The organism is Sphingopyxis sp. Root154, from assembly GCF_001427105.1.
GTDB lineage: Bacteria > Pseudomonadota > Alphaproteobacteria > Sphingomonadales > Sphingomonadaceae > Sphingopyxis.
In genome coordinates this window covers 1-230686 of sequence record NZ_LMGI01000001.1, presented here as the reverse complement: position 1 = coordinate 230686, position 230686 = coordinate 1, and the positions used below count along the sequence as shown (strand labels likewise).

The window sequence follows — 230686 nt, the reverse complement described above, 5'->3', positions numbered from 1 at the left end:
ACGTCGCGCGGATGCTCTTCTTCATTATTTTTCCGCTGTCCTCGCGCGGCAGGTCGGACGCGATCTTGATCAATTTCGGTGTGCGCAGGCTGCCCAATCGGTCGCGCAACCAGTCCGAAATTTCTTCGGGGGTGCACGTCGCGCCTTCGAGGAGTTCGACATGCGCACAGAGGGATTCGCCGAACTCCTCGGCGGGAATGCCGAACACCGCGCAGTCCTTGACGCCCGGCATGGTGACCAATGCCTGTTCGATTTCGGCGGGATAGATATTCACACCGCCCGAGATAACCATGTCTCGCTTGCGGTCACGCAGAAACAAATAGCCATCATCATCGAGATATCCAATATCGCCAACCGTAATAAGGTCACCGCGCTGCACTTCGGCTCGTTTGTCAGGCATGCCGATATAGCTGAAATCCGGGAGGTTGTAGTTGCGGCAAAACACCTCGCCTTCCTGATTTGGCGGGAGTTCTTGACCGTTGTCATCCAATATCTTGACGATGCAATTCTTGAGCGGACGGCCAACCGTGCCCGGCTTCGCCAGCGCTTCGTCGCTCCCGTGGATGGTCACGGTTCCGGTCTCGGTACCGCCATAGAATTCGTGGATCACCGGCCCCCACCAATCGATCATCTGGTGCTTCACTTCGATCGGGCAGGGCGCCGCGGCGTGGGTCACGCGCCTAAGCGATGTCAGATCGAATTGACCGCGCAGCTTCTGGTCGAGACGCAGCAAGCGGATGAACATGGTCGGGACCATGTTGAGATGCGTGATGGCGTAGCGCTCGATCATCTCAAGGAGGGCCTGTTCATCGAATTTGGGCTGCAGCACCATCAACGACCCTGGCTGTGCCGCACGCATGCCGGCAAAATTGGGAGCCGGGTGATAGAGCGGCCCGGTCGCGACCGACCGGATTGGCGCCCCTTGCGGAACCCCCATGATTTCGTCGACGATACCGAACATCCGTTCGCGCGCTTCCTCCGCGGCAGGCGCGCGAACGACCCCCTTGGGACGACCCGTTGTGCCGGAGGTGTAAACAATGCTGCCGCGCAGGCTGTTGGCGAGATCGACGCGTTCCGATTGCGCTTCGAGCCAGTGATCCCAGTTCACGTCGCCTTCGGCGACGGCACAGGCCTGCGCTGACAAACCAAAGATGTCCATGATTTCGGCGGGGGTTTCAACCGACAGCACCGCGCAGCCCGTCGGCACGTTTCCGCCCAGCTTCGCAAGAAGGTCCGCGTGGGCAACAAGGACGCGGGCATTACAATCCCGCAGGATGTAGCCCACATCCTCGGCGGTACCGTGCCAGTTCACGGGAACGGGATAGGCATCGGCTCCCTGTGCACCCATGGTCGCGACAAAGAATGGAATATCGTTCCGTAACAACAGGGCGACGGTTTCTCCGGGCTTGACGCCGAGCCGTTCGAACCCGCATGCCGCGCGCCGAACCATGCTGGCCAGGCGCGGGTGATCCACATGACGCTCGCCAGCAACGATTCCGGTTATTTCTTTGTCGAAGTTTGGCACTGATGTCCCCGTGCAACCTGTGGAGAGTCTCTCTTAGCGCAGCGCGTTGTGACGGCCCATTCCCCAATAGTGGGGGGGTGTGGGCCAGCCAGGCCGCGGCTCCGGGGGTGGTGCCCCCCCCCCAACTTGGGGACTTGAGGGCGGCACCAATGTTTCTCCATTATAGAACGAACAGGGGAGCAGGAGCGGGATGACAGTCATGGTGCCGACGAATACCGGGGTCGTTTATCCCGGACCTGCGCAACGCAACTACATCATCGGCACGATATTTCTTGCCGGGTTGTTCGGCTTTCTCGACCGCCAGATCATCTCCTTGCTGGTCGTGCCGATCCGGGCCGACCTGAATCTGAGCAACACGCAGGTCAGCCTGCTGTATGGCTTCGCGTTCGTGTTCCTTTTTGCAACGGCAGGGCTGTTCATTGGCCGCCTGATCGATCGACACAACCGACGAACGATTCTGGCGATCGGCGTGGCGGTTTGGAGCCTCGCCACCATCGCGTGCGGACTGGCGCCGGACTTCACATGGCTTTTCCTGGCGCGCGTGGTCGTCGGCACCGGAGAAGCGTGTCTTGCGCCCGCGGCCTGCTCGATTCTGGCCGATTGCTTCCGCCCCGCATACCGCAGCCGCGCATTGTTCGTTTACATGCTGGGCGCATTCGTTGGCCTCGGGGCTTCGATGATCGTCGGCGGGATCGTGTTCGAGATGGTCGAGCGCGAAGGGTGGACCATCGCCGGCATCGGCTCGTGGCGGCTGGTGTTCGTGCTCATCGGGGCACCTGGCCTTTTGATCGCAGTCCTGGTGCGCTTGATGCCGGAACCGACCCGCAAAGGCGTCGCACTGACAGAGAGTCTGGAGCCGGAACGCATTGTGCCTTATCTCAAGCGCCATTGGCGCCTGTTTCTGGCCGTCTATGTCGCTCAGGCGGCAATGGCCTTCTGGTCCTATGGCATACACGCGTGGATGCCGACCTATTTCATCCGAAGGTTTGATCTGTCGATAGCGGCCGTCGGCACGCAGATGGGCTTCATGCTCGCCATAGGGGGCATATTGGGCGCTTTTGTCGGGGTCCAGCTATGCGACCGCTGGACGCTTCGTGGTACGCCGGCCGCCAAGTTTCGGGTCGCCGCGATCGGATCGATGATTGCGATCCCGCCCATGCTGTTGCTCCCGTTTGCTGAAGCGCCATGGCAAGCCTGGACGTGCCTTGCCGTGCTCGTGACAGCCGGTCCGTTCTCGTCGAGCACCGGAACGATCATGATGCAGGACCTGTTTCCAAATCGAATGCGGGGGCAGGGAACGACACTCATGCTGTTCATCATCAGCCTGCTGGGGACGTCCGCCGGTCCGTTGACTGTCGGTTTGCTCATCGATCGGATGGGCGACGAGCCCGCGCACATCGTTACGGCCATGATGTTGGCCTCACTGCCAGCGCTCATTCTGGTGCCGGTGATGTGGCTGAGTTCCATCCGTCGCTATGACGCGGTGAGGCTCCCCATATTCGAGGCCGACACGGCCGCTGATTAAGTCATCCGATATTTGCCCGGTGTCGCCTCGCGTGTTAGCCTTTCGGCTTTAGCCGGAGAGTTGCGTGTGATCCAGGATGTTCCCAGTCTCCGGCAGTTGCGTGACTGCGCAAAAGGCTCGGCCGTGCAGCATGCGAAGCGGGCAAAGCAGCTCGGCTTTGGCCATATGCTACTCAGTTTCGAAGAATCGTCCGATCATATGGGCCTGCGGGTCGAGCGCCCATCGGTTTGCATCGCACATGGAATTGCGCCTGAAGTCCATCGCCAATGGGCATCCACCCGCTTCCAGCAGGATCCGATGCGCCGCATGAAGGCATCGGGCGACTTTGCCGGTAGCGGCAACAAGCCGCTGCTATGGGAAAATCGTCAGGGCCGCATCATCCTGTCCGACGGCACGCCGAACATGACCGCGGTGGAAGTGGATACGATGCGGTGGGTGTATGATTACGGGATGCGTACCGGGGTCAATGTCCGCCTTGAGGTCGCCGGCAGGGAGGTGTGCATCTCCTTCTACTCCGAGCGGTCACGCGAGGAGATTGCGGGCCTCGATGACGCAATGGCGATCCTGTTCTACCTCTCGCACATGATTGCTGAAGACCTGAAGGATGAGTTGACTCGGGAGATGATGCCGGGTGCGGTCAAGCTCACCCGACGCGAGGCCGAGTGTCTTCGCTGGGTCGCCCTGGGCAAGAATGCGCAGGAAACCGCCGTCATCCTGGGCCTGTCCGTACAGACGATTCGCGATCATCTCAAACGCGTTCGATCGAAAATGGGTGCGACGACGCGTGCGCAGGCGCTAATGCGCGCCTGCTCGCTCGGCTTGATCGATTTTCCGCAATAGGATCAGAAAATCGAATAGCCACCATCCACGACGAAGCTTCCGCCTGTCTGGTATCGCGAAGCGTCGCTCATCAGATAGACGGCGAGCCCAGAAAAGTCCGACGGCGACCCCCAGCGGGACATCGGGATACGCCGCAAGACGTTGTCGATGATGCGCTGATCGGCCAGTCCGGTTGCCGTCATGTTGGTTTCGATCCAGCCGGGCAGGATGGAATGCGCGCGTATCCCGTGCGGCGCCAACTCCACTGCCAGCGCTCGCATCAGCGATTGAACCGCGCCCTTGCTGGCGCCGTAAGCTGCCGAACCCGCTGCGCCGCTTTCCGCAGCAAGCGAACTCGTGCCGACCAGCGTGCCGCTACATTGCGCGGCAATCATCGATTGCGCGACGGCGCGTAAGGTCAGCAGCGTACCCTCGACATTGGTACGCAGCACGGGTTGCCAATCATCAACCGAGCTGTTGGCTACGGACTTGCGAGGCCCGCCGATGCCGGCATTGGCGAAACAGCCGGTGACGGGGCCAAGTGCGGCAACCGTTGTGTCGAGCGCCACCGCGACATCTTTCTCGTCGCGGATGTCGCAGGGCACCGCGATGCCCTGACCCTTGTCCGCGAGTCTGAGTTGAAGTTGCTCAAGCGCCGGACCCGGCAAGTCCCAGCCCGCGACGCGTGCGCCGGCATTTGTCAGCCCTTCGACCATGCCGATGCCGATCCCGGATGCCGCGCCTGTCACGACGATCGCGCGGCCGGTAAGATCGAACAGGGGATCCCCCATCGTTATGCGCCTACATATCGCGGGGTACGCCGCTCAGCGAATGCCGCGAGCCCTTCAACCGCGTCAGCGGTGTGAAAAATCGGCTCCGAAATCTCGCTTTCCAGCGCCATCCCCGCTTCGATCGTGGTGCTGCGAGCGAGGCGCGCGGCACGGCGGATGGCCTGCACCGCGAGCGGAGCCAGGCCAGCGATCCCGGTCGCAATCCGCAGCGCCGTGGCGAGCGTGTCATGCGGCTGCGTGACATGGTTCACCAAACCGTGTGACAGCGCTTCTCCGGCCGTCATCGCTCGACCGGTCAGCAGCATGTCCATGGCGATCACCCACGGCAGCTGTCGCGGGAGCAATACGGTCGAGCCACCCGCGGGGAACAGCCCCCATTGCACTTCCTTCAGCGAAAGCGTCGCCGAGTCCGCCATGACGCGCAAGTCGGTTGCCTGGATCAGTTCGACGCCGCCGCCGATCGCCTGGGCCTGGATCGCGGCGACGACGGGCTTTCCCACGTCGAAAGTGCGTAACAAGGCTATGTCCAGAATCTTCGGATCGGCAAGCACCCGCCGATCCCACTCATCTTCCGGCGCGCGCATCCCGTTGCCTAGCGGCACAAACCGCTTGAGGTCCGCACCGGCGCAGAACGCCCGGTCGCCGGCGCCGGTAAGGACGATCGCCCGCACCGCTTTGTCGGCCGCCAGCGCGCGCCAGCAATCGGCGAGCTCAACCGCGAGTTGCGGACTGAGCGCGTTCAAGGCGGCGGGCCGATTGAGCGTTACTGTGGCGACGTTCGCTGCATAGTCGATCAGCAGGGGAGGCTCACTCACCGCGCTCTCCCGGCGCAGCGATTTTCCTGGCAACGCTCTGCGCGGTTCCCTCCGCCATGATCGATGCCCCATTCTGCAGTTCGTTGTTAGCGTGGGTCAGCTGGTGCATCGCAAAGCTCTGACGCATCGCATGCGCGCGTCCGGCCTGGTCCTGAGCATGATTGATCGCCACCTTCGCCGCGCGGATCGCGAACTGCGGTTTGGCGGCGATCGCCTGAGCCATCTCCAGCGCCGCCTGTTCGAGCGTAGGGCGCGGCACCACTCGATTGATCATGCCGAGCCTGTGCCCTTCCGCCGCCGACATCCAGTCGCCGAGCATCAGGAACTCCTTCGCCTTGCGCGTTCCGAGTTCCCAGGGGTGCATGAAATATTCCGTACCCATCACCCCCATGGCGACGGTCGGATCGCGAAACTGTGCGTCCTCCGACGCCAGGATGAGATCACAGACCCATGCCAGCATCAGCCCGCCACCGATGCACTTGCCCTGCACCGCCGCTATCATCGGTTTGGGCAGCGCCCGCCACCGCTCGCACATATCGAGATAGATTTCGGATTCCTGACAATATCGACCCTCGGTGCCGCCGGCGTCGAAGTCGCTCCAAAGGCTGACGAGCGGCCAGATGCCTTCACCCGTCTCTGTCAGATCATGGCCTGCTGAAAAATGCGGATCCTCGCCTGCCAGGATGATGACTTTGACGTCCGGGTCGCGCGCCGCGGCCTGGAACGCCCCGTCGAGTTCATAGGTCATGCGCAGACCTTGCGCGTTACGCGCTTGCGGCCTCGCGAGGACGATCCGCGCAACGCCGGGCGCGGGCTGCTCGTATCGAAGATGTTCGAGCGTTTCGATGGAAATTTGCGGCATCGCTTACTTGCCTTTGAATCGGGGTCGGCGTTGAGCGCGGAACGCGGCGACACCTTCGAGGAAATCAGCTGTCGAAAAGGCGATGCCCTGGGCGGACGCTTCCGCCATGAGAAAGGCGTCGCTGGCGCCGGTCGCCGCCACGCGGATCAATTTCTTGGTAAGCCCCAGCGCGACGGTCGGACCGGCAGCGAGATCTTCCGCCACCTTCATTGCGCGATCCGCAAGGTCCGTATCCGGCACGACTTCGCTGACCAGCCCGAGTTGCAACGCGGTCGCGGCGTCGATCGGCTTGTCGCGCAACAGGATGTCGGTCGTACGATGCAATCCGATGGTGCGGTGAAGCGTATGGATAAGCCCAAGGTCAGGCACGGCGCCAACACGCCGGAATGCCGGGATCAGAACTGCACTTTGCGCCGCGAGCAGGACGTCCCCGGCCACAGCCAGCGAAAAGCCTGCGCCGGCGGCCGCCCCGTTGATGGCGACGACGACAGGGACCGGGAGAGTGGCAATTTCCTGCGTTATCGCCTGCGACTGAGCCATGAAGCGCGCCACTTCGGCAGGAGACAGCGTATCCAGCGCGGCCAGGTCACCGCCCGCGCAAAAGGCATCGCCCTTGCCGGTCAGAAGCACGCATCTGACCTGCGGATCGCGACCAGCCGCAGCGATCGCTGTTCGCAAGCTCAACGCAAGCGCTTCCGACAGGGGATTGCGGCGATCGGGATCGTTGAGAGTAAGCGTGCTCACTTCGCCGTGAACAGCGGTTTCCACTAAAGCCATAGTCTGGGGTCCTCGCGCAAATCCATGCATGTCGCTTGCCATGATGATCGTCAGTTGCTTGCTAGCAGCGGACTGTGGAGCGGCCATCCCCCCCAAACTGGTGTCAGCATCCGCTGCGCCAGCCGATGCGAGTGAGGCTGGCGGCGGAGATCTACCCCCCCTCAATTGAGGGATGGTGTCTCGGCGCCGCCTGGGCGAATCTCGAGGCCGAAGTAGCAGCGAGGTGTATGATGCGAAGATTGGCCCGCGCGGCTGCCTGTGCCTTGATGGTCATGACGCCGCCGTCCACGTCGGCGGCAGTGGCGGATGAATCCACGAAGTTGTGGCGATTGGATTGCGGCCGATTCGATGTCGCAGCCGACGCATTTTCCGACACCTTTGCCTATGGTGAAAAGCGGATGGAGCTCGTCGGCAGCTGCTATCTGATCAAGCATCGCGGACGTTTCCTGCTGTGGGACGCCGGGTTGCCGTTGGCGCTGATCGGTCAGCCGCTCGACCCTCGCCAGGCGTTGAGTGGAACGCTGGACGTTTCGATCGCGGATCAGTTGAAGCAGATCGGCGTTCGCGCGGATCAGATCGAGCTGCTTGCGATCAGCCACAACCACTCCGATCATGTCGGTCAGGCCGAAGCATTTTCCGCGGCAACGCTACTGATGGGGAAGGCGGATTTCGACGCGCTTCGCAAGCCCGATCCGCCGTTCGGCGCCGATCCCGGACCGCTTCGTCCATGGCTCGACGGGGCTCGCGAAGTGACTGCAGTCGAAGGCGATTATGACATCTTCGGAGACCAACAGGTCGTCATGCTTCGTCTGCCCGGGCATACAGCTGGACATTATGGCCTGCTGATCCGCCTCGCAACCGGTTCAATCCTGCTAAGCGGGGACGCGGTTCACTTCGAGGCACAGATCGCGCGGCGCGGCGTTCCGCCATTCAATGTGGATCGCGCCGACACCCTTGCCTCGCTTGAGCGTCTTCAGGCCATAGCGGCCAGCCGGAACGCGATCCTGATCGTGCCGCACGATAGCAATGACATCCATAAGCTTCCCCGCTTTCCTGCGTCCAGGCAGTAGCGCAAAGGCGCAGCCAATACGGCGAACCCCGGCACGATGCTGCGGGGAGGGGGCGCAATTAAAGGCTCAGGCCACCGCCGACGACCAGCACCTCGCCCGAAACATAATCGCTGTCCGGCGAGCAGAAGAAGTAAACGCTGCCGGCTGCCTCCGTGGGCGTGCCGGATCGTCCCAATGGGATCATCGCCTTTAGCGAGCCCAGCATTGCCGATGGGACGCCGGTTTGAATTTGCTGCCCCTCGATCTCGATCGACGATGCCGGATCATCATTCGCTTTGGTCAGGCGCGTTTCGATGAAGCCGAAGGCGACGCAGTTCACGCATACCTTCAGCCGGCCCCATTCCTTAGCCAACGTCCTGGTCATGCCGATGACCGCCGATTTTCCCGAGGAATAGTTGACCTGCCCTGCATTGCCCGCTGTGCCCGCCAGAGACGAGATGTTCACGACCTTGCGGATAACTTCGCGTCCCTCGACAGCCTCGCGCTTCGCCCATTCCCGCCACGGCTCGCTTGCGGCTCTCAGAATGCGGAACGGCGCGGTCACATGGACGTCGAGCATCGCCTGGAACTGCTCGTCGGTCTGGTTCTGGATCGTGCCGTCGCGCGTGTATCCGGCATTGTTAACGATGATGTCCAAGCCGCCAAAGGCATCGAGCGCGGATTGGACGAAGCGCTCCCCGAAGTCCGCGGCTGTCACATTCCCAATGCAGGCGATCGCCTGTCCGCCACGCGCGCGAATCGCAGTAACGACTTCCGTCGCGGGGTCTTCATCAAGGTCGTTCACGACCACATGCGCGCCGTGATGCGCAAGTTTTAGCGCGACGGCGCGGCCGATGCCGCGCCCCGACCCGGACACGATTGCGACCTTGCCAGCCAGGGCACCCCTCACGGGCGCTTCAACGCCAGAGGCGTTCATGCAACCTTGCCGTACAGCGTGACGACACAAGCGCTCCCCAGACCCAGATTGTGCTGAAGCGCGAATCTGGCGTTTTCGACCTGACGGGCGTCGGCCGTGCCGCGGAGCTGGTGCGTCAGCTCATAACATTGGGCAAGGCCGGTGGCACCGAGCGGGTGCCCCTTGGACAGCAGGCCACCGGAGGGATTCGTCACATGATCGCCGCCATAGCTGTTGCGGTTGTCGCGGATATAGGCCTCGGCGCCGCCCGGCTGGCAGAGTCCAAGTGCTTCATAGGTAATAAGCTCGTTCGGAGCGAAGCAGTCGTGCAGCTCAACGACCTGAATGTCCTCGGGGCCGATCCCCGCTTTCGCGTAAATCTCGTTCGCGGCCTTGCGCGTGGTATCGTAGCCGACCACCGACATCATCGAGCGGCCTTCCCAGGTGTCGGCATAATCCGTGGTCATGGCCTGCGCGACGATCTCGACCGGCGCGTTCAGCCCGTGTTTCGCCGCGAAGCGCGGCGAAACCAATACTGCAGCGGCGGCACCGCATGTCGGCGGGCAAGCCTGAAGGCGAGTGACCGGCCCATATAGATGCTTCGATGCCATCACTTCTTCCAGCGTCACCGGTGCGCGGAACAGCGCCAGTGGATTGTTCGCGGCATGCCGGCGCGCCTTGACCGACACCAGGCCGAAAACCTCATCGTCAATCCCATAGCGCTGCTGATAATCGAGTCCCGCCCCGCCAAATTGCTGTGCTGCCATCGGAACGCTATCGTCCCAGCCCAGGACTTCGGCTTGTTTTGACAGGTGAAAATCCAGCGTGCGCTTCCGGTCATTGAACACCATGCCGAGCGCGCCGGGCACCATCTGCTCGAAACCGACCGCCAACACGCAGTCCGCCACGCCATGTTCGATCGCCTGACGAGCGAGATAGAGCGCCGTCGATCCTGTCGAGCAGTTGTTGTTGACGTTGATGATCGGAATTCCGGTACAGCCCACGCGATAAATGGCGGACTGGCCCGCCGTCGAATCCGCATAGACGAAGCCGGCATAGGCTTGCTGAACCAGGTCGTAGTCGATGCCGGCATCCTTCAGTGCAAGCCGGATCGCCTTCTCAGCCATTACATCCCAATCTTCGCTCTGGCCGGGTTTGGTAAAGGGGATCATTCCGACCCCAGCGACACGTGCATTGCTCATAGTCCACTCCTGAAGAAACAATGATGATCGACAAATTTCAGTATATTTCTGGATTATAGTTTGAATCTGTTCCTATCCCAGGCATCGGAAGGTATTCCTAGCCTACGGATATCGGTCTTTTGCACCTTTCCGGTTGAAGTCTTCGGAAGGGAGTCAGTAAATCTTATGTATCTGATCTTGGCGAACCTAGGGAGGTGCTTGTCGGAGAACGAGCATATATCTTCCGGAGCCAGCGATTTACCCGTCGCTTTCACGACGGTTATCATGATCTCGTCTTCCCCTCCGGACATCTCGGAAGGCACGCCATACGCCGCTACTTCCACGATGCCCGGCATGGGCAGCAGGGCGTTCTCGATTTCGGCTGACGAAATATTGTGCCCACGCCGACGGATGCAGTCTCGGATACGATCTACGAAATATATGAATCCATCCTGGTCCATGAAGCCTGCATCTCCGGTGTGGAACCATAGGTTTCGCCAGGCTTCCACTGTCTTTTCGGGAAGTCCGTGATAGCCCACCATGAAACCGAACGGCGCTTTTGGTCGCACGACGATCTCGCCGGCCTCACCGGCCGGGCGGGCAATGTCACTGTCGGGGTCAACGATCTGAACCTCGAAATAGCGGTTGTAGACAAGGCCTGCCGCGCCGGGCGGTGTTTCGACACCCACGCGGCCCCAGACGGGGATATTGACCTCGGTCATGCCAAATCCGGACAAGACGTTCGCCAAGCCAAACCGGTCTTGCCAGATCTGCTGCAGTTCGGCTGGGTTAGGTGCGGCGACGATGGCACGGAGCTGGTGGTCCGTATCGTCGCTGGAACGTGGTTGCGCGAATATAAAAGGCGCGACGACACCCAGTGTATTGGTCAATGTGGCACGATGTCGGCGAATGTCCGGAAGCCAGTCCTGCGCGCTAAACCGGGATTTCAGTATGACGGTCGCGCCAGCAATCAGGCACGCATAGACCTGCATGAACAAGCCGTTGGCGTGATACAGGGGGAGGGTCACATAATATCTGTCGTCTTCGTTCAGATCGAGGTTATCGATCGCGCCGAGACCATATAGAAAGCAATGCGCGTGCGGCATCATTACGCCTTTGGCAGGGCCGGTGGTGCCCGACGTGTACATGACATGGGCAACATCGAAGGCGCGCGGCGCGGCACCGGAATATGACCCGCACCTTCGCCATTCAGTCAGCGGTGACAGGTGCAAGCCCGTGTCGCGCGCATCGAGCCAGTCCGATGTGCCGGCAATGACAATCGACCGCAGTGACGGCACGCGATCGGATATCTCCATGACTCTGCTGAGCATCGGCTCGGCCACGACGGCCAATCCGGCGCCGCTGTCGACGATCTGATGCTCGAGAAACGCGCCGATCAGTTCCGTATTGAGCAAAACCGCGACCGCGCCGAGCCGGGCGAGGCCAAGCCAGACCGCGATAAAGTCAAGGTCGTTCGGCAGCATCACGATCACCGAATCGCCTGAGCGGACTCCCAGATTGTGGAAGTGTGACGCGACCTGGCCGGACCATTCGAACGCTTGTCTGAACGATAAGTCGGGCCCGTCCACAAGTTCGATGAACGTCTTCGAAGGCCGCTCTTGGGCTTGCCAAGCAAGAACGTCCGGTAGCGTCCAATGCGAGGACTGTCTTAGGAACTCGTACATGTCGCAATCCCGTGCTGGATCGGGCTCAGCGGTCGCCGCAGCCTAGGCGGCCGGGGCAAGCAGCGCTCCGATTGATGAGCGGTTCGGCTCGGCGCGCTTAGCTTCCATCCGCCAGACGGCGGCACAGCTCCGAAGTACCGGTAGCGAGGAAGAAAGAAAGGCGTTTGCGGACGGCCGCAACATCGCCCGAGCGACAAAGGCCGCCGGACAGTTTGTCGATACGGCCGGTGTCTGCGAACGATAGCGACAGTGCGCCGGAGGCGAAGTTGTAACACCAGTACAGATCTTCATCGCGCGCCTCGGGTAGCACGCGCTTGAAAAGCTCGATCAGCCGCTCGATCACGGGATCGAAAAACTCGTTCATCGCAGTGCCTCCCCACGAAGGCGTGCTGTTGACCAAGGCGACAAGTCGCAGATAGTTGCGCCATTTGTCGCCGCCGGCCTCCCACAGATACAGGACAGGCTCCAGGAAGGCGGTGAGGCAGCCTTCCACCGTCATCGCCGCGGTAGAGGCTTCGTAGCGGCGCATCGATTCCATTCGACGCTCGTTGACCAATTCCGCGCGCCGGCTGAGCACCGCGTCGAACAAGCCGCGTTTCGACCCGAAGTAATAGTTCAGCAGGGCCGGATCGACGCCAGCTTCGTTCGCAACCTGGCGAACCGTCACGCCGTAGAAACCGTGCGCAGCAAACAGCGCTTCGGCCGCATCCAATATCCCGGTGCTCCGATCTGCGCTGTCGTCGAATTTGGCCGGTCGACCACGTGGCGTTGCACGAGGGCCGGGGATCGCAACCTGGGGATCGCCTCCGCCCTTCTTCTGCTTTCCGCCCTTCTGCTGCTTGATATCGATGGTCAACGCCCTCTCCTAAGAGCCGCTACCCTGCTCATTTACATGTTACGAGTCAATATATTTCTACGACCGATGAAATATGTTGACCGGTACAATTTTTCGTGAATAATTTAATGATCCGAGGGTGGATGAGTCGCGGGGAAGAGTCCTTTTTCCGCCATCCATTCAACGGACGTTGAATAATTAAATATAAACAAACATTATAGGGAGGGTGGCATGACAGCTCGTTTGAAGATGAACCTGGCCGGCGGCGTCGCCGCGCTTGCGTGCGCGTTCAGCGCCTCGAGTGCGGTCGCGCAGACCACCGAGGCGCCGCGAGCGGAGGCCGACGCGAGCGAAGCGGATGCGGGGAAATCATCTGACGACATCGTCGTGACCGCCAACAAGCGGAGCGCGTCGCTTTCGAGAACGCCCATCGCCATCACCGCGCTCGACGGTGCCGCATTGCAGGCAGCCGGCGTGACCGAACTCAAGGACATCGGCAAAAGCGTGCCCAATGTGACAATCCGGACCATCGGTTATGCGGGTTCCGTCCAGGTCACGATCAGAGGCATCACGAACACCAGCAACAACCCCGGCGGACAGCCCACTGTCGCCACCTATTTCGATGGTGTTTATTCGCCACGCACGCAGGGACTGATCGGCAGCCTTTATGACCTGGGCCGTGTCGAGGTGCTGCGCGGCCCGCAGGGGACGCTATACGGGCGCAATTCGACTGCGGGCAACTTCAACGTTTTTACCAATGAGCCGAAGTTCGATCTGGAGGGCTCGGCCTCGCTCTCGTACGGCAGGTTCAACGATATTCAGGCCGAGGCGATGGTCAATGTGCCCATCTCCGAAACGCTGGCGGTCCGTTTTGCCGGTTCGATTCGTAAGAACGACGGCATTTACAACACGAGCGGCGGCAGCGTCAGCACCGACCGCAACTATGGGATGGCCGACGATGTCTCGGGCAGGCTGTCGATCCTGTGGAACCCCAGTTCCGCATTCTCCTGGCGCGTTACCGTTCAGAACGACCGGATCCGCGGAACGCCGGGTCTGGATTATCAGGTCAACACCAGCGGCGAAACGCTCGATGGCCGCAACCCATTCTCAAATCCCCAGGTGCCGGCATCCCCCAGCCCTTATGCGCAGATCGACAATCTGATGCTGCGATCTGCGATGCGACTGGACGTCGGCGGCGGCGCTTCGCTGTCCTACACTGCCGGCTACCAGAATCTGCGCCATTTTTTCCGTGCGTCGACCGGCGGCGCTGCCGTTTCGCTGGCCGACCTGATCCGCGACGGTCAGGATCAGAACACTTATCACGAGCTGAACTTCTCGTTCGAGAACGACAGGCTGTTCAACGTGATGGGTGCCAATTATTTCTATGAGGAAGAAAGCTTCTTCAATCCCGCGCATTTCAACCAGCTTCGCTTCGGCTATGTTGCCGGCAGTCCCGCCGGGCGGCGCGCGATCGGTTACAAGACGCGGTCCTGGGGGATTTTCGATCAGCTTACCTACAATATCTCGCCCGGCATTCGCGCAATCGCCGGCGTTCGTTTCAGCAAGGAAAGGTCCGAAGGAAATCTGAACGGCTCGGTTGTGCTGATCTGCGGGATTGGCCAGACCTATGAGCAGCTCGAGCAGAGCCTTTATAATCCGGCGCACCCGGGATGTAGCGGAGCGCCGGGCGGGTCTGCCGAGGGATCCTGGTCCAAGACAACCTGGCGCGGGGGCCTGGAATTCGATCTGGATAGTCAGACGCTCGCATATGGCACCGTGTCGACGGGCTTCAAATCGGGCGGCCTCAATCGCCAGCTGCCGGGCATTCCGCTCGAGTTCGCACCGGAAACCGTGACGAACTATGAGCTCGGCCTCAAGACACGGCTCTTCGATCAACTGCGCTTGAACATCGCGGCGTTCTACATGGATTATTCCAACCTGCAGATCGTGCAATTTGTGCAGGCCACCGGCGGGCAGCCGATTCAAACGACGACCAATGCCGCGCGAGCCCGCGTCTACGGCGTCGAGATGGAAGCGCAGTGGCAGATCAGCGACAATGATCGGTTCACGGGCTTCTTCAATTGGTTGAATGCCCGCTATTCCCGATATCGCGACACGATCAATCCATACACCGGTAGGGTCGTCGCGTCTCTCGATGACAATCAGCTCATCAACGCGCCCGATTTCTCCTTGCGCGGGGAGTATACGCATACGTTCCAGCTCGCAAATGGCGCCACGATCGCACCGGGTGCTTCAGTCTATTGGCAAAGCCGCACCTATTTGCGCGAGTTCAACCTGCCGATGGACAGAGTGCCCGCCTACGCGAAACTGGACGGCACCATCACGTTCCAAACCGCCGACGACAGGTGGACGATGCAGGCCTATATTCGCAACGCGACCAACAAGCTCGTTCGTAACAGCGCAAATGTCGTGCTCGCCGGCACGTACCTCAGCACCTACGAACAACCTCGCACATATGGTGTCCGGGCATCGTATCGGTTCTAGCGCGCACATGGGAGCTTCCGGCCTGGGCCATGCCGTCTCGTGGCTCCTCGATGGTGTAACCGGTGGCGAGGGGCACCGGCGATCCATAATGCACAAGGAAAAGCGTGATGAGATTCTTAGACATTCTAATGGCGTTTCCGCTGCTCGCGAGTTTTTCCGGATTGCCTGAGGCGGCGCGTTCTGAACGGCAGATCGAGACCCTGCCGCTGAATCCGGCTGACGAGGTTTTGCAAACAACTGCGAACCTGTCCGCCTACCTCATGTGCAGTTGCCTGTTCGTCGAAAAGGCGGATGAGCGGGCCTGCCGGTCGGACATGATTTCGACGGATAAGGGGCTGTTGATCGAGCCCGATTTCCAGCAGTCCCTGGTTCGCGTTTCCTACGGTCGCTGGAACGGGGTGGCGCGGCTGCAAACCCCCGCGCAAGGCTGCCGGCTGGATTGATGGAACTGGCCACGCCGATCGCTTGGCGGCTGTCGATCCTCAAACACGGCACGCAAGCATCTGTCGGGGCAGGCTGGCTCTGTACGAGCGCAGTGTTTTCGACACAGGAAGATGGGAGTCCGACATGATTCGCGCCACGTTTGCCGCCATCCTTCTAATTCTGTCTTTCGGCAACTGCTCGGCGAACGCGCAGCCCGTTGCGGATTTGATCCTTCGTTCAACCAGCGAAGGCGCTACGCGCGCGGATGAGCGCTTGGCTACGGTGGTGGCGGATCTTTTCAAGGATCGCGGAGCCACAAGGGCCGTGCTGGTCGTCGAGGATGGCCGAGTGACAGCGGAGCGCTATGCAGAAGGCTATGGACCCGACACGGTCTTCCCGGCCTATTCGATCACAAAGAGCCTGACGAGCACGATGGTCGGGATACTGAACCGCGCCGGGAAACTGGATATCCACGCTCGAGCAGATGTGCCGGAATGGCGCGGCCAAGGCGACCCCAGACGCGCGATCAGGCTGATCGACCTGCTGCAGATGAGTTCGGGGATCGATTCCAATGAGGACGTCGCCGACCTGAATTCGGACACGATGGCGATGTTGTTCGGATCGGGCCGGCACGATGTGGCGCATCATGCGGCCGATCATCCCCTGAAGTATCAGCCCGGCTCTTACTTCACCTATTCCAACAGCACCACCAATGTCATGAGCGGGATCGTGGGCCGGACCATCGGACGGGGAGAGCGCGGAGTCCGTGAGTTCCTCAATAAAGAGCTGTTTGGTCCTTTGAACATCCGCTCGGCCGCGCTGGGGTTCGATGATGCGGGTACGCTGGTGGGGTCTACCTATTCGGCAATGACTACGCGCGACTTCGCGCGCTTTGGTCTGTTGTACGCGCGCGGTGGCCTGTCGCCGGGGGGCAGGATTCTGACGGATGAGTGGGTCCGGTTCGTCTCCACGCCAGCCGCTGCGTCAGCTGGCGGATATGGTGGGCAATTCTGGATCGGCCCATGGTCAACCGACCCCGGCGTCGTGGCACGCTGGCCGGTCGACGGGTTCAGCATGCGCGGATTTCAGGGGCAGATCGTGATGATCTCGCCCAAGCGAAAGCTTGTGATCGTGATCCTCGGAAATACTGCGTTGATTAAGGGAATCGACGGGAGGGCCTATCGGGACGAGCAGGCCGCCAAAATCCTTGATGCCCTGCATTAGCAGCGGCCCGAACGATATTCCAGAATCAGCAATGTCCGGCGCAAACGTTGGGAATGCGGCCTCAACATTGCATCGTAAAGCGAAGGCGGCAGCAGAAACCCTGATCCAGTGGGCGTCAAAGAGAGTTTACTCATGAACGATTTTGCGACCTGCCCGCAGCGTCAGATCGATCGATCCCCGATGAGCCGCGGCCAATGGCTCGCTGTTGCCCTCGCGGTATTCCTCAATGGCCTGGACGGCTACGATGCCGCTTCGATCAGCTTCGCCGCACCGGGGATGATGGCAGAGTGGAAGCTGGCGCCGGATGCGCTCGGCTGGGTGCTGTCGATGGAACTGATCGGAATGGGCTTCGGTTCGTTGATGTTCGGCAACCTTGCCGACCGGTTCGGCCGGCGACTGACCATTTTAGTCTGCCTGGTGATCATGAGCGTCGGGATGGGTGGAGCGATCGTTGCCAGTGATGTTCTGCAGCTTTCCATCGTGCGTCTCCTGACGGGCCTGGGGATCGGAGGCATGATGTCCTCGCTGGCGGCGATCGTTAGTGAGCATAGCAATGCGCGTCACCGCTCGCTCGTCCTCTCCATGATGGTTGTGGGCTACCCAATGGGATTGGTCGTGGGCGGCATCGTCGCGCGCAACCTCCTGCTGGTAACGCACTGGAGTTCGGTATTTGTTTTCGGCGCGATACTGACCGTAATTGCATTGCCGCTCGCATGGTTCGCCATCCCCGAATCCGTCGCTTGGCTGACGCGCGCGCGACCTGCAAGAGCAGTTGAGCGGATTAATGCGGTCCTGCGCCGCTTTGGTCATGCGCCGGTGAGCCGTCTCGGCGAAATGGAGCAGTCAGAAGTGCGGGGCAAAGCGGTGCTTGCAATTCTGCGGCCGCCGTTGGCACGGCCGACCATTTTGCTGACGTTGGCCTATCTCTCCCATGTTTCGTGTCTCTACTTCGTCCTCAAATGGATTCCGTCGATTGTCGTGACGCTAGGCTTTTCCCCGTCCAACGGAGCCGATGTGCTGGTGTGGACCATGTGCGGAGCAGTCGCCTCCGGCCCGTTGTTTGCCGTTGTCGCCAACGCGATCTCGGTGCGTGGCGCGACGTTGATCACGCTCGCCGGATCGGCCATCAGCGTCACAATGTTCACGCGCGCCGGCGCTGATCTCACCTCACTGATCATGCTTGGCGTTGTCGTGGGCATTTTCATCACGGCAGCTTCAATCGGTTTCTACTCACTGCTCGCGACCGCGTATCCGGTTGAACTGCGTGCGACCGGCACTGGCTTCGGCATTGGTGTCGGACGCTTCGGCGCATCCATCGGGCCAATTCTGGGCGGTGTTCTTTTCGCGGAGCAGTATGCGCTGCCAGACGTCGGCCTGATCATGAGCGCGGGCTCAGTACTGTCTTTTGTTTTTATTATTGCATTAGCGGGCGACTCAAGTCCGAAAAACTGAAATGGGTTTCGAATAATGAATGACCCCTTTGGTCATCGTGACAGCTTTTCAGCACGCCGTCCCGAAAGCAGAATGACTGCAACCGGCCAGATTCAGCCGCTGCGATTAGGCGGCGGGTGCCGCTAATGTATGAAGACAGCTACGAACGATTTGACGAGGTTAAAGATCGGTTCCACGCCGAGACGTAAAGTTTGAGCGCCACCGCGAGCTCCTCAACTTGCGCCCCGATGCATCGATCCACTCACCTGGGACATCTCGTAACCAGCCTGCCGCGATATCTGGCTGCAGTTTGCGCGTTGGTCGCACGTGCAAGCGTTCACTCAGCAGATGATCGCCCGGCAATGGAAAGCCGGTCGGAACGAAGCCACTCGTCGCGCGCCGTAGGAATAGGCAAGCACCGAAGTCAATTGCAGTCAGTCCGGCAGTTGACTGAGGATATTGGTGTTCCGCCGAGACCGACCGGTATTGCAGAGGAGGCGGTCGACGTCGGTGAGGGCGTCGAGGAAATCCGCGTCCGCAGACAATATGTCATCGGGCGCGGCGTGTCGGCGGGTTCGATCAGCTCGACGCCGAGATTTCATCACCCCGCTGCGCTGCACAATACCATCAAACTCGCCGGTTCCAATCATTCAGGGAAAGTCCATGGCAAGATGCAACGGTTTGGCTGCAGGTACCGACAGTCCTATCGCCTTGGCGATGCGCAAAGCGGTAAATTCGGTAAGCAGCGCCATAGGTCCGGGACCCGAGCCCTTAAGCTCATCACCCAGTCCGTGTCGGCCTCCGTCGTTACTCTGCTAGGAAATGTGCTGGCATGCGCGAAAATGCTGGTGATAGCGACGACGCGATTGTCTGGGAAGATGTGCACGATCTGGTGACTTGTGATTGCGGCGGGCAGCCGTAATGGACGCGGTCAAAAGCGTCGTCGGCGCCTTGGCGAGGAAAGCAGACTCGGCTGCGGCTATTCCGACGCCAACCATTGCGTTAGTGCTGACTGCATTTGAGATCGATCGCACTCAGGGCGAGTTCGCTCGGCTTCCCGCCTTCACGTGCCACTTCCTCGTCGATGCAGCGCTGGCGCGGCGTGCGGCGATCGGCCCGCTTTCCGTCACGCTCAAGTTGCTCGAAGGCGGCGAGCTCGCGCCGCTCGGCGTCGCTGAGATCGGCCAGCGTCTTTGCGCCGCTGCGGAGCAGCTCGAGATTGCGGTAGGCGCGCTGGGCGGGAGTTTCCGCACTCACCGGAGCGGTAGTCGACACGAGGATCGCTGCGAATGCGAGAGATTGCCATGGTCTAGTCATGCAAATTCCTTATCTCGAAACGACTTTTTGCGTCAATGCGACGCCGTCAAAGATCAAAGGGTCGGCAGCACCGGATGCCCGATTCACGACGGCGCACTAATCGATCGTGGCGCCAAGAAAAGCTTTGGCGAAGTTAGTAGCAGTGTCCGAGGCTTTCAGCATCAGGTCATAATGTGTGGTGCCGGGAATAATCGCCAGTTGATTAGGCGTTGGGCGCATCGAGCCATCAACGCCCGCATCCTGGGTGCCTCCTCCGAGAAGTCCGTAGATCTCGGCGATATGGGCCGGATACATCATCTCGGCATCTGCGAAGATTAGGAGAGTAGGGGCTGCAATTTTGGCCACGTCCTCGGACCAGTCATAGGGGCCCCGGTTCATCTCGCCCGTTTTACGCATCATCGCTTCCCAATCCACGTCCGGATACAAGTCGGCCAGCGGCGACTGCTTGAGATGCCCGGCAATAGTCGGTGCCAGTTCCGGCATCTGGCTGAAGGCGGCCTGCACTTCCGGAAAACAGCCTGTATCCTTGACATTCATGCCGATGACGACGAGCTTGGCGACCCGTTCGGGATGGCGGATTGCGATTTGCAGGGCGACACCACCGCCCAGCGACCAGCCCATGATGTCGATCCTGCCGATTCCCAGTTCGCCGAGCAACGCGTCGACATCGTCGGCCATCTGTTCGTAGTTCCAGGGCTCATCGGTATCGGTGCTCAGGCCGTGGCCACGAAGGTGGATCGCGATCACCTTATGGGCCCCGGCCATTTCGGTGAGTGGCGCACCGAACATATCGGACGGATTGACGCCACCATGTAGCATCACCACCGGCGAACCCTCGCCGTGGATTTCATAGTAGATTTGTACACCGTTTACCTCGATGCGCTCGCCGAGAATTGGATCGTTCATCGTCAGAACTCCTGATTGGCTCCCCTGGGGTAGCTTATCAAATTATATTAGCGCTTATATATATTCGGAACTCCAAATCCAAGTGGTGGTCTCTGCAGCATCTCGCTGGACCCGGCAGAATTCAGCGTCGTGGCGGCCGTGCCGCCCGAACTTTCGGAATCTCGCGATGTCAGTGGGCGGATGAAAGCCATGAAACTCCATGGGAGCGGGAAAATCGACGAGGGCAATGGGCGCGATCCGCCCGGCGATGCTGGCTAAATTTCTCGACGCCCGCGTGGTCAGCGCTGATCGGAAAGCCGCGTTAGAAAAGGTCGCGTCTTGATCCGAGCAGCAAATATCTCCCGCGCAACATCGGTATTGCAAAATATATTAGCACTGTTATATTTTTGCGATGCAGAGTCAACGCACCCTTGGAACCGCCCTCCGGCATTTGCTTTCACTACTCGATGACGAGCTTTACGACGTTTATCGTGCCGATGGTCTGGCCTATCGGCCGCGGTACACGCCCGTAGTTCGCGCTTTGCGCGAGATCGGACCCGCTTCGATCAAGCAGATTGCTGCACATGCCGGCATGACACATTCCGCGGTCAGCCAGACGATAACGCAAATGACCGGTGCCGGCTGGGTTTCGGCGGACCGCGGGGCCGATGGACGCGAACGCATCGTTGATCTTACGCCCGAACTCATCGGTATTCTGCCGCTGCTAGAGAAACGCTGGCAGGCGACCAACGCCGCTGCATCGACGCTCGATCGCGAACTTCCTTACGCACTCACGAAGCTCGTGGCCGATGCGATCAAGGCGCTTGAGCAAAATCCTTTCAGCGCGCGCATTCGCGAAGAGGAAGAATCATGAAATATTTCGCTGCCCTTGCTGCTGCTCTCCTGCTGCAGGCGCCGGCCGCGGCCATGAACGCCGAACAGCGCACTGCCCTGTTGCAAGCAGCCGATCTCGTCGCCGAGCGTTACGTCGATCCGGTCAAGGCCCGTGCGATTGCCGAGGCACTCCGGCGCGACGCGCGAGATGATCGAAATGTGGCCACGCTGGACGATGAAGCTTTCGCGAAGAAGGTGACGGAACGCTTGCGTACCATTTCGGGCGACGGTCACTTCGCTCTGTCGGTGCGCGCCGACGCGGCGACGCCGCAGGAGAGCCAGGCCCTGATGTTCGAACGCTGGTACGGCGCGGGCGTCAACCACGGGTTCGACCGAGTGGCGCGCCTGGAAAGCGGCATCGGCTATCTCAATCTCACCGCTTTCGCCCCGGTGGAGATGGGAGGCGATCTCGCGGCGTCGGCAATGAACCTGCTCGCGCAGTCACCTGCGCTCATCGTCGACTTGCGCGGCAACAGCGGCGGTATGGACGAAATGGTTCTGCTCTTGTCCGCCTATCTTCTCGACGAATCGCGCGAGATGAGCGCGACCTATGACCGACCGAGCGGACGCACGACCCGGCATTTTACGCCTTCGTGGGTGTCGGGACGACGGTTCGGCGGCACCAAGCCTCTCTATATCCTGGTCTCGCGCCGTACATTTTCGGCCGCCGAGCAGTTCGCTTATGACCTGCAAGCGATGAAGCGGGCGATCATCGTGGGGGAACGCACCGGCGGAGGAGCACATCCTTATGAAGACAGGGCCGTCGGCAACAAATTTGTTCTGGCGTTGCCCGAAGGGCGTTCGATCAATCCAATTACCGGCAGCGACTGGGAAGGTCGCGGTGTGCTCCCCGATAAAGAAGTGCCGGCCGATACCGCGCTGGAGGCGGCGCTGACGGCGGCGCGTGAGCAATTAGCGACGTCCGCTTCCCGTTGATTCGATGCGAAAGCGGACCGGCCGCTATCGGCCAAACCCGGCGGACCGGTGTTCGAACCGGCAAGCTTCGTGTCGCGGTCGAGCGTGGCGAGATTGCGTATGGCGCGCGCCATCAAGGATAGTGTGCGGCACATGCGGCTGGAGCCGGGGCGCGCTCCTTTCTTCTTGAACATCGGATTGCGCTTCGGTCGGGCCGAGCCTTCTTAGAAGAGCGCCTCCTAATTAGAGGCCCCGCGGGTCCACGAAGTTTGGTCTGATTCTCGACCGCGGCAAGCGCGCTCTCCGGCCCGAAGATTATTTCGATGAATCGATTGACTGTCATTATTTTCTCACTGGCCTTTTTGTCGCACTCGAACGCCTTTTGTGGCGCTATTCGCCCTGCGGCATTGGAGCCGCCGCTGTTTGAGCAATTAAATTCCTGATTTCCATGTGGATATAGCTCTCTTCCGGAGAATCGCCGCCGAAAGATGCGACGAGGAGAGTTGCTTACAGCCTTGTTAGCCGTTTCCAGCAAATTGAAGATGTCACGCATTATTCCGAAAATGGCGAATAAGTTTCGGCATTGTGACGGAAAAACCACGCACATTCGGCGGGGTAGCTGTTAGCATTATAAAAATTCAAAAATGGGTCCAAATCTGAAAAAAGGGGAAGATTGAATGCGAAACCACGGAACAAATATTCGTCGGGGCGCTTGGGCGGCGCGCACCGTGCTCCTCCTGTCAGGCATGTGCGTGATGAGCGCCTCGCCGGCGATGGCGCAAGCAGATCAGGAGAACGAAGACGCTCAGCAAGGGCAAGCTGCTGCGCATTCGACGGGCGGTGAAATCGTCGTGACGGCGCTGAAGCGCGACACGCGCTTGCAGGACACGCCGCTGGCCATCTCGGCGGTGACGGGCGATTCTCTTGAGCGCGCGGGCACGACGAGCTTTACCGAGTTAACGCAGAACACACCGAGCCTGCGGATCGTCGACAATGGGCCGGGCAACCGGCGCGTCATCCTGCGCGGCGTCGTGGGCGCTGGCGAGCCGACCGTGGGCGTCTATTACGATGAATCGCCGGTGGCTGGATCGGTGGGAACGACCAGCGATGCCGCGGGCAGCACGCCGGATTTCCGCGTCTTCGACGTCGAACGCGCCGAAGTGCTGCGCGGACCGCAGGGCACGCTTTATGGTTCGGGCTCGATGGGCGGTACCGTTCGCATCATCTATGAAAAGCCCAAGGCCGACCTGCTCGAAGCCGCAGGCAGCGTCAATCTGTCGGCGGTCAAGGGCGGCAGCCCGGGCGCGTCGGTCGACGCGATGATCAACCTGCCGATCGTCTCCGACAAGCTCGCGCTGCGTGTCGTCGGCAGCTATCAGCAGTTTGCCGGCTATATCGACAACAGCTATTATGGTACGAAGGATATCAACGACGGCTACAGCTACAGCGGTCGTGCGTTGCTGCGCTTCACTCCGACCGATGAGCTGACCATCGATCTCGGCGCCTATTACACCAAGGTGTCGACCGACGCGTCGCGCTGGTTCTTCGAAACCGGCGAACGCCACACGACCAACGCGCGCTCAGAATCGGGAAATTATGATGAAAACCGGATCTACAGCGGAACGCTCCGCTACGATTTCGGTCCGGTGGCGCTGACCGCGGTTTCGACCTATTTCGATCGCGACCGCATCGCTGTCGGCGACGTCAGCGACAACTTCAACGGCCGCAACAATGCGGCAGGCTGCGCGCGCTACCTGCTGCGCGACCCGGCGGCGACCTGCACGCCTGCCCAACTCGCCCCCTATCTCGACCTCACCAATGCGATCCTCTTTTCGAGCCTTTATCAGCCGCAAAGCGTGAAAAACTGGTCGAACGAGGTGCGTCTCTCTTCGACCGGCAGCGGTCCGTTCAACTGGACCTTTGGCGGCTTTCTGGAGGACCGAAAATCATGGGTGCGCTCGACCCTGCTCACCGCCAATCCACTGACCGGTCAGCTCAATCCGTTCGTGCCGGAGAATATCTATTATGATCGGACCATCAACGACCATCTGAAACAGAAAGCGCTGTTTGCCGAACTGTCGTACAAATTCTTTGACAAGCTGACCGCGACGGTCGGCAGCCGCTGGTACGAATATGACAAGACGGTCGGCGGCGTCGTCGAGCAGGGCCAGATCCACTACGCTTCGGTCCCTTCCGCCTATACCGAGGCGCAAACGACGGAAAATGGCTTCGTCCACAAGTTCAACCTGTCGTACGAATTTAGCCGCGACCTGATGATCTATGCCCAAGCTGCGCAGGGCTTCCGTCCGGGCGGGGTCAATCAGGCGATCGGCTTGCCCGCCGCCTTGACCGGATACACCGCAGACAGCCTCTGGAATTATGAACTGGGGGTCAAGAGCCAGCCGATCCAGGGCGTCTACCTCAATCTGACGGGATATCAGATCGACTGGTCGAACATGCAGGTTTCGGCGCGTACCGCAGGTACGGGGTCGGTGTTCGGTCTGATTTCGAACGTCGGCGCCGCGCGCATCAAAGGCATCGAGCTGGAACTCAACGCAACGCCGCTTCAGGGACTCTCGCTGATTACCAACGTAGGCTACACCGATGCCAAGCTGACCGAGGATCAGGTCAGCGATATCGTCGTCGCTGCCGGCCGCAAGGGCGACCGGTTGCCGTTCGTGCCCAAGTGGAACGTCAGCGCATCGGCTGAATATGTCTGGGAGCTGAGTGACAGTCTTGAAGGTTCGGTGCGGGTCGATGGAAGCTATGTCGGTTCGTCGTATTCGACGCTTGCCGCGACCGACGTCTTTCGCCGCAAAGTGGACGATTATGGGCTCGTCAATGCAAGGGTCGGGGTTCAGGCGCCCGACGGCAACTGGAGCGCGCAGCTCTATGTGAACAATTTGTTCGATGCGCTCGCCATTACGACCAAGTCGACCAGCGCGAACACGGGCGGGCTAACCGTCACCCACGGCGCGCCGCCGCGGACGATCGGCATCAATCTCATCAAACGGTTCCGTTGACGAAAGTCGGGTGCGTCGGGACGTCCGCCGCGCCCGTCATTCATAGCAATTGGGCCCTCAGGGATTTCAGGGGAAAGCTTATGACGAAAAGATTGCGCTTGTCCGCGTGGCGGACGCTGGTGGTCGGGACAGCCGGCCTGTTATATTCCATTCCGGCGGCATCGGGTCAGGCGCAAAACGCTGTTCCTGCCTCCGAGCCGGTGAAACCGCGGGCGGGCGCCGTCGCGGCGCCGGCCCGGCAACCGGGTGAGGGCGCGGGACCGTTCCGCAAGATGGTGATCCGCGGGGTGACGCTGATCGACGGCAGCGGCGCGCCGCCACGCGGTCCCGTCGACGTGGTGGTCGAGAACAACATCATCACCTCGATCGAGGCAGCCGGCACGCCCGGGTTGCCGCTGGTCGCGGCGCGTGCGCCGCGCGACGCCGACTATGAGCTCGACGCGACGGGCATGTTCATGCTGCCGGGCTTCATCGACATGCACGTTCACGGATCGAGCGACGATAAAGCGCCTGATCTTAGCTATTCGTACAAGCTGTGGCTTGCGCATGGTGTCACCTCGGTACGCGGCGTCGACCTCGCGCCGTTCGAAATCTCGCTCAGCGAGCGTGCGCGCTCGGCGCGAAACGAGATCGCCGCGCCGCGCATCTTTTCCTATCACCGCCCCGGATCGGGGCGCGGCTGGACCGGTGGCGTGACCAACACGCCCGAAAAGGCGCGCGAATGGGTGCGCTGGGCGGCCAAGGCGGGGATCGACGGCATTAAAGTGGGCGCCGACGCGAACCAGCCCCCCGAAGTTCTTGAAGCAATCTACGACGAGGCGAAGAAGCAGCACATCGGCACCGTCGCGCACCTGTCGCAGGTCGGCGTCGCGCGGATGGACGCCAGGCACGCGGGCGAAACGGGCCTTGGCACCGTCACCCATTTTTATGGCCATATGGAATCGTTGCTGAAGGAAGGTCCCGTTCAGAACTGGGATCCGAGCTATAATTATATGGATGAGCAGGATCGCTTCAGCAATGTCGCGAACCTCTATCGCGAGAGTTTCGAACCCGGCACGGACGAGTGGAAGGACTATCTCGAAACGCAGAAAAAGAATGGCGTTACCTTTGATCCGACCATGACGATCTACGCCGCGTCGCGCGACCTGATGCACGCGCGCAATGCCGACTGGCACGGCAAATATACGATGCCGCAACTCTGGAATTTCTTTCAGTCATCGCGCGAAAATCACGGCTCCTATTTCTTCGACTGGACGACCGAAAAAGAGGTGCGCTGGCGGAATTTCTACAAGAAATTCATGCATATGGTGAATGATTACAAGAATATCGGAGGGCGCGTGACGACCGGGTCGGATTCGGGCTTCATCTTCAAAACCTATGGCTTCGGTTATGTTGAGGAACTCGAACTGCTTCAGGAGGCGGGTTTCAATCCCACCCAGGTGGTACAGGCCGCGACGCTGAACGGCGCGCTCACCCTTTACGAGCCCAAAGGGAATGTGGCGCCGCCGATCGGCACCGTGCGCGTCGGCAAGCTCGCCGACATGGTGCTGGTAAAGGAAAACCCCCTCCAGAACTTCAAGACGCTCTACGGAACCGGCGCGCTGCGCCTCAACGAACAGACACAGAAGCTCGAGCGCGTCGGCGGGGTCAGCTACACGATCAAGGACGGCATCGTCTATGATGCGAAGAAGCTGCTCGCTGATGTTGCCGAGATGGTGAAGTCCGAAAAGCGGCGGATGGGCCTTCCCCAAGAGGGCGTTCCACTGCCGTGACGCGATAGCCGGGGCGGCGCGCAGCTTCCCCGGCCAATCGATCCAAATGAGTGCAAAAATCGATCAATCGAAACGGGGAAACGGGTCCAATGAAGTTGAAGATAACCAAAATCGCCCTTGTGGCGGCGTTGCTCGCGGTGCCGGCGACCGCGCATCAGGCCGGCGATAAAAAGGCGGCCGCGGCCGCCGAAGTCTTCCCGGTCAGCGCCGGTGCGCCGGCGCGCAAGCCGGGCGAGGGCGCAGGCCCCTTCCGCAAGATGGTGATCCGCAACGCTACGATCATCGACGGCACCGGCGCGCCGCCGCGCGGCCGCTTCGACATCGTCGTCGAGGGCAACAAGATTTCCTCGATCAAGCAGGCGGGCTGGCCGGGGCTTCCGTCCGCCGCCAATCGCGCGCCCAATGACGCCGATTATGAAATCGACGCGACGGGCATGTACGTCATGCCAGGTTTCACCGACATGCACGTCCACTTGCCCGGTGCCGACAAGGCGCCCGACGCCAGCTATGCATACAAGCTGTGGCTCGCGCATGGCGTGACGACGGTCCGCGGCGTTCCGTTGGCCGCGCCTGCGGTCGCCAGCCGCGAGAAGGATCGCTCGGCACGCAACGAAATCGCCGCGCCGCGCATCTTCAACTATCAGACGCTGGGCGCCGGCTGGTCGGGCGGGGTCGTCGACACGCCGGTCAAGGCGCGCGAGTGGGTGCGCTGGGCCGCGAAGAATAACATCGACGGCATCAAATTCTTCAACCGTGAGAACGAGACCCCCGACGTCTTCTCAGCCGCGCTCGACGAGGCGAAGAAACTCGGCCTCGGCACGACCGCCCACCTCAGCCAGATCGGCGTCGCCAATTTCAACGGGCGTCAGGCGGGTGATGCCGGGCTGAACACGATCACCCACTATTACGGGCATATGGAATCGCTGCTCAAGGATCGGGCAATTCAGGATTTCCCGCCGCAATATGACTATAACAACGAGCAGCACCGCTTCGGCGAGGTCGCGGAGATCTGGGATCAGGTCAATGGCCCCGGCACGAAGCAGTGGCAGGAATATCTGGAAGCGCAGAAGGAAAATCATGTCACCTTCGATCCGACCTTCAATATCTACGCCGCCTCGCGCGATCTGATGCGCGCGCGCAACGCCGACTGGCATGCGCGCTACACGACGCCGCAGCTCTGGAATTATTTCCAGTCGACCCGTGACAATCACGGTTCCTATTTCTTCGACTGGACGACCGAGAATGAATTCGCGTGGAAGAAATTCTACGGTCTCTTCATGCGGTTGATGAACGATTACAAGAATATGGGCGGGCGCGTCACGGTCGGCACCGATTCCGGCTTCATCTGGAAAGTCTACGGCTTCGCCTATGTCGAGGAGCTGGAATTGCTGCGCGAAGCGGGCTTCTCGCCGCTCGAGGTCGTTCGCGCGGCGACGATGATGGGGGCCAAAACGCTGTACGAACCGCGCGGCGAAACCCCGCCGATCGGCGCTGTTCGCGCAGGCATGCTCGCCGATCTGGTAATCGTCCCCGAAAACCCGCTGCAAAACCTCAAGACGCTCTATGGCACGGGTTTTCAGCGGCTCAATGCCGAAACCAACAAGCAGGAACTGGTCGGTGGGGTTAAGTTCACGATCAAGGACGGCATCGTCTACGACGCAAAGCAGATGCTCGCCGAGGTTGCTGCAATGGTCGAAGCCGAAAAGACCAGATTAGGCCAATAGGCCATCGTTCCGAACGAGGCACCGGAGCCCACCTCGCCGTTTATGGCGGGGCGGGGCATCCGGTCCGGGGTGTTGACCCCGATCATGGCTATGATCGGGCAGGGGATCATCATGTCATTTTTAGCCAGACGAAAATCGATCGAAACCATCACGGCGGTGAACGAAACACAGCGGCTGCACCGGACGTTAGGATGGGGCCATCTGGTTGCGCTTGGGGTCGGCGCGATCGTCGGCACCGGAATTTATACCCTGATCGGAGTAGGCGCGGAGCGGGCAGGCCCTGCTGTCCTCATCGCCTTCATCGTTGCGGGGCTGGTTTGCGTCTGCGCGGCGCTCGCTTACGCCGAACTCGCCACGCTGATGCCGGTATCGGGTAGTGCATATACCTATAGCTATGTCGTGATCGGCGAGGGAGTCGCGTGGGTGATCGGCTGGAGCCTCGTGCTCGAATATTCGGTTGTCTGCGCGGCAGTGGCGGTCGGCTGGTCGGGCTATGCCGTGGGTTTCTTGCAGTCTGCCGGCTTCGATATTCCGCTCGCGCTTGTTGCTGGGCCGCATGCCGGCGGAATCATCAATCTGCCCGCGATTGTCATTGTCGCGGGTGTTGCAGGAATGTTGCTGGTCGGCACGCGCGAAAGCGCCACGCTCAACCTCCTGCTCGTCATGCTGAAGCTTGGCGCGCTCGCCGCGTTCATCCTGCTGGCGTTGCCGGTGTTCGATGCCGGAAACTTCAAACCCTTCATGCCCTATGGCTTCGGCGCGCACGAAGTTGATGGCCAGGTCCGCGGCGTCATGGCCGCGGCGGCGATCATCTTCTTTGCCTTTTATGGCTTCGATGCCGTGTCGACCGCAGCGGAGGAAACCAAGAATCCGGGCCGCGATCTGACCATCGGGATCATCGGGTCAATGGTTGTCTGCACCCTCGTCTATATCGGTGTGGCGGCGGCCGCGATCGGCGCGATGCCATTCGTCGACTTCGCGAGTTCGGGCGAGCCGCTCGCGCATATCTTGCGGACACTGGGCCATCCGGGCGTTGCCACCTTTATCGGCGCGGTTGCTGTCGTAGCGCTTCCAACGGTAATCCTTGCCTTCATGTTCGGACAAAGCCGTATCTTCTTTGTGATGGCGCGCGACCGGATGCTTCCTGAACGGCTCGGTCGGCTGAACAAGAAGGGTACGCCCGTTGCGGTAACGGTTGGCACCGCGATCATTGTATCAGCGATCGCGGGTTTCTTCCCCCTGTCGGAAATCGCCGAGCTTGCCAATGCGGGAACGCTCGCGGCGTTCGTAGCGGTTGGCTTTTGCCTGATCATCCTGCGCGTTCGCCAGCCCGATCTGCCGCGGGCGTTCCGCGCGCCGATGCCGTGGGCGGTCGGATCGATTGCGATCGGCGGATGTATCTACCTGTTTATGAGCCTGCCCGGGATGACCCAGTTCCGGTTCCTGATCTGGAACCTGATCGGAGTTGTTGTCTATCTGGCTTATGGCGCGCGAAATAGCCGCTTGGCCGGGTAGAGGGGCTATCGCCATGATCTTACAGCGGCAGGTTTGTCACGTTCTTGACCTCTTCGAGGACGGCGTATGTCCGGGTTTCACGGACACCGGGCATATGGACAAGCGTCTCGGCGAGGAACAGCCGGTACGCCTCCATATCGCGGACGCGGACCTTGATCAGATAGTCGAACCCCCCGGCGACCATATGGCATTCGAGGATTTCGGGCATCGCCGACACCGATGCAGCGAATTCCTTGAATACATCGCCCGTCGTCCGGTCCATCAGCACCTCGATGAAGATCAGCAGCGCACGGTCGAGCTTGGTCGGATCGAGAAGGGCATGAAAGCCAAGAATATAGCCTTGCTCTCGCAAGCGTTTCAGTCTGTCAAAACACGCCGATGGCGAGAGGCCGCACCGCTGGGCGAGTTCCTGATTGGTGATCCGGCCCTCGGACTGAATTACCTTGAGGATGCGACGGTCGGCGTCGGTGAGCACCGATGATTCTCCTGACATTGTCCAATATCATTCGAAGATAGTGTCGCACTCTTGCTGATAAATTCAAAGATAATCCGGGAGGCTGCTGAAATCGGAGCGCAAAACATTCTGTGGATTGGCAAAAGCGGAGCGTGCGCCGGAGGACGGGGGCGAACCGCCATCGTACCACCCGCGTCTTTGTCTGAATATGTCAGCAGCCGAAGGCGTGAACAAGTGCTCGAAAATGGATTGGAGGAGTATTTGCAGTGAGTCAGAAAAAGCAGCGCATGTGCGTCGTCAATCCGGATCTGGTGGACGAAATCGGCCATCTTGTCGGCGGACAGTGTGAGATCATGACGCGGATCGGTATCAGTTGGAACAGCTGGATCAAAATCGCCAGCGGACTGCCGGTTCGGCTTTCGCTTGCTCATCGGTTCAAGGCTCGCGTTCTCGCTTCGGCCGGCAGTATCGAGGGTTTCCATCAGAAATTTCCCTTGCCGGGAGGTGGCCTCGACTATGTAGCTCTGGATGACGCATTTCTGCTGCCAGGCACCCCGGCGCATTCGGAACCGAATGCGCTCCGGTCAGGAATGAAGTAGCGATTTGAGCAATGCGAACTATCTCCGAATGTGTTCGATCAACGCCGTCCACGATCCAAGACAGCTATTTGGGTTACAGCCCGTCAATACTTCCATTTGAAGGGCCCTTCGACGACTGCTTTCCAAAATTCGCGCCCCAAAGCGGCCTGACCGCTATCGGCCAACTGTTGCCATAGGGACCGACAATGAGCGCCCGGAAAGGGAGGCTCCGCCGATCAGCCTCGTGAAGCTATGGCTTGTCAGGCGTTGCGATACGGCTGGCTAAGGTACCGATCTTGCAAGGAGAAGGAGCGCAAGAAGTCCTTCAGAAATGATGTGCAACGGACCTGCGCCAGAGCTATCGCACTATCGGGTAGTGTGCAGGGGTTGGTGACATCGACATGCACCTGCTGATGAACCATTCGCTTCGGGGCGTGAACGCGGGGTACATCACAAGGGCGAAGCTGATGCATTCGCATCTTCGCGGGGTGCGGCAGCAGATATCAGACATGATCTTCGATGGGATCGGAACTGGCGACAATGCATCGCGGTCGTGGCCTTGGGCGTCGGGGTCAAGCCTGCTGCGGTTCGAATTGCCGGACAGGGTTGATGTGGAGTGAGGGGAGGGGACTCAACGCGTCGCGCCCGATCTAAGTCATAGCCCGTCGCGAAATGGCTGCTTGAAAGCTGCCGTTCAGGCCCGTCAGAACATAACGGTAGGAACGTCTGAAATCGGACATAGGGCCATGGTGGAAAGCGTCCGCAAGCAGTCGCCCGATTAACTGCCCGCGCGAACGGTGTTAGCCTACAGGATGTCGAACGCGTGCAACACCAGCCACAGCAACGACAACACCGCAAGGACGCCAAGGAGCCAGCCTTCTTTGCGCATAGTTTCTTGCCCCCCAGCCCGATATTACAATTGCCGTCCTCGTTGTAACAATTCAAGCGCGATCGAGTCCGGCCGTCCATCGACCTATCGGATTAAGCCATAGGGATTAGATTGTTGCGCTTGACCAACGCGGGGAGGGGTGCTGCACTCCGCGTGGGGGAACAGCTTGCGCATACTCATCGTCGAAGATAACGCCAGGATCGGCGCTTTGACCGCCGAAGGGCTTTCGGCGATGGGATTTTGCTGCGACATCGCGCCGGTACTTTCCGAGGCGTCAGAACTGATTGCCGCGACCAGTTACGATATCGTCGTGCTCGATCTCGGGATGCCCGATGGCGATGGCCGCGCATGGCTGATGGTCGAGCGCGCGCATGGGCTGGTGACGCCGGTGATCATGCTCACCGCGCGGTCCGCACTGGGGGATCGCGTGGACGGCCTCGACGCGGGGGCCGACGATTATCTCGTCAAGCCGTTCGCGATCGAAGAGCTTGCCGCACGCGTGCGTGCGCTGCTGCGCCGGCCGGGCGCTCGCTCGAGCCCGGTCCTTTCGGTCGGGGCGGTCGATTTCGACACGATAGCGCGCGTGGGCAGTTGCAAGGGCGAACCACTTCACCTCAGCCAGCGCGAAGCGGCGCTGCTCGAATTGATGATGGTCAAGGCCGGCAGCGTCGTCAGCCGCGAACAGATCGAGGCGTCGCTCTATTCCTTCGATGAACCCGTCACCCCGAACGCGATCGAAGTGCTGGTGTCGCGGGTCAGGAAAAAGCTAGGGGCGTTGGGTGTGCAGGATCAGCTGGTGACGCTCCGCGGCGTCGGTTATCTGATGCTGGAGCCCGTCGATTGATGCAGCAGGGGCGGTCGATTATTGACGAACTGCGGACGGGTTTCGCCTGGATGGCGGCCGCGGGCAGTGTCGTGCTTGCTGCATTCCTGATCGTCGATTTCGAGCTGATCCGGAAGGATATTCGCGAAAGCTACGGACATATCGGACTCGCTCACGAGGTGATCGATCATGTCATTTTTCCGATCATCGTTCTGCTCGCCCCGCTGGCGATCGCGACGCGATGGCTGATCGCCCGCGCGCTCAAGCCGCTGCATGACGCCGCCGAGTTCATTCACCAGGCCACCGGCCGCGAGCGCGGTTTTCGTGTGACGCTCGCCGATTTCCCGACGGAAGCGATGCCCTTTGCCGAGGCCGTCAACGCGCTGTTGTCGCGGCTGGACGATGCGGCGCGGCGGCAGGAAGGGTTCGCCGCCGATGTGGCGCATGAGCTAAAGACGCCGCTTGCGGTCGCCATGCTGGAGCTCGGGCGATTGAAGACCGCCGATGCCGACCGCGTGAGCGACGATCTTGGGGGAATGAACCGTCTGGTCGAGCAATTGCTGGTTCTCGCCCAGCTCGATGCCTATGCGGCGGCGCCGCAGCCTTTCCGGCCGATCGATCTGGCGGATGCGGCGCTCGATGCGATCAAGCTCTGCGCGGTCGATGCTGCGCAAAAGGGCGTCGCGCTTGCTTACCGTGACGAGGGTGGGCCGCCCGTCATGGGCCGTATCGAAGCAGTGACCGCGGCGCTGCGCAATCTCGTCGAAAACGCCGTCCGGGTGACCGCGACGGGCAAAGAGGTGGTTATCGTTCGCGGGCCGGGCCCCAAAATTCGCGTCGTCGATGGCGGACCCGGGATCGACCCTGCGCGGCTGCTTGCCTTGTCGGACCGTTTCCGGCGCGGCGAACATGCAAGTTACGGCGGCGCCGGCCTGGGTTTGTCGATTGTCGCGCGAATCATGGAAGTTCATGATGGAACGATGCGAAGCCATCCGGAGCAGCCAGCGATCGAGCTGGATTTCGACACTATTGTAGCGACTTGATACAGATTCCGACCCCGTCAGCTTTCTGTAAGCAAAATCCGCTACACTTGGAACTGAAGGATTCGGTAGGGCGGATGCTTCCGGCGGACTAGCTCAACAGACAAAAGAGGGGGAGCAGCTATCCGGCGTTCACAGCGGGTCGCAACCGTTGATGAACTTTGGGGGAAATATTGTGTCCGCTGTATCAAGGGCGCTCGTTTGGGAACGGCAATTACTTTGCCGAAGCGGTCTCGCTTCCATCATCCGGCGCGAATTCAATCATTGTGACGTTGCGACCGCGGGGGATGCTGAACAGGCTCTCGACTGGCTGGCCGGGACCGGCGCACAGGACATGCTTGTTCTCGACGGCGGGATCGACCTGAAGTCGGTGGCCCCCGGCGGCATTCGCGGATTGCGTCACCGCTTTCCGCAACTTTCGCTAGTGATCGTCGATTGGCGGCGCGATCGAGACGCCGTGCTCCGTGCTATCTCCGAGGGCGCGCATGGTTTCATTCCGAAGGACATGGAGCAGGACGAGATGCTCCAGGCATTCCGGCAAGTGATGGCTGGCCAGGTCTATGTTCCGCCGATCGTCAGCGATGTCGATGCGGAAACGCTGGCCATGGGCTCTTCTGGTTCGCACCAGGCCTCGATATCCAGCCTCACCGAACGGCAGCGCGAAGTGCTGACGCATATGTCGATGGGCAAATCGAACAAGGAAATTGCCCGCTCGCTGCGCATCTCCGAAAGCACGGTGAAGGTCCATGTGGCCGCGGCATTCCGCTTGCTCGGCGTGCATAATCGCGTCGGGGCGGTTGCCGCGCTGCAGAGCCGCGGAGCCGCGTCCGCTTTTGTCCGCGAGCAATTCCTTGGCCGCCGTGCGAACGACGATTTCGGCACGCGCGCTTTCGGTTAAAATCACCGGAAACAGAAGTTTTTCATCCCGTTTTGACGGATATGAATATCTGTGCCGATTGATCGGCCAAAAGTACTAGATACTCCCACCATACCGATAGTGAAGAAGACTCATCGAGTCCCATATCGGGCTAGTACGTAAAGTCCAATCGACTCTTATCCCCGCTTTTACTTAACCTGTTTTTAAGCCGTTCAGCGAGTCGATTCGATTTGTGATGTTCGGCCTTGCTGGCGGGGGGCCGCACCAGCTTCTGTTCAACCTTTCGTCCGCACGATTTTGCGGATGAGGCCGTGTGCATCCTTCGCATGCGGCCGGACCGGAGACGCGACATGGTACAGCTTACGAAACACGACCTCAACTTCATCCTCGCCCAGATCAAGATCGCAGAGGCGCACGCCGCCGGCGGCGATCTCGCCGCGCTGGTCGCGGGTTATAACGGCAATGACGGGTTCGCGCAGGCGCATCTGCTGCCCTATGGCCTCAGGACCGTCGACGGCAGCTACAACAATCTGTTGCCGGGCCGCGAGAATTGGGGCGCGGCGGATCAGTCCTTCCCCGGTATTTTCACGCCGCAATATATGAACGACGCCGACGGCGATCGGTACGACTTTAACCCCGCGCCCAACGGACCCGGCGCGGATGGCATCATGGGTACGGCCGACGACACGGGCGTAAGCTGGTACACGAACAACAATTACGCGAACGCGGGTCCCCGGACCGGGTCGTTGCCCGGTCCCGGCAGCGGCACCGTGATCGACGCCGATCCGCGCATCATCTCCAACCTGATCGTCGATCAGACGCTGAAGAATCCCGCCGCCATTGCCGCGGCGCTGACGCACGCCGGCCTGTCGGGCCAGCCGCTGATGGCAGCGCTGACCCAGATCGTCGCGGCAAGGGATGCGCTCGACGCCGCCATTGCGGCGGTCGAAGCGGCCGAAGGGACGATCGACGACCTCACTGCTGCCGTCGCGGCTGCCCAACTCGCGCTGACCGATGCGCAGGCCACCGACACCGCGGCCGCGGCGCAGGCGGCTACCGACCAGGCCGCCTTCGAAGCCGCCGACGCCGAAGTCGCCCCGGCGATGGGCGCGCGCGACGTGAGCCTCGCCGCCTATGTGGCGCTTCTTGCCGACACGATGGATAACAGCGAGCAGGCCGTCGAGATCGCCGCAGCTCTGGAAGCATATGGCGCGGCCGAGGCTGCCTACCAGCTGGCGCAGGACAATGCCGAGGCGGCGGAGGCCACCTCGACCGCGTCGGCCGCCGCCGCTGCCGCTGCCGCGGCTGCGCTTCTGGCGGCGCAGGCCGCGCTGACCGGCGCCGAAACCGCGCTCGCGGACGCGCAGGCGGTCGATGCAGTCGTCGCCGATGCAAACGCCGCACTCGACGCGGCGCTCGCCGAACATGGTGTGGAGATGGACGGTAACACCGTCTATCTGCCCAATGTCTCGCCCGATGAAGGACTGTCATCGCCGTTCAACGGCTGGATGACGATCTTTGGACAGTTCTTCGATCATGGCCTCGATCTGGTCGCGAAGGGCGGCAACGGCACGGTCTATGTGCCGTTGTCGCCTGATGATCCGCTTTATGTGCCGGGCGGCCAGAATTATATTCCGCTCACCCGCGTGACGGTGAACGCCGGTGCCGACGGCATCCTCGGCACCGCCGACGATGGTCCGGGGCCGAAGAATCTGACCACGCCTTGGGTTGACCAGAACCAGACCTATGCCTCCTCCGCGTCGAAGCAGGTCTTCATGCGCGAATATATCGCGGGGGCCGACGGCAAGCCGGTTTCGAGCGGCCTGCTGCTCGAAGGCAGCAACGGCGGTCTTGCTACCTGGGCCGACATCAAGGCGCAGGCGCGTGACGTGCTCGGGATCGAGCTCACCGACCTCAATGTCGGCAACATCCCGCTGATCGCGACCGATCCCTATGGCAATTTCATCCCCGGTGCGAACGGCTACCCGCAGCTCGTCGAAGGCATGGGCCCCGATGGTCAGCTCGGCACCGCCGATGATATTCTGCGCGAAGGCAATCCGGCCGCACCCGTCAGCGCGCAAGGCGTCGTGCTGACCGGCCATGCCTTCCTCGATGACATCGCGCATGCCGCGGTTCCGGTGATCGGCGATCACGACAACGATCCGTCGACGGCCAACCAGCTTAATCCGGACAAGGACTCGGCGCTCGGCTACGCCAATGCCGACGGCTCACCCGGACCACAGGGCCAGCGTGGCCCGACAGCGTATGACGATGAACTGCTCGACCGCCACTTCATTGCGGGCGATGGCCGCGCGAACGAGAATATCGCGCTGACCGCTGTCCACCAGGTGTTCCACGCCGAACATAACCGCATCGTCGAGCACACCAAGGATGTGACGCTCGCATCGATGGACCGCGCCTTCATCAACGAATGGCTGCTGACCGACCTCACCGATGCGCAGTTCGCCACGCTGACGGGCGGCAACCCGGCGGCGATCGCGACGCTGTCGGAATCGCTGGCGTGGGACGGCGAGCGCCTGTTCCAGGTCGGCCGCTTTACCAACGAGATGGAGTATCAGCATCTGGTGTTCGAGGAATTCGGCCGCATGATGCAGCCCGACATCGACGCCTTCGTGTTCGAGCCCTCGGCCGACATCAACCCCAGCATCGCCGCCGAATTCGCGCACGTCGTCTATCGTTTTGGCCACTCGATGCTGCGGCAGGATATCGCGGTCATCGAAATGGACGAGAATGGCAATCCCGTTCAGAACGACATCAGCTTGTTCGACGGCTTCCTGAATCCGGTGATGTACGACTCGCTCGGCACTGCCGAAGAGGCATCGGGCGCGATCATCCGCGGGATGAGCCGCCAGACCGGCAGCGAAATCGACGAATTCGTCACCGACGTTCTGCGCAACCAGCTGCTCGGCATCCCGCTGGATCTGGCGACGATCAACCTCGCGCGCGGCCGCGATGTCGGCATGCCCTCGCTCCAGACCGCGCGCGAGCGCTTTTTCGACGCGACCGGCGACACGTTGCTCAAGCCCTATGAGAGCTGGGCCGATTTCGCGCTCAATCTCAAGAATCCGGCGTCGATCATCAACTTCATCGCGGCCTATGGCACGCACGAGACGTTGATCAATACGCAGGCGAATCCGAAGACGGTCGAGGAACTGCGCGACGCCGCGACCCTGCTCGTCCTCGGTGGTACCGGAGCGCCGGCGGACCGGCTCGACTTCCTCAATGCCGAGGGCGCCTATGCCAATGACGCAAAGCTGGGCGGGCTCAACGACATCGATTTCTGGATCGGTGGCCTAGCCGAAAAGAAGATGGCGTTCGGCGGCATGCTCGGTTCGACCTTCAGCTTCGTGTTCCAGATGACGATGGAAAATCTGCAGGACGCCGACCGCTTCTATTATCTGTCGCGTACGCAGGGCCTCAACCTGCTCAATGAGCTGGAGAATAATACGTTCGCCGAACTGGTGATGCGCAACACCGACCTCGGCGACGATCATTCGACCGCGCTGCCGGGCAATCTCTTTTCGGCGTTCGAGATGCCGCAGCTGGAAATGGATATCAGCAAGCAACTGGGCGCCGATCCGGTGTCGGACGATCCGTTCCTCGGCGGCTTTTCCAGCCTCATCGAGCGTATCGACGCCGATGAAGACGGCATCGCCGAATATATCCGCATCAACAGCAACGAGCATTTCGTCGTTGGCGGCACCGAGAATGACGACGTCATCGTCTCGGGTGGCGGCGACGATGCCATCTGGGGCAAGGGCGGCAACGACCGGATCGAGGCCGGCTATGGCGTCGACAAGGTGTTCGGCGGCGAGGGCGACGACATCATCACCAACGCCGGCACCGACATCGGCGAGGCCGACTTCCTCCACGGCAACGAAGGCAATGACGTCATCCATGGCGGTTCGGGTCTGTCGCTGCTGTTCGGCAACCAGGGCAATGATTTCATCATCACCGGCCCTGACGGCAAGGAAGCCTTCGGCGGCACCGGCGATGATTTCATTCTCGGCGGTTCGGGCGGCGACTTCCTGCTCGGTAATGAAGGCAATGACTGGCTGGAAGGCGGGCAGCGCTTCGATACGCTGGCGGGCGAGAATTCGGAGCTGTTCTTCAACTCCTCGATCATCGGCCACGACGTGATGAACGGCGGCAGCGGCGATACCGACTATGACGCCGAATCCGGCGACGACATCATGTTCCAGAACAATGAAGGCATCCAGCGCTCGAACGGGCAGGCCGGCTTCGACTGGGGCATCCACAAGGGTGACAGCACCGCGGCCAATTCGGACCTCGGCATCCCGATCTTCGAAACGCAGGAGGCATTCATCCTGCGCGATCGCTTCGATCTGGTCGAAGGGCTGTCGGGCTGGAATCTCGATGACACGCTGACGGGACGCAGCCGCAGCACCAACGCGCGCGGCGAGTTGCAGAACACCGCGGCGATCCCGGGCCCGGACTCGCCGCTCGACTCCTACTCCAACGACCTGCTCGCGAAAAATGTCGATCTGATCGACGGGCTCGACGTGCTGGTCGCGCATCTCGGCGCGGGCATCCCGGTGACCAGAGTGGTCAACGGGCAGACTGTTCCTGTGCTCGACGAGAATGGCGTGCAGGAGCGCGCGATCTTCAGCACGTCGGAGGCCGGGGACATCCTGCTCGGCGGCGGCGGCAATGACGTCATCAAGGGCCTCGCCGGCAACGACATCATCGATGGCGATCGCTGGCTCGATGTCCGCATCCTTGTCACCCCCAAGGAGGGCGACAACTGGGCGGCGTTCAGCGTCGACAGCATGACCGAAATCGCTCCGCGCATGGTCACCGGCGAGATCAATCCCGCCCAGCTGTCGATCGTCCGCGAGCTCCTGGACGGCGATGCGGCAAACGCGAGCACCGACATCGCGGTCTACACCGATGTGGTCGCGAATTACACGTTCACCCGCAATGCCGACGGCAGCATCACGGTCGACCACACCGGCTTCACCGATCCAGGGGATGGTGAGGATGAGAACGGCGAGGATATTCCTGAGGAGACGCTTCAGAACCGGCCGCTATCCGACGGCACCGACCGGCTGTTCAACATCGAAAAGCTGCGCTTTTCGGATGGGAATGGCGGTACGGTCGATTATCTGGTCAGCCAGTTGATCAACGAGCCGGCCACCGGCGCACCCGTGATCAGCGACATGACCCCGACCGAGGGGCAGGTACTGACCGTCGATACCAGCAGCATCGCGGATGCCAACGGCATCGCCAGCGGATTTTCCTACCAGTGGCAGGTCTCGGAAAATGGCGGCACGTCCTGGAGCAATACCTTCGACAACCTCCAGGGCACTTCAGACGCGACGTTCGAGCCCAACGAAGGCATTCTCGGCTTTGGTAGCCAGGTCGGGGATATCCTTCGGGTGGCGGTCACCTTCACCGATGGCGGTGGCAACACGGAGACCGTCTATTCGGCGTCGACCGGCGTGGTCGGTGACGATTGGAATCGCGGCCTCCTCACCGGCGACACATTCAACGGAACGGCTGGCGACGACATTGCCGATGGCGGTAACGGCATCTTCGGGATCGGCGCCACCGACAATCTGAACGGCAATGGCGGCGACGACGTGTTGAATGGCGCCGGAGGCAACGACAACCTCAATGGCGGCGCCGGCAACGATCGGCTCGACGGCGGAGCCGGCACCGGCGACGTGGCAATCTATGCGGGAGGCGTCGGCCAATTCGTCCTGGGGTCCAGCGGCACCAATCTGGTCGTTACCGATCTGACCGGCGCGGAAGGGATCGACACCCTCAGCACGATCGAAACGTTGCGTTTTGCGGGCACCAGCTACGCTGTCGTAGCGGGGTCGGCGGCTGCCAACGCCAACCTGAACGGCGCCAACGGTGCGAACGGATCGCAGGCGGTGTTCGGCCATGCAGGCAACGACTCGCTTAACGGCGGTGCGGCCAACGACTTGCTGGTCGGCGGCCAGGGCAACGACACGATCCGTGGCGATGCCGGCAACGACACCATCTACTGGACGGCGGGCGACGGCCGTGATGTCATCAACGGCGACACGGCGGCTGCGAACATTGCCGGGACGGTGGACACGGTGAAGATCGTCGGCGACGGCTCGGCCGAAACCTATCGCATTTACTCGCGCACCGCGGCGCTGGCGGCGGGCATCACCGGCCTCGGCGCCAACACCGAGATCGTGATTACCCGCAACGGCACCAACAACGCCGCGATCATCGCCGAACTCGACAATATCGAGGAGATCGTGATCAATGGCTTGGGTGGCGGCGACACCTTCACGGCGATCGGCAGCTTTGCCGGCACCAGCCTGCTGACCAGCACGATCACGCTCGAGGGAAGCGCCGGCGACGACATCGTCGACATCTCCGCCCTGCAGTCGGCGCACCGCATCGTGTTCCGTTCGAACGGTGGCAATGACACGATCCTCGGCACGCTACGCGATCAGGATGTGATCGAGTTGCCCGAAGGCGCAAACCCGGCCGATTATACCGCAAGCACGGCCGATGGCATCACCACGCTGAGCAGTGCGACGCATTCGGTTACCTTCGCGGGCGAAGGAACACCCGAATTGCGCGTCGCGGGATCGAACTCGCCTGAAGACGATGACGAGCATCACGACGACGATCAGGTACATGACGATGATCATGATGATGACGACGACGGCGCGGTCGTCACCCCGCCGTCGCATGACGATACGCTGACCGGTACGGCTGGCGGCGATATGCTCAAGGGCGGATCCGGCGAAGACGTCATTAGCGGCCGCGGCGGCGACGATGTTATCGGTGGCGGCTCGGGCGACGACCGCCTCGACGGCGAGGCCGGCGACGACGATCTGGCCGGCGGGTCGGGCGACGATGCACTGCTCGGCGGTGCCGGCGACGATAGGCTCGCGGGCGGATCGGGTGACGACCGGCTCGACGGCGGCGACGGCGATGACGTCATGACCGGCGGCAGCGGCGACGATGTTTTCGTCTTCGGCGAAGGCGACGACCGGGTTACCGACTTCCGGCTCGGCGAAGATAGCATCGACCTCAGCGGCTTGGGCATCACGGCGCAGAGCTTCGCTTCGCGCGTCGTCATCAGCCAGTCGGGGAACGACACGCTTGTCCGCATCGACGGGAATGAGCTGCGGCTCGACGGGGTCTCCGCCGCCAATATGCAGACCTCATCGTTTGCGTTCGCTTCGACTGGGCCAAATCCGGCGGCAAATGGCACGCCGCCGGCCGAGAGCGAGGCGATGGCGAACGATCCGTCACCGCAGCCGGTCGATCAGGGCGGAACAGGCGGCGCGCCCGATCCCTCGACGTTGAGCCACGATACCTGGGGCGGCGGGTGCGACTTCGACCGGATGCCCTGGTGGCTGCGGTCGCGGTTCGAATCGAACGGGCACCACGAACAGACCCATAATGAATGGAGCTTCCTCTAAACTCCCGCGCCCCCGGGAGGTCCGGGCCGGCCCCCGCCGGTCCGGACTCGACCGAACAGGAAGGAAGCAGGGTTATGCGAACCGATTCCGCCGTTCCGCCGCAAATCAGACAGGCTTTTGCCGCCTGCCGTCAGCATTTTGTGGCCGCCGCCGCGTTCAGCGCGCTCGTCAACATCCTCTATCTCGCGCCGACGATCTACATGATGCAGGTCTATGACCGCGTCGTTCCGACCGGCGGCGTGCTGACCCTGTTCTGGATCACGGTTATCGTTGCGGTTGCCATCGCCTGCCTCAGCGCGCTCGACATGGTGCGCAGCCGATTGATGCTGCGCGCTTCGTTGCGGCTCAACCGCCAGCTTGCGGCGCCGATCCTCGACCGCCTGCTCGCGCGCGCAAAAGGCAATGCCGACCCGGCGGCGGCGCAGGCGATGCGCGATTTCGACACTTTCCGAAGCGCGGTCGCCAGCCCGTCGGCGATCGCCTTGTTCGACCTGCCATGGACGCCGCTCTATTTCGTGGTCGCATTCATCATTCATCCTGTCCTCGGACTGCTGATCCTCGGCGCCGGGGCTGTGCTCCTCTGCCTCGCGCTTCTCAACGAGCGGGCAACCAAAAAGTCGGGTGCCGCGGGCCATCGGGCGATGGCGGCCGCCTATGCGAAGCAGGAGTCGATGTTCGAAAAGGCGGAGATCGTTCGCGCGCTCGGGATGCGCCGCGCGCTGGTCGCACGCCAGATCGCCGACCGCCGGGCGGGACTGGAGGCCAGCGCGAACACCCAATTGACCGCCGCGCGCTATGCCGGGCTGGTCAAATTCGCGCGCATGTTCCTGCAGTCGTTGGCGCTCGGCGTCGGCGCCTGGCTTGCTATCAACGCCGAAATTTCGGTGGGTGCGATCATCGCCGCATCGGTGCTGCTGGCGCGCGCGCTTCAACCGATCGAGCAGATGGTTCAGGCTTGGCCGTCGATCGGACAGGCGCGGCAGGCCAAGGCGTCGATCGAGGCGCTGTTCCGTTCGACCGACAATCTCGTCGGCGACCGCGTCGTGCTGCCGGCGCCCGAGGGTTATGTCGAACTCTCAAATGTTTCGCTGCGTTCGCCCGACAACAGCGCGCTGATCCTGCGCGGCGTGTCGACGTGGCTGATCCCCGGCGAAGTGCTGGGCGTGATCGGTCCCTCGGGTGCCGGCAAGACGACGCTGGCGCGCATCGCGGCCGGGGCGATCCCGCCCGACGGCGGCGAAGTCCGCATCGACGAGGCGCAATATGGCGACTGGGACGCCGAACGCCTCGCGTCGCATATCGGCTATCTGCCGCAAGAGCCGACGCTGCTGCCGGGCACGATCGGCGAAAATATCTCGCGCTTTGCGGCGGCACGCGGCGAACATGCGGTCGACATCGACGACAAGGTGACGCGCGCCGCGATCGCCGCGGGCATCCACGACCTGATCCTGCATTTGCCCGGCGGCTATAATGCCCAGATCGGCGACGGCGGACTCCGCCTGTCGGGCGGGCAGGCGCAGCGCATCGCGCTGGCGCGCGCGCTTTATGGCGATCCGAAGGTCCTCATTCTCGACGAGCCGAACGCCGCGCTCGACAGCCAGGGCGAAGAGGCGCTGAACGACGCCATCGTCGCCGCCAAGCTGCGTCAGGCGGCGATCATGATCGTCACGCATCGCCAGTCGGCGCTGCGCGACGCCGATCGCCTCGCGGTGCTGAAGAATGGCGTGATCGAATATCAGGGGCCGCGCGGCGAGGTGCTCGAATTGCTGCGCGAGAGCGCGGCCGCCGCGGCGAATGTCATCAAGATGACGAGGAACAAAAAACCATGAACGCGATGAGCTTTGGCGACGACCTGCACGGCGAACCGCTTGCCGTCGATACGATCGATTCCCCCAAGCGCGAGCTTCGCACGGGGATATGGATCGCCGCGGCATTTTTCGTCGGCTTCCTCGGCTGGGCGGCTTTCACGCCGCTCGACGCCGGCGCGATGGCGCAGGGATCGGTGTCGGTTTCGGGCAATCGGCAAGCCGTGCAGCACAAGGATGGCGGCATCGTCACCGCTTTGATGGTGACCGAGGGGAGCGAAGTGCGTCGCGGCGACGTGCTGCTCAAGATCTCGGCTTCGGATATCGTCGCCGCCGAACGCGGCCTGACCGGCGAGGTCGTGGCCTTGCTGGCGCAGCGCGCGCGATTGACCGCCGAACGCGACGGCGCGCGGCACATCGTGCGGCCGGTCGAATTTTCATCCTATCTCGCGGGCGACCGCGCGCTTGCCGAAGAGGCGATGCGCGGCCAACGCCTTCTTTTCGACGCGCGGCAGCGGTCGGGCGTCACCGAACGAGGGATGCTGGGCCAGCGGATCGCGCAGCATAACCAGCAGATCGGGGGCTATGGCGCCCAGATGGAATCGAACCGGATCCAGCAGCGGCTGATTACCGAGGAACTGACCGGTCTCCGCACATTGTCCGACCGCGGTTTCGTTTCAACCAACCGGCTGCGCGCGGTCGAGCGCAGCTCGGCGCAGCTCGACGGCGATTTCGGCGCGCTGCGGTCCGACGTCGCGCGACTGGAAGAGGCGATCGGCGAATCGCGCTTGCAGATGGTGTCGCTCGATCGGCAGGTGATCGAGGAGGTCGCGACGCAACTGCGCGAGGTCCAGGTCCGGCTCGACGAACTGCAGCCGCGCCTGTTCGCAACACGCGAAAGACTGTCGCAGTCGATTGTTCGTGCCCCGTCCAACGGACGCGTCGTCGGATTGAAGGTCTTCACCGTTGGAGGCGTCGTTGCACCGGGCGAAATGCTGATGGAAATCGTGCCGCAGGACAAGGCGCTGGTCGTGCTCGCGAAAGCCTCGCCGAACGACGCCGACGACCTGACGTCGGGCATGCAGACGCAGGTGCGCTTTTCGGGCATTCAGGAACGCAGCCTGCCGATTCTGAAAGGCAAAATCAGCAAGGTGTCCGCGGACAGTTTCGAGGATAATCGCACGGGGATGGAATATTTCGAGATCGAGGTGATCGTCCCGCCCAAGGAAATGAAGAAGATCGCGGCCTTGCGCGGCGAGAACAGCCTGCGCGCGGGCATGCCCGCGGAGGTGATGGTGCCGCTGCGCGAACGGACCGCGCTCGGCTATCTGATCGAACCACTCACGCAAACATTGTGGAGGGCCGGCCGGGAGCATTAATTATGGCCTCCGTCTGTTGACTGTATCGGACGCCACGCCGCGACCACGCTATAGGCGTCTGCCTGCCTCGATTTTCCAACCAAAGCGGCCATTCTGCTTTCGGCCAGAAGCAGCCGAGAATTGGTGGTGCGGTCTAGGTAAATAGGTGCGCTTGCTGTTGAGGATACAGCACCCGGGCATCGTGCGGTGTGCAGTTTCGTTCACCCTATGCCCCTAGTCCGGTAAATTATCTTCTAGAAACATAGGCATGAGGGGATGGAAATGGTCCATATCCGTGGATTTTTGCGCAGTCGGCGTCGATCCGATGGCAGTTTCCGGTTCCAAATAATTTTTCTTTCGGGCCGCCAAGAAAGCGTGGCACGACATATCTCAATCAAATCAGTAGATAAATCGCAGATCCCCGGATCTCGCGGCTTTTGATAGCTGTCAGCTTGCTCCGCGTCACCAACGGCTAAAGCGCACGAAGACTGGCCCCAAGTCGGATTCGTGCTTCTGAGAAGGAGATACGAGATGAGAGTCCGACCCCAGGCATCTTCCCGCCATCGTCCGTTAGCCGCGTCGCCGCCGCTGCCCCATCCATCATGGTCGCCTCCCCGCGACGGACGCCGCGTCAGCGCGCAGGAGTTCTGGCAGCGGCTTGGCCTGTGATCGAAGCCGTCGATGCCGAGCAGCCCGAACTGACCGATGGGGTCGCCGCGATTGCGGCGGAACTCGCCGCGATCCGGCGCGAGTGGCGCGATGCTCATGGGCATAAGGCCGAATATGGCAGCGAGGGTTTTCCGTCTCGCGGCGACTTAGGCAAGATCGTCGGCGCGCTTTGCGGTGCGCTCTATCCGCTGCGGCTCGGACCGGATTTCGTGCGGCCGCATAACGAACATGTCTTTGTCGAGCAGACGCTGCAGACGACGCTCGCGCGGCTGTACGGGCAGATCCGGCTCGAACTCATCTATGCGATGGCCGATGAGACGATCCATGCCGTCGACGCGCGCGCGGCCGAAATCCTCAATAATTTCACGCAGCGTCTGCCGACGCTTCGCCGCCTGCTCGATACCGATGTCGAGGCAGCGTGGCGCGGCGATCCCGCGGCGCGCAGCGTCGACGAGGTGCTGATCTGCTACCCCTCGATGCTCGCGATCATCCACCACCGGCTCGCGCATCAACTCCATATCGACGGCGCGCCGCTGGTTGCGCGGATCGTCGCCGAGGTGGCGCATGACAAGACGGGGATCGACATTCATCCCGGCGCGCAGATCGGCGACAGCTTCTTCATCGACCATGGTACCGGCGTCGTCATCGGGGAGACCGCGATCCTCGGACGAGGCGTCCGGCTGTATCAGGGCGTGACACTCGGCGCGCGCAGCTTCGCGGCCGACGATGCCGGGGTCATGGTACGCAACATCCCGCGCCACCCGATCGTCGAGGATGATGTCGTAATCTATGCCGGGGCGACGATCCTCGGTCGCGTGACGATCGGCGCGGGATCCGAAATCGGCGGCAATGTCTGGCTGACGCACGACGTTCCGCCCCGGAGCCGCGTCATCCAGGCGCGCGAACAGAACAGCATAAGCGGCGCGTAAACGGCCCACGCGGCGCTTTGCCCGGTCGAGCGGGAGGCGCGAAGCGGCCGGGAACAACATACTGCTCCCCTTCGCCGACCACGGCCGAGGAGCCTCCTCCGGAGAATGACATGACACGAACCTGGAAAGCTGCGCTGCTGGCCGGCGCCTTGTTGATCGCTCCCGCAGTGACACACGCCGACGCCGGCGATGACGAGGCGGTGGCGGTTCACGACCGCGTGCTTGTGCTCGACAGCCACGCCGACGTACTGCTGCCGTCGACACCGAAGCGCTATTATCTTGATGGCCGGAATTCGCGGGTCGACTTTCCGCGCCTTGAGCAGGGCGGGGTCGATGCGATCGTGCTGGCGGTCGCGGTGGGACCGGGGCCACGCGATGCTGCCGGCGTTGCCGCGGCGCGGCGCGAAGCCGACGAGAAGCTGGCACGGATCAAGGCGTTTGCAGCATCCGATCCGGCGCGGGTCGGGCTCGCGCGTAGCGCGGCGGACGTTGAGCGGCTGAGCCGTGAGGGCAAGGTCGCTGTACTCGTCGCATTTCAGAATGCGCGTTCGATCGGCAAGGACATTGCCCAGATCGATCGGCTCTATAGCGACGGCGTGCGCATCTTTGCCTTCGATCACGCCGGACATAACGACTTTGCGGACTCATCGCGCCCGCAGCCTGGCGAGCCCGTCGCCGAGCATCGCGGCCTGTCGCCGCTCGGCAGGCAGGCGGTGGCGAAGCTCAACGATCTAGGCGTGCTCATCGACGTGTCGCAGCTCTCGACCGACGCCCTGCTCCAGACCGTAACGCTCAGCCGCGCGCCCGTCGCAGCGACGCATTCGGCGGCGCGTGCGCTCGTCGACAATGGCCGCAACCTCGACGATGCCGAACTTGATGCGATCAGGGCGAAGGGCGGCGTGGTGCAGGTGACGCCGTTCACCTCCTATCTGACGCTGCCCGACCAGGCGAGCCGCGACCGCATCAGCGCGATCCGCGCAAGCTACGGTCTCCCGGCCGACTATGCCTCGACCTACGACGGCAGCGAGGCGCTACCCGAGGCGCAGCGCAGTGCCTATCTCGACGCCCTATCGGGCGCGCGAACAAAGGCGAGCCTGTCCGATTTCGTCGATCACATCGATTATATCGCAAAGCGGATCGGGTGGCAGCATGTCGGGATCGGGAGCGATTTCGATCATGGCGCGGGTGTCGCTGGGTTCGACAGTGCCGCGGATGCGCCCAATGTCACGCGTGAACTGTTGCGCCGCGGTTATAGCGAGGACCAGATCGCCGCGATCTGGGGCGGCAACTTCCTCCGTGCGCTCCGCGCCGCCGAGGGCGCCAAAAAGCGGCAAATTCAAGTCTACCGGTTGAGATGATAGTTTTTCTTCCGTTTCAATAAGAAATCTTCGGCAGCGTCGCCCACGGCGCTGCTGCTAGATCATGCGCAGCCCTTCTACCGCATCCCCCGGCGACCGGCTGTCTCCAACCCGAAGCCATTGATCGCGCGGATGCATTCGCGCGCAGCAGGAGAACGTCCATGTCGCTCAAGCTTTTCGACACCGTCCCCGACTTCACGCAGGAATCGACCGAGGGGGCATTCAATTTCTATGACTGGGCCGGCGATGACTGGGTCGTGCTTTTTTCGCACCCCAGGGACTTCACGCCCGTCTGTACGACCGAACTTGGCACCGTCGCGCGGCTCAAGCCCGAGTTCGACAAGCGCGGCGTCAAAGTCGTCGGCCTGTCAGTCGATCCGGTCGAAAGCCACCATGCTTGGGCAGGCGATATTGCCGAGACGCAGGGGACGGCGCTCAACTTCCCGCTGATCGCGGACGATGATCGCAGCGTTTCGAACCTGCTCGACCTTATTCATCCGGCTGCGTCCGATACCAATACAGTGCGCACCGTGCTCGTCATCGACGGTGCGAAGAAGCTGCGGCTGACGCTGACCTATCCGGCGTCGACCGGGCGCAATTTTGCGGAACTGCTCCGGACGATCGACAGCCTGCAGCTAACCGACAAGCACAAGGTCGCGACTCCCGCCGACTGGCAGCAGGGCGGCGATGTGATCATCGTGCCGTCGCTTGACGACGCCGCGGCACGAGAACTTTTTCCGGGCGGCTGGACGACGGTGAAGCCCTATCTGCGCACCGTCCAGCAACCGGGCTGATCCGGCTTCCAGAACATAAAACAGACCATCCAAGGAGAACTCCCCAAATGACACGTACTTATCTCGCCGCTTCGAGCCTGCTCGCGCTCGCGCTGGCTGCCACGCCCGTCCATGCGCAGGAGGCTGCCGACGTCGATGTTGCGAGCACCGACGGCGACGAGATTATCGTGACGGGGACGCGCGCAGCCGGACGCTCGCGCCTCGACTCGCCGGCGCCGGTCGACGTGCTCGGCGGCGAGACATTGCGGCGGCAGGGTTCGAGTGAACTCGGGCAGGCGCTGGCGACGGTCGCGCCGTCGATCGACTTCAAGCGCTCGTCGGCGGTCGACGGCACCGACGCGATCCGCCCCGCGACGCTACGCGGCCTGTCGCCCGACCAGACGCTCGTGCTGATCAACGGCGTGCGCGGTCACACGTCGGCGCTGCTCAACGTCAACGGCAGCGTGGGGCGCGGTTCGGCGGCGGTCGATCTCAACACCATCCCGACCGTTGCGCTCGACCGGATCGAGGTGCTGCGCGACGGCGCGGCGGCGCAATATGGCTCGGACGCGATCGCGGGCGTCATCAACCTGCGCCTGCGCGAATCGCGCGAGGGCGGCGGGGTGTCGGCAAGCTACGGCTTCTACGCGACCGATATCGACACCGCGCGCGGCAGCCGCAGCAAGACGGGTGAGCCCGTGCTCACCGTTTCGGGATGGCAGGGCATTGGCTTCGGCAACGATGGCTTCCTCACCATCTCGGGCGAATATGTCGACCGCAAGCCGACCAACCGCGGCGATTTCGACCCGCGCGTCACCCCGAACCGCGTGACCAGCCGCTTCGGCGATCCCGAGGTCGAGCAGGCGACGGTCTTTGCCAACGCCGGCGTCAATGTCACCGAAGCGCTCCAGCTTTACGGCTGGGTCGGCTATCAGGACCGCGACAGCAAGAGCGCGGCGTTCCCGCGCATTCCGTCGGTCGTCGGCGGCGCCTATACGGTGGGCGGCATCTGGCCCGACGGCTTCCTGCCGCTGATCAACACCAAGTCGCGCAACCTGACGAGCGCGCTTGGGTTGCGCGGCGATGTCGGCGAATGGAATGTCGACCTGAACCTCAGCTATGGCCGCAACCGCATCGCGTTCCGCACGCTCGATTCGGCAAATTACAGCCTCGGCAACAGCTCGCCGACCGAATTCTACGATGGCGCGGTCACCTATGATCAGTGGATTGGCGGTCTCGACGTGTCACGCAAGTTCGACGTCTTTCAATCGCTGAATCTCGCGTTCGGTGCCGAGTGGCGCCGCGAAGGCTACAAGATCGCACCGGGCGAACCCGCATCCTATCAGAATGGCGGCGCCCAGGGCTTCCCCGGCTTCTCGCCGCTCAACACCGTCGACGCGCATCGCAGAAATCTCAGCGCCTATATCGACGTCGAAGCCGAGCTGACTTCGCGGTTCCTCGTCGCGGTGGCAGGCCGGGTCGAGGATTATTCGGACTTCGGGTCGACTGCGAACGGCAAGATTTCGGCGCGCTTCGACGCGACCGACTGGCTCGCGCTGCGCGGCACGGCCTCGACGGGCTTCCGCGCACCGTCGTTGCAACAGCAATATTACACCTCGATCACTTCGGTGGTCGACAGCGGTAATGTGCTGCTCACGGGGCACTTCCCGTCGATCAGCGCGGTCGGCACCGCGCTCGGGGGCCTGCCGCTCGAACCCGAAAAATCGACCAACTTCTCGCTCGGCGGGGTGATCCACAGCGGCGCGTTCAGCCTGACGGTTGACGCTTATCAGATCAAGATCCGCAACCAGATCGCGCTGTCGGAGAATATCCAGCGGACGTTCAGCCCGGCGGTCGCGGCGATCCTCGATCCGCTCGGCGTGCAGGCGGGGCGGTTCTTCATCAACGGTGTGCGGTCGAAGACGCAGGGCATCGACATCGTCGCCGCGTACAAGGCGCGGACCGATAATCTCGGGACCTTCGATTTCACCCTCGCGGCGAACTTCAACGACGTCGACGTGACGCGGGTGCCGACCTCGACCGCAACGCTCAACCCCGCACCGACCTTGCTCGGACGCGCGCGTATCCTGACGCTTGAGGAGGGGACGCCCCGCGAGAAGGTGTCGGGCGCGGTTGACTGGTCGGGCGACGCGCTCGGCGCGACCTTGCGCGCGACCTATTATGGCGGGGTCAACCAGCCGGGCAGCGCGGCGAACGGGTCGGCTGACATATTGACCGGCAAGCATGTCATCACCGATCTCGAACTGCGCTATGCGCCGGCCAAGGGCGCGCAGGTCGCGCTCGGAGCGAGCAACCTCTTCGATGTCTATCCCGACGCGACGCCTGCCGCGCTCAACTCGACCGGCGTCGTCGGCTTTCCCTATTATTCGCCCTTCGGCTTCAACGGGCGCTACCTCTATGCGCGCATCGGGCTGACCTGGTGACGACGGCGCCCAGAGTTCGCTTTCCGTTGTTTGGCGCGCAGGTCCTGATCGGCCTTGCGCTGGGCGTCGGGCTTGGGTTCTGGGCGCGCAGTCTCGGCGAGGCGAGCGTACTCGCCGAAGCGTTGCAGACGGTCGGCTCGATCTTCGTGCAATTGCTCCGCGCGCTCGTTCCGCCTCTGGTGTTCGCCGCGATCGTCGCGTCGATTGCGGCGCTCAAGGACTTGCAGAACGCTGCACGGCTCGTTGCGCAAACGCTCCTGTGGTTCGCCGCGACCGCGCTGATTGCGGTTGTCATCGGCATTGCTCTCGGGGTGCTTCTCGAACCCGGGGTTCGGACCGGCGTCGATGCTGCAGCCGCCGCGGTGCCATCGACGACCGGAACGTGGCTCGATTTCCTCAAGGGGCTGGTGCCCGTCAATTTTCTCGGCCTGTCGGCATCGACGAAGCTCGTTGACGGTGCCGCGACCACCGGTCTGTCCTTCAATGTGCTGCAGATCATCGTGCTCGCCATCGCGGTCGGCACCGCGGCGGTGCGCGTGGGGTCGGCGGGCGAGGCCTTTCTGGCGTTCAACGCATCGCTGCTCGCAATCTTCAAGCGCCTGCTGCTGTGGGTGATCCGGTTGACCCCGATTGGCACCGCGGCGCTGATAGGCGAAGCGATCGCGCGTTACGGCTGGGATGCGCTCGGGTCGCTCGGCCAGTTCGCCATTGCCATCTATGCCGGACTAATTCTCGTGGTCGCACTCGTCTATCCGGTTCTGCTCTGGGCAAATGGCATTTCGCCACTGCATTTCTTTCGCGCCGCCTGGCCCGCGATCCAGCTCGGCTTCGTGTCGCGTTCGTCGATTGGAACGCTGCCGGTGACGCAGGAGGTGGTCGAGCGCCGCCTCGGTGTGCCGTCCGCCTATGCGGCGTTCGCGGTGCCGCTCGGCGCAACGACCAAGATGGACGGCTGTGCGGCGATCTATCCCGCGATCGCGGCGATTTTCGTCGCGCAATTCTATGGCATCCATCTCGGTATCGACGATTATCTTCTGGTCGTCCTTGTGTCGGTGCTCGGTTCGGCGGCGACTGCGGGCCTGACCGGCGCGATGGTGATGCTGACGCTGACGCTCTCGACGCTGGGCCTGCCGCTCGAGGGCGTCGGCCTGCTGCTCGCGATCGACCCGATCCTCGATATGGGCCGGACGGCGGTGAACGTGGCCGGGCAGGCGCTGGTGCCGACGATTGTCGCAAAACGGGCCGGGTTGCTGCAAGAGGTGGCGGGCGAGCGGCGACCGGCTGAACCACTTCTGGCTTAAGCCGCTTCAAGATAGGTGAGGGCGATGACCCGAAGCTTGCCCGTGATCGATATCGAGCCGCTGCGCCGCATGTCGGACGCAGCCGAGATCGAGGCCGCGGCGCGGCAAATCGATGCCGCGTGCCGCGAGTTCGGTTTCTTCTATGCAACCGGGCACGGCATCGCTCCCGCTACCATCTCCGACCCGTCGCCGCCGTTGAACCGCTGCCGATCGAACGCGGATAGGCCGCAGGCGAGACGCGCTGGGACGAAGTCGATCTCCATGCAGAAATGGCACCTATGGCGGTTATCTGATCGGTAAAGTCAGCAGGGTCTTCCCTGTGCTCGCAGACTCGAAACTGGAAGCATGAGGGCTCTGATTTCTTTGTCCGCTTTATGCGAATGTCGATCCGAAAGCTGACAGACCGCGAGCGGCCAATTGCGGCACGGACTGGGTGCGCTCGGTCGGCAGCGAACTGGCTCGCCGGTCGTTATCGGACACATTGCGTGATCGATAGCGAGTGCTCCTATCGATCAAGATGGCCATTTCTGATCGATAGAGACCCGGCCTATCGATCACCTGCATGATTGGGGTCCGCTGACCGGAAAGCCGCATGTGCGTGCGCAGGGGTCCGACTTTCGCGCCCGCGACACGTTGATCGAAGCGGGCGCGCTTCTCACCCCGCAGCTCATGATCGCGGCAGCGGCGGCCGACCTCTCAGCCTTGCCGGTCTGGCGCCAACCGGCGGTGCGCATCGTTGCCACCGGCGACGAACTCGCCGCACCGGGAGACGCCGCCGCAAACCCCGGCGCGATCCCGGACAGTCTATCGGCCGGGATCGCCGCGATGGCGCAGCGGTGGGGCGCCGTGATCGCATCGACTGTTCGAACCGGTGATGATCTCGGGGCCATCGCGGCGGCAGCCGCTGCGCCCGGCGCAGACATTTTGGTGCTGATCGGCGGCGCGTCGCGCGGCGACCGGGATTTTTCGCGCCGCGCGCTTGGCGACCTCGGACTTCGCCTCATCTTCTCCGAGGTAGCGATCCGGCCTGGCAAACCTGTCTGGTACGGGCGCCTCGGCGACCGGCATGTTCTCGGCCTGCCCGGCAATCCCACGGCCGCTCTCACCGTGGCACGCCTGTTCCTCGCGCCGCTGCTCGCCGCGCTGGGCGGCGGCGTCGCAGTATCGGCGCTGGACTGGAAGAAGGCGGCCGCGGCTGGTCCGGTGGAGGTTAATGGCCCGCGCGAGGCCTTCTTGTGCGCGTACGAAGCGGCCGGCGGCGTCCATGTGATCGACCGCCAGCAGGCTTCCTCACAAGCGATGCTCGCCAGGACGACCTGTCTCGTCAGGCGTGCGCCCGGTGCGGCGCCCCTGGAGCCCGGCGACGAACTTTCGTTTCTCGCGCTATGAGCGTGAAGATGGGCAGAATCGGGAGCGCCATTCGCACGCGAGAAATGTATTTTTCCGGAAGATACGGACGATCGGAGAGACGGGATGAACAAGGGATTATTCGACCTGACCGGCAAGGTCGCTCTCGTTACCGGGGGCAATGGCGGGATCGGCCTCGGGATGGCCAAGGGCCTTGCGATGCACGGCGCAACGGTCGTGATCTGGGGTAACAAGCCCGAGAAAAATGAGCGCGCGGTCGCCGAGCTCGAGGCTTTGGGCGGTATCGTTCGCTGTGACCGGGTTGATGTCGCCGACGAGACCGCGGTCAAGAAGGCGATCGCAGGCATCGTCGAGGAATTTGGCCGGATCGACCAGGCGATCGCCAACGCCGGGATCGGCATTGCCCGCCGCGATATGTTCGAGATCAGCCAGGCGGATTTCGCGAGGTTGCAATCGATCAACGTCTACGGGGTCTTCTACACCTTGCGGGAAGCGGCGGCGCATATGCTCGAACGCGGCAAGACGGGCGACCGGGGCGGCTCGCTCGTCTCGATCGCCTCGACTGCGGCAATCCATGGCGCGGCACGCAACGAACATTATGGTGCGACCAAGGGCGCGGTGCTGTCGATGATGCGGGCGATGGCTGTCGAACTTGCGCCGCATGGAATCCGGGCCAACAGCATCTTGCCGGGCTGGACCCGCTCCGACATGACCGAGCGCCTGCAGGGATGGGACAAGTTCAACGACAATGTGATCAGCCGTGCCCCCGTAGGGCGCTGGGGCGATGGTGAAGATTTCGCCGCGATCGCCGTCTATCTGGCGAGCGATCATTCGGCGTTCCATCTTGGCGATGCGATCGTGATAGACGGGGGCTATACGATCTACTGAGGAACAGCGCGCCGCTCGGGGGAGCGGCTCCTTCAATCACTGACTTGGCGGCCTTTAGGGCCGCCTTTTTTGCCGAAATCGCTGCCGGAAGCTTTGCGCCTCAAGTCAGTCTTTAGTCGTCAATCCACAGCGACCCGAAGCAGCCATATTCCGTTGGGGAAACTGATAACGGTCTCATCATGCTTGATGCGTCCACAACGTGGATCTGGGATTGTTGCATGGCGCTCATGTCTCGGCGATTGACTTCTCGCCCGTGAGGATCGAACGCCGCCGCGCGCGATCCGCAAGCTTGAAATCGGTGCCGTCCAGATGGACGGGCAGGCACTCGGCTTGCCGTCGGGTCACTTCGGCCGCGTGGCCTCGTGTTCGGCAGTATGGCCGAATTGTGAAGGAAGCAATGTCCGCTATCGCCGCCTTTTGACCAGAAACGGCCAGCATCCACCATAGCTGGAAGGGAACCCTGTCGCGGCAAGACCGCTATGATTGCGCTACCAGCTGCCGAATATACTCGCCGAGTGTGGTTACGCCACGGATGGGGCTCTCGTCGGAATCGAACCCGCCGTCGAGGCTGGCCGCTGTCATCCTAGCATAAGAATCAGCGGCAGCTTCCGAAAAGCCGAACTCGCGATAGGCCGCCTCCCACTGTTCGCGCGGCGTCACGACGACTTCGACCGGACGGCCGAGAGCTTCGGCAAAAGCCTGCGCCACATCGTTCGAGGAATAGCGATCGGGCCCTTCAACATACCGGACACCGACCTCAGCAGTTGGCGATAGCAGCCGGTCCGCGGCCGCTTTCCCCAGATCATGTGGCGCGGCCATCGGCAGTGGGAGATCGGCAGGATACATCGTTTGCAGCTTTCCGGTTTCGCGTATGGGATCAAGCTGCCCGTCCCAATTGCTGAAATAGTAAGGCGCGCGGTTGATCGCGGCAGGGATGCCCTGGCTACGCAGGCCTTCTTCGAACTCCCACAAAACACTGAGGTCGCCGATACGGTCGCCCGGCTGCGCCCCGGCGGTAGATTCCAAGACGATTTTCTCAAGGCCGGAACCGGAGAGCGCGGCGAGGATATTGGCGGCGGTGCTTCGCTCCACCCTGTCGGTATCCGCCTTGATGTCGGCGGGTGGGTTAAGCAGGAAGGCGCGCCGTCCGCGCTGGAAGGCCGCGCGCAGCGACGGCACGTCGTTCACATCTGCTTCGATGATTTCGGCTTTCGTGTCGCGCCAGCTATCCGCGTGGTCGCGATCGCGCGTGATGACCCCGACTGGCTCGCCTCGTGCGAGGAGCGTCTCCGCCACTGCGGATCCGACGTGTCCTGTAGCGCCTATAACGATATGCACCAACCTTCTCCAATCGATCATGCCAACGGTTGAATATGCGGATAGTTTCCGTGGCATAGCCGCGGATTGAGCTACTCCGGACCTGGACGGGCTGGCCTGTGCGTCCAGCCGGGCAGTCCGAACCGTCCGCTGTTGGGCATTTCTTGTTCAGACCAACGCGAGCGCAATCGCCAAAGGCGGGCTTGAGCGGACCATTTGGCCCCGTCCCCTGATGGCCGTGAGACATGTGGCACCAAGAGACGAGGTTACTCGAATTACGCGGCCGATTGATGCGGGTTCCTGTCACCGCGCTTTTCCCTGCACGCTGCCGTCGGCGCCTCCGCTCTAGAAAAGTTCGTCCAGCAGCAAGTGAGATTGCAGCTTGCGCTGATCTGCATCGGCGACGCCATGTTGCTCAAGGAACCGCGCTTGCAGCGAGAGACCGAACGCGCCCAAACGATTCCAGGCTATGGCAAGATCCTGATACCGGTCGGCAATGCCGGCCCGTTCGACATCGATGCACCCGACAACCTCGCCGCCCTGAATGATAATATTGCCGAGCGAGAAATCGCCGTGCGTTACGACGGGATCGAGTGAGAGCGGCAGAAGGGCCTGCATCGCCTTCCGGACCTGTTCGGCCGTCCACGCTCGCCGCTTGTCGTCGGAATTATCGACCTCGACCACGCCTGCGTCGATACGCTTGCTGGCCAGGGCCAGCCGATAGGCGTGATCGCTGTTGAAGGGACATGCGCTTGCCCGAATCGCATGGAGACGGCGCAGGAAGGATGCCAGCGCATCCGCCAGGGCGAGGCTCGTCTTGGGATGGGCTTCCAGCATCTATTGGGCGGTTTGACCCGGCATCGCCTTCATCAGCAGCCAAGCTTCACCGGGCGTGCGAACAAAGTATATGGCGTCCGGTACTGGTACAAAATCCGATAGCCACCGCCCCCCCCTCCGAGCCCCATCCGTTCCGATGCGCCGTGCGGCAATCGGAATCAGCCATGATAGAGCGGAAATTGACGCGCCGCCGGTGTTCCGTCTGATGGTGCCAGCACGGATATCGCGCTCGGAAGCACGCGAAAATGCGCCGGAGTCGATGTGACAATCTCGCCATCGGCGTTGATTGGCATCGGTCGGCGCGTTTTGATGTCGAACTCGACGCATTTTGGCCGTGCGGACCTCTTTCCATGCGCCGTGTGTGCCGGACCGGAAGGCGCGAAGCATCAACACGAGTTTCCAGAGGTTCCGCATTTCGAGGCTGTACAGATCGAGATGGCCATCATCGATCGTGGCCTCCTCCTCAACGATATTCCCGCCGCCGTACAGGCGTCCGTTTCCGACTGCGATCTGATAGGTCCCGACAATTGTGACGTGGCCCTTCTCGGTGATCCTTGCCCGGAAGCGTCTGGCGCGCGCCATGATGCGAAGCGCGGCGACTGCATAGCCGAGCCGGCCAAACCGTTTCTTGATCGCGGGGTCGAGTTTCTGCGCCAACTCGCTGCTCAGCCCCAAGCTCGCAACATTGAAAAAGGCGTGGCCATTGACCATGCCGACATCGATTTGGCGCCTATGTCCTGCCGTGATCACATCGGCTGCGGCAGCAAAACCGAGAGGAATCGAAAGCGTCCGCGCGAGATCATTGGCGGTGCCCGCCGGTATGATACCAAGCGTCAGCCCGCTCTCGACCACCGCCGGCGCCGCCGAGGAGATCGAGCCATCCCCGCCACAGACGACGATCAGATCGGCTTCGCGGTGCAGTCGCGCGACGTCGCGCGCGATCTCGGGAAGGTTTTCGAACGGTTCAACCGTCACCTTCAGCCCGCCAGCGTCGAGCCGGTGCATTACCGGCTGCAACGCGCTTTGCCCCTGCCGCGCATTCGCATTGTGAAGCAGAAGCGCGCGCGTACCCTTTGACAACGACATCGGCATGATCCTGTCAGGAAAAATAGGGCAGGCCACAAGATGGGGATTCGAGCGGAGCCTCGGTCCCGGTAGCTGTCTACACGCGATTCGCATCTAGCTATGTTTGCAATTGCGCGATTGCAACCGTTGCAAAACGAGCAGCCGTCCAATGTCGGCCGATCCCGATCCGCGTTTGGAAGTGCAGAGTCTCGAAACGACCAGCAGCTGTCGGAGATGCGCCGGAAAATGTCGTCCGACGCGTCAAGCCGGTATCGAAGCACGGCATTCTCAGGTGCGACAGAGGCACGTCGCTCGAGCCGCGCGTCTCGCAGTCGACAATAGAGGCCGAGCGAATCGCATTGTCGCTTCGACCGCGAGCCGCGAACGCCACCAGCGAGCGCGAGCCATGACTGAAATGCCCGCCTCTCAAGCGTTGTCATCGCATCCTTGACAAACGGTCAGCTTCCTTTGTAATTAACCTAATAGTTAAATACGGAAGTGACCATGAAAGCTGACCCTCTTTCAGCCCAGTTCGCGGCTCTGGCTGACCCGACGCGCCGCGCGATCCTGGCGCGACTGAGCGAGGGGGACGCTAGCGTCAACGACTTGGCCGAGCCGTTTGATATGAGCCTGCCTGCGGTATCGAAGCATCTCAAGGTGCTCGAGAAGGCGGGACTGATCAGCCGGAGCAAGGACGCCCAGACGCGTCCCGCGCGGCTCGAGGCCGTCGCGCTCAAAAGCATTTCCGAATGGCTCGATCACTATCGCCGCTACTGGGACAGCAGTTTTGATCGCCTGGACGATTATCTTCGCAACCTTCAGAAAGGAAAAGACGATGGCCAACGACACTGAAAACAATCCGTGCGACACCGACGGCGGTGCGCACACATTCGATCTCGTGCTTGAGCGTGTCCTCGATGGGCCGCCGGAAAAAGTATTCAAGGCCTATACCGATCCGGCGATTCTGAGCCAGTGGTTCGCGCCCCACCCATGGTCGATCACAGGCGCCATCGTCGAGCCCCGCCCCGGTGGCCGCTTCCAGTTCGTCATGCACGGGCCGGACGGCGAAGCCTTTCCGAACACGGGCGTTTTCCTGGAAGTTGTGCCCAATCGCCGGTTGATCAGCACCGATGGACTGACCCCGGACTGGAAGCCGGCAGGGCAGCCGTTCATGGTCGCCCGGATCGAGATGGAGCCCACCGGCGATGGCAAGACCCTCTACAAGGCGACGGCCAGTCACTGGAACGAGGACACGATGAATCAGCATGTCGCGATGGGCTTTCACGAAGGTTGGGGGCAGGTTGCCGATCAGCTGAACGAGCTGTTGAAGACGCTCTGATGTGACGGACCGCTGATGCATTATCCCCGACACGATATCAGGATCGTCGCCGAAAGCCCGGCCGTCGAGCCGATCCTGCACATTCGGCGCAGCTTCGACGCTCCGCCCGCGCTCTTATGGCGCGCGTGGAGCCAGCCGGACAGTCTGGTCGCGTGGATGGGGTCTGCGGTATGGCCGGCTTTCAGCGTGTCGAGCGACTTTCGCGTCGGCGGTGCGTGGCGCACCGGGCTGAAGTCGCCGGAGACCGGCGAGGAGCTGTGGCAAGGCGGTCGCTATGTCGAGATCGTCGAACCCGAACGCCTCGCATTCACCTTCAAATGGGAGGGGTGCGATGAGGACGGGCCGGCGGCCGAGACTCTGGTCACGATCGAGTTCAGCGAGACAGACGCGGGCCGCACCACGATGGACTTTACCCATGCGGGTCTGAAGCCGGACAATAATCCGGACGGTCATCGCCATGGCTGGACGAGCGCCGTCGATCGTTTGGCGGCTTGGCTTGTCGACAATCCGGACTGAGCCATGAGGGAACAGGATCAGGATGGGTTCGGGAGCACCTGACCGACAGAAAGGCTGTCGTGATTCCGAAGACCAGGAGAAAGAATATGAGCGGACAGAACGAAGTGGATCGATTTTTCGAGACCCTGTCTCATCCCCTGAAAGCCGAAATGGAGAAGACGCGCGAGATCATTATGGCGGCCAGCCCGCAATTGACCGAGACGGTCAAATGGGGCGGTCCGAGTTTCGAATATCGCGAAACGCTGGCGACTTTCAGTCCGCGTGTGAAGGATTGTGTCGCGCTGGTTTTCCACGATGGCGAGCCGTTCATGGAACGGTTTCCTTTTCTGGAAGCGGGCCCCAAGGGCAAGGCCTATGCAAAATTCCGTTCGATGGAGGATGTCGAGCGGCATCGCTCCGATCTCGGCGCGCTGGTTACAGCGTTCGTTTTAAATATGGAAAGCGTCTGAGCGCTCTCCGCCAAGCTTCGCGAGCTTGATGGATTGGGTCATTGATGCATGCTGGCCATTCCCATGGCCGAGAATATGCCCTCCTGTTCCGCTACCCCCAGGTCCATGTAGATATTGGGCCGGGCGTTTGCACAGAGCCTCGGCCCGCCTTCTGTGCCAAAGTCAAATCGACATCTGCAACTTTGGTTTTTCATGCGCCGCATTTCACCAGCCCTGATCCCGTCTGGATGGCGATCTCGGCGCGGTCCGAACAGGCCCTTGATGGATCGCGTCCCGGACAGTGGCGGATTTCGGAATCCCGAACATCGTATGTTGGTGACAATAGCGAATTAGGGGGCGGATGTGGTATTTCTCGGCAAGAGCGGACATGTGGTTTTGCGGGGTTTGGCGTTTCTCGCCGTGCTGGGCGGGACGCCGGCGGCCGCCCAAGTCAGCTTTTCGGTGACCTTGCCGGCGGACGCCTCCAAGGAACCGGTGACCGGGCGGTTGATCGTCGTCGCGACCCACCGCGCGGCCGAAGGCGAGGCCGCCAGGATCGAGCCGCGGATGCGTATCGGTATGAACGGGCCGCCGGCCTTTGGTGTCGATGTCGAAAATCTGCGCCCCGGCGCCAGCATCACCGTCGATACGAAATCTGACGGTTTTCCCTTCGGCCTCGATCGGCTTCCAGCCGGCGACTACAGCGTTCAGGCGGTGCTGATCCCTTATACAAAGGCGAAGCGCGCCGACGGCCACACCATCTGGGTGCCGCGTAGCGATCAGCGTGTCATCGCGCCGATGTTCCCCGGCAATCCTTACAGCAAGCCCGCCGACGTGCGGCTCGATCCCGCGGTCAAGGTGCCCGTCGCGCTGACGCTGACCGAAAAGATCGGGCCGATCGCGCGCGAAGCCGATACGCCCTGGATCAAACGCGTCCGTATCCCCAGCAAGATCCTGTCCGACTTCTGGGGCATGCCGATGTCGATCGGTGCCGAAGTGCTGATTCCCAAGGATTTCGCCAGGCATCCGGACGTGCGCTACCCGGCGATCTACACGCTTGGCCATTTTGGCGGTCCGTTCAACTTCGACCCCGATCCCAAAAGCGATACGGAAGGCGCACGACGGGGCGCCGCCGACGCCAACGTCAAGACCGGATATCAATTTTCCCGCGAATGGGACGGCGAAGACTTCCCGCGCATGGTCGCCATCACGCTTGATACACCGGGCCCCTATTTCTTTGAAACCTATGCGCTGAATTCGGCAAATAACGGCCCTTGGGGCGATGCGATCACCAAGGAGCTGATGCCGTATCTCGAAAAGACCTTCCGGCTGATCGACCAGCCCTATGGCCGGATTGTCGAAGGAGCCTCGACCGGCGGATGGGAAGCACTGGCGCTGCAGCTCCACTATCCCGACCATTTTGGTGGCGCGTGGGTGTTCAATCCCGACCCGATCGACTTCACCCGCTATCAGCTCACCGACATCTACAAGGAGGACAATATGTTCACCTTGAAGATCAACGACTGGATCACGCAGGAAAAGCCGTTCCGGCGCAGCCGCGAGGGACACCCGCTCGTCGATTTCCGCACGCTCGCTGCGCTAGAAGGGATGCTGGGGTCGAAGGGGCGGTCTTTCTATCAACTCGACATCTGGCAGACGACGCACGGTCCGGTCGGCGCCGATGGCTATCCGGTCCTGCTCTATGACAAGAAGACGGGCGTCATCAACAAGGACGTCGTCAAATATATGCGCGAAAAGGGCTTCGACCTGTCGGGCTATGCGCGCGACAATTGGGCGACGCTCGGCCCCAAGCTGCGCGGCAAGCTCAATCTTTTTACCGGCGAGATGGATGATTTCTACCTCAATCTGGCGGTTTATCGGTTCCAGGACATGATCGCTGAGGTGGCGGGCAAGGATTATCCGATCCGCTTCGAATATGGCCGGCCCAAAAAGGGACACAACTGGCATCACACCGACTGGGCGGGCGTCGTCCGGGAGGTCGCCGACCATGTTCGCAAGAACGCACCTGCCGGCGCCCCGGTCGACCAGTGGAACTATTGAGGAGACACGCGATGGTCGAAATTGGGGGCAGGCGGCTGGCGCTCGTCGCAGCGGGGTTCATCATGGGAGCAGCGGCGCCGACCGCGCTGGTGATGGCCGACAGCGGGCCGCCGAAGGGCGTGTTCGACGAGATCAGCGTCAAGCGGATCAACATCGTCGAGCCCGACGGTAAATACCGGCTCGTTCTCGCCAATTCCGAGCGCTTTCCCGGCCTGTACATGGAGGGCAAGGAGTATAAGCATCACAGCCGCGACGGCGGCGGGATGCTGTTCTTCAACGACGAGGGTGACGAGGTCGGCGGGCTGACCTTTGGCAGCAAAACCGTCGGCGACAATCGCCGCGCGAACGGGTCGCTGATGTTCGACCAGTATAAGCAGGATCAGACCGTCGGCATCCAGTATAGCGAGGCCAATGGCAAACGCACCGCGGGGCTGCGCGTCTGGGACCGGCCCGAGTGGTCGATCAAGCCGTTGATGGAAATGAGTGCGCGCGCCGCCGCCGCGCCCGATGCCGCCGAAAAGAACCGGATTCGCGAAGAAATGCGCGCCTATGCGATGGCGAATGGCGGCGCGGGGGCCGAACGCCTTTTCGCTGGCAAGGCGTCCGAAGAGGCGATCGTGCGCCTCGCCGACAAGGATGGAAATGCGCGGTTGCTGCTCAAGGTCGACGCCGACGGCGCGCCGAGCATCGAGTTCCTCGATGCCGCGGGGAAGGTGGTCAAACACATCACCCAATAGCAGCCCTCCTTTCCATGACCGGCCGTTCGGGATCACGCGTCCCGAGCGGCTTTGACGCGTTCAAAATAAGACATTGTTACTAAATGAAAAATTTCAAAAAAATGTCATTTTCCCTTGACGGGGGAAGCGATTGCTGGTGCCATCGCGATGATGGATCGTCAGGCTCAACTCCGCTGGTTCGCGCGCGAGGTGCTGCCGCACGAGCCCGACTTGCGGAAATGGCTTGGCGGGCGCGTGCGGGGTCTCAGCTCGTGCGATGTCGACGAGGTGGTGCAGGAGGCATATGCCCGCCTCTGGGTCGCAGAGGCCGATGCAATCCGCAGCCCCCGCGCCTATCTGTTTGTTACAGCACGCCATATTGTCGGCGAACATATTCGGCGGTCGCGCATCGTCGCGATCGATCTGGTGGCGGATTTGGATACGCTGAACATCATTGACGAAGAGATAAGCGTCCACCGGCGGTTGAGCGCGCAGGAAGAACTGGCGCGTTTGTACGAAATATTGCAGACGCTGCCACCGAAGTGCCGGCAGGCGTTCGAACTGAAGAAGTTTCAGGATTTCTCTCAGCGCCGGATCGCAGAACATATGGGAATTGCCGAGAGCACGGTTGAGAAACATCTCTCCAAGGCGCTTCGGCTGGTTTCCGAGGCAATGAAACAGGCGCCATCCGGCGCCGAGGATGGAAGACATCGTGAGCGCAGGTTCTGGAAATGGGGCTGAAATCGACGCCCGGGCCTCGGCCTGGGCGGTCCGGTCGGCCGAGCGCCCGCTAGACCCGGTCGAACAATGCGAGCTCGATGCCTGGCTGGAAGAAGACAGCCGGCATCTGGGCGCCTTTGTGCGCGCCGAGGCGTTGTGGCTCGACATCGACCGCATCGCCGCGCTCGACAGCGGCACCCGGCGCGAAACCCCGCCGCCGGCGCGGCAGCACCGCTGGCAGTCCTATGCGATGGCGGCATCGATCGCGGTCGCAATGGTCGGCGGCATGATCGCCTATGACCGGCTTGCCGGTCGCATCGCGACCGAACGCAGCGAGGTGCGGCGGATCGCGCTCGACGATGGCTCGGTCGTGACGCTCAACGGCGATTCGGCGATCCAGGTCCGCTACAGCGCCGACAGCCGGCAAATCATCCTGCGCCGCGGCGAGGCGTCGTTCAAGGTCGCGCACAACGCCCAGCGCCCGTTCGTCGTCAGCGCCGACGGGCTGAAGGTGCGCGCGGTCGGGACCGAATTCGCCGTCGGAATCGAGGAAAGCGGCATCGAGGTCACGGTCGAGGAGGGCGTGGTCGCGGTTGGCGACGGCGCGAACGCTTCGGCGCAGCCGCGCTATATCCGCCGCAACGAACAATTTGTCGCGGCCGAAACGGGACCGCGCAAGGTGGTGCTCGACGCGGCCGACGTCGAACGTCGAACCGCCTGGCGCAAAGGGCTGCTGGTGTTTGACGGGCAGCAATTGGGCGCGGCGGCGGCCGAGGTGAACCGCTATTCCGACCTTCGCGTCGTGATCGAGGACCCGACGCTGGCCCGCGCCGAATTCATGGGCATTTTCAAACTCGGCGATGCCCGTGCCTTTGCCGGCGCGGCCGCGCGGGCGTTCAACGGCGAGGTGATCCGGCGCGGCGACGAGCTGATTTTGGTGCGCCAGCAGAATTCTCCCTCGCACTGATAGCGGATTCGCGCACGCCATCGCTCGTCTGCCATGGAAGCGCATGATCGCTCCGGGGATGAGGGAGGCACGACGATGTGGGGGCAAGTGAGCCAATTTAATTCGCGCATGGCTTTGATGGCCGGTATTGCGGCGACGATGGTCTGGGCCGCGCCCGCTGCGGCGCAGGAGCGACAGCGCTATACGATCCCTTCGGGCGACGCCGCCCAGTCGGTTCAGCGCCTCGCCGTGCAATCGGGCGTGCAGGTCATGGTGCCCGATTCCGATCTGGCGGGAATCAAGACAAACGCCGTCAACGGAAACTATACCCCGATCGAAGCGCTGCGCCTGATGCTCGCCAACAAGGGGATCGAGGTCGTCCAGAATAGCGACGGGGTGGTCGTCATTCGTCGCAGTCGCCGCGCGACGCAGGCGGGTCCCGGCCCGGAAACTGTCGGCGAGGAAATCGTCGTGACCGGCTCGCGCATCCGGCGTCCGGGCTATGATACGCTCGAGGCGACAATCGTCTCCGATGCCGAAGAGTTTCGCCGCCGGGGATACACCAACGTCATCGACGCGTTGAACGACACGCCGGGTTTTGTTCCCTCGGAGGTCAACACGATCGGGTCGGACCAGAAGAGCCTGACTGCGGGACAAAATTTCGCCGACTTTTTCGGACTGGGGTCGCAGCGCACGCTGACCCTGGTCAATGGCCGGCGGTTCGTTTCGTCGAACACCATTTCGGGAGCCGGCGGGAGCACGACACCCGGCGGGCAGGTCGACCTTAACCTGATTCCCGCGGGACTGATCGAGCGGGTCGAAACCGTCGCGATCGGCGGCGCCCCCATCTATGGCTCCGATGCCATATCGGGCACGGTCAATGTGATCCTGCGCGACGATTTCGAGGGTGTGCAGCTCACCGGACAAGCGGGAATCACCGAAAAGGGCGATGCGCCAAGCTATACGCTGCGCGGATTGGCAGGCATCAATTTCGCCGAAAACCGCGGTAATGTGGCGCTCGGCGTGGAATATAACCGGCAGGACGGACTGCTGAAATCGGCGCGCACCGGGCGCACTTTCAGGTTTACCGATCCCGACGGCAACCCGGCAGCGAACCTTTACATCCGCGATCTGGTCTATGATTTCATGACTGATGGCGGGCTTCCCTTCACGACCTCGCTCGGCCGGATCGTCAATGCGCAGGGCGTGCCGCTCCAGTTCAGCAACGGCGAGCTCGTTCCCTATATCCGCGGCACCCAGATCGCCGGGCCGATCTTTGACGGCGGTGACGGGTTCCGCTTCGCCGATCACCAGAGCCTGCTCTCGCCGACCGAACGGATCATCGTCAGCGGGCTTGGCCATTTCGACGTCTCGTCGTCGGTTACGCTCTTCGCCGAAGGATCCTATGCGCGGAGCACCGGGCGCGAGCTCAGCGAATTGTCGGTCGCGGTTTCGCCGGTCTTCAATACCGTCCTCCCCGTGCAGCTCAGCAACCCGTTCCTTTCGGACTCGGCGCGCAATACGCTGGCGGCCAACGGCGTGACTAACTCCTTCTTTTTTGCGCGCAATTTGAGCGATATCGTCGACCGCGACGGCGGACTGTACCGCAACCGGGTGGAGCTGTGGCGGGGCGTCGTCGGGCTCAAGGGCGAGACGCGCCTTTTCGGTGAGGCTGCCAACTGGGACATTGCGGTGAATTACGGCCGCAGCCGTTCGAAGGCGACAACCAAATATATCAACAATACGCGTTTCCTTGCCGCGGTTGATGTGGTCCGCGATGCCAGCGGCAATATCGTGTGCCGCTCGGGCGGAGCCTGCGTGCCCCTAAACCTGTTCGGCGAGAATGCCTTCAGCGACGAAGCGGCCGACTATGTCATCGACGAGGGGAGCGCGGTCAGCCTCAACACGCAGTTGGTGGTCAACGCGAACTTCAGCGGGTCCCTGCCGTTCCGGATCGCCAGCGAAGCGATCGATTTCAACGTCGGCGCCGAATATCGCCGCGAGAAGGGCGTCTTCACCCCCGACGCCATCCTGAGCCAGCCGTCGTCGCTGCTCGGCTTCACCTTCGTCGCCCCCTATACCGGGGCGAGCGGCAGCTTTCACACCAAGGAGATTTACGGCGAACTTTCGGTGCCGATCGTGTCGCCCGACCAGGACTGGCCGGTCATCAAGAGCCTGAGCATCGAGGGCGCGGCGCGCTATGTCGATCATTCGCTTGCGGGCGGCGACCTGACCTGGTCGGCGGGCGGTCGCTTTTCGCCGCGCCTGCCGGGCATCGGCGACGGGCTCCAGTTCCGCGGCGTCTATACGCGCTCGATCCGCTCGCCGGGGATCACCGAGCTGTTCTCGGGCGCCTCGCCGACGCGCGGCGCGCTGAACGATCCGTGCGACCGGATCCGCTATCAGGAGGGTAATAATCCCACCGTCCGCGCCGCCAACTGCACCGCCGCGCTCCAGGCATTCGGAACCGCGCCCGCCGCGTTCGTCGCGACGACCGCGGGCGTGTCGCCGGTCGGCACGATTTCCGGCAACCCGGATCTCGACAATGAAAAGGCGCGTTCGTGGTCGGCGGGTGTCGTTTATCAGCCGACCGCGATTCCGGGGCTTCGGCTTGCGGCCGACTGGAGCGAGATCAAGCTGACCGGCGGGATCCAGCGGCTCGAGATCGGCAACCTGCTCGAAGCCTGTTACGATAGCCCGAACTTCCCTAACGAACCTTCCTGCGCGGCGTTCAGGCGGCTCAGCGCGAGCGAGGTCGGGCCGGGATCGACCCACCCCATTCGCATCGCCGGCGACATCGCCGACGGGTACAACAGCGGTTATGTCAACGTCGCCTCGATCAAGTTCGCGGGGCTGATCATGTCGGCCGAATATGGCTTTGCGCTGTCGCAGAATCCCGAGGCTGGCCGTCTTCAGTTCGGGGCCAAGCTGTTCCACAACAACAGGTACGATATAAAGACGTCGGCGGCGGCGGTGCCGGTCAATTCGGTTGGATCGTCGGCGACGCCGAAATGGTCGGGGCAGTTCAACACCGCCTATGTGACCGAGAGCCTCGATCTGTCGCTCCAGGCGCTGTGGACCGGGCCGGCGAAGAACAACCTCCTTTTCGACAGCGAGGATGTGCCCGACGCCGACAATCTGATCGGAACCTACTGGCGGTTCAACGCGACGGTCGGGGTCCGGGTCGACGAACGGTTCCGCGTGCAGCTGGCGGTCACCAACCTGTTCGACCGCAAACCGACGCAGGCGCAGCTGAACAGCCAGAATTACGGCCGCTACGACCTGCTTGGCCGGCGCTACCTGCTGACGATGACCGCCGGCTTCTAGGGCGGCCGCCGAACGCCCGGCTTCCGCGGGGAGCCGGGCGCTTTCCGCAAAAAGAGAGATTGAAATGCACCGACACCTGCTGCTCGCCGCCGGCCTTTTCGGCCTCGCCGCGCCGGCCTTTGCCGATGAGGCAAAGCCGGCGCGCTATACGATCGAGCAGCTGATGGATTCGGACTCGATCGGCGGGCTGTCCTGGTCGCCCGACGATTCCAAACTGGTCTTCACCAGCAACCGCACGGGCATCGCCAATATCTATGTGATGCCGTCGGGCGGCGGGAAGGCGACCGCGCTGACGAATTCGGTCAAGGAAACGGTCAGCGCGATCGGCTATTTCCCGCACGACGAGCGCATCCTCTTTTCGAGCGATCAGGGCGGCAACGAGCTGGCGCATATCTATGTCCGCGAACTGGACGGCACGACGCGCGACGTCACCCCCGGCGCAAGGCACGTGGCGCGTTTCGTTGACTGGGCGCACGACGGAAAATCCTTCTTCGTCCAGACCAACGAGCGTGACCCGCGCTTCTTCGATCTCTACGAGATCGCGGTCGACGGCTATGCGAAGACAAGACTGTTCGAGAACGACAAGGCGTATCAGGTCCGCGCGGTCAGCCCCGACCGCCGCTATGTCGGGCTCAGCCGGATCGTCGATAATGCGACGAAGCATTGCTATGTCTACGACCGCACCGAAGCGAAGCTTATCCAGCTTACACCCGAGGGCAAGCCGGTAGCATGCGAGCCGCAGACTTTTGCGGATCGGGGCGCAAAGCTCTTTTACACCACCGACGATGGCGGCGAGTTCGCCTTTCTGGTTCAACAGGATCTGGCGACCGGTGTCCGCAGGGCGGTGTTCAAGCCCGAATGGGACGTGCAGGGCGCGAACCTGTCGCGCGACGGCAAGACATTGATCGTGTCGGTCAACGAGGATGCGCGCTCGCGCCCCTATCTGTTCGATGCAATAAGCTTCCGGCCGCAGCGCCTGACCGATCCGATGCCGGGCGCGAGCGTTGGCCTGCTCCTTGCCAACCATGCGAAACGGGCGCTGATCAGCGCCTCGAACGGTGCCACGCCGGGTGAAATCCTGCTGCTCGACCTTGCTTCGGGCAAGCGGACGCCTCTCCTCAACGCGCGTGCGCCCGGCGTGGCGCCCGACGACCTCGTGCGGGGCGAGGTCGTACGTTTCCGGTCGTATGACGGCGTGACGGTGCCCGGCATTCTCTATGTGCCCAAGGGTGCAAAGAAGGGCGACAGCCTGCCTGCCGTCATTCACGTCCACGGCGGCCCGGGCGACGAAAGCCGGATCGGCTATCGCCCGCTCCAGCAATATCTCGCCAACCACGGCTATGTCGTGTTCGAGATCAACAATCGCGGCAGCAGCGGGTCGGGCCGCACCTTCTATCATCTCGATGACCGTAAGCACGGCGACGCCGATCTCGACGACGTCGTTGCGGCGAAGGGGATGCTGGCGGGCACGGGCCTTGTCGATCCCGCCAAGGTGGTGATCCAGGGGCAGAGCTATGGGGGCTATATGACGCTCGCCGGGCTTGCTTTCCGCCCCGACGCTTTCGCGGCGGGGGTCGACATTTATGGCGTGTCGAACTGGCCGCGCCTGCTCGCCAACACGCCAAGCTGGTGGGAGGATCTGCGCCGGCTGCTGTTCACCGAGGTCGGCGACCCCGAAAAGGATGCCGACTATCTTCGCAAGATTTCGCCGGTCTTTCACGCCGAGCGGATCAGGAAGCCGCTGCTTGTCCTGCAGGGCGCCAACGATCCGCGTGTGCTGCCGATCGAATCCGAGGATATTGTCGCGAAGGTCAAGGCGAACGGCGTCCCCGTCGATTATATCGTTTTTCCCGACGAGGGGCATGGCTTCCGCAAGAAGGCGAACCAGATCACCGCCTATCGTGCGATCCTCGATTTCCTCGACAAGCATGTGAAGGACATGCGGTCCGCGCCGGCAGCGCCCGCGACAGCGGAAGTCTCGCCGCTCGGCGACTTTCCGAACGGCCAGTGACGGGGCCACGCATCAGCCGGCGCGAGCTGATCGCCGCGGGGACCTTTGTCGCCGCGACCCCGGCATGGGCGACGACGGCGCAGGACGGAAGCGCGCGGTTGAACGCTTTTTTCGAAAGCGTTTTCCAGCGCGATCTCCAGCGGAATCCCGGGGCGCAATCGACGATGGGAATGAAGGCGGGGCAGGATCGCTGGCCAGACGTCAGCGCGGCGCGCGCCGACGAGAATGTCACGCTCGTGCGCCGCGACCTTGCCGAGCTTCGCCGTTTCGACCGCGGCGCGCTGACGCCTGAGGCGCGGCTCAGCTGGGACCTGTTCGCCTATAACGCCGAGGAGGCGATCGAGCGGCATCGCTGGCGCGGCAATCATTATCCGGTGTGCCAGATGCGCGGGCCGCAGCGCGATATTCCCCAAACGCTGGTCAACAACCACGCCATCGAAAGCGCCGCCGACGCCGAAGCCTACGTCGCGCGGCTGCACGCGGTGCGTCCCTATCTTGCGGCGGTGGTTGCCGGGCTGGCGCGGCAGGCCGCGAACGGCGTCGTGCCGCCTGCTTTCGCGGTGCCGCTGGTGATCGGAAATTGCGAAAAGTTGATCACCGGCGCGCCGTTCCAACCGGGAACCCCGGACAGCCCGATCCTCGCCGATTTCCGCGGCAAGGTGGCGAAGCTGGACGTCCCCGATGGCGCGAGGGCGCGGCTGATGAAAGCCGCCGAGGCAGGGCTGGTGGAGGGTTTCGGTCCCGGCTTTCGGCACCTGGTCGATCATCTGCGCGCCAGGCCGTGCGGCGCGAACTGTAGCGAAGGGGTATGGCGGCTACCCGGCGGCGACATCTATTATGCAGCGCAGCTCCGCTGGAACACGACGCTGCCGGTCGCGCCCGAAGAAGTACACCGCATCGGGCTCGACGAGACTGCGCGGCTCCACGGCGAGATGCGCGCCGTGATGCAGCGCGCGGGTTTTTCGGGCTCGCTTCCCGAATTGTTCGCGCACGTCCGCGCCGCCGACCGTTTCTATTATCCCGACACGGCCGAAGGAAAGGCTGCCTATCTCGACGCGATGCGCGCGAAGATCGCGGCGGTCACCGCGCGGCTCGGCGAACTCACCAACCATGTGCCGGGCGCCGGGGTGGTGGTGAAGCCAGTCGAGCCCTGGCTCGAGGCGTCGGCGGGCACCGCGGGCTATTTCGCGCCGTCGGCCGACGGAACGCGGCCGGGCATCCTCTATGTCAACACCCGCGACATGCGAAACCTGCCGATCTTTGAGCTGTCGGCGCTGTCCTATCACGAAGGCGTGCCCGGGCATCACCTTGAAAAGGCGGTGACGCGCGCGCTGACCGGGCTTCCGAAGTTTCGCGCCTTTGGCGGCTATACCGCGTTCAGCGAGGGCTGGGCGCTGTTCGCCGAGCAATTGCCGCTCGACATGGGGCTTTACGACGATCCGTGGCAGGAGTTCGGCCGCCTTTCAATGGAGCTGATGCGCGCGGGGCGGCTCGTGACCGACACCGGGGTCCATGCGCTGCGCTGGAGCCGCGAAAAGGCGGTCCGCTGGCTCGACGAGAATACGCCGTCGAACCACGCCGACCATATCACCGCGATCCAGCGCTACATCGTCACTCCGGGACAAGCCTGTGCTTATGAAATGGGCAAGCTCAAGCTCGTTGAGCTTCGCGATCGCGCCCGCGCGAAGCTCGGCGGCGGGTTCGATCTCCGCCGTTTCAACGACCGCGTGCTCGGCAGCGGGCCGCTGCCGCTGCCGATGCTCGAAGCCCAGATCGACGCCTGGATCGCCGCCGGAGGAGCAGCATGATCAACCGACGCCATTTTATCGGATCGGCGGCGCTCGCAGGCGCGTCGTTTGCCGTGCCGCCAGTCTTTGCGATCGAGACCCGCGAGGACGCACGGCTCGATGCCTTTTTCGAGGCGATTTTCCAGCGCGCGCTGGGCCGCAGCCCGACGCGCCAGTCGGCACTCGGCATCCGCCGCGATCAGGACAAATGGGATGATGTGAGCGAGGCGCGCGAGATCGAGGATCATCGGCTGCGCGAACAGGATCATGCTGCGCTGGGGGGCTTCGATGTCGCCGGGCTCTCCCCACAAGCGCGGCTCAGCCATCGCATCCATACGCGGTCGACCGAGCTGGCGCTGCGCGACTTCAAATGGCGGCATCATGATTATGTGATGACCCAGATGGGCGGCATACACACGCGCGTCCCGAGCACGCTTGCCAACAGCCATCCGGTCGCCAGCAAGGCCGACGCCGAAGCCTATATCAAGCGGCTCGATGGCGTCGCGCCGCTGATGACGCAAGTCGTGGCGCGGCTCGCTGCGCAGGAGGCGAAGGGCATCCAGCCGCCGCGCTTCGTCTACGCGCTGGTCCTCGAACCCTGTCTCAACCTGCTGAAGGGCGCGCCGTTCGACGGCGCCGACGAAGGGGAGGGCGACAGCCCGATCCTCGCAGATTTCAAGGCGAAGATCGCCAAGGCCGAATTTTCCGGCGCCGACCGCGCCGATCTGCTCGCGCGAGGCACCGCGGCGCTGACCGGCGGCTTCGCGGCGGGTTATCGCGCGCTGATCTCGCATCTTCGCGCGGCAGAAGCCAGGGCCGATGATGTCGACGGCGTGTGGAAGCTGCCCGAGGGCCAAGCCTATTATGCCGTGCAGCTCGAAAATTATACGACGCTGCCGTTGAAGGCGACCGAGGTTCACACGCTGGGCCTTCGCGAGGTCGCGAGCATTCATGGCGAAATGCGCGCGATCATGAAGCGGGTCGGCTTTGCGGGCGATCTTCAGGCTTTCTTCGCCTTCATGCGCAGCGACCCGCGCTTCTATCATCCCGACAGCGACGCCGGGCGCGCCGCCTATGTCGCCGAGGCCAACGCGCTGCTCGACGAAATCCGCGCGCGGCAGGGCGAGCTTTTCGGACATTTACCCAAGGCGCCGGTCGAGGTCCGTCCGATCGAGGCGTGGCGCGAGAAATCGGCGCCCAAGGCGCATTACCGCAACCCGCCGCAGGACGGATCGGCGCCGGGCCTCTATTATATCAACCTCTCCGACATGAAGGCGCAGCCGCGCTACCAGCTCGCCGCGACGCTCTATCACGAGGCGATCCCCGGCCATCATATCGAAACCTGCATCGCGCACGAGATGGACGGTTTGCCCAGGTTCCGCCGCTTTGCGAGCTATGCGGCGTTCAGCGAGGGTTGGGGGCTCTATTCGGAACTGCTCCCGAAGGAGATGGGGCTTTATGCCGATCCCTATTCGGATTTCGGCCGGCTGTCGCTGTCGCTGATGCGCGCGTGTCGGCTGGTCGTTGACAGCGGACTTCATACGCTCAAATGGACGCGAAAACGGGCGACCGACTATCTCGACGCGAACATGCCGTCGAGCCATTATGACAATCAGCGCGAGATCGATCGCTATATCGTCATCCCGGGTCAAGCAACCTCCTATTACATCGGCATGCAAAAGATCATCGCGCTCCGCGCGCGGGCGCGAGCGAAATTGGGCGATCGTTTCGACCTTCGCCGCTTTCACGACGTGACGCTGGGCGCGGGGCCACTACCGCTGCCGCTGCTCGAGGAGCGGATCGACGAGTGGATCGCAGGTGGAGGACAGACGGCATGAGGATCATTCTCGCGTTATGGATCGCGCTTCTTGGCGTGGGGGCGGCGCAGGCTGAGCCGCCGCATTATGACGTCGCGGCGCGTTTCGACCCCGCCGGCATTCTCGATGCTGATGTGACGATCACGCTCAGCGAAGCACAGGCAGAAAAGGCATTCCTGCTCTCGCAGCGCTTCACGCTCCGGCCGATGGCGCTGCCGAAGGGCGTCACCATGACCGTCGAGCCGTCGGACACGCCGATGCCTGCGCTCAACAAATATGTCTTTCGCTTTGCCCGGCCGGACGCTGCTCCGGTCAAGCTGCGCTTTCGCTATGCGGGGCCGATCCTCACCGAAAATGACAGCGGCAACAAACCGCTTCGCCCCGAAGGCTATGAGCTGTTCATCGATCATATGTGGTTCCCGGTCGGCGCCGATGTCCAGACGCGCTTCACCGTCGATGCGACGATCGACGGGCTCGCGGCCGATCTGGTCGTCGTTGCACAGGGCGAGGTGACACGAACTCCAACCGGCGTGCGCATCAAGCGCGATTTCATCGATATAGACCTGCCGATGGTGGCGATGCGCGGGCTGGAGCGCGCCGAGGCGCATGGCGTCGAATTCTACTCGCGCGACCTCTCGACCCGGCTTTCGGGCTGGTACGTCAAACATGCCGAGGGTGCTGCGCGCTATTTCGAGGCCATGTATGGCCCGCTGCCGCGCAAGGTGCGCATGGCACAGGTCTGGCGCGAACGCTCGATGGGCTATGCGCGCACCGCTTATACCGTGCTCTCCGAAGCCGGCCGCAATACCGCCGATGTGACCGAGGTCAGTCCCGCGCGCTATGTCGCGCACGAGGTCGGCCACGCCTGGTGGATGCTGGCGAGCCCGCTGACCGATGATTTCTGGCTCGTCGAATCGGCTGCCGAATATATGTCGATGCGCTATGTCGAACACGCCTTCGGCGCCGAGGAATTGGCAAAGAATATCGCCGCCAAGCGCGAAGCGACGGTGAAGGCGGGGCCGGTGATGGGGCACGGCCGCCCCGATCGCCTTCAGCTTTACGGCAAGGGTCCGCTTCTGCTGGTCGATCTGGAACATCGCATCGGCCGCCCGGCGATGGACCGGCTGATGATCGCCATGGCGAAAGAGCCCGTCCACACGACATCGATCTTCCTGGGGCATTTGACCCGGATCGCCGGCGCCGACGCCGCGCGCGCGTTCGAAACGGCGCTTCATACATGATCGTCTTGCGCCGCGCGTTGCTGGGCGGCGCGGCCGCGTTGGCGTTCGTCGGGCCCGCGCGCGCTGCGGATTTCGGCCCGGCGCGCTACCGGAAGGCGATGGTGATCGACGGGCTTTCGTCGCTGGGCGCGCTCGACCCGAAGGCGCCGGGCATCGCCGCGCAGCTGGCTGTCTATCGCGCGTCCGGGCTGACCGCGATCCACCAGACGGTCGGCGCCGCGGGCAACACCCCGGGGCGCTATGAGGAGACGCTGCGCCGGATCGCGCGCTATGCTGGCTTTATCGAGGCGCTGCCCGATCATCTGGTCCACGTCCGCACCCGCGCCGACCTGATCGCCGCGCAGACGAGCGGCCGGCTGGGGGTGATCTTCGGGTTCCAGGACACGGTGCCGCTCGAAACCGAGCCCGAGCGGCTCGACCTCTTCGATCTTCTCGGTGTGCGCGTCGTCCAGCTGACCTACAACAAACGCAATCTCGTCGGCGACGGCTGCCTCGAACCCGGCAACGCGGGGCTCAGTGAATATGGGCGCGAAGTGGTCGCGGGGCTCAACGCACGGCGGATGATCGTCGACGCGAGCCACGCCGCGCAGCGCACGATCGCCGAAGCCATCGTCACGTCGAGCGCGCCGATCGCGATCAGCCACACCGGGTGCCGCGCGCTCAACGACGTGCCGCGCAATACGGGCGACGCGGAACTCCGCGCTCTCGCCGACAAGGGCGGCGTTGCGGGCATCTATTTCATGCCTTTCCTGCGCGCGAGCGGTCAGCCGAGCGCCGACGACGTCATCCGCCATATCGAGCACGCGGTGAAGGTCGCGGGCGAGGATCATGTTGCGCTGGGCACCGACGGCGGGATTCGCGCGGTCGAACTCAACGCGGGCTATGCCGAAAACCAGCGCCGCTTTTACGAGGAGCGCAAGGCGATGGGTATTGCGGCGCCAGGCGAGGCGGCCGACGTCTTCAACCTGATCCCCGGCTATAATGAGCCCGCGCGTTTCCTGAAGCTCGCCGACGATCTCGCTGCGCGCGGCTGGCCCGCGGCCCGCATCGAAAAGCTGCTCGGCGCCAATTTCGCGCGGCTATGCGCCGACGTCTGGGGCGGCTGAACCCGAGCGCTCGCCGCGGCGGCGAAGCAGTTCCGCGGTTCCGAGCAAAAGCGTCGATGCGATCACCAGCAGCGTCGCCGCCGCCGCAATCGCCGGGCTGATCTGCTCGCGCACGCCTTCAAACATCTGGATCGGCAGAGTGCGCTGCTCAGGCCCGGCGATGAACAACGCGACCGTCGTCTCGTCGAACGACGTCATGAAGGCAAACACCGCACCGGCGGCGATCCCCGGAGCGATCAGCGGCGCCAGCACGCGAAGCAACACGGTCGTCGGCGCCGCGCCGAGGCTCGATGCTGCGCGCAGCAGTTCCAGATCGAGCCCGCGAAGCGATGCGTGCACGACGATGACGACGAAGGGCACAGCCAGCGCGGTGTGCGCGACGATCAGCCCGACCGGGCCGTTCACCAAGCCGAACGGCGCGAACAGGAAATAAAAGGCAATCGCGACGACGACGACCGGAACGACCAGCGGCGCGGTGATGATCGCAACGATCAGCGTCTTGGAGCGCGAACGCATGTGGGCGAGCCCGATCGCCGCCAGCGTCCCGAGTGGCGTCGCGATCAATGTTGTCGCGACGGCGATCTTCATGCTGTTGCCGAAGGCATGTTTCCATTGCGGCGATTCGGCGAGCGTCCGGTACCAGCGAAGCGAAAGCCCTGCTTCGGGAAAGACGAGAAAGGTGCCGGGATTGAGCGAAAGCGGCACGACCGCAAGGATCGGCAGGACCAGAAAGGCGAACACCAAAATGCAAAAGCCGATCAGCAAAGCCCGCCCCGCACGCTCGGACCGCGAACGATAACCGGTCATGCCGGCACCGTGCGCGCCATCGTCCGCCCCGCGAACAGCATGAGCAACAGTGGCACGAGCAGCAACAGGCTGAGCGCGGCCGCCATCCCCCAGTTGAGCGACTGGTTGGTGTAGAAGGCGATCGACGCGCTGATCATCTGATCGGCCCCGCCGCCAACCAGCGCGGGGGTCACATAATAGCCGAGCGCGAGGGTGAAAACGATGATCGCACCCGCCGCCACGCCGGGGAGCGTCTGCGGAAGATAGACTTTGACGAAAGCGCGAAGCGGCGAAGCGCCGAGAGAACTCGCCGCGCGCATCGCGGTCGGAGAAATGCCTTTCATCACGCCGTAGAGCGGCAGGATCAGGAAGGGCAGTAGCACATGCGTCATCGCGATATAGACCCCCAGCCGGTTGTAGATGAGCTGGATCGGTGTATCGATCAGCCCAATATTCAGCAGTGCGTTGTTCACAACGCCGTTGGTTTGGAGAAGCACCGCCCACGCCGCAGTGCGGACGAGCGCGGAGGTCCAGAATGGCAGCAGCACCAGGATCAGCAGCGGATTGGCTTTCCGTTCGGGAAGCGATGCGAGCATATAAGCGATCGGATAACCGAGGAAGACGCAGAATAGCGCGACGACGGCGCTGATCTTGAAGGTGCGTAGGTAGATATTGCCGAACACCGCCTGTTCGGGGGGGACGCGGGTGACGCGATCGTCGGCATCGAACCGCAGGTCGAGCGCGGCGAGCAGATAGTGGCTGGTCAGCGGCCCATCTGCATGACGCATAGCGGCCCAGATGTCGCGCTGGCCCCAGCGCGGATCGATCCGCGCGAGCGCGGCGACCGTATTCCCCGGCGCCCCGTTTTCCAGTCTTTCGGCCGTCGCATAGAGGAGGCTGCGCGACCCGACCATATCATAGTTCAGGCGATTGGCGACGCGGTTGAGCGTCCCCGCGCGCCGCGCCGCGACCATTTCGCGCGCGACGCTGTGCGCCAGCGCGTCGGGGGGCGGGCCCGCGCCGTCCCATTGCCGCAGCGCCGCCGCGCTCGCGGGCCACACGGCCTGAAGTTCGCGGTCGGTCACCGCGCGCGACAGCATCAGCAGCACCGGCAAGACGAAGCTCGCGAGCAGAAACAGCAGGAGCGGCGCGACGAGCGCGATCACCCACCAGCGCCGGGGAGCTGACGATTTAGCGCGCGACCCAGGCATTGAATCGCTGGGTGAGCTGATCGCCATATTCGACCCAGAAATTGGCATCGAGTTCGAGCGCGTCGGTCATGTTGGCCGGATCACTCGGCGTGTTCTTCTTGAGCGCTGGCGCGACGATCCGGTTCGCCTCGACATTGGTCAGACCGGTGGGAATGAAGCGCGCGAGCCGGACCTGGTTTTCGGGGCGCGTCATGTAGCGGAGCAGCTGCGCCGCCTCGGCGCGGCGCGGGCTGTTGCTGAGGATCACCCAATAGTCGACGGCGTAGATATTGCCGTGCCAGTCGAGCTTGAAATTGCGGCCTTCGGTACGGTTCGCGACGATCAGGCGGCCCGGGCTGGTCACCGACATGACGATCTCGCGCGATCCCAGAAGGTCGGGAACCTGCGAGATTGACGACCACCAGACGACGTGCGGCTTGATCTCGTCGAGCTTGCGGAACGCGCGGTCGACCCCCGCCGGGGTGCGGAGCGTGGGATAGACCTGATCGGCCGGCACGCCGTCGGCCATCAGTGCGAATTCGAGCGAATATTTGGGAGTCTTGCGCATGCCGCGCTTGCCCGGGAAACGCTTGGTATCCCAGAAGTCGGCCCAGCTTTGCGGGCCGGGACCCTTGATACGATCGCCGTCATAGCCGATCACATATGACCATCGCATCGCGCCAACGCCGCAATCGTGCGCCGCCGAGGGGAGAAAAGCTTTCCGGCCGCCGAGCGAGGCCCAGTCGAGGCGTTGGAACAAGCCCTCTTCGCAACCGAGGATCAAATCCTCGGTTTCGACCTGCACAATGTCCCAACTGGCGTCGCCGCCGACAACCTTGGTACGAATCACGCCCACACCGCCGCGCCAGCTATCCTCGCGCAGCGCGATGCCGGTGCTCTTGGTGAAGCCGGTCCAATAGGCCTGGCGGTGGGCATCCTGCGAGGAACCGCCCCAGCCGACCACGGTAAGCGGGCGGAGATCAGAGCCCGAATCGCAGGCCGAAACCGCAAGCAAAGCCAGTGCGCCGAGCGCGCGCAGCGCGACCCTCATGGTCCGTCCCCTGTCGAAGCTTCGACGATACCGGCCGCCGGAAAAGCGAAACAGCGATCGGTGCACCAGCCGATCGGCAAACGATCGGCCACGGCCGGGGGCTCGTCGCTCGATGTTCGGATGAAAAGCGTGTCGCCGCCGCGCAACTCCGCGCGAACCCGGCTATGGTCGCCGTGATAGACCAACTCCTCGATGTGCGCCTCGAACGCGTTGCAGCAGCTGGACGGGTGCTGCCCCGTCTCGACATGCTCTGGACGGATCGTCACGACGACATCGTTCCCAAGCGCGAGGGGCCCGGCGGCAATGGCGCGCACGATCTGGCCGCCCCGCAATATGATCGTGCATTGCTCGCCGTCGTTCGCCAGAACCGTGCCGGTCAGCATATTGTTTTCGCCGACGAAGCCCGCGACGAAGATGTTCGCCGGCCTCGCGTAGATCTGCTCGGGACTGCCGATTTGCTGAACCGCCCCGTCGGCGAAGACGGCGATGCGGTCGGACAGGGTCAGCGCTTCGCTCTGGTCGTGGGTGACATAGAGGATGGTGAGCCCGAGCGCGCGCTGGATGCGCTTGATTTCGGACTGGAGATGCTCGCGAAGCTGACGATCGAGCGCGCCGAGCGGTTCGTCCATCAGGACGAGATCGGGTTCGAAGATCAGCGCGCGCGCCAGCGCGACACGCTGGCGCTGCCCGCCCGAGAGCGCGTCGGTGCGGCGATCGCCTAGCCCGTCCAATTTGACGAGCGCCAGCGCGGCGTCGACTTTCTCCTTGGCCGCGGCGCCCTTGTTTCCGCGCACGCCGAGCGGGAAGGCCAGGTTTTCAGCGACACTCATATGCGGAAACAGCGCATAATTCTGAAATACGACGCCCATGTTGCGCTTGTACGGCGGCCGGTCGGCCAGCGACCGGCCATTGAGCAAGATCTCGCCGCTGCTCGGCGCCTCGAAGCCCGCGAGCATCATCAGGGTCGTGGTTTTTCCCGATCCCGACGGACCGAGCAGGGTCAGAAATTCGCCGCGCTCGACGGTCAGGTCGAGGCGCGTCACCGCGGCGCGTCCCTCCGCGGCGTAGCGTTTCTCGACGCCGCGAAACTCGACGAGGGTTGTTGCGGTGGACGTCATCGGCCGGCGATGGCCCGGTAACAGTCGCCAAGCCGCCGGACCCCATCGTCGATCTGGTCGGGGGTGGTGTAGCTGAAGGAGAGCCGGATGTGATGACGCGGTGCGTCCCCGCCGGCGCCGGCGAAGAAACGGCTGCCGGCGATCAGGTGGACGCCCGCCTCGGCGGCTTTCGCGGCGAGCAGGTCGCCGTCGACGTGCGACGGCAGCGTCAGCCAGACGTAATAGCCGCCCTCGGGCAGCGCGATGCGCGCCGCGGGCAGGTCGCGCGCCACCGCGGCCATGATCCGGTCGCGGCGTTCGCGATAGGCGGCTTGGACGCGTTCGATATGCACAGAAAAATCGGGCGAGTGGGCGAAGTCACAGATGATCCGCTGGATAAGCGGCGACGTCCCGCCTTCGGATTTCAGCTGGACCATCCGCGCGATCAGCGCGGGCTCGGCGGCGACCCAGCCGATGCGGAGCCCCGGCGCGACCAGCTTTGAAAAGGTACCGAGGTGAAAGACGGTCCCCGAACGGTCGAGCGCTTTCAGCAGCGGTTGGTCCGCCCCTTCGAAGCGCACCCGCCGATAGGGGCTGTCCTCGACGATCGCGATGCTGCGCGCTTCGGCGAGCGCGATGAGCGCCGCGCGCCGCGCCGCCGACATGGTCGCTCCGGTCGGGTTATGAAATTCGGGCACATTATAGATCAGCTTGGGCGGCGAACGCCCCTCCGCCGCGCGGCGATCGAGCGTCGCTTCGAGCGCGGCGACGTCGAGGCCGTCGGCATCCTGGCCGATCTCGATGAATTCGATCCCGAAGCCGCGAAAGATCGGAATGGCGGTGAAATAGGTCGGCGCGGTCACGACGATCGCATCGCCTTCGTCGAGCAGCAGTCGGCAGGCGAGGTCTATGCCCTGTTTCGCGCCATTGGTGATCAGGATATGATCGGCGGTGAGCGCGCAGCCGTCCTGGTTCATCCACGCGGCGAGCCATTGGCGCAGGTGCGGCTGGCCGCGCCCCGACGCATATTGCAGCACCTCCTCGCGGTGGTCAGTCAAGGCGAGGCGCGCGAAGGCGGTGAGATCGGGAAGCAGCTGGGGCGCGGCGAATCCCGAATCGAAAAAGATCGTCTCGGCGCCGAACTCCGAGGGGAAATGCGGGGCCGGCATGCGCGGCGAAAGCGTTTTGGCCCGGCGCGCCAGACGGTCGTCGTTCAACAAATTGGCCCCTCCTCGAACGCTGCATCTGAAATAAGCAGCTCACCCTGCCCAAGACGATGATCCGCCGCGATGAATCCGCCATCGGCGTCGCGTTGAAAAGCGAGTGGCGGATTCATCGCGCTCGTCGCTCGTTTGGGCGGGGAGAGAAGCGAATGGGGTCGGTATCGAAATTTCTTCGCGGCAGCGGAATGCGGGTGCTCGCGGCGGCGCTGTCGCTGGCCAGCGGCGTGGCGGCGGAGCAGAACGACGCGCGCGGCGAGGCTTTCCCCAGCACCTATCGGCCCGCAGCCGCGCCGCCGCTCGCGATCGTCGGCGCGACGATCCTGACGGGGACGGGCGTCGAAATTCCGGACGCGACGCTATTGATCAGCAACGGGGTGATCGAGGCGGTCGGCGCGGAGCTTGCTGTGCCCGAGGGATATGTGCGGATAGACGGGCGGGGCAAATGGGTGACCCCGGGCATCATCGACGCGCATTCGCATCTGGGCGTCTATCCGTCCCCCGCGACGCCGTCGCACGAGGATGGCAACGAGGCGGTGGCACCCAACACCGCCGACGTTTGGGCCGAACATTCGGTCTGGCCGCAGGACCCGAAATTCCGGCTTGCCCGTGCCGGTGGGGTGACGACGCTGATGATCTTGCCCGGCTCGGCCAATCTCTTTGGCGGGCGATCGGTGACGTTGAAGAATGTGCCCGCGGTGACCACGCAGGGCATGAAATTCCCGCATGCCCCCTACGGGCTAAAGATGGCGTGCGGTGAAAATCCAAAGCGTGTCTACGGCAGCAAGGGCCGGTCGCCTGCGACGCGCATGGGCAATGTCGCGGGCTATCGCAAGGCATGGATCGATGCAGCCGATTATGCGCGCAAACGGGATAAATGGGAAAAGACCGGCAAAGCGGGTGACCCGCCCAAGCGCGACCTGCAGCTCGAAACCCTGGCGGGAGTGCTGAAGGGCGAAATTCTCGTCCAGAACCATTGCTATCGCGCCGACGAAATGGCGGTGATGATCGATATCGCGCGTGAATTCGGGTTCAGCATCCGTACCTTCCACCATGCGAACGAAGCCTTCAAAATCGCGCCGTTGCTGGCGAAAGAGGATATCTGCGTCGCCACCTGGGCGAACAGCTGGGGCGCAAAAATGGAATCGCTCGACGGGATCGAAGAAACCGCGCCGATGATCCACGCCGCGGGCGGCTGTGCGATCATCCATTCGGACGACGGCCTGCTTATCCAGCGGCTGGGCCAGGAAACGGGAGTTGCGATGACCGCGGCCAATCATGCCGGACTGTCGATTTCGCGCGGCGAAGCGATCAAATGGATCACCGCGAACCCCGCCAAGGCGATGGGGATAGCCGACCGGGTCGGGACGCTGGAGCCGGGCAAGATGGCCGACGTCGTGCTGTGGAGCGGCAACCCGTTCAGCGTCTACGCGCTCGCCGATCGGGTCTGGATCGACGGCGTGCCGATGTGGGATCGCGCCGACCCGCGCTATCAGGCGCCTTCGGACTTCCTCCTTGGCCAGCCCGGCCAGGATTTCGCCCGATGATCCGCGGCGTGATCGCCTTGCTGGCGCTTGCTTGGGTGCCCGCCGTCACGGCGGAGACCATCGCGATCACTGGCGGCCGCGTCCTCACTATGGGGCCGGCCGGCGAGATCTCGGCGGGCACGGTCGTCCTTCGCGACGGGCGCATCCTGTCTGTCGGCGCCGATGTCGCGGTTCCCGCCGATGCGAAAATCATCGATGCGCGTGGCAAGATCGTCACCCCCGGTCTCGTCGCATCGGGCACCGCGCTCGGGCTCGTCGAGGTCCGCGCGGTCGAGGCGGCCGCCGATCGCGCCACCAGCCGAAACGACCTCAGCGCCGCATTCGACGCGGGCTATGGGCTCAACCCCGATTCAATGCTGATCCCGGTGGCGCGGCTCGGCGGAATCACGCGCGCCATCGCGACGCCGGCCTATAAGGACCGAGCGGGCCGCGAATTGCTGTTCGCGGGACAGGCCGCGGCGGTCACGCTTGATGGCGCGATGTTGATGCGCCGCGGCGTGGCGATGGTCCTCGACATGGGCGATGCGGGCGCTGAACGCGCCGGCGGCGCGCGCGCGGCACAACTGGTCGCCTTGCGCGCCGTCTTTGCCGATGTGCGCGACTACAAGGTCCGCCGTGCCGCCTATGATCGCGGCGCGACGCGCGATTACATGCTTTCGCGCGCCGACCTGGAGGCGCTGATTCCAGTGGTCGAGGGGCGGATGCCGTTGCTCATCAGCGTCCGCCGTGCCTCCGATATTCGCGACGTCCTGGCGATGGCGCGTACCGAAGGATTGAAACTGATCCTCGAGGGCGCGAGCGAAGGGTGGCGCGTCGCGGGGGACATCGCCGCCGCCGGGGTGCCCGTGCTGATCACGCCAATCGACAACACGCCGGCTTCGTTCGAGGAGCTCGGCGCGACGCTGGGCAATGCGCGCCGTCTCGCGGCGGCCGGCGTCGTCATCGCCATCCAGGGCAACGGCAGCCACCGCGAGCGCGAGATGCGCTACAACGCGGGCAATGCGGCCGCGAACGGGCTCGACCGCCGCGCCGCTCTGGCCGCGATCACGATCAATCCGGCGCGCATCTTTGGCTTGTCGGATCGCATCGGGTCGCTCGATCCCGGCAAGGACGGCGATGTCGTCGTCTGGGACGGCGATCCGCTCGACACGCTCGCGCGCCCGGTTCGCGTCCTGATCCGCGGTATCGACCAGCCCATGCGATCGCGCGCGACCGAGCTTCGCGATCGTTATCTTCCCGCCGTCCTTTCCTCTGCCAACGGAGAAAAACCATGAATGCCAACAAGCTGCTCACTCTCTATTCGGGCGTGCTGACCGCCGCCTTCGCGTTCGCCATCGCGACCGACGCCGGCGCCGACACGGCGCCCGCCAAGGCGGCGTTCGACGAGATCGACGTCAAGCGTATCAATGTTCGCGAGGATGACGGCACGATCCGCATGATCGTGTCGAACACGAGCCGGTCGCCGGGGATCATCATGCACGGAAAGGAACGCCCGCATCCCAGCGGCAATCGCGGAGCGGGCATCATCTTCTATAACAACGAAGGATCGGAAAACGGCGGCCTGACCTTCAGCGGGCAGAAGGGTCCCGACGGCAAGGTGTCGGGCGGCGGCCATCTGAGCTTCGATCAATATGAGCAGGATCAGGTGATCCAGCTGACCCAGAATGAGTATAACGGCCGCCGCTGGGCGGGGATGGTCGTCAACGACCGCCCGGACGCGCCGCTCGATTTCGATCTGGCCGAACGCATTTCGAAGATGCCCGAGGGTCCCGAACGGACCGCGGCGCTACAGAAGGTGCAGGCCGACGGCACCTTTGGACGCCAGCGCCTCTATGTCGGCAAGACCCGCGACCGCGAATCGGCAGTGATGCTGAGCGACGCGCTGGGCCGCCCGCGCATCATGATGAAGGTCACACCCGACGGCAAAGCCTCGATCGATTTCCTCGACGACAAGGGCGGCGTGATCCGCTCGGTGACCCCCGACGCGAAATGAGGGGCCGCGCATTCGCCTTAGTCGCCGCGCTCTCGGTGGCGGGATGCGCCGCGGGCGAACGTCCGCAGCCATCTGCGACGCCGGCTGTCGAGCGCGTTCCCGCAGCCGTCCGGGATGCCTTTCCCAGCCGCTATCGGGCGCCGGCGGCGCCGAAGGTCGCGCTATCCGGCGCGACGGTGCTGACCGCAGCCGGGGACGAGATCGCGAACGGCACCGTCCTGATGGAAAATGGGAAGATCGTCGCGGTTGGGGCCGGCCTTTCGGTGCCGGAGGGCTATGCTGTGGTCGATGCGAATGGGAAATGGGTCACCCCGGGGGTGATCGACGCACATTCGCACCTTGGCGTCTGGGCGCAGCCCGACAGCGTCGACGCGCTCAACGACGTCAATGAAATGACCGACCCGAACACCGCGCAGGTGTGGGCCGAGCATTCGGTCTGGCCGCAGGATCCGGGTTTCGACGCCGCGCGCGAGGCGGGGGTGACGACGCTGATGATCCTGCCCGGTTCGGGCAATCTTTTTGGCGGGCGGACCGTGACGCTCAAGAATGTGCCGTCGGTCACGATGCAGGGGATGAAGTTCCCCGGCGCGCCTTATGGGTTGAAGATCGCGTGCGGCGAAAATCCGAAGCGTGTCTATGGCGGCAAGGGGCGATCGCCCGCGACGCGCATGGGCAATGTCGCGGGATATCGCAAGGCGTGGATCGACGCCGCCGACTATGCGCGCAAATGGGACAAATGGGAAAAGGGCGGCGGCGCCGGCGATCCGCCGAAGCGCGATCTCCAACTCGAAACGCTGGCCGGGGTACTGAAGGGCGACATCCTGGTCCAGAACCATTGCTACCGCGCCGACGAGATGGCGGTGATGATCGACATCGCGCGCGAATTCGGATTCAGAATCCGGACGTTTCACCACGCGAACGAAGCATACAAGATCGCGCCGCTGCTCGCGAAGGAAGACATCTGCGTCGCCACCTGGGCCAATTGGTGGGGCTACAAGATGGAGGTGTTCGACGCGCTCGAGGAGAATGCTGCGCTGGTCCATGCGGCGGGCGGGTGCGCGATCATCCATTCGGACGACCCGATCGTTGTGCAGCGGCTGAACCAGGAGGCCGCGGCCGCGCTGTCCTCGGCATGGCGCGCGGGAATCCGGATCAGCAAGGCCGATGCGATCCGCTGGTTCACCGCCAATCCCGCCAAGGCGCTCGGCATCGCCGACCGGGTCGGCACGCTCGAGCCCGGCAAGAATGCGGACGTCGTGCTGTGGAACGCCGATCCGTTCAGCATCTACGCCCGCGCCGAAAAAGTGTGGATCGACGGTGGTATCGTTTTCGACCGCGGCGACCCGGCCTATCGGCGCCATTCGGACTTCCTGCTCGGCCAACCCGGAGAGATACGATGACCTGTCGCCTGCTCGCCCTTGCGGCGCTTGCGTTCGCCACCTCGGCCAGTGCCGAAACGATCGCGATCGTCGACGCGCGGCTGATGACGATGACCGCGGCGGGCGAGATTGAACGTGGCACGATCGTCATCCGCGACGGCCGCATCGCCGCCATCGGCGCCGATGTCGCGGTCCCGGCGGGCGCGCGCGTGATCGACGGGCGTGGCGGCACGGTGACGCCGGGGTTCATCCAGGCCGACAGCACATTGGGCGCGGTCGAGGTCAGCCAGGTGCCGACAAGCGCCGACCGCGCGACGCACAGCGCGGCGATCAGCGCCGGCTTCGACATCTCGCTCGGGCTCAATCCCGATTCGATCCTGCTCCCGGTCGCGCGGCTGGCGGGTATTACGCACGCGGTGACGACGCCGCTCTATGACGATCGCGGCGGCCGCGACCTCCAGTTCGCGGGGCAGGCGGCGGTGATCGACCTGGCGCAGCGCCCGGACATGGTCACGCGGCCGCGCGCCGCGATGGTGCTGGAAATGGGCGAGGGCGGGGCCGAACGCGCCGGCGGCGCGCGCGGATCGGCGATCGTCGCGCTGCGTGCGACGCTCGCCGACGTCCGTCATTTTGCGGCGAATCGCGTGGCCTATGATCGCGGCGAAGGGCGCCCGCAAAGACTGTCGCACGTCGACCTCGAAGCACTGATCCCTGTCGCCGAGGGGCGGATGCCGCTGATCGTCAAGGTCGATCGCGCGTCCGACATCCGCGAAATGATCGCGCTCGCGCGCGAGGAGAAGCTGCACCTCATTCTCGACGGCGCGGAAGAAGGATGGCGCGTCGCGAACGATATTGCCGCGGCGCAGCTCCCCGTCATCCTCGATCCGCTCGCCGACCTGCCGCGCAGCTTCTCCGAACTCGGCGCGTCGATGGAAAATGCCGCGCGGCTCCATGCCGCTGGGGTGACGATCATCCTCAAGACCGGCAGCGGCGTCGCGCACCGCGCGCGCGAACTGCGCTATGGCGCCGGCAATGCGGTCGCGTGGGGGCTGCCGTATGGCGCCGCGGTCGCGGCGATCACGGTCAACCCCGCGCGCGTATTCGGTGTCGCCGATCGCGTCGGCTCGCTCGAACGCGGACGGGCCGCCGACCTTGTCTTGTGGAATGGCGATCCGCTCGAACCGCTGTCGCAGCCGCAAGCGGTGTTCGTTGAGGGACTGGAGAAAGCGCTAACCGCGCGCCCGCTTGAACTACGCGACCGCTACCTGCCGTCCGCGCGCTGAATCAGGGCAGGGGTTTCCCTTCTACATCGATGCGTTCGAGCTGGGGGAAGCGCTTGCGTAGCGCCGCAATCCAAAGTTTCGAATCGCCCGCGACGATAATCGTCGCCTGATCGGCACGGACATGCGCGGCGATCGCGGCGGCAATGCGTTCGGGGGACGGCGGCGTCGCGGCCGAGAGCTCTGCTTTCAGCGTCTCGAGCGGCGCACCGGTCGAGACGAGCGTCGTCAGATAGTCGGCAAGGCCCGCCGCCCGCTCGGTCTGATTCGACAGGCCATTTGCGAGATAGGCGCTACGTTCGCTGGCCTTGGCGCGATCGATCGGCTCGCGCGAAAGGCGCGCGATCTGATCGAGGATGAGCCCGACAACCTCGGCTGCCGATTCATTCTTCGTCTGGGTCACCGCCATCAGCATTGCGGCATCGCGACGTGTGTCGAGCAGGCTGCCGGCGCCATAGCTGAGCCCGCGCTTGACGCGGATTTCCTGCGTCAGCCAACCCTCGAAGCCGCCCCCGAGCTGCGCGTTGGCCAAGCGTAATGCCGGCCAGCCGCCATCACTGCGCCCGGCCGCTGGCAGGGCGGCGATCACGGCCGCCTGCGCAGCATCCGGCATGTTGATCGCGATGATCCGCGGTGCCGCGATGGGCGCAGAACGCAAAGACCTCGGCTTGGTCTTGCCTCCCGTCCAGTCACCGAACGCGCGTTCGGCGAGCGCGAAGGCCGCATCGGGGGTCAATGCGCCGGCGATGACCAGCGTCGCGCTGCGCGGCCCCCAATCGCCCCGCTGGGCGGCGACGACGCTGTCGCGCGTTATGGTGCCGACCGAGGCGGTGGTCGGCACCGCGCCATAAGGCGACCGGCCAAACATTGCCGACGGCAAGATGCGCAGCGCGGTCTGCATCGGTTGCCTGGCGGCGACAGCGATCCCCGACAAATGCTGGCTGCGGATGCCCTCCAGCGCTTCGGACGAGAGGGTCGGCCGCATCGCCACGTCGGCCAGGATGCGTGCCGCCGCCTCGGCATTCGCCGCCGGTGCACTAACCGTAAAAGTCGTCGCATCGGGGTCCGAGCTCGCCGTAATCGCGCCGCCCAGAGCCGCCATTTCGCTCGCGAGGCGTTCGGCGCTGCGCGTTCCAGCCCCCTTGAGCGCGAGCGCGGCGGCGATGTCGCCGCGCCCGGCCTGCCCCGCGGGATCGGCCGCATCGCCGCCGTCGATCACCAGTTTCAGCGTTGCGAGCGGCACATCCGACGATTTGGCGACGATGACGCGCAGGCCGTTCGCCAGATGTCGCTCGGACAGCGCTGGCGGCGTCGGCGCGACCGCTTTGGCCGATCCGGGGCGCTTCTCGCATCCGGCCTCTCCGGCGATCAGGACTGGCGGCAGGCTGGCGGGCGGGACGGTCGGCCCCATCGGGGAAACATCGGCGGGAATATCTCCGACATAGCCGGCGGGCCGCTGGCTCTCGTCGCGAAAGCGCAGCGTCATGCGCTTCGTTTCGCTAAGCCACATTCTTGCGATGCGCTGCACGTCGGCGGGCGTCATGCGGCGGATTTCGGCGAGCCGCTCGTCGGCAAGGACCGGATTACCGGTCAAAGCCGCACCGCCGCCGAGTTCATAAGCGCGTCCGCGCGCGGTTTCGCGCCGTGCGAGCGCATCGCCAAACAGGCCGTTCTTCGCTGCGCCAAGTTCTGCCGTGCTGAGGGGGCGATCGCGCAACCGTTCAAGTTCGCCGGCCAGCGCGGCTTCCGCTTCGGCGATGTTGCGATCCTTGGCCAGCGTCACGACCAGCGCAAAGGCATGTCCGTCGCGCGCCGGCAGGTTGTAGCTGGTGACCGCGGAGGCGATTCTCGTGTCGTCGATGAGCGTGCGGCGCAGCCGCGAGGACGCGCCGCGGGTAAGGATCGCTTCGACGAGATCGATTCCGGCGGCATCGGGATCGCTCGCAAAGGGTGCGCGCCATGCGACCGCCAGCGCGGGAAGCGGCACGTTCGGCGCATAGGCGTCGATCGTCCGCGCGGCGACCGGATTGCCCTTCGCGAAGTCGCGCGGGAGTGCGAGGCCGGGCTTTGCGATGCTGCCTAGATAGCGATCGGCCCAAGCATCGAGTTTCGCCGGATCAAAATTGCCCGACACGACGAAAACCGCGTTGTCGGGACGGTAATATGCCTCGTGAAAGGCGCGAACGTCGGCAAGTTCGGCCCGGCCGAGATCGGCGATCGAACCGCCGATCGGCCGCTGATACGGATGGCCATCAAAGGTGAACGCGGGGATCAGCGTATAGAGGATGCGGCCATAGGGCTGCGCGAGCACACGCTGGCGCAATTCTTCCTTCACCACGTCGCGTTCGGAGTGGAACGATTTTTCGTCGACCACCAGATTGCGGAGTCGCTCGCCTTCAAGCCAAAGCATGGCTTCGAGTTCGTTCGCCGGTACGGTGATGTAATAGTCGGTATAGTCGAACAGCGTCGAAGCATTGGTATTGCCGCCCATCGCGTTGACCGTTTCGAGCACCCCGCCGGGCAAATTCCGCGTCGTCTTGAACATCAAATGCTCGAACAGGTGCGCGAAGCCACCGCGGCCGGGCGGGTCGTCGCGCTGGCCGACATCATACCAGATGTTGACCGAAACCGTCGCGGTGCTCGTGTCGCGGATGGCATAAACCGTCGCACCGTTGGCGAGGACTCGCTTGGTGAAATCGATCCGCGGAACTTCAAGCAGCGCAGGCCCGGCGGCTTCGGCTTGTGCGGCCGCCGCGGCATGGGGCAGGAGGCTCGCCGCGAGCAGCAGCACAGTCAATAGTCGGCGCATCGAAGTTTCCTCTTTCGGGTGGAAGGGTGCGGTTTCACCGCAGCAGAGACTTGTCGTCCTGCCGGATCACGCGGCCGCGCTGCATCACGAACAACGGGCGTTCGGTGACGCGAATATCGGTCATTGGGTTGCCCGGAACCGCTACGATGTCGGCCACCTTGCCCTTGGCCAGCGTTCCGATTTCCGAATCGAGGCCGAGCAGCCGCGCCGCATTGCTGGTCCCCGCGACCAGAGCGGCGGCGGGGCGCATGCCCGCATCGACCATCAGACCGAATTCCATCGCATTGCGGCCATGCCCGTCGGGACGGACGGTCGCGTCGGTGCCGAGCGCAATCGGCACGCCGAGGCGCAGCGCCGCTTTGAACATGCCGGTATGTGACGCGGCGGCAACGCGCGCCTTTTCGGCAATATTGGGTGGATAGCCTTCGGCGTTCTGCTTCACCCAATCGAGCGCCATAAAAGTGGGGACGAGAAAGACGCCCTTTGCCTGCATCCGCCTCAGCGTGTCTTCGGACAGGAAACTGCCATGCTCGATCGAATCGACCCCGGCCTCGATAGCGAGCCGGGAAGCGGTATCGCCATGCGAGTGCGCCGCAACCTTGCGCCCCCAGTGATGTGCTTCACCGATCGCAGCATCGAGTTCTTCGCGCGTAAACTGCGGGACGTCGACCGGGTCATAGGATAGCACGCCGCCCGATGCGCAGACCTTGATAACCTCGGCGCCCCACTTGATTTGGTTGCGCACGGCTTCGCGACACTGATCGGCTCCGGTGCACACACCCTCCTTCGGTGTCAGCGGGGCCACCCGCTGCGGCGGAAAGGGAGGGCGGTCGCAGCTGCCGCCGGTTGCGGTGATCGCATTGCCAGCCGCGAGAATGCGCGGTCCGTCGGCAAGATCTGCAGCAATCGCGTTGCGCAGCCCGACATCGATAAACTCGCGCGCACCGACGTGGCGTACGGTGGTGAATCCCGCCTCCAACGTTCGCCGCGCGTTGGCGGCGGCGTAAAATGCCATTTCGGTCGGGTTGCGCATCAGCTCGTTGAGCGTCTTGCGATAATAATTTTCATCGGGTTCGAGCGTCAGGTGCGAATGGACGTCGATGAACCCGGGCAGCAGCGTCGCATCGCCGAGATCGATGATTTTCGCTCCCGTCGGAATGGTCGCCGCGCTGCCGATGTCGACGATGCGCCCGCCCCGAACGACGATCACCGCGTCGGTGCGTATCCGCTCGCTTGTTGCATCGAACATCCTCGCCGCGCGGAGCACGATGGCCTCCGGCGCATCCTGCGCCGTCCCGGCGGTGCTCGACCAGGTGCAGAGCAGCAAAGCGCACGCGGCAAAGGCGCGTCCAATGCGATGACATGGTTTCTGCATCATAACGATCCCCCACGACCTTCGTCGGTTCCAAGGTAAGATTTTGGACGCCCTGCATCCTACGAGCGATCAGGCGCCGAATTCCGCCAGCCCCGAATAGCGGATTCTCGCATCCTGACTCATCGTCCCCGATATCCGGTGGGTTTCAGGAAGGTGAGCTATGTCGAAGTCGAAAATCGAAGGATCGTTCGTCGCCACGGTGACCCCATTCGACCGCCAAGGAGCGATTGATTTCGGCGCCTGGCGGACATTGATCGATCACCAGCATCGCCACGGGACGCGCGCGATCCTGTTCATGGGTTCGACTGGCGAGCCTTCGCTGCTCTCGCCCGAAGAGAAAAAGCAGATCATCGTCGAAACGGCAAAGATGCGCCCCGCGGGGATGGCCTTTTTCTACGGCTGCACTGGTCCATCGACCGATCAGGTGATCGAGAATGTCCGCTTTGCAACCGCGAACGGCGCCGATGGGGCGATCATTGCGCCGCCGCCTTATATCTGCGCGTCGGAGGACGATATCGAGCAATTTTATCTCGAAGTCGCAGACGCCGTCGACCTGCCGCTCGGCATCTACAACAACCCGCCGCGCGTGAAGACCGATCTTCACTGGGACCAGTTGCTGCGGCTCTTTCGCCATCCCAACATCGTCATCCACAAGGAATCGACCGCGCGGGTTGGGCAGGTCGCGCAGATATTGGCCGCGTCGCCCAATGTTGCCGTGATGTGCTGCGATTCCCCCAATCTCGGCCTCGTCGTACCGACGATGGCGCTCGGAGGACAGGGAACGGCCAATATGGGCGGCAATCTCGCACCGGCCGAAATGGCGGCGATCTCGACCCCCTGGTCGGGCGAAGGCGACGCAGCAATTTTTCGCTCGCAATATCTAGGCCTGCTTCCGCTGCTTCATTTCAACTATTCGGCGATCAATCCCGTCGCTGTCAAATCGCTGATGCGCGCCTGCGGCCTTCCCGTCGGCGCGCTCCGCAAGCCGCTGCGCCAGCTTGATGATGCTACACTTGCGGGCGGATTGCGCATCATACGGGAACTGGGATTCGATAAGAAATACGGCTACGCGCTTGATGGCTGACCCGAGGTACGCAGGAAACGCCTTTCAATTGATCGTCTCGAAATCATAAGCGCCCCGCTCGTGTCGGCGGCGAACGGGGTTCTGGGGCGTGCGCTCAAAACCTTCACTCACGGGCTCCCCAATCGGCAGCGGAATGCATCTGGATTCGATCGTTAAGAAATTCGCGCCCGACCCAGAATAATACGCAGCATTCCTACAGAACAAACGCGTGATTACGCGGTGCTTCCGAGCGCAAAATAGACCGCAAACCGGCTTGAAGTTTGGCCGCTAAGTCTTCGAAGGAAATGGTGGACGCACTAGGGCTCGAACCTAGGACCCGCTGATTAAGAGTCAGCTGCTCTACCAACTGAGCTATGCGTCCACTGCCATTTTCAGGCGTTCCTTGCTGCGAAGAGTTGCCCTCTTTGCTGCGAAGCGAGCGGCCCGCTATCATGGCTCTGGGGGGATGGCAATGCCCCCGATGATTTTTTGCCGAAGTTTTTTCTCAATGAAAGCGCCGCGTGCCCGTTTTGCTGTCGTTTTCGATCGCGAGCATGATGCCGACGCAGGTCATGATCGTCAGCATTGACGAACCGCCATAGGAAAAGAGCGGCAGCGGGATGCCGACGACGGGGGCGAGGCCCATCACCATCATCAGGTTGATCGCGATGTAGAAAAAGATCGTCATCGTGAGGCCGGCGGCGGTCAGCTGTCCGAAACGCGTCCGCGCCTTCAATGCGACGCGCGTCGACCAGCGCAGCAGCAGGAAGAAGCCGAACAGCAGCGCGAGCCCGCCGATCAGCCCCCATTCCTCCGCCATCGTGGCGAAGATGAAGTCGGTGTGACCCTCGGGCAGATAGTCGAGGTGGCTTTGCGACCCGTTGAGGAAGCCCTTGCCGCCGATGCCGCCCGATCCGATCGCGATCTTCGACTGGCTGATATGATAGCCGGCGCCCAAGGGATCGCTTTCGGGGTCGAGGAAGATCAGCACGCGTTTTTGCTGATAATCGTGGAGGAAGGAGAAGAGGACCGGCAACGCCGCAAGCCCCGCCACCGCGGTGCTCCCGAACCACCAGAAGGGCAGGCCCGCGACGAACATCACCACGACCCCGCCGATGCAGATCGCGAGCGCAGTGCCGAGGTCGGGCTGCAGCATGACGAGCGCCGCGGGGAGCCCGATCATCACCAGCGCGGGCCACAGCGCGGTGAGTGTCCGCGTGTTGCCGGGGGGGAGCTGCGCATAGAAACGCGCAAGCGCGATGACGATCGCGACCTTCATCAATTCCGATGGCTGGAGGTTCATGAAGCCGAGATTGAGCCATCGCTGGCTGCCCCCGCCGACAAAACCGAGCAGCTCGACCGCAATCAGCAAGATTAGGATGCCGATATAGGCGATATAGGCGAAATCCTCGAAGATACGGAGCGGGAAGCGGCCGATCACCAGCGCCGCGGTCAGAAAGACAAGGAAGCGTACGCCTTGGTTGAGTGCCCAGGGCGACCAGTTGCCGCCCGCCGCCGAATAAAGGACGAGCAGGCCGAAACCGGTGATGCCCGCGAGGATTGCGATCAGTTTCCACGGGATGCGCTGGATGGCTGGCGGAACGGGGATCATTGCGGGAGCCCCGGATCGGGCTGCGATGCGCCCGCCTTCCACGCCGCATAATCGCGGTCCATGCGTTCCTTGATCGTGCCGCCCCAGCCAGTCTCGAAGGTTTCGAGCGCCTCCATCGCCTTTTCGCGGTCGAAAAGGAAGGTCATAAAATCCTTGGCCACCGGCGCCGCGGCGCGTGACCCGCCCATGCCATGCTCGATCACCACGGCCGTCGCGTAGCGGGGGTTGACGACGGGCGCGAAGCCGATGAACAGGCCGTGATCGCGAAATTTCCACGTCCCGCTTTTGCCGTTCCCGGTGCCGAGCCCGCGCACCTGCGCGGTGCCCGTCTTGCCCGCCATCGTGATGCCGTCGAGCGGCAGGCGGCTGCGCACCGCGGTGCCGGCGCCGTTGACGACGAGGTCCATGCCCTGGCGCGCGACGGCGAGCGCTTCGGGCGAAAAGGGCAGGGGCTCATTCTTGAATTCGCGATTGATCAGGCGCGGGTAAAGTCGGCGGCCCGATGCGATCCGCGCGGCCATCACGGCGAGCTGGAGCGGATTGGCGAGCACATAACCCTGGCCGATCACCGCGTTCAGCGAATCGGATGCCGACCATTGCTGATCGTACTTCTTCATCTTCCAAGCGCTGTCGGGGATGGTGCCAAAGCGCTGGTTGCTGCCCGCAAGCTGGAATTCCTCGCCGAGCCCGAGCAGCCGCGCGGTAGGGGCCATGGCATCATAGCCGAGCCGGTGCGCGAGCCAGTAAAAATAGCTGTTGCAGCTCTTCATGATCGCCGACGGCATGTCGAGGCTGCCGTGCGTGCCGAGGCAGCGGAAGAAGCGGCTGCCGAGGCGATAGCCGCCGACGCAGGTGTGACGCTCGCTGGGATCGACGCCATGCTCGACCGCGGCGATCGCGGCCATCGGCTTCAGCGTGGAGCCCGGCGGGTAAAGGCCGCGCGTAGCCTTGTTGATCAGCGGCTGGTGATCGTCGGCGCGCAGCCAGGCATATTCGCTGCTGCTGATCCCGTCCGAAAAGCTGTTGGGGTCGAAGCTCGGCATCGACACAAAGGAGAGGATGTCGCCATTCTGGCAGTCGATGACGACCGCCGCGCCCGACTCGCGCCCCATGCGCCGCGCGACAAATTCCTGCAGGTCGGCGTCGATCGTCAGATGGACCGTCTTGCCCTGCACGTCAGCCTGCGTCGAGAGATCGCGGACGACCTTTCCGCGCGCGGTGACCTCGACGCGCCGCGCTCCCGGCTGGCCTTTCAGCATGTCCTGGAAATATTTCTCCAGCCCGTCCTTGCCGATCTTGTACCCTGGCGTGATGTACAGCGGATCCTTGGCCTTCTGATATTCCTCGGCGTTCGGGGCGCCGACATAGCCGATCAGGTGGCCCACCGCCGCGCCGGTCGGATAGTTGCGGGCAAAACCGCGCTGCGGCGCGATGCCGGGCAGTTCGGGCAGGCGGACGAGGATCGAGCTATACTCGGCCTCGGTCATATCTTCCTTGATCGCGACGGGCTGGAATCCCGATGCCGCCTTCAGGTCGCGGTTGATGCGTTCCATCGTGTCGCCATCCAGGCGCAGCAGGGTCCGGAGCTGTCCCAGCACCAGTTCCTTGTTGTGCAGACGATCGGGAATGATGTCGATGCGAAGGCTGACGCGGTTGTTCGCCAGCGCCTTGCCGCTGCGGTCGACGATCCAGCCGCGCCGCGGCGGCACGAGCGTCAGATTAACGCGGTTGCTTTCCGATTCAAGGACGTAGCGATCGTTGTCGACGACCGAAATATAGGCCATCCGCGCCGCGAGCGCGACGCCGACCGCCGCCTGCGCGCCGCCGACGACCAGCGCGCGGCGGGTGAAGGTAAGGCCCCTCCAGGCTTCGGTGATCGGCGGACTCTTCTTCTTCGGCATTAGGGGGTTGGAACCAGTCTATCGGCGTTTCAGGCGGAAATTGTCAAACTTGCCGGTGAGGCGCATGAACAGCGGGACGAGCAGAGCCGAGACGATGATCTGCGGCACCACGAGGCCGAGCACGCGGCCCGTCGCGGCATGCGGATGGGTGATCAGCGCGGCGAGCGACTGGATGATCGCGACCGACGCCGCGGCGATTGCCCAGTCGTGGAAAAAGCCGCGCCAATAAATGCGCTGTGACGAATAGGCGATCGCGATGCTGGCGACTGTCCACAGCCCCATCGCGGTACCGATCGGCGCGCCGCTGAACAGATCGTCCCACAGGCCGAGCGGCAGCCCGATCCAAACCGGCCACATTTCGGCGCGCAGCAACTGCCAGCACAGGAAGAAGAGCAGCCCGAGCGGCGGCAACACCGGCGAGTTGGCGATCAGCGGCAGCATCAGCGGCAGCGCCGAGGCGAACATCACGCTCGCAATCGGAACGAAGCGCATCCGCCACAGCGATGCCGGTTCGCCGAGGCGTGGACCCTTCTGGTTCATGGCTTTTTGGTAGCGGCCGGGGCGGCGGCAGAAGGCGTCGCGGGGCCAGGCAGGCCCTGAGCCTCGATATTGTCGGGGGTATAGGGGCGCAGCACCGACACTGCATCGACCTTGCCCGGGTCGGCGAGCGGGCGCGCGAGGGCGCCGTCGTCCTGTCGCCGCACGACGATCGCGACCGGGATGTTGGGTGGATAGAGCCCGCCGGTGCCCGAGGTGACGAGAATGTCGCCCGGCTTGAACGGGTTGTTCGCGATATTGAGCGTGCGCACGTCGAGATCGCCGTTGCCACGGCCGCTGGCGAGCGCGGGCAGGCCGTCGCGCGCGCGGCGCACGGGGACGATGTTGTCGACGTCGGTGAGCAGCAACACCTGCGACACCGACGGCCCGGCGCCGAGGACGCGGCCGATCAGCCCGTCGGCACCGCGTACGGGCTGTCCCGCGGCGACGCCGAGGTTGCGTCCGATGCTGAGCAGCGCGATGCGCTTGCTGCTCGTCGAGGTCGAGGTGAGCAGATAGCCGTTGGCGAGCGCGGTCTTGTCGGTTTCCTGCAGCTTCAGAAGCGCCTTGAGCTGGCGGTTTTCTTCCTGCAGCGAGCTGGTGGCGACGAGCTCGCGCCGCGTGTCGGCGAGTTCCTTGCGCAGCCGCCGGTTCTGCGTGCCCGCGCTGACATAGGCGCCGACCGTATCGTCGATGCCCGAAATCGACCCGATCACCGATCGCGACGCGCGTGCGACGGGCGCGGCGATTTCCTGGCTCGCCACACGCAATTGGGCAAAGCCGATGGGATCAACGACCGACAGGATCGCCAGCAACAGGCCCGCCACTGCCCCTGTCACCGCGATGACATAGGCAACGAACAGGCTGTACTGAGCCTTTCGGGATTGTCCCGGACGTCGATGTGCCGGGCGGACCATGAAGCAGACCTACGCGATCAGGCTTGCTGGAGAACGCCGCGGAAGGCGGGGTCTTCCATCGCGCGGCCAGTGCCGATCGCGACGCAGGTCAGCGGGTCGTCGGCGACCGTGACCGGGAGGCCGGTCGCATCCTTGAGCAGCTCGTCGAGCTCGGCGATCAGCGCGCCGCCGCCGGTCAGCACGATGCCCTGGTCGACGATGTCGGCGGCGAGTTCGGGCGCGGTATTTTCCAGCGCGATGCGGACGCCCTCGACGATCGTGCCGATCGGTTCGGACAGCGCTTCGGCGATCTGCGCCTGGTTGATCGAGATTTCCTTGGGCACGCCGTTCACAAGGTCGCGGCCCTTGATGTGGATCGTCAGGCCAACGCCGTCCGCGGGAATACGCGCGATCCCGAAATCCTTCTTGATCCGCTCGGCGGTCGCTTCGCCGATCAGCAGATTATGGTGTCGGCGGACGTAGGAGACGATCGCTTCGTCCATCTTGTCGCCGCCGGCGCGGACCGACGTGGTGTAGGCGAGGCCGCGGAGCGACAGCACCGCGACTTCGGTCGTGCCGCCGCCGATGTCGACGACCATCGATCCGATCGGTTCGGTGACGGGCATGTCGGCGCCGATCGCGGCGGCCATCGGTTCCTCGATCAGCCACACTTCGCTCGCACCGGCGTTCGATGCGGCGTCGCGGATCGCACGGCGTTCGACGCTGGTCGAGCCCGAAGGAACGCAGATCACGATTTCGGGGCTGCGGAACGCGTTGGGCTTGCCGCCGTGCACCTTGGTGATGAAGTGCTTGATCATCTGTTCGGCGACATCGATGTCGGCGATCACGCCGTCACGCAGCGGGCGGATCGCCTCGATGCTGTCGGGAGTCTTGCCCATCATCAGCTTCGCGTCGTCGCCGACGGCCTTGACCCGCTTGATCCCGTTCAGCGTCTCGACCGCAACGACCGAGGGCTCGTTCAGCACGATTCCCTTGCCGCGCACATAGACGACCGTGTTCGCGGTGCCGAGGTCGATAGCCATGTCTTGGGAATTGAATTTGAACCAGCGGGAAAAGAAGGACATCGATACTGCTTCCTGTCATCGAAGCCGTGCCCCTGATGGACACGCCCCTGTCGTGATTTATCCGTGCGCCCGGCCAGCGACAGCTACAATCAGGGGGAGATTCCGGCTCTTCCTTTTGGGGTGGCTGGACAAAATGATCAGGGCTGTGCGGATGGGTCGCGATTTGCGTTCGACTGCGCTAGGAGAGCGGCCATGTCAATACGTCGCCTGCCGGAAAAGCTAGTAAATCGGATCGCAGCCGGTGAAGTGGTCGAAAGACCTGCCGCGGCGCTCAAGGAACTGGTTGAAAATGCCATCGACGCCGGTTCGACTCGCATTTCGGTGCGAATCGCCGAGGGTGGGATTTCGCGGCTGGAGGTCGAGGATGACGGGTGCGGGATGACGCCTGCCGACATGGCGCTCGCGCTCGAACGCCATGCGACCTCGAAGCTGCCCGACGACGCGATCGAGGACGTCACGACGCTGGGTTTCCGGGGCGAGGCTTTGCCATCGATCGCGAGCGTCGCGCGGCTTACGCTCGAAAGCCGGGTGGCGGGGGGCGACGGCTGGAAGCGCGTCGTCGACAATGGTGCCGTCGTGGCCGAAGGGCCAGCGGCGCTTGCCACGGGCACACGCGTGATGGTCGAAGATTTGTTCGCGCGCGTCCCCGCGCGGCGCAAATTCCTGCGCAGCGGACGCAGCGAATATGCCGCGTGCCTCGACGTGGTGAAGCGGCTCGCGATGGCGCGGCCCGACATCGGCTTTGCCGTCGAGCATGATGGGCGCCGGGTGCTCGACGTGCAGGGCGGGCAGGACCAGTTGACGCGCGTCGCGGCGCTGACGCAGCGCGATCTGGCCGCGAACAGCATCGGGGTCGATATCGACCGCGGTGAGGTGCATCTGGGCGGTGTAATCAGCTTGCCGACCTACAATCGCGGGATCGCCGACCATCAATATCTGTTCGTCAACGGGCGCCCGGTGAAGGACAGGCTGCTCGTCGGCGCGCTGCGCGGCGCCTATGCCGACCTGCTCGCGCGCGATCGCCACCCCGTCGTCGCGCTCTTCCTCGACGTGCCGACGAGCGAGGTCGATGTGAACGTCCATCCCGCGAAGACCGAGGTGCGTTTCCGCGATCCGCAACTCGTTCGCGGGATGATCGTCGGCGGCCTCCGCCGTGCACTCGACGAACACGGCTTTCGCAGCGTCCAGCGTCCCGCCGAGGCGGCGCTAGCGGCGTGGCAGCAGGAACCCGTGGTGCCGCAGCCATCCGCGCCAACTTTGTTCGCCGCGCATCTGCCCTATCCGCACGCCCCGGCGACGCATCTCTTCGGAGCGGAAGGCGATCTCGCGACGACGGCCCTGCTGCACGACCGCATCGTCGATTTTGCACCGCCGCGTGATGCGCTCCCGATGGGCCGCGCCGAACCGGCGACCGCGCCGGTTCCGCACGTCGAGGCGCACCCGCTCGGCATCGCGCGTGGCCAGATCGCGAAAACCTATATCGTCGCCGAGGCCGAGGATGGCCTCGTCATCGTCGACCAGCACGCCGCGCACGAACGCCTCGTGCTCGAGCAACTCCGCCGCGGCATGGGCGGGCAGGCGGTGCCATCGCAAGGGCTGCTGCTGCCCGAAGTCGTCGAACTCGACGAACCCGCGTGCGACCGGCTCGAAGCCGCAGCACCGCAACTCGCCGCGCTCGGCGTCGAACTCGAACGCTTCGGCCCCGCCGCCGTGATGGTGCGCGCGACCCCGGCGATGCTGGGCGCGATCAACTGCCAAAAGCTAGTGACCGACATCGCCGACGATCTCGCGGGCTATGACGCCGCGCTGGGCCTCAGCGAACGGCTCGAACTGGTCGCTGCGACGATGGCATGCCACGGATCGGTGCGGGCAGGGCGAACGCTGAGCGTCGCCGAAATGAACGCGCTGCTGCGTACGATGGAGGTCACGCCGCATTCGGGGCAGTGCAACCATGGGCGGCCCACATGGGTGAAGCTCGCTATGGACGACGTCGAGAAATTGTTCGGGAGGAAATAGGATGGGGTTCCGGATCATTGCCATGTCGCTCGCGGCCGCTTTGCCCGCGGCAGCCTTCGCTGCTCCGGCTGCGTCTTCCTGTCCGACGGCACCCGTCCTGCCTCCCGAATTGGCGGACTGGACGCGCGATGCCTCGAGCAAGACCATCTATGCCTATGGCGACGACCTCGGCGCCGACTGGTCGCCGCTCGGCGCGGCGCGGACGGCGTTGCCGCTGCACAAGTTTGAAAGCCTGCGCTACGGCATCGCCCCCGAACGCAAGCCCGACGTCTATAAATTCGGCGGCATGATTCCGATCGAGGTGAAGAAGGCGGGGCGGCTCATCGTCGCGCTCGACCTGGGGGCGTGGATCGACCTTGTCCATGACGGTGCGGCGGTGAAGTCGGTCACGCACGGCCACGGCCCCGCCTGTTCGGGTATTCGCAAGATGGTCGAATTCGACGTGACGCCGGGGCGTTACCAGCTCCAGATCGTCAATGCGCCGACCGCGTCGATCCACGCGATGGCGGTGCTACGCGACTGATCAGCGGAGGCGTTTGGCGAGTTCGCCCGTCGCGTCGCTCGGCAGTGGCGCAACGCCGATGAGCCGCATCAGCAGCGGATAGACTTCGATATTGTCGACGATGCCGACGTCGCCTTTCAGACCCGTGCCGCTCGCGAGGAACAGTGCGAGCATCTCGGGATCCTGATTGTCATAACCGTGCGCGCCGCCCTTCACGGGCCAGGTCGGCGTGCCCGCGATTATCGACCAGCCGGGTTCGGCGATACAGATGATCGCGGCGACGCGCGGGTTCTGGCCGTAGTGGAGCCGTTTGGGTAGCTCCTCGCGGCGGTTGCATGCCATATGCTCGTGCGGTTTCAGCAGCGCCTTGACCACGCGGTCGTCTGTACCCGCAGCGGGTTCGATCGCGGCATAGGGGCCGGTTTCGACCGCGATGATGCTCGGCAGGTCGATCAGGTCGGCAAGCTGGATCACGCGGCTTTCGTCGATCGCACGCATGCCGTGATCGGCGACGACGATCATCTGCGCGGGCTGACCCAGGGCGGCGAGACCCGAAGCGAGCTCACCGATCCGTGCGTCGACCGTAGTGATGGCGGCGTTGACCTCGGCGCTATCGGGGCCGAATTTGTGCCCCGCGTCGTCGACCGCCTCAAAATAGAGGGTGACGAAGGCTGGCCGAATATCGGCGGGACGGCGCATCCAGTCGAGGATCGTGTTGACGCGCTGCGGATAGCCGATGTCGGCGTCATAGCGCAGCCAGTCGGGCGGCCGGCTCGCATGGATCGCGACCTCGCTTCCCGGCCAGAACATCGTCGCGCTGCGCACGCCGGCCTTGCCGGCAGTGACCCACGCGGGCTCGGCCTCGTCCCACCAGAAGGGATCGAGCGACTGTTTCGGATCACCGAGGCTGAACCGCACATCGGGACGCCGTGGGTCGATCATATTGTTGCCGACGATGCCATGATTGTCGGGCCGCTTCCCGGTCACGATCGCATAATGGTTCGGGAAGGTCTTGGTCGGGAATGACGGGCGCAGCTTGCCGCGCGCGCCCTCCGCCGCGAGGCGCGACAGGTTGGGCGTGATGCCGCGATCCAGATAATCGGCGCGAAAGCCGTCGATCGAGATGAGGATCGTCACGGGCTTGCGCTCAGGGGCCTCCTGCGCGTGCGCGGCGAGGGGAAGCAGGAGAGCGAGGATCAGCGAGACGAAACGGTTCATGCCGGGTCCGCTATGGTTCTTATGTGACCGTCCGGCGACACATCACGCCATCTTGATCCCGGCGACGTCGCGCTCGACGACGCCGGTTGCGCGTTTCGACAGCGCGTTCACCGGCGTCGTGACCTTGTCGACGACCATGAAATGCGTTTGCCATGCCTCACGATTGACCTCGCACACGATATAGCCGCGCTGGTCGTTCGCGAATTTGAGCTCGGGGTTCTGGCTCAGGAACACGTCGGTACCGTTGCGTTTGTCGCTGCCGTCGCCGCCCGACGAGATCGAGGTTGCAACGAATTCGGCGCCGACCAGCTTGTCCCCCCGCACAAGGTCCCCGCAGAAATTCTGATGCTCATCGCCGGTCAGCACGACATTGTTCTTGAGCCCTGCCATGCGCGACAGGATGCGTTCGCGCGGCGCTTCGTAGCCCGCCCAGCTGTCGAGGTTGACGATCTTCTTGGGTTCTTCGGCCTTGCGCCGCCGGTCGAGCGACATCATCGTGATCTGCTGCGCAAAGGCGTTCCACGTCGCACCGCCCTTCGCGAGGTTGCGGCCGAGCCATTCTTCCTGCGCCTTGCCGAGCACCTGCTTGTCCTTGGCGAACACGTCAGGGCACGCGGGCTTGAAGCCGTCGTCGCACGGCTGGTCGTCGCGATATTGGCGCGTGTCGAGCAATTGCATCGCCATCAGGTCGCCCCAGCGAAACTCGCGGTTCATCGCGACCATGCCGCCGCGCGGGAGCAGTGCCTTGCGCACCGGCATATGCTCGTACCACGCCTGCATCGCCGCCTGTTTCTTCAGCATGAAAACCTCGGGCGACGCGGCTTCGGGATCGTTGACGTCGAGCCCGAGCTTCCAATTGTCGATGTCCGAGACCCAGTCGTTGCGGATCTCGTGATCGTCGAAGCTCGCCAGGAAGGCGTGGGTACAGCGCGCCGCCTGCAGGTCAATGTCGCCGAGCTGCTGCGTATAGGCGCCGCGAAAATCGCCAAGGTCGACAAGCGCCCGGTGCGCATGCTTGCGTACAGGGCGCGTCGGCAGCCCGGTGTTGAACAGATATTCCTCGCTATATTCGTAGATGAAGTCGCCATAATGATAGACGAAGGCGAGATCTTCGCGCGCGAGGTGGCGATAGGCGCCGAAGAAGCCTGCCTCGAAATGCTGGCACCCGGCGACGCCGAATTTCAGCGCATCGGCCTTTGCGCCCGGCGCGGGCAGGGTGCGCGCGCGGCCGCGCAGGCTGCGCTCGCCGCCCGCGGTGAAGCGGTAATAATAGGGCCGGTCGGGCTGCAGCCCCGCGACCTCGACATGGACGCTGTGCGCGAGTTCGGGGCGTGCGAGTTCGGTGCCCTTGGCAACGACGTCGCGAAAGCCGCTGTCGCTCGCGACCTCCCAGTCGACCGGGAAATTCGCCAGCGGCATCCCGCCATGGCGTTCCATCGGTTCGGGCGCGAGGCGCGTCCAGATGACGAAGCCGTCGCTCGCCGGATCGCCCGCCGCGACGCCGAGGCTGAACGGGAATTCGCGGAAGATACCGCCCTCGGCGCGCAGGATTGCGGGGGCGGCAAGGCCGGCGAGCGTCGCCCCGGCAAGGAAGTGGCGGCGGTTGAACATGGCTGGGCTCCCCGGGGACGAATCACCGCCCCTGATAGCCCAGTCCCATGTTTCATCAATGACGGATGGTGGAGCGCGTCAGAACCACATGCGCGCCATCCACAGCGCCATTGCGACCATCATCACATTCTCGGTCAGCGACACGAAGCCCAAGGGCACCTTGCTGCTGCCGCCGACGCACGCGCATTTGATGTCGCGCTTGTCGATATAGACCGCCTTGAACACCGATACCGCGCCGATACCGCCGATGAAGAGGGCAAGCGGGATCGAAAGCCAGGGCAGCGCATGCGCGGTCATCAGCACGCCCGCGAGGCCTTCGGCAAAGGGATAGATGCTCGCGTACGGAACCCAGCGCTTGGCGAGCAGGTCATAGTTGAGGAACATCGTCGCGAATTTGTCGACGTCCTGCAGCTTGAGCAATGCGAGGACGATCATGCTGAACGAGATGAACCATTCGGCGGCGCGCAGGGTGAAGGCGTTGCCCTCGACCGCGAAACTCGCCGCGAGCGCCATCAACGCGGTCATCGCGAACAGCGCGATCACGGGCGTGTAGCTCGTCGCGTCGGGGTCGGCGACCTTCAGCCCGAAATGGCGGCGCAAATCGTCGTGACCGCCGATGCGCACGCCATCAATGAAGGTCTGCGGCGTCGTCTTCACGCCATGCTCGGCCTTGAACGCGTCGGTTTCCTCGCGCGTCGTCAGCCAGCGGTCGTCGACGGTGAAACCGCGGCTTTCGAGCAGATGTTTCGATTTGAGGCCATAGGGGCAGGTGTGTCCCGGCATGACCATGCGATGGAGGGTTGCTTGCTTTGTCATGCCACCCATATAGCGTCCGTACCATGGTACGGAGTCAAGCGATGCAGCTCACGATCGGAAAATTGGCGGCGGCGGGCGACGTCGGGGTCGAAACCATTCGCTATTACCAGCGCCGCGGCCTGCTCGATACGCCCGCGCGGAGCGGCGGTGACAGCTGGCGAGGCGGGATCCGTCGCTATGGCGAGGACGATCTCCGCCGCCTCAAATTCATCCGCTCCGCGCAGGCGTCGGGCTTCACCCTCGACGAGATTTCCGAACTGCTCGCGCTCGAGGCGAGCGATGACCGCGTGCGCGTACGCACGCTGGCGCGGCAGCGGATCGATCTGCTTGATGAAAAGATCGCACAGATGACCGCGACACGCGCCGCGCTGACGCGCCTCGCCGACCAATGCGCGGCAAGCGACAAGGGGCCGTGCCCGATATTGGCGGCGTTCGAGCCTTAACCTGTTCCGCAACGGCAGCTAACGGCGGGTTGCGGGCTGCCAGGATTGGTTTGCGGTTACTAGCCAATCCATGGCGTTGCGCGAGCGACAAATCCGGCAATTCGCGCGCCGCTCATGGTCAGCCCGTTCCAGCGAGATAGGCTTGGATTTGACGGATGATGATGCCGATCTGACCTGATGCGAGGAGGCCTGGCCCGAGAGGTCCCGATCGGCTCTCGCCGACTGGCGGGAGCAACCGAAGTGCAGCCCGCACGTCAGCCGTCATTTGGGCAAATTGCCACCGGATCTCGTTGTCGGCGGCATCCGGTTGGTGTGGAGCGGCTAGGCTGGCGGCTTTGACAGCATAGGCTGCAGCGCCCAAGGCATGCGCGCCCATGTGGCAGATCGCCGAGGCTTGACCGGCAGCCCTGGCTGCGGCCGCTGCCGCGGGCGAGTTCGCTTCACGGGCGGTGCTCCCACCGCCGAACCGTTGGCGTATTCCCGACGCGGTGTCCAACTCGCCGCGAGAAAATGCGCGGGCGCGGGCAATAGCGGCACGGGGGCGGTCATCGCCGGGGCTTTCGGCCTCAAACAACCCCAGCACTCGTTCGGCACACGCTGCTGCCCACTCGGCAACCAATCGCCGATCGGATTCGCTGAGCATTTGTACAGAATTCGCCATTGCCATTGTTCCGAAATGCTGCCGTTGAGAGCCATGCGATCAGGGGGGCTACAGCCAAGCCGCTAGAAGCCGCTCGGCACGAAATCGCTGTCCTACATTATCGCGCCGTGCCAGCCTGCGGCCCGCTCTTTGAAATCACCGGCTTTCGCAACATGTTCCTAAAGCGACAAAAGAGACAGTTTCGACGCGCACATGCGTATCCTTTGTCGTCTTAAAGCCTCAAAGGACGCAAAATTGATGCGCGTATGCGGGGCTTTTGTGGCTTTAAGCGCTGATCGGCGCCGCCATGACGGGGCCGCATCAGCTGTGCAGGAAATGCATCACGTCGCCGTCATGGACGACATAGGCCTTGCCTTCGGCGCGCAGCTTGCCTGCCTCGCGCGCCCGCGCTTCGCCGCCCAGCGCGATATAATCGTCATAGGCGATCGTTTCGGCGCGGATGAAGCCCTTCTGGAAATCGCTGTGGATTTCGCCCGCGGCCTCGGGCGCGGTGGCGCCCGTGTGGACGGTCCACGCGCGCGCTTCCTGCGGCCCGACGGTGAAGAAGGTGATCAGGTGCAGCAACTCGTAACCGGCGCGGATAACGCGCGCGAGGCCGGTTTCGTGCAGGCCCATTTCTTCGAGGAACTCGAGCCGGTCGGCCATGTCCATCGTCACCAGCTCGCTTTCGATCGCGGCGGAGACGACCACTGCCTGCGCACCCTCGGCGGCCGCCTTGGCGAAGACCTTCTCGGAAAAGGCGTTGCCGTTCGCGGCGCTGCCCTCGTCGACGTTGCAGACGTAGAGAACGGGCTTCGAGGTCAGCAGTTGCGCGGTGCGCAGGACGCGGGCTTCTTCCTCGTCCTTGGGTTCGGTCAGCCGCGCGGGCTTGCCTTCGCGCAGCAGGTCGAGCGCCTGGCCAAGCACCGAGGCGGCGATCTTCGCTTCCTTGTCGCCCTGCGCGGCCTTTTTGGCGAAGGCGGGGACGCGCTTTTCGAGGCTTTCGAGGTCGGAGAGCAGCAGCTCGGTTTCGACGGTCTCGGCGTCGGCGACCGGGTCGACCTTGTTTTCGACATGCTGGATGTCATCATCCTCGAAGCAACGCAGGACATGGACGATCGCATCGACTTCGCGGATGTTGCCGAGGAACTGGTTGCCGAGCCCTTCGCCCTTCGACGCGCCGCGCACGAGGCCGGCGATGTCGACGAAGGCGAGCTGCGTCGCGATGATCTTCTTGCTGCTCGCGATCGCGGCGAGCTTTTCTAGCCGCGCATCGGGCACCGCGACATTGCCGATATTCGGCTCGATCGTGCAGAAAGGATAGTTCGCCGCCTGAGCCGCCGCGGTCTCGGTCAGCGCGTTGAACAGGGTGGACTTGCCGACGTTGGGCAGGCCGACGATGCCGCATTTGAAACCCATAAAAACTCCGTGAGGTTCGGCGCGCGATTGAGTGAGGCGCCGGTGTTGCAGCGCCCCTAGCGCCAGATTGCTTTCGGCGCCAGTCTTTGCCGTTGCGCGCGGTTCAGACTTGCGGCTTTATCGCGCTCGCCATGACAAAGCCCCGCCTCCTTCTTGCCGCCGGCATCTTGCTGACTATCGGCGCCACCGCCGCCGTCGCTGCGCCGAGCCGCTTCGAAGAGGGCGTTTTCACCGAACTCAATCGCTTTCGCAGCGATCCCGCGGCCTATGCCGAATATCTGCGCGACTATCGCCCGCGCTTCGAAGGCAAGCTGCTGGTCAGCAACGACGACAGCGAGATCGACATCATGACGCGCGAGGGCGTCGCCGCGGTCGACGAGGCGATCCGCGACCTCCGCCGCGAAAGGCCGCTCCCCGAACTGGAATGGAGCGACCCGCTGGCGCGCGCCGCCGCGGACCATGTCGCGGTCCAGTCGCGGTCGGGGGCGGTCGGCCATTATACGCGGGGCAGCGGCCCCGGCGAACGGATGAAGGCGCGCGGCGGCCGCCCCTATGTGAACGAAGTTATCACCTATGGGCATCACACGCCCGAAGGCGTCGTCGACCAGCTGCTGATCGACGACGGCGTGCCCGACCGCGGCCATCGCCACAGCCTGCTGCGTCCGACGCACCGCTATGCCGGCATCGCCTGCGGCCGGCATCCGGTGCACCGGACGATGTGCGTGACCTTGATGTCGCAGACGCGCGACGGCTCGCCGCCGCCACCGCCGCAGAGAAAAGCGCCCTGACCGCAATCTGTTGCGAGGTGTGTTGTTATGGTATAGCAGCTGTTATGTCTTGATATCGGGAGATGGCGATGCGCGCTGCGAAACTGGCCTGGATTCTGCCCATGCTGATGGCAACGCCCGCGGTGGCCAAGCCGATACCGGGCAACGAGGCAATCGCCGGAACCGCGCGGCAGGCAATGACCGCAACGGGCGCGCGGGGTCTCGCTATCGCGGTGGTCGACCGAGGCAAGGTCGTGTCGGTGCAGGCGTTCGGCGAGCGCAATGCGAAGGGCGATCCGCTGACGCCGCAGACCATCATGTACGGCGCGTCGCTGACCAAGGCGGTCTTCGCCTATTCGGTGTTGCGGCTGGTCGATGAGGGCAAGGTCGAGCTCGACAAGCCGATTGCTGCGATGCTCGAAAAGCCGCTGCCCGACTATGGCAATCTCGACGCCTATGGCAATTGGGCCGACCTTGCCGGCGACAAGCGCTGGCGAACGATCACCCCGCGTATGGTGCTGAACCACAGCACCGGCTTTGCGAATTTCCATTTCCTCGAACCCGACGGCAGGCTGCGCATCCATTTCGATCCGGGCAGCCGCTACAGCTATTCGGGCGAAGGGATCATGCTGCTCCAGTTCGGGATCGAGAAGGGGCTCGGGCTCGATGCGGGCAGGGAGCTTCAGCGGCTCGTCTTCGATCCGCTGCAGATGCCGAACAGTAGCCTGGTCTGGCGCACCGATTTCGCCGCGAATCTGGCTGACGGCTGGGAACTCGACGGTAAGGCGGTGCCGCACGACGAGCGCGGCCGCGTCCGCGCCGCGGGGTCGATGGATACGACGATCACCGATCTGGCCAATTTCGCGGCGGCGTTAGTGTCTGGACAGGGGCTGTCAAAGGCATCGCGCGCGGAACTGCTGCGACCGAGCCTCGCGATCCGTTCGCGCTCGCAATTCCCGACGCTGGATGGCGACGCTCCTGCGGCGGAACAGCCCGTGGGTGTGGCATCAAGCGTCGGTCTGATCACCTTCACCGGACCGCAGGGCACCGCATTCTTCCGCGGCGGACACAATGATTCGACCGGCAACACGCTCGTCTGCCTTGAAAATGGCGAGCGGTGCGTACTGATCATGTCGAACGACGTCCGTGCCGAGGCCGCTTTCCCCATGATCGTGCGGGACATATTGGGTGAGACCGGCGCTCCGTGGCGCTGGATCTTCGGCGATATGAAGTTCATCTGAGGCTCGCCGCCCGCTCCCGGTAAAAGAGAGCGGGCGGCGCGCAATCAGACACCGACCGGCTGGGCGTCGGTGCGGCGGACGACGACGGTCGACGAGCGCGGCTGCTGCCCCGCGACCGGCCAGTTGCCCGTCGGGTGCTGGATGTTCACGAAGAAGGTCTTGAGGTCGGGCGTATAGGCCAGACCCGTGATCTCGGAGCCAAGCGGGCCGACGAGGAAGCGCTTCGACTGCTTCGTGACCTGATCGACATAGAACATTGCATTGTGACCGAACGCCTGGTCGATCGTCCGCCCAGCGACCCCCGAGTTGCCGGGAACGCTGTGATCGGTCTGCACCCACATGCGACCCTGCGGGTCGATGCGCAGGCCGTCGGGGCTGGAGAAGGTGTCGCCGTTGATATTGCCGACGAGGTTGCTGCCGCCCGCCGAGAGCGACGGATCGCCCGCGGTCAGGAAGATTTCCCAGCTGAACTTGGTCGCCAGCGGCGAATCGCCTTCTTCGCGGAACTTGATGATGTGCCCGTGCAGGTTGGTGACGCGCGGGTTGGCGGGGTCGACGACGCGGCGGCCGCTGTTGTTGGTCAGCGTGCAATAGACCGCCTTGTTGTCGGGCGCGACGGTCAGCCATTCGGGGCGGTCCATTACGGTGCCGCCCGCGACGCGCGCCGCCGACTGGCAGCGGAGCAGGACGTCGGCCTGGTTGTTGAAGCTGACGATCGCCGGCGTCGGCGGCGTCGTGCTCTGGCTGACGTTGCCGGGATCCGACGCGTTCGCGGTCAGGCCGTTCTGGCCGACCACCAGCGCACGCCATTCGCCGGTGCCGTTGCCGTTGAAGCGCGCGACATAGAGCGTGCCATAGTCGAGCAGGTCCGTGTTCGCGGCGCGGTTCGTGGCGCTGTAGGCGCGGTCGGGGACGAATTTATAGATGCAGCCCGGCGTCGTGTCGTCGCCCATATAGAAAGCGACGCGGCGGTCGGCGTTCGCCATATAGGCGACATTCTCGTGATTGAAGCGGCCCATCGCGGTGCGCTTCGTCGGCTGCGCCAGTTCGCGCAGCGGATCGATCTCGACCACCCAGCCATAGTTGTTCGCGGGCTGCGTCGGGTCGAAATAATTGTCCATCGTCTCTTCGCAGGTCAGATAGGTGTCCCACGGCGTCCGGCCGCTCGAACAATTGTTGAGCATGCCCTTGATCGTGCCCGACAGCAGGCCCGCGGCGGGGCCGCCGGCGCGATAGCTGCTGTTGCCGGTATAGCGCCGGTTGTACGTCGATCCGGCCTGCACGGCCCATTTGCCGTCGCTGCCCTTGGCGATTTCGACGACGCCGATGCCGACCGCCGAAAGCGCGAGCGCCTTCTGGTCGGCGGTTGCGGTCGCGGCGTCATAGCTGCCCGCCATCAGGATGTTGAAGTCGGGATATTCGTAATTCATCGCGAGGATGCCGCGGTTGTTGGCGTCGACGCCCGGAAAGGCGAAATATTCCATGCCGTCGTGATTGCCGCCCGCCCATTTTTCGGCGACCGCGGGGGTGGGGAAGCTGCCCGAATAGGCGGCGCCCGTTTCAACCGAATCGCCGGCCTTCAGCAGCACGTCGACACTGTAGCCCGCGGGTACGGTGACCTTGTCGTCCTGATTCGCGGCGACCGCGGCGAAACTGACCGCGTAGCTGACCGGCGTGGGCGTCGGGGTGGGGGTCGGTGTCGGGGTGGGCGTAGGCAGAACGACCGAGGGGTCGCCGCTGGTGTCGTCGCACGCGGCGAGCGCCGGCAGGATCGACAGACCGAACAGGCCGTTGCGGAGCAACGTCCGGCGCGAGGGATTTTTGGCAACGATCGCCTCCAGGCTGTCAGGCCCCGGAAGCGTATCGGTTTCGCCGCGATAAGGCGCGCGGGCGTCGTCGGTAAGATGTGACATGCAGTCCCCCTGTTTTCGGTTGAGCCCCGGACTGGATCGTCCGGAATGAGGTGGCGCACCGATTGCAGAGGGAGGTGTCAGCTAGATGGCTTCACCATGTCGGGAGCGTATGATTCCTATGACGCTTCAGTGACATGAGGAGCCGTCGGATCAGGTCAGCCACCGGGCGAAAACACGGACGTCCTGCTGTTCCCAGCCAAGATGCTCGTAAAGGCCCGATACAGGATTGCCATCGCGAAGCATCAACTCGACCTTGGGGCAGCCGCGAAGCCGGAGCCATTCGCACGCGGCGTCGAGCAATTGTCGCGCAAGGCCCTGTCCCTGATGGTCCGGCGCGACGCCAAGATAATAGATCCAGCCGCGGTGTCCGTCGAAACCGGTCATCGCGGTTGCGACGATCCGCGCGCCGCGTTCAGCCACAATGACCGTCGAAGCTTCATGGTCGAGCGCGCGCCGGAAATCGGCGTCCGAATCATTCCATGGGCGCGTCAGGCCGCACGCTTCCCAGATCGCGACGACGGCATCGCGATCGGCGGCCGTTGCGTCGCGCGTGGTGGTCACCCCTGCAGGCGCAGCGCGAGGTCGCTCTGGAACCGCACGTCGTCGCCGTCGGCGAGCCATTTCGCCTCGGCGGCGATCGCGCCGAGCAGGTCGATCAGCGGCTCCATCTCGCTCTTGTGGTAATTGCCAAGGACATGGCCGGTGACGCGGTCCTTGTGTCCCGGATGGCCGATGCCGATGCGCACGCGGCGGAAATCCTCGCCGATATGCTGGATCATCGACCGGATGCCATTATGGCCCGCCGCGCCGCCGCCCTGTTTCACCTTCACCTTCATCGGCGCGAGATCGAGCTCGTCGTAGAAGGCGGTGACATCCTGCGGGGTCAATTTATAGAAATCGAGCGCGGCGCGCACGCTGCGGCCGCTTTCGTTCATGAAGGTGCCGGGCTTGAGCAGCAGGATGCGCTGCGATCCGATGCGCCCGTCCTGGATCCAGCCCTGGAATTTCTTCGCGGGCGCCGGAAAGTCCTGGACATCGGCGATGACATCGGCGGCCATGAAGCCGACATTGTGGCGGTGCATCGCATATTGGGGCCCGGGATTTCCGAGGCCGACCCAGAGCTGCATGCTATTCGCCTTTCGTGGAAGGCCCCTCCCGCCAGGGGAGGGGCCGCCCGGATATGATCAGGCTTCTTCGCCGTCTTCGGCAGCAGCTTCGCCGCTGTCGACGGTGGTATCGCCTTCGCTCGACTTCATCGCCGAGGGGGCGACGATCGTGGCGATGGTGAAGTCGCGATCGGTGATCGCGCTTTCGGCGCCCTTGGGCAGGGTGACGTTGCTGATGTGGATCGAATCGCCAACGTCGAAACCGGTGACGTCGATCGTGATCTCGTCAGGGATCTTGTCCGCGTCACAGGCAATTTCCAGCTCGTGACGAACGACGTTCAGCACGCCGCCGCGCTTCAGGCCCGGCGAGGCTTCTTCGTTCGTGAACACGACCGGAACCGCGACGGTAACCTTGGCGTCCTTCGCGATGCGGAGGAAATCGGCGTGGATCGGGCGATCCTTGACCGGGTGGAAAGCGACGTCCTTCGGCAGGGTGCGGATGGTCTTGCCACCCACGTCGATCATCACGACCGAGTTCATGAAGTGACCCGTCATCAGCTGCTTCATCAGCAGCTTTTCTTCGACGTGGATCATCAGGGGTTCTTCTTTGCCGCCATAGACAACGGCGGGGACGCGGCCATTGCGACGCAGGTCACGCGAGGCTCCCTTGCCTCCGCGTTCGCGCGTCTCGGCCGTCAGCGTCAGCTGATCGCTCATATCATTTCTCCGAGAAACAGTTACACAGTTCCGCCACGCCTCCAGGGATGACCATGGACGGAAGCGGCGGCGCTTAGCGGGGAAGCGACGGAAATGCAAGCGCGACGGCGCTTATTGCACCCGCGTCACCTTGAGGCCGTCCGCCTCGAGCATCGCGGGTACGCCGTCGGCCCCGACCAGATGCCCTGCGCCGACCGCCATCAGCACCGTCCCCGGCTGTTCGAGGCGTTTCTGCACCCACGCGCTCCAGCGCCGGTTGCGGTCGGTGATGATCGCCTTGCGCGCTGCCGGCACCGTGTCGACATCCTCGTTGATGACCTTTTCCAGCGCAGCCACGTCGCCGCGGCCCCACGCAGCGGTCAGGGCGCCGACCTCCTTCACCGCATCGCCCGATTTTTCGGCGGCACGGGTCAGGAGCGTGCGCTGCGTCTTCGCGTCGAGCGTTTCGAACAGCATCAACTGCTCGCGCGCGGTCTCGAGACCGCGGATCGGCTTTCGGGCGTCCTTGAACTGTTCGGTCAGTCGCGTTTCGACACCGTCCGAAGAATCCAGCTCGGCATTTTGTGCCACGCGCTGACCCATCAGCACCATCACCGCCCAATCGTCGAGCGTGTCACCGCCGAAATCGCCGCCGTTCGCCTCCAGCGCCCGATAGCCGGCGAGCGCGGGGGGCGGCAGCCGTTTTTCCATCGCGAGTGGTGCGGTCCGGGGGGCGAGCGATTGAAAGACTCCGCCCGCCTCCGCCAGCTCCTCGGGCGACAATTCCATCACCAGTTCATCGGCGGACCCGATCGCATCAGCGACCTTGTCGCCGTGCCAGTCGGTGCCGCGCGGCAGCGCGTGCATTGCGCCTAGCATATAGATTTGCGTGTCGTCGTCGGCGACCAGCCACATTGCCGGCTTCGCCTGCTGTGTCGGCTCGGCGGTGCCGCACGCCGCGAGCAGGCACGGCAAAAGGGCCGCCGCAATGCGGCGACCCCGATGGCCGGAAAGGCGGGGCGCCCCGCTCAATATTTGACCCGCTTGGCGACGATGCCGCGTGCCTTCAGATAATCCTGCACGCTTTTATCGCCTGCCAGATGACCCGCGCCGACCGCGACGAACACGGTGCCCGGCTGGTCCATCCGTGCCTTCAATTGATCGGCCCAGCGGGCATTGCGGTCCCAGAGCAGCACCTTCCCGAGTTCGGGCGTCTCGGCCAAACTTTCATTCATCGTCACGGCCAGCGCATCGGGATCGCCCTTCGCCCACTGCCCGACCATCTTGTCGAGCTGCGGCCCCAGCTTGTCGAGATCCCTGACCACCGAATTCAGGAAGCTGATCTGCTGGTTTTCGGGCAGCGTATCGAAATAGCCCAGCTGCTGGCCCAGCGTTTCAAGCCCCACAACCGGCTTCCCGGCCCTTTTGGCCGAGCTCGTCAGCAGCTTTTCGACGCCCTGTTCGGGATCATAGCCGAGCTTGGTGAGCGGCAGCACCGACAGGGTCATGGCGGGAAACCAGGGCTCGAACATATCGAACTGCGTTGGTGCTATGCCGAGGCTGGCCAACGCGGCCTCATAGGCCTTGAGCTGCTCGGGATCGAGGCGCGAGGAGAGCGTCTTGCCGCTCTGGTCCATCGCCAGCGACATCATTTCCTTCAGCATCGCCACCTGATCTTCGGGCATCACCATTTCGAGCATCAGCTCGTCGGATTTGTCGAACGCCGTCTTCACCGCCTCGTCGAACCAGCCGAGGCCGGGTTTCAGCACATGGACGGTGCCAAAGAGGTAGATCGTGGTGTCCTTGTCCTTGACGACCCACAGCGCGGGATCGGCATCGGTCGTGGCAGGTGCCGCCGCGGCGCCCGGCTCGGCGGCATAAGCGGCGGGGAGTGCGGACGACGAGAAAGCGACGATCGCGCAGGTTGTGGCAAGCTTCTTGAACCAGGTTTTCATCGGGAAATCACTTTCGTTACCGGCGCTTATGGCCGGATCGAGCGGGGAAGGGGAGCGGAAAATACTCAGCGGTATTTGAGCCACAGCCAGACGATGAGGTTGACCGCCAGCGCGCCGGCGAACAGCAGCATCGCGTCGGGAGCTGGCGCGATGCCGGCCCGGTGCAAAACCCACCATGTCGGCGCCGACAGCGTGAACGTGTACCATGCGGCGAGACCGGCCCACAGATAGGCGCGCTCCTCATGATCATCGACCGCGCGATGATAGATGGCGAGGCTGACGATCATGCCGACGACCCAGAGGATTGCGGCGCCGGTGGCGAAGCCTGGGGTCAGCGGCGCGTTGCTGAATATCGTCAGCCCGTCACCGGTTTCTCCGCGCTGCATCACGGCACCGAGGACGGCGCCCACCACCAAAGCCAATCCGATTCCGGCCGCATAGCATTTGCGGCGCGGCGACATCGGGCGTTTCATGTTCCGGGTCTCAGTCATTGTCGCTTCCTTCGTGGCCGTCATCAAAAATCTCTTCGATCGGCATGTCGAACAGCCGCGCGAGCTTGAAGGCGAGCGGAAGCGAGGGGTCATATTTCCCCGTTTCGATCGCGTTCACCGCCTGCCGCGAGACATCGAGCCGGTCGGCGAGTTCCGCCTGGCTCCAGTTCCGCATCGCGCGCAGCACTTTCAATTTATTGTTCATCGGCGCCTCGCCAGCATTTCCATCCGAAGAATCCCGGCCTTCCCATAGCGCATCAAAATCTCGGGGAAGGGAATTTTATGGGCCTTCGGGATGGTCGGGGTTTGGGGCAACGGGGTCCGGATCGTTCGTTCGTTTCGGCAATGGGCTGGAGCGCCGTCATCATGAGGGCGCTCCAGCCCAAGTCGCCAGCCGCCACCGGGGAGGCGCGGCGCGAACGAAACCATCCAATCCTGTCGTCAGCGCGGCGCGCCGATCATCAGCAGCGCGAGCTGCGTGCCGCCCTGAGCCCGGGCGATTGCGCGCTTAGTGCGCGGTTCGGTCTGTGCGAGGGCGGCCGAAATGCACGCCGCGCGGCGGCTGTTCTCGGCAGCGCCGCGAGCGCCGGTATTGCAGACGGCGCGAGCCGCGCTCTTCAGGCGGGTGTCCAACCGGTCGCGATCGGTTGCGCGGCTCAGGTTCAGGTCGTCGGTGCGGACGGCGGCGCGCCTGTCTTCGGCGTGCGCCGCGGCGGGGATGGCGGCGGCGGTAAACGAGAGGGCGAGGATCAGCGTGCGGGCCATCATGTGTATTCTCCTTGGATCGACCGGGTCTTGGTCAACTCAACATGTCTTAATGTCAGGTATGCATGACTATATGTCGCGATTTGCTGACCATGTCAACAACACCTTACAAAAAGTTCTGCACACCTGACCAAGTCGCGTATTTTCGCGCCGTGACGAAAAGTGCGGAGCCTTGACCATGCGCCGCCGCTAGGCCAATGCGGCGGCGATTTTTTGCACCTGCGAAGGAATTGCGGCCGTGGCCGACGGGGCGGACAAGACACCACTCAGCTTTCAGGACATGATCCTGACGCTGCACGCCTATTGGGCGGCGCGCGGTTGCGCGATTTTGCAGCCGTATGACATGCGCGTCGGGGCAGGGACCTTTCACCCGTCGACGACGCTGCGCAGCCTCGGCCCCGAGCCGTGGAATGTCGCCTATGTCCAGCCGAGCCGCCGCCCGACCGACGGCCGCTATGGCGAGAACCCGAACCGGCTCCAGCATTATTACCAGTATCAGGTGATCCTGAAGCCGTCGCCGGCCGACCTGCAGGAACAATATCTGGGCAGCCTCGCCGCGATCGGCATCGACCCGCTGCTCCACGACATCCGTTTCGTCGAGGACGACTGGGAGTCGCCGACGCTCGGTGCGTGGGGATTGGGCTGGGAAGTCTGGTGCGACGGGATGGAAGTCACCCAGTTCACCTATTTCCAGCAGATGGGCGGCTTCGACTGCAAACCCGTCGCGGGCGAGCTCACCTACGGGCTCGAACGCCTCGCCATGTATATCCAGAATGTCGACAATGTTTACGACCTGCGCTTTTCCGACGCGGTCGGCGATGTCGCGGCGGTCAGCTATGGCGACGTGTTCCTCGAGAATGAAAAGCAGTTCTCGAAATGGAATTTCGAGGTCGCCGACACCGGCACGCTCTTTGCTGGCTTCAAGGCTGCCGAGGATGAGTGCAACCGCGCGATCGAGGCAGGCGTTCCGCTCGCGGCCTATGACCAGGCGATCGAGGCGAGCCACCTCTTCAACCTGCTCCAGGCGCGCGGCGTGATCAGCGTGCAGGAACGCGCCAACTATATGGCGCGCGTCCGCGACCTCGCAAAAGGCAGCTGCAAGGCGTGGATCGACAGCCAGTCCGAACGCTGGACCGCAAAATATCCGGGGTGGACGCTGTGACCGACTTTCTTCTCGAACTGCGCAGCGAGGAAATCCCGGCGCGGATGCAGGCCGGCGCGCGAGCGACACTGGAAACCTTGTTCACCAACCAAATGCTGGCGGTCGATGTCGCGATTGGGAAGATTACAGTGTGGTCAACGCCCCGTCGGCTGGCTCTAATTGTCCGTGACCTGCCACTCGAAACGAACGCAGTTCATGAAGACATCAAAGGCCCTCGTGTTGGCGCGCCTCCGGCCGCGTTGGAGGGCTTCCTTCGCAAGACAGGTCTTACGCAGGATCAACTGGTCCAGAGCGACGGCGTGTGGTTTGCGAGGCAGCACAAGCCTGGTCGTCCAATGAATGACGTGCTCGCCGAGGCGATCCCCGCGATCATCCGCGCCTTCGCCTGGCCGAAGTCGATGCGCTGGGGCAGGGACAGCGCGAGCAGCGAAAGCCTGCGCTGGGTCCGCCCGCTGTCGGGCATCGTCGCGATTTTCGGCGAAGACCTCATTGCGTGTGAAGTTAGCGGGATTTCCGCCGGTTTCGCGACGCGCGGCCACCGCTTCCACTGCCCGGGCGAGATCACGATCGGCTCGGCATCGGACTATGCCGAAAAGCTTCGCGCCTGCCACGTCATCGTCGACCATGAGGAGCGCCAGTCGATCATCCGCGATGGCGCTGCGAAGGCGGCGGCCGATGCGGGGCTGGCGCTCGTCGAGGACGAGGGGTTGGTGATCGAGAATGCCGGCCTCACCGAATGGCCGGTGCCGCTGCTCGGCCGCTTCGACACCGCCTTCCTCGAAGTCCCGCCCGAGGTCATCCAGCTCACCGCGCGCGTGAACCAGAAATATTTCGTCGTGAACGGCAAGGACGGCAAACTCGCCAACGGCTTCGTCTGCACCGCGAACATCGACGCGGTCGATGGCGGCAAGGAAGTCGTGGCAGGCAACGAGAAGGTTCTTGCGGCGCGCCTTTCAGATGCACGCTTCTTTTGGGAGCAGGATCTCGCCCACCCGCTTGAATCCTATCTTCCGAAGCTTGAATCTATGCTTCTCTACGAGGGCATGGGGTCGCTGCGCGAAAAGGCTGATCGCATCTCCACACTGGCGGGATGGATTGCGGAGCAATATTTCCCCGAGCGTGACCCGGATACAGCGCGCCGTGCCGGCTTGCTTGCCAAGGCCGATTTGGCGACCGGAATGGTCGGAGAGTTCCCGGAGCTCCAGGGTGTCATGGGCAGCTATTATGCTGAAAAGGGCGGCGAAAAGCCGGGAACGGTTTCGGCTCTGCAGCAGCAATATGTCGCCGCCGTCGAGGGTTGCATTCCCGCCTGCGTCGCGCTTGCCGACCGTATCGACACGCTGACACTCTTCTTCGCGCGCAACATCAAGCCGACCGGCTCACGGGATCCGTTCGCGCTGCGCCGTGCCGCGCTGCAGACGATCCAGACCGTACTCGTCAACGGCACGCGCCTCAATCTGAAGCGATTGGTTCAGAAGAGTCACGAGATTGCAGCAGCAAATGATGCTATCCGGCAGAATCTGGAAAACGTCGATGGGGCAGCTGTTTCGGCCGAGCTGCTCGATTTCTTTGCTGACCGCCTCAAGGTCCAGCAGCGCGAAGCCGGCGTCCGGCACGACCTGATCGACGCGGTGTTCGCGCTCGGCGGTGAGGATGATCTTGTTCGCCTGCTCGCCCGCGTGAAGGCGCTGCAGGCGTTCATGGCGACCGAGGATGGCACGAACTTGCTTGCGGGCTACAAGCGCGCGGCAAATATCCTGAAGCAGGTGGGTGAGGTGAGCGGCAACGCTGCCGCGACGCCGCCGACCGATGCCGACGCCGTGCTGCTCGCCGCGCTCGACAGCGCTGAACCCGCGGCTTCCGCCGCCGTCGCCGACGAACGCTTCACCGACGCCATGGCAGCGCTCGCCAGCCTCCGCGCCCCGATCGACGCTTTCTTCGACGGCGTGATGGTCAACGACCCCGATGAGGACGTTCGCGCATACCGCCTCGGTCTGCTGTCGCGCTTCACCGGCGCGGTGCACGGCGTCGCCGATTTCTCGAAGATCGAGGGATAGGCGCGGCCGCGCGCGGGAAGGGGTGCCATGAACGAAACGCATCTCGTCTGGATTTTTGCGGTCGGTTTTCCGCTGTTCTTTGTCGCGATGTGGCTGCTGGTCACGCGCATCCTGTCGTTCGTGGGCTGGTCGAAATACCTGCCCGCCTTCGCATGGGATCGCCCGATCCCCGCCGATGCGGAGCGCTTTTCATGGGCGACCATGGTCATCGGGCGCTTTCCGGGCGGGGTCAGCTACAAGAATGCCATGAACGTCTGGCTCGACCAGCGCGGCATCTATCTTCGCCCGCCCGTCTTCTTCCGCCTGTTTCATCCGCCGCTGCACATCGGCTGGGACCAGATCGCGGCGATCGAGCCGCGCAAGGCGCTGTGGATCAAGGCCTGGTCGCTCGGCTTTCGCCGCGACGTGCCGATTTTGACCTTCGGCGGCGGCGCTGGGCAGGCGATTTTCAACTATTGGCAGGCTCGTCACGGAGGCAGGCCAGCCTGACATCGCTAAAGCAAAACTGAGTCGACCCGCGCGCGGATCGACCCTATTCCCCCGCCCACCTCCTCCCCGGGGCAGCAGGAGCATATGATGACGAATATGGTGCATTTGTTCGGCGGCGCGGCCACGACGGCCGAGCGCTCGAAGGAATTGCTGGGCGGCAAGGGGTCGAACCTCGCCGAAATGGCCTCGATCGGCCTGCCGGTGCCCCCGGGCTTTACGATCACCACCGACGTCTGCACCGCTTATTATGCGAATGGCGAGCAATTCCCCGCGGGCCTGATCGAAGAGGTTGCGGCGGGCATCGCGCACATCGAAGGCATCACCGGCAAGAAATTCGGCGACGCAGCCGATCCCTTGCTCGTCTCGGTCCGTTCGGGTGCGCGCGTGTCGATGCCGGGGATGATGGACACCGTCCTCAACCTCGGGCTCAACGACAAGACCGTCGTCGGCCTGTCTGACGCGTCGGGCGATCCGCGCTTCGCATGGGACAGCTATCGCCGTTTCGTCCAGATGTACGCCGACGTCGTCATGGGCCTCGACCATGCCGAGTTTGAGGAGGCGCTGGAAATCGCCAAGGAAGACAGGGGCTTCTACCTCGACACAGAGATGTCGGCTGAAGACTGGCAGGCGCTGGTCAAGGAATATCAGGCGATCGTAGAGCGCGAGACCGGCGCACCCTTCCCGCAAGAGCCGAACGAGCAGCTTTGGGGCGCCGTCGGCGCCGTCTTCGCGAGCTGGGAAAGCGACCGCGCGAAGGTCTATCGCCGCCTGAACTCGATCCCCGCCGAATGGGGCACCGCGGTCAATATCCAGGCGATGGTATTCGGCAATATGGGCGACACCTCGGCCACGGGTGTGGCGTTCACGCGCGACCCCGCGACCGGCGAGCGCGCCTGGTACGGCGAATGGCTGATCAATGCCCAAGGTGAAGATGTCGTCGCGGGCATCCGGACGCCGCAGTACCTCACTAAGATCGCGCGCGAGAAGGCGGGCGCCAAGCCGGCGTCGATGGAAGAGGCGATGCCCGAGACCTTCACCGAGCTCGGCCGCGTCTTCGACACGCTCGAAACCCATTATCGCGACATGCAGGACATCGAGTTCACCGTCGAACGCGGGACACTCTGGATGCTGCAAACGCGCTCGGGCAAGCGCACCGCCAAGGCGGCACTCAAGATCGCGGTCGATATGGCGGCCGAGGGGCTGATCTCGGAAGAAGAAGCCGTCGGCCGCGTCGATCCCGGCGCGCTCGACCAGCTGCTCCATCCCACGCTCGATCCCGACGCGCCGCGCGACGTACTGACGAAGGGGCTTCCTGCAAGCCCCGGTGCGGCGTCGGGCAAGATCATGTTCACCGCCGATGGCGCTGAAAAGGAAGCCGAAATGGGCGAGGCCGTGATCCTCGTTCGCGTCGAAACCAGCCCCGAGGACATTCACGGCATGCACGCCGCAAAGGGCATCCTGACCGCGCGCGGTGGCATGACGTCACACGCGGCGGTTGTGGCGCGCGGCATGGGGCGCCCGTGCGTCTCGGGCGCCGGCGGGCTGTCGATCGATGGCACGGAGCGCGTGCTGCGCGTCGGCGGGCGCGAACTGCGCGAAGGCGATATCCTGACCCTCGACGGCTCGACCGGCGAAGTGATGGCGGGCGAAGTCAAGACTTTGCTCCCCGAACTCGTCGGCGATTTCGGCACGCTGATGGTCTGGGCCGACAAGGTGCGACGCATGAAGGTGCGCGCCAACGCCGAAACGCCCCAAGACGCCCAAGTCGCGCGCGACTTCGGCGCCGAGGGCATCGGGCTCTGCCGCACCGAACATATGTTCTTCGACGCCGCGCGGATCACCGCGGTGCGCGAAATGATCCTCGCCGACAGCGAAGCCGGCCGCCGCGCCGCGCTCGCGAAGCTCCTCCCCGAGCAGCGCGGCGACTTTGCCGCGATCTTCGGCGTGATGGCGGGACTGCCCGTCACGATCCGCCTGCTCGACCCGCCGCTCCACGAATTCCTGCCGACGCGCGAGGAGGATTTCGCCGATGTCGCAGCGGCCGCGGGCGTGGGGATTGAGGCGCTCAAGGCGCGTGCGAACGAACTGCACGAATTCAACCCGATGCTCGGCCATCGCGGTTGCCGTCTCGGCGTTACCTATCCCGAAATCTACGAAATGCAGGCGCGTGCGATCTTCGAAGCGGCGTGCGACGTCGCCGCCGAAACCGGCGCGGCGCCGATCCCCGAGGTGATGATACCTTTGGTGGCGACGCGCCGCGAGTTCGACCTGATGAAGGCGGTCGTGGATGCGCAGGCAAAAGCAGTGTTCGCCGAAAAGGGCCGCGAGATTGCCTATCTGGTCGGTACGATGATCGAGCTGCCGCGCGCCGCGCTGATGGCGGGCGAGATCGCCGAGAGCGCCGAATTCTTCAGCTTCGGCACCAACGACCTTACGCAGACGACGATCGGCATCAGCCGCGACGACGCCGGGCGCTTCCTGACGCAATATGTCGACAAGGGCATCTTCCTGACCGACCCGTTCGTCAGCCTCGATGTCGAGGGTGTCGGGCAGTTGATCGAGATTGCCGCCGACCGCGGGCGCAAGACTCGCCCCGACGTCAAGCTCGGCATCTGCGGCGAGCATGGCGGCGACGCGCCGAGCATCCATTTCTGCGAAAAGACGGGCCTCGACTATGTCAGCGCCTCGCCTTACCGTGTTCCCATCGCCCGCCTCGCGGCCGCTCAGGCTGCGCTGAAAAAGGGCAAATAACGGGGGAACGCGGATGAAGAGCTGGCACCGCTATACGATCACTTTGGTGGGCGGATTGACGGTGGGGCTCGGCGCGGCATGGGCCATAACCGGCGGCGGGCTCAGTGGCGGCGCGATCGTCAATGGCCCGTGGACAACCTCGCTCGGCTTTGGAACCAAGGCGACCGATCCGGTGACCCGCGCGGCGGTGGCGCGCGCGGGCCTGCTTGCGCTTCCCGCAAAGGAAACCGTCTACTGGTCTTCGAAGACCGACGGCGCGGGCGCATTGCTCGACGGGAATTGCCGCTACAGCCTGTCGGGCACGCCGCTCGACGCGCGCTGGTGGAGCGTCACGATTTACGACACCAAGGGCTATTTGGTCGCCGGTCCCGCGAATATCTGGTCGGTGAACGGCGCGAATGTGGCGCTGGACGGCAAGGGGCAGTGGCGCGTCACCATCGCGCCGACAAAGCCCGCTAATGGCGCGTGGCTGCCCGGAACCAAGGGGCAACCCTTCCACCTGACCTTGCGCATGTACAACCCGGGTAAAGCCTTTCGCGCCGATCCCGAGAAAGCCGCGCTCCCGAAAATCGCGAAGGAGGGCTGCTGAGATGCGCAACTGGCTCGGCCCGCTCGCCTTCGGCCTGATCGTCGCGGTCGCTACTGCCTGGGCGGCGATCTGGGCGATTCCCTATGGCCTGATGAATGTCGCGATCGAGCGGCTGGGCCAAGGCGGCATCAATACGATGTCCTATGGCAACCTCGCGACTCCCGAGCGCCAGCCGGTCGTGCGGCCGAGCCCCGATCTCGCTTATTCGAGCTGTCCTTATGACCTGTCAAAAGGGCCGGTTGCGATCAACGTGGTGCCAACGCCCGGCCGCTACAGCTCGCTCAGCATCTTCGACGCCGCAACCGACGTGATTTTCGTGCGCAACGATGTCGAGGCGGGCGGCAAGCCGTTTCGAATCATCGTCGCGCGCGCGGGGCAGTCGGTGCCGAAAAGAGCCGAGGTCGTTCGCACGAACCACGATCATGGCATCGCGCTGATCCGTCTTTTGTTGAAAGAGCCCGCGGAAATCGGCGGGCTCGACGCGATCCGCCGCCAATCGTCGTGCGGAACGGTCACAAAGCTGAAATAGGGGGTTGCGCCCCCGCGCGACGGGTCTTAAAGGCGCCTCTCCACGCACCCGTAGCTCAGCTGGATAGAGCATCAGACTACGAATCTGAGGGTCGGACGTTCGAATCGTTCCGGGTGCGCCATAACTTCCTGAAATTGTGACATAATTTCACTCGGATTTCTCGGAGGGGAGTTTTGGCGTCTGGATCGGATGCCCTACATGCACGCTACATGCACGGGATCCTCGCCAGTCATTCCGGCACCGCTACTCCGACCTTGCCTGCTTTTTGTGTGAAGTGGCCGCCGGCGGTGGTGAGCACATCGCGCATCTTCGTGACTGACGTTTCCACAACGGTATCGCCGCGCTCGAAGCGGGCGACGGTCATGCGGTCGACGCGGGCGTTGCGCGCAAGATCGTCGGTCGTCCATTTGAGCCCTACGCGGGCCATTTTCGATTGGGCTGGAGTCATCGTCTTGTCTCTTCGATCAAATCATGGGGAGGCCGAAGGAGGCAGCCTTGGCTTTTCTCGAACTGTACTTCGCTCAGCGAGCAATAGTCGGCGGCCATCTTGCGTGTCATCATCGCGGGCCAGAAGGGGATGCGCTCCAGGCGCGTGGTACCTCTTGAGGAAGTTCATGTGAGCCGGATTAAGGTCGAGCTTCGCATGCCGCCGCGGTCCGCATTCGACAATTTCGAGCGCGAGACCAAGGCGCGGCTGCAAGGCGGCATCGCTCAACGCGACACAGATTGCGGCGGGGCGGGCTAGGTTTAAGATACAGGCCATGCGCGGCGCCGGGCTGGGCCGCCTGAACAATGCCATCGGAAATGGCGGTGACCGGGGGCAAGCGTGATGCGGTGCGCAGTTCGAGGCCCGGGTGGTCGGCGTCGGGCTGGGTGCACGTCCGTAGCAAGTCGGACCGCACGGGGCGATCGAGGCTTATACAGCCGGCGCTGAGATCTCGCCTCGCCGTGGTCGCTGGCTTTGGATTCCGACAGATGACATTCCCGCTCGGGTCGGCAAGCGGAGCATCCCGCCTGAGAATTATTCGCGGCTGGGGTTGGCAACCAAGATCGGGCCGCCAGTCTTCGTGCTTTCTCCGGGCGGTCAGGCTCTGCTCGTGGTCCAGGGTGCGAACCTGAACGGGTCGGGTAAGTCGCGGTCGGCCAAATCGCTGCAGAAGGATAGCAGGCTGCGGAAGGGTCAGGTTGCGACGGAAACGATCGTCGCTTTCGTCGGTATCCGCCGCACGTCAAGACGAGCCCGCGTTGATGTGCCAGCGATAATGCGGGAGGCTGAGGCATCGCTGCCGGCGCTGATCGAGCAGCAATTAGCACGCCGTTGACTGGCGATGCTTAAAAGGACCCACCGGAGGTGAAGCCCTTCCGCCCTCTCGTTATGGCTACACAAGAGGAGCCCCTTCGGCCAGCATGAAGCTGGCTTCCGTGGGCGATTTTTATGAAATATAGGAGCGGCGTCAAGACAGGCGGCGCTTGCGGGACCAACCATTTGCGCCGCCCTGACCATGCCATTCGCGGGGAAAGGGCACGGCTGCGCGGATTTATACAGCACATTTGCCGTGCGGCCTACGAGAAGCCTCAGAGTGCAGCGGGTCGGGAACATGCGCGCATTATGAGCGTTTCTACATGACCCGCCGCTCAGTATGTTCTCTTGGCAGTCAAGGCGGCGGGGCCTCTTGGAACCCGCTCAAAACTGCCCCGCTTCGGCGGGGCCTACTTTGCCCGTGCTTATGACCGGAATGGGTGGATTGCGGAAGATGTGTTTGACAGCAAAACGCCGCCAGTCTTTAAGACCAGCGGCGCTGCAATTCATATTTATTCTGAGAGATCAGACCGCAAAGCGCACCGGCGTCTGTCCCATCTTCTCACCACGGCGACGACGCATCCCGAAGCCGATAGCGCCAAAGCCAACGAGCATCAGGGCCCAAGTTGCGGGTTCCGGAACGGCAGCGCTCACCGAAACCGAGTCAAGTGCAGCACCATAGAAGTTGCCTGCGCTAGGGTTGGAAGCGAAGCTTAACGTAGTCGTTGGGCCAGTGGCCGTGAAAGTGAAGTTCCAAGGCAGGTAGTTCATGTCATCACGGCTGCTACCCTTAATACCTAAAAAGGTCGCCGAGCCGATTAAGGAGCCATTGATTGCCGAGACTACACCAAATTTGGCCAGATCACCGCCATCCGGGTTTCCGGAAAGCCAATAGTCAACTGAATAGAGCTGTCCGGCGACGGTATCGAAGGTCTGTGAGATAGTCCCTGGGTTGTTACCAGCGAGATCGATGCTCGCCACACCATCCTTGGCTTGCCAGTAGCCATTGATGTAATCGACTGAGCCAGAAGCCACAGTCCAACCTGTAATGCAGTTGTTGCCCGCTGAGACCGTTGCAAAGCCCCCAGCACCGGCACCGCAGGTGCTGCTTTCAAAGCTTCCATTCACGAACGCAGCTGCCGCTGCGGGATCCGAGGCTAAAATAGCAAGTGGCGCGATCGCCGATGCAAGCATTTTTATTTTCATTACCCTGTCCCCAATGCGAATCGTTTGCTGTTAATTTTTAATTAACGCGGTTAATTTTCTAATGCCAGCCATCTAACGGCCACGTTTTTCGGAACCGTCCCAAATTGGAACAGTGCGGACCGATATCGTCGTGGCGCAATCCCGACCGAGAAGCGCTGACGGGTGGCAGTCGCTGTGTAGATTGGTGTAATTTTTAGGCGTCGGAATTTGGTCGCTTGTTACCATTCGCGACCGATCCGTGGTTCAAGCGGAAGACAGCGGCACTGGAAGCACCAGCGCTGAGATAGGGGATGACAATGATTCTGACCGCAATGATCTTCGCGCTTGCGGCACCCGCGTCGGCGCCAACCCCCATTCCTCGCAGGAGCCTTGAGCGTCCTGGTTCGGTGAAAACCCATCCTGTTACTTGGGTAACGATGGGGGATTATCCGATTAGCGCGCGAAGAGAGAAGCGCGAAGGCAGCGTCGAGTTTAAGGTGCGGTACGGTGCAGACGGATGGCCCGTCGGGTGCGAGATTGTTTCGTCGAGCGGCCACGACGATCTCGACGCGATGACATGCCAACTTGTCCAAGCCCGAGCCCGGTTCGGCCCCGGCAAAATGCTCAAGGCGAGGCGGTGGGCGGCACTTATCGGAACAAGGTGAACTGGCGCCTGCCGAAGCGCTAAATCGGCCCTTGCGGTCCGGCACGACCTAGAGAGGTTGCGATGCAAGAAAGGCCGCGCCAGTGGAGCACGGCCTTTCCGGCATTTTCATGCAGCCCCCTTGGCGTCCCTCGGTGGGGGGAGTGTCGCCACCCGGTAGTTCGCACTCGACCACTATGAGATATCGGCCATCCCACTGGCGCTGATCATGCCCAGTGTGGAGAGGTCTCGTCATCTTGCAAGTTCGACACCAGAGGCACCCAGGTCGCGTTCCAAGCTGCAATTTGTTCCACTGACGCAGGTGGTACGCCGCTTTCCATCAATTCGAATCCGCGGGCGTGGATACGGTCCTGTAGCTCGTTGACCAGATCGTTCTCTTGCCGGAGCCTCTCGAACGCATCGGCCTCGGGCCCGTCGCGCGCCACGACCCACTGCATCGTCTGAGCGTACGCCCATGAGCGAGCGCGGTGTTCGTTAAGTAAGACTTTGTCCGCCGGATCATCGCTGTTGATCAGATAATCGATCCATGCCGTCATAGCGGGAAGCATACCTGCAAGGAGGCGGCGAGAACAGGTCTACTCTGCCCGGCAATGAGGATTTGATGACGCCGCGAGGTGACGTGAAACAGCCGTTTCGCATTTAAGGAATGCAGGGGGCCGGAAAGGAATCTCGCAGGCAACAGCACCGTTGCGACGAGGGTCGCAAGAAATCATGCTTATTCGCAAGAAACGGCGGAAAACTGCGGAAAAATCTGCGGGTCCTACCTAGGGGATTTGAGATCCATATGCGCTGTGGAACCGCGAAAACGACATCAGCCACCGATTTCGGCACATTCGTCAGTAGAAGTCTGATTTTCCGCCCCAATCTCACCGCTTCACGTCGCGAAGTGTCTACCGCGCTGCTAAATTGGACTCGTGTCGCACAACTTCAGCCGCCCAATCTTTCACCCTGAATGCGAATTGCCCCGAACAGCCTGCAATTGAGGGCGCGCCAGGAACGCTAATACCACCTTCGTGTGCAATCTTGTTGCGACAGCGATAGGCCAACAAAATTTGGTCGAGGAAGTTTTCGGGTGCACCGGCGTGCAGGCCAAGCATATTCCGGCCGACGTGATCGCGTAGGTAGACGATGACACGGCCCAAATCATTGGATTGGGTGAGAGGTTTCCCGCCGCGCCCGGTTACAGGATTGCCAGCGTCATCGAGTATTGCGGTTGCTGCAGTAAGCACGCGTCGCTTGGCTGCGGCCTCTTTAAGCGACCACGCCATAAAAAGTTGGGTTTGTTCGTTTTGGTTGCGAGCACGATGTCGACATCGATGCTATATCGTTCTGTCCGCCTCAGTCGCAAGAATCTTTGCCGACATGGCAGGCATAACCGCAGCACCGATTAGGATAAGCGTCGGCGCGTCGTTCGCCAGCGCGCGCGTAGCAAGGCCGAGCAGGTCGAGGCGCGTCATGAGCCGCTGTTCGTCGGCGCGGCTGACGTTGCAGGCGATCATGACAGGCATATCCACCGGCATGCCTGCGCCGATGAGACCGCGGGCGATTTCAGGCCCCGCGTCGCGCCCCATATAGAAGGCAAGGGTCGATCCACAGCGGGCGAGCGAGTGCCAGTCGAGATCGAGCGCCGCGCCGCGGCGGCTGTGTGCGGTGACAAAGCGGACGTCGCGCGCGACGTCGCGGAGCGAGAGTGATATTTTGGCCGACGCTGCGACGGCGCTCGCCGCGGTAATGCCGGGGCAGACGAAAACCGGATAGCCGGCCATGTGCAAGGCGGCGATTTCCTCGGTCGAACGGCCGAATACCGAAGGATCGCCGCCTTTCAGTCGAACGACGCGCTTGCCTGCCGCGGCGGCGGCCACCAGCAGAGCGTCTATCTCCTGCTGATTCCTCGAATGGCGACCCGAACGCTTGCCGACGCTGACGCGTTCGACCCCCGCCGGGATGAGATCGAGAATTGCAGGGCCGACGAGGGCGTCATGGAATATGATGTCGGCGTGTTCGATGAGCCGGATCGCCTTGTGCGTCAAAAGCTCGGGATCGCCGGGCCCGGCACCCACGAGCCAGACGGTGCCTGGCGGAAAATCGTCAGGTTGCATCGCTCGCCTCCTCTGCCAATATGCGGGCGAGCGCCGGGCGGCACGATCCGCAGTTGGTTCCCGCGCTGATCGCACCGCCGATTGCGGCGACGTCGGCGAGTTGCTGGTCGCGGATGGCCGCGGCGATCGTCTTCAATCCGATATCGAAGCAGACGCAAATGATCGGGCCGCGGTCGGCCTGGACGCCCGGTGCCCGGCCGGCGAGCAGCGTGGGTGCGATTTCGGGGGCGCCGAGTTGTGCGATCAGCCAGTCCCGCGGCGGCAATTCACCGCTCTCCGTAACGAACAGCGCGCCTGCGAGGCGCCCTCCGGAGACGACCGCGACGCGGCGTGTCCCGCGCGCCCTGTCGTGCGCCTCGATCCGTTCTCCGCGCGGGAGCAGCGCTTCGATGCGCTTGAGGTCGCCGTTGCCGGCGAGTTCCCAGAGCACCCCCGCCGGCACCGCGACGCGGGTCGCCCACAGGCAGGCGGGCCGTTCGTCGAGTTCGTTCGCGAGCAACAGGAAACCCCGCCATTTCGTCGCGACCGGCGCGATCGCGGCGGGGGTCCGTTTGAAGCCCGGCTGCCCCGACACGGGGTCGACGAGCGGGCGCGGGAGGAGCCCGGTGCGACCGCCGCTCGAGGTTCGGTCGGTCCAGTGGATCGGGACGAACAGCTCGCCGGGGCGCTGGCCTTCCGAAACGACGGTGCGATAGACGCTATCGCCCTGCGGGGTTTCGACGCGCGCGAGTCCGCCGTCGGCAAGCCCGAGCCGCGCGGCGTCATCGGGATGCACCTCGACCAGCGGCTCCTCGCGGTGGCGCGCGAGCTTGGGCGCGAGGCCCGTGCGCGTCATCGTATGCCACTGATCGCGATAGCGGCCGGTGTTGAGCGTCAACGGCCATTTCGTAAGCGGTTCGGGTAGGGGCTTTTGGGCGATGGATACCAGCCGCGCGCGGCCGTCGCCGGTCGGATAGGTGCCATCGGCAAAGACGTGCTCGCCGCCCCAGCGAAAGGGCAAGATGTCATCATAGGCGGCATTGCCGCCCTGTGCGGCGCCGGGGAGCGCGAAGAGGCGCGCGCCGTCATTGTCATAGGTCGACAGGCGGCAATGCTCGCGCCAGATGTCGGCCGGACGGTCATAGGTGAAGGCGGTCTTCCAGCCCATGCGCCGCGCGACCTCCTTGACGATCCACCAGTCGGGCATCGCCTCGCCGGGCAGCGGAAACAGCGCGCGCTGGCGGCTGATCGTGCGGTCGCTGTTGGTGACCGTGCCATCCTTTTCGCCCCACGCAGCGGCGGGCAGGCGGACATGCGCGAAGGCGCCGGTGTCGGTCTTTTCGATCACGTCGCTGACGACGACGAATGGGCAGGCGGCGAGGGCTTCGCGCACGCGGCCCGCGTCGGGCATCGACACCGCGGGGTTGGTCGCCATCACCCACAGCGCCTTGATGCGCCCCTCGCCGACCGCGCGGAACAGGTCGACTGCCTTCAGGCCCGGCTTTTCCGCCATCGCCGGCGCGGCCCAGAAACGCTGGACGCGGTCGCGGTTCTCGGGCGCGAAATCCATATGCGCGGCGAGGGTCGAGGCGAGCCCGCCGACCTCGCGCCCGCCCATCGCGTTGGGCTGGCCTGTGATCGAGAAGGGCGCCGCTCCGGGCTTGCCGATGCGTCCGGTCGCGAGATGGAGGTTGGTTATCGCGTTCACTTGGTCGGTGCCCGACGTCGACTGGTTGATCCCCTGGCTGAACATCGTCACCGTGCGCGGGGTTGCGGCGAACAGTTCATAGAAACGCCTGAGGTCGGCGACGGGCACGTCGCACGCGCGCGCCACCGACCACAGGTCATTCCCCTCTCCAAGTTCATCCCAGAAGCTGTCGGGCACCGCGACATGCGCGGCGAGATAGCCGTCGTCGAGCGCGCCCGCCTCGCGGCACCATTGCAGCAGGCCGTTCATCAACGCGACGTCGCTGCCGGGGCGGATCGCGAGATGCAGATCGGCCTCTTCGGCAGTCTCGGTGCGACGCGGGTCGATGACGACAAGCTTTGCCCCGGCCTCGCAGCGTGCGCGGATGCGTTGATAGACGATCGGATGGCACCAGGCGGTGTTCGATCCGACGAGGATGATCAGGTCGGCGGCATCGAGGTCGTTATAGGTCGCGGGGACGATATCTTCGCCGAACGCGCGCGTGTGGCCCGAGACTGCGCTCGACATGCAGAGCCGCGAGTTGGTGTCGATATTCGCGGTGCCGATGAAGCCTTTCATCAGCTTGTTGGCGACATAATAATCCTCGGTGAGCAATTGCCCCGAGACGTAGAAGGCGACGCTGTTCGGGCCGTGGCGCGCGATGGTTTCCTTGAACCGCTTTGCGACGAGGTCGAGCGCCTTGCCCCAGTTGGCGCGCTTCCTTCCGATCATGGGCGCGAGCAGGCGGCCTTCGAGCCCGACGGTTTCGCCCAGATGCGTGCCCTTCGAGCAGAGCCTGCCCCTGTTGGCAGGATGGTCGGGATCGCCCGCGATTTCGACCGCCCGTTCGCCCGTCACCGTCGCGCGGATACCGCAGCCAACGCCGCAATAGGCGCAGGTGGTGCGGACGGCTGCGTTCATCAGGCCGCGGCCTTCAAAGTGCTCGCGCGGCAGATGAGGACGCGGCCGCCGTCGATCTTCACGGGCACGGTAGGGGTGCAGCCCTTGTCCTCGCCGAGCGCTTCGCCGGTCGACAGCGAAATCCGCCAATTGTGGAGCGGGCAGGCGACCGCGCCGCCGTGGACGATGCCCTGGCTCAGCCGACCGTGCTTGTGCGGGCAACGGTCGAGCAGCGCGAACACCTTGCCCTCGGCGGTGCGGAAGACCGCAATGTCGTCGCCGCCTTCGACCTGTACCGTGCGGCTGCCGCGTACTGGAATCTGGTCGACCCAGCCGATGTCGAGCCATTCTGCGGTCATGCGAGTTCCTCCTGGGGGGTAAAGCGCGCCATCGGCGCATGATGCTCGGCCTCGGCACCCTCGGCGCGCTGCGCCCACGGATCGTCCTGCGAAAAGCTTTGCGAATAGAGGAAGCGTGCGCGCAGCGCCTCGCGGCCTGCCGGATCGTCGACGATCCGCGCGGTGATATGTGCCAGCCCGACGCGCTCGATCCACGGCGCGGTGCGCTCGAGATAGCGGGCTTCCTCGCGGTAGAGCTGGATGAAGGCGGCGCAATAGTCCATCGCCTCCTGCTCGGTCGCGACCTTGCAGAGCAGGTCGGTCACGCGGACGTGCATGCCGCCATTCCCCCCGACGTGCAGCTCGTAACCGCTGTCAACGCAGACGATGCCGAAATCCTTGATCGTCGCCTCGGCGCAGTTGCGTGGGCAGCCCGACACCGCGATCTTGAACTTGTGCGGCATCCAGCTGCCCCAGCTCATCCGCTCGATCTTGACGCCGAGCCCGGTCGAATCCTGCGTGCCGAAGCGGCACCATTCGGACCCGACGCAGGTCTTCACCGTGCGCAGCGATTTGCCATAAGCGTGCCCTGACACCATCCCGGCGGCATTGAGGTCGGCCCAGACCGCGGGAAGATCCTCTTTCCTGATCCCGAAGATGTCGAGTCGCTGGCCGCCGGTCACCTTGACCATCGGCGCATTGAACTTCTCGACGACATCGGCGATCGCGCGCAACTCGGTCGGGTTGGTGAGCCCGCCCCACATGCGCGGCACGACCGAATAGGTGCCGTCCTTCTGGATGTTGGCGTGCATCCGCTCGTTGACGAAGCGGCTCTGCTGGTCGTCGACATAGTCGCAGGGCAGCGCGCAGAGCAGATAATAATTGAGCGCCGGGCGGCAAGACGAACAACCGTCGGGGGTCGTCCAGTGCAGCTTTTGCATCACCTCGGGGATCGAGCGCATGCCCTGCGCGACGATCTCGCGGCGAACGTCGTCGTGGCCGAAGCTCGTGCATTTGCACATCGTCTTCGGGCCCGCCTGCACCTCGTCGCCGAGCGTCAGCGCGAGGAGATTCTCGACGAGTCCGGTGCAGCTGCCGCAGCTCGCCGACGCCTTGCAGGTGCCGCGTACCGCATCGAGGCTGCGCGCGCCCTTGGCGATGCACGAGACGACCTGGCCTTTAGTGACGCCGTTGCAGCCGCAGATCTCAGCATCGTCCGAGAGCGCCGCAACGGCCGCCTTAGGGTCCGCCGCGCCCCCTCCTGAGGCGAAGGACTGGCCGAAGATCAGCAGGTCGCGAAGCTCGGAGACATCCTCCTGCTTCTTGAGCAGGTCGAAATACCAGCTGCCGTCGGCGGTATCGCCATAGAGCACCGCGCCGACAATCCGGTCGTCCTTGACGATCACGCGCTTGTAGACACCGCGGCTCGCGTCGCGCAGCACGATGTCTTCGCACCCGTCGCCGCCCGAAAAATCGCCCGCGGAAAACACGTCGATTCCCGATACCTTGAGCTTGGTCGAGGTCACCGATCCGCGATAGCCCGTCGGCTGTTCGACGAGCCCGTCGGCGAGGCTACGGCACATGTCCCACAGCGGCGCGACGAGGCCATAGACCTGCCCGTCATGCTCGACGCATTCGCCGACCGCGAGCACGGCGGGATCGCTCGTCACCATATGGTCGTCGACCTGGATGCCGCGCCCGACCGCGAGGCCCGCGTCGCGCGCGAGCGCAACCGAGGGACGGATGCCGACCGCCATCACGACGAGGCTGGCGGGAATTAGCGTCCCGTCCTTGAGTTTTACCCCCTCGACCTTGCCGTCGCCCACGATCTCGGCGGTGTCGGCGCCGGTCAAGATCGTCTGGCCGCGGCCTTCCAATGCCTGCTTGAGCAGCCAGCCCGCCGCCTCGTCGAGCTGGCGTTCCATCAAGGTCGGCATCAGGTGGATGACGGTGACCTTCATCCCGCGGAGCGAAAGCCCGTGCGCGGCTTCGAGCCCGAGCAGCCCGCCGCCGATGACGACCGCATCGCCGCCCGCATCCGCGGCCGCGAGCATTGTGTCGACATCGTCCATGTCGCGAAACGCGATCACCCCGGGCAGGTCCTTGCCCGGCACCGGGATGATGAAGGGATCGGAGCCGGTCGCGATCAGCAGCCGGTCATAGCTTTCGGTCTCGCCGCCGCGCGTCGTCACCGTCTTTGTACCGCGGTCGATTGCAACCACCGGGTCGCCTGCGACCAGCGCAATGCCGTTCGCCGCATACCATTCGGCGTCGTTGATGACGATGTCGTCGAAGCTCTTCTCGCCCGCGAGCACGGGGGACAGCATGATGCGGTTGTAATTGACCCGCGGCTCGGCGCCGAAAATCGTCACGCGGTAGCGGGCAGCATCGCGCGCGAGCAGCTCCTCGACCGCGCGGCAGCCGGCCATGCCGTTGCCGATCACGACCAGATGGTCGCGCGTGTCGCCCTCGGGCTTGAGGGGGTGGTGTTTCATCAAAGCATCCAGTCCAGTTGCAGCCAGAATTTGTCGGTATCGGTGGCGAAAGTGTCGGCCTTGTAATGCGCGTAGCGGGCGGCCGCGGTGACCTTGCCGAGCTTCGCGCTCGCGAGCAGATTGATTTCGTCGCCATAGGAGCGGCTCGCGCGGTCGCTGCGATAGTCGTGGTACGCGGCTTGCAGCGTCACGGCCTTGAGCGGTCCGACAGCCTTCCAGTTCCAGCCCACGCTTGCATACAGGTCGCGCACGCCGTCGGGCGGGGTGGTGAGGAATTTGTCGGTCCAGCCCTGGAATTTGAAACCCGTCGCGAGCGGGGTCTGGAAGCTGGTGAGCGCGGCCCCGTCGTCGGCGCCGAGTATCTCGTACCCGACGCCGACCCGGGGGCCTCCAAGATCGACAGCTACGTCGGCGAGATAATAGTCGGCGCCGTAATTGTTCGGATTGCGGTGCCAGTCAGACTGGCGCGCGTAGCTCAGCTGGTAAGCGATCTTCGCCTTGCCGACGGCCTGCGACCCGTCGAGGCGAGCGCCATAGCTTTGGCTCGATATGCGAAAACCTTGCATCGCCGCCTCGTCCTGATCGACGAGATAGGCAAAGGTGGCGAGCTTGCCGATCGGGGTCTGCGCGCTGAGGTTGCCGAAGAGATTATCTCCCGACACCGCCTGTTGCCGCGCGCCCGTGCCGTCGATGCCCCAGATCGTCCGCACGCTCCACGCATAGGCGACGTCAGCCTTCACGCCCTTTACGAGCGTGACTTCGGCGCGCACGGCGTCGAAGCTCTGGCCGTTCTGGCGAAAGCCGACGCTGCCGACGAAACGCTCGTCGTCGAAGCCGAGCCGCTGCCGCCCCGCGGTGAGCGCGAAGGCGGGCGACGCATAGCGAATTTGCGCGCGGGTGAGGGCGATATTGTCGGGGTCGGCGATCAGCGGACGGGTGGCCGCTCCGTAGAGTCCGTCGAAATAGTCATCGACGATTGCCAGATTGCCTTGCCCCTCGACGAGCGCAGACCAGTTGCCCGCCTTGGCCTCGACCCCGGCGCGGACGCGCAGCGTCAGCGCCTCGGCATCGGTGGGCAGACTGTCCTGATCGACGCTCTCATAGCGCAGGCGCGCCTCGCCGATCGGCGTCAGGACGATATCCTGTGCTTGCGCCAATCCGGCGGGCGCGAGCGTGGCCAGGAAGATGAGCGTGCAAGTCATCGATCAGATCCGCACGCCTTCGGCGGCGCCCCAGGTCCGGCGCCACTGGCCCTTGACGAAGAGCAACGCGACGAGCGCGACCACCGCAAGTCCGGCGAAGATATAGAAGCCAGGGGCGAAGGTGCCCGCCCATTGCTTGGCGAAGCCGAGCGAGGAGGCGAGGTAGAAGCCGCCGATCCCGCCAGCCATACCTACGAGCCCGGTCATCACGCCGATTTCGGCTGAAAAGCGCTGCGGCACGAGTTGGAAGACCGAGCCATTCCCGGTGCCGAGCGCGAGCATCGCGATCACGAATAGGCCGAGCGCGGCAGGCAGCGTGTTCGCCTGGGGCACCCCGGCAATCGCCAGCGCCGCGACGACGAAGACCATCATCAGCGCTTTCACCCCGCCGATCCGGTCGGCGAGCGCGCCGCCCATCGGACGCACGAGCGATCCGGCGAAGACGCAGCCCGCAGTGCAATAACCTGCCATCACCGGGGTCAGGTGGAACTGGTCGGTGAAGTAGATCGGCAGCGACGCCGCGAGTCCGACGAAGCCGCCGAAGGTCACTGCGTAAAAGGCCATCAGCCACCAGGCGTCGGCGGTCTTGAGCGGCTCGAAATAATGGGCCAGCTTCTTCGGTGCCGGCGCGTTCGGCGCGTCCTTCGCCATCGCGAGATAGACGAAGAAGACGATGGTCAGCGGGATGCACGCGAGGCCGAGTACGGCGTTCCAGCCGAATAGTTTGGCGACACTGGGTGCGAAGAGCGCCGCGAGCACAACGCCTGAATTGCCCATGCCGGCGAGCCCCATCGCCTTGCCCTGATGTTCGGGCGGATACCAGCGGCTCGCGAGCGGCAGCGCGATCGCAAAGCTCGCGCCGGCGAAGCCGAGGATGATGCCCAGCGCCAGCGTGCCGGCAAAACTTGAAACCCCCATGGTCCATGCGGTGAACAGTCCGGCGATGACGATCAGCTGGCTGATCGCGCCCGCCCGCTTCGGACCGATCCGGTCGACGAGAAGGCCGTTGACGACGCGGAGCAACGCGCCTGCCAATGTCGGCACCGCGACCATCAACCCCTTTTGCGCGGGGGTGAGCCCCAGATCTTCGGAAATTGCGGGCGCCAGCGGCCCGAGGATGACCCACACCATGAAGGCGAGGTCGAAATAGAGAAAGGCCGCGAGCAGCGTTGGCCAGTGCCCGCTGGTCCAGAAGTTCGATTTTGCCCCGGCGCTGGCGCCGTTCATCATGTCCGTCATCGTCCGTCCCCTTGTGCGACGGGCAATAAAAAAGCCGCCAGGACGGCGGCCACGCGGGCGCATCCTGACGGCTTCATTGCCTGTTGGAGTGCGGGGAAAAGGCTCCCCACCTGCCGCGCGGACCGGCCCCGTCGTTGGAGCCGTAGCCGCTTTATCCTGCCCCGGCATCCTTGCCGAGTGCGTCAAGACTGCCTGATTCGCCCTATCGGCGCAACCGGTTATTTCGCAGGTGCAGCATAAAATTCGACACGTCGAAAAATCTATTTGAGATCAGCAAGATAGCCCTGAATGTCGTCGGGATCGAATGCGCGGCCATCGAAAAATCGGTCGCTGCCAAGGACAAGGCGGCCCTGAACCGACCCGGCGCCGAGGGGTTCGCCGATGCCGCCTTCGAGCTTTGAACTGGCGCCCGGAAGGGGCGCGCCGGACCCGGCCAATGCGGCGCGATAAATGTCGGGGCGGAACACCGCGCCTGCCGTGGCGGCGTCGGTCGCCGAATAGGTCACACCGTCCCAGCGGAGCATCTGCGAATAGAGCCACGCGGCCTGGCTGCGCCATGGGAAGTTGGCGGCTTCGCGATGCTGGAACATGAAATCGGGATAGTGGATCGGTTCGCCGCCGGGAACGAGGCGGATACGGTCGGTGATCGCGCGCAGTATCGCATCGCGCGGTGCGCCGAGATATTCGGACCGCGCCAATATGTCGGCGCTTTCCTCGGCGGTGCCGGGCTCGACGAAATGGGCGGCTGCGGCGTGGAGCGCACGCAGCAACGCCTCGACTGCATCGCGCCGTTCATCGGCGATGGCCTCGCGCATCGCGAGGACTTTTTCGACGCCGCGGCGCCATATTTGTGCCGTGGCGAGCGCGATATGGCCGACGCCGCGTTCGACCGCGATCGAATTCCACGGCTCGCCGACGCAGATGCCATCGACTTCGCCCGCCGCCAGCGCATCGGCGGCAAAGGGCGGGCTGGTGACGACGATGTCAACATGGGTGTCGGGGCGGATGCCCACGCCCGCGAGCCAATAGCGAAGCATATAATTATGGCTGGAGTAGCGATGCACGACGCCAAAGCGCAGAGGCCTTCCCGCTATTTTTCGCGCTGCCGCCACGCGCCGCAGCGCCGCGCCGATGGTCGCCGGATCGCCGAGCGTTTCGCCAAGCCCCACATCCCTTGCGAGCTGGGTCGAAAAGGTCACCGCATTGCCGTTGAGCCCGAGCACGAAAGGCACCGCCATCGGCACCGCCGGCCGGTCGCGGCCGAGCGCGGTGGCGATCGCGAGCGGCGCGATCATATGCGCCGCGTCGGTGTGGCCATAGAGCAGCCGGTCGCGCACCGTCGCCCACGTCATGTCGCGGACCAGTTCGATGCTGATCCCTTCCCGCGCCGCAAAGCCCAGTTCGTGCGCGAGGATCGGCAGCGCGGCGTCGACCAGCGGCAGGAAACCGATACGAAATGTCTCGGCGCTCATTCCATGTCTCCCAGGAGCGCGTCGCTCGTGACGATCGCTTCGGCGATCTCGGCGATCCGGCGGTTGGTGCGCATCGCCTGGCCCCGCAGAAGCGCGTAGGCGGCGGGCTCATCGATTGCGCGGCGTTTCATCAGGATCGCCTTGGCGCGATCGATCGCCGTGCGCTCCGCCAGCGCATTTTTGGCTTCGTCGAGTTCGCGCTGGAGCCGCGAAAAGGCTTGGAAACGTCGCACCGCGAGATCGATGACGGGCTTGATCCGTTGCTTCGACAGGCCGTCGACGACATAGGCCGACACGCCCGCGTCGATCGCGGCGCCGGTTGCCTCGGTATCGCTCTGGTCGACGAACATCGCGATCGGCCGGGCCAGAGCGCGCGACATAGCGAAGAAATCCTCGAGCAGGTCGCGGCTGGGATTCTCAAGATTGACCAATATGACTTCGGGTTTCGCCGCTTCGATTTGCGCGACCAGCGCACCCGCCGGATCGATCAGCACCAGATCGTCGAGCCCCGCCTCGCGTAAACCATCGGAGATGATCGCCGCGCGCGTCGTGCTGGTGTCGATGATCGCGATCCGCATGGCCGCGCCTTTACGGCGTGGCGTTCGAAATCGCTAGTGGGATCGTGTTTCGAGCATCCAAGCGAACATATCGCGCCCGGATTCTGACATTTTCAACCACGAATGGACAGTCGGCAAGCAGCACGAACCGATCTTTTGGAGTGCAGCAACTGTGCTGCCCGGCTATCCTCGGCACTGCCTAACTGACAAGGAACTCCGCGCTTCTCGACGGCTGCTTGTCCCTGTTGACCGCGCAAAAAGCGGATGCCCCATCGAGGATCGAGCCGATTTGACCGGAATTCTGTTCCGGTGGCGGAGCGGGAGGGATTCGAACCCTCGATACGCTTTTGACGTATACTCACTTTCCAGGCGAGCGCCTTCGACCACTCGGCCACCGCTCCGCATGCTCTGGAACGGGCGCCCTAATCGCTTGGCAGGGCTTTCGCAAGCCGATTGGGCATGGCAGACATTGGGTATGAAACATCTGCTCCTGTCGGCCGTCGCGGCTGCGTCGCTCATCCTTCCCGCACATGGCGCGGAGCCCGCACCGATCCCATCGCCGGGGGAGATGGCCGCTGCGGCGGCGGCGAGCGACTGGATCGCCATTGCGCCGTCGGACCTGCTGGTGATGGACCTCGCGCCTGACGCCAAAGGCAAAACGCGCCGCGTCGTCATCCAGCTGATGCCCGCGCCGTTCAGTCAGGGGTGGATCGGCAATATCCGCAAGCTCGCCGCCGCACACTGGTGGGACGGAACGAGCGTCAACCGCGTGCAGGACAATTATGTCGCGCAATGGGGCGACGCGACCGAGAAGAAGGCATTGCCGGCAGGGTTGGCGGCGATGACGGAGAGTGAATATGTCGTCAGTCGCGCGGGTGCCGGGGGATGGCACGCCGCGAGAGCGATGCATAATTCCGCGCCGATCATTCCAGACCCCTATGCGTCCACCCAGGCGCTTTGGGGCTGGCCTGTCGGCCATGGCAAGGACGGCGAATTATGGCCCGTCCACTGCTATGGCGCCGTCGGAGTCGGCCGCAATATGTCTCCTGACACGGGGTCGGGGGCCGAACTTTATACCGTCATCGGCCATGCCCCGCGTCATCTCGACCGCAATATAGCGGTCGTGGGCCGCGTGATCAGCGGGATCGAGCATCTATCGAGCCTGCCGCGCGGGACGGGCGCACTCGGCTTTTATGAGGATGCGGCCGAACGCGTCGCGATCGCCTCGATTCGCGTTGCGACCGAACTGCCTGCGGCAGACCAGCCGCGCTTTGAGTATCTGTCGACCGAAAGTGACAGCTTTGCGCGCTACGCCGATGCGCGGCAGAACCGGCGCGATCCCTTTTTCATCACGCCGGCGGGCGGGGCCGACATCTGCAACATTCCGGTGCCCATGCGTCCGGTTCCGGTGAAATAGGCCATTGGAGGATTTCACGGTCACGACGCCGCTTTGGCGTTGGCAATCGGCGACCGCGCCCGCCGCTTGGTTCTTCGTTACCATCGCCGGTGACGCCGCCGATGATATTCGCATGGCGGCGATGACCGGCCAGTGGCTCGACGGGCGAAAGGGATTCGGATCCGCGCGTGTCGAGGCGAGTATCGGCGGCACGCGGTGGAATACGTCGGTCTTCCCGCACAAGGAAAGTGGCGGCTGGTTGCTGCCGGTCAAGGCGATGGTGCGAAAGACCGAGGGGATCGCCGAGGGCGACGACGTGACGGTGACCGTCAGTCTTTAGGCGGCGTTTCGGCCTTATTATCCCGTGCCTGTGTCTTGCGCTTGCGCAGATTGGCGCGCAGCGCTTCGGCGAGGCGACGCTCGCGTTCGATGTCGGCGGGAGAGGGGGTTTTGCTCACGCGAAGGGTCATGCCCACGAAATCGCCCTATCGTCAAGCCTCGCACCTTGACAGGTGCAGGGCGCCCCGCCATAGGCCGCGCCTGCCCGGCGAACATCCGTTTGCGGGCGTTTCGGTTGCTGCTGTAGCTCAGTGGTAGAGCGCGTCATTGGTAATGACGAGGTCGACAGTTCAATCCTGTCCAGCAGCACCATTTTTCCTCTATTTGGATATCATCCAGATGGTTCTGGCCAAGCGCCACGCCGGCAACCCCGAACTCATATCTTCGCAGCAAGCAGCCAGTCGTGAAATAGTTTGACCGCCGGCTGCCGCAGGGCACGGGGACGGCAGACGAACCAATAGCTGTACGGGCTGTCGACATCGAAATCGAACAGGCGGACGAGGCGCGGGTCGTGCGCATCGTCGAAATGATGGCCGTGCATGAAAGCGACACCGATGCTCTGCGCCGCGGCTTCGAGCATCAGCGGCCCCGAATCGAAATAGTCGATTCCCGCGGGCTCGAGATAAGGCATGCCGATCGCCTTCTTCCACTCGGTGAAGGTCTCCGGCATCTCGCGGTGGAGCAGGACGGTCATCCGTTGCATCTGTTCGGGCACAGTGATCGCGCGATCGCCGTCGCTCAGTGTCCGCGAGGCAATCGGGAACACCTTGTCCTGGTCGAGCCGCGCGGCATAGAGCGCGGGATCGATCGAGCGCGCGAGGGCGATCGCGGCATCAATGCCGTCCCCCAGCCGGGCTTCCGCATGCGACATGGTGTCGATATCGATATGCAGTTCGGGGTGCTTGCGCCGAAGCTCGGGAAGCCGAGGGAACAGGCGCTGCTGCGCGAAGAGCGGCAAGACGTTGAGGTGCAGCCGCAAAGAGGCGTCGGGGCTGCCGACCTGTTCGATCACACCGCGCAATTCGTCGAGAATCGGCGACAATTGTTCGTGCAGCGCCCGGCCGGCTTCGGTCAAGCTGAGCCCATGGTGGTGGCGGTTGAACAGCGGCCGGCCGACGGTGTGTTCTAATGTCTGGATGCGGCGCGAAAGCGCGGGCATCGACAGGCCGAGTTCGATTGCGGCCGCTTTGACCGTGCCGTGACGGGCGACCTCGAGAAAGGCTTCCATGCTGCTGATGGGGGGAAGACGTGGCATCGGTTGCCGATGATGACATGACCTCGCCGGACTTGCCAGAATTTTGTGCAGTGCGTCATAAAAGGACGGAGCCTCGGTACGGGTGAGGGGTCGTAAATCAGGAACGACCATCCTATCTTCGGCATTCTGACTATTTTGCGGGAGACACGCTTTGGCCGACGCAGCGGTAAAAGAAAAACTGGTGAAACTGCAGGTGGCGAATTCGCGTGCCGAAGAGAGCGGTGGGGGCATCGCCCGAATTCCACGCTCGGCGATGGCCGAACTTGGCGTGACCGAAGGCGATATCGTCCAGATCAGCGGCAAGCGGCAAACCGCTTCACGCGTCGTGTTGCCCTATGCCGAAGATGAAGGGCTGGAAGTCATCCGTCTCGACGGCCTGCAACGCGCCAATGCGGGTGCTGGCGCCGGCGATATGGTGGAACTGAGCCGTGTGGAAACGCGTCCAGCGACGCGCGTTGTGTTCGCGCCGGCGCAGGAAAATCTGCGCCTTCAGGGGTCGGCCAATGCATTGAAGCGCAGCTTCTTTGGCCGCCCGGTGGTCGCAGGCGACACGGTCGCGACCGCAGGACAGCAGCGACTGCCCTCCGGTGACATGCCGCCGCAGCTTCGCCAGATGCTCAACGCGCCGGCCTACGCGCTCGCCGAAGTGCGCCTGCTCGTCGTATCCGCAACGCCTAAGGGCGTCGTCTTCATTGACGAGAATACTGAAATCGAGCTGCTCCCCGAATATCAGGAGCCGCAGGACGCGCGCCGCACCGACGTCACCTACGATGACCTCGGCGGTCTTGGGGATACGATCGACCAGCTGCGGGAGATGGTCGAACTGCCGCTGCGCTATCCCGAACTGTTCCAGCGCCTCGGTGTCGATCCGCCGCGCGGCGTGTTGCTGCACGGCCCGCCGGGAACGGGCAAAACGCGGCTTGCGCGTGCGGTGGCCAATGAAAGCGATGCGCAATTCTTCCTGATCAACGGCCCTGAAATCATGGGCAGCGCCTATGGCGAGTCCGAAAAGCGCCTGCGGGATGTCTTTGAGGCTGCGGCAAAGGCCGCGCCCTCGATCCTGTTCATCGACGAAATCGATTCGATCGCGCCCAAGCGCGGACAGGTACAGGGCGAGGCTGAGAAGCGCCTCGTTGCTCAGCTCTTGACTCTGATGGACGGGCTCGAGCCGCGGACGAACCTTGTCGTCATTGCCGCGACCAATCGCCCAGATGCGATCGACGAAGCGTTGCGTCGTCCCGGTCGCTTCGACCGTGAAATCGTGATTGGTGTTCCGGACGAGAACGGGCGGCGCGAAATCCTGGGCATCCACACCCGCGGCATGCCGTTGGCGGAAGATGTCGATCTCGCCGAACTCGCGCGGACGACCTTCGGGTTCGTCGGCGCCGACATGGCGGCGCTGACCCGCGAAGCCGCGATTGAGGCGGTGCGGCGAATCATGCCGAAGCTCGATCTTGCCGAAGGCACGATTCCGGCCGAGGTTCTCGAAGAGCTTCGCGTCACGCGCGAGGATTTCAATAATGCGCTGAAACGCGTGCAGCCGTCGGCGATGCGTGAAGTGATGGTGCAGGCGCCGAAAACCCGATGGAGCGACATCGGCGGGCTCGACGCCGCGCGCGACAAGCTGATCGAAGGAATCGAACTGCCGCTGAAGAACCCCGCGGCGTTCCGCCGGCTTGGCATTCGTCCGGCGAAAGGCTTCCTGCTCTATGGGCCCCCCGGAACCGGCAAGACCCTGTTGGCGAAGGCGGCGGCGCGCGAGTCCGACGCCAACTTCATCTCGATCAAGTCGTCGGATTTGCTCTCGAAATGGTATGGTGAGAGCGAGCAGCAGATCGCGCGCCTGTTCGCCCGCGCGCGCGCGGTTGCACCGACCATCATCTTCATCGACGAGCTCGACAGCCTGGTGCCCGCGCGCGGCAGCGGGGCGTCGGGCGAACCGCAGGTGACCGAGCGTGTCGTCAACACGATCCTCGCCGAAATGGACGGGATCGAGGAGATGCAGTCGGTGGTCGTCATCGGCGCCACCAACCGTCCGAATCTGATCGACCCGGCGTTGCTCCGTCCGGGGCGGCTTGATGAACTGATTTACGTCGCGGTGCCCGACAAGGAAGGGCGTCGGCGTATCCTCGAAATCCAGACGAGCAAGATGCCGCTCGCGAAGGATGTCGACCTCGCGGTGCTAGCCGAAAAGTCTGATCGCTTCACCGGTGCTGACCTCGAAGATCTGACGCGGCGCGCGGGGCTTGCCGCGCTCAAGCGCTCACTCGACAGCGAAACGGTCACGATGGAGGATTTCGAATCGGCCCTGAAGGACACCCGCGCCTCGGTGACCGAGGCGATGGAAAAGGACTATGAAAAGATCCAGGGCGAGATCAAGCAGGCCGCGATGAGCGTCGATCCGATCGGCTTCTTCGCGCCCGGCATGCTCAAGCCCGTTCGCGAGCGTAAGCACGACGATACGGCCGACTAAAGCTGTTGTTCCTTGGGCTGGTTCGGTTTCAGCGCCGTCCAGCCCCACAGGACCAGCCAGCCGCAAAAGCCCGCCATCAGGCCGTACGCGACCATCGGGTGCCAATTATAGAGCAGCACACCGACCGCGGGCGACACGATATAGGCAGATCCGTTGATCGACGCGGTCATCCCCGCGACGCTGCCTTGGTCGCGGCGCGGCACCGATAGCGATGCGCCCGCAGTGAAACCCGGACGGAACAATCCGAAGCCGAGCGAGGCGAGCGCGAAGCCGATAATGATGCCGTGGAAGTCATAAGATAGGCCGGTCATCACCGTCCCCAGGCCGCCAAGGCTGGCGCCGCAGAGTACGGCAGTGCGCGGCGACATTTTGAGTAATGGGATCAGACCCCATTGCGAGAGCAGTGTCGCGAACGCGCCTGCCATCAACACGATTCCCGTCATCGCGGCGCCCTCATCGGGACGCAGGCGCAGGTGCAGGCGGTCGAGGATCAGGAAGCCGATCACCCCGAGCACCATCGCCTGCGCCTGCCCGCCGAACAGCCCGGCGAGCAGCCATGGACGGACGCGGGTGTCGGTCCAGCGAAGGGTAGGGGTGTCGGCGGTCTGATCGAGGACCTGGTCCTCGGCTTCTTCGGCGGCGGTCTGCGGTGAGCCACCCGTGGTGGGATAGGAAACGATCGCGCCGCGCGCGGCATAGCGGGGCATGTCGTCGGGCAGGCGCCAGCGCAGCATGATGAGCACACCGAGGCCGATCAGCGCAAAGACAAGCAATGGGCCGGCGAGGCCAACGATCGGCAGGATGAAGAAGGGCGCGATCGCCGGGCCGATGACGGTGCCGAGCCCGAAGGAGGAGGAGACGAGCGAGAGCGCCTGCGTCCGTTGCTCCGGATCGGTGCGCGCGGCGACGTAGGCCTGCACCGCGGGGGGCGACGCCGAGCCGAAGCCGCCGTAAAGGCTGCGAAACACAGCGAAGACGATAAAAGTGACGCCCGCGGCGAGATAGCCCTGAAGTCCGGCCCAGAGGGTCAACCCGCACAAGGCCATCGATGACAGGAAGCCGATGACGCCGAGCGCCATCAATGCCTTGCGACCGCGCTTGTCCGACTGGCGCGCCCAATGCGGCGCGGTGAGCACCCAGAGCAATGCCGACCAGCTGAACGCCAGGCTGACCCAGACGTCGGGGATGCGCAATTTGGCGCCGATTGCGGGCAGGATCGATTGCATCGCGGTGTTGCCCGCGGCGGCGACCAGCATCACCGCGAAGAGCACCGCCATACGGTCGGAGGGGATGGAATGCGATGTCGTCGCCATGTTCGCCCCTCCTTGCCCGTGGTCGGTAACGCCGCCTCTCCCTACACGCGAGGGCTCCGCTGTCCAGAGTCAAGACAGACTCTTTCCTTGCGCCCCGGCGCCGATTTTGCCACGCCCTTGGCAACCGCAACAACGCGAAAGCCATCATGACCAATCCGCGGGCGCAGGCCCAAGAAAAGAAAGCTCCGCTAGGCCGTCGGCTGCGCGAGGGCCTCAAGCGCTTTTTCGGGCCGTGGGGCATGTTCGTCCGCGGCTTCATCAAGCATCCGGTGATGGTTGGATCGATCGTGCCGTCGTCGCGGACGCTGATCCGCCACATGTTGAAGCCCGTCGACTGGAAGAACACGAAGCTGTTCGTCGAATATGGCCCCGGCGTCGGCACCTTCTGCCGCCCGGTGCTCGAACGCATGTCGGGCGATGCGACGCTGATTGCGATCGACACAAACGAGGATTTCATCGACTATCTGCGCAAGGACATCCGCGACAGTCGCTTCATCGCGGTCCATGGATCGGCAGCCGACGTCGAGGAAATCGTGCGCGCGCACGGTTTCGAACAGGCCGACTATGTGCTTTCGGGCTTGCCGTTCTCGACGCTCCCCGCCGGCGTCGGCCCGGCGATCGCCGCCGCGACGCACCGCGTGCTTCGCCCCGGCGGCGCCTTCCTCGTCTATCAGTTCCGTGCCCGCGCGCGCGATTTCCTCGCCGTGCATTTCAATCGCATCGACAATGCGTTCGAATGGGTCAACGTCCCGCCCTGCTTCCTATTCTGGGGCTGGAAGGACTAAACCTCGGGATCGGGATCGCCGAGCCCGAAGTTCAATTTCCGCGACACCGTATAATCGACGATGCCGACGATGAACCAGGCGAGCGTCCAGCGGATGCGCGTCAGCCAGCTGGCGCGCGCCTTGTGCGAATTCGGTGTGATCACTTCACTGTCAGGCCGCAGCCTTGCGAGAAAGTTGCGCATCTTTTCGGCAAAGCCCGCGTCGGCGATCCGCACCATAACCTCGACGTTCACGAACAGGCTGCGGACGTCGAAATTGGCCGACCCGATATAGACGACATCGTCGATAACAATCAGCTTCATATGCAATTTGCACGGCCGATATTCCCAGACATCGGCGGTCTTGCGCAGCAGATAACCATAGAGCAGCCGCGATGCGCCGATCGTCGCCGGATTGTCCGACTTGCCCGCCATCACGAACCGCGCCCGCCCGCGCTGCGCGACGCGTCCGAGGCGGCGGAGCATTCCCTGGCCCGGGGAAAAATAGGCCATCGCCATGTCGAGTTGCCGTGCGTCTTCCAGGTCGGCGCGCACCGCGCGCGCCCATGGCGACAGCCGCTGGGTCGGGCCTCCGACGAGCCATGATACCGCGCCGCCATCAACCGGCCATTCGCGGATCATCCGTCGCAATATCAAGAGCTTGCCGTCATCGTTGACGGTGTATTCGTGGATCTCGGCGAACCATCGCGCCGCGTGCGCGACGGTCCGTCCCTTGATGATCATTCCGATGTCGAACCAGCAGTCGCTGCGCGGCGGGCTCAGATAATCGTTGGCGATGTTGAAGCCGCCGGTCACCGCGATATATTCGTCGATCAGGATCAGTTTCTGGTGATTGCGGATCAAATAGGTCGAGCGCCAGCGGCGCGAGAAGAAGGTAACACTGCCGCCGGCATCGCGAAGCGGTGCGAACAGGCCGTCGGGGGTGTCCCCCGACCCGAAGCTGTCGATGACCGCGCGCACGCGAACGCCGCGTTTGGCGGCGACCAGCAAGGCGTCGACGATGCGCACGCCCGCGGCGTCGCCCTCGAAAATATACATGATGATGTCGATGCTGTGCGCTGCGCCGTTGATCAGGTCGAGCAGCCGGGTCAGCCGTTCGCCGCCGTCGAAGATCAGCTCGAGCCGGTGACCGGCCACGTCCGCCGTCAGTCTTTCGGACAAGTCGACGGGTGCGCAGGCTTCGGTCATCAACCGCTCATAGGCCGGTGTCTGTAAAGCCTGCAAGGGCAGCGCTTTGATTGACATCGGGCAGCGGTGCTGCTAGCGCGCAGCGCTTGCCGCCACGCCCCTCCAAAGGGCTGGCCTCTCCTATACCTAAGGAAACAATATGGCCCGCGTTACCGTCGAGGATTGCGTCGACAAAGTTCCCAACCGTTTCGACCTGGTCCTGCTCTCCGCGCATCGCGCGCGCGAGATTTCGGGTGGTTCGGAGCTGACCGTCGACCGCGACCGTGACAAGAACCCGGTTGTCGCGCTGCGCGAGATCGCCGAACAGACCGTGCGTCCGAAGGACCTTAAGGAAACGCTGGTCGGTTCGATGCAGAAGGTCGTCGTTGACGATGACGATACGCCCGATGAAATCAGCTCGATCAGCCGCTCGGCCGAAGCGCTTCGCCTGACCGCCGCTGCGCCGCCGCGCAGCCCCGCGGGTGGTGGCAGCGACTTCGAATAAGCGCTGTATAATCCGATCACCAAGGGGGCCGCAGGAAACTGCGGCCCTTTTTGTGTCAGTCGACCTCGGTCAACTCGGCAATGCGGATGGCCTTTGACGCCAGCATGGGTTCGATGATCCGCTGGATGCGATGCGCGCGAGGTGAACCGACCGTGATATTGAACAGGCTGTTCGCGATCACGTCGGCGATCTGGACCCCGTCGCTGCGCTTGCTGTCGGCCAGCGACGCACGGCCCCATTGGCCGAGTCCCGCCTGTATCTCTTCGCGTACATGCGAAAGGATCTTCGGATCATAGCGTCCGTCGTCGATCACGACGTCGGTACAGACCCCGCCGGTTTCGGACAGCCAGTGGCCGACCGCACTGTTGAGCAAAGCGCCATAGAGCGCGAGGTCGCTGGGCAGGGTGCCGCCGGGATTCTGCGCGAGCTTGTCGCGTTCGGCGACGGCCACCCAAGCGCGGCCGCCGGCGCGATCGAAGAGTTCGAGCAGATAGGCGCGCTCGACGATGCTGATCCGGCTGCCCTTTAGTTCGCCGCGCAGCCCAGTCACGCTGCGAAAGCGCGCGTGGATGTCGGCCGCGGACTTGGGTGTCAGCATCACGGCGGAGAAGGTCATCGCCCCGGTGTTGAGACCGCCCGATTCATCGCAATAAATGGTCATTTAGCGGGTCACCGAACCCGGCCGAAAAAGGCGACCGAACGGCTTTGCCCCGGGGCGATCGCGTCGGGCCACAGCCAGCGGACATGCGTCACATCGGCGGCCGTCGCTGGGCGGAGCGCTGCACCATCGACGGGCACCGTCGGCGCCGCGAGGGGGCCGAACGTCTTGCCACCGTCGGTCGAAACGCCGAAGCCCGCCGTATCGGCCGTGTCGTCGAACGTCAGGCCGTCGAGGATCGGATTGACCAGATTAAGCCCTGCCGCCGGGGCGGCGCCGTTGTTTGCGAAGGTGTGCGCGACGCGGACGCGGTCACCAGGAACGACCACATCGGGCGCAACATAGGCCTTTTTCGGCGGTTCGCCATCCGAAGACGGGGTCGATTTTTCGAGTTCGATCTTGCTGATCAGCGACCCGGTTCCCTGCGCCGCTGCGGGCTGGGCTCCCACTGCGAGAAGGGCCACCAAGGTCAGGGCATTCCGCGCTTTGCCGATCATCGCCGTCTCCTTTGGTCCTGGTCGCACCTTTGACGCATCAAGCGGGGCAGGGATAGCGTTTCTTCATCAGCGCATCGAATGCCGAATAGACGCTGACCGACTTGCGTGCCGAGACGGGATAGCTGCGGAGGTGGGACAGCCATTGATCGGGGGTCAGGCTCCCCGATTCAGGGGGGCAGCTCGTCGTCTTGCGACCGGCGCGGCGCTCGGCATCGATCCGTGCCTTATAGCGCTTGCCTGCGGCGACGACTTCGCCCTTGAGTTGGTTTCCTTGCGGGGTCGCGAGCGCCAGCGGGCCGAGGCGTTCCAGCGACGTTGCGCGCGCGAGGAACGCCGCGACGCTCATATCGCCAGGTGCCATCGCGCACAGGAAGGGCGCGGCGAGCAGGGCGGGCAAGAGGCGTGCATATGTCCGTTTGGTCATATATCGCAACTTGCCCTCAGCCAATGAATAGTCCCTGAATCGAAGGGGCTAGGCGGAAAAGCCTAGGCGCCCTGGGGATTGGCGTCGCCGAACGGGCGCGGCTTGCGCTTGATCTGCGGGATGCCGCCGGCATGGCCCGACACCGGGGTGCCGCGCTTGCCGGCATCGTCTTCGCGGCCGATGTCTTCGCCCTTGATCGCGCGCTTCGATTCCTCGCCCGACAGCGTCTCATATTCGAGGAGGGCACCGGCGAGCAGGTGAAGCTCGTCGATATTGTCCGTCAGCACCTTGCGCGCGACCTTTTCGCCTTCCTCGACGAGGCGCCGGACTTCGGCATCGATCAGCTTGGCGGTCTCTTCAGACATATTCTGCGCGCGCGACACGCTATGGCCGAGGAACACCTCGTCCTGATTGTCACGATAGCGCAGCCAGCCGAGCTTTTCAGACATGCCATATTCCATGACCATCGAACGCGCCATGTCGGTCGCCTGCTGGATGTCGTTCGACGCGCCGGTGTTGAGCTCGTCCTTGCCGTAGATCAGCTGTTCGGCGATGCGGCCGCCGAAGCAGAGCGCAAGGCGCGCCTTCATCTGCTTCATATTGGTCGAATAGCGGTCGCGCTCGGGGAGGTTCCACGTTACGCCCAGTGCGCGGCCGCGCGGGATGATCGTCACCTTATGGAGCGGATCGCAGCCATCGACGTGCAGCGAGACGAGCGCGTGACCGGCCTCGTGGTACGCGGTCGACTTCTTCTCGTCCTCGGTCATGACCATCGAACGGCGCTCGGCGCCCATCATGACTTTGTCCTTCGCCTCTTCGAATTCGTCGTTGGCGATCAGGCGCTTGCCCTTGCGCGCGGCGAGCAGCGCGGCTTCGTTGCAAAGGTTGGCGAGGTCGGCGCCCGAGAAGCCCGGCGTCCCGCGCGCGACGCGGCGGAGATCGACGTCGGGTGCGAGCGGCTTTTTGCGCGTGTGGACCTCGAGGATCTTCTGGCGGCCCTCGATGTCGGGACGCGGCACGACGACCTGGCGGTCGAAGCGGCCCGGACGCAGCAGCGCGGGATCGAGCACGTCGGGGCGGTTGGTCGCAGCGACGATGATGATGCCTTCGTTGGCTTCGAAACCGTCCATTTCGACGAGCAGCTGGTTCAGCGTCTGTTCGCGCTCGTCGTTCCCGTTGCCGAGGCCCGCGCCGCGATGGCGGCCGACCGCATCGATTTCGTCGATGAACACGATGCAGGGCGCGTTGCGCTTCGCCTGTTCGAACATGTCGCGGACGCGCGATGCGCCAACACCGACGAACATTTCGACGAAGTCCGAACCCGAAATGGTGAAGAACGGAACGCCCGCTTCTCCCGCGATCGCGCGGGCGAGCAACGTCTTGCCCGTGCCGGGTGAACCGACAAGCAGTGCGCCCTTCGGAATCTGGCCGCCGAGCTTGGAAAATTTGGTCGGATCGCGCAGAAACTCGACGATTTCCTCGAGCTCTTCGCGCGCTTCGTCGATACCGGCGACATCGTCAAAGGTCACGCGGCCCTGCTTTTCGGTCAGCATCTTGGCGCGCGACTTGCCGAATCCCATCGCGCCCGAGCCATTGTTCTTCTGGACCTGGCGGAAGACGAAGAAAGCGATGCCGAGGATCAGCAGGAAGGGCAGCGACTGGACGAGCATATACATCCAGAAATTCGGCGCGTCGGTCGCTTTTCCGTCATATTTTACGCCATTGTCGTTGAGCATCTTGAGCAGTTCGGGGTCGCGCACGACGTTGGCGCTGAAACGGTCGCCGTTCGACAGCGTGCCCGTCACCTTGTCTTCGGACAGCACGACATCCTTGACGGCGCCTTCCTCGACCTTTTGCCGGAACTCGGAATAGGCAAGCGGATTGCCGACAGGCTGCGAAGCGCCGCCGAACATCGAGGCGACGAGGAGCATCGCAAGCAGAATGCCGCTCCAGATCATCACACTCTTCATCCAGGGATTGCCCTGCGGTTCCTTGTCGTCCTGCATTCGGATTCGTCCTCAACGGCGCGGTACTGCGCTCCTATCCGCACAAGATAGGATAATCGGGTTAAATGACAATGAGGCAATCAGCCCTTTTTCGCTGCTTTCCGGCGCGGCGCCGCGGAAATGCGCCAGATCGTCCCTTCGAGGCCGCGTACCGCATCGATCAGCAGCGCGCCGACCATCGCTCGCCGCCCTTCGTGCATCGCGGCGATCACGCCGTCGAGCGAGGCACCGCGCAGGACGAGTTGCGGTGCGTTTGCGCGCAGCCGCTGCGCGACGATGCGGCGGAACATCTCGGGCGGATAGCCATCGTCGCGGATCACCGCGATGTCCGATGCGTCGGGCCAGGAAGCGATCAGGCGCTCGACCGCCCAGTCGAGCGCCTCGTCGGCTTCGGCGAGCCACGCCGCCGATTTCGCCGCGGCGGCAGGGTCGAGTGCGGTCTGCGACTGAAGGGCATGACGCAGGCGTGCCCGATCGAAGCGATTGTCGCTGTTCGACGGATCGTCGACGAAGGGCAGGTCGTTTTCGAGCGCCAGATGGACGAGTTCGCTGCGCCGCCAGTGCAGGAGCGGGCGCAGGATCGCCCCGTTGCGCGCGCGGATCGCGGCAAGCCCGCCGACGCCGCTGCTGCGGTTGAGCCGCATGACGATAGTCTCCAACTGATCGTCGGCATGGTGCGCCGTGACGATATGTTTGAGCGCTTTGGCTTCGCGCCATTGCTCGAGCAGGCGGTAGCGTTCGGTGCGCGCCGCCGCTTGCTGGGATCCCCTGATCGGCGTCGGCGGACGCAGCGTCGAATGCGGGATATGTTCGCGCTCGCAAAAACCGGCGACCATGCGCGCCTCATCGTCCGAGCCCTTGCGCAGGCCATGGTCGACCGTCGCCGCCCAGACCTGTCCGGGCAGCAGCGAGGCCATCAGCCAGAGCAGCGCCATGCTGTCGGGCCCGCCCGAAACGGCGACGCCATAGTGGAGGCGGTGCCAGTCGGACCCGACGAGCGCGGCGAGATCGCCGGCGAGCCGGTCCGCGGCGTCGCGGTCAGCAACCTGCTTTTGTTTTTGCGGCGGCAGCATCGGTCCGGACATCCTGCGGCGCCTTGTCGCCATAGACTTCGTCGAGTTCGCGGAACGCCTTGCACGCGTCGGCCTTGCGGCCGAGCTTGTCGAGCGCGACGCCCATGTACATCAGGCTGTGCGGCGCGCGTGCGCCGCTCGGGCGATCCTTGTAATTATTGTAAAAGGCGACCGCGGCAAGGCTGGGCTTGCCTTCGTCGAGATAGGAGCGGCCGAGCAAATTCTGCGCAAAGCTCGCCTGGCTGCTCTTGGGCCATTTGGTGACGACGGTCTTCAGCTGCGCCTGCGCTTCGGGATAGAGCTTCGCTTCCCACAGGCGATAGCCATAGTCGTACGCGTCCTTGGTTTCGTTGCCGCTGGCCGGGACCTCAACCTTCTTGACGAGCGCGAGCCGCGCGGCGTCGGTGGTCGCGGGCTTTGCCGCGGGTTTGTCGGCGGGCTTCTTCATCGGGGTGGCCGCGACCGTGGTCGCCGCTGCCGGCGGCTTCACCGTCGGGGCGAGGCTGGCGGGCGTCGGGGTGGGCGCGGCTTCCACTGCGGGGTCGGCGAAGCGCTTGTCCATTTCGGCCTTGTACGCGGTGAACTGCTTCTCGAGTTCACGGAGCTGGAAGGCATTTTGTTCGGTCTGGCCGGTCAGGGCCTGCAGCTGCGATTCGAGCGCATCGACGCGCGCGGTCAGGTCGATTACAGGGGCATTTGTGCGGGCGCGCTCGCCGGGTGTGTTGTCGGGAGCGATCTCGCCCTCGAAGAAGGTCGGGCTACCGCCGGGAAAGACCGACCGCTGGACGGCGCGCATTTCCTTTTCGAGCCGTTCGACCCGCTTGACGACCGTGTTGTCCTGCGCTGCCGCTGGCATCGTCGCGGCGAGTGCGATCGTTGCCGCCCCCAGGAAAGTGATCTGACGCATCATCATCTGCCGTTAGGTTCCCACTAATTAACCATTTCGTCGCTCATAACGCGGCAAAGCACGGCAGCGCAAACCCATTTCGGTGCACTGCCGCTCGAGCCGGCCCGAATGATCGGCGGTTCAGCCCTTGGGGCGTGGTCCCGCCGCAGGTGCCGCGGTGCCATTGCCTTCGGCGCGCGCGACCAGATCGGAGGGCTTGAGCGAGACATTCTTGACCAGCGTGTCGGCGGGGCCGATCGGGCCGATGTCGCGGCCACCGACGGTGACCTTGAGCGCCTGCGGGATGCTCGTACGCAGCGTGAACTTTTCAATATAGTCCGGCGGAACTTGATAGGTTTCGCCGGCGTCGAGCGTGCGCCAATTCTCGGTCTTGCCTTGCGCGTCGTCGAAGCCGATCCAGACTTCAGAAACCCCCGTCAGCACGACCGGAGCATTTGCCGCGACGGCGGACTGCCCGGTTGCGGCCCTGGTCGCCGGGGTAGCAGCGGCATCGCTCTGCGGCGCCTCCGATGCGTCGGCAGCGCGATTCTGCGCGGCAATCAACGCCTCGTCGGGCTCGACCGACAGGAAGCGCCAGACGCCGTACGCCGACGCGAGCAGCAGCGTGACGATGACGAGTGTCCAGGTCAGCCGCGCGGTGGGCAGCCGCGCCGGATCAGTCGGTTCATAGGCTTCGTACAGGGGGCGCGAGCCATAGGCGTCTTCTTCGAGTTCGTGGCGAATTGCGGCACCGATCTCGGCCTCGGGAAGGTCGACGGCGCGGGCGTAGGCGCGCGCGAAGCCGGTGACATAAGTACGGCCCGGAAGTTCCGAGAAATCGGACTTTTCGATCGCCGTCAAGTGACGCTGGGTGATGCGCGTCCGCGTTGCGACATCGGCGAGCGAGAGCCCTGCCGCTTCGCGCGCAAGGCGCAGCCGATCACCCGTGCGCGTAATCGCCAGTTCGCCTTGGGTGGCGACCTCTTCTTCTGCCATTGCTGTCTCCGGTGCCGATCGTCCGCAACCCATGTCGATCGTGCCGCGCAGTCATCGCATTGACCGCGCGGCAAAGTCAAATGAAGTTCGGCAATCGACCGGCTGAAAAGAAAGACGATCTAGTTCCGTCCGAAAAACAGCACGTCAGAGCACATATTTGCTGAGGTCGGTGTCGCCGACGATCTCCGCAAGCTGACGCTCGACATAGGCGGCATCGATCTCGAGCGTCGTGCCGCCAACGTCCTCGGCGGTGAAGCTGATTTCTTCGACCAGCCGCTCCATGATCGTCTGCAGGCGGCGCGCGCCGATATTCTCGACCTTCTCGTTGACCTCGGCCGCAAGCTTCGCGACGCGCGCGATGGCATCGTCCGTAAAGTTCAGCGTCACGCCTTCGGTACCGAGCAACGCCACATATTGTTCGGGCAGGCCGGCCTTCGTTTCGCTGAGGATCCGCACGAAATCCTCCTCGGTCAGCGCGCCGAGTTCGACGCGGATCGGCAGGCGGCCCTGGAGTTCGGGCAGCAGGTCGCTCGGCTTGGCGACATGAAAGGCGCCCGAGGCGATGAAGAGGATATGGTCGGTCTTCATCGGGCCATATTTGGTCGCGACGGTGGTGCCCTCGATCAGCGGCAGCAGGTCTCGCTGGACGCCTTCACGGCTCACCGAACCTCCGCGCACGTCGCTGACCGCGATCTTGTCGATTTCGTCGAGGAAGACGATGCCGTTCGCTTCCGCATCGGCGAGCGCAATCCGCGCGACATCGTCCTGGTCGAGGCGCTTATCCTGCTCTTCTTCGATGAGGCGCGTCGCTGCCTCGATGACCTTCAGTTTGCGACGCTTCTTGGGCAGGCCGCCCATCGCCTTGCCGAGCATGTCCGACAGGTTAATCATGCTCATCTGCCCCGGCTGACCGGGCAGTTCGAACGGCATCCCCTGGGCGTCGGCGACCTCGATTTCGACTTCGCTCTCGTCAAGATGGCCTTCGCGGATGCGCTGGCGAAAACTCTGGCGCGTCGCCTCGCTTGCGCCCTTGCCGGTCAGCGCATCGAGCAAGCGCTCCATTGCGGCCTCTTCGGCGGCCGCGCGCACCGACTCGCGGCGGCGCTCCTTCTCGAGCCGCACCGCTTCCTCTACAAGGTCGCGCGCGATCTGCTCGACGTCGCGGCCGACATAGCCGACCTCGGTGAATTTGGTCGCCTCTACCTTGATGAACGGCGCATCGGCGAGCTTTGCCAGCCGGCGTGAAATCTCGGTCTTGCCGCATCCCGTGGGCCCGATCATCAGGATGTTCTTGGGGCTCACCTCGTCGCGGAGATCGGGGGACAGCTGCTGGCGGCGCCAGCGATTGCGCAGCGCGACGGCGACGGCGCGCTTGGCGGCGTCCTGCCCGATGATGTGCGTATCGAGCGCAGCGACGATCGCCTTGGGAGTCAAATCCTTGTTCATGTGATTATGCCTGAATTTCGATGATTTCTTGGGTGAACTGGTCGTTGGTGTAGACGCAGATGTCGGCGGCGACTTCCATCGCCTTGCGAACGAGCACCGCGGGATCCTTCTCATAGTCGACGAGCGCACGGGCCGCCGAGAGCGCGAAATTGCCGCCCGACCCAATCGCGGCGACCCCGCCCAACGGTTCGAGCACATCGCCATTGCCGGTGATCACGAGCGTGACCTCCTTGTCGGCGACGATCATCATGGCCTCAAGGTTGCGCAGATATTTGTCGGTGCGCCAGTCCTTGGCGAGCTCGACCGCGGCGCGGAGCAACTGGCCGTTGTGCCGCTCGAGCTTCGCTTCGAGGCGTTCGAACAGCGTGAAGGCGTCTGCGGTTGCGCCGGCAAAGCCCCCGATCACGCTCCCGTCGTGGAGGCGGCGCACCTTGCGGGCGTTGGGCTTCATCACCGTCTGGCCCATCGACACCTGACCGTCGCCGATGATGACGACCTTGTCGGCGCTGCGGGCGGAGAGGATGGTGGTTCCGTGCCAGGGCGCGGCGCTTTGCGCGTGGGGATTGGTCATGCCGCAGGATATGGGCGATGGGCTCGCGCGCTGCAAGGGGAGGGGCGGCCGCGCCTTTTAGCGCGATGGGTTGGCCGCCAGATATTCGACGATCGCCTTGACCTCCTGCGAGCGGTCGCGCGGAATGATCAGGATATCGTCGCCGTGCATGACGACAATGATGTCGGAAACGCCGACGACGGCCACGCGCTTTCCTTCGCATGCGCGGAGGTAATTATTCTCGGCGTCGATCGCGATGACGTCACCGATGCGAACATTGCCGCTTTCATCCTTTTCGCCCAGCTCGTGCAGTGCCGCCCAGCCGCCGACGTCGGACCAGCCGGGATCGACCGGGGCGACGACCACCTGTTCGGCGCCCTCCATCACCGCATAGTCGATCGAATCCGACGGGCTGGAAAGAAAGGCATCGGATGCGGGATGGACGCGGGCGCCGTCCTGCCGCATCTTCGCCATCGCTGCCGAGCAGGACGCCGCGATCGCGGGCTGCTGCCTTTCGAGTTCGGCCAGGAAGCGGTCGGAACGCATCAGAAAGATACCGGCATTCCAATAGTGGCCGCCCTCGGCAAGCATCGCCTCTGCCCTGTCGCGTGGGGGCTTTTCGACAAAGCGCCGGACCTCGTAGATACCCGGTGTCGCGGCGAGCGGAACACCGGCGGCGATGTAGCCATAGCCGGTTTCGGGATGCGATGGCGCAATGCCGAAGGTTGCGAGCGCGCCCGCCTCGACGGCCGGCATCGCGGCCTCGATGGCGCGCAGGAATGCGGGTACGTCGGTCATGACATGATCGGCGGGCATGACGAGGATCGTCGCGTCGGGATCTTCGGCAAGCGCAGCGCACGCGGCAAGCGCGATCGCGGGGGCGGTGTTGCGCGCGGCAGGCTCGACGACGATGCGTGCGTCGGTGACACCCGCCGCCAACAGATCTGCCTCGACATGCGCGACGTGCGCCGGGCCGCAGACGATCATCGGCGCGGCGAAGCGGCTCCGGTCGACCGCGCGGTCTAGCGTTTGCAGGAACATGCTGCCCTTACCCGTCAGCGGCTGGAACTGTTTCGGTGCGCTATTGGTCGAAACGGGCCAGAGCCGCGTACCCGAACCCCCCGATAATATGACTGGGATGATCATCTGTTGTCTCGATTTTCAGGGGGTGTAGGCAGGCCAGCACAGCAGCGCACGTGCCCCCGGGGCAAGCGCAATGCGGTCGGCGCGGTCGGTCGCGACGCATTCGCCGAGTTTCACCTCTTCGCCTGATATGCTGCATCCCTGCGACAGAGGGGTGAAGGTGAAGTCGGCGTCATGCTGCGGCAACAGTCCCGCGGCGTCGGATCCCGACAGGTGGAGCAGGCGGAAATGCGGCCCGTTGACGAGCAGGCGGTTGTCGTTCGCCGCGATACGCCCGTCGCGCGGATCGGGGCGCGGCGCCGTTTCCGATACGGCGAGCCCAGCTTCGAGGTGAAGTTCGCGCGGGCGCCCATAATCATAGAGCCGATAGGTACAGTCGACATTTTGCTGCACCTCGACGATGGTCAGCCCTGCGCCGATCGCGTGTATCGTGCCGGCCTGATTGTAAACGAAGTCGTCGGCGCTTGCGGCGCGCCAGTCGATCATATCGACGATCGAACCGTCGAGTGCGGCGTTGCGCAGCGCCTCGCCCGTCGTCGGAGCAGTCAGGCCCACGCCGAGTTCGGCGTCAGGCTCCGCGTCAAGCACCAGCCAGCACTCTTCCTTGCCGCGCGGATAGCCCGCCGCCTGCGCGGCGGCATCGTCGGGGTGGACCTGGATTGACAGTCGTTCAGACGTGAAGAGGAATTTAACCATGATCGGCGCATCCGCGCCGCCGGGATGCGCAAACCATATCTCACCGATACGGCGACCGCCGAAATCGCCAAAATCTGAGGGGATGTCGGTGCGTCCCCAAGGCTTTTCGACCACAATGGTTTCGAGGCGAGTCAGCACGGGCATGCGAGGTTGGAACCTATCGTTCTTGCGTCAGGATAACGATCACGGAGATCATCTCATAACGCAATAGCGCCCGCCTCGTTGCGTAAAAGCAAGAAGGTCAGGCGGCCCGATGCAAACGATTGCCATTGGAGCCGTTCGGCTGGTCAAGCCACAGGCCGCGCGTGTCATAGACGATCTTGTCGCCGCGTTCCTCGATCGGGATCGACTTGAACAGGTCGTGATCGACGAGGACGATCAGCACGTCACAGCCGGTGAGAGCACTGTCGAGATCGATCAGTTCGGCGCCGGTGCCGACAAATTCCATCGGTAGGCCGCGCGCATAGGGCTCGACAATCTCGATCTGCTTGCCGAAGCGGCGTGCGAGCGCGGCGGCGACCTCGACCGCCGGGCTTTCGCGGAAATCGTCGATATTGGGCTTGAACGCGAGGCCGAGGCAAGCGACGCGCGCCTCGGGATGCTGCGACACGAGCATTTCGGTGGCGCCGATGACGTGCGCGGTCTTGGCGAGGTTCACTTCGCGCGCGGTGCGGATCAGGCGGCTGTGGTCGGGGGCGCCATGGACGAGAAACCAGGGATCGACTGCGATGCAATGACCGCCGACTCCGGGCCCGGGCTGGAGAATGTTGACGCGCGGGTGACGGTTAGCGAGGCGGATCACCTCCCACACATCGACGCCCATATGCTCGGCCATCATCGACAGCTCGTTGGCGAAGGCGATGTTGACGTCGCGATAGCTGTTTTCAACCAGCTTCACCATTTCAGCGGCGCGCGCCGAGGTGGTGACGCAGGCGCCGCGGACGAACTGACGATAAAAGGTCATCGCACGGCGCGCGCAGCGCGGGGTGATGCCGCCGATGCAGCGGTCGTTGTCGACGAGTTCGACGAGGATGCGGCCCGGCAGTACGCGCTCGGGGCAGTAGGCGACGAAGATGTCGGCCGCGCTGGTGCAGGCGCCCGGAACCTTGAGGTCGGGTCGAAGCTCGGCGAATAAGGCGGCGACCTTTTCGGTGGTGCCGACGGGCGAGGTCGATTCGAGAATGACCAGATTGCCCGCTTCCAGCTTCGGCGCGATCGCGCGCGCCGCGGAAAGGACATGGCTGATGTCGGGGCGGTGCTCTTCGTCGTGCGGGGTCGGCACCGCGATGACAAAAGTATCTGCGGGGGCGACCTCGGTCGAAGCAACAAGCGTTCCGCGCGACACGACGCCCTGAACGAGACCGTCGAGATCGACTTCCTCGATGTGAACCTTGCCGCTGTTGACCGTGTCGACGACGTGCTGGCTGACATCAACGCCGGTGACCTTGCAACCCGAGCGTGCGATCAGCGCGGCGGTAGGCAGGCCGATATAACCCAGACCGAGGACGGTAACCTTCTGTTCGCTATCAATGGGCACGCGCAACAATCTCCGCAATCCGTTTTGCCGCCGTGCCGTCGCCGAAGGGGTTATGCGCACGGGCCATGGCCGAATAAGCGTCCTTGTCGTCCAAAAGCTTGAAAATTTCGGAAACAATACGCGCTTTGTCGGTTCCGACAAGTCGCGCGGTGCCGGCTTCGATGCCTTCGGGGCGTTCGGTGGTTTCGCGCATCACCAGCACGGGCTTGCCGAGCGAAGGCGCTTCTTCCTGCACGCCGCCGCTGTCGGTCAGCACGAGTTCGGAGGCGGCAAGCAGGCGGACGAAATGCGGATAATCGAGCGGGTCGATCAGCGCCACATTGTCGAAGGTGCCGAGGATCGGCTCCATCGCGCTGCGGACATGCGGGTTCGGATGGACCGGAAAGACGACCGCGATATCGCTCCGCGCCGCGATGGCGGCAATCGCTTCGGCGATGGCTTTCATCCCGTCGCCGAAATTTTCGCGCCGGTGGGACGTGACGGCGATGATCCTTTTGCCGGCAAAGCGCGTGACAAGCGGATCGAGCCCCGCGGCGAGGGCCGGTTCCTCGTCGATCCGCGCCCTTGTCGCGAGCAGCGCGTCGATGACTGTGTTGCCGGTGACGTGGATGCGGTGGGCGGGCACATTTTCGCCGCGAAGCGCCGCTGCGGCGGTTTCTGTGGGGGCAAAATGCAGGTCGGCGATGGCGCCGGCGACCTTGCGGTTCACCTCCTCGGGCCAAGGATGATAGATGTTCCCACTTCGCAGTCCGGCCTCGACGTGGCCGACCGGGATTTTGCGGAAATAAGCTGCGAGCGTTGCGGCCATCGTAGTCAATGTGTCGCCATGGACAAGGATGCGGTCGGGTTTTTCGGCGTCGAATGTTTCGCCGAGGCCCGTCACCAGCCGCGCGAGCAGCGCGTCGAGCGTCTGGTTGGGGGTCATCACATCGAGGTCGATATCGGGCGTGATCTGCGCGATTTCCAGCACCTGATCGAGCATTTTGCGATGCTGTGCTGTCACGCAGACGCGCGCTTCAATGCCCGGTTGCGAGCGTAGCGCATGGACAACCGGGAACATCTTGATCGCCTCGGGGCGAGTGCCAAAGACTGTTAATATGCGCTCAGACACTACCAAAATTCCCGTTTTGCGATGATGCGTGCGGCGGGCCGCCACACGCTATCCTTGCCTAAGAAGCCTAGGCTAAAGCAATTGTTATTCCTTTAATTTCTTGTGCGCTAGACGCGTAGCGAACCGGCGATGATCGAATTCGTTGCAAGCTCGTTCAAAGCGATTGATCGCTGGTTTGGACAGATGAACTCGGTTAAAGGGCACCGCGACGATCGGGTTTCCGATTCATTTGGCGTTTTCGAAGCAAGGTTTACATCGATTTATGGGAATTTTCTCCCGGTTTTTGAGGGGGTCAGACTCGGCTCGGATCGAACGAACGCTTCCGCCGGGCGTGCTGGTGTATGCGGTCGGCGACATTCATGGCCGCGACGATCTGTTCGCCCAGTTGCTGGACAGGATCGACCGCGACCGGGGCGAGCGGCCGCATGAGCAATGCATCCTGATTCTGCTGGGCGATCTGGTCGACCGTGGACCGGATTCGAACCAAGTAGTCGAACGCGCGCTGTCGCTGTCGTCGCGCTTCGACCGGGTCCATCATCTGATCGGCAATCACGAGGAATGCATGCTCGGCGCATTGACTGGCGATATTAGCGCGCTGCGCTATTTTTCGCGGATCGGCGGCGATGCCACCATTCGCAGCTATATCAACGACGACACGCGCTATGGTGACGCATCTTTCGAGGAGCTGGCCGAACTGTTCCCAGCCCACGTTCCTGCTGCGCATATCGCGTTTCTAAAACGCGGCGAGGACATGGTACGTTATGGCGACTATGCCTTTGTCCATGCTGGGGTTCGGCCCGGCGTGCCGCTGGAAAGCCAGAAACCATCCGACCTGCGCTGGATTCGCGACGATTTCCTGTCGACGTCGACCGATTTCGGGGCCTTGGTCGTCCATGGCCACACGATCAGCGATCAGGTCGAAATGCGGCCGAACCGGATCGGGATCGATACCGGCGCCTATTGCAGCGGCGCATTGACGGCGCTTGGCCTGGAAGGGACCGATCGATGGGTGTTGCAGGCTTATTGCTAGATCCAGCCGCGACTGCTAGAGACCCGCTCCTTCCAATCATTAAAGTCTTACCATGGCCCATTCGAAGTCTGGCGCGCGCAGAAAAAAGGCGCGCCTTGAGTTTTTGACGCAGAGATTTAGCGCATTTTCCGGTCCGTCGGCTGACCGTTCGCAAGCGCGCGTCTATTGGGCGCTGATCGGCTTCTTGATCTTGGTCTTTCTGACCGGCGGGGCGTCACGTTCCGATGTCCAGTCACTGTTGATTTTGCGTCCTCTGGCGGTTGTTTTCTGCGGCTTCGCGCTTTTGTCGATTACGATGGAGCAGATTCGGACTTATCGCTTTTTCTTTTTGATGGCGGGCCTGATCTTCATTCTTGTGGGTATCCACCTGATTCCGCTGCCACCCGCAATCTGGCAGGCGCTGCCGGGGCGCGAAGTCATCATCGAAATCGACAATGCGGTGGGCAACAAGGATATATGGCGACCGATCACGATGGCCCCGAGCGCGGGGGCCAACGCATTTTTCTCGCTCTTTGTTCCACTAGCTGTTCTTTTGCTGATTGTGCAGTTGGACGGCGCGCGGCTGCAGCGTCTGGCGACGCCGATCCTGATCCTGGGTGCGATCAGCGGCGTCATCGGGATTTTCCAGGTTGCGGGTGACGCGCGCGGGCCGCTCTATTTCTATCGCATAACGAATCCGGGGGCGGCAGTTGGTTTCTTCTCCAACCGCAATCACCAGGCAATTCTGCTGCTGACGATGTTTCCGATCATTGCGTTCTTCGCTTCAAAATCGATGAAGACAGAAAATGCGATCAAGCTGCGACGCGCCGTCGCGGTCGGTATTGTCGCGTTGCTGATACCGCTTATCCTTGTCACCGGATCGCGGCTCGGTCTTTTATTGGGCCTGATTTCATTGACTTGCAGTTGGTTCATCTATCGCAAGCCAGAGGCAACGGGCGTGCGGAAGCGGACAGAGCGCAAAAATTATACCTTGGCGATAATGGCATCGCTAGGCGTCATGCTGCTGGCTTTGGTCACCGTCTTGGCGTCGCGGGCCGAGGCATTGCAGCGTCTTCTTGGCACCAATTTCGCTGAGGAAGCGCGCGTAGGCGCTTGGGGTATCACGTCGCAGATCGCATGGAAAAACATGCCTCTGGGGAGCGGCGCGGGGTCGTTCGTGGAATTGTATCGCATGGTCGAACCCGTCGCCAGCTTGACCCCGGTTTATTTCAATCATGCGCACAACGACTGGCTGGAAGTCTGGATGACCTTCGGAGTCCCGGGGGTCGCATTGATCGCACTGGCTGGCGCCGGCTATGTCGCCGCCGCGTGGAAATTGTTTACAAGTCGTACAACGGGGCCGAGTTCGACAACCCTGCTTGCGCAGACGGGGGCCGCCATTATTTTATTCTTCGCCCTTAGCAGCATTGTGGATTATCCGCTGCGGACGCCGTCGCTGGCGTGCCTATTCGTTGTCGCCTGCTGCTGGATGCGCTTTGGTTTGGGCGGCCATTCGATATCCGCTGGCAACAGTCGCGGTGTTTAGCTATCGCGAATTGAAACGGGTTCCGGAGAGCAAATCCTTCGGGCCGGCGCGTTGAGGAGTTGGGTTTTGTATAAAGGACTTTACACCGGCGTGCTGCTTGCCTGTGCGTTGAGTGGCTGTGCTAGCATGTCCGCCAGCAAAGTTGGCGGTAGCCCGGAGTTGCGGGTGCTGGACCAGGCGAGCCTGCCCGAACCCATGGCAAGCGACTATCGTGCCAGCCCGCGCCCTTATGCTTTGGGCGCGTTCGACAAGTTGCGGATCGATGTTGTTGGCCTTCCCGAACTGTCGCTGGAAGAGGTGCAGGCGGACGCAGGCGGCAATATCTCGGTGCCGCTGGCGGGGACGATTCAAATCGGTGGCATGACCGCCGACGAGGTCTCGCAGGAAGTCGCAAGCCGTCTGCGTGCTGCGCATGTGCGCGACCCAAAAGTGGCGGTGAACCTTCGAGAGACCAACAGCCAAGTCGTGACGATCGAGGGCGAGGTTGACCGACCCGGACAATATCCCGCGCTCGGTAATATGACGTTGCTCTCGCTCGTGGCAAAGGCCGAAGGAACGAGCGAGTTCGCGCGCTTGGACGAGGTCATCATCTTCCGCACGGTCGATAATCAGCGCTATGCCGCGCTATATAATCTGGCAGCCATCCGGCGTGGCGCATATGTCGATCCGGCGGTTTTCGCCAATGATGTGGTCGTGGTCGGCGATAGCCCGCAACGGCGTCTCTTCCGCGACCTATTGCAGGTCGTTCCGCTGATCACAACGCCGCTTGTTATCGCCTTGCAGAGTGGCAACAATTAGTCGCCTCGCGCTTTCACTCATTTGAATTTGGATACCACGGCCATGCTAGTATATCGGTCCACCGAGACGGATGATCAGACTCTACGCGAGAATCCGAGTTCGAAAGAGGAACCGGGGCGTGACATTCCGCCGTTGTTGCTGGCATATTGGCAGATCGTGCTGCGTTGGAAATGGCTGATTGCCGCGATCATCGTCGCATCGGTCATTGCTGGGTTGATTCTGTCGCTGCTGATGACGCCACAATATCGTGCTACCGCACGTATGGAGGTTAGCCGCGAGCAGAAGAATGTGACGAATGTTCAAGGGTTAGAGGGCGCCGACGCGGGTCAGAATCTGGAATTTTATAACACGCAATGGGCCCTGCTTGAAGCCCGGTCGCTGGCCGAACGGGTAGCGCGTGAGCTCAGGCTGGCGGACAAACCCGAATTTTTCATCGCGCACGGCGAGACGCCCGAAGGAGATGATGAAACAGCTGGGGCCGGATCGCCGATGAGGTCGACGACGTTGCGACACAAGCGTGAAGCACAGGCGGTAGATTTGCTCCTTGATCACATCGCGATCTCGCCGATCCGTGGATCTGCGTTGGTCGATGTCGGCTATGTCAGTGCATCGCCGCACTTGTCGGCCCAAGTTGCAAATAGTTGGACGCAGCAGTTCATCCTGCAAAGCATGGACCGCCGATTTTCATCGACGTCCGACGCGCGAACTTTTCTGGAAGGACGTCTGGGGGAATTGAGGGCGCGCCTAGAAAATTCAGAGCGCGAGGCGGTCAATTTCGCGGCGGACAAGGGTATTGTGCAAATCAGCAGGAGCTCCGACAACGGCGCATCTGGCGGCGATGTGACGCTGGCCAGTATGGATCTGACATTGCTGAACACCGAATTGGTAAAGGCCACCGCGCAGCGCGTGGCTGCCGAAAGCCGGCTGAATTCCGGCGGCCGGACGGCGACGGCGGAATCGCTTGGCAGTCAAGCGCTTGCGTCGATGCGGACGAAGCGGGCCGAAGCCGCGGCGGACTATGCCAAGATTCTGGTCCAGTTCGATCCTGAGTATCCGGCAGCGGTGGCGCTAAAGCGACAGATGGACGCTCTGGATCAGAGCATCTCGCGCGAGGAAACACGGATTTCGGGCACACGCACCGGCGAATATCGTGAAGCGGTGCAGCGCGAAAACAAGCTCCGCGAGCGGGTCGAAAGCTTGAAAGGGCGGCTGGCAGATCAGGAACGCAATGGCATCCAATATCAGATCTATATGCGAGAAGCCGACACCAACCGCCAGCTTTATGAAGCTCTGCTGCAGCGCTATAAGGAAATCGGCGTAGCCGGCGTATCCGCGAACAACATCGCAATCATCGATACCGCGAAGCCGTCGACGATTCCCTCATCGCCCAATCTCCCGCTGAATCTCGCCTTGGCGCTGATCGCGGGCATCGGCCTTGCCGGCCTTGCTACGCTCGTTTTGAACCAGATCGACGAAGGTCTTCGCAATCCGGCGGACGTGAACCGCGCGCTTCAACTGCCGTTGCTCGGGAGTGTCCCCGACGTCGAGGATGGATCGGCGATCAACTTGTTGCGCGATCCGAAAACGGCGCTTTCGGAAGCTTATTTCAGCATTCAGTCGAATATCGCCTTTTCGACCGATCATGGTGTTCCACGCTCGCTGATGGTCACCAGCACGCGGCCCGCAGAAGGCAAGAGCACGACCAGTTTCGCGCTGGCAACGATTCTAGCGCGTTCGGGTCGCCGCGTGTTGCTGATCGATGCCGACATGCGCTCGCCGTCGCTTGCTGGATTCGTCGGTCTTTCGAACGAGCATGGACTCAGCAATTATCTTGCCGGCGAAGATGGCTGGCAGAAACTGGTCCATGACAATGGCGCTGGCATTCCGGCCTATATGGTGGCCGGCCCGACGCCCCCGAGCGCAGCGGAACTCTTGTCGAGCGACCGCCTGTCAAACCTCATCGGGACGTTGGGGCAGCATTTCGACCATATCGTCATCGATTCACCCCCGATCCTCGGCTTGGCCGACGCGCCGCTGCTCTCGCGCGCGGTGGAAGGTGTGGTCTTCGTTGTCGAGGCGGACGGTGTCCCCGTGCGCGGTATCCGCTCGGCCCTCGCGCGGCTTCGCGCGGCCCAGAGTCGCATTTTCGGCGTTGTCCTTACGAAGCTGCATCAGCGTCATGCGGGCTACGGCTATGGCTATGGCTATGGCTTTAACTATGGCCAGGACGAGGATGAAGCCAAGCCGGCTTGAAACCCGGCGAAGGTCGTCCGTCAAAACCAACAAAGCACCCGGTTTCCGGACTTTCGTCCGATTGCGGCGACGTGCAGGAAGATGCAACGGGCTACGGTGGCAGAAAGCCTTCGTCAACGACATGCCTGCGTGGGACGCATTTTCCGCACGGGGCGTCGCTCGACCGTTTGCCAATGATGCGCTAACGATATCTCGATCAGCGCGGTAACTAGAATTGCTGCGGGCGAGGGAGCCTTGGCGGAGATGCGCTGCGCAGAGCAGATTTCACCGACGGAAGCTTGCCATGCAAAAGCCACGCATGGATGAATCGCCGACAAAGCATGGCATCAGGCTTCACGAGCAATTCAATATCCGCGCCCGCGATGAAGGGCGCCGCAAAGCAAAGACGCGTCGTGCGCTACCCGTTTGGCGGTGACCGGCTCGCGGTCAAGTGTATCAAAGGCATGCGGGCTCTTTCGGGCTCTCGCAATGCTCCACAGATCGGCGTTTCCGCAGGGAGGCCTAACCAAACTCCTTATCTTAAATCAAGTAGCCGGTTCCGTAGGCAAGGACATTCTGAATGAAGTCCAAACTCTTATATGAAAGATACGCCATAATCACGATCACGGCTGGATGGTTCGTCTTCCCTTCGCGTAGAACGAGATAGATAAAAATGCTTATGGCCAGCATGTTTACGCGATCCCCGCCCAGGATGAATGTGGCCACCAAGGGAAATGATAATGTAATCGCCATGTTCAGCCGATCGCTTGTCACCAGTATGGCGACGAGAAGCAACGCCAAGCTTCGCGCCATGTCCGTTATGTCATATGATTGATACTGGCTCACCTTATCAATGATCTGATCACTATATATGATACAGAATAATATGAAGGCAAAAAAAGTTGCAATAAACAATACGAAACTTTTCCAAGACCCGCCTTCTTTTCCCTGAAAGTATTTCACCAATCCGCGATACCTTGGGGGAAGCAGAATCGATACGAAGACAATGAGAATAGAATAATGGCTCAATAGGGCGGCGATGCCACCTGCGGCTCTCAAAAGAGCAGGGGATAAGGCTGCCAGGATTGCAAACATATATCCGTATTTTAATCGCTCGGCTGATGTTAGCAACACTAATACGTAGTAATTCGTAAAGATCAGCGCCGTGAATATAAAACCCGCTTTATATTTTCTCAATAATAGGAATATAGATGTCATCAATATCGAGTTTGATATCGATATTACGATATTTTTATCAAGCAGTGGAGACGTAGTCCACATTAAGAACCCGTATAACGGCTCTGTAGATCCGGTGTACCTGACTTGCGTGTCGGATATCTGCCCAAATGGAGCCGAGCTCAGGGCATTATATAGGGCGATATAAAATTTCTGATCGCCTTCGGTATATAGTTTTAAAATCCATTCAGAGAAAACATACGCTGCCATAAAAATAAGTAGCGCAAAGAAATATGTGGAATAATTTCTATTTTCTGAGCTGGCTCTGATACCGCGATACATACCTTATCCTCATCGCGCTTCTGACTTGGTCCCACGTCCGATGTTGCGCAAATCTCACGGAACCGAGCGGCCCTAGCCGCAACCATAAATGGAGGCAAGCTCGCCGGTCCGTCCGATCATGCTGACCTGCACTTGGGATATTGAGACTTTTGCGGTGTGATAAGTTTGCGCCTGGCTTCGAGATTTGCCGAGGGGGAACTCGCGGTGCGGCCCTGGACTGCTCCCGGTATCGAAGATGATTTGGTTGCGGGTCCGGCGTCAGCGCGTTAGCAATGCTGTCGGCCCGTGGTGCATAGGCCGTCGGCTTGCAAGGGCTCGCCTCATCCGCGAGATACATTCTTTGCAAAGCATGAGGAATTTGGTTGTAGCATGGGAAGGGATGTGGGCGATATAGTGCAGGACATATTGCTATGGGGAGGAAGAAGCCAAGCCCTCATCATCGAAGATATGATAGATCAGTATGAGATTGGATCTGTCAGATCCGTATTTGATCAGACGCTTTCGGACCCATATTATAAATCCAATGGTGTGTTCATCAAATCCACACATGACCTTCGAAAAATTCTGAAGGATTTGAAGCGTTTCGTTGTCTGCATAGGAGGTGAACACGGCTACGCTCGGCACATGACTGCGTGTTTCCTTCGTGCTCAAGGCCTATCTGACTTTCGACTCATCCACGACCGGGCGTTCCTTGATCGAGGCGTTGAGATCGGAAAAGCCATTCAAGTGATGCCGAATGTTGTCGTCCATAAGCGCGTGTATATCGGCGATGATTGTATCCTAAACACATCTTGCACGATCGACCATGAATGCCAAATCGGACATGGCGTGCATATCATGGGGAGCGCCGCGATTGCAGGCAAAGTCACTATCGGTAGCTTTGCGACTATCGGAACCAATGCCACGATCCTGCCTAATCTGAATATCGGCGAAGGAGCCCTCATTGGGGCTGGCGCAGTTGTTACGAAGGATGTGCCGCCACATGCTATTTGTGTTGGCGTCCCGGCCCGGTCGCAAGGTACATGTATACCGCAATTTATGGACTCTCCGCTTCGCGAGATATTCAGCCGAGACGAGTAAGGCTCAGCACAATTGCCCGCGCCGATATCGAAGATATTGCTGCGTCAACGCACCTCCCCAGCCTCGGCGCCCAGCCCAGCATTTTTGCCTGGCGACTTGGCTTGCAATGCAAAACACAGGCCTGTGGATACGGCATATACTATGATTTGCGGGGTGGACAGATTGCGCTGATTCAGCCAGTAGGTCGCCGACCGTAAACCTGTTTTAGGTAAGTTGTGAAACCTCCCGACCGATTGGGGGGGGGGCGGGCCTCGTCGCTCGGCACGAGGCGGACGAATATCATTGAGGAGTATGCGATTTGCATCGCAAGGGAATAGTTTTGGCCGGGGGCTCCGGAACGCGCCTGTATCCGGCGACTCTGGGTGTGAGCAAGCAACTGCTGCCCGTTTATGACAAACCGATGATCTATTATCCGCTGTCGGTCCTGATGCTCGCCGGCATTCGGGATATATTGATCATCACGACGCCGGATGATCAGTGGAATTATCAGCGCGTGCTGGGCGATGGGTCGCAGTTCGGCATCCGCCTGAAATATGAGATACAGCCCACACCAGCGGGATTGGCGCAAGCTTTCATTATCGGCGAGCGCTTTATCGACGGTTCCCCGGTCGCGCTGGTCCTTGGTGACAATATTTTTTATGGGCAGGGCCTGCGCCAGCTCGTCGAGGCCGCGGCAGATGATACGTCCGGCGCCACAGTTTTTGCCTATCAGGTCAAGGATCCCAGGCAATTCGGCGTCATCGAGTTCGACGAGAACCGGCGTGCATTGTCAATTGAAGAAAAGCCAGTCCACCCTCGCAGCCATTTCGCTGCAACCGGTCTGTATTTTTTTGACGGCGAGGTTGCCGAGGCCTCACGCGGCGTGACGCCGAGTGCACGTGGCGAACTGGAGATCACGAGCGTTTTGCAAGCGTATCTCGATCGACAGGAACTCAAGGTCAGCTTGCTTGGACGTGGTTTCGCCTGGCTCGATACGGGAACCCATTCGGATCTGCTTGCTGCAGCCAATTTCGTCGAAACCGTCCAAATCCGCCAAGGCGCCATGATCGCCTGTCTGGAAGAAATTGGGTGGCGTAACGGCTGGCTCGAACTTGCCGAGTTGCGCCGCACGGGGGACACGCTGATCAAGACAGGCTATGGCAAATATCTTCTTGAACTGGCATCGGCGAATGAGCGCTAGACTGCAATTCGATCTCCGTCTCTTTACGTGGCTTATTCCATATGCTGACTATACCGTTCAATAGACCGTCTGTCGGTAAACGCGAACTCGACTATATTGGTGAGTGCCTGGCGGGCGGCAAACATTCAGGCGATGGCCCGTTTACCAAACGCTGCAACGAAGCGTTTCGAACGCTTGGGCTCGGCAATATATTGCTGACGACCTCCTGCACCGACGCACTGGAAATGGCGGCGATCCTTCTGGGCATCGGGCCCGGCGACGAAGTGATTCTGCCGTCTTTCACCTTCGTTTCCAGCGCGAACGCCTTCGCGCTCCGCGGCGCGACGCTGCGCTTTGCCGATAGCGAGATAGGCAACCCCAACATTGCGCCAGATGCGATTGAGGCGTTGATAACGCCCCGAACGAAGGCGATTGTCGTTGTGCATTATGCGGGCGTGGCCTGCGACATGGATCGAATTGAGGAGATTGCGAAACGGCATGGCATCGCAATTGTGGAGGATGCCGCGCAAGCTATCGATTCTTACCATCGCGGTCGGCCGTTGGGCACGATCGGAGCGATAGGCACGATGTCTTTCCATGAGACGAAAAATATCAGCGCCGGTGAAGGCGGGCTGATCATGATCCGTGACGAAGCTCTGTATCATCGCGCCGAGATCGTTCGAGAAAAAGGGACCAATCGCTCTGCTTTTTTTCGGGGAGAGGTTGATAAATACGGGTGGGTCGATCTCGGCTCTTCGTTCCTGCCTTCCGACATTTTGGCGGCTTATCTGCTCGCGCAAGTCGAACGACTGCCCGAGATTCAAGGTCGTCGTTGCGCCATCTGGAACCGCTATGATCAGGCCCTTTCCTCGAAATTGAGCGCTTATGGCGTTCGCACTGCGGTGTTGCCAGAATGGGCAACCAATAATGCGCACATGTTTTACCTGCTCTTCGAAAATCTGCAGCAGCGACAACGGGTGATCGACGGACTGCGGGCATCGGGGATCACTGCGGCATCGCACTATATTTCGCTGCACAGTAGCCCCTTCTTCCATCAGTTCCATGACGGCCGTCCACTGCCCAACAGTGACCGGTTTACGGACACCATTTTGCGCCTGCCGATGTTTGCCGACCTGGCCGATGACGATGTGGACCTGATTTCTGATCGAGTGCTCGAATTGTTGGAGAAATGAGCCGTCGTTGGCTCCAAGGCGCAGCGCAGTATAAACGGCTCGCAGCACCGGCAGCCGCAGTGATCGCTCATGGCCTCCGGATGACGGTCAATCTGATCGTCATCAAGTTCATTGCTGTCGCGATGGGCCCGGCGGGATTGGGCATGCTCGGCAACCTCATGAGCGCGACCACGATGGTGGCCCTGTTTTCCGGCGGCGGCATCCTCAATGGCATCACCAAATATGTCGCTGAGTATAATTCGCGGCCCGACCGGCTGCGTCAATTCTTGCAGGGCGCAGCGGCCTATGGGTTCTCCGCCAGCATCATCATATTGCTGATCAGCTTCATCGCGGCGCGGCCATTATCTCTTGCGCTGTTCGGCACCAACGACATGGCATGGCTCATCCCGATACTCGGGATCGCGCACCTGCTGTGCTTCATTGGCAATGCTATCATCGCAATAATTAACGGCAAGCAGCAGCCGTTCTACTTCGCGCTGATCACGGGCACGGGTTATCTCTCCATCATCCCTATTGCTTTTTTGCTGATCAAATTCGGCGGGATGTCCGGCGCCGCGATTGCATTGGTTGGCGTGATCGTATCGACAGCCATTCCAGCCGTTGTCGTGGGCGCGCGTAACGGTCTAATCTCGATGCTCCGGCCGCGCTTTCACAGCGAAGATTCCAAGCGCCTTTTTCGTTTTACGTGCATCGCTATCGTATCGGCCGCGGCTTTTCCCCTCACGGAAATACTCATTCGCACACATTTGGCAGGCCATCTCGGTGTCGAAAGCACGGGCATTTGGCAGGCGATGACGCGACTTTCAGGCGCGATCCTGGGGTTTTTCACAGTGTATCTCGCTACGAGCCACATGCCGCGGCTCTCTGCCATCAGTGATAATAAGGAAGCGGCCAAAGCGGTCGTTCATGCGCTTTCGGTGATCGGCCCAGCGTTCGCGTGCTGCGCGCTGCTGATCTATCTCATGCGATCGATCATCGTACCTTTGCTTTTCTCGTCTTCGTTCGGCCCATTGGAGGAGATAATCGGATGGCAATTGATCGGAGATCTGCTGAGGGTTTGTTCCTACGTCGTAAGCTTTCTGGTCGTGGCAAAGGCGGCTCTCAAGATGCATATCATCGGTGAGCTGACGCAGTGCGTTTTATATCTCGGCTTCGCACTGGGCGCCGTTCGGATGGGCTTCGGCTTGCAGGAAGTCGCGCAAGCTTATGCACTGACATACGCGATATATTTCGTTCTAACGCTGTTGGCTCTCAAAAGGTATGCAACACGGTGATATTTCTCGCGAATATTCTGGAAATGAATGGTGGAACAACATTTCTGGTCCGGATCTGCGAAGCACTCAAAGCGCAGGGCCAGCCCTGCGCCGTGCTCGTGTTGAGGCCCGGCGGGGATCCGATATTGTCGGAGAAGCTGGCTGGCCATGCCCGCATATTCCACCTTAGCGATTTTCTGCCTGACCGTGGCTATGTCATGCGGAAGCATTTCGGAGCCTTCGCACCGATTGCCTGGCAGCGTTTATCCGATGCTCTCGCTCCGTTCGGGAATATATTGCATGCGATGGGCGGGTTCGGCCTGATTGTCGGTGCACGCCTTGCCGCCTACGACCCGAGCTTTCGCGTTACTGCCGGAATATATCATCAGAACGAATTTCTCTACGAAGGGCATTCCCTTTTTTCCAATCAACTTCTTGATTTATTTCGCAAGATTCCGACGAACAATATCGTTTTTTTCAATGAATCAAGTCGGGACAACTACATCCAGTTCCACGCGTCTTCAGAATATGAAAATTCCACGATCACTCCCATCGGCGTGGCGTTGAGTCCTGTCATCAAGGCAGCGCATACCCATGGCAGCAGAAAGATCATATCTGTCGGGAATCTTTTTAACTTCAAGACTTACAACGCTCATATCATTCGCATGCTCCCCAAACTCAGGGAAGAATTCGAAGGCGTTACATATCATCTCTATGGTGCCGGCGACCAGCGCAAGATGCTTGAGGCGCTGGCGGACGAATTGCATGTTTCCGACATCGTGTTCTTCCAAGGGCGAATTGCCTATCATCAGCTCAGTGCCTTGTGGGCGGAAGCAGATTTGTTCGTCGGAAGTGGGACGGCTTTGATAGAGGCGGCCGCCGCAAGGGTTCCGGCGTTGGTCGGCATCGAATCGATTCAGGAACCGCTGACCTACGGCTTCCTGTCTGACGTCCAGGGATATTCGTATAATGAGCTCATCCCTGATCGGCCGATGACACCGATGCTAGCGTGCATACAGCGCATCTTTAGAGACGATGATGAATGGGAATCCGTCGCGGCAGCCTGTTTTGCCAAGGCGCAGGAATTTTCGGTTCAACGGACTGCTACAGATTTTATCCAATTGGCAGACAAGGCCGAAACCACGCCAAAACTGATCACGACCGCGGAAACCCTGCGCATGCTGGCCGGTCTGCCGTTACTGGCTTTACGCGATAAACTGGTTCCCGAAACCGCATTTATGAACAGACGGAACCAGTCTTTTCAACCCGATCGATCTGCTATCGGGACGGGACCCCGTACCGTGGCCTAAAGGGATTTTGGATTGCGAAAGGGGGACGGGGTGGCTGGTCGCCGCTAAGCTGCTAAGCCGCGGCGCTCGTCAGCCTCATGCTTAGCAATGATATCACGCCACCATGTTTCGTTGGATAGATACCAGGCAACGGTTTTCTCGATGCCGGTATCGAAGGTTTCAGCAGGTTCCCACCCCAACTCATCGGAGATTCGCGACGCGTCGATCGCATAGCGCATATCGTGGCCCGGCCGGTCCGCTACAAAGCTTATCTGCTCCGCATAGCTCCGTCCATCGCCGCGGGGGCGGAAGCGGTCCAGAATGCTGCAGATAGTCCGAACCACCTCGATATTCTGTTTCTCGTTATTGCCGCCGATATTATAGGTGCGGAGCGGCACGCCTCGTTCGAATACGGCCTGAAGCGCGCGCGCATGATCATCGACGTACAGCCAATCGCGTACCTGCTCCCCCCGGCCATAGACGGGGAGGGGTTTGCCCGAAAGCGCCCTCGCGATAATCAACGGAATGAGCTTTTCGGGAAAATGAAACGGACCGTAGTTGTTCGAGCAGTTGGTCACGAGCACGGGCAACCCATAGGTGTGTCCCCACGCGCGCACGAGGTGATCCGACCCGGCCTTGGATGCCGAATATGGCGAGCGCGGATCATATGGCGTGTCTTCGGTGAAAAGACCCTCGGCTCCAAGTGAGCCATAAACCTCGTCCGTCGAAATGTGATGAAAGCGAAACGCCTGTTTTTCAGCGTCATCGAGGGTTCGCCAATAGGCATGAGCGGCCCTCAGCATGGTGAAGGTTCCGACAATATTCGTCTGGATGAACGCCTGAGGACCGTCGATCGACCGATCCACGTGACTTTCAGCAGCGAGATGAGTGATGACATGTGGAGAGTTGGCGCCAAGCGCGCGCGTCACCGCATAATCGTCGCAAACGTCACCCTGCAAAAAGGTGTAGCGCGGATTGTCGGCAACGGACTCGACCGTCGACAATGTACCGGCGTAGGTCAGCTTGTCGAAATTGAGCACCTCATGATTGGTGTTCTCAATCAGGTGCCTGATCAGAGCCGACCCGATAAAACCGGCGCCCCCTGTGATGAATATACGCATAAACTTACCCTTAACGGCGCCCGATGCTCGGCGCAATAACGAGCATCCTCATATCGGGCGCTTTATCTCGAGAATCCCCGGCGCCCAACGGTCATGTCGAACTAGGGCGCGATCGTGATGGCGCTGGTAAGGGCGTTGCTACCGTTCAACGCATCGGCGTGCATGGTAATGCACGAATATATCCGATCTGCAGGTCCGTAATTCGGGACCGAGACGGTCGCATATCCTGACAGGGCTAACACATAGTCGTTGCCAAGCCGCTTTGCAGCGAGAACAGGATTGGTGAAATGCCGCTGGGTTCGAGCGCCGAGTTTGTCAATCGGCAGGCCGCCGGGGATTGCCAGAAAGCTCTTGAGCGCGAAGTCGCAATAGACGTCGTTCACTCTGTTGGCTGTGGTCACACCCTCGGACGCCGTCATCGCCACGAAATCGATGACAGCGAGCGATGTTCCGATAACCTGTCCACCCCCGGTGCGATGCTGCATCATCACGCGGATTTCTCCCTGCGTCGGGCGATACGCATCGACCACATTGTTGAGCATGTCGTCCACACTGATCTTGGCGATAGTGTAGACACCGGCGCGCAGTTCCTTCGCCGCAAGATATATCCGGGCATCGCTTATTGTCGTACGCCGCGCGCTTTGCGGAGACATGGGCGCCCGCGCATTTTTCAGCAGGCGTGACTCTGTTCCGCCGTTTCCTTCAAAGTCGACGACACGCCCCGGTGTGATAAGGTTCGCGCCAGTAGTCCAGCAGTTCCTCAGACTGGGCGGAGCGGCGATGGTCCCCGGTTGATTTCGTTCATCGTCCCAGCGAATAGCGCGATAATCGGGGTCGGCAATCTGAGTAGACGAGGGCTGAAACTGGAGCGATGCGAGGGAAACGCCCGAACTCGGAGCCGAACCGCGCTTGAACCATATTTCACATCTGGCCATGACCGCGTCCCCAATGGCATTGGTTTCGCCATAATAGCCTTCAAAAAGGCCGCCTACGACCTTTCCCAGCACCAATGCGCAGCCGCCGTCCTGAAAGCGGATATCCTTCCAGCGTATCGAAATAACAGCGGGATCGGCGGTCACGCTGTCAACATAAATGCCCCCGTCGCAATTCGTCCCGCCGAGATTATCGAAGGAGAGGTCGAATCCCACCTTTGCATCGACCCAGCGCCGAACATTGGAAAACTGGCAATTCGACATGCCTAGCGACTGGATATAGCCATTTGGATAGTCCGCGCCCTTTGCCCGAAATGATTTAACCACCGTGTCGAGCTGAGCGAAGCTGGCTTGCGAAAGCCGCAGATCATAAATGCGGTCGCCGTTGAACAACACGCTGGGGTGGTCTTGGGTCCAGTTGCCGCCGACCACGAAGATCTTGCCGGTGTACAGATTGTCACCGCTTTCCGGGGCGGCTTTGGCGGCGGCAGACGTAAAAATCGCCTCAGGCACCCCTCCGACCGAGGGGCTGTTCGCAACGATGGTTGCGCCTCCGCAGAACAGAAACATCGATACCCGGTCATATAGCGTCTGGTTGGGAAGGCCGATAACGCTTGCCAGTCGATAGCGGCTCGTCGCTAGCAATTGGACTGTGCGGCTGATTCTGAACGCTCGTTCGAAATAGGGGGCGTCATCGCCTACGCCATCGACTGGCGCGCCCAACGCGTCGGGTGTGACATAAGGATCGCCAATATAGAGTTTGACCCCGCCCGCGGTCGTCAAATGCTGGTCTGTCGCGGTGGCCGGCGCGACGCGATAGAGATATCCGTTCGCGGTCCGTATCGTCGAGCCAACCGGCAGGGTTGGGCGCGTCGACGCGATTAGGGCTCGTGGATTGGGGGCGACGGCGATCGCCTGTTGTACATCGCCGCCGTCGGTCACCGCGATATGTTGCGCCAGCGCGGGCGCGGCGGATCGCGTGGAGCTCTCGGCTGCACTAGGCTGACCGCTGGAGTCCCATGCGGCCCAGGCGCTGGCCGCTGCCAGCATAGTTCGCCGCTCGATCTTACCATTGCGATAATTCATAATTTCTCCGTCCGTTGCGACCGAAGCCTGCGATCGCTTTAGCTTTGAATGGCGTGTGGGGTTTGGGCGCTGTGGTGTAGAACTTGCCCGATAAGTCCCTCCTGCGATAATAGAAATCCATACCATCGCCTCGTGAGACCAATTTCCAAACGGCAAAATTATCGTCGTTATTGCTTCCTTTTGACCTTGGGCTTCCCTATGCACCGCGCTCGGCGAGCGTGCGAGTCATGACTTTTCGATAGGATCATTTTCGGCGATGACTATGGAACTTCAACAGAAACTTTCTCCAGGCCAAGTCGCCGAATTCTACCATGACGAGTTCGTTCAGGATCAAGCCCGCGATTTCGGAGAACTGGCCAGCCCGCTTGATAATGGTGTCGTCGTCGATATCGGTGGCGGCGTCGGCTATTTTGCAGAGCGCATCCGTGCAGTGTTCGGCTATCCGGTACGGGTAGTCGATATGGACCCTGAATCTGTCGCGCAGTGCATAGCGCGCGCGGTTCCGGCGCAACTGGGCGACGCGCTCACCCCCCCTGTTTCTGGCGATGAGGGTTGCGTCTGCTTCAACCTGATCCTGCATCACCTGGTCGGGAGGGGCGAGACGCGTACCCGCTCGCTGCAAATAGCGGCATTGGCTGCGTGGAATGGCGGAGATACTCCGGTTTTCGTCAATGAATATATATATGAATCCTTTGTCGAAACGGTCAGCGGACGGTTGATCTACGCGATAACCTCCAGCCAGCTGCTGTCGGCGATGGCGGGTTTTGCCGCGCGGTTCATCCCCGCCTTTCGTGCGAATACCTTCGGCGTCGGGGTCCGGTTTCGCGCACATGCTGAGTGGATATCATTGTTTCGCGAGGCTGGGTTCAAGGTCGAGGCCGTCCGGATCGGCGCAGACGAACCGGTGAAGCTCCCGCTGCGACTGCTGTTGATAAAGGCGATCCGGCGCGACAGTTTCATTCTGACGCCCACGCAGGCGGCCTCGTCGATATCGAGAAACTGATCCAGATGTAGAGATGATCGGAGCGGTCGCGAACGAATGTTTCGTGGCCGGAGTATTGGTCCAGCGCGCGGAGAAGCGCTAGGCAGGGCAGCGCCGCATCCGATGCGGCCACATGACGACCACGGAGTATGGAATGACGCGTAACTTGTTTGAAGGCCGCACGCTGCTGGTCACCGGCGGCACGGGCTCGTTCGGCAATGCCGTGCTGCGCCGCTTCCTCGATTCCGAAATCGCCGAAATCCGCATCTTCAGCCGCGACGAGAAGAAGCAGGATGACATGCGCAAGCGCTTCGACAATCCGAAGCTGAAATTCTATATCGGCGACGTCCGTGATTATGGGTCGGTCGTCAATGTCGTTCGCGGGGTCGATTTCATCTTTCACGCGGCGGCGTTGAAGCAAGTTCCATCGTGCGAGTTCCACCCGCTCGAAGCGGTTAAGACCAACGTGCTGGGGACCGAGAATGTCCTCGAGGCGGCAATCAACAACGGCGTGAAGCGCGTCATCTGCCTCAGCACGGACAAGGCGGTCTATCCGATCAACGCGATGGGCATTTCCAAGGCGATGATGGAAAAGGTCGCCGTCGCCAAATCGCGCAGCAGCGACAAGACGATCATCTGTGCGACGCGCTACGGCAATGTCATGGCCTCGCGCGGATCGGTGATTCCGCTGTTCGCCGATCAGATCCGCGCCGGCACACCGATAACCATTACCGACCCGCATATGACGCGCTTCATGATGACGCTCGACGATGCCGTGGAGCTGGTCCTGTACGCGTTTCAGAATGGCAATCCGGGCGACATCTTTGTTCAGAAGGCGCCCGCCGCGACCATCGCGGCGCTGGCCCAGGCGATGTGCAAGCTGATCGGCGTCCCCGAACATCCGATCAACGAGATCGGCACACGTCACGGCGAGAAGCTGTTTGAGGTGCTGCTGAGCCGCGAGGAGATGGCGGCGGCGGAGAATCTGGGTGACTATTTCCGCGTTCCGCCCGATCTTCGCGATCTCAACTATGGCAAATATGTCGAGCAGGGCGAAAAGAAGATTTCGCAGGCCGAGGAATATAATTCGCACAACACGACGCGCCTCGACGCAGAGGGCATGACGGCGCTATTGCTGAAGCTTCCCTTCATGCAGGCAATGGCGCGCGGCGACAGCATCGCGCCCGAGGAGTGACATGAAAATATTGGTGACGGGTGCCAGTGGCTTCATTGGCAAGACATTGCTGGTCCGACTGGCCGAAGAGCAGGGGTTTGAGTTCGATTGTTTCACGCGCGCCGACGACGCGGTATCGTTGTCAGCTAAGGTCGCCGCTGCCGACGCGATCGTCCATCTCGCGGGCGAAAACCGACCCGCCGACCCCGCCGCCTTCATGCAGGTGAACGGCGACCTGACCGCGAGCCTGTGCGACGCGGTGCGCGCGGCGGCGCGCCCCATCCCCTTGCTGTTCGCCTCGTCGATCCAGGCTGAACGCGACAATCCCTATGGCGACAGCAAGCGCGCGGGCGAAGAGGCCATCGCACGTCTGGCCGAGGTGCCGGGGCAGAACTGCACGATCTTTCGGCTACCCAATGTGTTTGGCAAATGGTGCCGGCCCCACTATAATTCGGCCGTCGCGACCTTCTGTCACAACATCGCCCGCGGCGAGGCGATCCGGGTCGACGATCCCGCCGCGCCGCTCACGCTCGTTTATGTCGACGATGTGGTTGAGACGATGCTGGCGACGCTTCGCACCGCGTCGCCGGGACTGCATTGGGGCGCGGTCGACCCGGTCTATCAGACCACCGTGGGCGAAGTCGCCGACCTGATCCGCGCCTTTCACGACAGCCGCGCCACGCTGACGACCGAGCGCGTGGGAACGGGGTTGGTCCGCGCGCTTTATTCGACCTATGTCAGCTATCTGCCGACCGAGGCGTTCAGCTATGCGGTGCCGGTGCATGGTGACGCACGCGGTGTCTTTGTCGAGATGTTGAAGACCCCCGACAGCGGGCAATTCTCCTTCTTCACGGCGCACCCCGGCATCACCCGCGGCGGCCATTATCATCATAGCAAGACCGAAAAATTCCTGGTCATCAAGGGGCGCGCGCGCTTTGGTTTTCGCCACATCCTGACCGACGAGTTTTTCGCGCTGGACACATCGGGCGAAGAACCGCGGATCGTCGAGACAGTCCCCGGCTGGAGCCACGACATCACCAATGTCGGCGACGACGAAATGGTCGTCATGCTGTGGGCGAACGAGATATTCGATCGCGATCGTCCCGACACCATAGCGCGGAGCGTCTGAAGCCATGACCAAGCTGAAGGTAATGACCGTCGTCGGAACGCGGCCCGAAATCATCCGCCTGTCGCGCGTGCTCGCGAAGCTCGATCAATATTGCGATCACACACTGGTCCACACAGGCCAGAACTATGATTATGAACTGAACGGGATTTTCTTCGACGATCTCGGCATCCGCAAGCCCGACCATTTCCTAGAGGCGGCGGGGGCCAGCGGTGCCGAAACGATCGGACGGGTGATCATCGCGGTCGACAAGCTGCTCGAACAAGAACGCCCCGACGCGCTGTTAGTGCTCGGCGACACCAACAGCTGCACCGCGGTCATCCCCGCCAAGCGGCGCAAGGTCCCGACCTTTCACATGGAGGCCGGCAATCGCTGTTTCGACCAGCGCGTGCCCGAGGAGATCAATCGGCGGATCGTCGACCATACTGCCGACATCAACATGACCTACAGCGACATAGCGCGCGAATATCTGCTGCGTGAAGGACTGCCGCCCGACATGGTGATCAAGACCGGCAGCCCAATGTTTGAGGTTCTGAGCCATTATCGCGCGAAGATCGACGGGTCGGACGTTCTCGACCGGCACGGGCTGCGGGCAGGGGAGTATTTCCTGGTCAGCGCCCATCGCGAGGAAAATATCGAACCCGACGCCAGCTTTGGGCGGCTGGTCGAGACGCTGAATGCGGTCGTCGCGAAATTTGGCCTGCCGGTGATCGTGTCGACCCACCCGCGCACGCAAAAACGCATCGACGCCGCGGGCGTGCAGTTCGGCGAGCGGGTTCGCTTGCTGAAGCCGCTCGGTTTTTCTGATTATAACCAGCTGCAAATGTCGGCGCGCGCAGTGCTGTCGGATAGCGGGACGATCAACGAAGAAGCCTCGATCCTCAACTTTCCCGCGCTCAACATCCGCGAAGCGCATGAGCGCCCCGAAGGCATGGAGGAAGCCGCGGCGATGATGGTCGGCCTGTACCCCGCACGCGTACTTCAGGGACTTGATATCCTCGCCGACCAGCCACGCGGCGACGACCGGTTGATCCGGCTTGTCGGCGATTATGCAATGCCCAACGTCTCGGACAAGGTCGTCCGCATCCTCCACAGCTATGTCGATTATGTGAATCGCATCGTGTGGAAGACATATTGATCGCCAGCCCATGCGCGTTGCGATCGTTGCCGATGTCTTTCCGCCGCTCAGGTCGTCGGGCGCCGTGCAGTTGCGCGACCTGTCGCGCGAGTTTGTCCGGCAGGGACATCAAACAACGGTGCTCGTCGCCAGCCCCGACCTGAAGTCCGCCTTTCGCATCGACGAGCAGGATGGCGTCACCATCGCGCGCCTGCGATCACCAAAAACTAAGGATGTCGGTTATGTCCGGCGCATGGCGGGCGAGTTCCTGATGCCGTTCGCGATGAAGCGAAATTATCGCAAGTCGCCGATCGCGGGCCGCCCGTACGATGCCGTCATTTGGTATTCGCCGACGATATTCCTCGGCCCGATCGTTCGCTGGCTGAAACGGCGCAACAATTGTGCCTCCTACCTGATCATTCGCGATATTTTTCCGCAGTGGGCCGCCGATATGGGGCTGATCTCGCGCGGTCCGGCGTTCCAGTTGCTGGACCAAGTGGCGCGCTATCAATATCGCAGTGCAGATGTGATTGGTGTGCAGACGCCGGGCAACCTCAGCTTCTTTGACGATTTTCGCGCGGCGCACTCCGAATGTCAGCTCGAAGTCCTGCAGAACTGGCTGGGCGACGCCCCTGATCGGGGATGCAGCATCGATCTTGAGGCGACGAAACTCGCGGGCCGCCGGATCTTTGTTTACGCCGGCAACATGGGTGTGGCACAGCAGATGGACAAGCTCCTCGATTGCGCCGTTGCGATGCGAGACCGCGATGATATCGGCTTTCTGTTTGTCGGACGCGGCAGCGAGGCGGATCGGCTGAGCCAATTGGCGGCGGAGCGCAGCCCCGACACCATCCTCTTTCACGACGAAATCAGTCCCGACGAGATTCCGGGCCTCTATTCCCAATGCAATGTGGGCCTGATCTGCCTCGACAGCCGGCACCGCACCCACAATATTCCGGGGAAATTCCTGACCTATATGCAAGCAGGCCTGCCGGTTCTCGCCAGCATCAACGACGGCAACGACCTGCAGAAGATGGTCGAAACGCGGAATGTCGGGCGCGTGTCGGTGGCCGCCGACGGCGCCGATCTGCCGGGCCTGGCGAGTGCATTGATCGAGCGCGAGCTTGCCGACCCGGCGATTGCCGATCGTTGCCGCGCCTTGTCGAACGAGCTCTTCTCGGCGCGCGCGGCGGTCGGTCAGATCCTCGACGCGGTGACGCAGCGATGAAGTCGATCGACGAGGAACTGATCGCCGACATTGGCCGGCAGGCGGCGAAGTCGACGCGGCGGCGCCAGCACCATAATCTGCATGCCGATTATAGCGACCCCTGCCAGCGTCTGCTCAATTTTCTGTGGCACGACAGCTATATTCGCCCGCACCGCCATGCCGCCGATCCAAAGGAAGAAACGCTGATTGCCTTGCGGGGCGATATGGGCTGCCTGATCTTCGATGCTGTGGGTGGGATCACCAGTCGCATCCGCCTTGTCGCGGGAGGCGACTGTCCCGCAGTGATCATCGAGCCGGGCGAGTGGCACAGCATTGTGGCGCTCAGCGGATCGGCGGTTTTGCTCGAAACCAAAGCTGGACCGTTTGATCCCGCGGCGGCCAAGGAGCCGGCGCCCTGGGCCGTCGACGAAACGGCACCGGGTGCGGGGGCATATCTGCAGTCGCTGCAGCGACTGTTCGATTAAGAGCCGTTTGCCGGCGATTCCGATTTCGCAGCGGGCGCCGTCTTGATCGACACATTTTTGGCGGGAACAAGCTTCATATCGGTGATCCGCATGGCCGCGTCGACCTGAGTGTCAGCGCCCGAAATATCGATAGTCAGCAATTGGGCCGGGCAGGATGGGTTCACCGCGAACAGGAACTGGTTTTCGCGCGCCTTGATTGTCGTGCTCGACGAACGGTTCCATTGACCTGGTCCTTTGTTGCACAGCAGGTTGACGCTGACCGATCCGCCGCCGTTCATCCCGCTGAGATCGGCTTCGCCGGTCCAGCGATAGGTCCCGGGGCGCAGGAAAAGTAATTTGCGGGCGGCAATGCCGCTGCGACCGGGAATGGCTAAGCCTTCGATGCTGACGTTGCCGTCCTCGACGTCGCCAAATCCCTGAACATCACCGTGGTTCATCGTCTCCCACCCGAAGGGTGGAAAGCTGAAAGTATTGGAGGGACGGCCAAAAGAGATCGACGTAAGTGTTCTGGCGCTTGTGCCGGGCAGTTTCAGATAGAGCAGGCGTGCGTCTTCAATTGGTCCGCGATCAACCAGCGCGCCGAGCAACTCGCTTGCGGTTGGCTCATCGAGTACGCCCGGCGACAGCGGCATCATCTGAATCAAGGTCCGCGACAGAAACTCGGGCCGCTGCAGCCTGACGTTATATTGAATGAATGGCTTCAGCCAAGGCGGCTGATTCCGGACGTAGGGAATGAAGACTTTCCGGAATTCGGCGTCGGCAAGCGCGGTGCCAAGCGCGGCATAGGCCGCATCGCGTGTTTCAGCCTGGGTTCGGATGACGATGTCGATCGCCCGCAGCCCCTCCCGCGGTTTATCGGCCCGCAGATAGTCATCCATCAACCAAAGCTGGCCCGGCGTGTCGCGGTGCGACAGCTTTGCCGACATCTGGACGAACTTGCGTCCCTTCGCGACGTCGCCCGTCGTGGCATAATAGACACCGAGTTGACGCAGCGCGCGCGATGACAATGGTTCGCTGCGCAGGGCTGCGATGCTGTTTGCGCGCGCGATTTTTAGAAAAGCGGTTTTGGTCTTTTTTGCCGCAGCCTTGTCGGTCATGTTCATCAGCGCCTGCGCCGAATCCGGGTCCAGCCGCAAACCGCGCTCCGGCGAAAATTTGCTGAACAGCGTGCTCGCCGAATTGGCCCATGCCGCATAGGTGAGCGAGAGCGTGGCAATTATGATGGCGACGATACGAAGCATGGGAGCCTTTGGATCTAGCGATTGCTGTGGAAAACTATGCCGGAAGAAGCGAGTGTTGTCGCGTCTGGGTGGTTGCCGATTATTTTGCGCCGAAGCCGTTAAAAACGACGGCAATCGTGCGAACGATGATGATGACGTCGATCCAGTACGAAAAATGTTTGACGTAGAAAAAATCATACTGAAGCTTGGTATGAATGTCCTCAAGTTCGGTCACATGGCCTTGATTGACCTGCGCCCAACCGCTGATCCCCGGACGCACGATATGGCGATAGGCGTAAAATGGGATTTTGCTGCCGTACCATTCGGACAGAGGCAAGGCTTCGGGTCGCGGACCGATCCAGCTCATGTCGCCGCACAAGATGTTCCAGACTTGGGGAAGTTCGTCGATTCGGGTTCGGCGCAGCCATTTGCCAGGGCGCGTGATACGTTCGTCGTCGGTGGTCGTCATCGCTGCGCGAACGTCACGGCTCCGGTCGTCCGCCGCGCTGTCAGCGGGACGCATGGTCCGGAATTTGAGCACCTTGAAACGCTTTGCGCGAAAGCCGACGCGGTCCTGGCGGAAAAAGACGGGGCCCGGCGAATCCAGCTTAATAGCAATCACCGCGATTAGGAACACCGGCGCGAGAAGCGGCAGCGCGATGATCGCGCCGATCAGATCTGCCGCGCGTTTCACACCGTGATAGCTGTTGCTGGGGATCAACGAGCCCAGAACATTTTCCGACAAATGGTCGATCTGGACGCGACCGGTCAGCGCTTCCAGAACCTGCTTATAATGAAAGATCGGGACGCCTTCCAACGCGGCCTCGGCCATGCGGCGTTCCCACGCATCATTATGGTCGTAATGTAAATCGGCGACCACAATCGCTGCGGCGGGCAGCGGGGCGTCGGGAGTCGCCCAGACATGCGAATGGCAATCGCGGAGGCGCGTAATCGCCGATGCATGGCCGCCAGGCACGACATAATGAACGGGATTGGCCGACTGTTTCAGCATCGCGGCGATCGCATATTGAACCGCCACCGAACTAGTGAAACACAGAAACAGGATCGCGTTGCTGTATGGTTCGCGTAAAATTAGCAGTGCCGCCACGACGATGCCATAGGCTGAACCAAAGACCGGCAGGATGGTACCGGCATGTGACACCCCCGGATATCGGATCATGCGGGTCAGGACGATGACCCCCGCAATCGCCGCGCCTGCCGACAAGGTAATCGTAAATTGCGCGATGTCGCGCGCCGCCATCGCCGACGGATACAAGACGCCATAGACCAGAAGCGGGACTATCACTCCAAACAGCAGCGTCAGCGCGACTTGCAACGTGCCATGGGCCAAGACCGTCGATCGTGAGGGTGCGTGCGCATGGTTGGACACGACAGAGCTATGTATCAACCCCACCGTCTATCTCCGGACGACAATATTTGCATAGCAAAAGCCAAGGTAAACGTTCCAGCGAGTTTCCGAACAGCTCAACAGGCCTGATGGTCAAGCGCCATCAAGAACCGAGAGCTACGAAAGTTCTTATCGCGCGTTCCTTAGGCCTCACCGGCGTGCGATACAATGGAATTGTAGTCTATTCGGGTGGCATTGAACCGGCCGTTTTCCGGTTTGGCAAGTGACATTCGACCAAGAGGAGATGCCTACGTCGATCGGAGTGGTCGGTGCAATGCTCAGATCGCGCGCGATATCGCCGATGTCGGCAAGCGTCTGATAGACGTCGCCGTCCTGCATCGTCGGCATATTGATCTCGCCCTGCGCCCGTACGCCCGTTAGATCGCGCCGATCAGATCAATCAACTGTTCGGGCGGGTTATTGCTGACATTATAAAAGCGGAGAGGCGTGGCGAACCCGCCCGGCTTGATCTGGCCGTCGTCGCGAGGCGCGTGAATGAGTGCCAGCAGGATGCCGGCGACGATATCGTCGATAGTAAAGTCGTGCCGCATATCGCTCTGATTATCCACGTCGATTGAGCAGCCTTTGAGAAACGTTTCGTTGAATTTCCATGCCGCCGTGTCCGGCGCTGACGTGGATGCCGCGCAAGCCGTCCATTCGTCGTTGTAATCGAGTGCAGCGAGATGCGCCGCGCGAGATCGACAACGTGGATAGAATCGCGCTCCTCGGTGCCATCGCGGGTCGGATACTCGTCGCCGAAAATGGAAAGCTTCGCACGGCGTAGAACCGAAACCTGTGCCCCGTAGGGCACCAGACTACTGAGCGTATCTTGCGGATCTTCGCCGATGCGGCTCGATTCACGCGCGCCCACCGGGTTGAAATATTCGCGCAGCACTGCCGATGCGCTGGGCGTGAGTGGCGATCCAGCCGCGGCTCACCCCTTCAGTCATCGCCTTCGTTAGGCCATAGAGATTAGTCGGCGCAATCGGGTGGCCCTCGTCGAAGGGAAGATATTGCGCTTCGTCATAAATCGTTACGACGATGAAAAGTCGATTCGGCGACAGCTCGCTGCATCCATCGCGCCGGGCAGGTCCATCGTGCCGGTAACGTTGGTCTGATAGCAAAGCAGCGGGACCGCATTGGATTAGCCGACGGCTTTCTGTCCCGCGAATTTTATAGCGTCGGGTTTGAAGGCGAGACACACTTCGGTGGATCGCGGAGGTCGTCGTCGACCTCGACCAAGTCGCGATTGGTGAGTTGGCGAACCCGTGTAAGCGGCACGGGCGAACTGTTGCAATAATTGTCGAAAACGTAAACCTCGTGCCTCGCGCCGAGCCACTGGTCCAGCATGTGTCTGCCGATATAGCCCGCACCGCCGGTTTGAAACCTTCATTACTTTGCTTCTTAGCCGCGTCGCCGCGGATGTTGTTGCGCGTATGCAGCCTGAATGTCGGAAATTGCCGGTTGCCTGTGCTCGCCGCGGGCAATTGTTGGCGCCTAAATCTTGCAATCGCGACGACAAGGCTCGACATAGTGCTATGGATTTTGCGTTCGACAACAGCTTTCACGACCGTATGGAGGGCTTCTACGCCCCCGCCGAAGCCGTGACGCCGTCGGCGCCCGCGCTTCTGACTTTCAATCATCCCTTGGCGGAGCGACTGGGGCTCGAAGTCGACAGCGCCGACATGGCAGAGCTAGTGCGAATATTGTCGGGGCAGGGGCTTCCCGACGGCGCCAACCCGCTCGCGCTTGCCTACGCCGGTCATCAATTCGGGCATTTTTCACCGCAGCTCGGCGACGGCCGCGCGCTGCTTCTGGGCGAAATTATCGCCCCCGACGGCGCGCGCTTCGACATCCAGTTGAAAGGGTCGGGGCCGACCGCCTTCTCGCGCAATGGTGACGGCAAGGCCGCGATCGGCCCCGTGCTGCGTGAATTTCTGGTGTCGGAAGCGATGGCGGCGATGGGCGTCCCGACGACGCGGGCGCTCGCCGCCGTTGCGACTGGGGACCGCGTCCAGCGCGAGCGCGCGCATCCCGGCGCGGTGCTGACCCGCATTGCGAGCAGCCACATCCGCGTCGGCACCTTCCAGTTTTTTGCCGCGCATTTCGGTGCCGATCATGTCGTCCAGCTCGCCGATTACAGCATTCGCCGCCATTTTCCCGACTTGGCCGAAGCCGCCAACCCGTCGCTTGCGCTCCTCGATCGCGTCATCGGCCTGCAATGCGAACTGGTCGCGCAGTGGCTGGGCGTCGGCTTCATTCACGGCGTCATGAACACCGACAATGTCGCGATCAGCGGCGAGACGATCGACTATGGGCCGTGCGCGTTCATGGATCGCTTTGCGGTGAACACGGTGTTTAGCTCGATCGACGCCAACGGCCGCTATGCCTATGGCCGCCAGCCGCAGATATTGCACTGGAACATGGCGCGCTTTGCCGAGGCATTGCTGCCCGCGATCCACCGGGTGTCGCCCGCAGACGTCGACGCGGCAAAGGCATTGGTCGAAGCCATTCCTGTCCGTTTCCGCACGATATGGCATGCCCGGGTTCGGGAAAAGCTGGGACTGGGCGGCGAGGGCACCGACGACGGCGAATTGATCGATACGCTCTTCGACGAACTCGAAGAGCATGGCGTGGATTTCACGTCCTTCTTTCGAGCAATCGCGATGCTCCTGCGCGGCGACGAAGCAATGCTCCAAAGCCTGCTTCCGGCCCGCGATGCAATGGCGCCGTGGATCGCTCAGTGGTGGGAGCGTATCGCGCATGAGACGAAGGGACCGCTCGAACACGCGGACGCAATGGACGCGGTGAACCCGCTCTATATCCCGCGCAATCATCTGGTCGAAGCTGCACTGGACGCGGCGGAGGCAGGCGATCTTGCGCAATGGCTCGAACTGCTTGAGGTCGTTCGACATCCGCATGTCATCCGGCCCGGGTACGAACGGTTCGCCGCGCCAGCCCCGAAAGACGCTGTCCCTTACAAAACCTTCTGCGGCACCTGACCCGCCATGGTTGAGCCGGTGCGCCGCAATTGCTAGGGACGGCGCCACATCGATCAGAGGATAAGTCATTGCCCCCAGAAAATGTGCCGCCTGCGCCCTCCGTCAAAATCACGATCGTCGGCACCGGTTATGTCGGTATTTCCAACGCCATCTTGCTGGCGCAGCGCAATGAGGTGGTGGCGCTCGACATCGATGCGCGCAAGGTTGAGCAGATCAACGCCAAGCAATCGCCGATCGCCGATCCCGAAATCGAGGAGTATCTTTCGAACAAGCCGCTGAACCTGGTCGCAACGACCGACCGCGACGCCGCTTACGCGGGTGCGGACTTCGTCATCGTCGCGACGCCGACCGACTATGATCCTGACACCAACTTCTTCAATACGCGAACCGTCGAGAGCGTTATCGCCGATGCGCTTGTGAAGGCGCCCGACGCACTGATCATCGTTAAATCGACCGTGCCGGTTGGCTTCACCGAGCGGATGCGGGTCGAACATGGCAGCGACGCGATCGTCTTCTCGCCCGAATTCCTGCGCGAAGGTCGCGCGCTCTACGACAATCTCTATCCCTCGCGCATCGTCGTTGGTAACACGCATCAACGCGCCGCCGAGTTCGCGCGCCTGTTGCTCGAAGGATCGCTCAAGCCCGAGGCGACGATATTGCAGACGGGCAATACTGAGGCCGAGGGAATCAAGCTGTTCGCCAACACGTTTCTTGCCATGCGTGTCGCCTTTTTCAACGAGCTCGATACCTATGCCGCCTCGCACGGCCTGGACTCGCGCCAGGTGATCGAAGGCGTGTGTCTCGATCCGCGTATTGGGCAATTCTACAATAATCCGTCCTTCGGCTATGGCGGCTATTGCCTGCCGAAGGACACCAAGCAGATGCTCGCCAATTACAAGGAAGTGCCGCAGAATCTGATCCAGGCGATCGTGTCCTCGAACACGACGCGCAAGGATTTTATCGCATCAGAAATCATCAAGCGGGGCCCGCGCGTCGTCGGCATCCACCGGCTCGCTATGAAGGCGGGATCCGACAATTTCCGCGCCAGCAGCATCTTGGGCGTGATGAAGCGGGTGAAGGCCAAGGGGATCGAGGTGATCGTCTATGAGCCATTGGTCGAAGAGGATCGCCTATTCAACTCGCGCGTCATCCGGGATCTCGGGGCGTTCAAGGCCGAGGCTGATGTCATCATCGCGAACCGAGTGACCGACGAGCTCGCCGACGTCGAGGACAAGGTTTACAGCCGCGACCTGTTCGGCGCCGATTCCTGACTTTTCTCCATCGCCGCAACTCGCCGCATCGTCGGGAACTGTCCCATTGTCGGAGAGTTAGCTTAGCAAATGGGGAGAAACGGGTTGCACAGCCATATCTCGCAAGCCACAAATGTGCGTCGGTGGCGAGCAGATGAAAGAATCTGAATTTTTCAGTGCATCATCATGGCGCCGATCCTCGCAGGTCCGGCGACTGCTGACCGGCGCTACCTCTTTTCTTTGTCTGGCATGGGCCGGCGCCGCAAATGCGCAGCAGGTCGAACCGCCCAAGGTGGTCCGGACCGTCGAGACGAGTCAAGCAGACACGATTGCGGTGCCGTCGCCGCCACCCCCCGATGCGATGCTGCCCGAAGTGGCGCCGATCATCCAGAATGACGAGTTCGAGAAGGCAATCCCGCCGATCAGCGCCGAAGACGACGCCGAACTCGACCGCCCGCTGGAATCGATCGCCGATTTCGAAAAGCGCCAGGCGGCCGAGGCCGCGAATGGTGCGAAACCGGCGGCCGAGGGAAACGCAGAAGCGACGGTCGAGACACAGCCGCCGCAGGTGGATGGCGTTGCCGTGCCGGCGCTGGCCGACGGCGATACCGTCGAAGCGATCGGCGACGCTCCCATAAGCGACAGCGAGCTTGCGGCCCCGCTGCCGCCGCTCGAAAATTTCGATGTCGAACCGGTGCAGTTTGCCGAGGCCGAGAATGACAAGGACAATGTCAGCATCGCCTATACCGTTCAGGTGAACGGCCTCGATGCCGCCGATGACAGCACCGATGTCGACCTCGCCGACCTGTTCGGCGATTTGTCGGCGCTTTATGATGGCGATGGAAAGGCCGATAACGCGGCGATGATCCGCGCGCGCCTCACCGCCGATGGCGAGTTGATGCAGCGCGTGCTGGCGTCCGAAGGCTATTATGATGCGATTGTCGATACGCGTATCGACCGCGGCGAGCGTCAGGAAGGGCAGGAACGCCAGCCCCGGTCGATCACCGCGGTGATCGATGTGAAGCCCGGCAAGCGCTACACGCTGGCGGACATCATCATCAACGCGGCGCCGACGGTCCCGCCGACGCTGATCGCCGACAATTTCCCGCTCGCCGTCGGCGAGCCGATCGTTGCGCAGCGGATACAGGGCGCCGAAGCCGCGATCGCGCTCAAGCTGCCGCAAGAAGGCTATCCCTTTGCCAAGGTCGGGCAGCGCGACATATTGCTCGATGGCGCGACGGGCGACGGCGTCTACACCTTGCCCGTCGATATCGGGAAACGATCGCGCTTTGGCGGGATCGAGACGACGGGCGAACTTGCTTTCGATGCCGAGCATGTCGAGGTGCTCGCGCGCTTCAAGCGCGGCGACCTCTACGACAGCCGCATGGTTGACGACCTTCGACAGGCACTGGTCGCAACCGGGCTGTTCGCGACCGTCGCCGCCGAACCGCAGCCGACGGGCGAAAGCGCGGGCGACGATACCGAATATGTGACGATGCTGGTGACCCAGCAGGCCGGCCCGCCGCGCACGCTGGCCGCCAGCGCAGGCTATGGCACCGGCGAAGGTATCAGGCTCGAAGGCAGCTGGACGCACCGCAACCTGTTCCCACCCGAAGGGGCGCTGACCTTCCGCGGTGTGTTGGGCACGCAGGAGCAGGGGATCGGGGCGACGCTACGCCGCTCGAACGCCGGCCGGCGCGACCGTACCATGGAGCTCGTCACCGAGGTCAAACGCAGCAACTATGATGCATTCAATGCGATTACGGGCCGCGTCGGCGTGCGCGTCAGCTATGATTCGACGCCGATCTGGCAGAAGAAATTCACCTATGCCTATGGCGCCGAGCTGATCGCGACGCGCGAGGATGATTATGATTTCACGACGGGTGCGCGGTCCTACGACTTCTACACCATCCTCGGGTTGACCGGGCAAGTCGGGATGGACCGCACCGACAGCCTGCTCGATCCGACGAAGGGCTTTCGCATCACGAGCCTGATCCAGCCCGAAGGTTCGCTCGCGGGAAGCTTCTCGCCCTATGCGCGCCTGCGGACCGACGTCAGCGGCTATTACCCGGTGACCGACAGCATCGTCGTCGCGGGGCGGGTGCGCGTCGGGTCTATCCTCGGTGCGGCGCGCGAGAAGTTGGCGCCGTCGCGGCGTTTTTATGCGGGCGGTGGCGGCTCGGTGCGCGGTTTCGGCTATCAGGAACTGGGGCCAAAGGATCCGAACAACGACCCGATCGGCGGCCGCAGCGTCGCCGAGGCGGCGTTCGAGGCACGCTATCGCTTCGGCAATTTCGGCGTCGTCGGCTTTGTCGATGCCGGGCAGGTTTATCGTTCATCGGCGCCGACTTTCCAGAATCTGCGCTTCGGCGCGGGCATCGGCGCGCGTTATTACACCAACTTCGGTCCGATGCGTTTCGACATCGCGACCCCGATCGGGCGCAAGCCGGGTGAGGCGCGCGTCAGCGTATATGTTTCGATCGGGCAGGCCTTCTGATGGCCGACGACGCGCCTTTCGCGGAAGACGGAACCGCACCGGCGAAAGTTTCGCGCTCGTGGCCGCTCACGATATTGCGCTGGATCGGGCTGACGCTGCTCGGGCTTGTGCTGCTGTTTGCGCTGTTCCTCGTCGGGCTCAACAGCGACGCTGGGCGGCGCTTTGTCGTCACCCAGATCGAAAAATATGAATTCGAAAATGGGATGAAGATCGGCATCGGCCGGCTCGACGGGTCGCTCTATGGCCAGATGACGATCCGAGACTTTACCCTGTCGGACCCCAAGGGCGTCTTCCTTGCGTCGCCCGTGGTGAAAGTAGACTGGCGGCCGATCCGCTATCTCGCGAGCCATGTCGACGTCCGATCGGCGACCGCGGCTACGATGACGATGCGCAAGCTGCCTGAGTTCAAGATGGTCCCCGACACCGGCGAGCCGCTGCTCCCCGATCTCGATATCGATGTCGGGCTGGTGCGCGTGGATCGTTTCGTCTTCGAACCGCCAGTGTCGGGCGAGCGTCAGGTCACGAAATTGAACGGCAAGATCGCGATTGCGGACCGCCGCGCGCAGGTCATCGCCGATGTCGAAACGATCGCGGGCGGCGGCGGACAGGGCGATGCGCTGAAACTGGTGCTCGACGCGGTGCCCGAGGCGAACCGGCTCGCGGTCAAGCTCGACGTCACCGCGCCGCAGGGCGGCGTGCTCGCGGCGATGGGCGGCTTCAAGGAAACGCTGACCGCCAAGCTCGACGGGCGCGGCGACTGGAAGGCGTGGAACGGCAATCTGACCGCAAACCTCGGCGCGGCGCCGCTGGCGCGCGTCGCGCTGACCGGGCGCGACGGCACTTTCTCGGCCAAGGGGACGGCGCAGGCTTCACGGCTGCTGACCGGGCCGATGACGGAGTTGTTGGGCACCGAGACCGCGATCGACCTCACCGCTCGGCTTCAAGAACGCAAGGCTGCGATCGACGGGCGGCTTTCTTCCGATGCCGCCCGGCTCGGGATCAGCGGCGGGATCGATCTCGGCAACAGCCGCTACGAAGGGCTGCAACTCGCCGCCAATATCCTTCGTCCAAGCGCGATCGCGCCCGCGGTGCGTGCCAACGGGCTGCGCGCGACGGCGACGCTCGATGGTGCGTTCGCGCTGCCGACGGTAGAATATCGCGCCGATGCCAACAGCCTCGCGTTCAACGACATTGTCGTCGAGGGGCTGAGCCTCGCGGGCAAGGCGCGCGTTGATGCCGACCAGATCGTCATCCCCGTCGCGGGCAGGGCCACGCGCATTCGCGGACTCGATACCGTCGCGGGCGGGACGCTGGTGCAGGTGCGGCTCGACGGCGATCTCGCCTACAGCAATGGCCGCATCCTCAGCGACAATCTGCGCCTGCGCTCACCGCGCATCGATGCGAAGGCGATCATCATCGCCGATTTGAACAAGGGTTTCTACACGGGCGCGATCGATGGGCGGATCAACGATTATCGCATCGAAAGCGTCGGCATCTTCGACATCGACACCGACGCCGACCTGAAAACCGCGCCGCGCGGCGGGTTCGAGATCGTCGGGCGCGTCCGCGCGCGTTCAACCAAGCTGTTCAATTCGGGCGTGCGCGATTTCCTCGGCGGCAATGCGACGGCGTCGAGCGATGTGCGCTATGGCACCGACGGCATGATCCGCTTCGCCAATCTGCGGATGTCGGCGCCGCGGCTGCGGGTCACGGGGGGGCAGGGGAGTTATGCGCCCAACGGCCAGATCCGGCTGACGGCGCGGGCGAACTCGACTGACTATGGTCCCGTCGGGGTTCAGCTTGCGGGGACGATCACCGACCCGCGCGCCGTCGTGACCGCCGCGCGGCCGGGACTCGGCATCGGGCTCGCCAATCTGGTGGCAAAGATCAACGGCGCGAAAAACGGCTATCGCCTCGCGGCAACAGGCGAGACCGATTACGGCCCGCTGTCGGCCGATGTCGTGCTGCTGACCGCGTCGGGACCGCTTACGATCGATGTCGAGCGCGGCGACCTGTCGGGGATCGGGTTCAACGGGCGGCTCGTCAAGAGCGACGCCGGGCCGTTCGTCGGCCAGCTCAACGCGTCGGGACAGGGGCTCGGCGGTCTCGTTCGTCTGACCGCCGCGGGGCAATATCAGGCCGCGGCGATCAACGTCCGCGCCAATGATGTCGTGCTTCCCGGTGCGGCGAAACTCGCGGTCGGCTCGGCGATCGTCGATGCCGATGTGACGCTCTACGACACGCCGCATATCGTCGCCGACATCCAGATCGCCGACACGCAGATCCGCGACTATGACATCGCGGTCGGGCGCGTGAAGATCGACTATCGCGGCGGCAGCGGCAGGGCGCAGGCGCTGGTCGAGGGCACCAGCGGCGTGCCGTTCCGCATCGCCGCCAACGCCGATCTCCAGCCCAAACTCTGGCGCGCGGCGGTGCAAGGGCGCGCGACGGGCATCAATTTCCGCACGACGACGCCCGCGCGCATCATCCCCGGCGCCGACGGCTACGAACTGTTGCCGACGAATATCAGCCTCGGCCGCGGCAGCCGCGCGCGGATTGCGGGGCGCTTCGGCGACGGCATCATGCTCCAGAGCCGGCTCGAACGCGTCAACATGGCGATCCTCAACGCCGTCTATCCTGACATGGGGCTCGGCGGCCGCGCGACGGGCAGCCTCGATTTCGAGCAAGCCAATTCGGACAGCTTCCCGCGCGCCGATGCGCGGCTGACGATCACCGACTTCACCCGCACCACCGCGGCGTCGGTCAGCCAGCCCGTCGACGTCAATTTCGCCGGCAAGCTGCTCGCCGACGGCGGCGAGGCGCGGGCGGTGATGCGCAAGCGCGGCAGCGTCATCGGGCGCCTGCAAGCGTCGCTGCGTCCGCTCGGTGCAGGCGCAGGCACCTGGACCGAACGGTTGACGGCCGCACCGCTCGGCGGCGGCATCCGCTACAATGGCCCAGCCGATACGCTCTATTCCTTCTTCGGCCCCGCGACGCAGCATGTGTCGGGTCCGGTCGCGGTTGCCGCCGATTTCAGCTGCAGCGTGTCCGATCCGTGCTTGCAGGGCGTCGTTCGCGGCAAGGACATGGTCTATGAAAACCAGACCTATGGCACGCGGCTGACCAATATGGTCGTGAACGGCCGCTTCACCGGCAACCGGCTGGAGATCGAACAACTCACCGCCACCGCCGGCGAAGGCACCGTCCAGGCCAAAGGCTATATCAGCCTCGCTTCCGCCGACGGGTATCCGATGAATATTTCGGCGACGCTCGATAATGCGCGCCTCGCCAAGAGCGAGAATATCGCGGCGCGCGCCACGGGCAATCTGACGCTCGAAAAGGTCGCGGGACAGACCGCGCTCCTGTCGGGGAGCCTCCGCCTGCCCGAAACGCGCTATCGCATCATTCGTGAGGGCGCGGCGCAGGTTCCGGTGCTGACCGGGGTGCGACGCAAGCCGCCCGCGGGACGCCAGCGGATCAGCGGCGACGGGCTTGCGGCGGTCGGCGGCAGCCTGTTCGATCTCATCCGTCTCGATATCGCGCTGAAGGCGCCAGACGAAATCTATGTCAGCGGCATGGGGCTCGAATCCGAATGGAAGGCGGACATCGTCCTGCGCGGCACGACGCAGGATCCGCGCGTCACCGGCGAGATCGAACTGGTACGCGGGACGCTCGGCTTTGCGGGGCGCTCGTTCGAGCTTCAGGAGGGCAGGGTAACCTTCCCGACCGGCGAAGCCTTCGACCCGGCGATCCGCCTGCTCGCGAGCGACACGATTGAGACCGTGACGGTGAGCATCAGCGTCACCGGCCGCGCGAGCAATCCGCAGATCGCCTTCTCGAGCGTTCCCGGCCTGCCGCAGGACGAAATCGTGTCGCGCATTCTGTTCGGCGATTCGATCACGACGCTGTCGCCGTTGCAGGCGGTGCAACTCGCCTCGTCGCTCAACACGCTCAGTGGCACCGGTGGCGGATTGAGTCCGCTTGGCTCGCTCCAGTCGGCGACGGGCATCGACCGGCTGCGCGTGCTCGGTCCGGACGATACGGTCGGGCGCGGCGCGGCGCTCGCGGCCGGGCAATATATCACCAAGGACATCTATCTGGAGGTGATCACCGACGCGCGCGGCTATACGGCGACGCAGCTCGAAATCAGCCTGACCCCGGCGCTGTCGCTGCTCAGCCAGGCGGGCGGATCGGGGGGATCGAACCTCAGCATCCGTTATCGCAAGGATTATTGATGCGCGTCGCCGTCCTGCTCGTCCCATTGCTGCTGCTCGCGGCGTGCAAGGACGAGCCGCGTTTCGAGGATCGCTACGACAAGGCCGCGAAGGAGATCGAGGCGCGCGCGAAGGCGATGGACGCTGACATCGCCAAGTCGGACGCCGCCGCCGCATCGGAAGGCTTGCAACCCGCAGCCAAGCCGTCTAACGCGCCCACGTCATCTGGGGAGTAGCCAGCCGTCCTTCTGGACGGGCCACCGTGTCAACATACTCGGCCGAGAGGTCGTGGTGCGGTGGAAGCGGGACACCGCTTGGGCGAGACCAATGGCATCAACCTTCGTCCGGGCCGGGCGGCGGGTTTGATGTCTATTGGAATCGCGAAGCCGCCCGGCCCCGGAGTAACCCATGGAAGCCCTGTTCACCTCGACCGCCGTCGTCGCGCTCGCCGAAATCGGCGACAAGACGCAGCTGCTCGCGATCCTGCTCGCGACGCGGTTCAACCGCCCGGTGCCGATCATTCTCGGCATTTTGTTCGCGACGCTCGCGAACCATGCGCTGGCGGCGCTGCTCGGCGCGCAGGCGGCCGCTTTCCTCGACAGCCCGATCTTCCGCTATGCAATCGGGCTTTCGTTTATCGCGATGGCGGCGTGGACGCTGATCCCCGACAAGTTCGAGGACGATGACGCGCCAAAGCCGCGGTTCGGCGCCTTCCTGACGACGCTCGTCGCCTTCTTCCTTGTCGAGATGGGGGATAAGACACAGGTCGCGACGATCGCGCTCGGCGCGCAATATCATGACGTCGTTTCGGTGACCGCGGGCACCACGCTCGGCATGATGATCGCGAACGTCCCCGCGATCTTCCTCGGCCACGAACTGCTCAAGCGCGTCGACCTGGCGAAGGTTCGCAAGGTCGCTGCGGCCCTGTTCCTCGTGATCGGCCTGTGGGTGCTGGCGCAGACCGCGGGCTGGTTCGGCTAGTCGGCGTTTCGCCCGGCGAGGGTGCGCTCGAAATTCCAACTCGACGAGCACATGGCGTCGAGGTCGCGGTTCGCCGTCCAGCCGAGGTCGCGCGCGGCGCGGTCGGGGCTGGCAAAGCAGCTTGCGACATCGCCGTCGCGGCGCGGCGCGATGCGATAGGGGATGCGCACCCCGTTCACGCGCTCGAACGCCTCGACCATGTCGAGCACCGAATAGCCCTGCCCGGTGCCAAGGTTCCATATCGACAGCGGCTGGTCGGCCTGCGTGATCGCGGCCAGCGATGCGACATGGCCGTCTGCGAGGTCGACGACGTGGATATAGTCGCGCACCCCGGTGCCGTCGGGGGTGTCATAATCATTGCCGAACACCGACAGCTCGTTCAGCCGTCCGGCGGCGACGCGGCTGACGAAGGGCATCAGATTGTTCGGAATGCCGTTCGGATTCTCGCCGATCAGTCCGCTGTCGTGCGCGCCGACCGGGTTGAAATAACGCAGGATCGCAATCCGCCATTCGGGATCGGCGGCGGCGACGTCGGCCAGCATTTCCTCGATCATCAGCTTGGTGCGACCATAGGGATTGGTCGCCGAGGTCGGATGATCCTCGTCGAGCGGCAGATATTGCGGCTGGCCGTAAACCGTGGCGCTCGACGAGAAGACGAGCGTCTTGGCGCCGCAATCGGCCATCGCTTCGAGCAACGACAGCGTGCCGCGGACATTGTTGTCATAATATTTCATCGGCTCTGCGACCGATTCCCCGACCGCCTTCAGGCCCGCGAAATGGATGACGGCCTCGATCGCATGGTCGGTCATGACCCGCCGCAGCGCGTCGCCGTCGCGGATGTCGCCGGTGACGAGCGGAACCGCTTGGCCCGTGATCGCTTCAAGCCGTCCCATGACCGATGGGTCGCTGTTCGACAGATTGTCGAAGCACACCACATGATGGCCCGCCGCCACGAGCGGTGCTGCGACGTGGCTGCCGATGTACCCCGCACCGCCCGTCAGTAGAATATTCATTGCTCGATCATCTCCATGCGCGCGCAGCTGCCGTCGCGGATGGACCTATTCTATCCGCGACACCCTGCCAAATAACCGTCCGTCGGCCATGTGTCGATTTTCGTGTAACCTTCGCTGCGATATCGGCGAACAGGTCATCAAACGCCGTCATCTGCGTAGGGAAGGGATCGCTGTTGCAGCCGCTTCGACCATCCTCATCCCGATGAGCTTCGTCAGGATAAACGCCAAATGAGCATCGACGAACCTTCGCTGTCGCGCCTGATGGCCGCATCGCAGCGGGGGGACCGCGCGGCCTATCGCGCGTTGCTCGGCGATTGCCGCAAATGGCTCACCCGCTATTTCGCGCGGCGGATCGCGCCGCACCATATCGACGATCTGGTGCAGGAGACGCTGGTGTCGATGCACCGCAAGCTTGCCACATGGGACAGCGGGCGCGCCTTCCTGCCATGGCTTGCGGCAATCGCGCGCTATCGCTGGATCGACATGCTCCGCCGTCAGCGCGACGAGGCCGAACTGGGCGACAACGATGCTGCGGTCGGCGCCGAGGACGAGGCGGTGCACGCCAAGCTCAGCATAGATCATCTGCTGACGCTGCTGCCGCCGGGACAGGCGCAGGCGATCACGCTGGTGAAGATCGAGGGCGCCTCGATTGCCGAGGCATCGCAGATTTCGGGACAAAGCGAATCGCTCGTCAAAGTAAATATCCATCGCGGGCTCAAGAAGCTCGCCGAACTGATCGAGAGTGAGTGATATGACGGACGCATCGATCGACGATCTGATCGACGGCTTGGCAAGCGACCTGAAGCCCGTTCGCCCGCGACGCGTGGTGCGCGGATCCTTGTGGGTCGCGGCCGGGTGGCTCGGCGTCGGCGCCGTGCTGGTCACTCTGTTCGGCGCGCGGCATGATCTCGCCACAGGCGTAATGCCGCCGCTTTCGATGCTTGCCTTCTGGCTGATCGCCGCCGCGGGTGTAGCTGCGGCGTGGAGCGCCCTGCGCATGGGGCTGCCTGGCGTCGGGCGCGACTATGGCGGCTGGCGCTGGGCGGTCGGCGCGTTGCTGGCCTTGCCGCTCGCCGCCATGTTCGTGTTTTTCGGCGAGGCGCATGGCCCCGCCGAAACCGCACGACGCGGTTTCGACGTCCACTGCATGCTGCAAGGCGTGGTTTCGGGACTGGGCGTCGGGGCGGCGCTGTTCCTTTGGCTCAGGGCGAGCGCGCCGACCTCGCCGACGCGCGCGGGCTGGGTGATCGGGGTAGCGGCGGGCGCGGCGGGGGCGACGATCGTCGCGCTGCTGTGCTCAAGCGACGACTTGGTCCACATCACGCTTTGGCATGCGTCGGCGGTGCCCTTCTCGGCGATCGCGGGGCGGCTGATCCTGCCGCGCTTCCTGCGCTGGTAGGCGTCAGCCGAGCCCTATCAACGTGCCAAACGCTACCGCCGCAGTGGCAATCCCCGTGATCAACGCCCCCCTCGGCCAGCGTGAAAGCAGCAGCACGATCGGCAGTCCGGCGATCGAGACCATGCCGATGAAGGCGACGGGCCCCTGATAGGGACCGAAGTCATGGACGGCGCGCCATGCCGCGAGAATGAGCAGCACCGCGGCGAAGGCGCGTAAGGTGGCGACCGTCGGGAGCCCATCGAACGCAACGTCGCGGCGTAACCGGTGGGTGCTCAACGCAAGGCACGCGAGCGCCGCATAAGAGAGGAGGGCCGGCTCAATGTGCATCGACGGCCTCGCGCAAGGCACTGGCGCCGCGCGGCGCCGTGCGGGGCTTCCTTGCCGGGCGCGACGATTTTTGCGTTGTCCGCCAGGCGGCAAAGCCGAGCAACGCACCCGTCGCAAGCATGGCGAGATCGAATGCGGCGAACAACCAGTCGCCGTTCGCGAAAGACCGGACAAATCCCCGATCGGTCGTGAGCGCGTTGACCAGTGGCAGCGCAAGGAATGCGGCTGCCGCAATCGCAAGTGTCTCGGTCCAGGCGCGGCGGATCGGCCGCACACAGGCCAGCGCCGCGAGCCCGAACCAGACCCAGAACATGATGCTCACCTCGATGTCCCCGCGCGCTGGCAGCGTCGCCGGCAGCAGGCGGTTGGCGAGGAGGAATGCCGCCATGCCCGCGGGAAGACAGGCAATGGCGCCGACGTTCAGCCGTTCGGCCAATCTTATTCCGAAGAAGGGCGCGGCACCCGGACGCTTGCGCTTCACCGTCCAGAGCATGAGCCCTGTGCCGACCATCGCGGTACCCGCGAGGCCGAGCAGGAAATAGGTCCAGCGCAGCACCGGACCGGCGAAACTGCCCATGTGCAGACCGAGCATGACCCCGCTCGTCTCGGCAGCCGGACCGGGAGGGGGGGATGTGGATAGCCGCCGTCCGTCGACGCCGGAGAAGACGATCGATCCGCCGCGCGCATTGAGCCGATCCCTGGAATTCTGGAACAGCGTGACCGTCGCGGCCGCGTCATTGGGGTAGCGGACGACCATCGTGGCGGGCGCGCCACCGCCCCATTCTTGTGACGCCCGGGCAATGAGCGGTGCGACGGGCGTCAGCGCGGCAAGGCGGCCCGATGCCTCCGCGTCGGGCTCGGCGCCGAACACGGCCTTCTCGAAGGTCGCCGGGTCCTTGTAATTGGCCTGGATCGGCCACGGCATATACATCGCGACCAGCGTGATGAGCCCGGTGTAGGCGATCATCGCGTGGAAGGGCAGCGCGATCACCGCCGATGCATTATGCGCATCGAGCCAGCTGCGCTGCCCCTTGCTCCACCGCAGCGTGAAGAAGTCGACGAAGATGCGCTTGTGCGTGATGACGCCCGAGATGATCGCCGTCAGCATCGCCATCGCGCAGAGCCCGGCTAGCCAGCGCCCCCACGGATGCGGGATCTGGAGCTGGAAGTGAAAGCGATAGAAATGTTCGCCGCCGCGCGTGTCGCGCGCCGTCACTTCTTCGCCGGTTGCCGGGTCGAGCCGCAGTTCGTCGCGGCGCGGCGCCGGCTTCGCATTCGGATCTGGATTCGGACGCTCTCGAATGAAGATGCGCGTCGCGGTGGTGCGCGCGTCGGGCAGATAGATGAACCATTGTTCGGCGGTCGGCGCGACCTTCTGCAGATGCGCGACCGCGGTGTCCGCGGCGGTCGCGGCCGTGACCGGGCGCAGGTCCATCTCGGGCTGCATCCAGCGCGTGATTTCGGGCCGGAAATAGCTCGCGGTGCCGGTGAGGAACATGGCGAACAGGATCCACCCCGCGAGCAGTCCGAGCCAGCCGTGGATCCACGCCATCGACTGGCGAACGCCCGTCGCCGCGTTCGATGCCGCTTTGCTCATAGCGCCGGTCCCAACAGCCACAGGCATCCCGCCGACCCGAACGCGAGGCCCCAGATAACGCCCGTGACGCGGGCAAGCCTGGTTTCATGAAAGGCCCAAAGGAGGAGACCCGCATAGACGAGGAACGACAGCGTCATCGCCCATATCGTCGCCTCGGCACGATCGATCGGCGCGATCCGCGCGAGGAGCGAGACGAAGGCGGCCGCAGCGGCATAGCCGCCGACGATCGCGGTGAATGCCCGCGCAGCCATTCGGCCGTTCGCTATATATGAGCCCGCCATTGTCCCTTCATCGTCAATCGTCCGACTTCGGCTTGCCCTAAACAGATTATGCGACTAGCTGCAACTGCGAATCTATATCAATAGCAATAAGGGGTTATCATGAAGCCGAATTCGCGCGCCGTCGTGCGGTCGAACCTGTCGCGTGCCGCACTCGCCGCAGCGATGCTTATGGGCGCGCAGCCCGCTTTGGCCGTCGAAGACGCGGCGGAGAGCGGCGGGGCGGGCGAGACGATCGTCGTAACCGGCCTCCGCGAAGCCAGCGTCTCGTCGGCGACCAAGACGGGGACCCCGCTGACTGAAACGGCGCAGACGATCACGGTGATCGATAGCGAAGAGCTCGAGCGCCGCAATGCGATCTCGCTCAATCAGGCGGTCGGCTATGTCGCCGGCGTAGCGGCAAACCAGCGCGGCGGCACCGTGTCGCGTTACGATCAGATGTATCTGCGTGGCTTTTCGCCTGGTTTCTTCCTCGACGGCATGCGATTGATTGCAGGCCCCTATTCGACCCCGCAGACCGATTTCAACCGGATCGACCAGATCGACATCATGAAGGGGCCGGCATCGGTCCTTTATGGCAATGGCACCCCGGGCGGCCTCATCAATCTGTCGAGCAAGAAGCCCGAAGCCGAAGCCTTCGGCCGTTTCGAGGCGCAGGTCGGCAATTATGACAGCCTGCGCTTCGTCGGCGATATCAATCAGCCGCTCGACGCCGACGGCAAATGGCGCGTACGCCTCGTCGGCGGGTGGCAAAAAGCCGACGGCTTCACCAAGCGCACCGAGAGCGAACGCTATCACATCAGCCCGATGATCGCGTTCGCGCCCGACGACCAGACGAACATCACGCTCATCGCGTCCTACCAACATGCGCCGTCGGGCAGCGGCTATTCGGGGGTGCCCGCCTATGGCAGCGTGCTGCCGAACCCCAACGGCCCGATCGAATATCATCTCAACACCGGCGATCCCGCCTATGAGGTTTATGACCACAAGCAGAAGTCGGTCGCGCTCTTGTTCCGGCGCGAGTTCAATGAACATCTGGCGTTCCGGTCGAACGTCCGGTTCCAGAACAACAAGCTGAGCTACCGCCAGCTTTATGTCGGCGGCTTCGCGACGACTGGCACCGGCCTCAACATCAATACCGATTACAGCACGATCATCCGCGGCGGCGGCGGTGCCGACGAGGATTTCGACACGCTGACGATGGACAGCAGCTTCAACGCGAAGTTCGAAACCGCGGGGATCGAGCACGACATCTTGGTCGGTCTCGATTATCTGCGGATCACCGGCGAGAATTTCCAGCAGTTCAACACCGGGCAGACCGCCGACCCGCTGACGAGCATCCCGAACCTCGACCTCTACGCACCCGTTTACGGCGTCGGCATCCCCAGCCTCGACCTGAAGCTGCTCTCGTCCGCCTACACCAACAGCTATACCACCCGCGACCAGACCGGCATTTATATCCAGGACCAGGTGAAAATCGGCGGGCTCCACCTGATCGCGAGCGGCCGTTGGGACTCCTATGACCAGCGCACGCTCAACAAGAAGAACCGCGTGCTCACGCCGCTTTCGCAAAGCGCCTTCACGATGCGCTTTGGCGCGCTCTATGAGTTCGAATTCGGCCTGTCGCCCTATGTGAGCTACACCGAATCCTTCGAGCCGCAGGCGGGGGCCGACTATCTCGGCAATCCCTTCTCGCCGACCACCGGCAATATGTATGAGGCGGGGCTCAAATATCAGCCGCGCGGCCTGAACGCGCTCATCACGCTGTCGGCCTATGAGCTGAAGCGGCAGAATGTCCCTGTCGGCGATCCGCTGGCGGGCACCGGCGGCCGTCCGGCAAACTCGCAGATCCAGATCGGCGAAACGCGCGTACGCGGCGTTGAACTCGAAGCCCGCGGCGAACTCGGCCCTGGGCTCGATATCATCTTTGCCGGCACCTACACCGACGCATTGATTACGCAGGGGGCGCCCGCCGTTCCCGCGTCGCCGCCGACGCTCGCCCGGCTGGGCAGTACCGGGACGCCTTCGACCACGGGCACCGTCCCGCTCGGCGTGCCCGAGTGGCAGGCGTCGGGGTTTCTCTCGTACGACTTCGGTCGCGGCGGAGCGGGCGAGGGCCCGCTTGGCGGCCTCAGCCTTGGCGCGGGCTTCCGCTATGTCGACGGATCGCTGGGCTCGACGAGCTACAAGGTCGTGAACAGCGTGACGACCTTCGAAATGTTCAAGACGAAGAGCTTTATCCTGTTCGATGCGATGCTCGCCTACGACCTCGGCCATGCCAGCCCTGCGCTGGGCGGCCTCAGCGTCGCGGTGAACGCTCAGAATCTGTTCGACAAGCAGCATGTCTCGTCCTGCTTCTTCTCGAACAGCTGCTATTTCGGCGCGTCGCGGACCGTCGTCGGGTCGCTGCGCTACAAATGGTGAGCTTCCTGCCGACGTGGCTGGGCTGATAGTAGAAAGGCCGACTTTCTGACAAAGCGACCCGAGGACCGGCTTTTTCGTGCCATGTTGGCGCGGGAGGTGAGCGGTCGCGTGATACCTATGCGTCTGAGGTCTGACGTTCCAAAACTATTGTGAAACGCATGAGAGCTGCCATTTTGCGATCTGCGAAACGTCAGCTAACGAGCGGTTTAATTCGGTCAGCAATGTGCGGATGGACGAACCCCTAGCCACGTGATGTTAAGATACATCGGATCATGGAGCGCCGATGGAGAGCTTTATCGAATTTTATCGGCCGCTCAGTGGTGAAATCGGCGCGATGACTGGCGCGTCCGACAGCCTCGCTCATGTGCACGGCGGGATGTTGATCTTGTTCATCGCCCGGTTACTGACGCGCCGATCACTGGCAACGTGGACACCCTTTCTGTTCGTGTTAACTGCTGCGCTTGCGAAAGAGGGCGCTGATAGGATCGCCCATGGTGCCTGGCGGATCCCCGATGCGACGTTCGACATTATCAATACCATATTTTGGCCGTTCGTCCTGATGGTCGGCCTAAGGTGGCGCCGCGCTCATCCCCAAAAAGAGTGAGAACATCTCTGACAACGTCGCGATAGCCCCCAGCGCGAACTCATCCAGAAACCGCTCTTCTCCATATCATCTTCAGCGACGAAATTATCCACATCAGGATCGAGCCACTTTGCGATGGAGTCTTTTCGGAACATCTTCCTGTCTGGCTAATGGGGGGTGCCTTTAGCGTTGAGCCCTGCTGGGTTCGAACCAGCGACCTACTGATTAAAAGTTATAACAAATCGTTCTTACGATGGCTCACACCGTCTCAATATCCTCGGAAAACTGCGATTTTATTATCGACAAGTCTTTTGTCAAATCATAGTATGTTGGCCAACCTGTTACCTAAGGTAACAGCATTTTTTGCGGGACGACGACGAGAATTTTGTCGCGGCTGGATGTCGGAAGGGCTGATCGGTGGGCGAGGCCATCAATTTATCGGATGCAAAGCTGGCGGGCTTGAAGTCGCCTTCGTCGGGTCAAATCGAGATTATCGACAGTAAGGTTCCCGGTCTTCGCGTCAGGGTGGGGAAGAGCGGAATTAAGTCCTTCATCGTTCGCAAGCGTGTGGGCGGAAAGATCAAGGTCGTGACCCTTGGTCACTACGGTCCGCGATTAGGCTTGGCAGAAGCCCGCAAACGTGCGCGGAGCATTTTGAACGATATCGATGCCGGGATTAGCGTCAAACCAATTCACCGCGGAGGTCTCACCATTGCAAAGCTATGGCCCCGCTATGAAAAAACGAAATCAAGCCATAGGTCTCTGCCGGAAATAAGACGTATCTTCCATCGGTATATCCTGCCTGAACTCGGCGAGCGATTTGCAGACACGGTTACGCGCGGTGAGGTGACGCGCTTTATAGATCGGATATCTGCTCCGGTCATGGCGCGAGCTGTCCATGCTCAGCTGAGTTCTTTCTACACATGGGCATTGGCTCGTTTAGACAAATTGCCATCAAACCCTTGCGCCGGCGCAGGCAGGCCGAGCAAACCCAAAGCTAGGGAGCGCGTCCTGACCGATCGGGAGTTGGCCGCGCTTTGGCGCGCCGCTGAAGCTGAGGCAGAGCCTTGGAGATCCGCGCTGAAGCTTCTCATCCTTACCGGACAGCGAAGATCAAAGGTGTTCGGCGCGAAGCACGCCGAATTTAATCTTCATACCCGCACATGGACGATCCCGGCAGAGCGCGCCAAAAATGGCGTGCAACATCTCGTTCCAATTTCGGATAATGTGGCAGCGATTGTCGCAGAGATATCTGAGGTCCCTGGCTCGCCGTGGCTATTTCCAGCCGAGGGAAATGCAACAAACAGTGTCAGCGGAATCTCGAAGGTCGTCAATCGTTTGCGCGCGGCTGTCTCGCGGGATCTGGCAGATGATGTGCCACTTTGGTCACTTCACGACATTCGCCGTACCGTCGCAACTGGATTGCAAAGACTTGGCGTTCGCTTCGAAGTTACCGAGGCCGTTCTAAATCATGTCAGCGGGAGCCGAGCAGGCATTGCCGGAGTATATCAGCGACATGATTGGGCTAGTGAAAAACGGGATGCCTTGGATGCTTGGGCTGAATTCGTCGAGCAATGCGTGCATAAGGGCCTCTGTGACGTGCGACGCATGCCGCATCCCACCGCATCATAAATTGCCGACGGTCGACCCGGCGACGATCACCGGGATTGACGCGAGCATCGCGCGCTTCTGATTAAGGCGCTGATGGCGCTTAAGCGGATGCCGCTGCGCGGCGTTCGAAATCCGGATCAACGGCTCGAAGAGCGGCCACTTCCGACCGATTACCGCGTCAATTCCGCAGGCGTCGAGATCGGTGCCGGCTGGGTCCGCACCGGCGAGACATCGGGTAAGACCTGCATGTCGCTAACGCTCGCAGCCTCCGAATTCGGACCGCGTGGCCTCTACGCCAACCTTGTCCGTGTCGCCGGCAGGATAGCGAAGACGGCGACGCCCAAATCTGGAACCCCGCCGATTTAGAGGGGCTTCCACCCCGCGCCGCTTCGGCGGCGCGGGGCTTTGCCGTGCCTGCCCTTCAGCCGAGTACGCGCTCGAGATCGGCGACCGTGAAGGTCAACGGGCTGTGCGCCCATATGGCGACCTCGGAAGCGCGCCAACCGCAGCAGCGTTCAGCGATCCGATATTGCTGGGGAAAGGTGCCGGCCTTAATTTTCCGGTACAGCGTCGCTCGGCTAAATCCGGTAATTTTGAGCACCTCTGTCAGTCTGAGGTAACGTTCGGTATCATGTGACATCGTGCAATTCCTTTTCGGTCTCTGACGTCGTTTGGTGCTCCCCGAGATCGAAGAAGATCAACAAGTTCTACTAGTCAAGGCGTTGAGATTGTTCTAAATCTGGAGGAATCTGGCGCGCGGTCACGAAGCGACCCACAGCGACCCACAGCGACCCTCAAGCGACCCCCGCGAGACCCTTGACCCGGCGTTCGACTCGCGGCGAAAGAATTTCTCTCGAAGGCATGTTTTTTTGTCTCGCCGCATCGTTGGGGCCGTCAGCGACGGCCGCTTTGCAAATGACCGCGCCGCGGGCGGCGCGATCGTCATCCGAGTCGTTTCTGACGAGGTGCCGCTGGCACGCATGCGGTCGCCGCTGCGCGGCGGCGTGTATCTATCCCGGCACGGCGGGGGCAGGGTGGGCGTCACTCGCCTTAGTCCCGCCCGGCCGGGCCGCAACCCGCGTGCCGCGCGTCCTCCTCTTCGTTGCGGTCCTGCGGATGCAGCCCGCCCGATGATGCGGGTCTGCCGGCTCCTTCCTGCCGCCCACCCCGCCCCCTTCCGGGCCGGGGTGCGGTTGAAGGAGAAGGAATATGAAACAGCAGAAAGTCGAACGGCAGAGCCTCTATTCCGACGTCACGGGCCGGATCATAGCCGAGCTTAAAGAAGGGCGGCTGCCATGGGTGCAGCCGTGGGACAGCGCGGCCTGCGGCTGCACGATGCCACGCAATGTACTGACCGATCGCAAGTATAGCGGGATCAATGTGCTGATCCTGTGGGCGGAGGCTGTCAGCCGTGGCTTTCCTTTGCAGCGCTGGCTGACCTATCGTCAGGCCGAGGCCGCGGGCGGTAATGTCCGGCGCGGCGAGAAGGGCACGGTCATCTGCTATGCCGACCGGTTCACGCCGAAGACCGAAGCCGAGGCCGCGCGCGGCGAGGATCGCGAAGCGAAGCAGGTGGCTTTCCTGAAGCGCTTTGTCGTCTTCAACGTCGACCAGTGCGAGGGATTGCCGGATAAATTCCACGACGCACATCCGGTTCCTGACGACGTGCTGGTCGTTGCCGAGGCCAATGCCCTAATCGAGGCGAGCGGCGCGCGGGTTCAGGTCGGAGGCGGCAAAGCCTTCTACAGCCCCAGCCATGATTTTGTGCAGGTGCCGCCGATCGGCGCCTTCCATGAACCGATCAACTGGTATCGCACTGCGTTCCATGAACTTGGCCACTGGACTGGACACGCGAACCGCTTGGACCGCGACCAGAAGGGCAGGTTCGGATCGGAAGCTTACGCCAAGGAAGAGCTTGTCGCCGAGATGGCGGCGGCGTTCACCTGTGCATCGCTTGGCATCTCGCCCACCGTCCGGCATTCGGATTATATCGCGTCATGGCTGTCGGTGCTGCAGAACGACGAGAAGGCGATCTTCCGCGCTGCCAGCCAAGCCAGCAAGGCGAGCGATTTCCTTCTCGCCTTTGCTGAGAATTGAGGGTGGAAAATTGACCGTGACTGTTGCCGATCGGTCGGATGCTACTTGCCATCCGGCCGATGCAATTACAGGGTGACAACAATGCGCACCGACCTCGATCATCTCCCGGCAAACAAGCAGCGCGAGCTTGAGCGCATCGTCGAGATATTGTTCGACGAGTTTGGTCAGGCCACCGAGAATGCAACCGGGCGCCGCAAGGGCGCCCGCATCCTCAAGATCATCCTGTTCGGTAGCCACGCGCGCGGCGACTGGGTCGATGCGACGCAGTCGGCGAACCAGTATAAATCCGATTACGACATCCTCGTCATCGTCAGCCAGAAGGAGCTGACCGACCGCGCCGCCTATTGGGCGAAAGCTGAGGAGCGGTTGATCCGCGCCTATACGATCGAGAAGACACTCCGCACCCCGGTCAACTTCATCGTTCACTCGCTGCACGAGGTGAACGATGGGCTCGCGCACGGCCGGGTCTTTTTCATGGAAGTCGCGAAAGATGGCCTCGCGCTTTACGAAGCGGATGGCAGTGAACTCGCAACGCCGAAACCGAAGACCGCTGCGCAGGCGCTTGCGGTGGCGCAGGAGTACTTCGAAGATTATTACCCAGGCGCAGTCGTTTGGCTGAATACGTCACGCGATCTGGCGAGGCAGAAGCGACCTAAAGAGGCGGCTTTCTTGCTTCATCAGGCTACCGAGCGTCTGTACGCGGGTCTCCTGCTAACCTTAACATACTACACCCCGTACAACCATAATATCGCCTTCCTGCGATCACTCGCCGAAGGGCTTGATCGCCGCCTCTATGGGATTTGGCCACAGGCTACGCACCGCGAACGCGCGATGTTCCAGAAGTTGAAGGAAGCCTATACCAAGGCGCGATATTCCAAGCATTATCGGATCAGCGAAGAAGAGCTGACTTGGCTTGGCGCGCGGGTTGAAGAACTCGGCCGCGCGGTACACGCGATTTGTTCCGAGCGGCTCGACGATCTTCGAGATGCAGCGGAGAGGCCGCGCCAATAGTATGCCGGCGAATAATCCAAAGATCTGGCTCTCCAGATTTGTCCGAACCGGATTGTATCGCTAGAGGGTAGAGCGAACTAGCTTAGCTCTCGAAGGAAAATCGAATGGAAGATGCCGAAACGCTGGTCACATTGACCGCCGACATTGTCGCCGCGCATGTCACCAACAATAGCGTCGCCATATCCGATATTCCGGGACTTATCCGCACGGTGCATGACGCACTCGCCGGCCTGAAATTGAACGCCAAACCCGAGCCCGAACCGCAGCAGCCCGCCGTGTCGGTGCGCGCGTCGGTGAAACCTGACTACATCGTCTGCCTCGAAGACGGCAAAAAGCTCACCATGATGCGGCGTTATCTGATGACGAATTTCGGCATGACGCCCGACGAGTATCGCGCGAAATGGAATCTGCCGAAGGACTATCCGATGGTCGCACCGAACTATTCGGAGCGTCGGCGCGAACTTGCCAAGGAAATCGGTCTCGGCACCAAGGGCCGCGGTGGCGGTCGCAAGCCCGCCGCGCGCGGCCGTGCTAAAGCTAAATAGCTTCGGCGCCTTCCGGCGAAAATGCGCGCCGCCCCCGGCGGCGCCACAGTGATTGTTGCTGCTCGCGGCGCTCGCCTCGCAGCGCCGCGGCAGCTTCGACGAGCAGCCCGAGAATGACCGCGCGATCGTCGCCGGTCAACTCGACCAGGTCGGCCTTGGCGACGAGGCCGCCGAGTTCGATCAGCTGGCGCGTGCGCTCGCGGCGCTTCACCTGCCACGCCCGCGTGTCATGCCGCGCCCGTTTCGCTTGCAGGCGGTTCCGCGCCTGCGCCGATCGCTGATGCGCTGCCCTCGTTCCGGCCAGCGCCTTTGCGAGCGCGGGCACCCTTTCCGCGAAAGAAGGCCGCGCCGCTCTTGCGCCACGCCTCCTTTCGCGCGGTGTCGGCGGCGGCGGCCTCGATCAGCGCGCCGGCAAGCTGCTCGATTGACAGCGTGTCGGCGCCAGTCGCAACGACCAGCTCGCCGAGCTGTCCTTGCTTCTTCGTCTTGAGCGTCTTTGCCTTGTCGGTGAGTGCCTGGAGTTCGGGGTCGAAATCACGCGGTTTGCGCATCGTCTGTCCTTCCATTTGATGGAGTCGGACGAACCAGCTATGCCAAGTTGGACGCGACGGCAATGCGTTGAAATCCACTGAGCTGTAACGATGCTGCGTGCGATGAAATCGGGCGAGAGCGCGCTTATACGTCGTGCCGACGTACTCTTCTTGCCGTAAATGGATTGCCGTCATGGCGATCTACCATTTCTCGGCAAAGGTCATTTCACGCGCGCTTGGCAGCAGCGCTGTCGCCGCTGCAGCCTATCGTTCGGCGCACCGCCTGTACGATGAGCGCCTTGGGCGCAGCCACGACTTTTCGAGCAAGGCGGGTGTCGTCCACAGCGAAATCCTGTTGCCTGAGAACGCGCCGGAAAAATGGCGTGACCGCGAACGGCTCTGGAATGACGTCGAGGCGGCCGAGCTTCGCAAGGATGCGCAGCTCGCGCGCGAGATCGAATTCGCTATCCCGCGCGAAATGACGCAGGAACAGGGCGTCGCGCTGGTCCGAGACTTTGTCCAGCGCGAATTCGTTGAGCGCGGCATGATCGCCGATCTCAATGTCCATTGGGATATCGGCGCCGAGGGGCTCGCGAAGCCGCACGCCCACGTCATGCTCACCATGCGCGAGATCTCGGTCGGCGAGGACGGATCCGTGGAGTTCGGTGCGAAGGTGCGCAACTGGAACCGTACCGAGCTTTTGTCGCACTGGCGCGAAGCTTGGGCGGAGCACGTCAACGAACGGCTCGCGGCGCTCGATATCGATGCGCGGGTCGATCATCGCACCTTGGAAGAGCAGGGTATCGACCTCGAACCGCAGCACAAGATCGGCCCCGCGGCATCGCGCATGGCTGCGCAGGGACTTGAGGCCGACCGGTACGTTGAGCATCTGGAGATCGCCCGCTCGAACGGCGCGAAGATTATCGGCAATCCGTCGATTGCGCTCAACGCGATCACGCATCGCCAATCCACGTTCACCAACCGCGACCTGGCGATATTTGTCCACCGGCACAGTGATGGGCGGGAACAGTTCGACGCGGTGATGTCGGCAGTGAAAACTTCGCCCAATCTAGTTGCGCTGGGCAAGGATGGGCGCGGCGAAGATCGGTTCACCTCGCGCTTCATGATCGAGACCGAACGGCGGTTGGAGCGTGCAACTGCGATACTCGATGCGCGCCGCAATCACAGTGTCGCCGATCGCCATCGCGAGCTCGCGTTGGCGAGAGCGTATGGTCGCGGTCTTGATCTGTCCGCCGAGCAGCGCGGCGCGCTCGAGTACGTCACAAGTTCGCGCGGGATCAGCAATGTCATCGGCTATGCCGGGACCGGCAAGAGCGCGATGCTCGGCGTTGCGCGCGATTCGTGGGAAGCGGAGGGGTACCAGGTGCAGGGCGCGGCGCTCTCGGGCATCGCCGCTGAGGGTCTCGAGCAAGGTTCGGGCATCGCCTCGCGCACGCTTGCCAGCCTCGAACATCAGTGGGCCAACGATCGAGACCGGCTGACAGAGAAACATATACTCGTCATCGACGAGGCGGGGATGGTCGGGACGCGGCAGCTCCAGCGCGTTGTGTCGGAAGCTGAACGCCAAGGCGCGAAGATCGTCCTCGTCGGCGATCCCGAACAGCTGCAGGCGATCGAGGCCGGCGCGGCGTTCCGCGCGGCGGCTGAGCGCCACGGCGCTATCGAGATCACCACGATCCGCCGGCAGGAAGTCGAATGGCAGCGCGATGCAACGCGCGAGCTCGCGACGGGACGGACAGGCGAGGCGATCGGTCGCTATGCGGATGGTGGACATGTCCACGCTGCCGACACCCGCGATGCTGCGCGCTCCGCGCTGATCGACGCGTGGGATCGCGATAGGCAACGTCATCCTGACGCGAGCCGGATCATTCTCACCCACACAAATGATGAAGTTGGCCTGCTCAACGGGACGGCGCGCGAACGTATGCGTGCGAGCGGGGCGCTCGGTTCGGATATCCGGATCAATGCTGAGCGCGGCGCGCGCCACTTTGCGCCCGGCGACCGCATCATGTTCCTGAAGAACGAGCGCGGCCTCGGCGTGAGGAACGGTTCGCTCGGCACCGTCCAGGCGGTCAACGCATTGCGAATGGGCGTGATGCTTGACGACGGCCGCAACGTCGCCTTCGATCTGAAGGATTATGCCCAGGTCGATCATGGCTATGCGGCGACGATCCACAAGGCGCAGGGCATCACCGTCGACCGGGTGCAGGTGCTCGCGACGCCGGGGGTAGACAGCCATTCGACGTACGTCGCACTGTCCAGGCACCGCGAGCAGGTCGATCTCTACTACGGCCGCGACGACTTCACCAATCAAAAGAAATTCGTGCGGACTGCATCACGTGAGCGCGGCAAGGATATGGCGAGCGATTATCGCGATTCGAGCAGGGCGATCGCCGTCGCTCGGCCCGCGCAGCAGCCGAAGCGTGATATTTTTGCAGGGCTCCAACTGCGCCGTCCGGCCGGGCTCGTCGAACAGGTGAAGATTGTTCCCGACCCGCCGCGCCGCGGCCGGTTCGACGGTCTGCGGATCAACGCCCACGCGGTCGAACGAACGCCGCCGTCCGATCCGATTGATCGAGCTGTCCAGCGCTATGGACGCGCCGCGCAGGATATTGTTGCGATGCGCGACAAGGGTCTGAAACCACTCCTTCATCAGAATGATGCGATGGCCACGGCGGCCCATGAGCTCGATGCGGTCCGGCCTGACGGTGTCCGCGATCTCGGCGCCGCCATGGCCAAAAATCCGGCGCTGATCCCCGAGACGGCGAGCGGCCGCACGCTGCGCGCGGTTCAGGCGATGCGCGCCGAGCGGACGCTTCGCATCGATACACAGGCCCGCGCCGATCGGTTCGTTACCGAATGGCAGCGGGGCATGAAACAGCTTCAGCAGCATAAGCGCGCCCATGATCATGTCGGCGCCGAGCGGGTCGGCAAGGCGCTCGGGGATATGGCGAAGAGCCTTCACCGTGACCCGCAGCTCGAGTCGCTGCTCCAGAATCGCCGCATTCAGCTTGGGCTGGACGCTATGAGCAAAAAGCCGCTGTCTCACGACCTCCATCAATGGCTCAGCCCCTCGCGCTCGCGCGGATTGGGGCGTTAAGCCTCGCATATGACCCACGAACCACCCCCCGAAACCCTCTCCGCCGACCAGGCGTTCGACGCGATGGGTCTCCGGCTCGCCGGCCTTACCGCGTCCGTCGATGGTTTTGCTGCGCGCCAGCAGGAACTTCTTGCGCGCGATTACAGCCCCGAGCTTGGCCGTATTCACGATCGGTGCGACGCGATCGGCAACGAAATAGCCGCGATGAAAGACCGGCCGGCGGTTGCACTGTCGCCGCAGCTGATCGCCGACCAGATCAGGGCTGCGGGAAATAGCGTCCGCGAGGAGGATCATCAGACATGGCGCAGTGCCCAGCAGCGGCTCGAGGCGGCGGCGCGTGCCATCACGGAGGTAACCGCATCGGCGCAAAGCGCGCAGCAGCAGAAATTCTGGCTGATCGTTGTCGCGATCATAGCGACCACCATCGGAGCGTTCGGCGGGTTGACCCTCCCGGCGATAATCGCTCACTCCGCTCCTGACAACTGGCACTGGCCTGAAAAGCGCGCTGCCGGGATGTTGCAGCGAAGTGGGTGGGAAGCAGGCCAGCGAATGTTACAGGTGGCCGATCCGGAAGGCTGGAAGGTTTGGGCGGACGCGGCGCGGATATCCGAGGTAAACCGTGAGGCACTTGACGGTTGCACTAAGCGAGCAGCGAAAAAACGCAAAGCGGTGCCTTGCACCATAAAGATCATTTCCTCGAGTCCGCCGGGATGAAACATCGCGCGATCGCCATTGCTTGGCTATCTCAAACCCGCGTGGCGATCTAAACGCATGTTATCGGAATTTAAGTTTTGCGAATGCCAGAATCTTCCGCGACGATGATTCGGGGCACAGCATAAGTGGCTTCAATTCGTGCACGGGAAGGATCGTGAAGGTGGGGGCATAATGACAGCTGTCGATCTTTCGCTTCAGGCGCTTGACCGGTGCGACGCGATATTTCGCCACCTGCATATGTGGGAAAAAGTTCGGGTGGCGATGCGACCGATGATCGGGCAAAGCAACGACATTCGGGACGCGATAGTTGTGGACGACGCGACCGCGGCCAAGTTCGTGATCTCGGTCCTCGCGAGATATGTCGAGCAGCAAATTGCTACGGGCACTTTCCATGCGTATCGCGGTACACTCGGCCTCCATGGGCAAAGCCTTCGCAACATCGCGGAAACCGCGCTGAGCTATCTCGAAGAACATAAGGCGATTTCGCACGACAGCTATCTCATGCGGATGGAGCACCTCGACCAGGTGGTGACGAACGCAGGTTGAATACGAAAAGACAGTACCGGTCGAACACGGCGCGGCGGATTGGAGAGGGCGGCAGATTTAATGATCCCGCAGACGAGACCGGGCGGGAGTATGCGGACGTTCTTCGGCTGGCGGCCGAGAAGTTCGACCCGGGAAGCCGGAACCCGGTGATTGTCGTTTTCGAAGGCGGAAAGAAGGACTGATGGTTCGAGCGACGCCGCCGGCGGTCGGCTGGTATGGTTTGCAGAGTGTCGGTGACGGGTGGCGCCCGGTCACGCCGGACGAGATGGCCAACATCCTCCTGCTCCCAACTGCCGTATCGCTCGGCGCTACCCATGTTGGCTATTGGTCCGGCAACGACTGGAAACATGTTGAAGCGATCGATCTTACCTCACTGTCGAAATGAAGGTTCAAACCGACCGTAGCGGCACCCAGGTCGCATTACGCGCCGATATGTGAATTAGCGTTTAAGAGGCAGGTCAACGCGCAAGTGAAGAAAAACAGCCATTTCTAATATCCGATGCAATAGGGATGCGCCGAGTTCTGGCAACAGTTGTTGTCAGTCCACAGCGGCATTCTTTGCCACTCAGTTGCGTGCGGTCGTCCCTGATGATAGCCGGAGCTCATGGGGAGGGATCAATCCACGGGGCGTAATGCCGTAATTGACGGCTGGCGCGGCATCAGCGTGCTGATGGTCATCGTTGGCCATCTCTTCGCCTATCGCGCCAAGGGAATCTATCCAATCGATGCGCTTAACGGGCTTGGGCTTTCGCTCGGCAGCAGAAGCTTTGCGGTCATTTCGTCGCTCGGCACGCTGGGTGTCTGCTTCTTCTTCATGATTAGTGGCTACTTGATCACGACGCTGCTGGTCGCCGAAGAGGCAAAGCGCGACCGAGTCAGCCTAAAAGCGTTCTATGTCCGGCGCGTCTTTCGGATCATGCCGGCGTTCTATGTCTATGTGCTTGCGGTCTATCTGCTCGGCCGCGCGGGACTGGTGCAGGTCGGCGATGAGGCGGTGCTGCGAAGCTCGCTCTACGTATGCAATTTCTCCGGCTTCTCGTGCTCGTGGTGGCTTGCCCACACATGGAGCCTCGCTGTTGAAGAGCAATTCTATCTCGTCTGGCCGATGATCTTTGCGTTCGCCGCTTGGCCGCGTCGGAGTATCGCCATTGTCCTCCTGACTGGGCTGTTTGTCGGCTCTTTGTTCTTAGCCCCGCTCGGCAGCTTCATCTACATCATGGTCGGAGTAGTGGTTGCCCTGTTCGTGGGTTTGCGGGAGCATCTTGCAGCGATCGCCCCGAAATGGATATGGCTTTGCCTCGCAGTGCTAATCGTGCTGCCCGCTGCGCCGCAGATTGTCGTGAAGCTCCTTGGGCCAGCGCAGCCTGTGCTGGCCGCCGCGGTTATGTTCGGGACGCTGTTCGGTCAACCCGGCGGTGTCCTGCCTGCGGTGCTACGGAACGCATGGCTAAACAAGATGGGGTTAGTGTCGTATAGCCTCTATCTCTGGCAGCAGCTGTCGCTGGCTCCCATCGCCTGGGGCGGCACGGTCACCGGCGCAGAGGCGCTCTACGACTCCGGGAACTTTGCGTGGGCGGTCGCCTTCATCCCGATCGCAATCGCATCGTATGTGCTCATCGAGAAGCCCATCATTGCGCTTGGTCATGGCCTGTCGCGCCGGATAACTGAGCGCGAGGCGGGACCCGGCGCGGTCGAACTGAGGACATAGCGTCGGTCGCCTGCGCGCCGAAATGGCGGAAAACTGCGGAACAAATCGTGGGTTCTACCTAGAGAGTTTCAGATCTCTAAGCGCTGGAGAGCCGCGAGAACGACGCGAGGCCAATATTTTCGGTCCATCGGTCGGTTTTAAGATACCGTTGGCTCGCAAGAATCGGGATAAATGCGACACAGAAAAGATTCTCATCTTTGAGAACAGAAATCTTCATCTGGCGCCACCGATATTGATCAGGCGGGCGCAGAAGCAGGGTCGGCATTGAAAGTGTCAGCTGCCTGTTGCGCCTCCTCAGCCGTCGTAAAAAACACGGGAAGGGTGGTATAGCGCGTGATGTCGCCTATGGTGTCGGCGCGTACAACCGAAAAGTCGCCTTCCGGACCTGGCCCGGCAATTTCGAAAGTCGGCATGGTTACAAAACTCCGGCTCCATTGTTCAAGCAGTTCTGCCCAAGAACGCCGTCATTAAGGCGCTAGGGTGCTATGGTAACGCCGTCAAAACTCCGACTGACGTTGCGAAGCCAGCAAATCCCCAAGGTACCAGCGCCACCAACGATCACATAATCATACCAACTTTTCGCTTCGATCCATCCGAAAAGAAAACTTGCGGCACCGACGAGCATAATGGGCGCCAGCAGATCGGTTGTCGCGTTGCGAAGAAGCTTCAGGCCCCATCGCGCTTCGGATACCTCGCGGCGAGTATTGTCCAGCAATCTCTCAAGGTCAGATACGCGATGAAGCAAATTATGATATCCCCGCTGAAGTTGCTCAATGTCCGTAGACTCCGGAGCGGGTACTTCGGCGACCGACTTCGAAAGGGCGGCTTCGTTTTTCTCGTCCACCATACCTCGTCCCTCCGCAGCGTTCTACGCCAATAGATCCAAATCGGCCGCGACCAATATTGTCGACCGTCGTTGACTTCGATGCGTAGCGGGGCATCATAAACAGATGGTGTAGGAGGCAGAATGAAGCCCACCAGCGAGCCAAATTTGAATTGGAGACGCTGCCGTGGATTTAGGGAGGATATGATGCCCACATACGAAGTCCGCGGACCCGATGTGGCGGGAAAATATTGGGTGGTGGAGGTCGCGTGCGAGGGCGCGTTCTTATCGGAGATTCCCCTCAACGGATCATACTCAAAGAAAGAAAAGGCTCAAGCCGCGGCCGATAAACTGAACAAGCGATAGGGGGAGGGACCGTAGCTATATCCACTTAGTACAAGCGCCTGTTAGAGATTTCCCTTTGGTCCTTCCAAGCAACAAAGTGGCTTCCGCTTTTGGAGCAATTATGCAGCTGACATACGCCCAGTTGACCGCGGCGCTCGCGCAAATGAACAACGTCTCGGGGAATGATGGTGGCGCGTTTCGAGCCCGCCTGCGCAAGCTGCAGGGCGAAGGCATCCCTGGCGACGCAAATCCCGGCAAAGGAAGGCGTGTAGCTTACACCCTGCCGCTCGTGATCGAAACGACCGTTGCCGTGGAGCTTTTGCAGATGGGCTGGTCCACTTCGCAAGCTGCCTCCCTTATTCGTTCACATCGGCAGGACATACTCGCGGCAACTCTCCTTTCGCTGACCCCGGATCAAGATAATAACCAGGACGTTTTGTTCGCGGTAAGCCCGGAGGCTCTGGGGAACACGGCCATCGCAGATCGGGTCGGCGCTATCTCTTTCGTCACGAGAGGAAAGGTCGGTTTGCTTTTCCAATTGGGCCCTTCGATTGCGAGTTTAACAGGTGACATCTGGCGGTGGTCGCTAATTGATCTGGCTGTCGCTACTTTGGTCACGATGGGCTCGATTGCCCATATTGGGTTGCCGAACGAGGCCGTCGTCCAGGCGCTCCGTGAAGCAATTGAAAAGAATAGCGAAATTATTCAAAACTTTCGAGATACCAAATTGAACATGATTGTGACCGAGATTGAAGCAGGTGGATCGAAGATGGCGAGCATTGATCGAACCAAAGTGCCGAAGACGGCATAATCTGGTTGGCTAGGTGGGGTTTGAAGGGTCGTGACGTGGCTGACGAGGGGAGTCGATGACAGGCTGTACGGGAATTTCGACAGCCGCCGTGTTAGAATTTTCAGCCGCAGAAGACGCTCGCCGCTCGAAGCAATCCCTGGAGCCGAGCAGCTCCGGCCTCCGAGTCCCGATGTGAATCGAGAGACTCTCGATTCCCGAGCGCGCACGTCTGCTCTTACCCGTGAACGCTGCTGGGACCCGCGGGGGGCGATACTTGGTCTGTCGCGCGGACCTTGGAGTTACGACCGAGCGTCTGGCACAGATATGGCTTTACCTGGCCAACCAGCCGACAACGTGCCGCTCTCGGGGAGATGCCCGCGCGGCGCACGGTATATTATTGGGAATGATCAGCGAAGAATCGAGGCCTGCGAAAGCTGGTGCCGAGCGTAATTTTCTCCGTTGTCAGGGGACCGGAACCAAACGAGGCAACGCCTTTCCCGACGAGTATCGCTTGCCGCGCGCCATGATCTGCCCGTCGCCAAGATCTCCATCCGAGCAGTTGAGCATCTTATCGATGCAGCCCGCTTCCCAACGAAGCCGGATCTCATCCTGCCACGCCTCGAAATAGTCGCTGTGAAAGGTCGAACCGGGACGGCGCATCGCAGGAGGCAGCATGTGGTCGCTCGAAAGCGTCCATAGCGTCGGATCGTCGCCAACCTCGATGCTGTATGAAACGCCCATCGTAAATTGCGGGATAATCCACGGATGCGAGGCCGGGCAGGCATTCAGGCCCCTATTCCCATTGCGTACCATCTCGGCGAGGTGGCTGCGATGATCTTTTGAATCGAGTTCGACCCCGTTCCAACATTGCGGCGTACTAATCGTGGCTGAGAGCCATTGGCCAGGCTTGCATGCCTTCATCGGCTCGATCATGTCGGGGAAAGCAGCCGTCGTGGGGGTCCAGCCCTGCACACACTTGAAGTTGAACAGCTTGTTGTTTTGAGGCTGTCGCTCGGTGGGTCTCGTCTGATCCCAACCGAAGACGAAGCGAAGGCCGCGCGGAATCCCGACACACCCCCTCGCGGCGGTGGTGCAGAAAGAATCGGTGGCGGGGCGGCGCTTGTAATAGATCGATACGAAATCGGGCCGCACGACATTGCCTTTTCCGTCGAGCATCGCCGGCATCCAATAGGCCGACCGATTTAAATCGTTTTGACAGGTGCTCTCGCCGCTTTTTCGCAGGCTTTCGTATGTGGAAAGCGCGGTTGCGCCGAGGTTTCCGAAGAACTGATGCAGATGGGCCGCGCCGGGCTTGCCGGGGTAAACGATCGGATCGTCATAGCTGATTTGCCCCGCACTGCACAGGAAGCGAAACGCGCCGACGACATCGGGCGCCGAACTGGGTGGGATGCGCTTCGGTCCGAGCAGCGTGGCGATTTTGAGTCCCGATGGGACAGGCTTTGTGTCACCGACTTTAGGGAGGGTGACGACTTGCGGCTCAACTGGAGGGTGGTGCGGTCTCTCCAACGTGCCAGCGTTTGCATGAACGGCGCGGCCCGCTGCGTTACCACCAGCTTGACGCGCGCTCGCCGCGCACTTGGCGTATTGCTGGCGTGAGCATGCATAGACCGCCTGATCTGCGACGTTCCGAACAACGTCCATCTCGTCGCGAGCTGTCTGAAGCCGATCGTTGGCGGCCTGCGCCTCGGCTAGCGGCGCGACGAGCAATAGATATAGGAAGCGCAAGCCTTTCTCCCTTTTTGCGGCCATTTGGCCGAACCTTGGTCGATCTCAGTTGGACCAGCGAGACGGTTAGCGCCAGTCTGGGTCGGAACAACCGACACAGAGTTCGCAAGGCCAGGGAGCGCCTATGACCATACGTCGTGCGACAACCTTATCATGACCTTCATCGTGGTCCATCTTCTGGTACAGTGGGGCAACGGCTGTGCCCTACTTTCGGCCAATGAATATCTTTTCGCCCCGACTCAACCTGTACCTAAGAAAGTCTTCTGGCCCGGCGGTAATCTCTCGCAGCGTGAACCCAGCCTCGCGGATACGGTCGCGAACGTCGCTGCCATAGTACCGCACATGATCCCACTGGCCGAAATGCATGTCGCGGCCAACGGGATCCGTGATGCTCGAATTTTCGTACGTTTCGGACCAGCCTTCGATGATCGGGAACATACAAATGATTTCGCCGCCAGGTCGGAGCACGCGATAGATTTCGGCCAGCGCCGTGCGGTCGTCGATATGCTCGAGGATGTGGTTGGCGATGACAAGGTCGAGCGAGTTATCGGGTAGGTCGATATGCTCGATGTCGAGGCGCACATCGCCATGATCGCCTTCATATTCCGAAATTTTATAGCTACTTGGCTGTTTCGAAAGGATCAAATGGGTTACGCTATACTCGCCGGCGAAATGAATAATATCTCGCCCGGCGATCTCGATCTCGCCGCGCTTCATCGCCAGCGCGAGCAGCCGCTGGCGTTCCAGCGACCAGCATTTCGGGCACATCACTCCTGTCCGCACTGGCATGCCGAATGGCGAGAACCTGCCGTCATAGTCGCAGGCGGGGCAAATGCCGGGTTCCGCTTTCGCGTGGGATATCGCAGCAAGGCGAAGTTGCTGAAACATCTGCTTGGTGAAGACCGTCTTGGCGACGTTCCGTAGAGTGCGTGGGTTCATGCGGATAGTTTTCCATATCCCGGCGGAGAAGTCATCGGCCAATAATTGGGACGACACCAGCAGCGGACAAGCATATCCCCCACAGAAGGTCGCAGCACCAAGAAGGGCAAGCCGTCGTCGTTCTCGGTGTAGCCGGGCACACCGTCCGCCGTTTGATGGGACGTAATTGACCCAATGGTTCGAGCGTGGGTTGGCGCTCCAGCGCGCGACGCTACCAGCAAATTCACCGCTGCCGAAAATGACGCTGGCCGCAGATTCTGTAAGCAATCCTATTCTGCGGCGAGGCTGCCGCGAGACGATCACGGCGCCTACGAGACGCTGGCGCGCCGCTCATGCCGCGAACGCTTGCGATCTCGCGGCCATGCTCGTGGAAGAGTCGGTTGTCGGGTCGCAATTATTTCAGGTCTGAGCAAGAGCGGCCAGGAAGATAAATAAATGCGTCACCCTCTCCATCATGGATTGCTGCGATCCGTTTGATTTTGGTAGCGGAACATACGCGCTTCCACTGCTCAATTAAGCAAGATTGGATTCATGCGCACGCCGAGCGTGAACCGCATACCAGCGTCACTGCGCGCGTCCGCTGGCGACCGCGCCTACTTTGCCTAATTGAGGCTCACGAGGCGGGGATTCGCTGTCCAGTTTGCTTCCCAGCTCTGCTTGATTCTCTGGCCGTTGCCGAGATCACCAGTCGAGCAATTCAGCATTTTGTCGAGACAGTTCTTCTCCCAAAGTTCGTGAACGATCGGATCCCATGCCATGAAGAAGTCTGAATGAAATGTGTCGCCGCGCTTGTGCGTTGGCGATGTGTCCATGTGATCGGAGACGAACGCGTAAGTTTCTCCGGCAGCCTGAGTATACCAAACGCCAATGGTGAAAGACGGTATGACAAAAGGATGGGTTGTCGGGCACTTCAGATAGCCCCAGTTTCCGTAGGAACCATAGGAAACATGACTTCGGTGATCGGGACTGTCCAGGTTTTTTCCGTCCCAGCAATCCGGTGCGCTCATTCGGGCCCCAATTCGGTTGCCCACAGGACAGCCCCGTTGAGCGTCCTCGAAGTTCGACCAGTCCTGAGGGGTATAGGGTACTGGCCCATCACAGGCGAAGTGCAGCTTGCCTGTCGGTGCGTCGCCCAGGTTGAGCATGTCGCGCCCAAAGATGAACCTCAGGCCGTTAGGAAGATTAGTCGCCTTCCCCTGGTACTGCGGGTGAGTGGGATCGGACACGATCGGGTCCGACTTCGGGCGTCGCTTGTAATAAATGGTCACATAGTCGGGCCGGACTACCTGACCTTTGCCATTAAGCAGAGCAGGAACCCAATAGGCTGACCGGTTCACCGGTGACATGCATGTCGAGTTGCCGGCTGCGCGCAGCGAGGCGTAAGTTGAATAGGCATCGGCGGTGTCGTTGCCGAAGAATTGGTGCAAGTGGCTCCTTCCCGGCTGTCCAGGATAGACGATCGGGTCGTCAGCCTTGAGCTGTCCGGGCATGCAGATGAAGCGAAACGCTCCCACGACATCGGGTGCCGCAGTTGGGGGCAGCGAAGCCGACAACAGTTCGCTCATCGGATCGAAGTTACTCGCGACCGCGGTAACGCTTTGCGCTGCCGCGCCTGCATCAGCCCCTACTGAACCCGCAGGCGGCGGTGTCGGTGTCGGAGTTGTCGGCGGTGCGGACGGCGGTGGCGGCAGCACGACCGAGGGGGCTGCATCACTGCTGCTTCCGGAACCTCCGCCGCCGCAGGATGCGGTCGCGAGAGCAAAAGCGGATACTAAAACAAAACGGCGCATAGGTTTCCTCGATTGCAAATATTTATGCAGCGATTCCGAACTATTAATATTCGCCGCCCCTTTGCAGCCGCGACAGCAAGCGTCACGGAACAAGCCGGAGCGATCGACACAAGTAATCTTGGATCCGCGACCCCTCGCGCAATATTGTCAGGCAAACGCTAATTTGGAGTAAAAGCCGCGCGCCTCTGCCTTCCACGATCGAAACGCCGGCACTGGCCCGCTTCGGCGAATGTCGCGCAAGGTTTCGAGGAAGTGCGCCGCGCGGTTAACATTGGGACGCGCATCTGCATCTCGAAGCTTGCCTCAGTCAGAAAGCTCCAGTTCGTCCCTTTATCGCTTGTCTGGCGGCTCATGCTTTTCGGCGGAGGACGAACTGCATTCAGCCTGTGGGTTTTATGTATCGCCGCGGCTCGTCAGCTTCATGTCGTATGATGGTGGCAGCCCAATCCATTACCAGGCCCGGCACCAAAGAATCTCGTCGCTATCAACCGGGCTCCGACCCGCGGCTCGTTTTTATTAACCTTGATGAGCTAGGCAGGTGGGCTTGAAGGATTCGCCATGACTCGAACTTTTCTGCTTTTCGTTAGTCTGCTCGGGGGGTGTGCGCCCGAAGCAAGAAACATTACATTGTCTGAGATCGACTTGAGCGACATGCAGACGGTTCGAACGATCCGAGATCAACTTGGTCCGCAAGACGGCGCCGCTTTTGTCAATTATGTCGTAAAGCACCATGTCAAGTCTGCCAGCTATTGCGGCCAACCGCTCCTGAACACTGAGGGTGAAGCGCCTGATACGGTGGGCGAAGCAATCGATCTGACGGCGCGCCGAGATGCCCTTGAGCGTCAGGTAGTTGTGGGCATGCGAGCACCCATCCACTCTCGCGAACTTGCAAAAGAGAAGTGGGACGGCCTGATACGCAGCCGAGACATTATGATCGATGCGCAGGCCCGGCTTCGTTCGGAATTTGGCGATGGAGCCAAGCTCCGCCCAGAGTGGATGTCATTGGAAACCAGAATGGCTGAAATCAACCGGAAACTCGTCGCCATGAAGCCGACAGTTTTCGGTTCCGATATTTAGCGCCAACCCGCCACATCCTTAGTTCACTCGGCGAGGATCAAGTCATGCTGGCCACTAAAGCGACGAGATGTCTTATGGGCTCCATCCTTCGTTACTTGGCTGTGACGCGACTTTAGGCAAACCACCACATGCAGCGGGAATAGCAACTACGGTTCGGCTAAACGCCGAGCGATGCCGATCGGGACGTGCCGCAGCCGCCCAGATGAGAGCAGCAATAAGCCCCGCTATGAAAGCGCCAGCCACGACGGCCAATAACAGCCAGCAATCGGCCGCGTCAGCGCGCTCTTTCCAGTTCGGTTCTTGACTCACAAGGCGGACAGAGCTGCCGAAGCGCTCGACAGAAAAGGGCGACAGAGTTACCCCTGCCGCCCTAATGCGCGGATCGCCTGATCATCTTACATGCGATTTCATTTCTATCGTGTGACCAACTGCACAATTGATAACTTCACTTAATCTGCAGTGCTGATCGCGTATGGCCAGGCGCCTTTGTGAGCAGCGAAGCCGGCAAAATCGAAAAGCAGGTATCGAGCGGCTTGCTGCGTTAAGGGTTCAATCAGGTGGAGGAGAATGCCTGATAAATGGTGGCACACCGACGAGAATAGGCAAGGTGAGGGCGACAGGGTCACCCCTGCCGCCCCCCTTTTCACCCCATCCCGCGAGCGCGGGCAAGCAGGATGCGGCTAGTCGTGTTAACCGATAGACCTATTACAGGTTCCTACCACTTTCGGAGTAGGGGGCAGATGATCCCCACCTCGGCAGCTCGCTCAAAGTCTCCCGACGCCACGGACCGTGGCTGTGCTCGGGCATAGGGCGCCGTAATTGCCACACTGCTGGGCCAGAATCGGGCCGCTCCCACGATGATTCAGCAGGGATGATCCACGCGCTGCGTTGACCGGATGGGCACTATTCAGCCGATGTGTAGGAGCTGACCCCCAAGGTTCATTCACTGCAAGGGGAGCTTAACTTACGATGTTCCAGGCGATTAATAGCGACCGTCGACGTACGGGGGAGCCGGATTGCAATGTCGGCGTCATTGACTTCGTTGGGGTCAAAATCAGCCGGTCCCCATCCGAGCAGGTCTTCATGCTCAGGGTGTTCGGGATCGGCGAGTGCTTCGAGATATTGGAGATAGCCTGTTGGACCGCCCACATCTTCGGTGGGGCATTGGCCTGTCGCGGCGAGGAGTGACGGATAAGGAAAACCCGACTCGCCGGTTTCGATCCGTTCTACGCTGACGATATGATCCCAATAGTCGCCAAAATCATAGACGTAGTGTAAGGACCTGGCGCCGCAGTCTTCGAGCGCGGCGCCCAGCGTCGCCTTGCGGGCGTCGCTCGTGTTGGAAATATAGTCGGGGTCCGGAACGCCGAACGCGGCGCCGCCTGCGAAGCGGAACTCGTAGAGATGGCTGTCGGTCCAACCCATCGCGATCTGGATGGTGGTATGAAGCCGGTCACGCTTGATCGAGAGCGGCACTTCTAGACGGCGCATAACTTTCGCCAGAGCGCGATACCGAGATGGGCGGGTAAAAAAATTTGGCACATTGCCGTGCGGGGTGACGTGGAAGGAGGCTAGCGGCTGCGTGATTTTATCGCGGGCACGGCAGCTGATCCCGCGCGGGCAGTCTGGCCCACCTTCCATCGGACCGGGATTGCTTCGAGTGTCTCGGTGACATCTTCGCCGAGCGGACAGCATGTCCGATCGACAGCACCGACAACTTGTTGGGCGGATGCAGCTGGCGACGGTCGTGAATGGTTGCGCCGATCGGTCCCCAAACTATGCTTTAATCTTATGAACCATATAGCGCCCGAACGACGCGCCTGATGATAGGCGATTGGCAAGCATCGATTGCACATGCTGATGTGGCGGATTGGATAACGGTCACGGCCTATCTCCTGGCAGCGATACTGTGCTCGCGCGCCGCACAGCACGCATGGCTTCAGCGAAATTCGCGCGAGAATATGTTCTGGCGGCTCACGGCGGTTCTTCTGCTCTTTCTTGGAATCAACGAGCTCCTCGATTTGCAGACACTTCTGACCATGATCGGACGCGCCCATGCCAAGGCAAATGGCTGGTATGCTGATCATCGCAAGATTCAGTATATTTTTGTCGTGGCTTTGGCGATCGGCGCCGTAGTTTTCGGTTCGGCGATACTCTGGTTGACGCGGCGAATGCATTACAGCGTACGTCTTGCCCTCGGCGGACTCGTCTTCATCGCGCTCTTCATTCTTTTACGGGCCGCGTCATTCCATCATCTTGACGACATCCTTGGCCGAGGTGCGACCGAGTTTCCTCTGGGCTCTTTTCAAGAGATGGCCGGAATCCTGCTGATTGCGGCAGCGTCGCTGCTTTATACCAGGAAGCGCCCGGGGGCGCCGCACAATCGAGGGTCGCTCCGCGATTGATAGCAGGCCGTCACGGGGCTCCGCGTCCCGCTTTGTCAAAGAATGCTGATTGTCCGTTGACGGGAAGCTGCTGCCCGGGAACCGTTCGTAACAAAAGCGCAAGTCGCGGTGCTGTCGAATTCGTTGGCCATTTTCGCTGCCGCTGTCGCCAAGCCCCCAGCGACTGCGCCGTTTTCGGCAACGGGCATCCGGCATGTCCCGTTCCGGGGCATATTTTTGATTCGCATATTCGAACGTTTTGGTTAAATCTTACTAAACACGTAACGCAATCAGGCGAGTCGCGCGGGTTATCGCCTTTAATCTAGGGAGCTACGAACGATGCGAACTTTACTAATTAAGACCTTGCTTGCTGCAACGGCAACAATGGCTCTTCCCGCGGCCGCAAGCGCCGCAATTACCCTCGGTTCCGTGACGCCGGGCACGGCGGTTTATTCCGGTCCGGCGCCCACGTATGACTTTGAATCGCCGGCTCCCGTTTCGGGCGGCCTCGTAACGAATACCAGTGTGAGCGGCGTCAGTGCTCAGCCCTTCGGCAGCAGCGGCAGCTTTTGGACTGTTAGCCCGGCCGATGGGTCGCCCGGTAACTTGGATCTCTCGTCGTTCGGAAATATTTCGAACATCAGCTTCATCTGGGGTTCGGTCGACGCTTACAACCTGCTCGAGTTTCTCGACGTAGGTGGCAACGTCCTGGCGAGCTTCACGGGGTCGGATATCTTCAACCCTGCGAATGGCAGCCAGACGGATCCGAACTTGAACCCGGTCGTCCGCTTCAATCTGACCGACGGTAGCCAGACCGCTTTCACGACGCTACGGCTGAGCTCGACGTCGAATGCGTTTGAGACGGATAACTTCGCCATCAATGCGGTTCCGGAACCCGCGACTTGGGCGTTGATGATGATCGGCTTCGCCGCGGTTGGCTTCGGCATGCGCCGTCGTCGTCCTCAGGTTTCGGTTCGCTACGCCTGACATTGCAGACCATTTGAAGAGAGGCGGCCATTTATGGCCGCCTCTTTTTTTGCCTGAATGAAATTGCATCCGGCGGCTTCCTTTGAGTAATGCCGCCGCTGATCTTGATTTGGTTAACAGGGAGTCGGGCATTCCTTTCGCCCAGGTTCTTGGCTCGACCTTCTTTCGAGCCATGTTCCTAAAGAGGATCGTCGCAAACCAAACTCAATGTTAGCCCGGCTTGTTCTATTGGTGGCTGCGTTCCGTCACATGGGACTAGTTGGTGAGGTCAATGTTCGACAAGAATCTTAATCTGTGCAGTTTCGACACCAAGAATGGTGGCGATTTCAGTACGGACTGAGGCAAGCTTGTCTTGCTCGTCGATAATTTGCTCCTCGACATAAAATGACGCGAGATCTCCCGCCGGCACGCCCAAAAGCTTAGCGAGATCGACCAGTCTTCCACGCTTAGGAAACGATCGGTCGGTCTCCCAGTTGCTCACGGACGCAACGCTGACGCCTAGGCTGGCGGCGATGTCGTCCTGCATCATGCCGTGCTGGGACCGAAGACTCCGCATTTTGCTTCCCAGTGTTTCTCCTGCAGAATTCGACAAAGCCGTGTCGTTGCGTCTTCGTCTGAAATTCTGGGGCGGGAGTTCTTCGTCATGTAGCGGCGCGGTACTCACCGTATCGGTGGTCAGATTTTCAAATTCGCAGCCGAATAGCTTGCCACTCTTCCAAAGGACTCGGGCGGTTACCCGTACGTCTGGAGAGAATTCGACTTCCAGATGATCGTCTGCGGTCGCTGGACGGTCAGCTTCGATGATCAGACCCGACGGCGTCGCCAAATGAATTTTGGCGAGTTCGCCCGGCAGGTCTTTAGCCTCCGATTGCTCATGAAGCGTAAGCAGCATGCGCTTGCCGTGCGCGCTTTCGTAAAATTCCAGGTGTGCGGTTAAAACCATCGACGCGCCTCGGTAGCGGAGGATGTTCCCGACCGCTGGTTCAACGACACTTACGGTAAATGGCAGGTGCACACCACAGGTTTACGTGCGCGAGATCACTCGAAACTGCGGCTAGTGCCGCGCTTCTCGCTTTTGACGCCTGTCCGGTTTCTTGAGCGTTCGGAAAAAAGCGGAGGTGTTTAGCTCAGCTTGGCGACAAGGAACGCCCTGACTTCGTTCGCTATGTCGGGCCGTTCAAGCGCGACCGCGAGATTGGCCTGAATATAGCCCGCCTTCGATCCGCAGTCGTAACGCGCGCCGTCGAAGGTGACGGCGTGGAAGGGCTGGTTGCCGATCATCGTCGCCATCGCGTCGGTTAGCTGGATTTCGCCGCCCGCGCCCTTTTCCTGTTTTTCGAGCACGCGCATCACTTCGGGTTGCAGGATATAGCGGCCCGAAATGATCAGGTTCGACG

Annotated in this window: 196 protein-coding genes, 4 tRNA genes, 3 pseudogenes and 1 riboswitch (1 of these 204 cut by a window edge); of the genes and pseudogenes, 109 read left to right on the top strand and 94 right to left on the bottom strand. The window is 62.5% G+C overall.

The genetic code is table 11. The annotated features are described in order from the left end of the window. On the bottom strand, positions 1-1525 hold the 5' portion of the coding sequence (locus tag ASD73_RS00990; protein ID WP_200934853.1) for an AMP-binding protein. It extends 29 nt beyond the left edge of the window; only the first 1525 of its 1554 coding nucleotides appear in the window; its start codon is at positions 1523-1525; the stop codon falls past the left edge of the window. Positions 1526-1715: 190 nt separating this feature from the next. Here ASD73_RS00990 and ASD73_RS00985 point away from each other — a divergent pair, with 190 nt between their 5' ends. Then, positions 1716-3050: a spinster family MFS transporter gene (locus ASD73_RS00985; protein ID WP_082521274.1), complete on the top strand. Its 1335-nt coding sequence runs from the start codon at positions 1716-1718 to the stop codon at positions 3048-3050. 66 nt (positions 3051-3116) lie between these two features. After that, positions 3117-3890, top strand: coding sequence for a helix-turn-helix transcriptional regulator (locus ASD73_RS00980; protein WP_156377243.1), 774 nt, complete (start codon positions 3117-3119; stop codon positions 3888-3890). 2 nt (positions 3891-3892) lie between these two features. Here the strand turns inward: ASD73_RS00980 and ASD73_RS00975 are convergent, their stop codons facing one another. From ASD73_RS00975 to ASD73_RS00960, 4 genes are read right to left on the bottom strand one after another with little or no spacing between them, the layout of a single operon-like run. Then, positions 3893-4660: an SDR family NAD(P)-dependent oxidoreductase gene (locus ASD73_RS00975; protein WP_056369934.1), complete on the bottom strand. Its 768-nt coding sequence runs from the start codon at positions 4658-4660 to the stop codon at positions 3893-3895. 2 nt (positions 4661-4662) lie between these two features. Continuing rightward, on the bottom strand, positions 4663-5475 hold the full coding sequence (locus tag ASD73_RS00970) for an enoyl-CoA hydratase-related protein (RefSeq protein ID WP_200934852.1): 813 nt from the start codon (positions 5473-5475) through the stop codon (positions 4663-4665). Then, positions 5468-6337: an enoyl-CoA hydratase gene (locus ASD73_RS00965; protein WP_156377242.1), complete on the bottom strand. Its 870-nt coding sequence runs from the start codon at positions 6335-6337 to the stop codon at positions 5468-5470. Before ASD73_RS00965 ends, ASD73_RS00970 begins: the two co-directional genes overlap by 8 nt. Before the next feature lie 3 nt (positions 6338-6340). Continuing rightward, complete coding sequence (locus ASD73_RS00960; protein ID WP_162256167.1) at positions 6341-7156, bottom strand: enoyl-CoA hydratase/isomerase family protein; 816 nt, start codon at positions 7154-7156, stop codon at positions 6341-6343. 224 nt (positions 7157-7380) lie between these two features. Between ASD73_RS00960 and ASD73_RS00955 the strand changes: the two genes are divergently transcribed. After that, positions 7381-8184 carry an N-acyl homoserine lactonase family protein gene (locus tag ASD73_RS00955; protein ID WP_156377298.1) on the top strand — a complete coding sequence of 268 codons (804 nt, stop codon included), beginning with the start codon at positions 7381-7383 and terminating at the stop codon, positions 8182-8184. A 58-nt stretch (positions 8185-8242) separates the two neighbouring features. Here the strand turns inward: ASD73_RS00955 and ASD73_RS00950 are convergent, their stop codons facing one another. The 4 genes from ASD73_RS00950 to ASD73_RS00935 form a co-directional block, all read right to left on the bottom strand. Next, entirely contained in the window at positions 8243-9100 is an 858-nt protein-coding gene (locus tag ASD73_RS00950; RefSeq protein ID WP_056369937.1) for an SDR family NAD(P)-dependent oxidoreductase, read from the bottom strand. Continuing rightward, positions 9097-10281, bottom strand: a complete 1185-nt coding sequence (locus ASD73_RS00945; protein ID WP_056369939.1) for a lipid-transfer protein — start codon at positions 10279-10281, stop codon at positions 9097-9099. The genes ASD73_RS00950 and ASD73_RS00945 overlap by 4 nt, the downstream gene beginning before the upstream one ends. A gap of 53 nt (positions 10282-10334) precedes the next feature. Further along, positions 10335-11945 carry an AMP-binding protein gene (locus ASD73_RS00940; protein ID WP_056369941.1) on the bottom strand — a complete coding sequence of 537 codons (1611 nt, stop codon included), beginning with the start codon at positions 11943-11945 and terminating at the stop codon, positions 10335-10337. Positions 11946-12042: 97 nt separating this feature from the next. Then, on the bottom strand, positions 12043-12801 hold the full coding sequence (locus tag ASD73_RS00935) for a TetR/AcrR family transcriptional regulator (protein WP_156377241.1): 759 nt from the start codon (positions 12799-12801) through the stop codon (positions 12043-12045). Positions 12802-13011: 210 nt separating this feature from the next. On the opposite strand from ASD73_RS00935, the gene ASD73_RS00930 reads away from it, so the two are divergent. The 5 genes from ASD73_RS00930 to ASD73_RS00910 all read left to right on the top strand — a co-directional run bounded on the left by ASD73_RS00930 (position 13012) and on the right by ASD73_RS00910 (position 19259). Then, positions 13012-15285, top strand: coding sequence for a TonB-dependent receptor (locus ASD73_RS00930; protein WP_082521271.1), 2274 nt, complete (start codon positions 13012-13014; stop codon positions 15283-15285). A 128-nt stretch (positions 15286-15413) separates the two neighbouring features. Further along, positions 15414-15728 carry a hypothetical protein gene (locus tag ASD73_RS00925; protein ID WP_156377240.1) on the top strand — a complete coding sequence of 105 codons (315 nt, stop codon included), beginning with the start codon at positions 15414-15416 and terminating at the stop codon, positions 15726-15728. Positions 15729-15852: 124 nt separating this feature from the next. Further along, the gene (locus ASD73_RS00920; RefSeq protein WP_056369947.1) at positions 15853-16932 is read left to right on the top strand and encodes a serine hydrolase domain-containing protein; all 1080 of its coding nucleotides are present in this window, start codon (positions 15853-15855) and stop codon (positions 16930-16932) included. A 132-nt stretch (positions 16933-17064) separates the two neighbouring features. After that, positions 17065-18384 (top strand): MFS transporter, encoded by a 1320-nt coding sequence (locus tag ASD73_RS00915; RefSeq protein WP_056369950.1) that lies wholly within the window; start codon positions 17065-17067, stop codon positions 18382-18384. Positions 18385-18809: 425 nt separating this feature from the next. Beyond that, positions 18810-19259 carry a hypothetical protein gene (locus ASD73_RS00910; protein WP_156377239.1) on the top strand — a complete coding sequence of 150 codons (450 nt, stop codon included), beginning with the start codon at positions 18810-18812 and terminating at the stop codon, positions 19257-19259. 106 nt (positions 19260-19365) lie between these two features. Here the strand turns inward: ASD73_RS00910 and ASD73_RS00905 are convergent, their stop codons facing one another. Both ASD73_RS00905 and ASD73_RS00900 read right to left on the bottom strand, forming a co-directional pair. Continuing rightward, complete coding sequence (locus ASD73_RS00905; protein WP_156377238.1) at positions 19366-19680, bottom strand: hypothetical protein; 315 nt, start codon at positions 19678-19680, stop codon at positions 19366-19368. A gap of 96 nt (positions 19681-19776) precedes the next feature. Beyond that, a complete protein-coding gene (locus tag ASD73_RS00900; RefSeq protein WP_056369956.1) occupies positions 19777-20586 on the bottom strand; it encodes an alpha/beta fold hydrolase in 810 nt (269 codons plus the stop codon). A gap of 391 nt (positions 20587-20977) precedes the next feature. Here ASD73_RS00900 and ASD73_RS00895 point away from each other — a divergent pair, with 391 nt between their 5' ends. From ASD73_RS00895 to ASD73_RS00870, 6 genes are all read left to right on the top strand, one after another. Beyond that, complete coding sequence (locus ASD73_RS00895; RefSeq protein ID WP_056369957.1) at positions 20978-21439, top strand: MarR family transcriptional regulator; 462 nt, start codon at positions 20978-20980, stop codon at positions 21437-21439. Continuing rightward, entirely contained in the window at positions 21436-22395 is a 960-nt protein-coding gene (locus ASD73_RS00890) for a S41 family peptidase (RefSeq protein WP_056369959.1), read from the top strand. Before ASD73_RS00895 ends, ASD73_RS00890 begins: the two co-directional genes overlap by 4 nt. A 734-nt stretch (positions 22396-23129) precedes the next feature. Then, the gene (locus ASD73_RS00885) at positions 23130-25397 is read left to right on the top strand and encodes a TonB-dependent receptor (RefSeq protein ID WP_235534039.1); all 2268 of its coding nucleotides are present in this window, start codon (positions 23130-23132) and stop codon (positions 25395-25397) included. A gap of 80 nt (positions 25398-25477) precedes the next feature. Continuing rightward, a complete protein-coding gene (locus ASD73_RS00880; RefSeq protein ID WP_056369961.1) occupies positions 25478-27169 on the top strand; it encodes an amidohydrolase family protein in 1692 nt (563 codons plus the stop codon). 89 nt (positions 27170-27258) lie between these two features. After that, entirely contained in the window at positions 27259-28893 is a 1635-nt protein-coding gene (locus ASD73_RS00875) for an amidohydrolase family protein (protein ID WP_056369964.1), read from the top strand. A 111-nt stretch (positions 28894-29004) separates the two neighbouring features. Next, a complete protein-coding gene (locus ASD73_RS00870; protein WP_056370491.1) occupies positions 29005-30408 on the top strand; it encodes an amino acid permease in 1404 nt (467 codons plus the stop codon). Between the two features lie 19 nt (positions 30409-30427). Here ASD73_RS00870 and ASD73_RS00865 read toward each other — a convergent pair whose 3' ends face one another. Further along, positions 30428-30901, bottom strand: a complete 474-nt coding sequence (locus tag ASD73_RS00865; RefSeq protein ID WP_056369966.1) for an Lrp/AsnC ligand binding domain-containing protein — start codon at positions 30899-30901, stop codon at positions 30428-30430. 227 nt (positions 30902-31128) lie between these two features. Between ASD73_RS00865 and ASD73_RS00860 the strand changes: the two genes are divergently transcribed. From ASD73_RS00860 to ASD73_RS00780, 15 genes are all read left to right on the top strand, one after another. After that, complete coding sequence (locus tag ASD73_RS00860) at positions 31129-31461, top strand: hypothetical protein (protein WP_156377237.1); 333 nt, start codon at positions 31129-31131, stop codon at positions 31459-31461. A 1034-nt stretch (positions 31462-32495) separates the two neighbouring features. Further along, positions 32496-33173 carry a response regulator gene (locus ASD73_RS00850; RefSeq protein ID WP_056370492.1) on the top strand — a complete coding sequence of 226 codons (678 nt, stop codon included), beginning with the start codon at positions 32496-32498 and terminating at the stop codon, positions 33171-33173. Then, positions 33173-34195, top strand: coding sequence for a sensor histidine kinase (locus ASD73_RS00845; RefSeq protein ID WP_056369972.1), 1023 nt, complete (start codon positions 33173-33175; stop codon positions 34193-34195). Before ASD73_RS00850 ends, ASD73_RS00845 begins: the two co-directional genes overlap by 1 nt. Before the next feature lie 151 nt (positions 34196-34346). After that, positions 34347-35090, top strand: coding sequence for a LuxR C-terminal-related transcriptional regulator (locus ASD73_RS22075; RefSeq protein ID WP_082521270.1), 744 nt, complete (start codon positions 34347-34349; stop codon positions 35088-35090). Between the two features lie 329 nt (positions 35091-35419). Further along, positions 35420-42529 (top strand): peroxidase family protein, encoded by a 7110-nt coding sequence (locus tag ASD73_RS00830; RefSeq protein ID WP_056375887.1) that lies wholly within the window; start codon positions 35420-35422, stop codon positions 42527-42529. Positions 42530-42603: 74 nt separating this feature from the next. Then, positions 42604-44358 (top strand): type I secretion system permease/ATPase, encoded by a 1755-nt coding sequence (locus ASD73_RS00825; protein WP_056369979.1) that lies wholly within the window; start codon positions 42604-42606, stop codon positions 44356-44358. Beyond that, the gene (locus ASD73_RS00820) at positions 44355-45713 is read left to right on the top strand and encodes an HlyD family type I secretion periplasmic adaptor subunit (RefSeq protein ID WP_200934850.1); all 1359 of its coding nucleotides are present in this window, start codon (positions 44355-44357) and stop codon (positions 45711-45713) included. The genes ASD73_RS00825 and ASD73_RS00820 overlap by 4 nt, the downstream gene beginning before the upstream one ends. A 644-nt stretch (positions 45714-46357) precedes the next feature. Further along, on the top strand, positions 46358-47290 hold the full coding sequence (gene epsC, locus ASD73_RS00815) for a serine O-acetyltransferase EpsC (RefSeq protein WP_443027937.1): 933 nt from the start codon (positions 46358-46360) through the stop codon (positions 47288-47290). A gap of 110 nt (positions 47291-47400) precedes the next feature. After that, entirely contained in the window at positions 47401-48648 is a 1248-nt protein-coding gene (locus ASD73_RS00810; RefSeq protein WP_056369981.1) for a dipeptidase, read from the top strand. Between the two features lie 161 nt (positions 48649-48809). Further along, the gene (locus ASD73_RS00805; protein ID WP_056369982.1) at positions 48810-49442 is read left to right on the top strand and encodes a peroxiredoxin; all 633 of its coding nucleotides are present in this window, start codon (positions 48810-48812) and stop codon (positions 49440-49442) included. A 47-nt stretch (positions 49443-49489) separates the two neighbouring features. Continuing rightward, positions 49490-51865, top strand: coding sequence for a TonB-dependent receptor plug domain-containing protein (locus ASD73_RS00800; protein ID WP_056369985.1), 2376 nt, complete (start codon positions 49490-49492; stop codon positions 51863-51865). Next, entirely contained in the window at positions 51862-53166 is a 1305-nt protein-coding gene (locus ASD73_RS00795; protein ID WP_056369986.1) for a dicarboxylate/amino acid:cation symporter, read from the top strand. Before ASD73_RS00800 ends, ASD73_RS00795 begins: the two co-directional genes overlap by 4 nt. A gap of 42 nt (positions 53167-53208) precedes the next feature. After that, positions 53209-53466: a 2-oxoglutarate and iron-dependent oxygenase domain-containing protein gene (locus ASD73_RS00790; RefSeq protein WP_200934849.1), complete on the top strand. Its 258-nt coding sequence runs from the start codon at positions 53209-53211 to the stop codon at positions 53464-53466. 333 nt (positions 53467-53799) lie between these two features. Next, positions 53800-54555, top strand: a complete 756-nt coding sequence (locus tag ASD73_RS00785) for a molybdopterin-binding protein (protein ID WP_156407311.1) — start codon at positions 53800-53802, stop codon at positions 54553-54555. Between the two features lie 84 nt (positions 54556-54639). Next, positions 54640-55422, top strand: coding sequence for an SDR family NAD(P)-dependent oxidoreductase (locus ASD73_RS00780; protein ID WP_056369993.1), 783 nt, complete (start codon positions 54640-54642; stop codon positions 55420-55422). A 477-nt stretch (positions 55423-55899) separates the two neighbouring features. Here the strand turns inward: ASD73_RS00780 and ASD73_RS00775 are convergent, their stop codons facing one another. The 3 genes and pseudogenes from ASD73_RS00775 to ASD73_RS00765 all read right to left on the bottom strand — a co-directional run. After that, positions 55900-56781: an NmrA family NAD(P)-binding protein gene (locus ASD73_RS00775; RefSeq protein WP_268799839.1), complete on the bottom strand. Its 882-nt coding sequence runs from the start codon at positions 56779-56781 to the stop codon at positions 55900-55902. Between the two features lie 303 nt (positions 56782-57084). After that, positions 57085-57684 (bottom strand): annotated as a pseudogene (locus ASD73_RS00770) (APH(3') family aminoglycoside O-phosphotransferase); the annotation flags it as partial. Positions 57685-57942: 258 nt separating this feature from the next. Beyond that, positions 57943-58662, bottom strand: a pseudogene (locus ASD73_RS00765) (lipid kinase); the annotation flags it as partial. A 483-nt stretch (positions 58663-59145) separates the two neighbouring features. On the opposite strand from ASD73_RS00765, the gene ASD73_RS00760 reads away from it, so the two are divergent. From ASD73_RS00760 to ASD73_RS00695, 14 genes are all read left to right on the top strand, one after another. Then, on the top strand, positions 59146-59493 hold the full coding sequence (locus tag ASD73_RS00760; RefSeq protein ID WP_056369995.1) for an ArsR/SmtB family transcription factor: 348 nt from the start codon (positions 59146-59148) through the stop codon (positions 59491-59493). Next, a complete protein-coding gene (locus ASD73_RS00755) occupies positions 59477-59980 on the top strand; it encodes an SRPBCC family protein (RefSeq protein ID WP_056369997.1) in 504 nt (167 codons plus the stop codon). The genes ASD73_RS00760 and ASD73_RS00755 overlap by 17 nt, the downstream gene beginning before the upstream one ends. Before the next feature lie 15 nt (positions 59981-59995). Beyond that, positions 59996-60496, top strand: a complete 501-nt coding sequence (locus tag ASD73_RS00750; protein ID WP_056369999.1) for an SRPBCC family protein — start codon at positions 59996-59998, stop codon at positions 60494-60496. Positions 60497-60582: 86 nt separating this feature from the next. After that, positions 60583-60945, top strand: a complete 363-nt coding sequence (locus ASD73_RS00745; protein ID WP_056370001.1) for a DUF1801 domain-containing protein — start codon at positions 60583-60585, stop codon at positions 60943-60945. Positions 60946-61329: 384 nt separating this feature from the next. Further along, the gene (locus tag ASD73_RS00740; protein ID WP_056370003.1) at positions 61330-62985 is read left to right on the top strand and encodes an alpha/beta hydrolase-fold protein; all 1656 of its coding nucleotides are present in this window, start codon (positions 61330-61332) and stop codon (positions 62983-62985) included. A gap of 11 nt (positions 62986-62996) precedes the next feature. After that, entirely contained in the window at positions 62997-63722 is a 726-nt protein-coding gene (locus ASD73_RS00735; protein ID WP_056370004.1) for a hypothetical protein, read from the top strand. Between the two features lie 114 nt (positions 63723-63836). Further along, a complete protein-coding gene (locus ASD73_RS00730) occupies positions 63837-64442 on the top strand; it encodes an RNA polymerase sigma factor (RefSeq protein WP_056370006.1) in 606 nt (201 codons plus the stop codon). Then, on the top strand, positions 64414-65388 hold the full coding sequence (locus tag ASD73_RS00725; RefSeq protein WP_162248112.1) for a FecR family protein: 975 nt from the start codon (positions 64414-64416) through the stop codon (positions 65386-65388). Before ASD73_RS00730 ends, ASD73_RS00725 begins: the two co-directional genes overlap by 29 nt. A gap of 108 nt (positions 65389-65496) precedes the next feature. Next, positions 65497-68694, top strand: a complete 3198-nt coding sequence (locus ASD73_RS00720) for a TonB-dependent receptor (protein ID WP_056370010.1) — start codon at positions 65497-65499, stop codon at positions 68692-68694. Between the two features lie 64 nt (positions 68695-68758). Next, complete coding sequence (locus tag ASD73_RS00715) at positions 68759-70705, top strand: S9 family peptidase (protein WP_056370012.1); 1947 nt, start codon at positions 68759-68761, stop codon at positions 70703-70705. Continuing rightward, complete coding sequence (locus ASD73_RS00710; protein WP_056370014.1) at positions 70702-72513, top strand: DUF885 domain-containing protein; 1812 nt, start codon at positions 70702-70704, stop codon at positions 72511-72513. Before ASD73_RS00715 ends, ASD73_RS00710 begins: the two co-directional genes overlap by 4 nt. After that, the gene (locus tag ASD73_RS00705; RefSeq protein WP_056370016.1) at positions 72510-74330 is read left to right on the top strand and encodes a DUF885 domain-containing protein; all 1821 of its coding nucleotides are present in this window, start codon (positions 72510-72512) and stop codon (positions 74328-74330) included. Before ASD73_RS00710 ends, ASD73_RS00705 begins: the two co-directional genes overlap by 4 nt. Continuing rightward, the gene (locus ASD73_RS00700) at positions 74327-75550 is read left to right on the top strand and encodes a hypothetical protein (protein WP_056370018.1); all 1224 of its coding nucleotides are present in this window, start codon (positions 74327-74329) and stop codon (positions 75548-75550) included. Before ASD73_RS00705 ends, ASD73_RS00700 begins: the two co-directional genes overlap by 4 nt. Then, a complete protein-coding gene (locus tag ASD73_RS00695; protein WP_056370019.1) occupies positions 75547-76656 on the top strand; it encodes a dipeptidase in 1110 nt (369 codons plus the stop codon). Before ASD73_RS00700 ends, ASD73_RS00695 begins: the two co-directional genes overlap by 4 nt. On the opposite strand, the gene ASD73_RS00690 is transcribed toward ASD73_RS00695, so the two are convergent. From ASD73_RS00690 to ASD73_RS00670, 5 genes are read right to left on the bottom strand one after another with little or no spacing between them, the layout of a single operon-like run. Beyond that, a complete protein-coding gene (locus ASD73_RS00690) occupies positions 76630-77463 on the bottom strand; it encodes an ABC transporter permease (protein WP_056370021.1) in 834 nt (277 codons plus the stop codon). The two genes, ASD73_RS00695 and ASD73_RS00690, sit on opposite strands and share 27 nt — an antisense overlap. Then, positions 77460-78608 carry an ABC transporter permease gene (locus tag ASD73_RS00685; protein ID WP_200934845.1) on the bottom strand — a complete coding sequence of 383 codons (1149 nt, stop codon included), beginning with the start codon at positions 78606-78608 and terminating at the stop codon, positions 77460-77462. The genes ASD73_RS00690 and ASD73_RS00685 overlap by 4 nt, the downstream gene beginning before the upstream one ends. Positions 78609-78633: 25 nt before the next feature. Beyond that, positions 78634-79683: a polyamine ABC transporter substrate-binding protein gene (locus ASD73_RS00680; RefSeq protein ID WP_082521267.1), complete on the bottom strand. Its 1050-nt coding sequence runs from the start codon at positions 79681-79683 to the stop codon at positions 78634-78636. Further along, positions 79680-80801, bottom strand: a complete 1122-nt coding sequence (locus tag ASD73_RS00675) for an ABC transporter ATP-binding protein (protein WP_082521266.1) — start codon at positions 80799-80801, stop codon at positions 79680-79682. Before ASD73_RS00675 ends, ASD73_RS00680 begins: the two co-directional genes overlap by 4 nt. Beyond that, a complete protein-coding gene (locus tag ASD73_RS00670) occupies positions 80798-81997 on the bottom strand; it encodes an aminotransferase-like domain-containing protein (RefSeq protein ID WP_056370023.1) in 1200 nt (399 codons plus the stop codon). The genes ASD73_RS00675 and ASD73_RS00670 overlap by 4 nt, the downstream gene beginning before the upstream one ends. A gap of 155 nt (positions 81998-82152) precedes the next feature. On the opposite strand from ASD73_RS00670, the gene ASD73_RS00665 reads away from it, so the two are divergent. From ASD73_RS00665 to ASD73_RS00645, 5 genes are read left to right on the top strand one after another with little or no spacing between them, the layout of a single operon-like run. Beyond that, entirely contained in the window at positions 82153-83547 is a 1395-nt protein-coding gene (locus ASD73_RS00665) for an amidohydrolase (RefSeq protein ID WP_200934844.1), read from the top strand. Then, entirely contained in the window at positions 83544-84821 is a 1278-nt protein-coding gene (locus tag ASD73_RS00660) for an amidohydrolase family protein (RefSeq protein WP_056375883.1), read from the top strand. The genes ASD73_RS00665 and ASD73_RS00660 overlap by 4 nt, the downstream gene beginning before the upstream one ends. After that, on the top strand, positions 84818-85540 hold the full coding sequence (locus tag ASD73_RS00655; protein WP_056370027.1) for a hypothetical protein: 723 nt from the start codon (positions 84818-84820) through the stop codon (positions 85538-85540). Before ASD73_RS00660 ends, ASD73_RS00655 begins: the two co-directional genes overlap by 4 nt. A 35-nt stretch (positions 85541-85575) precedes the next feature. Beyond that, positions 85576-86940, top strand: coding sequence for an amidohydrolase (locus ASD73_RS00650; protein WP_327196891.1), 1365 nt, complete (start codon positions 85576-85578; stop codon positions 86938-86940). Further along, complete coding sequence (locus ASD73_RS00645; RefSeq protein WP_056370031.1) at positions 86937-88202, top strand: amidohydrolase family protein; 1266 nt, start codon at positions 86937-86939, stop codon at positions 88200-88202. The genes ASD73_RS00650 and ASD73_RS00645 overlap by 4 nt, the downstream gene beginning before the upstream one ends. 1 nt (position 88203) lies before the next feature. On the opposite strand, the gene ASD73_RS00640 is transcribed toward ASD73_RS00645, so the two are convergent. Both ASD73_RS00640 and ASD73_RS00635 read right to left on the bottom strand, forming a co-directional pair. Next, a complete protein-coding gene (locus ASD73_RS00640; RefSeq protein ID WP_056370034.1) occupies positions 88204-91008 on the bottom strand; it encodes a M16 family metallopeptidase in 2805 nt (934 codons plus the stop codon). A gap of 34 nt (positions 91009-91042) precedes the next feature. Further along, positions 91043-92383, bottom strand: a complete 1341-nt coding sequence (locus ASD73_RS00635) for an amidohydrolase family protein (protein WP_056370509.1) — start codon at positions 92381-92383, stop codon at positions 91043-91045. Positions 92384-92543: 160 nt separating this feature from the next. Between ASD73_RS00635 and ASD73_RS00630 the strand changes: the two genes are divergently transcribed. Then, a complete protein-coding gene (locus tag ASD73_RS00630; protein ID WP_056370036.1) occupies positions 92544-93467 on the top strand; it encodes a dihydrodipicolinate synthase family protein in 924 nt (307 codons plus the stop codon). 285 nt (positions 93468-93752) lie between these two features. Here the strand turns inward: ASD73_RS00630 and ASD73_RS00625 are convergent. The 6 genes from ASD73_RS00625 to ASD73_RS00600 all read right to left on the bottom strand — a co-directional run bounded on the left by ASD73_RS00625 (position 93753) and on the right by ASD73_RS00600 (position 99477). Further along, positions 93753-93828 (bottom strand) — tRNA-Lys (locus ASD73_RS00625). Positions 93829-93951: 123 nt separating this feature from the next. Beyond that, on the bottom strand, positions 93952-95058 hold the full coding sequence (gene rodA, locus ASD73_RS00620) for a rod shape-determining protein RodA (RefSeq protein WP_056370038.1): 1107 nt from the start codon (positions 95056-95058) through the stop codon (positions 93952-93954). Continuing rightward, entirely contained in the window at positions 95055-96959 is a 1905-nt protein-coding gene (gene mrdA, locus ASD73_RS00615) for a penicillin-binding protein 2 (protein ID WP_056370040.1), read from the bottom strand. The genes rodA and mrdA overlap by 4 nt, the downstream gene beginning before the upstream one ends. Before the next feature lie 18 nt (positions 96960-96977). After that, complete coding sequence (locus ASD73_RS00610; RefSeq protein WP_056370041.1) at positions 96978-97499, bottom strand: rod shape-determining protein MreD; 522 nt, start codon at positions 97497-97499, stop codon at positions 96978-96980. After that, positions 97496-98413, bottom strand: a complete 918-nt coding sequence (gene mreC, locus ASD73_RS00605) for a rod shape-determining protein MreC (protein ID WP_056370042.1) — start codon at positions 98411-98413, stop codon at positions 97496-97498. Before mreC ends, ASD73_RS00610 begins: the two co-directional genes overlap by 4 nt. A gap of 17 nt (positions 98414-98430) precedes the next feature. Further along, positions 98431-99477 (bottom strand): rod shape-determining protein, encoded by a 1047-nt coding sequence (locus ASD73_RS00600; protein ID WP_056370044.1) that lies wholly within the window; start codon positions 99475-99477, stop codon positions 98431-98433. Between the two features lie 192 nt (positions 99478-99669). Between ASD73_RS00600 and mutL the strand changes: the two genes are divergently transcribed. Next, entirely contained in the window at positions 99670-101493 is a 1824-nt protein-coding gene (gene mutL / locus ASD73_RS00595) for a DNA mismatch repair endonuclease MutL (RefSeq protein ID WP_056370046.1), read from the top strand. A gap of 1 nt (position 101494) precedes the next feature. Beyond that, positions 101495-102016, top strand: a complete 522-nt coding sequence (locus ASD73_RS00590) for a hypothetical protein (protein WP_056370048.1) — start codon at positions 101495-101497, stop codon at positions 102014-102016. On the opposite strand, the gene ASD73_RS00585 is transcribed toward ASD73_RS00590, so the two are convergent. From ASD73_RS00585 to ASD73_RS00575, 3 genes are all read right to left on the bottom strand, one after another. After that, positions 102017-103213 (bottom strand): nucleotide pyrophosphatase/phosphodiesterase family protein, encoded by a 1197-nt coding sequence (locus ASD73_RS00585; protein ID WP_056370050.1) that lies wholly within the window; start codon positions 103211-103213, stop codon positions 102017-102019. A 42-nt stretch (positions 103214-103255) separates the two neighbouring features. Then, positions 103256-104824, bottom strand: coding sequence for an alkaline phosphatase D family protein (locus ASD73_RS00580; protein WP_056370051.1), 1569 nt, complete (start codon positions 104822-104824; stop codon positions 103256-103258). A gap of 78 nt (positions 104825-104902) precedes the next feature. Further along, entirely contained in the window at positions 104903-105640 is a 738-nt protein-coding gene (locus ASD73_RS00575; protein WP_056370053.1) for a glutaredoxin family protein, read from the bottom strand. Positions 105641-105681: 41 nt separating this feature from the next. Here ASD73_RS00575 and ASD73_RS00570 point away from each other — a divergent pair, with 41 nt between their 5' ends. After that, positions 105682-106083, top strand: coding sequence for a MerR family transcriptional regulator (locus tag ASD73_RS00570; protein ID WP_056370055.1), 402 nt, complete (start codon positions 105682-105684; stop codon positions 106081-106083). A gap of 118 nt (positions 106084-106201) precedes the next feature. Here ASD73_RS00570 and ASD73_RS23500 read toward each other — a convergent pair whose 3' ends face one another. Both ASD73_RS23500 and ychF read right to left on the bottom strand, forming a co-directional pair. Continuing rightward, positions 106202-106726 carry a putative immunity protein gene (locus ASD73_RS23500; RefSeq protein WP_443027936.1) on the bottom strand — a complete coding sequence of 175 codons (525 nt, stop codon included), beginning with the start codon at positions 106724-106726 and terminating at the stop codon, positions 106202-106204. Between the two features lie 318 nt (positions 106727-107044). After that, positions 107045-108142, bottom strand: coding sequence for a redox-regulated ATPase YchF (gene ychF, locus ASD73_RS00560; protein ID WP_056370058.1), 1098 nt, complete (start codon positions 108140-108142; stop codon positions 107045-107047). Between the two features lie 131 nt (positions 108143-108273). Between ychF and ASD73_RS00555 the strand changes: the two genes are divergently transcribed. Together ASD73_RS00555 and ASD73_RS00550 are read left to right on the top strand one after the other, a co-directional pair. Next, positions 108274-108930: a CAP domain-containing protein gene (locus tag ASD73_RS00555; protein ID WP_156377233.1), complete on the top strand. Its 657-nt coding sequence runs from the start codon at positions 108274-108276 to the stop codon at positions 108928-108930. A 68-nt stretch (positions 108931-108998) separates the two neighbouring features. Then, entirely contained in the window at positions 108999-110150 is a 1152-nt protein-coding gene (locus ASD73_RS00550) for a serine hydrolase domain-containing protein (protein WP_156377232.1), read from the top strand. A 44-nt stretch (positions 110151-110194) separates the two neighbouring features. Here ASD73_RS00550 and ASD73_RS00545 read toward each other — a convergent pair whose 3' ends face one another. From ASD73_RS00545 to ASD73_RS00505, 9 genes are all read right to left on the bottom strand, one after another. Next, complete coding sequence (locus ASD73_RS00545) at positions 110195-112063, bottom strand: PhoX family protein (protein ID WP_056370064.1); 1869 nt, start codon at positions 112061-112063, stop codon at positions 110195-110197. A gap of 150 nt (positions 112064-112213) precedes the next feature. Continuing rightward, positions 112214-112624, bottom strand: coding sequence for a GNAT family acetyltransferase (locus tag ASD73_RS00540; protein WP_056370066.1), 411 nt, complete (start codon positions 112622-112624; stop codon positions 112214-112216). Continuing rightward, the gene (pth, locus tag ASD73_RS00535; protein WP_056370068.1) at positions 112621-113190 is read right to left on the bottom strand and encodes an aminoacyl-tRNA hydrolase; all 570 of its coding nucleotides are present in this window, start codon (positions 113188-113190) and stop codon (positions 112621-112623) included. Before pth ends, ASD73_RS00540 begins: the two co-directional genes overlap by 4 nt. A 57-nt stretch (positions 113191-113247) precedes the next feature. Then, a complete protein-coding gene (locus ASD73_RS00530) occupies positions 113248-113886 on the bottom strand; it encodes a 50S ribosomal protein L25/general stress protein Ctc (RefSeq protein WP_056370070.1) in 639 nt (212 codons plus the stop codon). A 111-nt stretch (positions 113887-113997) separates the two neighbouring features. Further along, the gene (locus ASD73_RS00525) at positions 113998-114840 is read right to left on the bottom strand and encodes a TraB/GumN family protein (protein WP_235534036.1); all 843 of its coding nucleotides are present in this window, start codon (positions 114838-114840) and stop codon (positions 113998-114000) included. A gap of 53 nt (positions 114841-114893) precedes the next feature. Next, on the bottom strand, positions 114894-115820 hold the full coding sequence (locus tag ASD73_RS00520) for a TraB/GumN family protein (RefSeq protein WP_056370074.1): 927 nt from the start codon (positions 115818-115820) through the stop codon (positions 114894-114896). A 65-nt stretch (positions 115821-115885) separates the two neighbouring features. Further along, positions 115886-116311 (bottom strand): hypothetical protein, encoded by a 426-nt coding sequence (locus ASD73_RS00515; protein WP_156377231.1) that lies wholly within the window; start codon positions 116309-116311, stop codon positions 115886-115888. Beyond that, the gene (locus ASD73_RS00510) at positions 116304-116516 is read right to left on the bottom strand and encodes a helix-turn-helix transcriptional regulator (protein ID WP_056370077.1); all 213 of its coding nucleotides are present in this window, start codon (positions 116514-116516) and stop codon (positions 116304-116306) included. Before ASD73_RS00510 ends, ASD73_RS00515 begins: the two co-directional genes overlap by 8 nt. 236 nt (positions 116517-116752) lie before the next feature. Beyond that, a complete protein-coding gene (locus ASD73_RS00505) occupies positions 116753-117079 on the bottom strand; it encodes a UrcA family protein (RefSeq protein ID WP_056370080.1) in 327 nt (108 codons plus the stop codon). A 277-nt stretch (positions 117080-117356) separates the two neighbouring features. Here ASD73_RS00505 and ASD73_RS00500 point away from each other — a divergent pair, with 277 nt between their 5' ends. The 7 genes from ASD73_RS00500 (at position 117357) to ASD73_RS00470 (ending at position 124774) form a co-directional block, all read left to right on the top strand. Next, positions 117357-118238, top strand: coding sequence for a glycine--tRNA ligase subunit alpha (locus tag ASD73_RS00500; protein ID WP_056370513.1), 882 nt, complete (start codon positions 117357-117359; stop codon positions 118236-118238). Further along, positions 118235-120295, top strand: coding sequence for a glycine--tRNA ligase subunit beta (glyS, locus tag ASD73_RS00495; RefSeq protein WP_056370515.1), 2061 nt, complete (start codon positions 118235-118237; stop codon positions 120293-120295). The genes ASD73_RS00500 and glyS overlap by 4 nt, the downstream gene beginning before the upstream one ends. 27 nt (positions 120296-120322) lie before the next feature. After that, the gene (locus ASD73_RS00490; RefSeq protein ID WP_056370082.1) at positions 120323-120784 is read left to right on the top strand and encodes a hypothetical protein; all 462 of its coding nucleotides are present in this window, start codon (positions 120323-120325) and stop codon (positions 120782-120784) included. Positions 120785-120871: 87 nt separating this feature from the next. After that, positions 120872-123535 (top strand): pyruvate, phosphate dikinase, encoded by a 2664-nt coding sequence (gene ppdK, locus ASD73_RS00485; RefSeq protein WP_056370084.1) that lies wholly within the window; start codon positions 120872-120874, stop codon positions 123533-123535. Between the two features lie 13 nt (positions 123536-123548). Beyond that, the gene (locus ASD73_RS00480; RefSeq protein ID WP_056370086.1) at positions 123549-124124 is read left to right on the top strand and encodes a DUF1214 domain-containing protein; all 576 of its coding nucleotides are present in this window, start codon (positions 123549-123551) and stop codon (positions 124122-124124) included. 1 nt (position 124125) lies between these two features. Continuing rightward, positions 124126-124653: a DUF1254 domain-containing protein gene (locus ASD73_RS00475; RefSeq protein WP_056370088.1), complete on the top strand. Its 528-nt coding sequence runs from the start codon at positions 124126-124128 to the stop codon at positions 124651-124653. Positions 124654-124697: 44 nt separating this feature from the next. Further along, a tRNA-Arg gene (locus ASD73_RS00470) sits at positions 124698-124774 on the top strand. 108 nt (positions 124775-124882) lie between these two features. On the opposite strand, the gene ASD73_RS00465 is transcribed toward ASD73_RS00470, so the two are convergent. Beyond that, positions 124883-125101, bottom strand: coding sequence for a transcriptional regulator (locus ASD73_RS00465; RefSeq protein WP_156377230.1), 219 nt, complete (start codon positions 125099-125101; stop codon positions 124883-124885). A 168-nt stretch (positions 125102-125269) separates the two neighbouring features. Between ASD73_RS00465 and ASD73_RS23390 the strand changes: the two genes are divergently transcribed. Then, complete coding sequence (locus ASD73_RS23390) at positions 125270-125398, top strand: hypothetical protein (protein WP_268799815.1); 129 nt, start codon at positions 125270-125272, stop codon at positions 125396-125398. A 292-nt stretch (positions 125399-125690) separates the two neighbouring features. Further along, positions 125691-125975 carry a hypothetical protein gene (locus tag ASD73_RS00460; RefSeq protein ID WP_056370093.1) on the top strand — a complete coding sequence of 95 codons (285 nt, stop codon included), beginning with the start codon at positions 125691-125693 and terminating at the stop codon, positions 125973-125975. Positions 125976-126478: 503 nt separating this feature from the next. Here ASD73_RS00460 and ASD73_RS22070 read toward each other — a convergent pair. Beyond that, a complete protein-coding gene (locus tag ASD73_RS22070; protein ID WP_082521263.1) occupies positions 126479-127159 on the bottom strand; it encodes a choice-of-anchor C family PEP-CTERM protein in 681 nt (226 codons plus the stop codon). A gap of 290 nt (positions 127160-127449) precedes the next feature. Between ASD73_RS22070 and ASD73_RS23495 the strand changes: the two genes are divergently transcribed. Further along, on the top strand, positions 127450-127803 hold the full coding sequence (locus ASD73_RS23495; protein WP_082521262.1) for an energy transducer TonB: 354 nt from the start codon (positions 127450-127452) through the stop codon (positions 127801-127803). 205 nt (positions 127804-128008) lie between these two features. Here ASD73_RS23495 and ASD73_RS00450 read toward each other — a convergent pair whose 3' ends face one another. From ASD73_RS00450 to ASD73_RS00405, 11 genes are all read right to left on the bottom strand, one after another. Next, positions 128009-128338 (bottom strand): hypothetical protein, encoded by a 330-nt coding sequence (locus tag ASD73_RS00450; RefSeq protein WP_056370094.1) that lies wholly within the window; start codon positions 128336-128338, stop codon positions 128009-128011. Positions 128339-128692: 354 nt separating this feature from the next. Next, entirely contained in the window at positions 128693-129070 is a 378-nt protein-coding gene (locus ASD73_RS23100; protein ID WP_156407312.1) for a hypothetical protein, read from the bottom strand. Positions 129071-129121: 51 nt separating this feature from the next. Next, positions 129122-129901, bottom strand: coding sequence for a uroporphyrinogen-III C-methyltransferase (cobA, locus tag ASD73_RS00445; RefSeq protein WP_056370096.1), 780 nt, complete (start codon positions 129899-129901; stop codon positions 129122-129124). After that, complete coding sequence (locus tag ASD73_RS00440) at positions 129891-132488, bottom strand: nitrate reductase (protein ID WP_056370099.1); 2598 nt, start codon at positions 132486-132488, stop codon at positions 129891-129893. Before ASD73_RS00440 ends, cobA begins: the two co-directional genes overlap by 11 nt. After that, entirely contained in the window at positions 132488-132826 is a 339-nt protein-coding gene (gene nirD / locus ASD73_RS00435) for a nitrite reductase small subunit NirD (protein WP_056370100.1), read from the bottom strand. Before nirD ends, ASD73_RS00440 begins: the two co-directional genes overlap by 1 nt. Next, entirely contained in the window at positions 132823-135300 is a 2478-nt protein-coding gene (gene nirB / locus ASD73_RS00430) for a nitrite reductase large subunit NirB (protein ID WP_056370103.1), read from the bottom strand. Before nirB ends, nirD begins: the two co-directional genes overlap by 4 nt. Then, positions 135300-136502, bottom strand: a complete 1203-nt coding sequence (locus ASD73_RS00425; protein ID WP_056370105.1) for an alginate export family protein — start codon at positions 136500-136502, stop codon at positions 135300-135302. Before ASD73_RS00425 ends, nirB begins: the two co-directional genes overlap by 1 nt. 3 nt (positions 136503-136505) lie before the next feature. Further along, positions 136506-137741, bottom strand: a complete 1236-nt coding sequence (locus ASD73_RS00420; protein ID WP_056370107.1) for a nitrate/nitrite transporter — start codon at positions 137739-137741, stop codon at positions 136506-136508. 260 nt (positions 137742-138001) lie between these two features. After that, positions 138002-139213: an ABC transporter substrate-binding protein gene (locus tag ASD73_RS00415; RefSeq protein WP_056370108.1), complete on the bottom strand. Its 1212-nt coding sequence runs from the start codon at positions 139211-139213 to the stop codon at positions 138002-138004. Beyond that, positions 139210-139791 (bottom strand): ANTAR domain-containing response regulator, encoded by a 582-nt coding sequence (locus ASD73_RS00410; protein WP_056370110.1) that lies wholly within the window; start codon positions 139789-139791, stop codon positions 139210-139212. The genes ASD73_RS00415 and ASD73_RS00410 overlap by 4 nt, the downstream gene beginning before the upstream one ends. A gap of 289 nt (positions 139792-140080) precedes the next feature. Continuing rightward, a tRNA-Ser gene (locus tag ASD73_RS00405) sits at positions 140081-140171 on the bottom strand. Positions 140172-140245: 74 nt separating this feature from the next. On the opposite strand from ASD73_RS00405, the gene ASD73_RS00400 reads away from it, so the two are divergent. Together ASD73_RS00400 and ASD73_RS00395 are read left to right on the top strand one after the other, a co-directional pair. Continuing rightward, a complete protein-coding gene (locus tag ASD73_RS00400; protein WP_056370112.1) occupies positions 140246-141187 on the top strand; it encodes a peptidylprolyl isomerase in 942 nt (313 codons plus the stop codon). 4 nt (positions 141188-141191) lie between these two features. Next, entirely contained in the window at positions 141192-141506 is a 315-nt protein-coding gene (locus ASD73_RS00395) for a DUF1905 domain-containing protein (RefSeq protein WP_056370114.1), read from the top strand. Here ASD73_RS00395 and ASD73_RS23385 read toward each other — a convergent pair. Beyond that, positions 141496-141624, bottom strand: coding sequence for a hypothetical protein (locus tag ASD73_RS23385; RefSeq protein ID WP_268800170.1), 129 nt, complete (start codon positions 141622-141624; stop codon positions 141496-141498). The genes ASD73_RS00395 and ASD73_RS23385 overlap by 11 nt on opposite strands. A gap of 118 nt (positions 141625-141742) precedes the next feature. Here ASD73_RS23385 and ASD73_RS00390 point away from each other — a divergent pair. Beyond that, positions 141743-141817 (top strand) — tRNA-Thr (locus ASD73_RS00390). Between the two features lie 64 nt (positions 141818-141881). On the opposite strand, the gene ASD73_RS00385 is transcribed toward ASD73_RS00390, so the two are convergent. Continuing rightward, positions 141882-142760, bottom strand: a complete 879-nt coding sequence (locus ASD73_RS00385; protein ID WP_056370115.1) for a LysR substrate-binding domain-containing protein — start codon at positions 142758-142760, stop codon at positions 141882-141884. Between the two features lie 151 nt (positions 142761-142911). Between ASD73_RS00385 and ASD73_RS00380 the strand changes: the two genes are divergently transcribed. Beyond that, positions 142912-145233 carry a CDC48 family AAA ATPase gene (locus ASD73_RS00380; RefSeq protein WP_056370117.1) on the top strand — a complete coding sequence of 774 codons (2322 nt, stop codon included), beginning with the start codon at positions 142912-142914 and terminating at the stop codon, positions 145231-145233. On the opposite strand, the gene ASD73_RS00375 is transcribed toward ASD73_RS00380, so the two are convergent. Continuing rightward, positions 145230-146546 carry an MFS transporter gene (locus tag ASD73_RS00375; RefSeq protein WP_056370119.1) on the bottom strand — a complete coding sequence of 439 codons (1317 nt, stop codon included), beginning with the start codon at positions 146544-146546 and terminating at the stop codon, positions 145230-145232. The genes ASD73_RS00380 and ASD73_RS00375 overlap by 4 nt on opposite strands. A gap of 146 nt (positions 146547-146692) precedes the next feature. Between ASD73_RS00375 and ASD73_RS00370 the strand changes: the two genes are divergently transcribed. Next, positions 146693-147331, top strand: coding sequence for a class I SAM-dependent methyltransferase (locus ASD73_RS00370; RefSeq protein WP_156377228.1), 639 nt, complete (start codon positions 146693-146695; stop codon positions 147329-147331). Here ASD73_RS00370 and ASD73_RS00365 read toward each other — a convergent pair. After that, complete coding sequence (locus ASD73_RS00365; RefSeq protein ID WP_056370121.1) at positions 147328-148518, bottom strand: phospholipase D-like domain-containing protein; 1191 nt, start codon at positions 148516-148518, stop codon at positions 147328-147330. The genes ASD73_RS00370 and ASD73_RS00365 overlap by 4 nt on opposite strands. Positions 148519-148657: 139 nt before the next feature. On the opposite strand from ASD73_RS00365, the gene rpoZ reads away from it, so the two are divergent. Beyond that, complete coding sequence (rpoZ, locus tag ASD73_RS00360) at positions 148658-149002, top strand: DNA-directed RNA polymerase subunit omega (RefSeq protein WP_037515032.1); 345 nt, start codon at positions 148658-148660, stop codon at positions 149000-149002. Between the two features lie 55 nt (positions 149003-149057). Here rpoZ and ASD73_RS00355 read toward each other — a convergent pair whose 3' ends face one another. From ASD73_RS00355 to wecB (ASD73_RS00295), 13 genes are all read right to left on the bottom strand, one after another. Then, a complete protein-coding gene (locus ASD73_RS00355) occupies positions 149058-149663 on the bottom strand; it encodes a DUF3800 domain-containing protein (RefSeq protein WP_056370123.1) in 606 nt (201 codons plus the stop codon). A gap of 8 nt (positions 149664-149671) precedes the next feature. Then, a complete protein-coding gene (locus ASD73_RS00350; protein ID WP_056370124.1) occupies positions 149672-150157 on the bottom strand; it encodes a hypothetical protein in 486 nt (161 codons plus the stop codon). 37 nt (positions 150158-150194) lie between these two features. Further along, entirely contained in the window at positions 150195-150581 is a 387-nt protein-coding gene (locus tag ASD73_RS00345) for a hypothetical protein (protein WP_235534035.1), read from the bottom strand. Between the two features lie 62 nt (positions 150582-150643). Next, positions 150644-152587 carry an ATP-dependent zinc metalloprotease FtsH gene (gene ftsH / locus ASD73_RS00340; RefSeq protein ID WP_056370127.1) on the bottom strand — a complete coding sequence of 648 codons (1944 nt, stop codon included), beginning with the start codon at positions 152585-152587 and terminating at the stop codon, positions 150644-150646. An 80-nt stretch (positions 152588-152667) separates the two neighbouring features. Further along, the gene (gene tilS / locus ASD73_RS00335) at positions 152668-153672 is read right to left on the bottom strand and encodes a tRNA lysidine(34) synthetase TilS (RefSeq protein ID WP_082521261.1); all 1005 of its coding nucleotides are present in this window, start codon (positions 153670-153672) and stop codon (positions 152668-152670) included. Then, positions 153626-154573, bottom strand: coding sequence for a tetratricopeptide repeat protein (locus ASD73_RS00330; RefSeq protein ID WP_056370129.1), 948 nt, complete (start codon positions 154571-154573; stop codon positions 153626-153628). The genes tilS and ASD73_RS00330 overlap by 47 nt, the downstream gene beginning before the upstream one ends. A 114-nt stretch (positions 154574-154687) precedes the next feature. Then, the gene (locus ASD73_RS00325; RefSeq protein WP_056370131.1) at positions 154688-155542 is read right to left on the bottom strand and encodes a helix-turn-helix domain-containing protein; all 855 of its coding nucleotides are present in this window, start codon (positions 155540-155542) and stop codon (positions 154688-154690) included. Between the two features lie 144 nt (positions 155543-155686). Further along, entirely contained in the window at positions 155687-156988 is a 1302-nt protein-coding gene (gene hslU / locus ASD73_RS00320) for an ATP-dependent protease ATPase subunit HslU (protein WP_056370132.1), read from the bottom strand. A gap of 4 nt (positions 156989-156992) precedes the next feature. Next, entirely contained in the window at positions 156993-157559 is a 567-nt protein-coding gene (gene hslV, locus ASD73_RS00315) for an ATP-dependent protease subunit HslV (RefSeq protein ID WP_056370134.1), read from the bottom strand. Positions 157560-157616: 57 nt separating this feature from the next. Then, the gene (locus ASD73_RS00310) at positions 157617-158684 is read right to left on the bottom strand and encodes a mannose-1-phosphate guanylyltransferase/mannose-6-phosphate isomerase (protein ID WP_056370136.1); all 1068 of its coding nucleotides are present in this window, start codon (positions 158682-158684) and stop codon (positions 157617-157619) included. A gap of 15 nt (positions 158685-158699) precedes the next feature. Next, on the bottom strand, positions 158700-159521 hold the full coding sequence (locus tag ASD73_RS00305) for a class I mannose-6-phosphate isomerase (protein WP_235534032.1): 822 nt from the start codon (positions 159519-159521) through the stop codon (positions 158700-158702). 97 nt (positions 159522-159618) lie between these two features. Further along, positions 159619-160914, bottom strand: a complete 1296-nt coding sequence (wecC, locus tag ASD73_RS00300) for a UDP-N-acetyl-D-mannosamine dehydrogenase (protein ID WP_056370523.1) — start codon at positions 160912-160914, stop codon at positions 159619-159621. Then, on the bottom strand, positions 160904-161974 hold the full coding sequence (gene wecB / locus ASD73_RS00295; protein ID WP_056370138.1) for a non-hydrolyzing UDP-N-acetylglucosamine 2-epimerase: 1071 nt from the start codon (positions 161972-161974) through the stop codon (positions 160904-160906). Before wecB (ASD73_RS00295) ends, wecC begins: the two co-directional genes overlap by 11 nt. A gap of 313 nt (positions 161975-162287) precedes the next feature. Between wecB (ASD73_RS00295) and ASD73_RS00290 the strand changes: the two genes are divergently transcribed. From ASD73_RS00290 to ASD73_RS00275, 4 genes are all read left to right on the top strand, one after another. Then, positions 162288-163055, top strand: a complete 768-nt coding sequence (locus ASD73_RS00290) for a metallophosphoesterase family protein (RefSeq protein WP_056370140.1) — start codon at positions 162288-162290, stop codon at positions 163053-163055. Positions 163056-163107: 52 nt separating this feature from the next. Further along, entirely contained in the window at positions 163108-164580 is a 1473-nt protein-coding gene (locus ASD73_RS00285; RefSeq protein WP_056370142.1) for an O-antigen ligase family protein, read from the top strand. A gap of 66 nt (positions 164581-164646) precedes the next feature. Next, positions 164647-165378, top strand: a complete 732-nt coding sequence (locus ASD73_RS00280; protein WP_235534030.1) for a polysaccharide biosynthesis/export family protein — start codon at positions 164647-164649, stop codon at positions 165376-165378. Positions 165379-165513: 135 nt separating this feature from the next. Beyond that, positions 165514-167631, top strand: coding sequence for a GumC family protein (locus ASD73_RS00275; protein ID WP_235534028.1), 2118 nt, complete (start codon positions 165514-165516; stop codon positions 167629-167631). A 519-nt stretch (positions 167632-168150) separates the two neighbouring features. Here ASD73_RS00275 and ASD73_RS22635 read toward each other — a convergent pair. After that, positions 168151-169056, bottom strand: coding sequence for a hypothetical protein (locus tag ASD73_RS22635; protein ID WP_056370144.1), 906 nt, complete (start codon positions 169054-169056; stop codon positions 168151-168153). Positions 169057-169497: 441 nt separating this feature from the next. Between ASD73_RS22635 and ASD73_RS22060 the strand changes: the two genes are divergently transcribed. The 5 genes from ASD73_RS22060 to ASD73_RS00250 all read left to right on the top strand — a co-directional run bounded on the left by ASD73_RS22060 (position 169498) and on the right by ASD73_RS00250 (position 175123). Further along, positions 169498-170208 carry a NeuD/PglB/VioB family sugar acetyltransferase gene (locus ASD73_RS22060; RefSeq protein ID WP_056370146.1) on the top strand — a complete coding sequence of 237 codons (711 nt, stop codon included), beginning with the start codon at positions 169498-169500 and terminating at the stop codon, positions 170206-170208. 298 nt (positions 170209-170506) lie between these two features. Next, the gene (rfbA, locus tag ASD73_RS00265) at positions 170507-171388 is read left to right on the top strand and encodes a glucose-1-phosphate thymidylyltransferase RfbA (RefSeq protein WP_056370149.1); all 882 of its coding nucleotides are present in this window, start codon (positions 170507-170509) and stop codon (positions 171386-171388) included. Positions 171389-171429: 41 nt separating this feature from the next. Then, the gene (gene rffA, locus ASD73_RS00260) at positions 171430-172560 is read left to right on the top strand and encodes a dTDP-4-amino-4,6-dideoxygalactose transaminase (RefSeq protein WP_056370150.1); all 1131 of its coding nucleotides are present in this window, start codon (positions 171430-171432) and stop codon (positions 172558-172560) included. Then, complete coding sequence (locus ASD73_RS00255) at positions 172557-173834, top strand: O-antigen translocase (RefSeq protein WP_056375876.1); 1278 nt, start codon at positions 172557-172559, stop codon at positions 173832-173834. Before rffA ends, ASD73_RS00255 begins: the two co-directional genes overlap by 4 nt. Continuing rightward, a complete protein-coding gene (locus tag ASD73_RS00250; protein WP_056375874.1) occupies positions 173831-175123 on the top strand; it encodes a glycosyltransferase in 1293 nt (430 codons plus the stop codon). The genes ASD73_RS00255 and ASD73_RS00250 overlap by 4 nt, the downstream gene beginning before the upstream one ends. 44 nt (positions 175124-175167) lie before the next feature. On the opposite strand, the gene rfbB is transcribed toward ASD73_RS00250, so the two are convergent. Together rfbB and ASD73_RS00240 are read right to left on the bottom strand one after the other, a co-directional pair. Further along, positions 175168-176223, bottom strand: a complete 1056-nt coding sequence (gene rfbB, locus ASD73_RS00245) for a dTDP-glucose 4,6-dehydratase (protein ID WP_056370155.1) — start codon at positions 176221-176223, stop codon at positions 175168-175170. A 101-nt stretch (positions 176224-176324) separates the two neighbouring features. Beyond that, entirely contained in the window at positions 176325-178241 is a 1917-nt protein-coding gene (locus ASD73_RS00240) for a hypothetical protein (protein ID WP_056370158.1), read from the bottom strand. A gap of 262 nt (positions 178242-178503) precedes the next feature. On the opposite strand from ASD73_RS00240, the gene ASD73_RS22630 reads away from it, so the two are divergent. From ASD73_RS22630 to ASD73_RS00205, 6 genes are all read left to right on the top strand, one after another. Continuing rightward, positions 178504-179244, top strand: a complete 741-nt coding sequence (locus ASD73_RS22630) for a hypothetical protein (protein ID WP_235534027.1) — start codon at positions 178504-178506, stop codon at positions 179242-179244. Positions 179245-179377: 133 nt separating this feature from the next. Then, a complete protein-coding gene (locus tag ASD73_RS00225; RefSeq protein WP_327196889.1) occupies positions 179378-180418 on the top strand; it encodes a polysaccharide biosynthesis protein in 1041 nt (346 codons plus the stop codon). Position 180419: 1 nt separating this feature from the next. Continuing rightward, positions 180420-181526 carry a UDP-2-acetamido-2,6-beta-L-arabino-hexul-4-ose reductase gene (gene wbjC, locus ASD73_RS00220; RefSeq protein ID WP_056370164.1) on the top strand — a complete coding sequence of 369 codons (1107 nt, stop codon included), beginning with the start codon at positions 180420-180422 and terminating at the stop codon, positions 181524-181526. Between the two features lie 4 nt (positions 181527-181530). Then, positions 181531-182661, top strand: coding sequence for a non-hydrolyzing UDP-N-acetylglucosamine 2-epimerase (gene wecB / locus ASD73_RS00215; protein WP_056370165.1), 1131 nt, complete (start codon positions 181531-181533; stop codon positions 182659-182661). 10 nt (positions 182662-182671) lie between these two features. Next, entirely contained in the window at positions 182672-183868 is a 1197-nt protein-coding gene (locus ASD73_RS00210) for a glycosyltransferase family 4 protein (protein ID WP_056370167.1), read from the top strand. Next, on the top strand, positions 183865-184332 hold the full coding sequence (locus ASD73_RS00205) for a WbuC family cupin fold metalloprotein (protein WP_056370169.1): 468 nt from the start codon (positions 183865-183867) through the stop codon (positions 184330-184332). Before ASD73_RS00210 ends, ASD73_RS00205 begins: the two co-directional genes overlap by 4 nt. Here the strand turns inward: ASD73_RS00205 and ASD73_RS00200 are convergent. From ASD73_RS00200 to ASD73_RS23490, 4 genes are all read right to left on the bottom strand, one after another. Further along, on the bottom strand, positions 184329-185573 hold the full coding sequence (locus tag ASD73_RS00200) for a tetratricopeptide repeat protein (RefSeq protein WP_056370171.1): 1245 nt from the start codon (positions 185571-185573) through the stop codon (positions 184329-184331). The two genes, ASD73_RS00205 and ASD73_RS00200, sit on opposite strands and share 4 nt — an antisense overlap. A gap of 79 nt (positions 185574-185652) precedes the next feature. Continuing rightward, a complete protein-coding gene (locus ASD73_RS00195; protein WP_327196905.1) occupies positions 185653-186942 on the bottom strand; it encodes a sugar transferase in 1290 nt (429 codons plus the stop codon). Positions 186943-187337: 395 nt separating this feature from the next. Further along, on the bottom strand, positions 187338-187529 hold the full coding sequence (locus tag ASD73_RS22625; RefSeq protein WP_056370178.1) for a hypothetical protein: 192 nt from the start codon (positions 187527-187529) through the stop codon (positions 187338-187340). A gap of 604 nt (positions 187530-188133) precedes the next feature. Beyond that, entirely contained in the window at positions 188134-188310 is a 177-nt protein-coding gene (locus ASD73_RS23490) for a hypothetical protein (protein ID WP_156377225.1), read from the bottom strand. A gap of 188 nt (positions 188311-188498) precedes the next feature. Here ASD73_RS23490 and ASD73_RS00185 point away from each other — a divergent pair, with 188 nt between their 5' ends. The 6 genes from ASD73_RS00185 to ASD73_RS00160 all read left to right on the top strand — a co-directional run bounded on the left by ASD73_RS00185 (position 188499) and on the right by ASD73_RS00160 (position 198904). After that, the gene (locus tag ASD73_RS00185) at positions 188499-189962 is read left to right on the top strand and encodes a protein adenylyltransferase SelO (RefSeq protein ID WP_056370179.1); all 1464 of its coding nucleotides are present in this window, start codon (positions 188499-188501) and stop codon (positions 189960-189962) included. A gap of 68 nt (positions 189963-190030) precedes the next feature. Then, positions 190031-191233, top strand: coding sequence for a nucleotide sugar dehydrogenase (locus ASD73_RS00180; RefSeq protein ID WP_235534026.1), 1203 nt, complete (start codon positions 190031-190033; stop codon positions 191231-191233). Between the two features lie 133 nt (positions 191234-191366). Further along, the gene (locus ASD73_RS00175) at positions 191367-193709 is read left to right on the top strand and encodes an autotransporter assembly complex protein TamA (RefSeq protein WP_056370532.1); all 2343 of its coding nucleotides are present in this window, start codon (positions 191367-191369) and stop codon (positions 193707-193709) included. Then, positions 193709-197944, top strand: coding sequence for a translocation/assembly module TamB domain-containing protein (locus tag ASD73_RS00170; RefSeq protein WP_056370184.1), 4236 nt, complete (start codon positions 193709-193711; stop codon positions 197942-197944). Before ASD73_RS00175 ends, ASD73_RS00170 begins: the two co-directional genes overlap by 1 nt. Beyond that, positions 197944-198159, top strand: a complete 216-nt coding sequence (locus ASD73_RS00165; protein WP_056370186.1) for a hypothetical protein — start codon at positions 197944-197946, stop codon at positions 198157-198159. The genes ASD73_RS00170 and ASD73_RS00165 overlap by 1 nt, the downstream gene beginning before the upstream one ends. After that, positions 198138-198320: riboswitch (yybP-ykoY riboswitch) on the top strand. It overlaps the preceding gene by 22 nt. A gap of 11 nt (positions 198321-198331) precedes the next feature. After that, positions 198332-198904 carry a TMEM165/GDT1 family protein gene (locus ASD73_RS00160; RefSeq protein ID WP_056370188.1) on the top strand — a complete coding sequence of 191 codons (573 nt, stop codon included), beginning with the start codon at positions 198332-198334 and terminating at the stop codon, positions 198902-198904. Here the strand turns inward: ASD73_RS00160 and galE are convergent. Beyond that, positions 198901-199917 carry a UDP-glucose 4-epimerase GalE gene (gene galE / locus ASD73_RS00155; RefSeq protein WP_056370189.1) on the bottom strand — a complete coding sequence of 339 codons (1017 nt, stop codon included), beginning with the start codon at positions 199915-199917 and terminating at the stop codon, positions 198901-198903. The genes ASD73_RS00160 and galE overlap by 4 nt on opposite strands. Before the next feature lie 228 nt (positions 199918-200145). Here galE and ASD73_RS00150 point away from each other — a divergent pair, with 228 nt between their 5' ends. Continuing rightward, positions 200146-200667 carry a sigma-70 family RNA polymerase sigma factor gene (locus tag ASD73_RS00150; RefSeq protein ID WP_056370191.1) on the top strand — a complete coding sequence of 174 codons (522 nt, stop codon included), beginning with the start codon at positions 200146-200148 and terminating at the stop codon, positions 200665-200667. Between the two features lies 1 nt (position 200668). Next, entirely contained in the window at positions 200669-201316 is a 648-nt protein-coding gene (locus ASD73_RS00145; RefSeq protein ID WP_056370193.1) for an NrsF family protein, read from the top strand. A 3-nt stretch (positions 201317-201319) separates the two neighbouring features. Here ASD73_RS00145 and ASD73_RS00140 read toward each other — a convergent pair whose 3' ends face one another. The 3 genes from ASD73_RS00140 to ASD73_RS00130 are packed head-to-tail and all read right to left on the bottom strand — an operon-like array spanning position 201320 to position 203491. Continuing rightward, positions 201320-201643, bottom strand: coding sequence for a DUF3325 domain-containing protein (locus ASD73_RS00140; protein WP_056370195.1), 324 nt, complete (start codon positions 201641-201643; stop codon positions 201320-201322). Beyond that, positions 201633-203240, bottom strand: coding sequence for a PepSY-associated TM helix domain-containing protein (locus ASD73_RS00135; RefSeq protein WP_082521258.1), 1608 nt, complete (start codon positions 203238-203240; stop codon positions 201633-201635). Before ASD73_RS00135 ends, ASD73_RS00140 begins: the two co-directional genes overlap by 11 nt. Next, complete coding sequence (locus ASD73_RS00130) at positions 203237-203491, bottom strand: hypothetical protein (RefSeq protein WP_056370197.1); 255 nt, start codon at positions 203489-203491, stop codon at positions 203237-203239. Before ASD73_RS00130 ends, ASD73_RS00135 begins: the two co-directional genes overlap by 4 nt. 129 nt (positions 203492-203620) lie before the next feature. On the opposite strand from ASD73_RS00130, the gene ASD73_RS00125 reads away from it, so the two are divergent. From ASD73_RS00125 to ASD73_RS00115, 4 genes are all read left to right on the top strand, one after another. Then, positions 203621-205942, top strand: coding sequence for a TonB-dependent siderophore receptor (locus ASD73_RS00125; protein ID WP_056370198.1), 2322 nt, complete (start codon positions 203621-203623; stop codon positions 205940-205942). Positions 205943-206225: 283 nt separating this feature from the next. Then, the gene (locus ASD73_RS00120; protein ID WP_056370200.1) at positions 206226-206546 is read left to right on the top strand and encodes a hypothetical protein; all 321 of its coding nucleotides are present in this window, start codon (positions 206226-206228) and stop codon (positions 206544-206546) included. A gap of 396 nt (positions 206547-206942) precedes the next feature. Continuing rightward, complete coding sequence (locus ASD73_RS22055) at positions 206943-208157, top strand: tyrosine-type recombinase/integrase (RefSeq protein ID WP_082521257.1); 1215 nt, start codon at positions 206943-206945, stop codon at positions 208155-208157. 72 nt (positions 208158-208229) lie between these two features. Next, a complete protein-coding gene (locus tag ASD73_RS00115) occupies positions 208230-208502 on the top strand; it encodes a DUF736 family protein (protein ID WP_235534025.1) in 273 nt (90 codons plus the stop codon). A gap of 55 nt (positions 208503-208557) precedes the next feature. Here the strand turns inward: ASD73_RS00115 and ASD73_RS00110 are convergent, their stop codons facing one another. Beyond that, entirely contained in the window at positions 208558-208776 is a 219-nt protein-coding gene (locus tag ASD73_RS00110; RefSeq protein WP_056370202.1) for a helix-turn-helix transcriptional regulator, read from the bottom strand. 569 nt (positions 208777-209345) lie between these two features. Between ASD73_RS00110 and ASD73_RS00105 the strand changes: the two genes are divergently transcribed. From ASD73_RS00105 to ASD73_RS00095, 3 genes are all read left to right on the top strand, one after another. After that, the gene (locus tag ASD73_RS00105) at positions 209346-210233 is read left to right on the top strand and encodes an ArdC family protein (protein WP_056375870.1); all 888 of its coding nucleotides are present in this window, start codon (positions 209346-209348) and stop codon (positions 210231-210233) included. 81 nt (positions 210234-210314) lie between these two features. Further along, positions 210315-211244, top strand: coding sequence for a nucleotidyltransferase and HEPN domain-containing protein (locus tag ASD73_RS00100; protein ID WP_056370206.1), 930 nt, complete (start codon positions 210315-210317; stop codon positions 211242-211244). Between the two features lie 104 nt (positions 211245-211348). Beyond that, entirely contained in the window at positions 211349-211789 is a 441-nt protein-coding gene (locus ASD73_RS00095) for a MucR family transcriptional regulator (protein WP_056370208.1), read from the top strand. On the opposite strand, the gene ASD73_RS00090 is transcribed toward ASD73_RS00095, so the two are convergent. Beyond that, complete coding sequence (locus ASD73_RS00090; RefSeq protein WP_056370210.1) at positions 211782-212000, bottom strand: conjugal transfer protein TraD; 219 nt, start codon at positions 211998-212000, stop codon at positions 211782-211784. The two genes, ASD73_RS00095 and ASD73_RS00090, sit on opposite strands and share 8 nt — an antisense overlap. A 16-nt stretch (positions 212001-212016) precedes the next feature. Beyond that, a complete protein-coding gene (locus ASD73_RS00085) occupies positions 212017-212340 on the bottom strand; it encodes a conjugal transfer protein TraD (RefSeq protein WP_056370534.1) in 324 nt (107 codons plus the stop codon). Positions 212341-212512: 172 nt separating this feature from the next. On the opposite strand from ASD73_RS00085, the gene traA reads away from it, so the two are divergent. From traA to ASD73_RS00060, 5 genes are all read left to right on the top strand, one after another. Further along, on the top strand, positions 212513-215440 hold the full coding sequence (gene traA, locus ASD73_RS00080) for a Ti-type conjugative transfer relaxase TraA (protein WP_056370211.1): 2928 nt from the start codon (positions 212513-212515) through the stop codon (positions 215438-215440). Between the two features lie 9 nt (positions 215441-215449). Continuing rightward, on the top strand, positions 215450-216154 hold the full coding sequence (locus tag ASD73_RS00075) for a DUF6118 family protein (protein ID WP_056370214.1): 705 nt from the start codon (positions 215450-215452) through the stop codon (positions 216152-216154). A gap of 171 nt (positions 216155-216325) precedes the next feature. Continuing rightward, complete coding sequence (locus ASD73_RS00070; RefSeq protein ID WP_156377223.1) at positions 216326-216700, top strand: hypothetical protein; 375 nt, start codon at positions 216326-216328, stop codon at positions 216698-216700. 181 nt (positions 216701-216881) lie between these two features. Beyond that, positions 216882-217085 carry a hypothetical protein gene (locus ASD73_RS00065; protein WP_056370218.1) on the top strand — a complete coding sequence of 68 codons (204 nt, stop codon included), beginning with the start codon at positions 216882-216884 and terminating at the stop codon, positions 217083-217085. Between the two features lie 219 nt (positions 217086-217304). Continuing rightward, positions 217305-218408 (top strand): acyltransferase family protein, encoded by a 1104-nt coding sequence (locus ASD73_RS00060; protein ID WP_056375868.1) that lies wholly within the window; start codon positions 217305-217307, stop codon positions 218406-218408. Positions 218409-218644: 236 nt separating this feature from the next. On the opposite strand, the gene ASD73_RS22615 is transcribed toward ASD73_RS00060, so the two are convergent. Together ASD73_RS22615 and ASD73_RS22610 are read right to left on the bottom strand one after the other, a co-directional pair. Continuing rightward, entirely contained in the window at positions 218645-218821 is a 177-nt protein-coding gene (locus ASD73_RS22615; protein ID WP_156377222.1) for a hypothetical protein, read from the bottom strand. A 62-nt stretch (positions 218822-218883) separates the two neighbouring features. Then, entirely contained in the window at positions 218884-219255 is a 372-nt protein-coding gene (locus ASD73_RS22610; protein WP_056370222.1) for a hypothetical protein, read from the bottom strand. Positions 219256-219697: 442 nt separating this feature from the next. Here ASD73_RS22610 and ASD73_RS00055 point away from each other — a divergent pair, with 442 nt between their 5' ends. Beyond that, on the top strand, positions 219698-220387 hold the full coding sequence (locus ASD73_RS00055; RefSeq protein WP_056370224.1) for a hypothetical protein: 690 nt from the start codon (positions 219698-219700) through the stop codon (positions 220385-220387). Between the two features lie 441 nt (positions 220388-220828). On the opposite strand, the gene ASD73_RS22050 is transcribed toward ASD73_RS00055, so the two are convergent. The 3 genes from ASD73_RS22050 to ASD73_RS22045 form a co-directional block, all read right to left on the bottom strand. Further along, complete coding sequence (locus ASD73_RS22050; RefSeq protein ID WP_056370227.1) at positions 220829-222136, bottom strand: DUF1996 domain-containing protein; 1308 nt, start codon at positions 222134-222136, stop codon at positions 220829-220831. A gap of 180 nt (positions 222137-222316) precedes the next feature. Next, on the bottom strand, positions 222317-223093 hold the full coding sequence (locus tag ASD73_RS00040) for a class I SAM-dependent methyltransferase (RefSeq protein ID WP_235534024.1): 777 nt from the start codon (positions 223091-223093) through the stop codon (positions 222317-222319). Between the two features lie 560 nt (positions 223094-223653). Further along, complete coding sequence (locus ASD73_RS22045) at positions 223654-224841, bottom strand: DUF1996 domain-containing protein (RefSeq protein ID WP_082521255.1); 1188 nt, start codon at positions 224839-224841, stop codon at positions 223654-223656. A gap of 627 nt (positions 224842-225468) precedes the next feature. Here ASD73_RS22045 and ASD73_RS00030 point away from each other — a divergent pair. Next, positions 225469-225918: a hypothetical protein gene (locus ASD73_RS00030; RefSeq protein WP_056370232.1), complete on the top strand. Its 450-nt coding sequence runs from the start codon at positions 225469-225471 to the stop codon at positions 225916-225918. Positions 225919-226857: 939 nt separating this feature from the next. On the opposite strand, the gene ASD73_RS00025 is transcribed toward ASD73_RS00030, so the two are convergent. Next, a complete protein-coding gene (locus ASD73_RS00025; RefSeq protein WP_162248108.1) occupies positions 226858-227409 on the bottom strand; it encodes a plasmid pRiA4b ORF-3 family protein in 552 nt (183 codons plus the stop codon). A 332-nt stretch (positions 227410-227741) separates the two neighbouring features. Between ASD73_RS00025 and ASD73_RS00020 the strand changes: the two genes are divergently transcribed. After that, on the top strand, positions 227742-228323 hold the full coding sequence (locus ASD73_RS00020; RefSeq protein WP_056375863.1) for a hypothetical protein: 582 nt from the start codon (positions 227742-227744) through the stop codon (positions 228321-228323). 363 nt (positions 228324-228686) lie between these two features. Further along, on the top strand, positions 228687-229289 hold the full coding sequence (locus ASD73_RS00015; protein WP_056370239.1) for an Npun_F0296 family exosortase-dependent surface protein: 603 nt from the start codon (positions 228687-228689) through the stop codon (positions 229287-229289). Between the two features lie 268 nt (positions 229290-229557). Here ASD73_RS00015 and ASD73_RS22040 read toward each other — a convergent pair whose 3' ends face one another. After that, positions 229558-230232, bottom strand: a complete 675-nt coding sequence (locus ASD73_RS22040; protein WP_082521252.1) for a helix-turn-helix domain-containing protein — start codon at positions 230230-230232, stop codon at positions 229558-229560. 179 nt (positions 230233-230411) lie between these two features. After that, positions 230412-230686, bottom strand: a pseudogene (locus tag ASD73_RS00005) (UTP--glucose-1-phosphate uridylyltransferase); the annotation flags it as partial.

Bases quoted from the DNA above. Each gene is read 5' to 3' on its own strand.
- ASD73_RS00635 (WP_056370509.1), bottom strand. From the start codon at position 92,383: ATGCAGAAACCATGTCATCGCATTGGACGCGCCTTTGCCGCGTGCGCT.
- mrdA (WP_056370040.1), bottom strand. From the start codon at position 96,959: ATGCCGAAGAAGAAGAGTCCGCCGATCACCGAAGCCTGGAGGGGCCTT.
- ASD73_RS23495 (WP_082521262.1), top strand. From the start codon at position 127,450: ATGACAATGATTCTGACCGCAATGATCTTCGCGCTTGCGGCACCCGCG.
- ASD73_RS00350 (WP_056370124.1), bottom strand. From the start codon at position 150,157: ATGATCGGCAAAGCGCGGAATGCCCTGACCTTGGTGGCCCTTCTCGCA.
- ASD73_RS00440 (WP_056370099.1), bottom strand. From the start codon at position 132,488: ATGAACGCAGCCGTCCGCACCACCTGCGCCTATTGCGGCGTTGGCTGC.
- ASD73_RS00125 (WP_056370198.1), top strand. From the start codon at position 203,621: ATGAAGCCGAATTCGCGCGCCGTCGTGCGGTCGAACCTGTCGCGTGCC.
- ASD73_RS00610 (WP_056370041.1), bottom strand. From the start codon at position 97,499: ATGAACCAGAAGGGTCCACGCCTCGGCGAACCGGCATCGCTGTGGCGG.
- ASD73_RS00915 (WP_056369950.1), top strand. From the start codon at position 17,065: ATGAACGATTTTGCGACCTGCCCGCAGCGTCAGATCGATCGATCCCCG.
- ASD73_RS00550 (WP_156377232.1), top strand. From the start codon at position 108,999: ATGCGCGCTGCGAAACTGGCCTGGATTCTGCCCATGCTGATGGCAACG.
- ASD73_RS00490 (WP_056370082.1), top strand. From the start codon at position 120,323: ATGAACGAAACGCATCTCGTCTGGATTTTTGCGGTCGGTTTTCCGCTG.
- ASD73_RS23490 (WP_156377225.1), bottom strand. From the start codon at position 188,310: ATGCTGGACCAGTGGCTCGGCGCGAGGCACGAGGTTTACGTTTTCGAC.
- ASD73_RS00140 (WP_056370195.1), bottom strand. From the start codon at position 201,643: ATGCACATTGAGCCGGCCCTCCTCTCTTATGCGGCGCTCGCGTGCCTT.
- ASD73_RS00290 (WP_056370140.1), top strand. From the start codon at position 162,288: ATGGGAATTTTCTCCCGGTTTTTGAGGGGGTCAGACTCGGCTCGGATC.
- ASD73_RS00465 (WP_156377230.1), bottom strand. From the start codon at position 125,101: ATGACTCCAGCCCAATCGAAAATGGCCCGCGTAGGGCTCAAATGGACG.
- rpoZ (WP_037515032.1), top strand. From the start codon at position 148,658: ATGGCCCGCGTTACCGTCGAGGATTGCGTCGACAAAGTTCCCAACCGT.
- ASD73_RS00135 (WP_082521258.1), bottom strand. From the start codon at position 203,240: ATGAGCAAAGCGGCATCGAACGCGGCGACGGGCGTTCGCCAGTCGATG.
- ASD73_RS22635 (WP_056370144.1), bottom strand. From the start codon at position 169,056: ATGGCAGCGTATGTTTTCTCTGAATGGATTTTAAAACTATATACCGAA.
- ASD73_RS00810 (WP_056369981.1), top strand. From the start codon at position 47,401: ATGACACGAACCTGGAAAGCTGCGCTGCTGGCCGGCGCCTTGTTGATC.
- cobA (WP_056370096.1), bottom strand. From the start codon at position 129,901: ATGCAACCTGACGATTTTCCGCCAGGCACCGTCTGGCTCGTGGGTGCC.
- ASD73_RS00375 (WP_056370119.1), bottom strand. From the start codon at position 146,546: ATGGCGACGACATCGCATTCCATCCCCTCCGACCGTATGGCGGTGCTC.
- ASD73_RS00845 (WP_056369972.1), top strand. From the start codon at position 33,173: ATGCAGCAGGGGCGGTCGATTATTGACGAACTGCGGACGGGTTTCGCC.
- ASD73_RS23100 (WP_156407312.1), bottom strand. From the start codon at position 129,070: ATGGCGTGGTCGCTTAAAGAGGCCGCAGCCAAGCGACGCGTGCTTACT.
- ASD73_RS00630 (WP_056370036.1), top strand. From the start codon at position 92,544: ATGTCGAAGTCGAAAATCGAAGGATCGTTCGTCGCCACGGTGACCCCA.
- ASD73_RS00325 (WP_056370131.1), bottom strand. From the start codon at position 155,542: ATGGCAGAAGAAGAGGTCGCCACCCAAGGCGAACTGGCGATTACGCGC.
- ASD73_RS00985 (WP_082521274.1), top strand. From the start codon at position 1,716: ATGACAGTCATGGTGCCGACGAATACCGGGGTCGTTTATCCCGGACCT.
- ASD73_RS00775 (WP_268799839.1), bottom strand. From the start codon at position 56,781: ATGATCGATTGGAGAAGGTTGGTGCATATCGTTATAGGCGCTACAGGA.
- ASD73_RS22045 (WP_082521255.1), bottom strand. From the start codon at position 224,841: ATGCGCCGTTTTGTTTTAGTATCCGCTTTTGCTCTCGCGACCGCATCC.
- ASD73_RS00520 (WP_056370074.1), bottom strand. From the start codon at position 115,820: ATGAAAACCTGGTTCAAGAAGCTTGCCACAACCTGCGCGATCGTCGCT.
- ASD73_RS00760 (WP_056369995.1), top strand. From the start codon at position 59,146: ATGAAAGCTGACCCTCTTTCAGCCCAGTTCGCGGCTCTGGCTGACCCG.
- ASD73_RS00755 (WP_056369997.1), top strand. From the start codon at position 59,477: ATGGCCAACGACACTGAAAACAATCCGTGCGACACCGACGGCGGTGCG.
- ASD73_RS00645 (WP_056370031.1), top strand. From the start codon at position 86,937: ATGACCTGTCGCCTGCTCGCCCTTGCGGCGCTTGCGTTCGCCACCTCG.
- pth (WP_056370068.1), bottom strand. From the start codon at position 113,190: ATGCAGCTCTGGGTCGGCCTCGGAAATCCCGGGCCCCAATATGCGATG.
- ASD73_RS22040 (WP_082521252.1), bottom strand. From the start codon at position 230,232: ATGGTTTTAACCGCACACCTGGAATTTTACGAAAGCGCGCACGGCAAG.
- ASD73_RS00095 (WP_056370208.1), top strand. From the start codon at position 211,349: ATGGAAGATGCCGAAACGCTGGTCACATTGACCGCCGACATTGTCGCC.
- ASD73_RS00885 (WP_235534039.1), top strand. From the start codon at position 23,130: ATGAGCGCCTCGCCGGCGATGGCGCAAGCAGATCAGGAGAACGAAGAC.
- ASD73_RS00015 (WP_056370239.1), top strand. From the start codon at position 228,687: ATGGCTCTTCCCGCGGCCGCAAGCGCCGCAATTACCCTCGGTTCCGTG.
- ASD73_RS23500 (WP_443027936.1), bottom strand. From the start codon at position 106,726: ATGCTCAGCGAATCCGATCGGCGATTGGTTGCCGAGTGGGCAGCAGCG.
- ASD73_RS00240 (WP_056370158.1), bottom strand. From the start codon at position 178,241: ATGAATTATCGCAATGGTAAGATCGAGCGGCGAACTATGCTGGCAGCG.
- ASD73_RS22615 (WP_156377222.1), bottom strand. From the start codon at position 218,821: ATGCCGACTTTCGAAATTGCCGGGCCAGGTCCGGAAGGCGACTTTTCG.
- ASD73_RS00905 (WP_156377238.1), bottom strand. From the start codon at position 19,680: ATGACTAGACCATGGCAATCTCTCGCATTCGCAGCGATCCTCGTGTCG.
- ASD73_RS00200 (WP_056370171.1), bottom strand. From the start codon at position 185,573: ATGCTTCGTATCGTCGCCATCATAATTGCCACGCTCTCGCTCACCTAT.
- nirD (WP_056370100.1), bottom strand. From the start codon at position 132,826: ATGACCGCAGAATGGCTCGACATCGGCTGGGTCGACCAGATTCCAGTA.
- ASD73_RS00475 (WP_056370088.1), top strand. From the start codon at position 124,126: ATGCGCAACTGGCTCGGCCCGCTCGCCTTCGGCCTGATCGTCGCGGTC.
- ASD73_RS22630 (WP_235534027.1), top strand. From the start codon at position 178,504: ATGGAACTTCAACAGAAACTTTCTCCAGGCCAAGTCGCCGAATTCTAC.
- ASD73_RS00420 (WP_056370107.1), bottom strand. From the start codon at position 137,741: ATGACGGACATGATGAACGGCGCCAGCGCCGGGGCAAAATCGAACTTC.
- nirB (WP_056370103.1), bottom strand. From the start codon at position 135,300: ATGAAACACCACCCCCTCAAGCCCGAGGGCGACACGCGCGACCATCTG.
- ASD73_RS00900 (WP_056369956.1), bottom strand. From the start codon at position 20,586: ATGAACGATCCAATTCTCGGCGAGCGCATCGAGGTAAACGGTGTACAA.
- ASD73_RS00925 (WP_156377240.1), top strand. From the start codon at position 15,414: ATGGCGTTTCCGCTGCTCGCGAGTTTTTCCGGATTGCCTGAGGCGGCG.
- ASD73_RS00355 (WP_056370123.1), bottom strand. From the start codon at position 149,663: ATGACCATTTATTGCGATGAATCGGGCGGTCTCAACACCGGGGCGATG.
- ASD73_RS22060 (WP_056370146.1), top strand. From the start codon at position 169,498: ATGGGAAGGGATGTGGGCGATATAGTGCAGGACATATTGCTATGGGGA.
- mreC (WP_056370042.1), bottom strand. From the start codon at position 98,413: ATGGTCCGCCCGGCACATCGACGTCCGGGACAATCCCGAAAGGCTCAG.
- ASD73_RS00750 (WP_056369999.1), top strand. From the start codon at position 59,996: ATGCATTATCCCCGACACGATATCAGGATCGTCGCCGAAAGCCCGGCC.
- ASD73_RS00130 (WP_056370197.1), bottom strand. From the start codon at position 203,491: ATGGCTGCGCGGGCATTCACCGCGATCGTCGGCGGCTATGCCGCTGCG.
- ASD73_RS00330 (WP_056370129.1), bottom strand. From the start codon at position 154,573: ATGATGATGCGTCAGATCACTTTCCTGGGGGCGGCAACGATCGCACTC.
- ASD73_RS00410 (WP_056370110.1), bottom strand. From the start codon at position 139,791: ATGCGGATCGCGATCATCGACACCAGCACGACGCGCGCGGCGATCATC.
- ASD73_RS00555 (WP_156377233.1), top strand. From the start codon at position 108,274: ATGACAAAGCCCCGCCTCCTTCTTGCCGCCGGCATCTTGCTGACTATC.
- ppdK (WP_056370084.1), top strand. From the start codon at position 120,872: ATGACGAATATGGTGCATTTGTTCGGCGGCGCGGCCACGACGGCCGAG.
- ASD73_RS00660 (WP_056375883.1), top strand. From the start codon at position 83,544: ATGATCCGCGGCGTGATCGCCTTGCTGGCGCTTGCTTGGGTGCCCGCC.
- ASD73_RS00070 (WP_156377223.1), top strand. From the start codon at position 216,326: ATGACAGCTGTCGATCTTTCGCTTCAGGCGCTTGACCGGTGCGACGCG.
- ASD73_RS00945 (WP_056369939.1), bottom strand. From the start codon at position 10,281: ATGAGCAATGCACGTGTCGCTGGGGTCGGAATGATCCCCTTTACCAAA.
- ASD73_RS00875 (WP_056369964.1), top strand. From the start codon at position 27,259: ATGAAGTTGAAGATAACCAAAATCGCCCTTGTGGCGGCGTTGCTCGCG.
- ftsH (WP_056370127.1), bottom strand. From the start codon at position 152,587: ATGCAGGACGACAAGGAACCGCAGGGCAATCCCTGGATGAAGAGTGTG.
- hslU (WP_056370132.1), bottom strand. From the start codon at position 156,988: ATGAACAAGGATTTGACTCCCAAGGCGATCGTCGCTGCGCTCGATACG.
- wecB (WP_056370165.1), top strand. From the start codon at position 181,531: ATGACCAAGCTGAAGGTAATGACCGTCGTCGGAACGCGGCCCGAAATC.
- ASD73_RS00965 (WP_156377242.1), bottom strand. From the start codon at position 6,337: ATGCCGCAAATTTCCATCGAAACGCTCGAACATCTTCGATACGAGCAG.
- ASD73_RS22075 (WP_082521270.1), top strand. From the start codon at position 34,347: ATGAACTTTGGGGGAAATATTGTGTCCGCTGTATCAAGGGCGCTCGTT.
- ASD73_RS00880 (WP_056369961.1), top strand. From the start codon at position 25,478: ATGACGAAAAGATTGCGCTTGTCCGCGTGGCGGACGCTGGTGGTCGGG.
- ASD73_RS00870 (WP_056370491.1), top strand. From the start codon at position 29,005: ATGTCATTTTTAGCCAGACGAAAATCGATCGAAACCATCACGGCGGTG.
- ASD73_RS00285 (WP_056370142.1), top strand. From the start codon at position 163,108: ATGGCCCATTCGAAGTCTGGCGCGCGCAGAAAAAAGGCGCGCCTTGAG.
- ASD73_RS00225 (WP_327196889.1), top strand. From the start codon at position 179,378: ATGACGCGTAACTTGTTTGAAGGCCGCACGCTGCTGGTCACCGGCGGC.
- ASD73_RS00160 (WP_056370188.1), top strand. From the start codon at position 198,332: ATGGAAGCCCTGTTCACCTCGACCGCCGTCGTCGCGCTCGCCGAAATC.
- ASD73_RS22610 (WP_056370222.1), bottom strand. From the start codon at position 219,255: ATGGTGGACGAGAAAAACGAAGCCGCCCTTTCGAAGTCGGTCGCCGAA.
- ASD73_RS00690 (WP_056370021.1), bottom strand. From the start codon at position 77,463: ATGACCGGTTATCGTTCGCGGTCCGAGCGTGCGGGGCGGGCTTTGCTG.
- ASD73_RS00310 (WP_056370136.1), bottom strand. From the start codon at position 158,684: ATGATCATCCCAGTCATATTATCGGGGGGTTCGGGTACGCGGCTCTGG.
- ASD73_RS00940 (WP_056369941.1), bottom strand. From the start codon at position 11,945: ATGTACGAGTTCCTAAGACAGTCCTCGCATTGGACGCTACCGGACGTT.
- ASD73_RS00400 (WP_056370112.1), top strand. From the start codon at position 140,246: ATGAAACATCTGCTCCTGTCGGCCGTCGCGGCTGCGTCGCTCATCCTT.
- ASD73_RS00575 (WP_056370053.1), bottom strand. From the start codon at position 105,640: ATGACAAAGCAAGCAACCCTCCATCGCATGGTCATGCCGGGACACACC.
- ASD73_RS00655 (WP_056370027.1), top strand. From the start codon at position 84,818: ATGAATGCCAACAAGCTGCTCACTCTCTATTCGGGCGTGCTGACCGCC.
- ASD73_RS00075 (WP_056370214.1), top strand. From the start codon at position 215,450: ATGACCCACGAACCACCCCCCGAAACCCTCTCCGCCGACCAGGCGTTC.
- ASD73_RS00960 (WP_162256167.1), bottom strand. From the start codon at position 7,156: ATGGCAAGCGACATGCATGGATTTGCGCGAGGACCCCAGACTATGGCT.
- ASD73_RS00115 (WP_235534025.1), top strand. From the start codon at position 208,230: ATGGCGCTTAAGCGGATGCCGCTGCGCGGCGTTCGAAATCCGGATCAA.
- ASD73_RS00055 (WP_056370224.1), top strand. From the start codon at position 219,698: ATGCAGCTGACATACGCCCAGTTGACCGCGGCGCTCGCGCAAATGAAC.
- ASD73_RS22070 (WP_082521263.1), bottom strand. From the start codon at position 127,159: ATGAAAATAAAAATGCTTGCATCGGCGATCGCGCCACTTGCTATTTTA.
- ASD73_RS00515 (WP_156377231.1), bottom strand. From the start codon at position 116,311: ATGACTGAGACCCGGAACATGAAACGCCCGATGTCGCCGCGCCGCAAA.
- ASD73_RS00365 (WP_056370121.1), bottom strand. From the start codon at position 148,518: ATGACCGAAGCCTGCGCACCCGTCGACTTGTCCGAAAGACTGACGGCG.
- ASD73_RS00385 (WP_056370115.1), bottom strand. From the start codon at position 142,760: ATGCCACGTCTTCCCCCCATCAGCAGCATGGAAGCCTTTCTCGAGGTC.
- ASD73_RS00830 (WP_056375887.1), top strand. From the start codon at position 35,420: ATGGTACAGCTTACGAAACACGACCTCAACTTCATCCTCGCCCAGATC.
- ASD73_RS00510 (WP_056370077.1), bottom strand. From the start codon at position 116,516: ATGAACAATAAATTGAAAGTGCTGCGCGCGATGCGGAACTGGAGCCAG.
- ASD73_RS00500 (WP_056370513.1), top strand. From the start codon at position 117,357: ATGATCCTGACGCTGCACGCCTATTGGGCGGCGCGCGGTTGCGCGATT.
- ASD73_RS00665 (WP_200934844.1), top strand. From the start codon at position 82,153: ATGGGGTCGGTATCGAAATTTCTTCGCGGCAGCGGAATGCGGGTGCTC.
- ASD73_RS00675 (WP_082521266.1), bottom strand. From the start codon at position 80,801: ATGACGTCCACCGCAACAACCCTCGTCGAGTTTCGCGGCGTCGAGAAA.
- rffA (WP_056370150.1), top strand. From the start codon at position 171,430: ATGCTGACTATACCGTTCAATAGACCGTCTGTCGGTAAACGCGAACTC.
- ASD73_RS00600 (WP_056370044.1), bottom strand. From the start codon at position 99,477: ATGTCCTTCTTTTCCCGCTGGTTCAAATTCAATTCCCAAGACATGGCT.
- ASD73_RS22050 (WP_056370227.1), bottom strand. From the start codon at position 222,136: ATGGCCGCAAAAAGGGAGAAAGGCTTGCGCTTCCTATATCTATTGCTC.
- ASD73_RS00085 (WP_056370534.1), bottom strand. From the start codon at position 212,340: ATGCGCAAACCGCGTGATTTCGACCCCGAACTCCAGGCACTCACCGAC.
- ASD73_RS00060 (WP_056375868.1), top strand. From the start codon at position 217,305: ATGGGGAGGGATCAATCCACGGGGCGTAATGCCGTAATTGACGGCTGG.
- ASD73_RS00825 (WP_056369979.1), top strand. From the start codon at position 42,604: ATGCGAACCGATTCCGCCGTTCCGCCGCAAATCAGACAGGCTTTTGCC.
- ASD73_RS00640 (WP_056370034.1), bottom strand. From the start codon at position 91,008: ATGCGCCGACTATTGACTGTGCTGCTGCTCGCGGCGAGCCTCCTGCCC.
- ASD73_RS00820 (WP_200934850.1), top strand. From the start codon at position 44,355: ATGAACGCGATGAGCTTTGGCGACGACCTGCACGGCGAACCGCTTGCC.
- ASD73_RS00895 (WP_056369957.1), top strand. From the start codon at position 20,978: ATGCAGAGTCAACGCACCCTTGGAACCGCCCTCCGGCATTTGCTTTCA.
- wbjC (WP_056370164.1), top strand. From the start codon at position 180,420: ATGAAAATATTGGTGACGGGTGCCAGTGGCTTCATTGGCAAGACATTG.
- ASD73_RS00480 (WP_056370086.1), top strand. From the start codon at position 123,549: ATGAAGAGCTGGCACCGCTATACGATCACTTTGGTGGGCGGATTGACG.
- ASD73_RS00370 (WP_156377228.1), top strand. From the start codon at position 146,693: ATGACCAATCCGCGGGCGCAGGCCCAAGAAAAGAAAGCTCCGCTAGGC.
- ASD73_RS00425 (WP_056370105.1), bottom strand. From the start codon at position 136,502: ATGACTTGCACGCTCATCTTCCTGGCCACGCTCGCGCCCGCCGGATTG.
- ychF (WP_056370058.1), bottom strand. From the start codon at position 108,142: ATGGGTTTCAAATGCGGCATCGTCGGCCTGCCCAACGTCGGCAAGTCC.
- ASD73_RS00955 (WP_156377298.1), top strand. From the start codon at position 7,381: ATGGTCATGACGCCGCCGTCCACGTCGGCGGCAGTGGCGGATGAATCC.
- ASD73_RS00580 (WP_056370051.1), bottom strand. From the start codon at position 104,824: ATGTTCAACCGCCGCCACTTCCTTGCCGGGGCGACGCTCGCCGGCCTT.
- ASD73_RS00065 (WP_056370218.1), top strand. From the start codon at position 216,882: ATGGTTCGAGCGACGCCGCCGGCGGTCGGCTGGTATGGTTTGCAGAGT.
- ASD73_RS00305 (WP_235534032.1), bottom strand. From the start codon at position 159,521: ATGCCCGTGCTGACTCGCCTCGAAACCATTGTGGTCGAAAAGCCTTGG.
- ASD73_RS00025 (WP_162248108.1), bottom strand. From the start codon at position 227,409: ATGCGCCGTCTAGAAGTGCCGCTCTCGATCAAGCGTGACCGGCTTCAT.
- ASD73_RS00890 (WP_056369959.1), top strand. From the start codon at position 21,436: ATGAAATATTTCGCTGCCCTTGCTGCTGCTCTCCTGCTGCAGGCGCCG.
- ASD73_RS00805 (WP_056369982.1), top strand. From the start codon at position 48,810: ATGTCGCTCAAGCTTTTCGACACCGTCCCCGACTTCACGCAGGAATCG.
- tilS (WP_082521261.1), bottom strand. From the start codon at position 153,672: ATGTCCGGACCGATGCTGCCGCCGCAAAAACAAAAGCAGGTTGCTGAC.
- ASD73_RS00100 (WP_056370206.1), top strand. From the start codon at position 210,315: ATGCGCACCGACCTCGATCATCTCCCGGCAAACAAGCAGCGCGAGCTT.
- ASD73_RS00165 (WP_056370186.1), top strand. From the start codon at position 197,944: ATGCGCGTCGCCGTCCTGCTCGTCCCATTGCTGCTGCTCGCGGCGTGC.
- traA (WP_056370211.1), top strand. From the start codon at position 212,513: ATGGCGATCTACCATTTCTCGGCAAAGGTCATTTCACGCGCGCTTGGC.
- hslV (WP_056370134.1), bottom strand. From the start codon at position 157,559: ATGACCAATCCCCACGCGCAAAGCGCCGCGCCCTGGCACGGAACCACC.
- ASD73_RS00705 (WP_056370016.1), top strand. From the start codon at position 72,510: ATGATCAACCGACGCCATTTTATCGGATCGGCGGCGCTCGCAGGCGCG.
- ASD73_RS00720 (WP_056370010.1), top strand. From the start codon at position 65,497: ATGGCTTTGATGGCCGGTATTGCGGCGACGATGGTCTGGGCCGCGCCC.
- ASD73_RS00110 (WP_056370202.1), bottom strand. From the start codon at position 208,776: ATGTCACATGATACCGAACGTTACCTCAGACTGACAGAGGTGCTCAAA.
- ASD73_RS00450 (WP_056370094.1), bottom strand. From the start codon at position 128,338: ATGACGGCATGGATCGATTATCTGATCAACAGCGATGATCCGGCGGAC.
- ASD73_RS00120 (WP_056370200.1), top strand. From the start codon at position 206,226: ATGGAGAGCTTTATCGAATTTTATCGGCCGCTCAGTGGTGAAATCGGC.
- ASD73_RS00975 (WP_056369934.1), bottom strand. From the start codon at position 4,660: ATGGGGGATCCCCTGTTCGATCTTACCGGCCGCGCGATCGTCGTGACA.
- ASD73_RS00255 (WP_056375876.1), top strand. From the start codon at position 172,557: ATGAGCCGTCGTTGGCTCCAAGGCGCAGCGCAGTATAAACGGCTCGCA.
- ASD73_RS00105 (WP_056375870.1), top strand. From the start codon at position 209,346: ATGAAACAGCAGAAAGTCGAACGGCAGAGCCTCTATTCCGACGTCACG.
- ASD73_RS00865 (WP_056369966.1), bottom strand. From the start codon at position 30,901: ATGTCAGGAGAATCATCGGTGCTCACCGACGCCGACCGTCGCATCCTC.
- ASD73_RS00020 (WP_056375863.1), top strand. From the start codon at position 227,742: ATGATAGGCGATTGGCAAGCATCGATTGCACATGCTGATGTGGCGGAT.
- ASD73_RS00930 (WP_082521271.1), top strand. From the start codon at position 13,012: ATGACAGCTCGTTTGAAGATGAACCTGGCCGGCGGCGTCGCCGCGCTT.
- ASD73_RS00680 (WP_082521267.1), bottom strand. From the start codon at position 79,683: ATGAGGGTCGCGCTGCGCGCGCTCGGCGCACTGGCTTTGCTTGCGGTT.
- ASD73_RS00175 (WP_056370532.1), top strand. From the start codon at position 191,367: ATGAAAGAATCTGAATTTTTCAGTGCATCATCATGGCGCCGATCCTCG.
- ASD73_RS00150 (WP_056370191.1), top strand. From the start codon at position 200,146: ATGAGCATCGACGAACCTTCGCTGTCGCGCCTGATGGCCGCATCGCAG.
- rfbB (WP_056370155.1), bottom strand. From the start codon at position 176,223: ATGCGTATATTCATCACAGGGGGCGCCGGTTTTATCGGGTCGGCTCTG.
- ASD73_RS00715 (WP_056370012.1), top strand. From the start codon at position 68,759: ATGCACCGACACCTGCTGCTCGCCGCCGGCCTTTTCGGCCTCGCCGCG.
- ASD73_RS00590 (WP_056370048.1), top strand. From the start codon at position 101,495: ATGGGGTTCCGGATCATTGCCATGTCGCTCGCGGCCGCTTTGCCCGCG.
- ASD73_RS00530 (WP_056370070.1), bottom strand. From the start codon at position 113,886: ATGAGCGATCAGCTGACGCTGACGGCCGAGACGCGCGAACGCGGAGGC.
- ASD73_RS00745 (WP_056370001.1), top strand. From the start codon at position 60,583: ATGAGCGGACAGAACGAAGTGGATCGATTTTTCGAGACCCTGTCTCAT.
- ASD73_RS00185 (WP_056370179.1), top strand. From the start codon at position 188,499: ATGGATTTTGCGTTCGACAACAGCTTTCACGACCGTATGGAGGGCTTC.
- ASD73_RS00800 (WP_056369985.1), top strand. From the start codon at position 49,490: ATGACACGTACTTATCTCGCCGCTTCGAGCCTGCTCGCGCTCGCGCTG.
- ASD73_RS00950 (WP_056369937.1), bottom strand. From the start codon at position 9,100: ATGAACGCCTCTGGCGTTGAAGCGCCCGTGAGGGGTGCCCTGGCTGGC.
- ASD73_RS00205 (WP_056370169.1), top strand. From the start codon at position 183,865: ATGAAGTCGATCGACGAGGAACTGATCGCCGACATTGGCCGGCAGGCG.
- mutL (WP_056370046.1), top strand. From the start codon at position 99,670: ATGTCAATACGTCGCCTGCCGGAAAAGCTAGTAAATCGGATCGCAGCC.
- ASD73_RS00545 (WP_056370064.1), bottom strand. From the start codon at position 112,063: ATGTCACATCTTACCGACGACGCCCGCGCGCCTTATCGCGGCGAAACC.
- ASD73_RS00415 (WP_056370108.1), bottom strand. From the start codon at position 139,213: ATGAGCGCCGAGACATTTCGTATCGGTTTCCTGCCGCTGGTCGACGCC.
- ASD73_RS00210 (WP_056370167.1), top strand. From the start codon at position 182,672: ATGCGCGTTGCGATCGTTGCCGATGTCTTTCCGCCGCTCAGGTCGTCG.
- ASD73_RS00345 (WP_235534035.1), bottom strand. From the start codon at position 150,581: ATGACCAAACGGACATATGCACGCCTCTTGCCCGCCCTGCTCGCCGCG.
- ASD73_RS00570 (WP_056370055.1), top strand. From the start codon at position 105,682: ATGCAGCTCACGATCGGAAAATTGGCGGCGGCGGGCGACGTCGGGGTC.
- ASD73_RS00695 (WP_056370019.1), top strand. From the start codon at position 75,547: ATGATCGTCTTGCGCCGCGCGTTGCTGGGCGGCGCGGCCGCGTTGGCG.
- ASD73_RS00170 (WP_056370184.1), top strand. From the start codon at position 193,709: ATGGCCGACGACGCGCCTTTCGCGGAAGACGGAACCGCACCGGCGAAA.
- ASD73_RS00505 (WP_056370080.1), bottom strand. From the start codon at position 117,079: ATGATGGCCCGCACGCTGATCCTCGCCCTCTCGTTTACCGCCGCCGCC.
- ASD73_RS00585 (WP_056370050.1), bottom strand. From the start codon at position 103,213: ATGAACCGTTTCGTCTCGCTGATCCTCGCTCTCCTGCTTCCCCTCGCC.
- rodA (WP_056370038.1), bottom strand. From the start codon at position 95,058: ATGATCCCCGTTCCGCCAGCCATCCAGCGCATCCCGTGGAAACTGATC.
- ASD73_RS00145 (WP_056370193.1), top strand. From the start codon at position 200,669: ATGACGGACGCATCGATCGACGATCTGATCGACGGCTTGGCAAGCGAC.
- ASD73_RS00735 (WP_056370004.1), top strand. From the start codon at position 62,997: ATGGTCGAAATTGGGGGCAGGCGGCTGGCGCTCGTCGCAGCGGGGTTC.
- ASD73_RS00920 (WP_056369947.1), top strand. From the start codon at position 15,853: ATGATTCGCGCCACGTTTGCCGCCATCCTTCTAATTCTGTCTTTCGGC.
- galE (WP_056370189.1), bottom strand. From the start codon at position 199,917: ATGAATATTCTACTGACGGGCGGTGCGGGGTACATCGGCAGCCACGTC.
- ASD73_RS00700 (WP_056370018.1), top strand. From the start codon at position 74,327: ATGAGGATCATTCTCGCGTTATGGATCGCGCTTCTTGGCGTGGGGGCG.
- ASD73_RS00780 (WP_056369993.1), top strand. From the start codon at position 54,640: ATGAACAAGGGATTATTCGACCTGACCGGCAAGGTCGCTCTCGTTACC.
- wecB (WP_056370138.1), bottom strand. From the start codon at position 161,974: ATGTTCCCGGTTGTCCATGCGCTACGCTCGCAACCGGGCATTGAAGCG.